The organism is Arachidicoccus ginsenosidivorans (genome assembly GCF_007971385.1).
GTDB classification, from domain to species: Bacteria; Bacteroidota; Bacteroidia; order Chitinophagales; family Chitinophagaceae; genus Arachidicoccus; species Arachidicoccus ginsenosidivorans.
This window is the reverse complement of the sequence record NZ_CP042434.1, coordinates 1,095,756-1,326,441: the sequence shown is the minus strand read 5'-3', so window position 1 is coordinate 1,326,441 and position 230,686 is coordinate 1,095,756. Positions and strand designations below refer to the sequence as shown.

Below are 230,686 nucleotides of genomic sequence, written 5' to 3'. Positions count from 1 at the left end.
AGTAAAGCTTACAAAGGGGGTCTCAGAACAGCTGGCTACCTACCGCAAAACAGTACTTAGTGATATTAGCTATCAGGTCGATTTTGATATTCCTTTAAGCAAAGCAGAAGCTATTCAGGCCAAGTCTTCCATTTACTTTAATTATCATGATAGCCTGGAAAATCCTTTGCAAATTGACTTTAAACAAACAGGTACGGCTGCGCTGCATAAAATGTTCATCAACGGTATGCAAACAGTGCCCAATTATCAAAAAGAACATATTATTATTGACGGCGGTCAACTAAAAAAAGGGGCAAATCAAATCGATTTTGTCTTTCAACCGAGCGAAGAAGCCTTAAACAGAAGAGCGGATTATTTATATACCTTATTTGTGCCGGACAGAGCGCGCAGTGCCATGCCATGTTTTGATCAGCCAGACTTAAAGGCCGTATTTAAGCTCACCTTACATATAGATACCAGTTGGCACGCAATCGCTAATGGCCGGTTGGAAGCCACTAAAGTCCTGGGCAGTCGTAAGACCCTGCAATTTGCACCATCTGATACGCTAAGTACGTATTTGTTTGCCTTTACGGCCGGCAAATTTACAGCGGCCACGGGGAAAATAGACACCATGACTGCTAAATTCCTTTATAGGGAAAGCGATCCGGCCAAGATAAAAACCAGCCTGAAAGAGGTATATAGACTCTCTGATAAAGCGATCCGGTTTTATGAAGATTGGACCGGCATCCCTTATCCTTTCCATAATCTGGGTATGGCCGCAATCCCAAATTTTCAGTTTGGAGGCATGGAGCACCCCGGAACGATCCTATATCAATCCTCCAGCCTGTTTTTAGATCCCGGCCCTACAACAAGTCAACTCAACAACCGTTCAAACCTTTTAGCCCATGAACTGGCCCATATGTGGTTTGGTGATCTGGTGACCATGCGCTGGTTTAACGATGTCTGGATGAAGGAAGTCTTTGCCAATTTTATGGCCGATAAATGCATGCGGCCAACAGGAAAGGCTACCGCTTTCAATCATAAATTTTTGATTGATCATTATCCTGCAGCCTATGATGAAGACCGAACTGCCGGCGCCACGCCTATTAGGCAAAATCTGGATAACCTACAAAATGCAGGTATGCTTTACGGCAATATTATCTACCATAAAGCACCCATAATGATGCGCCAATTGGAACTTTTGGCCGGCGCAGCCGGCTTTAAAAAGGGCGTTCGCGCTTTTCTTAGTCACTATGCTTATGGAAATGCCGGTTGGCCGGAGTTAATCAACCTTATTGATCAGCAAACCCCTGTAGATTTACAGAAGTGGAATAAAGTTTGGGTAGAAAGCGCAGGAAGACCTGTATTTGACTATAAACTGGAAACGAAAAATGGACGCATCTCTCAGCTAATACTTAGTCAACATCCGGAAAAAGTGCCTGGCAGAAATGAAGATAAGGAAAAAGAAGACCAGTCGTCTGGTAACGCAGCTGTAGGACAAAATAAAATATGGCCACAAATATTTGATCTCACTTTATTTTATCCCCATGGCATAAAAGTCATTGGTGTACGTAACAGTAGTCGCCAGATGGACGTCAAAGCGGCCATTGGGCAAAAGGCGCCCCTATTTATATTGTTTAATTCTAATGGGATGGGCTATGGCCGGTTTCCGGCAGATAGTGTCATGGCTAGGCATTTAGATCTGATTGGTACGCCCTTGCAAAGAGCCAGTGCCTATATTAATCTTTATGAACAAATGCTGGCTGGGAAAAAGGCCGCTGGTGGTTTAACCCCTCAGTTTCTGCTGCGCTGCTTTTTAAAAGCCGCCAAAACAGAAAAAGATGAGCTTAACACCAGACTGTTACTTAGCTATATCAAAACGATTTATTGGGATTTTACTGCGGTAAAAACAAGAGCATCGTTTGCTCCGCAACTCGAGGCAGCATTTTGGGCAGATCTTGTTAAAAATAAAAAGCCCAATATAAAAAAGTTATATTTTCAGGCCTACAGCGATATTTTTCTAAGTAAAACAGCCCTGGATAAATTACATAAAATCTGGACATCACAAGCGCCGCCATCGGGATTAAAACTCTATGAAGATGATTATACTAATTTAGCCCTACAATTAGCGCTGCGCATTCAGGATGATCAGGCAAATCAGTCTTTGCTCGATAGCAATCTTAACAGGATGACGAATAAAGATAAAAAAGCGACTTTTAAAATCGTTATGGATGCGGCCAGTAGTAATAAGAATAAAAGAGCGCAGTTTTTTAAAGAAATCACCGATGAGAATGGAAGAAGCAATGAAAGAGCCATACTTGAAGGGCTCAGCTATCTGCATCATCCACTTCGTCAAAGTGAAAGTGAAAAATATCTTGGAGCATCTTTAAAGTTACTGGAAGAAATTCAACGAACAGGCACTATCTTTTTCCCAAAAGGTTATGTAAGCGCCATCTTCTCCAGGTATAATAGCAGTGCTGCATTGGAAGCTGTTAATGCCTATTTAGACAGCCAAGGGGAAAAACTTCCGCAACTCACAAATAAACTACTGCAGGCAACAGATCTGCTAAGACGAAGCCACGCTTGGTTATTTTCAGATACGACCATAGCGGCAACTGAGCGCTAGAAAAACGCCATAAAATTTAAACTACTCAATGTAGGGAAGAAATCGGGTTGTTTTATATAAAATAAAATTATGTGTCAACTTTTTAGGACCACCTGTAGCGAATCACATTAACAGAACGTTCTTAGGGTATTATTTTATTATTATACAAAAATTAAACCGATGAAAAAGATTCTGTTAACCGCAGCTGCGGCTACTTTGCTGATTGTTGCCTGTTCTAAAGATGACAATCCAGTAACACCTATTGATCCCACCGTAGAAATCCAGGGTAATTGGACGGGCGCCTCCTATGTCATGACTGGATTTATTGATGGGGTCGCTATTGAAACCACCAATACAGATCAAGATGCACTGGTTAAAACCCTGAACCTGACATTTTTTGAAGGCACAGAAACTGCTGATTCCATAAAAGGAACCTATGGCGCAGAAAATACGCCACTGCTCGGCACCTATACTTTGGATACCGAAAAGGATCAACCAACCATCGATGCCAAATTGGCCTTGAGTGAAACTGAACAATTTGAGGTAAATGGTGACTATGAACTGTCTCAGGATTCCCTGATTGTTACAAAAGGGGTCAAGGGAGATGTGGAATTTGGCGATAAGACAGCCGATAGTACCTCTACAGTCGTGAAATTTGTACGCAAAAATAATAGAAATACATTGTCGGATTCCCGTTTTTAAATAAGAACGGAACATTTTGCGATTTTTGTTCGTTGAAGGTGACCACCTCTTTTAAGCTTTTTGCCGCTAGAGGTGGTTTTTTATGCAATGAAATAGAAGGTTCATAATTAAGCTGAATTTCATGAGATTACAAAGGTTGCAATTCAGTTACAAACCAAAGTTTGTACTTCGGCTAAAAATTAACGAGATGCACTTGCCTAAATCCCGGAAAATTCAAATATCTTTGCATGACCTCCCTAGGAAAATGAGCTAAAATCTCTTTTCCAAAATCAATTATTAATCAGGTCACGTGCGTCATCCGTTTTTTTGAGTTTCAATCATCGGATGATTATTTTTTTTGTATAAAAGTTGAATGTATATACAATATAATTATGGCAAAGTATGTATTTGTAACCGGTGGTGTGACCAGTAGTTTAGGAAAAGGCATTATAGCAGCTTCGCTAGCGAAGTTATTGCAAGCCAGAGGGTTGAAAGTGACCATCCAGAAGTTTGATCCCTATATCAACATCGATCCCGGCACCATGAACCCTTATGAGCATGGGGAGTGTTATGTAACGGAAGATGGTGCAGAAACCGATCTGGATCTTGGGCATTATGAACGGTTTTTAAATATCCATACTTCTCAGGCGAACAATGTAACCACGGGCAGAATTTATCAGACAGTAATTAACCGGGAAAGAGAAGGCGCTTACCTAGGCAAGACGGTTCAGGTTATCCCGCATATTACTGATGAGATAAAGCGTCGGATGCTGCTCTTAGGAGGTGATGGCAATTATGACGTTGTAATCACTGAAATAGGTGGAACAATCGGGGATATTGAGAGCCTGCCCTTTGTGGAGGCCATTCGCCAGATCCAATGGGAACTGCCAGAGGAAGATGTCTGTGTCGTGCACCTGACGCTGATTCCTTATCTGAAGGCAGCCAAGGAACTAAAAACAAAACCGACACAACACTCTGTAAAAACGATGAGTGAAAACGGTGTTCATCCCGATGTAATTGTTTGTAGAACGGAAGAACCGCTTACCAATGAGCTTAAAAGAAAAATTGCGCTGTTCTGTAATGTAAAACAGGAAGCAGTAATTGAGGCCATGGATGCCGCTTCTATTTATGAGGTACCTTTGGAGATGCTGCGGGAAAAACTCGATCTGATCTGTCTGAAGAAATTCCAAATCAAGGAGATTAATGAGCCACAGTTAGAACAGTGGAAGGCCTTTTTGGATAAGCTTAAATATCCAAAAAGTAAAATCACCATTGGTTTGATTGGTAAATATATCGAGTTGCAGGATGCCTATAAATCCATACTTGAAAGCTTTATTCATGCAGGTGCAGCCTGTGAAGTCAAAGTACAGATCATTAATGTGCATAGTGAATTTATTACCAAAGAAAATGTCGCTGAGAAACTGGAGACTTTTGATGGTATGTTGGTGGCGCCTGGCTTCGGGGAACGTGGCATAGAAGGTAAGATACTGGCTATACAATACGCAAGAGAGCGTGGTGTGCCCTTCTTTGGTATTTGTCTGGGTATGCAGATGGCTGTGATTGAATTTGCACGTAATGTAATCGGCCTGAGAGGTGCTCACTCCACTGAAATGAAAGAAGATGCAACCTACCCTGTGATTAGTATGATGGAAGAGCAAAAGAAGGTAAAATTGATGGGTGGAACCATGCGTCTGGGTGCTTATCCATGTGAAATCAAAGAAGACTCACTGGCACACAAAGTCTATGGCCAGGTGAATATTTCTGAAAGGCACAGGCATCGCTATGAGTTCAATAACGAATATTTACAACAATTTATTGATAACGGAATGCTGGCAACAGGATTTAATCCAGAAACCGGCCTCGTTGAAATCGTGGAAGTACCAGCACATCCCTTTTTTATCGGCGTTCAATATCACCCTGAACTTAAAAGTACCGTGTTGAATCCGGCGCCTTTATTTGTACATTTTGTCGCAGCGGCCAAACAGTTTAACGAAAAAAGAGTGGCCCATAAATCTACCAGCGCCGTGATCAGGTAGTGTAAAGTGTAGGAGATAACAAATGAGCAAATAAGAAAAATAAATAAAAAATAATAAGTCAAAAATAAGGTCTGGATCCTGTCATAAACGCTTACAGGATCCGGACCTTATTTTTAGTTAAGACAGTTGAAACTATTGTTACAACATCCTAAGTTTCTTTATTTCCGCTTATAATTTACCCTTTTAGAATTTCACGGGCAATGACGATTTTCTGGATTTCTGAAGTGCCTTCCCCGATGGTGCAGAGCTTGGCATCCCGATAAAACTTCTCTACCGGAAAATCCTTGGTATAGCCATAGCCGCCAAAAATCTGAACTGCTTCAGTGGCTGTTCTAACCGCTACCTCACTGGCATAATATTTTGCCATAGCGGATTCCTTGGTCAGATTAGCATGATCTTCCTTCAATTGACAGGCCCGTTGGATCAACAGATCCGCAGCTTCAATTTCCGTAGCCATATCTGCCAGTTTAAAACTAATTCCCTGAAAAGAACTAATGGGCTTGTCAAATTGTTTGCGCTGCTGACTATAGGCAAGTGCCGCCTCGAATGCCCCTTTTGCGATCCCTAAGGAGAGGGCTGCAATGGAGATCCTGCCACCGTCCAAAATAGTCATTGCCTGTTTAAATCCTTCACCGACTTCCCCCATACGATACGCATCAGCGACTACGCAATTATCGAAAATGATTTCTGCGGTCTCACTGGCACGCATGCCTAATTTATTTTCTTTTTTCCCTGCCTTAAAGCCAGCCATACCTCTTTCAATGATAAAGGCAGTGCAGTTATCCCTTGTATGCGCAGGACCTGTTCTGGCAAGTAGTACCACCCTGTCAGCTGAAATACCATGGGTGATCCAACATTTTGTACCATTAATGACCCAATCGTCTCCTTGTCTTGTTGCTACGCATTTCATATTACCGGCATCGCTCCCTGTATTCGGCTCTGTTAAGGCCCAGGCACCAATATGCTCACCAGAGGCCAGCTTAGGCAAATAATTTTGTTTTTGATCTTCATTGCCGAAAGTAAGTATATGATTGGTACATAATGAATTATGTGCTGCTACGCTGAGACCGATGCTCCCGCAAACTTTGGCAATTTCTTCAATAACTACTTTATATTCATGATAGCCTAGTCCGGCGCCACCATAATGTTCCGGTACTAAAACACCCATCATACCGAGCTGCCCCAGTTGTTTAAATACTTCTATAGGGAACTTTTGCGCCTCATCCCACTCCATCACATGCGGCTTTATATTTTTTGCGGCAAATTCTTGGGCCATCTGCCTGATTTCTTGTGTTAATTCACTTGTCTGAACTGCTTGCATCTTTTTATTTTAATTACTAACTAACATTCGTTACAAAAGTAATTGTTTTTTGAAAGCAGCCAAAATAAATACTGATTTTTAATACATTTTTGGCGCATAAAAGTGGCGCATAAAAGAAAAGCGCCTCCTGGTAAATAAGGGGCGCTTAAATAATATGAATAGAGGCTACGTTGGTTTTAAAACCGGCTATTTTTTTACCTTTTTAGTGGCAACTTCTTCTTGTTGGGTGAGGAAATTATCCAAGGCTACCGCCATATTGGGGCTTTTTTCAGAAGGGGCAACAATAGTGGCTGTCAGTCCTTCTTGTCCGCAGGCTCTGAAGGTACCGCTGCCAAAAGTGCCGACCAGGGTGTCTGATTGACCAAAATCAGGATAGGAGTCCAGTAAGCAACGGATACCGCTTGGTGTAAAAAAACAAATGATATCATAGTGCTGATTATCAATTACACTTTTGATGTCATTGGAAACCGTCCGGTACATAAAGCCTAATTCAAAAGAACAATTATTGGTTTTCAACCAGTTGACTATGTCACTATCCTGTTGATTTTCACTACAAACATATAGAAAGCGTTCATTTTCTTTATGTTTGTTAATTACGTCAAAAATGCTCTTATTTGTCCCGTCAGCGCCAAAAAAGACCTTTCTTTTTCTGTATAGGATAAATTTCTGCAGGTATAAAGCAATCGCTTCAGCTACACAAAAATACTTGGTATCCTGGCTGACAGAGATCTTCATTTCTTCACACATACGGAAGAAATGATCAATAGCATTTCTACTGGTGAAAATCACCGCACTGAACTTTGTAATATCGATTTTCTGTTTCCTGAATTCCTTTGCAGATAGCCCTTCCAGTTTTATAAACGGATGAAAAACTAATTCGGCATTGTGTTTTTTCGCCAAATCGTAATAAGGCGATTTCTCACTACTTGGTTTGGGCTGGGTAATGAGTATTCTAGTATTCACCATTGCCGGAATCAAGCTCTTACCTTCACTTTTTACCATAAATTATTATAATGTCGATAGAATAATGGAATAGGAGTCGGTTACACGAACCTTCCTATATTGGTCAATAATACTTTGTAAACAAGTAACAAGGGTATTATTTCAACCGCGCAAAGGTACAAAATAAAGTGGAATGCACTCACCTTGAGCTTGCCTTTAATTAGCAGGAAGGAAGCGATATAGCGATATATTAAAAGAATTGATATTATAACTAAAACAGCCGTTAAGACTTGGCCAAGGGTCTGATCTGTCCCATAACTGATTAAAAGCGTTGCCGGAAGGAGTAGCAAACCAATTATTTTATTGATGGAAAAAACGACCTGATTATAAATTGTGGCAGCAATGGGCGCCCCAAACACCCATCCGGAGAGTAAAATCACCAAATATTTAACAAGATAGACCCCTGTTAATAGGCCAGTGAATAGCAGCCAACTGGACCAAAAATTAGCTCCCGGGATGCCTGGACGTAAAATTTCCGTCAAAAACAGTCCTCCTGTCAGCACAAAAAAAAGATTTAAAAGCAAAGAAGGCAGGATGTTTTGACCGCGTATTTGGTCTGAAACATTGTTTTTTCGGTCATTGGGATGCAGAAAAAACCAGAAAACCTGGTTGAAATACCTGGGGAAAATTACTTTGATGAGTCCCAAAAGAAAAGCAATCCCTAAAAAAGCGTAAAAAAGTAAATCCCGGTCCTTATAATTGTGGAAACTAACCAAGGCACTGGTGTCCCCAGTACTACTACTGTTCTGATAAAAATAATCCGGGAAAAAAATGGTATAATCAGGCTGATTACCCGGATTTAAGGCAGCTTGTTTTGCCAACCTTTCCCTAATGGCATCAGTATGTGCTTTATAAATAGAGTCCTTAAGTGCCTTTAAACGGTCAGCATCCTGCTGTTTTTGGCGGGCAGCTTCCTGTTCTGGACTAAGTTTAATAGGGGAAGTGGAGTCGCCAGAATGATTGGCCTTGGTCGCTACACCTAGTGATGCTTTGCGTTTAAGGCTATCCTGACCAGTAATCCTGGTGGAATCTACCTGTAAGCGACTTGTCTTATTTGTGTTGGTATCTGAAGACAATTTACCTACAGCTGATTTAACGGGTTGCTTTTTGCTAGTATCTCTACCTTTTGTCTGTTGGCTGGATACAGCATGGCCTGCCCGTCCCGAATCCTTGGTAGCGACTTTCTGGCCGGTACTTTGTTTAGGAGCAGTGGTGTCTGAATGACGTTGCTGACCATAAACAGTCAACGAACAACCAACAGCTATTAATATAATCCACAGTTGCTTCATGCTTTGCAAAGTTGCCTAATTTTTAGCTAATCAAAGGGTAATCGACTGGTTTTTTTCGAAGAACGGGCAAAAGCAAAATGATTACAAGGGCAAAATGAACAAAACAGAATTAAAGCAACTACGACTGATCTGGTAACATTGAATTAATCAATGCGTAACCTTGCCATAACACTGCACGCCTATTTTTGCCGCGTAAATAAGCAATTACTTAGATCACTAAACACAAATTACTTGAAATTTAAATTTTCTTTATCCTTATGTTACCTGATGCTGACTTCAATGATGACCTTAGTTATGGTCACAGGTAACTGGCAGCCTGCCCAGGCAAAGCCTGTGGACGACAGCAAAATTCAATTAAACGGCCAGGTGATGGATGAAAAAGGCCTGCCTGTCCAAGGAGCCACCATTAAGATTCTAAATGGGCATTCAGGCGCCGTCAGTGAGTCAGATGGCCAGTTTCAGCTGATGGTCCCCAAGGACTCCTCCTGCACCATTAGTGTGGAGGCGATCGGTTACCAGCCAACAACAAAAATACTTAGACCTTTTCAGCAAAAGGACCAATTGATTAAAATTGAATTAATCGCAAGCTTGAACGACTTAGAAGATGTAAGCGTTTCTGCTGTTAGGCGCAGTAGTGGCAGCCTGGATTTGGTATATGCCCATCAGAAAGCCGCTTCTGCCATCTCTGATGGCATCAGTCAGGACATTATCAAAAATCACCTGATAGAAATATGGGTGATGTCTTAAAAAGAATCAGTGGGGCATCTGTTCAGGATGATAAATTTGTGATTATCCGCGGCCTTAATGAACGCTATAATACTGCCAAGATGAATGGTGCCCTGTTGCCCTCCACAGAACCCGATAAAAAAGCATTTGCCTTTAATATCATTCCAGCATCCCTTATAGATCAAGTTTTGATCTATAAGTCCATGACGCCAGATCTGCCGGCCGACTTTGCAGGGGGCGCCATAGATATTACCACCAAAGATTTTCCGAATAAAAGAGTAAGTGAACTATCGCTTTCCTTAGGTTATCAGGGCAATACCACCTTTAGGGCCTTTAAAAAATCAACCGTAACTGGTAAATATGATTTTACAGGGTATTTCGATGAGCGTCGTAGTCTGCCAGCCGCTTACAACCACTATAAAAGTGATTTTAGCCATCAAGATGATGGTATTAAGATGGCAGTAACTGAAAAATTCTCCAATAATTTTGGCTTTAAGAAGACAGCAAACAGCCTACCAGATATCAGTATTGCCTATACAGGCGGGGATACCAGATATACCAGCAGTGATAAAAAGTTTGGCTATATCTATTCCCTGGGGTATAGCGCTTCCAGAGAAGTACTCACAGGATCGATTAAAGACTATTCGATAGACAAAAGGGAAATCTATAACAGTAGCTCAACGCAGTACGCCTATAAATATGCACATTACGCCTTGTTAAATCTAAGCTATGCCTTTAATAGTCGCAACCGCCTGTTGTTTAAAAACATCTATAACAACCAATTAACCAGTGAGCTAACACAAAGAGCCGGGGCTAATCTGTCCAATGAAATGCCACAGCCATTTATCAGCAGTGCCTCTAAAGCCAACAGAGACGGCCTTGTACAATCTGTTTTGCAAGGCATCCACGATTTTAAAACAAGCCAACAACTAAACTGGAATCTCTCCTATGCAAGAACGTACCATTATAGTCCGGATGAGACCATTCTTACCTTAAATGAAAATGCCCTTGGCGGTTATGAAAGAAAACTCAGTAATGAAAACTCTCCGGCTATCCAAAATGCCGGTAGAGTTTACTCAAGCAACCTGGAGCAGCAATTTGGAGGCAGCCTGGATTACAGTTATAATTTTAAAATGGGTGATAGAAGTCAGCTTATAAAGGCCGGAATGAATACCTATTACCGAAAAAAGGATGTTATTGTGGAAGCCTTGGGTTATGCTACCCTGAACGCCTATGGCACCACTTTGCCGGCAGATCCATCCGACCCCTATAACCTGTTTACCAAAGAGAACATTGAAGCGTTTAAGGTAACGGTTGCCACCATTGGTAACAATTCAACCGATTATCTGGGTAAAGCGTGGAATACAAACGGATTTATTATGTTGGAAAACAAATGGCTGGATAACTGGACCTTAAAATGGGGCGCTAAACTAAGTCATTATAACCAGCAACTGATACCGACCTCTGGTAAGGTCATTGAAAAGAATAATACCGATATCCTACCATCAGCCATTCTGACTTACCGACCCGGAGTGAAGATGAACCTCAGATTGGCGGGTTCGCAATCGGTCAACCGTCCCGAATTCAGAGAATTGGCCGATTATAGTTTATATGATTATAGCAAGGATTTTATCTACAGGGGCAATCCAAATCTGACCCGCAGTAAAATCACCAATCTTGATTTTCGTTATGAGTTCTTTCCCGGGGCTGGAGAGATTTTATCGGCCAGCGTATTCTATAAGCACTTCAAAGATCCGATAGAGCAAATTAACCAGGGGAACGGCATCCTGAACTACCAGAATGCTGATAATGCACAATTATATGGCGCAGAAATAGAAATCAGAAAGAAATTAGACTTTTTAGGCAATCCCTTCTTTAATAAATGGACATTTTATGGCAATGCTACCTATGTTGATGGTGATATCCAATTAAGCGGTGCCAAAGGCAAAAGTCTGATGCAGGGACAATCGCCCTATCTTATTGGTGCGGGCCTAAGTTATACACAGGGAGATTTGGCCTTTAACCTGCTTTATCAAAAAGCAGGACCCAGGTTGGCCTTCAGAGGCCAGGGCGACGGTCAGTTGAATATTTATGAAAAGGGCAGAGATGTAATGGATGCCCAGATCAGCTACCGATTACTAAAATCTAAAAAGCTGGAGCTAAAACTCTCCGTCAAGGATCTACTGGCACAATCCCAGGATTGGTACTATAAGTTTGATGCTAGTACAGGGAATGCGGGCACCGGATATAATCCTAAAACCGATAAGATTACCAGACAGTTTAATCCAGCCAGAGCATTTAATTTATCCATTAAATACCAGTTTTAAATCAACAAACTAAATACTCATTTAAAAGCAGACAAAAATTACCAACAAACACAAATGGCTTAAGAAAAGCAATTTAAAGACAATTAGAACGCAATTTAAATCAAATTAAAAATCATGAAAAAATCACATTTTTCTTTCAAATCATTCAAATCAGTGTGCCTGCTGGGGCTGGCCACAGCGGTGATGGTGATGGCCGCTTCCTGCAGCAAGTCCACTGATGATAGCGGTATTATCCCACCGGTGGATCCATCAAATACCACCGATGTGCGCGGTTCTATTACCAAAGATGTAAGCTGGACCAAAGATAAGGTCTACCGGCTCAGAGGCTACGTATATGTAGAGGCTGGTGCAACATTGACTATTGAACCTGGAACCAAGATTGTTTCAAATAACGACTCTGCTGGTGTCCTGGTGATCTACAAAGGAGCCAAAATTAATGCAAAGGGGACCGCTACAGATCCTATCGTTTTCACCTCAGCGGAGACTAGTCCCAAACCCGGCGATTTGGGGGATTAGTATTAGTGGGCAAAGCCACTGGCAATGGCAATCACGCTAATCTGGAAGGTGGCGTAAATGATGCGCATAAAGATTTGGTGGCACCGATGACGCAGATAACAGTGGGGTCTTACAATATGTCCGGATTGAATATGCAGGTAAGGCCGTTAATCCCGATGATGAAGTCAACGGTTTATCCCTTTATACTGTAGGCAACGGGACCACTATTGATCATATTCAAGTCGTTCGCGGGCTCGATGACGGTTTTGAGTTTTTTGGCGGCAGCGTCAACTGTAAATACCTGATCGCTTATAACTGCGCCGATGACGACTTTGACATGGATGACGGTTTTCACGGTAAGGTCCAGTACGGACTCTCCATCAAGGATCCTGCCTTTACAGACAGCAAAGGAACGACCGGCGATCTTTCCAATAACTTCGAAATCGATAATACCAATGGAAAAATACCTTTCAGCACGACGCCCATGACAACACCAATATTGTCCAATTTTACAGCGATAGGGCCCAATGACGCTGCTGGAACTTCCACGGATTTTGGCTATGGTATGCGCTTTAGAAGAGGCTCAAAAGTAACGCTGGCTAATTCTATCGTTTTGGGTAGTCAAAAAGGTGGGTTGATCATTGAAGATGACCAGACACAGACAAACTATAAGTCCGGTGACTCCAGGTTTTATAACAGCCTGATACAGGCCGTTACCAAACCGTTTCTGGTACTCGGAAAAGATTCCACGATTTTAAATACAGCTGCCCTCACTAACCTGACATTGGGATCTAATCTTTCCCAGTTGTTAAGCAGTGCAACGGATGCAGGCCTTAATGATCCCTTTAATAATCAGGCACCGAATCTTAAGCCCAAAGATGGTTCCAAGGCACTTACGACTGCCGGTAAATTTGATGTCAATGGACTGGACAATGGTTTCTTTGATAAAACAACTTTTATCGGTGCAATGGACGCTAGTAATGACTGGACCAGCGGTTGGGCTGTTTGGGGAAAATAATCAACGGCTTAGCAGCAGCAGTAGTATTAAGTATAAAAGTTATCGCAGACTGATTTTGTATAATGCCTTAGTGATCAGGTTTGTCAGGAGATCCCTTGATACAAAATATAATATGTATCCATCGGGTCTCCTTTTTTTGAATCCAGCTTTGGCAATTGCCGGCGTCCGGGAAGAAGATAATAGGGTAATAGGCTATAGGCCTACTGTCCGGGCCGTCCAACACCCCTAACAATAAAGCCCACTGAGTAATTATCTACTCAGTGGGCTTTAAATTTAATAAGAGATATCAGCTAAATACTTTTTGCTGATTGATAGGATTATTTTCTGACAGTTACCAGGTTGTTTCAAACAACCAAAGAGAAAAAATGAAGCTTAGGACTTATTTACCTTGCTGCTTTGCCTCCTGGGCTGCATCTGCTTTCATTTGATCATTTGCGGTAATCAAAAATTCAACTCTACGATTTTGTGCACGGCCATCTTCTGTATTGTTATCGTATTTAGGCACTGTTTCTCCAAAACCTTTTACAGTTAGCCTGGAGCTATTAATGCCGTTTGCCTTCAGGTAATCAGCTACAGAGGTCGCCCTTTTAACGGATAGTGTCATATTATAACTTGCTGCCCCAGTATTATCCGTATGACCTTGTACTTCAAGGTTGGTCTCTGGGTATTTGTTCAAAATAGTAATAAGATTATTCAGCGTATTTCTGGAAGCGTCCGTTAAATTGGACTGATCAAAGCCAAAGAGTACTTTACTATTAAATTCCACAACAATCCCTTCTTCCACACGTTGCACTTTAGCGTCCGGGATCTGTTCTTTAATATCTTCTGCTTGTTTGTCCATTTTTTTGCCAATCACATAACCGGCACCACCGCCTACTGCTGCACCGATAATAGATCCCAGGGCAGTATTACCTGTGATTTTTCCGATAACGCCACCAGCAACTGCACCACCTGCTACACCTATGGCAGCGCCGCGTTCACTTTTATTGGCGTTTTGTATGCATTACAAGAGGTTAACATGACGGCACCCAAAGCGAGTGCAAAAATTGAGACTTTTAGCTTTTTCATTATTATTTGGTTTTAAAGTTCAAAATATGCTATAATTATGCCATTCTTTCGATGCCAAAAAACTGGTTACGTTTAACGACTGATAATTAAAAGCTTAAATAATTGATTAAAATTAAATGTTAAGGTAATTCATGAGTGCTTCATAATTTCTGCGAAGTTCATTTTCATATAGTTCATTGCCCCAAAAATGCACAACATTGTATTCATATCGTTGTAGTGTACTGATAATATCGGAAACTTCCATCCGGTCCAGACGTATATTGACCCAAAATAAATCCGTTTCTGGCTCACTGTAAGTGTTGAGTTGTGTAATATTGGCATCACCGGATTCAATTAATCTTGTCAGGGCTGAAAGTGAATAATCCAGTTTCTTCATCTGGATGGTAATAATAGCCCCTCCAGATTTATGCACATCCATTAGGAGTGCCAGTCCCGTTAATAAGGATTCGTAAGTAATGATGCCCAAATATTGCTGCTCAATACTTGTTACAGGCAGCAGTGCAGTGCCAGCCTGAGTCATGGTATTTAAGGCAATATAGATATGCTGACTGCCATTAATAAAAATTGATCTGACCGGAACAGCGTCCAGGGCAGTCTTTTCATCCAATGCTTCCAATACCTCCAGGGAAATAAGCCCTAAAAGCTGATCATCCTGTAATAAAGGCGCAAATGACAAGTTATGGTCGTCAAATACCTGCATGGCATCCGCAACCGTCAAGTGGGTTGACAGTGTAGGAAAATCAGGTACTATGAGCTGTTCGCATAACATGATAATTATTCTTTATTTTGCTTCGGACCTATGCTTTTTTAAGAACGCTTCTAATAATACATTAAATTCTGCCGGTACCTCCATCATTGGCGCATGGCCACATTTGTCGATAAAATGCAACTCAGAATTCGGGATTAGTTTATGAAACTCTTCTGCCACAAATGGTGGCGTCACCTGGTCATTTTTTCCCCAGATCAATAAAGTAGGCTGTTGGATACCATTTAGTTCCTGGCCAAGATTATTTCGAATAGCACTTTTAGCCAACGCAATGATTTTGATGACTTTAAGGCGATTATTGGTGATTTCAAAGACTTCATTAACAAGTTCTTCTGTCGCCATTTTTGGATCATAGAAGGTGAATTCTGTCTTTTTACGGATATAATCTCTGTCTCCTCTTTTGGGATAAGTGTCTCCCATACCGTTTTCAAAAAGGCCGGAACTTCCAGTCAAAATGAGGGTTTTGATCCGCTCTGGATGTTTGAGTACCTGAACCAGTGCAACATGGCCGCCCAGAGAGTTCCCTAAAAGGTGCATATCGCTGATATCCAACTTTTCAAAAAAACGGTTGACATATTTTTGCAGGCCACCAACCGTGGTACTTAACAGATCTAATGAAAAAAGCGGCAATAAAGGTACAATAACCCGATGGGTATCCTTAAATCGATCAATCAGATCCTCAAAATTGCTCAGTGCGCCGAACAAACCGTGAAATAAAACCAGGGGTTCTCCCTCGCCTACATCAATATATTGAAACTTATCTAATTGTTTTACTTCGTAACTCATATTATAATATCTGTACAGGTATTTCTTACTTACAAATAAACATAATTCAAATGAGAAAATATTATTTTTTTTAGCACATGATCCAGGATATAGTCAAAATGGCCCCTGATTTTGATTATATTTACGATCGTTTAACGCCAGATTAGTTGCCCACGGCAGGCAATCTGGCAGCCATTTCTGCAAAAAAATCACTCAAGTGTTTAAACATGTCTTTAAACCAGGGTATAACCGCCCCAAATGATCAATGACCCAGGGACCCAGATTATGAAAATAAGGATAGGTTACCGATGCCTTAATCGTCTCAGGGCCTGTAAGTCCCATTTTAGTCGTATAGAATAACAATACACTATATATCGTAAAATAAACCAATGCATACAAAATAATGCCACAAATGCGGTTGATCCAGCCCAGAAGGACTGCCTGGATTAATTTCTCGATCATCCTGGCCACTAGTTTAATGACCACAATTACCAATACCAGAACAATCACAAAAGATAAAAACGAAAGCCATTTACCATGCATGGACTGGCTGGTCAGATAGCCAGCCACGACCACAGAAAGTTTCATAGCCGCTGCAATACCAATAATCAGGGCTACGTAAGAAAATGCGGCCAGAATGGCCCCCTTGCTATAGCCCTTAATGATTGCCAGCACCAGTAATACCCCTGCTATCAGATCAAGGATCATTTATTAAGTAATGCTTTCACCTGTGTAGAAATCGCTTTACCGTCTGCTTTACCAGCGAGTTGCTTGGTGGCCACTCCCATAACCTTACCCATATCTGCAGGGCTGGAGGCGCCGGTTTGTTGGATAATCTGCTGAATAATCTCTTTTAATTTATCTTCAGAGAGTTGTTCAGGCAAGAACTGCTCAATGACCAGCAGCTCTGCCTTTTCCTTCGCAGCCAAATCTGCTCTGCCTTGCTGTTCAAAGATCTCTAATGAATCCTTGCGCTGTTTGGCCATCTTCTGTAAAAGTTTAAGTTCGCCGTCTTCGGTAATTACTCCGCCTGCGCCTGATTCTGTTTTTGCTTTGATGATTTCTGCCTTGATGGCTCTTAAGCTACGCAGGGCGTCTTCATTTTTTGTCTTCATGGCCTCCTTGAGGCGTGTCATAATTTCTTGTTCTAAACTCATGTTCTAAACGTATTTATTTAAATTAGGTCGTTAGCTATAAGGCTAAACTACTCTTTTGCATCAATTTTATTTTGTTCCAGCTGTAATTTGCGGAATTTTTGGTAAAAATCCTTGGCGAAACCTTTCATATCATCCACCAGCTCCTGCTGATTAACGGATCTGGCTAATGTGTCACCCATCGTCATCAGGGTCTGGTAAAAGAAATCTGCCATTTCATCCACCATCATATCCTTGGTCCATAAATCAATTCTGAGTGCACTTTTATCTGCAGCGTCCCAGAATGCCAGTAACATTGCCCTTGCTTTTTGTTGTTGCTTTTCCCGGTCAGTGGTACTCCAGTAAATATTTTCAGGAACACGGTCCTTATCTAATTCAACATCTATCTGAATAGTTGATTTAATCATGGATTGTCTTTTATGTTATTATAAATAGGCCGCACAAAGGTAATTTTATTATTACAATTTGCGGCTTAAACTGTTAGAATGTCTATGTAAGGCCGATAGAAAGCTTTTGGTCCAACTGGCTTACCTTTAAACCAAAATTGAATCTATATGTCCAGAATTGAAACAAGTGAGTATAGCTCCCACTTTGAGCCTTATGTCTCGCTAACGCGTGGAGAAACGGTCAATGAGCTCATTTCGAACCATAGTCCTTATTTAATGGATTTTATTGAAAGGATACCTGATGAAAAATCATCTTTCAGCTACGCACTTGGTAAATGGAATGTTAAAGAAGTGCTGCAGCATATTATTGATATGGAAAGGGTTTTTGCCTACCGGGCGCTAAGCATTGCCAGGGGAGTCAAGGAGGATCTACCAGGCGTCGACCAAGATCAGTTTGCCAGTTTTCAAAGGTCTAAATACCGGGCATTCAGTGATTTACAGGAAGAGTTTTTGGCCATGCAGGCTGATTACAATATTCTTTTCCGCTCTTTTGATAAGGAGGCGTTGATGAATACTGGACTGGTTGCAGGGAACAAAACAACCTGCCGAAGTTGGATATTTATCAGCTTTGGCCATACACTATACCATATAAAATTATTGAAAGATCGTTATGGAATAGTTGGCTGATCAATGTTCCAGCGGATTTTAAATGAGTGTCAGGCGGTGTTATAAATGTTAAAATAAAGCCAAAGTCGTGAATTATTTTTGTTACGCAAACGTTTGAGTCGTCATTTGTGCATAAATTGTTACTATCCTAATGGGGATTCATATTATATTTATGAAAACTTTTTTAACAGAGAATAGGGCCAATGCTTATTTGAATTTAAAACTTTCTTAAATGAGTGTCAAAAACAGTATCCGCTTTGTGGAATATTCGAGTGTGTTCGTATTGTGTGCATTTTTATTAATGGTACTATCCTTAGTAGGTACTGATGATACGCAGATACATGTTAATTTTTATCTTTTAGGTGTTTCCGCCATTTTGTTTCTGGTTTACATCTTTAAGGATAAAATCATCTATTCCCGTATTAAACATTCCAGATATAAGAACCTCTTTTGGCAAGTATTGGAAAAGATTCATCTTTCAGAAAATATTCTGATGGAACAGCCGGCGGAAAGAGCCGTTCCCAAAGCGCAAAAACAGAACCAGGTGGATAGCTTTATTCGGGAGAATGGACTCAATACCAAAATAGGGACCAGAAGGACCCATGATTATATCATCTGGGCGACCGTTGGGGTCTATTTATTGGGCGTATACGCCGCCAATTTGCTTTTATCACTCAATGCCAGTGATACTGCCCTAATTGCAATTTTGGGTCTGATGTGTATTTCTTTTGGGTACTTATTTGGTAATTATAATTTTTTCCGCAGTGGCGGTATCGCCATGGAATTTACGCCAGAGGCTTTAATTGTACAGGATAATAGTCTTGGCTGGGATAAGATTATAGATTGGCAATATAATCGCAGAGATTCCACCAATAATTCTAGTGTAACCATATTTTACTATAACACCTTTTTGGAGGTGCAGTCTTTAAGAATTGAGCTTTTTCAATTAAATATCCGCAAAATTGATCTGGTTCTTTTACTTTCCCATTTTAAAGAAACTTATGGCAAAAATATTTATTGAAGTTTTTTATGATTTTCGGGTTTCAATGCTTCCAAATGCTCCTTTAAGGGAGCATTTTTTTTGAGAAAACCTTTAAAATAAGGAAAAAATCCCATATTAGCAAAAAGTAGGCCATTTTTTAAAATAAAACAATTTATTTAGAAAATTAGCCATAAATCATTGTAATTTTGGAATAGGTTTTATGAAACTGACCTTATTATTGAAGCAAACAACATTGTTATGGCACTGAGTCAAACCATACAGCAAAAGCTCATGCAGAAGCTGTCACCACAACAAATTCAGCTAATGAAATTGTTGCAAATTCCGACAGCAAATCTGGAAGAGCGCATAAAAGAAGAGTTGGAAGAAAATCCGGCACTGGAAGAAAGTAATGAAGAAGACGCGCAAGATGATTTAGAATTGCCTGCAGAAGAATATGATGCACAGCAAGAAGATGAATTTGAGCCTGATGGAAGTGAACAGGAATATGAGAATATTGATATTTCTGAATATGTGAGTGAAGGGGATGATGAGATTGCTGATTATAAACTTCGTTCAGATGGTTATCAGGAAGCAGAGGATAAGCAGAATATTCCCTTTAAGGTAGAAAGTAGCCTCCATGAAACCTTAAAAACACAGTTAGGTATGCTGTCCTTGTCGGATAAGGAATCTGTAATAGCTGAACAAATTATAGGTAGTATTGACGATGATGGCTACCTCAGAAGGGAGCTAGCTTCCATCGTTAATGACCTGGCTTTCAGGCAGAATATAGATTCTAATGAACAGGAGGTGGAACTTATCATTGAAAAAATCCAACAATTTGATCCTGCGGGTATCTGTGCACGGGATTTACAGGAATGTCTATTACTTCAACTGGGCAGGTTAGGCCCAGATGCAGAAGCGCCTGCCCAGGTGGCCATCCGGATATTGACCAGATATTTTGATGAGTTTACTAAAAAACATTATGAGAAGATCCAAAGAGGCCTTGGTATCACCGAACAGCAGCTTAAATCTGCTATAGGGGCTATTATTCGGCTTAACCCCAAACCAGGTGGGGGGTAGGTGAGGTAAACAAAGCTATGAGTTATATTGTACCTGACTTTTTCATATTTAATAATAATGGAGAACTGGAACTATCCCTGAATGCGAAGAATGCACCTGATCTGCGTATCAGCGATGGATATAGAGACATGCTTCGAGATTATGATAAAGGGGATAAGAAGGACAAAAGACAAAAGGAAGCCATCTTGTTTATCAAACAAAAAATTGATTCTGCCAAATGGTTTATTGATATGATCAAACAGCGTCAGCATACTTTGCTGAGTACGATGGGTGCGATTATGGAATATCAGGAAGAATTTTTCATGACTGGTGACGAGACTACTTTAAAGCCAATGATTCTCAAAGATATCGCAGAGATGATTGATCTGGATATCTCCACGGTAAGCCGGGTTGCCAATAGTAAGTTTGTTCAGACTGAATTCGGGACCTATCGACTGAAGTTCTTCTTCAGCGAGTCGTTAAGCACGGAAAGCGGTGAGGAAGTATCTACACGTGAGGTGAAAAAGATTTTGAGTGATGTCATAGAAGGAGAGGATAAACAAAAACCATTCAGTGATGAGAAATTAACCGAGATTTTACAAGAAAAAGGCTATAATATTGCACGCAGGACCGTGGCTAAATACAGAGAGCAATTAAATATTCCAGTGGCCCGGTTAAGAATTCAATTATAGATATGGCGGAAAATGTAATCCAGCGGCAGTCTGCAGTTATTAGAATATTGGCAAAAGTATTGTCTTATGTGTTTCATCCATTGTTTATACCTACCTATATATTCCTTTGGATGGTAAAAAGGTTTCCCTATGAATTTATTGGCCTGGAAGGCCATGAACTTACCCTTAGGGAAATCGGTGTTTTTATGACAACCGCATTTTTTCCGGCCTTTACTGTTTTTCTTCTCTGGAAATTGGGTTTTGCTAAAAGTATGCATCTTAGAAACCAGAAAGAAAGGATTATTCCTTATATCGCCACTATGATATTTTATTGGTGGATGTGGTATCTCAGCAGAAATTTTACAGATCAAGCTTCTGCGCTTAAATTCTTCTATTTTGGGATTTTTTTGGCGACTGTACCCGGTTTGATCCTAAATAACTTTGTCAAGATTAGTATGCATGCCATGGGGGTAGGTGGCGCCTTAGCTGGGGTGATCCTTACCTATTTATTATATCAAAATAATTACGGACTGGATATTACAGTCATAACTTTAATTGCCGGGATTGTGTGTTCTGCACGAATGGCACTTAGTGAACATAGTTTATTTGAGATTAATCTTGGGCTTGTTATTGGAATTCTGTGCCAGTTTATAGGATATTGGGTAATGATGTAGAAATTTTAGATCATATCTATTTAATATTATGTATTGGCAAACAGTTGATAATCAAATACTTGAATAATTATAAATCAATTTCAAAAAATTTGTACCCCTATAATTGATATTTTAAATTCTGAAATCCACATCCGCCTGCTTTTTTAGACGGCTGGTTTGGGTTTATGATATGCAGATCGATTTTTGATAAACTCTTCTGCTGATACTTCAATAATTTTATTATCCTTCATAATAATAAGCGGACTCTTCTTTTGTTTTTTAAATTCCAAAAGTCTTTGAAAAGCTAATTCAAGTCCGCGTTGAAGTTTTTGTTGTAAATCTTCGCTTGTATTATTATCCATATTATTGTATTATTAAATTATAAATTTCTTTATTTAAAATCTTCAAAGAACCCTTGAATTCTTTTTCTGCTACCATCTCATTGTTCCCATCTGTATTGTCATATATGAATGCTTGATCGACAATTGGTAAATACAATTTGTTTAAGTTTTTAATGCCTCTTAGATATCTTCTTTTAATAACTTCTGGCTCTATAAAGTGACCTCCTTCAGTAACTCTGTTATTGACTCGTTTGATAGCTAAATCCACAGAATGTAACCAAAAGAATAATAAAATTACAGTATAACCTTTTTCTTTAGCCTCCAATATTTTACTTTTATAACTTCTTGTTGCTAAAGTGGTCTCAAAAGCGAAATTTTCATTGTCCGCAATAAGTTCGTTTATTCTGTTCAACATGATTCGTCCCGCCTCTACAGCAACCTTTTCAGGCTGAAAAGGAGAGAGGCCACGAGCTATTTCATCTGCATTGATAAATTCTTTACAGTCTAAAATATCAGGTAATATAGTAAAGGATGCGGTTGTTTTGCCCGCACCATTACAGCCTGCTATCACATAAATTTTTTTATTATCCATTTACTTGGCAAATTTAGTAAATATAGTTGGCACTTATTGTAGCAAAAATGGTATATAGTTTTAGTTGTTTTTTAGAAATATGTTTAGTGTCTTTAGCTTATTAATTTAAGGTTATTTTCGTTTTTACTAAATAATTTGTAATTATTTTTACACCTAATTTACACCAGTATCCTTGTATAATTGTGATAATCAATATAGTTGAACATACTGTATTGGCAAATAAGATAGAAAATATTATCTCGATAATAAAATTGGTTTGAATTATTTTAGTACCTTTGTACTGATTTTGGCCAGTACAAATATTAATATTTAGTAAGTTCCTCTACACCTACATTTGTTTTTATAATTTATTGTATTTTTTATTGGCTAATGTTAAGTCCTAATAAATCCAGATTGAGTTTATTCATTCTTTTTACTTGTTATTTTATAAATATGAAAGAAAAGCGTCGGGAGGTTTATTCGCCTAAGGATTATAATCATTTAAAACAACAAATAGGAAATCTATTTAATGAGGGTCGGTCAAATGCCGGGTATGCAGTGAATAGTATTTTAGTTCAAACATATTGGCATATAGGACAACATATTGTTGAATTTGAACAAAGTGGTAAGGTTAAATCAGAATATGGAAGTTTATTACTGGAAAGACTTTCTACGGACTTAAAACAAGAGTATGGAAAGGGATTTAGTCGCTCCAATTTAACATATATGCGTAAATTTTATTTGTCTTTCCCAATTTGTGAGACGGTGTCTCACAAATTAAGTTGGAGTCATTATTTCGAAATTTTAAAGTCTGAGCACAATTTAGAAATTGAGTTTTATACAAAACAATGTGAAAAAGAAAATTGGAGTGTTAGAGAGTTAAAACGTCAGATGAAATCTATGCTATTTCATAGGGTTGCTTTGAGCAAGGATAAGGAGGGCGTATTAGCAATTGCTAACAAAGGTGCTGAAATTAACCAGCCATCAGATATAATTAAACAACCTTATGTTTTTGAATTTGTTGGCATTCCTGAAAAACATCGATTTCTAGAAAGTGAATTAGAAGAAAAATTAATATCTAATCTCGAAGCATTTTTGCTTGAACTTGGGAAGGGCTTCGCATTTATAGGGAGACAATATAGAATAACGTTATCAAATCGCAATTTTTACGTCGACCTTGTTTTTTATCATTATAAATTGAAATGCTTCGTGCTTATAGATTTGAAGCGTGGCGAAATTGAGTACAATGATATTGGCCAGATGAATATGTACCTAAATTATTTCAAAAAAGAGGAAAACTCTCAAGACGATAATCCCCCAATTGGAATTGTTTTAGGTGCATTTAAAGATCATATATTGGTAGAATATGCTACTGAAATATCAATAATCATTTATTTGTAAGTAAATACCAGCTTTTTTTGCCAGATAAGGAACAATTGGCTAGAGAACTTGAAAAGCTCCTTAGTGACGAAGACTAATTAATGGCTCCAAGTTCGTAATTCAACTGAATTTAATTGGAGCGCATTGCGTTCACAATTCAATTCAGTTGAACATTGAGATTCGCTACACACTGTGTAGCAAATTATAGTGGAGCTATAACTAGCTGATTATGGTGGTTGATGGCCTAACTCCCCGTCAATTTTATCTATATGTCGCTGATGTCCAATATAGGAGTGAGGAGGCAAAAGAGAGGAAAATAGTGCAGATGTACTTGCCGATTCGGCGCAATGGCAGTTTGTCGAAAATGGTGCATTGTTGCTTATCCGCTATATATGTGGTTGCTTACAAAGCGTGCCTTATATTGTTAGTCATTTATGCTATAAAATGTAGTGTATTGTATGAAAAAGCAAAAATAGTTAAAAACATTTTTACACCTAATTTACAGCAGTGTCTTCATTTAATATTGATAATCAATTTAGCTTAACTTACTGTATTAGTAAATAGGAACGAAAGAGTATAACAAAGGAAAATAAGGGAAAACATAATATTACAGTAATATTCAATAATTGTATTGTATGTTTAGCTTTGTATTTATATAAATTTTAAGAGATGGATAATCATTTTTCTGAAGTGATTGATTTAATCAAACGAGCAATGATAAAGGCCGTAAGGTCGCTAAACACTGAGCTTATAAATTTATAATGGAGTGTTTGGGAATACAATTTTAATAAAGTTCAAAATACAGAATGGGGCTTTGTCTGTTGTAGGTGATTTGGCGCAATATATTCAAAGTAATGAACCTGGCATTAAGGGGTTTTCTGATTAGAATATGTGGAGGGTGAAGCAATTTCATGAGTCTTATAAAGATGTACCGAAACTCTCGGCGATGCTGAGAGAAATTAGTTGGACGCATAATTTAACAATATTCTCACGTTGTAAAACTATTGAAGAGAAAGAATTTACATTTGTGGTTATGCATAAAAGAAAATTATAGTTATCGTGAGTTGGAGTGACAAATTTCATCGAGTTTGTTTGAATGGGTAATTACCTTCCTTTAAAACTCTCAACACCGTTGAGAGTTTTAAAGGAAGGTTTAACTAATTCGTTTGTAGATAGTTATGTGTTTGGATTTATGATTTACCTGAACCATATGATGAGCAAGACCTTCAAAAAGGCTTAGTAGGGCAAATGAAAATGTTTATCCTTGAATTGTGGAAAGATTTTATTTTTATGGTAGAGAAATAGCGTGTACAGGTCGGCAAAAAAGACTTTTTTATCGATTTGCTATTTTTTCATAGAGATTTACAATATTTAGTCGCTTTTGAATTATTATATTGTGCAATACATAATAATTCAAAAGCGATTTCCCTTTTTACTAAAGAAATATGGCGGTTACTGGGCCTTATTTCTTTGATTTATGCTCCCGGGTCCTTTTGTAAACTTTAATGGCGATGACTAGCAGAAGAATCAATAGGACCAGTCCACCCAAACCATAAAGAAGACTTATTGCACTTTTTACGGTCGCTAAAAATACAATGGCAAATAGAAATACCGTGGCCACTTCATTATAAAAGCGCAATTGATTTCCAGAATATTTAAAGATTCCTTTTCGCTGCTGTTTAAATATTTTACCCAAGGACAAAAAATAGAGGTAAAGCAGAATGACAAAGCACAGTTTGATTAAAAGCCACCTGCCTGTGCTATCAAAAAGATGATATTCCCAATGCCCTAAATGCAATAACAAAGACCCAAATATTAATGTAATAATTGCCGAAGGGACTGTTATACCAAACCAAAGCCGCTTCATCATCAATAAATACTGTTTACTCAGCGCTTTTTTGACTGCTTCATCAGCAGTCTGCTGGGCTTCAGCATTATAGATCAGTAGCCGCGGGAAATAAAAAAGTCCTGCGAACCAGGTGACGATGAAAATAATATGTAAGGCCTTGATATAATAATACATAGGCTAAAATTACAGATAATGATCTTATTTAACTTCATTGATAATCCCTGCAAGTGCTTCCACCCACAGGGGTTGAATATTCATACAAGGTATATAACGGTAACTTTCACCTCCACTATTCAGGAAGTCTTCTTTACCACGAATTTCAATCTCTTCAAGTGTTTCAAGGCAATCACTAACAAAAGATGGACTGACTACCAGTAATTTTTTAACACCCTCTGCAGGTAATTGTGGTAACCTAACCTGCGTATTGGGTTGTAACCAAGGATCTCTGCCCAATCTGGATTGATAGCTTTGTTGCCATTTGCTTTTGGGGAGCCCCAGTTTTTTGGTAACCAATTCACTGGTCATGGTTACCTGATGCCTGTAACAGGTTTTATGACATATGGATTTGGTAAAGCAGCAATTGTCCGACTGCATACAATGATTGCCAGTGGGATCCGTTTTCAAAACATGCCTTTCAGGGATGCCATGATAACTAAACAGCAACTGGTCAAAATCTTCCTGCAGGTAGGGCCTGATACTTTCCGCTAATGCATTGATATAGGCCGGATGATTATAAAATGGTGGGGTGGTTTTAAGGGCAAAACGGTAGCCTAGCGCTTTATGGGCCTTGGTCATATAGTCTACGGCAGTTTCAAAACTGCTCATGGCATAGTGAGGATACAAGGGGACTAAGATAACTTCTTCTAAGTCAGGATTATCCGCTAAGAGTGCTTCATAGGCAGCCTTCGGATATGGATTGCCATAGCGCATAGAGATAGACATAGGATCCATTATCTTTTCTGCTAAGGCATTTTTCAATCTGTTTGTAATCACAATAAGAGGAGAACCTTCCGGCCACCAAATTTTCCTGTAAGCCTCGGCAGATTTAGGTGATCTGAAAGGCACTATCAGACCTTTAACCAAAATGGAACGCAGTAGCCAGGGTTTATCGATCACTTTTTCATCCATTAAAAACTGTGTCAGGTATTTTCTCAGGTCCGGTAAGCTTGTAGAATCCGGAGAACCCAGATTCATTAATATAATGCCACGTTTTGCCATGTCAAATTTGAATAATTGAGTGCAAAATTAGTCAATAAACGTTAATTATATGGTTGCACAGCCGCTATAAAAGCTTAGAAAAGGATAAAATGTCCTCATTATTGCTAAAAAACGGCCTTAAATGACAAACCATTGACAATATGAAAGCATAATTGTTTTCAGAATAAGAAAGTCTTTTAATTTCCCTATAAAATTTTGGGACCTATTTAATTGAAAATGGAATTCGCACCTATTTTCAGGCTTAAGCCGATTTATAGAGCTGAGAAACAGCAGTGGTTCTTGCAAGGTCAGTTAGATTTCTGTAATTTGCAGGCTTATGGAACATGATAGCAGCAATAAGGCCTTTGAGCAAGCCGTTTCTTTTGTGAATTTTACCCGGAGTCCTCTTTTTTTGACAGGAAAGGCTGGCACTGGTAAGACCACCTTTTTGCGCTATATAAAACAGCATTGTCCCAAAAAGATGGTGGTGCTAGCGCCAACTGGAGTGGCCGCTATCAATGCAGGAGGTGTTACTATCCATTCCTTTTTTCAATTACCCTTCGGCATTTTTGCCCCTACCTCAGAACACGTTTGGGGGTGAGCGAGAATCAGGCGCTTTATAATAAGCATCAGTTACTGCATAAACTCAAGCTAAATAGTGCTAAAAGAAGCATTATGGAAGAGCTGGAGCTCCTGATTATAGATGAAGTTTCCATGGTTAGAGCCGATCTTTTGGATGCCATTAGCGAAGTTTTGAAGTGGGTGAGGAGAAATTCTAAGCCCTTTGGAGGTGTTCAAATGCTTTTTATAGGGGATTTATTCCAGCTGCCACCGGTTGTCCGTAATGAGGATATGACGACATTGAATCAGTTTTATGACAGCCCATTCTTTTTTGATGCCCATTCTCTTAAAGATTCGCCTCCGGTCTTTTTAGAGCTGAAAAAGATTTACCGTCAAAGTAATCAGGAGTTTATTCATTTATTGAATCAGATTCGTAATAGCAAAGTCAGTCAGGAAGAACTCTGGCAGCTTAATAGTTATTACCATCCAGAATTTGAGCCCAGGGAGGATGAAGGCTATATTACGCTTACCTCTCATAATGCGATTGCTGACCAAATTAATCAAAAGGCCCTTAAAGCCCTGCCAGGCAAATCCTATTACTTTCGGGCTATTGTAGAAGGTGATTTTCCGGAAAAAGCCTTTCCTGCAGAAAAAGATATAGAACTTAAAGTCGGCGCTCAGATCATGTTCATTAAAAATGACAAGGGGGAAGAACGCCGGTTTTATAATGGCAAAATTGGTGTCGTCGCTCAAATAGACATCAATCAGGAAATCAAAATCCAATTCAAGGATGAAAAAGATCTACTGACCTTAGAAAGGGAATTATGGCAGAACCTTCGTTATGAATACGATGGTGAAAAAGATCAGATTGATGAACAAGAAGTCGGCAGTTTCAGTCAATTACCCATCAGGCTTGCCTGGGCAATTACTGTGCATAAAAGTCAAGGCTTAACATTTGACAAGGCGGTCATAGATGCGGGCGCATCTTTTGCGCCTGGACAAGTATATGTTGCCCTAAGTAGATTGAGGAGTCTGGAAGGGCTAGTACTCAGAAGTCGGATAATGGCATCTTCAATCCGAACTGACCCTTCCGTAATGGAATATTATGATATAGCCCAAGATGAAAATCAACTAGGTCAACAATTGCAGCATTTGCAAAGGCAATACATATATACGTTAATATTGGAGGCTTTCGATTGGAACCGCTTGGATCATCAAATTGAAGCCTATATTAAGGAAAACGAACAAAAACTTTTCAGTGCTCATCAGGATTTACTGGATAAGATGAAAGAAATTTACGGGCAGATTCGCCAGCAAAGAGCAACCTCTGAAAAGTTTAATTCTCAATTAACCCAACTATTGGATTCTGCTGATAATGAGAGCTTTGAAAAGCTGCATCAAAGAACAAGGGCAGCCTGCGGTTGGTTTACGGACGCCCTGGCTAAGGAGGTTATTGAACCGCTTAAAGAACAGTTTAAAAAACTGAAAAGCATCAAAAAAACGGCTGCTATCCAGAAAAAAATAATCGGCCTGATCTTACCATTAGAACGAAAAGTAGCACAAATTAATCAGGTTATCCAACTTACAGAGTCTATGTGTAAGTCGCAGGCTGTGACTGATTGGTTATCTTCCGTTACCGGTTTACACCGGATCAATGTAACCGAAGCCACCAAAAAATTAAAACCAGAAAGCAAACCACCCGTAGGGAGCTCAAAAAAATGTCCCTTACCCTTCTTAAAGAAGGAATGACCATTGAGCAGATTGCCGAGTCAAGAAATTTGGTGGTTAGCACTATTGAAAGCCATTTAATCTCTTTTTTGGAAACAAAAGAAGTTGACATCTCGCTTTTTGTAACAAAAAAGGAGCGAAAATATATTGAAGAACTCATCTATAGTAACCCGGAAGCAAAAGCCGGTGAAATAAGGGTGATTAGTGGAGAATCGGTCAGTTTTACTCAGATTCGGGCAGTTGCCACTGATTTGGGCATTCGTTTGCCGTTGAAACCTGCGGATGAAACAGGAGATTTGGTTTTTGGCAGTTCGGTTGATCCGGATGTCAATCCGATTGCAGGTTAGGTCAGGGGAATAAAGTAGTAATTTAGCTACAATATAGTGTCATTAAGTTGTACATATTATTAAAATTGGGTCCTCAAAGCTTTGTTTCGTTTTATAGAAATGCACGGCTAAGGTCGTTATGTAATCAGCCTATGACCTGCTTTGGCCCCAAGAATTAAGAAATGCGCGGCGCAAAAATACATATTTGATGTTCAATCTAATTTGGCATGATTGAATAAATTGTAACTCCCTATAGGTCTTTGTAGCTGAATAGCTACAAAGGCCTATAGGGAGTTACAATACTTTTGTCCAAGTCTTAAGTCATTTAAAGGTAGAGTTGTAATAATTACGGTTCCAAAATGACTTCAGGTAAAAGGGTGAGAAAGAATTACATGTTCAAAATTGTAGGGGTTTAGTTGTTATGGGTAGACAAACTGATCCTGAAGTCAATTAATTATAAACGGATAAAACTAATTAATGAGTTGTGATGGCCTATTAAGCTGACGTGCCATTAAGCGCGTGAAACCGTGAAGAAGGCAAGCAATTTAAAAAGATGGATAATTGCCGTTAAAGTAGTTATTTAGTAATCGGTTGAAAATCAACATGAATTATGAGAATGCAATCATGGCGTTTAAGTTGATCAAATTGAGCTATTCCTGGCCAAAGAGATATGCCAAATGGAACTGTTCTCATAGAATGGTGGGTTGAATTAAGGGGCAACCCACCATTTACAAATCGAAAAACCACATGAAAAACTAATTGTTTCAAGGATACGCTTAACTTAGTGCCCCATTCGGTAACGTTGGGATGATGCTCTTGAGATTATGAGAACTAGAGAATTTTTTAATTATTAAATTAATATTACAAGATCATGTCCTTTACGGTTTTAATTGCTGATGACCATTTTCCAGTTCGTTTTGGATTGGAACTTTTAACAAAAGAAACACTGGGTGCAAATACAAAAATTGACTTCGCTAGTGATTTTATAGGTATTTTAGAAAAAATAAAGACCCAGGCTTATGATTTGCTGATTAGCGATATTATGATGCCTGGAATGGATTGTATGTCAATGATGCAAGAAGCATTGTCCTTGCGGCCTAATTTAAAAATACTTTTTGTCAGCGTTAACCCTAAAGAGATTTTTGCCCTAAGATATATGAATGCGGGAGCCTATGGTTATGTGTGCAAAAGCGATTCTGATGAAGAACTTAAAAAGGCCATTCGTAATATTTACTTAGGTAAAAGATACTATCCAGAAGGCGTACTGGAAAGTAGAACTATGATGGTGAAAGGCAAAAAGGTCAATAGTCTTTTTGATTTGTTATCACAAAGAGAATTTGCTGTAATGATGCTGCTTTTAGAAGGGAAGGGTATTATTGAAATCGCTAATACATTGCAATTAAATCCTTCTACTGCCAGTACCTATCGCGGCCGAATCTTTGAAAAACTGAAGGTAAAAAGTCTGATTGAGCTTTCCAATATGGCCAGAGAGCATAAGTTTTCATTGGATTGATATTGTAAGCAAAATGTTTGCTCAGCAAATCTGGTAGTGATAATAGGATATTTGAACGTATATTTGGCTTCAATTAAGATTCATTACATGTCCCAGAATAATTGGTAGTTGTGAAGCCAAATTTGTTTTATGTAGTTTGTATTATTGTTTTTTGTCAAAACCTATGCCCCCCAATAACTAAGCAAGTGGATGGGCAAGGGTTACCCTATGTAATTGAGCATTACACTTCAGAAAATGGACTGCCGCAGAATTCCATTAAATTTCTTTTATTTGATAAAAATGGTTATCTCTGGATGGGATCGGAAGCAGGACTGATCCGCTTTGATAATAAGGAATTAAAGGTTTATGGAATTAATAATATTCCAGGACTTTTGGATGCTCGCATCCAGGATATGAAACTGGATACAGCAGGTAACGTTTACGCTGAAAATTTACATTATCAGAACATTGTAACCAAACCAATGGGGCATTTTATGAGCCCGTTACCATGGTTAATGAAGGGGGAAAGCCCCTATTATTATCCCACCTGGGGGTATTTAAACAAAAACCCCATAATTGGCTCACTTTGGGACAGTATAAGTGCAACCAGCAATTTACCGACAGTTAGAAAACATGCCAGCCTTGCCAATGGGGATATTTATCTATTCTATGAAGGGAATGTCTATTATATAAACCACGGATACCACTTATTAAAGACCTGGTCACAAAAGCCAATTGAAAATATTGCTTTAGGTGCTAAATATATGCTTCAATTTTGGAAAACAGGTAAAATTGCCGTTTGGGAAAATGGTCAATTACTTCAACAAACCAAATTGAAAGGGGAGGTGTTAAAGAGTGCCCACTTTTTGCAAGGAGACTTTATGACTTTTTGGTGTCCTACAGGATCCTTTATTCTTGTTGATAATGCCCTTTATAGGATTTTTATGGATCATGGCGTCATTACAACAAAACTGGTATTAAAAGCATTATCCATTGAATCTCCAGATTGTCTTTATTATAATCCTTCCAATAACACCTATTATTTTGGTTCAAGGACTGCAGGTTTTTATGTTATAAAAGTATCAGATTTTGAAGTGCCGCCGACACCAAAACAGACAGGCGCTAATTATCTTTATTCCATTGCAAAGTTACCGGGTGATTCACTGGTCGTTAGAAATACCATCATTCCACCAAGTGGGGAAGCTTATTACAAAGAATTTAAAGGGAATTTCTATACCAGTTATGTGGATAGCGCGGGTGTGTTGTATTATGAAAACGAATATTCATTCAATAGCTACCAACCGAGGACAGATATAGTTAAAGAATTACTGCCTTTGGAGGAACATTTGGTGAGTATATTGCCTTACTCTGGCAATAAGCTATTATTATGCACACATGCTTCTTATAGAATCGTTTCCAAAGAAGGGAAAGTGTTTGCTCAAAAAAGGTTACCAATTGATTATTCGGATGTAAAAGCGAAAGGGTTATTTCCCATTCATGGAGATCATTATTATCTATTAACCACCAATGGCCTAAAATGGTATAATTTAAAGACAAACAAAATTGAAAAAACAATTTTGGATTCAGTTAGCTTTAGATCATTTTATGCCGATAAACATGGCCGTCTTTGGCTGGGTAGTGATGGAAGCGGTGGATTTATGTATAAGGAAGGGAAAGTGTATAAATTGCCATTGGGGCCGTTAAATGCCTTTAATACGATTCATGCTTTTATTGATGACCATAAAGGCCATTTTTGGCTGACGACTAATAATGGCTTGTATAGGGTTTCTATTCAAAACATGGTCGATTACCTTACGGGAAAAGTACCTGAATTTCATTTTTATGCCTTGGATAATAAAGATGGATTGCCTACCAATGAATTCAATGGAGGCTGTATTCCTGCTTTTCAATGGCTAAAAAATGGGATGCTGGCCCTGCCATCCATGCGAGGCTTAGTTAAATTTAATCCGGATAGCTTAACGATTGATGTGCCTAAACAACGTCTTTTTATTGACGCACTAAAAGTGGATTCAGTCGAAATAAAAGTGGATAGTACGCTGACTGTTAATAATTTATCGCCCGATTTTAATCAATTGGAGATCAAAGTGAGTTGTCCGTATTTTGGGAATCCAAGGAATCTTGTATTAATGTATCAAATTCAGGGTGAGGATCATCATTCAACATGGATGGAGCTACCACACTCTGGAATGATTAATATTAACCGGCTTCCGGCTGGTAATTATCAGGTGCTGATTAAGAAAATGGGCTATGATAAGTCTTCCTCCAATGGCTCGCTCAGATTACGATTTGAAGTGCTGCCTTATTTTTATAATACTTGGTGGTTTTATACAATGATGCTATTGTTATTTGCATTGGCAGGCTATATAATTTCCCGTAGAAGGATTGCAACGCTTAAACGTAAAAACCTGGAAGTAGAGCGGCTGGTCAATGCCAGAACTGCAGAGCTCAGGTTAACAACCACCGAATTAGAGGTATCTCAGGAGGCACTTAAACAAAGCAATCGGGTAAAAGAACAAATCATAGCAATGATTCTCCATGATTTACGCTCACCAGTACGTTTTTTGGGGACGATCAGTCATCAGCTGATTCGGCAGTTTATGGATCGGTCAAAAGCGGATAATTTGGAAGATTTAAAAAAATTGCACAAATCCGTGGGCGGGCTATGGGCGTTTATAGAACAGTTTTTCGGCTGGGCTGTGAGTCAGCAAAATGCATTTAAAGTACATATTAAGAATGTGCTGATTCAAGAAGTATTCGATGATGTACATCGGTTTTATAATGAAATTCTGAGTTATAATGGAAACCTACTGGATATACAATCCTCTGCTTTGCAATGGAATACCGATAAGGATATCTTAGCCTTAATTATACGTAATTTATTGGATAATGCGAATAAGTATACGGAAAACGGACATATCTGGATTAAAGCGGTAGTTAGTAAGGATAAACTGCGCATTAGCGTTGAAGATACTGGTCAAGGACTCACCGATATTCAGGTGCAGCATTATATGGACGCTATCAATGGAGAAAACAGCGATGGGAATGGCAGCATAATGATTTTACAAATGTTAAAGATAATCGGAGGTAATTTGACGATTGAGACAAAAAAAGGGAAAGGAAGTGTCTTTACAATTATTCTGGATCGTCAACCACTATCCACATCGGAAGGTTATTTGCAAACGTAAGAAATAAAAGGAGCCGTGGGAGATGACTTTGTTTAAAATCGATCCCTCGGCTCCTTTTATTAATGTATCGAATAATAACTCTGGGTTACCTTGACAACAACCAGGATTTTACAGATTCAAAACTAGCAGCAAGTTCAATCGAGCATTTATCTGCCGGATTCAACTGAGTCGCATTTTCAGGTAATGGTATTTTGATGTTGAGAAGGGACTCAATCACATCCGGAAATTTAACCGGATGCGCCGTTTCCAAAATAAAGCCTTTGTCTGTCGGACGTTCACTTTGATAATCTTCCAGTGCACGATAGGCGACAGCGCCATGCGGATCCAGTAAGTACTTTGTTTTGTCGTAGACTGCTTTAATGGTTGCTTTTGTTTGCTCATCTGTAACAGAAACACTACTAAAGCGCGTTTTCAGCTTTTCGGCCTCACCACCAAAGATTTCCAGTATGCGGCTAAAGTTACTTGGGCTTCCTACGTCCATCGCATTAGAAATTGTGGGTATAGAGGCTTTAGGCTGATAATTGCCGGTCTGCATGAAAACAGGGACTGTATCATTGATATTGCAAGCGGCAATAAAATGCTCAACTGGAAGACCACTTATATGCGCTAGTATACCTGCACAGATATTGCCGAAGTTCCCACTAGGCACACTTATGACCGGCGGTTTCTCGCCTTGCCATGCTTGGAGACCATAAAAATAATACAGTTGTTGAGGCAGCCACCTGCCTACATTAATAGAATTGGCAGAGGTAAGGTTGTATGCCTGCTTTAAATCTTGATCCATGAAAGCCTGTTTTACGATGGCCTGACAATCATCAAAGCTACCCTCTATTTCTAAGGCAGTAATGTTTTGCCCACAGGTGGTTAATTGGAGTTCTTGAATGGGGCTTACCTTTCCACTTGGATAGAGAATGATTACTTCTACACCTTCCACACCTAAGAATCCATTAGCAACGGCACCTCCTGTGTCACCAGAAGTAGCTACCAGGATGGTGGTTTTTTTAGTTTCACTTTGATGAAAATAACCAAGGCAGCGGCTCATAAATCGGGCGCCCACATCCTTAAAGGCATAAGTGGGGCCATGAAAGAGCTCCAAAGAAGAAATATGGTCATTTATTTTTACCAACGGGAAATCAAAGCTAACAGTCTCTTCTACAATGGTTCGCAGCGCCTTTTCTGGTATATCTTCTCCCACATAGGGTTGCATAACTGTGAAACCTATTTCTTCTTTAGAAAGCGAAGGCAGATTTTTAATAAAATCCTTGGGCAGCTTTGGGAGCGCCTCAGGAAAATATAAGCCTTTATCCGGCGCCTGGCCTTTTAAAACCGCTTCTTTAAAAGAAACCTTTGGCGCCTGATGTTGTAAACTATAATATTGCATGGAAAATATTTAAATTTTTAATGGTAAGCAATTGATATTGCTTGGATGACTATTGCTAATTTTCTACCTCTTCGATCCTGACTCCTTCTTTATTGATCATAGATACATAACTATGGTAATCAATCCCAAGTTCTGTGTATGTCTGTTGCATGATTTTCTCTACGCCCTCAGCAATGCTTCTGGAGCTACTTAACATAAATATGGAAGGGCCAGAGCCTGAGATACCTCCACCGAGTGCGCCGGCCTGTTTACAATTATTTTTGATTTGTTGAAAGCCCGGAATAAGGGTGCTGCGAATGGGTTCGATGATATGGTCTTCCAGGCTTCTGCTAATGAGCGCCAGGTCGTTTTTCAGAATACCCGTTACCAGTCCAGCAATATTGCCCCATTGCTTAATAGCATTTTTTAAGGGGATTTGCTGGCGAAGAATTGCACGTGCATCTGCCGTTTTTACTTCAATTTGCGGATGGACGACACTAACGTATAAATCAGGGGCTGCCAAAGGAATAATATCCAGAGGCGCAATACTTCTGATCAGGGTAATGCCCCCAAATATGCAGGGCGCAACATTGTCCGCATGCTTTACACCGCTCGCGACCTTTTCTCCAGCCATGGCGTATTGGATAAGCTGGACTTTATCAAATGGGTTACCCAATAAATAATTAGCGGCTACGACGGCACCTGCGGCGCTTGCGGCACTGGAGCCAATACCGCTTCCCGGCTTAATTCTTTTATGTATCAATATTTCAAAGCCTACTTTTTTTTCAAGATCAGCAAGCATTTCCAAAAGTGGCGCACCTGCTGTATTGAGCGCCGGATCCTCCGGCAAAGGGTAGCCATCTGCACTTTTTATGACAATCTCGGATGTATCGGTTAAACGGACTTCCATTTTGTCCGCCGGGGAATCCAGACAAAGACCCAGAATATCAAATCCACAGACCAGATTTGCAACTGTACCGGGTGCGTATGCTATACAAGCCTTCATTTTATTTATTTTAATAGCTTTTAAATTAATAAACTGTTTTTATCAAGTCAGCAAATACACCGCTTGCAGTAACATCTGCACCGGCACCAGCTCCTTTGATCACCAGGGGTTGATCCGGATAACGTTTGGTATAAAATAAAACGATATTATCTTTCCCATATAAGTGGAAGAAATCGGACTGAGCAGATACTGCCTGTAAACCCACACTTGCCTTCCCTTGTTCAAAGCTGGCCACATATTTAAGCTTGCAACCTTCATTGGCTGCGGCTTCATATAATTTTTTAAAGTGATCTTCATGTACTTTTAATTGGCCATAAAAATCTTCAACACTTCCTTCAAAGCAAGAAGCAGGCAAGAAAGGCGTATTTTGGATATCTTCCATATTCAGGGCATGGCCAGACTCCCGCGCCAGAATCAGGATCTTACGCATCACATCTGTGCCACCCAGATCCAGTCTGGGATCAGGTTCTGTGTAACCCTCCTGCTGTGCCATTGCCACGACCTGCTCAAAGGTTTTGGTCGTGTCATAGTTATTGAAGACAAAATTTAAAGTTCCAGATAAAACAGCCTGTATTTTTACTACTTCATCCCCACTTCTGAGCAAATCATTTAAAGTGCCGATAACAGGAAGTCCTGCGCCAACATTAGTCTCAAAGAAAAAGGGTGCATTAAAAGCTTTGGATAAAGATTTTAATTGTTGATAGTCCTCATAAGAAGATGAACAGGCGATCTTATTGCAGGCCACTACAGCAACGCTTTTTTCCAAGAATTTTTTATAGGTGCCAGCAATGGCTGCATTGGCAGTTACGTCTACTACCACCGCATTGCGGACATTTTTTTCAATCACTGTATTGATAAAGGCAGAAAGTTCAAATTGCTGACCTTCCTGTAGTGCCTGCTCCCAGTGATCCAACGAAACGCCGCCATTATCAGAAAAGACCATTTTGCGGCTATTTGCCAGACCTGCGATGCGTAGTTGGATATTTAAGTTATGCTGTAAATAGCTTTTTTGTTGCTTTAGCTGTGCGAGTAAACGGGAACCCACATTGCCTACGCCAACAATAAACAGGTTTAACTGTTTATAGACCTTCTCGAAAAACGCTTCATGCAAGACGTTGATAGCCTTTTTGACATCTTCAAAAGCAATGACGGCTGAAATGTTTTTTTCTGAACTGCCTTGTGCGATGGCTCTGACATTTATACCATTTCGGCCGAGAACAGAAAACATTTTTCCACTAATACCTGGATGACTCTTCATTTTATCACCCACCAGGGCTACGATAGAAAGACCCCGTTCAATTTTAATCGGTTCTATTTTTCCGGTGGTAATTTCATTATTGAAGCTACTGTCCAGGGCTTCTTTTGCTAGCTCAATATCTGCTGCGTCAACTGCTACACATATAGAATGTTCGGATGAACTTTGTGTAATTAAAATTACATTGATTTGCGCTGCGGCCAGGGTCTCAAATAAGGTTTTTGATGTACCAGGTACACCCACCATACCACTTCCTTCGATACTTAACAAGGCGATTTCTGTCATACTGGAGATCCCGGTGACAATTTCCTGTTCTAATTCATGAGTGGTGGGCTCGTTATCAATAAGTGTTCCCGGTGCTTCAGGATCAAAGGTGTTTTTAATAAGAATAGGGATGCCTGCATTCATTGCAGGAATAATGGTTGGGGGATAGATAACCTTGGCCCCAAAATGAGAAAGCTCCATGGCTTCCTTAAAAGTGATATGCTGAATGATTCTCGCGCCACTGACCCATCTTGGATCAGCAGTCATCATTCCTGAAACGTCCGTCCAGATTTCAAGTCTAGTTGCATTCAGTGCAGCCGCAAATAGGGCTGCTGTGTAATCAGAACCCCCTCTTCCAAGAGTGGTGGTCTGTCCTTTTTTATTGCTGGCAATAAAACCTGGAACCAAAATGATTTTTTCATTAAAGTTTTGGATCGTTTTGCTTATAATTTCCATGGTTGGCTCCAGATGCACCTTAGCATTACTAAACTTTGAGTTAGTCAAGATGACATTTTTCGCATCCAGCCACCGGTGGGAGAGATTCAGTGAGGCAAAATAGGCAGCGATGATTTTGCTGGATAAAGTTTCACCGAAAGCCAGGATTCGGTCTTTGGTGGCGGGTGAAAATTCTCGTAAACGGAAGATACTTTCTGCAATATCTTCGAGTTCATTGAATAGTTGCATGACCAGACTCAAAGAGCTGCTTTGGCCGGTGATGGGTAGTAAGGATTTGACAACATTCAAATGCCTTTCTCTGAGATCATCCAGATGGCCTTTATAGTTTTCATCTCCTTCAGCAGCTTTAGTGCCCAGCGTCAAAAGTTCATTGGTCATACCGCCAAGAGCTGATACGACCACAACGACTTGTTTCGCATCAGAAGACTGGACGATTGCTGCGACTTTTCGGATATTTTCCGCGTTGGCCACAGAGGAGCCTCCAAATTTTAAGACGTACATAGATAAATTTTATTTTTGTTTAATGAGAGTTGTTGGTCAAAATGCGCTTCCACAGTAGTGCTATAAATGTAGCTTCTACGAATCAGCCTTGCGGGCCCAGTGGATGATATATACAATGATTTACCCTTTACAGGGTAATAATAATCGTCCCGGTAGTGGAGGACACTACAGAATTGTTGAGGCTAATATTTTGGATACGACTATTCACGAATTTGTTAAATGTGGAGCTAAATTAGGCCACAAAATTTAATAAAAAAAATATTTCTGCTTGAAATTAAAAAAAAAGACTAAAAGCGATCTTGCCTAGTTTTTACTGCAAACGTTCGTTAGGTAAAGGGTTGGGGGAAAGTTGGTGGTATTATGTGTTAATAAAACACGTTTTAAAATCACTTTTTACCATTTCCATGAGTTTTTGAAAATTTGTTAAATTCCACAAGAGTAACAAATTGATAAGTACCAATTGCTTATAGAAAGGAGCTGCAAGGTTAAGCGCTTTTTTTGATGATGTTACCTAGCGTGATATAATTTATTGTGTCTTTTTCCTCACAAGTATTGCGGGGCAGCTAAAAATCCATGGATTTTCTTAATATCAGGTGGTGCCCAACCCTTGCCTTTATTTATGACTTCAGCATGATTGAGGCGCTAGAAGGAAGCCAAATGAGGATTTTGGAGCGGGAAACATGTTACAAACAAAATAGCTTCTATAATTGTATTTTGAAAAATCCTCCAAATTGCAATTATGACTGTCCTTATTAAATTCTAAATGTTAAATAAAATAAATCTTCAAAAATTTTGGACAGGCTATAGGGGTATGGCTTCTGTGAAGTGTCTCACTTCAAATTAATTCAATTATGATTTTTATACAATGGGTACTACTTATGGTTGTGCCAATAATCGCTTTAGGCTTTGTTTTAATCCCAAAGGCTATGCTACCAGTTGGGCAATGTGCTAATGGCATACAGCAGCCCGTGGATAAATACGAGATAGTGCGTAGAAGAAACATTCATGAGTTTGAGGATTCATAAGTGATGGCTTTTTTGTAGAAAAATAATTGGAGGCCGGAAGTAGCACCTTTAACTTATCAGTTCGATGCAGGATTTGGAATGATTTCTTAAAAATTGTTTTATGTGTATGGCATTTTACAAACTGATCGGGGAATCTCCATAAATCTCAAATTAAAAGTGATCAAGGCGCAGGTATTCTATGTATTGGTAATGCGGTTGTGTTTGATTTTAGAATCTGTATTTATTAAATGATGCTTCTTTAAGTGTGGTTTGGCTGAACAGAAATGTTATCACTTCTTCATAGGGGAGTGAAACGACTGCCCGGCAACCTTTAAAATGAGGCCAAGGGGTGCCTGCATATGGAATAACTTTTCTTTAAAGTAATCAAATTACTGAAGAATTGATATTAATAATGTTTCAATGTGGATTTATTATTTATAAAATTGTTTTAAAAAATATCCTAATCAAAAAAATATGTTTAACAAGGTAAAATTGCTGATTGTCATACTTATGGTTTTCTTCACTTGGCATGCAAAGGCTCAGGTTGAAATTAAATCCGAATATATAGGCAACTCAAGCTATACAAACGCAGATAATGTAAAAACAAAAGCAAAGGGAAATGCCAAGATATTTTCTTTAAATGCCAGGATTCCACTTTCTGTTGAGGTTGATGAAGATCATAAACCAGTCAAATTCTGGGCATTGGGCATAGGTGCAAGTTATACTTCTTTTTCCAATAAATCGATGGAGCCCGGGTTTGGTCCTGATAAAATTGCTGATGCTAATTTAACCTTAATGCACTTATGGCCCATGTCGCAAAAATGGTCCATGCTAGCTATGGCTGGAGCAGGTGTTTATGCGGAACATACCCAGCTTTCAAAAATAGGTTTCAAAAATGTAATGGGCAATGGAGGTGTGCTCTTTATTTGGCATCTTCGCAAAAATCTGGACGTGGGTTTGGGACCCGTTGTCAATACCCTATTAGGTTATCCAATGATTTTCCCTGGAGTTTATGTCAATTGGCGGACCCAAGGAGATTATGAGATAAATGTGTCAATCGTAAACAGTCTGGAGGCGTCTGCTGGAAAAAAGTTCAATGACCATTTTAAATTGAATCTAATTGCATCATTTGATGGATCGATGGCGCTGGAAAATAAAGGAAATAAGAAACTGATGTTTACACATCAATATTTTACTACAGGTTTGCAACCGGAGTTTTCTATCGGCAAGACCTGGTCCATTGCAGCTACTGCGGGACTGGCTGCAGGTCGAAGTGCCTATTATCAGGAAAGAACCCTTAAATCGATATTTAGAAGTGATGATAATATTCATAATCCACATTTTGGTGCAGCGCCCTATTTCTCATTATCGATCAAATTTGGCCTCTAAAAATATGCTTTGTTCAGGTAGATGCAAAGGCCTTTTTAGTGGCATTCATATGGTGTTAACGCCAATAGTGTTTTGTATGAATTGTATGAATCGGCCATGCCATGATCCGGAAGTTTTCAGGGTCTTTAGGTAGGTTTCTACAAAAAATGCGAAAGACTCCCTAAGAGTTAGCAGATTATTTAGCACTAGGATTTGGGGACGGATTTGGGGCACAATTACAGTTTACTGTGTGGAGTTGCAAGGATAACCACATATATATTATTGAGGTTATTCTAACCCCCATTGGTTGGCGACATCTCTGTATTTTGGATTTTTGGAATTATTTCGCTCATAATGCCCTTTTGTATATTTTTGACGAAACGCCTCATATAAACAAATGGCACAGGCAACGGATATATTGAGCGATTGGATGATACCCATTTGTGGAATGAGAAAATTGCCATCACATAAGGCAAGCATTTCAGGGGAAACACCTTTTTTTTCATTTCCAAATACCAGGGCCAGTGGCTCCGTAAAATCAATAGAATAAAGATCAACCGCCTTTTCATTTAAGGCAGTAGCCATCAGTTTAAAGCCTTCAGCCCTTACCTGACTTACACATGCCTGTAGATTGTCATGGTAATGCAGTGTCAACCATTTCCAGGCGCTACTGGAACTTCTAAAGCCAAGTGAGTCACCAAACTTCGGATGAGGAGCAATTGTGTGATTTAAAATATGGACCTCCTGGATACCTGCTGATTCACAGGTACGAAGGACTGCCGCAATATTATGTGGATCCTGGACATTTTCAAAAATAACCGTCAGATCAAACTGCCTATTACTTAATACGCGTTGCAATTTTTCTTTTCTTTCAGGCGTCATGTGCTTTCTTCTAAATCTATTTGGTCTATTTCCTTAGGTGGGGCATTAAGAACCCTTATTTATTTTGCTGCATGTGTGCGGCTGTGGCCTCCAGGCTTTCGTAAAATTCAGGGCCGTATTTTCGGATGATAGCTTCCTTTAAAAATTTATAAACTGGGACTTTTAATTTTTTTCCTAATTTACAGGCAGCCTTGCAGAGATCTTCTCTTGGGACGTAGTTCACAAATTCCAGGTCTTTATCTAGCCTGCTTTTTTCTGTTTTAATCGGGAAAAGATGGCAGCTAACTGGCTTTTTCCAGCCCAGTTTACCATCATTATAGGCTTGCTCAATACCACACTTGACAATGCCTTGTTCGTCCCGGTAGCCATAAGCGCAGATTGCATTATTAATAGTTGGCGTCACCCAGCCGAAAAACTTATCATAAACATATTTGCCTTGTTTTTCTATTTCTGCCAGACCTTCAGCGGTAAGATAGGGCTTGATGGCCTCAAAATTTTGCTGCAATTCTTCAAGTTCACTATCCATAAGGGGCGCGCCGGCATCACCATCTTCACAACAGCCTCCTTTACATTTACTTAGATCACAAACAAATTGTTCACTAAGTACATCATCACTGACTAATATATTATCAATTACAATCATGCCATTATTTCTTCTAGGGGCAAAGGTACAGCTAAATGTATGTTTTAAGGGCACTTTGTGCGCTAATTGATGGAAATTATAGCGCCGGGGCCGATCCTTACGCTGGAAAATAGCAAAATAGACAGCAATTGAGACCAAATTCACAGAGGTTAGTTAACTTGCATAGTAATATGATGGACAAAAAAATAGCACTTGCAATTACGGGAGCCAGCGGCGCCATCTACGCCAGGCTTTTGATTGAAAGTTTACTGGAGCTTAAAAGTCAATGGACTGAATTGGCCATAGTGATGAGTAAGAATGCCAGGACTGTCTGGGAAACAGAACTTGGCAGTAAGGATTATGCCAATTATCCTGTGCATTATTATGACAAATATGATTTTAATGCGCCATTTGCATCCGGTTCTGCCAGGTTTACAGATATGCTGATAGTGCCTTGCAGCATGGGGACTTTAGGCAGGATCGCTGGAGGTATCAGTGATGATTTGGTTACTAGAGCTGCAGATGTAATGCTAAAAGAGCGCAGAAATTTAATTTTAGGCGTTCGGGAAACCCCTTATAATCTGATTCATATTCGTAATATGGAAGCCGTAACACTAGCAGGTGGGATTATTTGTCCAATGACACCATCCTATTATAGCCAGCCATTAACGATTGAACAGGTAGCTATGACAGTTGTAAACCGCTTGATCGATCTGATTGGCCTGGACCAGCAAACCTATCGGTGGGGCAGTGGCAGTTGAATAGGAGGTCAGCATCATAAATAAAAAATCTATTCCCCCGATGAAACCGCAGGTTCTATTATTTTTTATTACTATATTTTGTTTACTTTCGTTTATGCCGACTAAACAAGCCCGACAGACCGTATTATTTGAGCTACAGCTTCCAGGCGATACATTGCCGCATGCCAATGATTCATTATACCTGGCAGGTGATTTCAACGGCTGGCATACGGCAGACACCAACTTTATTTTTAAACGGAACCGCAAGGGCATTTATATACTGAAGACAAAGCTCTTGGTTGGTGATCATGCTTTTAAGGTGGTCAGAGGGAACTGGCAGACAGTAGAAACAGATAACGAAGGTGGTGCCATAGCCAACAGGACGCTGGAAGTTGAAAAGCAGCCAGGCAGAAATGTCATGCAGGTAGGGTTAAAGGTGGAAGGTTGGGCAGATAATTTTCCCAAAGCACCTATTAGAAGTACCGCTGCCGACAATGTTAAGATTGTAGATAGTGCATTTGAAATGCCTGAATTACAAAGAAAAAGAAGAATTTGGATATACCTTCCTGAAGATTATGCGCAAATGCCAGAGCGGCATTACCCGGTTTTGTATATGCAGGATGGGCAAAATGTTTTTGATGAGGCGACCGCTTTTTCTCAGGAATGGGGCGTTGATGAATATCTCAACAGTCTACCCAAAAGTCAGCAATGTATTGTTGTGGCCATTGATAACGGGGAAAATGAAAGGATGCAGGAATATAATCCCTTTAATAATAAGCAGTTTGGGAAAGCGCAGGGCAAGGCATATGCTGCATTTTTGGCAAAAACACTTAAGCCGTATATTGATAGTCACTACCGAACAAAACCAGATGCAAGACACACAGCAGTCTGTGGCAGTTCAATGGGTGGTTTAATCAGTTATTATATTGCGCTTACTTATCCTGATATCTTCGGCAGGGCTGGTATATTCTCCCCTTCATTTTGGATTGCGCCGGAAATTTATCAAAGCACTGATAAAGCCCTCACAGGTAATAGTTTAGACCACTCGGGTTTTTATTTTTATGGTGGCGCTAAAGAGGGGGACAGTTTAGAACAACGATTAGACCAGATGACCCTTCTGCTAAAGTCCCATCCATCTATAGTAACAAAAACGGTAGTGGATCCGCAAGGGGTGCATGAGGAAAAATACTGGCGTCAGGCCTTTGGTCCATTTTATCAGTGGTTACGTTCTTTGGAAGGTCAATAGTAATGAATCTGGTGGCTAAACCGGATTACTCCCAACTAAAGGCAATGCAGTGAATAACAGACAAATCCAAAACAATAATCCTTTGTTTTAACCTGCTAATCGTAAGTTCAATAGGATGGAGTTGCTAATTAACTTTGTTGGAGCCGTTGAAAATAAACCATGGAAAAGGTGCCGCTTTCTTGTTGGAACCTTGCATAAAAATCCTGCGCTTTTTTAAGATATGCCTTATCACCTGACATCTGGAACTGATAATAAAAAAGATTGCCCAGAAAATCCAGCATCAAGGGAGCGCCTTGCGCTCCGTATTTTGCAATCGTATCTTCGAGGCCTTGATCATCCAGCGCTAAAAAATCGGCTACAGAAAGCGACGTTGCCGTATAAATCTGTTGATCAATATCCGCTTGGGTAATGCCGAGTATATTGTCCGGAAAAGAGCCGATTTGCTTATTGAGCATAGCGGCCAGCTCTTTTAACCTGCGCATCAAAAAATTCTTGTCTTGTATCATATAGTATGTTCTGCTAAAAATAATGATCCAGTGAAAATAAAAAGTAACTGAATCGTTGTGGGCAAATGTAATAACATATTGCGGAACATGATGTTAATGATTATTTGTATATGTTGCCATCGTGACTAGTTACCTACCTACCTACCTACCTCATCTGAATTTTGCGTTGGAGCAATACCGAGTATTTTTTGTGCAAGTTCGATCATGGCAGGATCCCCTGTATATTTACCTTTTTCATCAGACAATTTTATGGTAGCAATTGGGAGATTTTCGCCTACCTGGATGGAGGAGAGTTTAATGACAATATTCATGGGTTCCAATCCGACATCATTGGTTAAATTGGTCCCAATTCCAAAGGAAATGCCAATTCGTCCTTTAGTAGACTGGGCAATATGGGCAACTTTTTCTGGATTTAAGCCATCAGAGAAGATAATAAATTTGTGAAGTGGATTGATACCCAGATTTTTATAATGGGCAATCGTTTTTTCCGCAAATAAAACCGGGTCACCAGAATCATGGCGGACACCGTCAAATAATTTTGAGAGTTTTTTATTGAACTGCTTAAAGAAAATATCTGTGGTATAGGTATCCGATAATGCCACCCCAGGTCACCCTGAAATACAGTGGCCCAGTTTTCCAGCCCCAGGCCTCCGGCCATCTTAAAACCATAATAGGCTCCATGAAACATAAACCATTCATGGGCATGCGTGCCAATAGGCTTTACGCCTGTTATTCTGGCCAGATGTACATTGCTGGTACCGATATAACTGTTTCCGTGAAATTTTTTCAGCGTAGCCGCTATTAATTGATGGACTGCAAAAGAGTGTCTTCTGCGCGTTCCAAAATCGGCCACGGTTACCCCAAGCTGATTAAATAAGCGGATTTTTTCCTCAGTGCGCCTTTCAATCTCTTTGTCGTCTATTCGTTTTTGACCGGTAGTAATATAAAAAAGTTCGCTGATTAAGGATAATAGTGGTACTTCCCATAAGATTGTTCTGAACCAATAGCCTTCAATAGTCACCTCAAGTGATGAGCCGTTTTGCTCAATATGTACCTCCTTAGGGTGATATTTATATCCTGCCAGAAAATCAATATAAGCCGGGCTAAGATAGGGGCAGGTCTTAAAAAGGTAGGCTTTTTCTTCAGGCTGTAACCTGAGTTCAGACATGGCGTCTACACATTTACGCAGCGCTTCCCCAAATCCCGGTGGAAAATGGTGCTCACCACGGTTGATAAATTTATATTTTGCCTTTACATCGGCAAAAAGGCTTACCACAGCGCATTGCATGGTAAATTTATAAAAATCATTGTCCAGGATGGAGCTCAGTCGTATTAAGGGGTGGATGTTTCCATAAATCAAACCTACGAAAAAATTAGAATTATCCCCAGCGCTATTTGGGTGGTTAACTTCCAAAATGTATATTTGTTAGGCAGTTAAAAGGCCACCTTCAATGAAAGAACTACTCATTATCCGTCATGCAAAAAGCAGTTGGCAGAATCCTTGGGAAGATGATTTTGACAGACCCCTCAATGACAGGGGCAAAAGAGATGCGCCATTTATGGCTGCAGAAATCTTTAAAAAAGAAATTGCGCTTGATGCTCTAGTGTCAAGCGATGCCAATAGAGCCTATGCTACCTGTGCCTATTTTGCCCAGGTCTTTAAAGCAGTACCTGTAATTAAAGATTCCAGGCTATATCAGGCCAATGTTAAAAACTTTTTTGAAGTCGTACAATCCTTACCCGATAATTATAAATCCGTTGCATTATTCTCGCACAATACCGGCCTTACTGATTTTGTCAATAAGTTGACCAAAGTAAGGGTAGATGTAGTGCCTACCTGTGGTATCTACGGGGTAAAAGCCGATATTGAACACTGGGCTGATTTTAAAAATGGCAAAAAAGCATTTTGGTTTTTTGACTATCCCAAAAACCATTTAATCAGATAATTGTACACTACAATTAACGGCTATTCATTTGTTGTGAGATTTTTTGTCTTATTTATTTTCCAATGGGTGACAAGTATTTAAAATCGGGTCACCTATAGGCTTCTATGTATCTTTTGTGATTAAAGCGATTGCTTCTATGCTGTTTTATGTGGCAGTTCAATGTATTGCTGCTGTTGTATAAGTCTTATTTTTTAGTTGTTGTAACAAAAATTTAAGTGAAATCATTTTATCAAAAAATTTGTGCAAACGTTTGATGATTTGAAAATGAACTATTTAGGTATGTAATTGTTTGCGATTGTTTAAAAAAACAAAAAAACATCCCTTCCTTTGTTTAGGATCATGTGGCTGCTAGGCTAAATGGTCATTGTTAACCAATTTTATTTTAAAACACCTAAAAAAAGCTAATTCATGAAGAAATTCTTATTTCTTGTGTTGTGTGCTTTCTATGTTTCACTCAGTTATGCTCAGCAAGGATTTCCAGTGGCAGGCGAGGTTGTTGATTCCTCCGGTGCACCTATTGCGGGCGTTACTGTAAAAGAATCCAGCAGGAATGGAACATTGACACGCGAAGATGGAACATTTACGCTCACAGTCAAAAAGCAAGGCGCAGAGCTGACCTTTAGTTTTATTGGCTACAAAACTGAAAAAATAGCGGCAGCGGCGCAATTAAAAGTTACCCTGCATGCTAGCCAACAATCTGACCTGAGCGATGTAGTTGTTATTGGCACCCAGGTTCAGTCCAAGAGAACCACTACAGCCGCATTATCCACCGTTTCTGGAGATGAAATTGAAAACCTTCCATCTCCCAGTGTAGATGCATTACTTCAGGGACGGGTTGCTGGCCTGAATGTGCAGGTATACAGCGGCGAGCCCGGTGTCGCCCCTACGGTTGTTGTCAGAGGAAACTCCAGAATCAATACAAATATTGGGGATAATAGCGTGGCGCAGGCACAGGCAATGTCGGGCCCTTTATATGTGATTGATGGAGTACCGACCAATCCAGAGGATATTTCGAATAATATCGATGCAACCGGGACCAACTATCTGGCAGGTATCAATATTAACGATATAGAATCCGTGGACGTTCAAAAGGATGCGGCTGCCACCGCTGCCTGGGGCTCAAAAGGTGCAAATGGTGTCATTTATATTAAAACAAGAAAAGGAACTTCTAAGACACCGCAGTTTAGGATCAACGCATATACAGGGATAACGCAGCGGCCCGATTTGTTAAAAACCTATACCGGTTCTGAAGAAAGGCAGGCCAAATTGGCGATCATTAATCAATATATTACTTCTCCGGATCAGTTAGACGGGTTACCACAATTACTCACAGATAGCCTGAATCCTTATTTTAATAATGCTACCGACTGGCAGGGGCTCTTCTATCAGAATGGTACGATTAATAATATTGATGCAACGGTATCAGCGGCGACAGATGCTGTAAACTACCGGGTCAGTATGAACTATTACAACGAAACCGGCGTCATAAAACAGTTTGGCTATCAGCGCTATTCCATCAGAGGCAATTTTAATTTTAAAATCAGCCCCAAGCTTAATACTTCTCTGATCATAGGCTTATCTAAAGGAGACAGGCAAAGGGGGATGAAGTATTATCTGAGTGATGAAAATACCCCCTTCTCTGGTGCTTCTCAGCCTTCCTCTTTCTATTTACTCAATGGGTTTGATTCGTCCAATTATACAGGCCTTTATAGTAAGATCAGAAATAAGAATATTAACGACGCCTACAATGTAAGTTTTAATCTGAATTATGACATCTTTCCATTTTTGAAGTATTCTTTCCAGGGTTCTGCCAATATCAGTACCTCCGACAGAGATTATTTTGAACCGTCTAATCTGGATGAAGTCGCTATTTTACAAGGAGGTTCTGCTACCGAATCCTATGCAGAATCCGATCATGGAACATTTGCTACCTATTTTTTAAATAACGGATTGAACTTTATAAAAACCCTGGATACCAAAAATGGCAATAAACATAATTTTGCGGTAACCCTTTCCCAGCAATATACCTCAGATGTTTCCAAGGGCAATCAGATTTATGGTTACAATACACCTACCAATGACATCAAAGTCGTTAGCGGTATTCCGCAATCGGATTTAGGGGGCTATTCCTATTATAAGAAAGATGCGATGTTGTCTCTTGTAGGGCAGGTGCAATATGATTATAATAGCCGGTATTTATTGTATCTATCCTACAGAGGAGACGCTTCTTCCAGATTTGGTGCCAATTCAAAATGGGGCTATTTTCCTGCCATTGGAGCCGGCTGGATTATTTCAGATGAAAGCTTTATGCAAGGCGCCAAAAGCATTGTTAGTTTCTTAAAATTAAGAGGCAGCTGGGGGATCGCTGGTTCTCAGTCTCCCGATTTCTATGCACCCTATAATTCTTATGATGTCTCAGGTACTTACGATGGACAACAGGCCATTCAGCCTAACTTTAATAATGGGCTGACCAAAAATGATTTGACCTGGACCAGGACGGAACAAAAAAATATTGGTATTGATCTGCGTTTATTCAATAGCCGGATCTCCATTACTGCTGATATTTATGACAAACTGTCCAAAGATGATTATTATGACTTTACCCTTCCTTTTTTCACAGGGTTCAATTCGATCAGCTTTAATGCGAAAGATCTCTGGGTCGATAATAGAGGTTTAGATATATCCATAAATACCCGCAATCTTTCCCCAAACAGTAAGGTGCAGTGGAATTCCCAACTCGTATTCACCTATAATAAGAATGCGATTGCCAAGCTGCCCAATAATAACCGAATCATGACCATTAAAGATGGTTATGGTATCGACCGCATCTTCGAGGTAGGGCAACCTATTTACGAATTGTATCAAATGCATTATGCTGGCGTATACAACCATCAGGATGAAATCCCTTTTAATCCATTAACCGGTAAAGTTATCACTTACTATAAAGGTTATTACCCAGTCAAACCTGGTTATCCTATTTGGGAAGATATTAATGGAGATGGGGATGTATGGGTCGGAGAGGACAATGGCGATCAATATGGAGACCGCAGGCCTGCCGGTAACCCGAATCCTAAATTTACCGGTGGATTTACCAATGATATTACTTACAAAAATTTCTCTTTACAGATTTCCAGTGTGTTTACCTGGAAAAGAACCGTTGTCAATACCTTTTTCCAGCAACAAATGGATGGTATAGGCGGCAATATCAACAATTTTGCTAAAAACCGCCTTCCAGATTTAAGTGATGTAAATTATTGGACTCCTGGAAAAGCAGAAGATCCAAATTATAAGGCAGACTTTCCGTCTATTACACCATTTGGCGGTTATTTTTATCAGTTCTGGCCCTTCTCTGATATGTGGAATGTGGATGGGAGTTACTTCAAAATCAAGTATGTAATGTTGAATTATCAGTTACCTACCAGTGTTACCAAGAGATTAAAAGTGGATAAAATAAACGCATATGTCATGATGGATAATGTTTTGATCCTAAAAAATAAAAACAATACCATGCCTGACCCCGAACTGGTAAATTCTCTGGGTGTATATACCGGAGGACTTTATCCCCAACCACATAAATATACCATCGGCCTGAATGTGCAGTTTTAGATAATATGCACTGAAACTCTATTGATCATCTAATACATGGTATTAAAAAATAATTTTCTATGAAAATCAATTTATTCAAAAAAAAGCAAATGAAGTGGTGTCTTTCTGCCACCGCCTTACTTCTTTTATTCGCCTCCTGCAATAAAGCACTACATGACGGCCCTATTGATTCAACCTATGGGGATGCCTTTTGGGTATCCCAATCCAATGTTGAAAAAGCGACGGCTGCCTTATATGGTCAATTTCGCGCGGATATCCGACAGGGCCAGAGTTATTTTATATTTGGAGATTTGACTTCTGGGACTTTTCTGCCGGCCAGCAATAATTCCAATTTTCAGGTGAAGGCCAGTACAAATCCTCCTTATAATTTCTCTTATGTACCTTATAAAGAAGGAGATTTACAGGACTGGTCCAGGTTCTATAAAGTGATCGCCCAGGCGAATCTTATTTTAGAAAATGTGCCTAAAATGAGTGCCAGTAGTTTTCCTTCAGAAAGCAGCAGGAATCGTTACTTAGGTGAAGCCTTATTTATGAGGGCCTATACTTATTTTATATTACCCGCGTCTGGGGAGATCCCGTGTATGTTTCCCGCACCTTTAATGATGTTGACTATGGACATATCCCACCCATTGCCAGATCTGATGAGGACAAAGTCCTGGATACCTGCCTGATTGATCTTAGATCAGCAGCTGGGTATCTAGATTATACGGATGGGAATCCCTCACTAACTACAAGAGCCAATAAAGCAACGGTATATGCAATTATGGCGCAGATTTTTGCCTGGCAACATCAATATGATAGCACACATATTTATTGTCAAAAGGTGATACAGCAAGGTGGGTACTCTTTGGAATCCATGGATAATTATGCCAATATTTGGAAAGGCAAGGTCTCATCAGAAAGCATTTTTGAGCTGCCCATGAAATACAATGCGGATGATCCGAATTTTAAATCGCAAAATGATTGGGCCGAAGCCAAATTTGATTTCTTTGGCACTTTCCTTAAAGGTGATTTGGTCGATAATAAAAATACCAGTTGTTGGGTAGCACCTTCGGGAGGAATTGTGGACAATACCCTGTTTGATACCACAAAAGACCTAAGGTTTCGTAGGTTTTTCCGTAAAGTAGCGGCATCTGGAGGTGATCAGGCAGGCTATCTTTTGACAAAATACACTGATTTTAATTATCAGAATCCCGATGCAAAGACCAATGCCTATATTGATAATGACCTTGTTTTAATAAGATTAGCAGATATATACTTACTGGACGCTGAGGCGCTGGCTCATCAAAATGACTTAGCAGGTGCCAAGGATAACCTGGAAAAAACAGAATCCAGAGCAGGCATTGATTCCTATAAGGATGTACAGACTAAAAACGATGTCTTAACTGAAATTCTTAAAGAGCGTGGCAGGGAACTCATCGGAGAGGGTATTTGGTACTATGATTTGATTAGAACAGAGCCTGAGTTGCACTGGCTGGAAAGAGTAGGTTATCCTGCGGACAGGGTACTCCCACAAAACAAGGGCTATTACTGGCCGCTGAATATGAATACTTTGTTCCCTTATGACAATCTGCTCACCCAGAACCCATGGTGGAGTGCAAATGCAGACAGATAACCTATTGAATATATTAAATTAAATAATATGAAAAATCGTCAAATAAGCCGATATATAAGCCGTAGAGGCTGGCAGGCACTTTTATTTTTCTCACTATTACTTGCTATCGTTTCCTGTAAAAAGGACTATATCAAAGGAGGCTCTACTTCCAATGCAGACCGTTTTGCCGGAGCTACAACTTATGAGGCACTTCAACAAATGCCTCAATTTGATACGCTGGTACAACTCATTGATGCGGCAGGGATTCAGGATGCCGTTAATAAAGCCGGGACGGTATTTGCACCCAGCAATCGATCTATAAGAGATTACCTGGAAATGCGTACCTTATTTTTGCAGAATAATGTAGATCAATCCAAATTCTTTTTATTGGATTCTTTGAACTATTATCTTAAAAACAATATCCAGGGGACAAAAGATTCATTGTTGATGTATCTGATTGCGGATCATCTGACACCGCAGGATGTTACCTTGGATGGTACCATTTATCCCACCGGTCTTAATAATGATAAGGTACTGGTGTCCTTCGAAGAAACAAAAGATGGTAATATGGGCTATACAGATTTGATCTCCAGCGTTCCCCGAATTCTTTATTATGCTCAGCTTTGGGATGGGCAAGGGGATCCTGAAGAAAATAAAATTCTGGTTAAAACCGCCTTTATTAAAACAAAGACTGGTTCAATTAATGCCTTAGATCCAGGACATATATTGTTTTTTTATGGAAGGTAATATGTATTCTTTAATTAGTAAAAAAATGATTTTATGAAAAATAATAGATTTGTCGGGGCGCAGGTGGTATTGATCACACTAACCATTTTCGTACTGCAAGCCTGCACAAAATATGGGAAGGGCTTTATCAGCCCAACCATGATGTATTCTACAAAATTAATGGTCGTACCCAAGGGACAAGTTGCTAAATCTAATTCCCTGGTGTCGGATGGCTCTTCTATTCCTTTAAATGTAAAACTATATCATATTTATGATTCTACAGGCACTGAAGTAGATGCACTTTTTAGCAAAACCAATACAGTAGATGTGTGGACGAAGGCCTATGACCCCAAAGTGGATACCACTTTTGCTTTGGTAATGGCAAAACGGAGCTCCCAGGAATTGCCGCCGATTGTTGTCAACCCAACCAGCGGAGTGATTGAGTCTAATCCTGGTACTTTAAATATCCCATCGGGCAAGTATACAGTGGATCTGCAAGTATCCAATATTGCCGGTGATGAAATTTTGAAAAATGCGATCACGTTGGATTTTCAGGAAGTTGCACCTTTTGAAACGGACGATGCTTCTACTGGTAATTTTGCAACGGGCAAGGCGGTCGCTGGAACTGCCCCGGTTACGTATTCTTTTAATGGAGCCAACAATCCTTATATTGAATACAGTATTTTGCGGTATGCTGATACGCCGAATGTCGTTTACATGAAAATTATGGATAAAAACGGGGTAGCCTTTAATCCTCAAAAAGGAGAAATTATAAAACGCCCCCAAACGGGCATTAACCCAGATCCTCCCTTTTTACAGAATTTGCAGGATTATGCCCCCGATACTTATAAGGCCTTAGATACTGCTATGTTTATTAGGTATCCGTTAACGCCTTTTCCCATTGTTTCTTTAGGGAATAGTTTTTTGATGTATTATAATATTAAAACAGATTATGTAACCACTGATAGTACGGCTAACTGGACCAGTAATCCGGAAAATCTTAAGTATCAAGGAGCTTCTGACAGTCATTATTTAGGTGTTTATAAAAACGGCGTATATGATTATTCTGTCCGTATTCCAATGCGGGTACAGGTGCCAGGTGCTTATATTTTTTCTGTGAAAATTTTAAACGCTACACACCGATAATCAGCTAGTAATTACAACCATATAGATGGTCATAATGGCCCCGGACACTTAAGAAAATATAGTGATCGGGGCTTTTAGCATTAAGTGGTTAGCGGTAGCTATGATGAAGCCAAATTCTTGCTACCATTGGGGTTTCTATAGTGGTATAGGTACTGGAAGTGAGAAAGTAATTGCAGAATCCAGCCAACAAATGTTTCTAATCTTTTATAAATCCCAAAACTATTGGGTACTTTCATTTGACTGAGTCGTTAATGAAAAAACCAGCAACCCGCAACCTGAATCCGTCAACATTTTAAAACTGTTTTTCTGCTTCATAATGTGGATACGGGAAAGCTTTTTAGCAGTTTTACATTGTTGCTTTGTTCAAAACTTCAATTGCGCAAAACCTTTATAATTGCGTCCAAAATAGTCCGCTTTTTTATTTTTTACGCTCTACTTTTGCCACGTTATCAAAAATTAAATTTTAAATGCTTCGCCAAAGAAGATTTGCCATATAAACATATATTAATTCGGTTGGTTTTAAGATAATGACTTTGTTGCGGTTTTGCTCATTTTTAGTAATGACGTGCAGCAAAGAAGGTTAGTAGTTGACTGCAAACCTGATTGTCATCTTCCTTTAGAAGGTTTTTATTTTAAGCTGGACTTAAAATAAAAAAATGTTGACAATTAAATTATTTGTGGCTTTCATTATTGCTGCTACCAGCTGGTTTTGACTTGCAAATATTAAATATTTTGAATTTTAAATAATGACATATGAAAAAAAGAAGAATAACACCTTTGATGCAATATGGAAGGGGCTTATTGAAGATTTGTTTGTTGAATTTATGCATTTTTTCTTTCCAAATGCAGATGATATTTTTGATCTGACGAGTTATGAATTTCTGGATAAGGAGCTAGATGAGATTTATCCCGAAGAGCCTGGCGAAAATCGTCGCCATGTAGATAAACTGGTAAAACTTAAGTTGAAATGTGGTGGGGAGCAGTGGTTATTGCTGCATATTGAAGTGGATGGTCGCGGTGGTATTAAATTTGGCGCAAGAATGTTTACGTATTACTATCGGATTTTTGATCGTTATGGTCAACATATCACTGCATTGGCTATTTTTACAGGAAAACAACGTAAAAGGAATACGCCAGACCGGTTTGTTCAGGAGGTATTAGGAACACGACTTGAATATAAGTACAATACCTACAGAATTGTTGATCAATCGGATGACGATTTGAAAGCCAATTTAGAAAATCCCTTTGCACAAATCATATTAGCTGCTAAAACCGGTTTGCTCTCTGGGAAATTGAGTGATGAGGAGTTAATGACAAGGCACGAATGGATTTTTAGTGCTTTGGATAAGTCTTTGAGTGTCAGGAAGAAATTATCCGTTTTTGCATTTATAAAGAAATTTGTCCATTTTTCAGATTCCGAAAATAATGCTATATTTGATAAGAAATTAGAAGGTATAATAAATAAAAAAGACAATATGGGCGTTATTGAAGTCAACATACCCTCGGCTAGAAGGCGAGGGCTTGTCACTACTGTCGGATAAATCCGACAATGCGACCATGGGCTGATTGACTGCAGCCTAATTCGGCGATGTTTAATGCTGCATTCTTGTCCGCATGGTCACCGTGACCACAGCTGCAGCACACAAATTCGCTTTGAGTTTTCCTGTTTGCTTTTTCAATATGTCCACATTTATGACATCTTTGGGAAGTATAGGCTGGTGGTACCAAAAATACAGGTACTCCGGCCAGCTTAGCCTTATAGATGATAAATTGGCGTAATTGATGAAATGCCCAACCAGAAAACCTGGAACGTTGGCTCTTGCGAACCCTTTGCCGTCTGCGAATACCTGTTAGATCTTCTAACGCTATTGCAGATCCGGTGCGTTTGGCCTCGTCCACTATTCTTTTACTTATAATGTGGTTTTCATTTCTTTTAAACCTTTTCTCTTTTCCAGAGTTTTTTTTCAATTTTCTTTTTGCTGAACGGGTCTTCTTCTTTTGAAGACCAGTTCTTTTGGCTTGGTTTTTTTTATGTACCTTTTCAGTCTGCTGGCCATCAAAAGACTCCCCAGTAGATAAGGTCGCGAGCTGATTGATCCCTAAATCAACACCGATCACATTTTCATGATCTATTAATTCCGGTTCTGGGATATCACAACTGACATTTAAAAAAAAAGTGACCGTTGCGAAAAAACAAATCTGATTCTCCCTTTTGAAATGCCAACAAATTACGGGCATTATCTCCAACCTCGAATTTCATTACTTGCCTTCCTTCGAGCGTAAGTATGCTTAGGCTATCACTGCTGAGATCAAAGCTGATCATACGACAGTCAAATGCTACCGCCCCTTTTAATCTGAAGGTTCTTTGGGTATCGATTGGACCTGTAGCCTTTTTGGCTTTAACCTTGTATGCATCTGCAACCTTACCAATAGCCCGGATGGTCATTTGTGATTTAAGTCCAAAATCCTCCCGTATAGCGTAGTAAGTTAGCTTATGCAACCTTATTCTGTTAAAACACTGGTTATCAAAAGCCACCGCTGATATTTGGTTGCAGGCAAGGTTCATTGCCGTTAATGTTTCCATTAACAGACCAAATTGCTCCCGATCAGGAACTAACTTTATTTGTGCTACAACTACCATATCTTTGACAAAGATAGATAATTAATTTAGTATACGCAAATATTTAGTAGAAAGAACTACAATTATTTTTCAACCCAAGAAAAGAGACAATGATAATGGATCAGGCTCGACAGGAGGGGGGCGCCATGATGGAAAAGAAACTTGCAAAAGAACGTGCTATGATGGCGGAGGAACGTGCAAAAGAACTTATGGATGAAAAATATAAATTTACCCAAAACTTATTAACCCAGGCTAGCATGCCCATCCCAAGCATTGCGCGTATTGTGGGTGTCAGTGAATATTTTGTCCGCAAAGTAAAACGGGAATTGAAGCGCGAACCAGCAGTAGGTTAAGTGTTATTTTGCCATTAGATTTTGTTGCCAGTTAGATTGCATTGCTTTTTATTTTACAATGGGCCTCATTAATCAGGTGCGGAGTAAAGTTTGCTGCGTGCTATGCCAATCGTTATTTACCAGGTTTTGTTTAAGCACAAATAAAAAATAGAATATGGGTGTAATTGAGATGATAAAGGAGCAGGCTCGCCAAGAGGAGCGAGCTAAGAAAGAAAAGGAACGTGCAAGGGAAAGTGCTTTGAAAGCAGAGAAATCTGCGAAAGACCTAGTAGATTTACAATATAAAATCACCAAAAACTTATTGACCCAGACTAACATGCCTGCCTACGATATTGCGAGAGTAGCGGGTGTTAGTGAGTATTATGTTCGCAAAGTAAAACGGGAATTGAAGCGCGAACAAGCGATTGGTTAGAGGTTATTTTGCCATTAGAATTATTGCCAGATAGATTGCATTGCTTTTTATTTTACATTGGATTACCAATTTATCTATCTAACCCTTGAATGGTAGGAATCTGGATAGTTTGATCTGAAAAATCCTTTGGAAGCGTATATGCAAAGTTTTCCGCTTTACGGAAAGCTGTGAGATAATCTTTTTCTTCCTGGGCAAGACTATAACCCCAGTGATTAGCCATCAACCGGCGGGCCAGATACTGCTGTTCCGTCTGACCAGGAGTTGGAATATATATGCCTTTTTTTCCCAGCATCAGCAGATCCATCACAGTAGAATACCCCGACCGGCAGACAATAAATTCAGCTTGATCTAATAAAGGAAGCAATGTATCCGGAGCTGCGTAATCTATAACCTTGAACTGTTGTTCAGCTATTAAACCATCAGGGAGTGGATTAATATCAGTATTGTTCACTGTAATCTGGGGGGCCGTTGGCAGCCCACGGACTAGAATGGATTTACCGTTCAGCTTTGGAGCTATTTCCAGTAGTCTCTTTTCAAGGATCGTGCGTTGTGGTTCCGGGCCGGATAATAATAATAAATACTTGAAAGGTGCTAATTGCTCCTTTGCCTGCTTGGTGGTGTCCGTTTCCCTATTTTTTAAATGGCTAAGTCTGCTTAACAGACCAATGTAATATGTGGGGATTTTTGGCATTTGAAGGGGATGAGAAAGCTTCCCGCCTAAATTTGGATCCCCAGCAAGATCGGGTATCCAGAGTTGACTAAAACGCTGAATATAACGGTAATTAATCTTTTGGATAATGGCTTCCAGCAGACTCAAGGGCGCTGCGATTCTCAATTGATGGGTGATAAATATAGAAGGGACATCTTGATGGTAGAAACCATACCGGTTATCCGAAATAATTAATTGTATAGGATGGGTGGCCACTATGTTTTGAACAAACCTACGTTCCCTTCGGATTGCTTTTAATATCTTAGGGATCTGCAAAAATATTTTAAAAGCGAATAATTTTCTTTTTTCGGCATAAGTAATGCCGTATCCTTGCAAAGGAATGAAAATTGCTTTTGGAAAATGCTGGCGAAGGACTTTTTCTGACGCGCTGCCCGGTTGGACAGCGATCATTAATTGATGGTTCTTTTTGTTAAAATGCGTTAAAATTGGGATCGATCTGGTCGTATGGCCTAATCCCCAATCGAGTGCGGAGAATAAAATGATGAGCTGATTTTCTTCCAAAAACTTATTTTTTAATAATTTTGCCTTGGATGGCCTTGAAACACCTCGGCAAAAACAAAATTAAAGGGTTTCTGGCAGACCTGAAAATTAAGCTAACTTTAATTAAAACAGGGATAAGCTAAATCAGGGTAATGCGGATATTAAAAGACTAAGAAAACGACACACAAGAGTAAGCTAAAGCATGAACGCGTTTAATAATAGAGATTTGATCATATTATCCAAATACATGGATACCAATACCGCTGCTTTTGAGCAGCAGGTGCGCTCTATTCATGCGATGCTCTACCTGGTGGAAGGCACTGAACAGTTTTGTCAGGCCCATGAAGTCATTGATCTTAACCATTATCGGATAATTCAGAAGAGCTATTTAGTACGTAAGATTATAAGCGATCCCATCAAACCCTTTGTTTTTTTGTTCAACAAGAACTAAAAATATTAAAATAATAAGCCTTTGCCCGCTTTTCGTTACTTTGTTATTTATAAACCCTATCAGACCTTATCCCAGTTCTCTGCTGAGTCAGGTAAGAAGACCCTTAAAGACTGGTTCTCAGTCCCAAAAGATGTATACCCTGTGGGGAGACTGGACTATGATAGTGAGGGGCTTTTACTCTTAACCAATGATACGAGGCTCAATCAGGCACTCCTTCATCCCAGAAATGCCCATGCCCGGACCTATTATGTGCAAGTGGATGGAATGGTTAGCCCTGAGGCCATCATCCAGTTAAAAACGGGTGTCGCCATTAATGTAAATGGCAAAACTCATCAGTGCAAAGCGGTAGAGGCAAGGCTGCTGCAAACAGCGCCGCTGTTACCAGAAAGAACACCACCCATCCGGTTCAGAAAAACCGTACCTGCCCCCTGGATGGCTATAACCCTAAAGGAGGGCAAAAACCGACAGGTCAGAAAAATGTGTGCAGCAGTCGGGTCCCCAGTCCTGCGTCTCGTTCGAATATCTATGGAAGATCTGGATATTACAGGCTGGAATTCCGGTCAGATTAAAGAATATCGCCCAGAAGATATCCACCAACTACTTCATGTATAGTGCTGGAAATTCCAGGTTTACGCCTTGCAAAAAGAAGAAACAACCCTACAAAGGCCGTTTTTAGGCTATTTTTAAAGGTATATTTTAAAATAAGGTCAAAATAATTATTGTAAATCAATTAATTAGAAAGTTGTCTTATTTAAAATTCCTTGAATTGCTTGTTATATCCAAAAACTAAGCGCAACTTTGCACCCTAATTTAATAAAAAGCGGCGGGATAGCGTCGCAATAAAACATTTTAACAATGAGTAAACTACATTTCACAACCAAGCACGCGAATGCGGCTACCGTTCAACGCCAATGGCACATTGTGGATGGTACTAATCAAACCGTGGGTCGTATCAGCGCTAAGATTGCAGCCATTTTGCGTGGCAAGCATAAAGCTTCTTATACTCCACACGTTGACACCGGTGATTACGTAATCATCATCAATGCAGATAAAGTTACCTTCACTGGTAACAAGTTGGATCAGAAAACCTATATTAACTTCTCTGGTTATCCAGGTGGTAAGAAAGAAGAAGTCGCTAAGGACCTTTTAAAGCGTCGCCCTGAAGTCGTTCTGGAAAGAGCTATCAAAGGTATGTTGCCTAAAAACAAATTAGGTCGTAAAATGATCAAAAAATTATTTGTTTATGCAGGTGAGGCACATCCACATACTGCACAGCAACCCAAAGAACTGAAATTCTAATTAAACTTAAACAATCTTACAAAAGAACGCTTTTGTAAATAATTAATACTCAATGGAAAAGCAAAAAATAGCCGTAGGACGTCGTAAAGAAGCCGTTACCCGCGTATTTATCAGCCGCGGTAGTGGGAAAATTACCATTAACGACAAGGACTATAAAGAATATTTCACTTTAGCTTATTTACAGAACCAGGTAGAAGTACCGCTGAAAACTGTAGAAGGAAGCGATAAGTTTGATGTAAAAATCAATGCAACCGGTGGTGGTGTCAAAGGCCAGGCAGAAGCAGCCAAATTAGGAATCGCCCGTGCACTGATTGAAATTGATCCGGAATATCGCCCAGCATTAAAAGCAGCAGGTCTGTTAACGCGTAATCCGAAAAGTGTTGAACGTAAGAAATTTGGTCATAAGAAAGCACGTCGTAGCTTCCAGTTCAGCAAACGTTAATACAGAAAATATGTTCACTGTTCGCTACCTCAGCCGGTGGCTTGGATGCGAACAGTGGTATTTTACTTTCAGAAATAATCATTTTAACCATACTATAATTTTTAATAAATGGAAACAAATACTTCTCTACAGCAGCAACTGCTTGAGGCCGGAGTACACTTTGGTCATCTCAAGAAGAAGTGGAACCCAAAAATGTTACCTTACATTTTTGCAGAGAAAAAAGGCATTCACATCATCGATCTGAACAAGACTGTTGATCACCTGCAGGAAACTGCAGCTGCGATGAAACAGATCGCCAAAAGCGGTAAAAAGATCATGTTTGTTGCTACCAAAAAGCAGGCAAAAGAAATCGTATCCGATTGTGCAAAGAAAGTAAATATGCCTTTCGCTACAGAACGTTGGTTGGGAGGTATGTTGACCAACTTCAACACTGTGCGTAAAAGCGTTAAGAAAATGCAGAGCATAGAAAAATTGCTCAGCGATGCAAATGCGGACAGCCTGACCAAAAAAGAAAAGCTTACGCTGGCGCGTGATAAAGATAAAATGGAAAAAGTATTGGGTGGTATTGCCCAAATGAGCCGTCTTCCGGCAGCTTTATTCCTGGTTGATATTGGACACGAACACATTGCACTAGCTGAAGCTAAACGTTTAGGTATTACTACTTTTGGTATGGTTGATACCAACTGTGATCCTAATAAAGTAGACTTCGCTATTCCTTCAAATGATGACGCTACTAAATCCGTAGCCATCATTACCAACTACATCACCGCTGCAATCGCAGAAGGTCTGGCTGAGCGTCAGGCTGCAAAAGATGAAGATGAAGAAGAAGTAGACAACGAAAATGAAACAAAAGCAGCCAGACTGCAGGCAGAAGCTGAAGCCGAAGGTGGCAGCACTTCCGGTGGCCGTGGTCGTCAGGGTGAAGGCGGACCTAAGCGTCGTGCACCTCAAGGTGGTGGCGCCCGCAAGCCCCAGGCTGGTGGCAAAAGATAATTGCTTCTTTGATTAAAAGAGAATTATTTTGAACTAAGTCAATAAAGAAGCCTGTAAATATCTTTTGCAGGCTTCTTATTTAAACCTAGGAGCTAGGTTTTTATTAAACATTTAAAAATATTTGGAGGAATTAAACCATGGCAGCTATTACAGCGCAGGATATTAATAAATTACGTCAGGCTACAGGAGCCGGTATGATGGATTGTCGTAAGGCATTAACTGAAACTAACGGTGATTTTGAAGCCGCTATTGATTGGTTGCGTAAACAAGGTCAGAAAGTGGCCGCCAAACGTAGCGACAGAGAAGCTAAAGAAGGTGTTGTTATCGCAAAAACCAACAGTGATAATACTAAAGGTTATATTGTTAACATTTCCTGTGAAACCGACTTCGTGTCTAAAAATGCAGACTTTGTCGCATTTGCAGAATCTATCGCTAATGCAGCGGTAGAAAACAATGTTGATTCTGTAGAAGCATTAAACAATGCAACAGTTGGAGCGGCGAAAGTAGCAGACTTAATCAATGATAAACTGGCAGCGATTGGAGAGAAAATTGGTATTGCCAGCTTTGAAGTAGTGGAAGCTCCTTATGTGGCCTCTTATATTCACGGTGCTAACCGTATTGGCGTGCTGGTTGGATTCAATAAAGATGCAGGTGAGGCTGGTAAAGATGTAGCGATGCAAATTGCGGCGCTCAACCCACTGGCTATCGATCCGGAAAGCATTTCTAAAGAAACCGTTGACAGAGAAAGAGCTGTTATCATTGACACTATGAAGGCCGATCCCAAAATGGAAGGCAAATCTGATGAAATGATCGCAAAAATCGCTGAAGGAAAGCTCAATGCATTCTTTAAAGAAAATACGCTTTTGGCGCAGCCATTTGTGAAAGACCCTAGCAAAACAGTAGCTGCTTACTTAGGTAGCGACCTGAAAGTTACTGGGTTTAAACGTGTGGCATTAGGTTAAATTAATAGGATGGGCATCTGTTGATTCGAGATGTCTGCAATGTATATTAGCGGTTCATTCAATTAGGATGAACCGCTTTTTTGGGCTATTGATGAAAAAAATGGAATTTAAATTGTCGCAAAAGGTATAAATTTTATAATTTTTGCGTATTTTTACGACAAATAAGCGCCTATGACCATTGAACAAATTGCAGCCAAAAAAGCAGAAAAGGCAAAGAATATAGAAACCGTTATCTGGGAAAAAATACAGGCGGCACCGGTTGGGCAGTTGTTTTTTATTGATGATTTTATAGTAGACGGAGCGTTTAAGTATAAGGCCGCAGCAAAGAGCCTGGAAAGATTGGTAAGTAAGGCAAAGCTCAAAAGGATCGACCGTGGTATGTATGCTATAACTGGCTATGATCCTATATCAAAAGAAGTATTGCCCCGTCCGCAGGATATTGCGAAGGCTGTTTGCCGCAAATATAATGTAAGAGCCGTTCCAGCTGGTAAATGGGCTGTTTATCTGGCAGGACTATCGACCCAGCATCCTGGCTTTACAGAGTATCTGACAAGTGGCAAAAACAGACGGTTTCATATTGGGAAAAGCAGTATGCTTTTCAGATCCAGTTCCGGTAAAAATGTTGCTTGCATTGGGCAGGTCAGTTCACTGGTGATCCAGGCTTTAAAAGCGATTGGCCCGGAAAAAATCACCCTGGACCAGGTTAGACTGGCCGTGCTACAATTAAGAAAAGAAAGCCCTTATGCCCTGGAGCATGATATTAGCCTTGCAACGGAGTGGATCCGGGTAATCGGGCGAATGGCCTTAAATGGATAACGATTCAAAGTAAATCATCCCATAGGTCATCCACAATGTTCTTCGACAATAATAACCAACAATATTGTCCAACAAGTTATCCAATAAGGTCATCTAAAGGAAATATCCATGCAGCTTTGAACACAACCCATAAACTGCATGGATATTTGTTTTTAAATGCAACCTGTGCATCAGAGGCCAAAGAATCGGGAGCGATAACTAAACGCGGATTCCCATTATGGCTGCCTAACAGAAATTGTCTATCTTTAGTCAAATGTCTGATGTATGAAGTTCAAATTATGGACAGGCCTTTGTCTGTTAATAAGTCAATTAATGACCTTATCTCTGGATGCACAACCCAAACAAAACCCAAAAGAAGCCTTCCAGCAATTAAGATCAGCGGAGCATGCGGCTGTTTTATTGGGACACCATCCTGATTTATTGCCCATCAAAAACCTTGAAAACAGAAGTATAGTAGCTGTCCATCTGGAGGAGAATCAAAGCGGCTTATTTGACAGTATCGCCAATTTATACGCACCTGTTGCTTCCCTAAGCGCAAAGCCCTACCAGGATTCAGCGGATTTGTATAACCTTGAAGATGACCTACAACCTTATAATACTGTTATCGTGACCTTAACAGCTGACGGTTTAAGTGATTATCGCAATCAGCTGTATTTACAAGATATCAGTAAGCGCAAGGCCATGATTGTAGTGATATTAGGTGCTGTTCGCCATCCCCTTTCCATCCACTTGAGTCAGTTGAAGTGCCCAGTGTTGTATATGCCAACCCATACATCAGTAACGGCAAGTGTCGCAGCCCAAATTGTATTTGGTGGTATCGCCGTAAATGGAAAACTAAAAAAGCCGCTGGGACCAGATATGCCGGCCGGCAAAGGAAATACAACCAGTGCCATTCGATTAAAATATACCTATCCGGAAGAACTCGGCATATCCAGCGAGTCACTTCACCAGATAGACCAACTGGCTGCGGAAGCCATCGCAAAAAGAGCCACCCCCGGCATGGTTGTGCTGGCCGCTAGAAAAGGTAAAGTGTTTTTTCATAAGGCCTATGGTTTTCATACTTACTATAAAAAGTGCCTGAGCAATTAAACGATATATTTGATATGGCATCCGTGACAAAGATCACCGCAACGACGCCCGTCGTAATGCATTTGGTTGAAAAAGGTAAACTCAAACTGGATTCTACCATAGGTCATTATATTGCCAGGGCACGCAAAACCGGCATGAAAGATATCCATCTAAGAGAGGTAATGTTACATCAGGCGGGTTTTGTGCCTTTTATTAATTTTCCAAAAATGATTACCGATCAGGATTACCGTAGGGATTCCAGTGCGGCCTTTCCAACCAAAGTAGCCGACCATTATTTTATCCGAAAAAACTTCTTTAAGGATTTTATGTGGCCGACAATGTTGCATTCTCCAATTGTTACCAGGGGCAAATATGTCTATAGTGATATCAGTATGTATGTAATGCAGGCCGTTATTGAATCTATCACAGATACCACACTGGATGTATATGCCAACAACCATTTCTATAGACCTTTAGGGATGCACAGCACCGGTTATCTGCCTTATTATAAATTTGATGATAACAGAATTGTGCCAACAGAAGATGATCAGACATTTCGCAAAACCTTACTGGTGGGCTATGTACATGATGAAGGAGCAGCACTGAAAGGTGGCGTTGCCGGCCATGCCGGCCTATTTGCCTGTGCAACAGATTTAGCTGCTTATTACCAGATGTTATTAAATAAAGGGTATTACGGTGGCCAGCGGTATTTTCAGCCGCAAACAGTAACTACTTTTACAAAAAATGAGTCCAAGGTCAGTAGAAGAGGCTATGGGTTTGACCGGGTGGATCCGGATAAATCCAAAGAGTATCCTTCCAAGCTTGCCTCTCAACATACATTTGGACACACGGGTTATACAGGAACCTGTGTATGGGTGGATGAAGACAGAGATCTGGTCTATATCTTTTTATCCAACCGGGTTAATCCAACCAGAAGTACAGAAATCTATAAACTAAAGACGCGTAGTAAAATCCAGGATATTTTAAATAAAGCAATTGATGATGCTGGGCACAAAGCAACAACTAAAATTAAAACGAAACCAAAATCAAAACCTCACAGCCAACATAGAAACCCTAAATAAAAAGTATTAAAAAAATATTAGCAGTAGGGAAAAAAAGGGTTAGCTCTGTTAGAGCCCATTAATGAATTAGGTTACCCCCCCCCCCTTCGTTTTGGTAGCATCAGGCTGGGCATCAGCGGTCTTTTGGCCTGTGGCTTGTTTATCTGCATAGAGTGCTGCACCACAGTTTTTACAAAATAGTGCGTCGGTTTCATGGCCCTTTTCTCCACATTTTGGACAAGGGAGTAATGCATATTGGGGTAAATGACGCCAGCTTTCACGCATCATGGAGGTGGACAGGATACCCGTTGGTACAGCAATAATCGCATACCCAAGGATCATAATCAAAGAAGATACCACTTTGCCAGCAGGCGTAATGGGGGCCACATCTCCATATCCAACCGTTGTAATGGTGACGATGGCCCAATAGATGCTTTGCGGGATACTGGAAAACTGAGGGTTTTTGCCCGATTCAAGCATATACATGATGGCGCCCAAAAAAACCGTCAATAGCAGCACGAAAAACAAAAAGATTAAAATCTTCCTGAAGGAGCGAATCATCGCAAATAAGAGCCGCTTGCTCTCATTTAAAAACTTTACCAATTTAAAGATACGGAAGACCCTTAAAAGCCTGAATGCCCGAATAATCATCAGTACATGAGTCTCCGGGAAAAAATGTTCCAAATAAGAGGGGATAATAGAAAGCAGGTCAATGAGACCATAAAAACTAAATATATACCTGGTAGGCCATTTAACACAGACGATTCTTAGTATTACTTCCAGTGTAAAAAATACCAGATAAATTCTATCCAGGATTTTAAACAGATGTGCATATCTGGAACCAATACCTGCCATCGATTCTAATAGCAAAACCCCAATATTGGTCAAAATAAAAAGAACCAGGATGATATCAAATATTTTCCCCTTGCGGCTCTCGGATCTGAAAATAATATGGTAGACTCGCCTGCGCCAGCCAGGATTATCTGGTTCATTGTCATATTCTGAGTCCAGAGATTCTAAGAATGTAAAATCATCATCAGGCTTAGCCATCTAAAAAATCATTGGTGAAAAAAAGCGCAGATAAGCTATATAGAAGATAAATAATCGGCGCTATTTTACTGGTGTCGTTTAACTTGTAAAGGTAAAATAGTGCTGATCAAATGCGCATCAATTAAATTTATTCATTGCTAATTATTTGTTTCCCTTATATCCTTAAGGTGTTTTAAGATTAGATGTACCCAAAAACAACCTCAGGGAGTACCTTTTGAACTAGGAAGGGTGCTCTTCAGTGGCACTGCTGGCACTATGCGCCTCATCTGGCATATGTCCCAACTCCTGATTGAGTTCCAACAGCGCTTCATTGGCCGCTTTTTCGCCACCGGCAATCTTGATTTTATCCAATAGATTTAATGCCAGGGTTTCTTCTTCAACCTGTTCTTTGACAAACCATTGCAGGAAATTCCAAGTGGCCCAATCCTGCTCTTCAAAGCTTTGCTGCACGATCTTGTGTATAGAATCCGTATTGCTTACCTCCTGTTCAAAAACTTTATTGAAACAATCCTGAATACTGGTAGGATCCGCTCCCGGGGCACTCAGGGCATCAATTTTAACCTTTGAACCTCTGTCCAGGATATAGCGTAGGAACTTCATCATGTGGTTTCTCTCCTCATGGGCATGTCGGAAAAGGAAGTTGCTGATACCAGCATAACCCTGATCATCGGCCCAGGCTGCCAGTGCCAGATAACTCTGTGCGGCCTCAGCTTCTGCGGTTAATTGCCTGTTCAGGGCCTGGTTCATGGTCGGGGAAAGTCTGTCGGTTTGCATCTGTAATTTTTTTAAAGGTTAAATATAATTATTTGATTTTTATAAGCTGCTAACCCTATTTGAGGAGCAGTACAATAAATAATCCATCGCCTGTTTTATAAAGGTTATTATTTTAAAGTTAGGCATTTTTTAGGAATTAGGGCTTTAAGCCTTCGTTAAACCAGAAAATTCAATTAACTTCATAAATCCAATCTTGCCCAGCAGCAAGATTTTGACTATAAATGTGCCACGGACAGTGGCACAAAGTAAGTTGGATAGGGGGGACAGCGCCATGGTGGGCGAAAATTGGAGTGGCAAACAAAATGAAGCAAAAAATATAGTGGCACAACACTAATTTAATAGGTCCTTGCCAGGCTCCTTAGTTTGTTTTGAATTATGACTATTGGCATCTTATATCATTAAACATACACTACTATTAATTATGAAACACATTCCGCTCAGCTTAAAAAGTCCAAAAGCCTTAAAGGCGGCCACCGGGGTAATGCAAGCCTATGGGAAAACAGTCGCATTATCAATCATACTGGCAGGGCAGCTTTCACTTTGTTTGCCAATGCAGACGTTTGCACAGCCACAGGTTTTGCATTTGCAAAAGGCAACAGATGCTTTGTCCGTCCGGCAGCTTTGGGTAGAAAATAAAACAGCACCCACTGGTATTGCTACTCAGCATCCCAGGCTTTCCTGGGCCAGTAGCTCAGGCGGCCAAAACGTAATGCAAACGGCCTATGAGATTCGCCTGGCTACATCACAAGCGGATGTTCAAAAAGGCAAAAAGCTTTATTGGAAAACAGGTAAGGTCAACTCCGGCAGCTCCCGTCATGTATTATATGAGGGGCCGACCTTAAAATCCGCAGAAAAATATTACTGGCAGGTTAGAATCTGGGACAACCAGGGGCACCAGTCTGCCTGGAGCCAACCTGCAAGCTTTTTGACGGGTTTTTTATCAAAGACCGATTGGAAAGCCCAGTGGATTGAGCCCGGATATACGGAAGATCCACAGCTTAGACCCAGTCCCCTGATGCGAAAAGATTTTGTGCTCCACAAAAAAATAAAAAGTGCCCGTGCATTTATCACTGCCCACGGACTCTATGAAGCTTTTATCAATGGCAAAAAAATAGGCAAAGGTTTTTTGACACCAGGTTGGACCAGTTATAATAAACGGCTGCAATATCAGAGTTATGACGTAACAAATCTGATCCAAGGAGGCAAAAACGCAATTGGCGTCAGACTGGGCAACGGCTGGTACCGAGGGTATTTGGCCTGGGGGGATACCCATAATATCTATGGCAAAACCCTGGGACTGCTTTTTCAATTAGAGATTACTTATACTGATGGCAGTAAATCTACCATCCTTTCTGACGGTTCCTGGAAATCGACGACCGGAGAGATCCGCTATGCAGAGATTTATAATGGAGAAACCATCGATCACCGGATGACCCAAAAAGGCTGGATGTTGCCCGGCTATCAGGATCAGGACTGGACACCGGTAAAAACAGTAAGAGCCGGTTACGATAACCTGGTGACTACCGAAAATGAACTGGTAGAAAAGCATGAGACATTTAGACCCCTTAAAGTGATTACCACGCCCAAAGGAGAAAAAGTACTGGATTTTGGCCAAAATCTAGTGGGTTGGGTCGTCGTCCACCTTAAGGGAAATGCAGGAGATACCATCAAAATTTTTCACGCTGAAGTGCTGGATAAAGCCGGTAACTTTTACACCACCAATTTGCGCAAAGCAAAGGCAGAGGATCAGTATATACTCAGTGGTAAAGGGCAGGAGACCTTTGAACCGCATTTTACCTGGCATGGATTCCGCTATATTAAGGTAGAAGGAATTGACGGTCCATTGAACCCGGAAGATTTTACGGCAGTGGCGCTTTATTCAAATATGGCCCAGACCGGACATTTTTCTTCCTCCGATAGCCTGATCAATCAGTTGCAACATAATATAGAATGGGGCTTAAGAGGTAATTTCTGGATGTGCCCACTGACTGTCCACAAAGAGACGAAAGACTGGGCTGGACCGGAGATGCGGAAGTGTTTTCCAGAACCGCCAGTTTTCTAAGAGGTGTCAATAGTTTCTTTGACAAGTGGATGCGAGACGTCGCAGCAGATCAGCTGCCATCTGGCAGTGTGCCACATGTCGTACCTAACGTATTGGGAGATGGCGCCAGTGGTTCTGCCGGGTGGGCAGATGTGGCGACTATTGTTCCCTGGAATATGTACCTGGCCTATGGGGATAAGAAAATTCTGGATGTTCAATATCCCAGCATGAAAGCCTGGGTGGATTATATCAGCAGCGTCAGCCAGGATCATCTCTGGAACACCGGCAATCATTTTGGAGACTGGCTTTTCTACCACCCTGATGATGATAATGACGGCAGTGCCGCGGTAACAGATAAATACCTGATCGCCCAGTGTTTTTATGCTCATTCAACGCAACTTTTGATCAAGGCTGCCCGGGTACTGGGTAAAACAAATGATGAGAAGACTTATACTGAGTTGTTGCAGAAAATCAAAAAGGCATTTCAGCGGGAATACCTAACAGCCTCCGGCAGATTAGTCTCTGGCACACAGACGGCCTATGTACTGGCTTTGAACTTTGATATGCTCCCGGAAAATTTACGTGCCCAGGCCGCCAAAAGACTGGTGGATAATATCCACCGCTATGGCGATCATATTACCACAGGATTTTTGGGCACGCCTTTTATAAGTCATGTTCTGACTCGTTTTGGCTATAGCGATGTTGCCTATCAATTGCTATTGCAAAAGACCTATCCTTCCTGGTTATATCCGGTTAAAATGGGGGCAACCACCATCTGGGAAAGATGGGATGGTATAAAACCTGATGGCAGTTTTGAAAACCCAGGCATGAACTCTTTTAATCATTACGCCTATGGGGCAATTGGGGATTGGATGTATCGAAAAATGGTCGGACTAGACACCTATGAAGATGGAGTGGGCTATAAGCATAGTAAAATTCAGCCCTATATCGGTGGAGGATTTAGCGCGGCTGACGCATCCTTGGATACGTATTTTGGCAGGCTTAGTAACAGCTGGAAATTATCTGCTGATCAACTCACCATGGAAGTAGAAATACCGGTAAACACTACTGCCACCGTTTATGTCCCGACTACAGATCCTTCTTCCGTTAAACTCGGAGGGCAGATTCTTGAAAATATAAACGGACAGGCTCCCCAAATCCTGGACGCTCCAGGAACAGGCGGCAAATTCGTGAAACTCAATCTGGGATCCGGTCATTACAGCTTTACCAGTACTTTTGCCGTGCCCACAAAAAAGACAGCGGCAAAATAAGCTAAAAGCCTATAGTGATGAGCCAGGTGTGTAAGGCATTTGGCAACAAAGATTAGAAAAATAGGCATAAAAAAAATCCTTAAATACCACACAGCAGATTGTGTAGTATTTAAGGACTTTTTTTTCTGAGCGATACAAAGATTTAATCAATATTTAATCCATATTTAATTGCTTTAATCCTGGTCATGGCTGTGCTTATCCCGGCAAGCCTGCTCACCACAGACCCTGCTTTCCAGCTCAAAAGTGACATGGTGGATATTGGCATGCAAAAGATCATGCCTGAGTGCCATTTTGATGGATTCATATTGGCTGAGATCCGTGTCAGCCAGTACCAGATGCGCTGTCAATGCATTCTCACTACTGCTTAATGGCCATATATGAATATGATGTACCCCTTGATCACAGCATATTTTAAAATCAGTTGCCTGACTTTTTCCACATCAATATTTTCTGGCAGACCATCCAGTGCCAGATGTATACTTTGAGTAAAGAGTCCCCAGGTGGCTTTTAAAATTACCAGGCCAATGATCATACTGATGATCGTATCCAGCCAGTACCAACCGGTGTAGCTGATCAGAATCCCGCCAATGACCACACCCAAAGACACCACCGCATCGCTGACCATATGCAGGTAGGCCCCTTTGATATTAATGTCCTGCTTTTGATCCTTGAAAAATAAATAGGCAGAAAACCCATTGATAAAAACCCCGATAAATGCCACCAGCGATATGACATTGCCATGAATAGATACGGGTTGGCCAATCCGGGTAAAAGCTTCATAAAAAATAAAAAAAACAGTAACCAGAAGTAATACTGCATTTAGCAAAGAGGCCAGTATCGTCCCTTTTTTATAGCCATAAGTATATTGTTTGGTGGCTTTTGCCTGCATCATCTTAAAGGCAAATAAGGAGACCAATAGGCTAAATACATCGGTTGCATTATGGCCTGCATCACTAATCAGGGCCAGTGAATTTTGTGCATATCCGACAATAAATTCAATAACCAAAAAGGCGGTATTCAGGCCAATGCCGATCATAAAAGCCGTATTGATCTTTTGCAGGGTAGGTGCATGGCTATGGCTGTGACTTTGGCTGTGGCTATGGCCATGACTATGAAGGTCACTATGGCTATCGCCATGACTAGGTGCGTGCATTTGTGCCTGTTCAGGACCCTGACCTTGCTTTTGTTGCGGTTGGGCACCTGCGCTTTGCCTTTGTTGGCTGTTCCCTTCGTTTGTTATCATAAAAATAGTTTCAATATGATTACAACAAAACTACAGAACTGGCTTGGCAACCAAGCCAACTATCTTTGTAATAAGGTTTCAAAAAAGGCGCCGGTTGCTGTTGAAATTATCGAGTAATCGGCGCCTAATAGATTGATTTAAAATAATTAGAGTGAACTCAATCCAAGGGCTCAATGCGGTAGCCCGCTGCCTTAATTTGGGCTGTTACCGCTTCGTTAATCTTTGCATCTTCAGGACCTGTTACCGTCAGGATTTTGTCCGGGTTTTCCGTATTCACTTCCCAACTTTCCAAAGTCGGGATCCTTTGTAAAAAGGGGGTTACCTTCTCGATGCATCCGCTGCAATGGATATTTGTTTTGAATTGATAAGTTGCCATAATAATTATGATTTTGAAGTTTAATAAAAATAGAAATAGAACTGTTTTGATTTACTTTAGTTTTCTGTAACGAAGCCTCAGACTGGCAGCCAGCACACAAATGCTACTGAGCGCCATCGCGGCCCCGGCGATCATTGGGTTTAACATAAAACCCGTAAAGGGATACAGGATCCCGGCGGCAATAGGGATACCAATCAGGTTATAGAAAAAGGCCCAGAAAAGGTTTTCCCGGATCGTTTTTCCCGTTAACCTGGATAGCAATATTCCGTCTGCAATTTTAGAAAGCTGATCACCGACAATGGTCATCCCTGCCACATCCATGGCCACATGGCTGCCCTTTGACATAGCAATACTAATGTCTGCCTGGGCCAAAGCGGCACTGTCATTAATCCCATCACCGATCATTGCCACTGATTTGCCCTGGGTTTGTAAGGTCTTAATATAGGCTAGTTTATCGGCCGGTAATTGTCCGGCGAGGTAACGGTTGATACCTGTTTGGCTGGCTACCAGTGCGGCAGCAGCTTCATTGTCTCCTGTCAGCATATGTAACCCGATGCCCTGATGCCCTAGCCTTTGCAGGGTCAATAGAGCATCCGGTTTTAATATATCCGCCAAAGCCATAACAGATAGGAGTGTACCGCGATTATCCTTTGCGCTTTTTTGGGCGAAATAAACAATAGTATGCGTTGTATGCGCCTGTAAAAATGAAGTAATTGCTGTCAGGTCATGCCTCATAGGTGTTAAAAAATCCACCGGTTTCTCTGGGCTTACGTCCTTTTCCGACCCTGCATTTACCACAATATTTTTTTCAGCCATCAGCCTGGCATTGCCAACATAGTAAACGTCGTTCCCCAATGTGGCTTCCACCCCTAAACCGGGTAAAAACACGCTATTGATATAAGAGGCAGCATTAGCGTTATGGTCAAAATCAATGTCATTATTCTTGCTATAATCCTTGCCATAAACCGAGATTGCATAACTGGTGATTGCCTCCGCTAAAGGGTGTTGTGAACTGCGTTCTATGGCAGCCAGCAACCTGGCAGCTGACTTTGGATATCCTGCATTAATGTCCCGATCATCGTCTAGCCATAAGCCCTCTTGAACAACAGGTTTACCTAAGGTAAGCGTACCGGTTTTATCCAGTACGATATCAGTTACGCCGGCCAGCTTTTGCAGATGCGCTGCATCCTTAATCAAAATACCCATTGTGGCTCCCCGGCCAATACCCACCATTAAGGCGGCCGGTGTGGCCAGCCCAAGCGCACAGGGACAAGCAATTACCAGTACCGTTACGACAGCAATAATGCCTCTGGATAGTTCAGCAGGACCTCCAAATGCCCACCAGATAAAAAAAGTAAGCAAGGCGATGCAAAGGACCCCGGCAACAAAGCGGGCTGCAATTTTATCCACCAATTGTTCGATGGGCGCCTTGCTGCCCTGCGCCTCTCTTACCAATCGGATAATGGAGGCCATAACCGTATTACGGCCAACTTTATCTGCCCTCATGGTAAAAGCCGTGTTTTCATTGATGGTACCAGCGTAAACGCTGTCCCCACTTTCTTTTTGGCTAGGGATGGCTTCCCCGGTAACCATACTTTCATTAATCAGCGGACGACCCGATAGGATAGCGCCATCCACAGCAATGGCCTCGCCGGGCTTTACCAGTAGTTGATCGCCTACTTGTATATCCCTGACAGCGATTATTTGCGGCTGGTCATTTACCAGTACAGTCGCGGTGGCGGGTTGCGCCCCCATCAGCTTTTTAATATCTGCAGCAGTGCGACCTTTTGCCCGCATTTCCAAAAGTTTACCTAGCAAAATAAACGCAATTACCACTGCAGCAGATTCAAAATAAAGATGTCCTGGCAATCCTTTTTTTGCCCAGAATGTGGGTAGTAGCATAACGGCCACAGAGTAGAAATAAGCAACACCAGTAGATAAGGCAACAAGGGTGTCCATACCTGCCTTTCCATGGCGTAGCTGCCGGAAAGCACTAATAAAAAAACGGCGCCCAAAAATGAAAACCACCGGCGTTGCTAACATTAGCATAAAAATATCTGCATAAGGCAACTGCATCCCCACATAGAAAGTGCCATTAAGGGCAGGCTAAAAAGAAGAGAAAAGGTCGCCCCGGATTTTAATTTTTTATATTGGTTGAGTTCAGCTTTTTCAACGACTGCTGCCGCCTCCTCATCAGTTTCAAGCACCAGGTCATAGCCGATAGAACGGATTGCTTCCTGTAAAGCGTCCTGGCGGATAATCCAAGGGTCGTAATCGATAGTTGCCATGGCATTGGCATAATTTACGGCCACCTTATTTACACCTGGTTGACTAGCCAGCATGGACTGGACACTGGCTGCGCAAGAAGCGCAGGAGAGGCCTAGTACGGGCAGCGATTGGTGAATCGTATTTTCAGTTGTCCTATTTTTATTCGCCTTTAAAACAGGATTTGTGCTTGTATATTGAATCGTTTCCATGTGTTGACAAAAACAAATTGATTTGTCAGACAAAGTTCCGCCTTATGGCCGCCCTGCAGGTTACAGTATTCAGTGTAAATGTTATAGATTTTCAACTTTTAAAGACAGATAATGCAATATTTGGTAAGTGTATTCAGGGTAAGGTTCTCAGCAGGCAAATAGCAGCTTATCACTGGATAGACTTACCCATTATATATCTGTCAAAATTTTCTTTTCAGGTCCTTTATGTTTTTAAAATGCGAGGCGGTAAGTCCGGTTACCTTTTTGAACTGAGCACTTAAATGGGCGGTACTGCTATAACCCAGGTTAAAAGCAATTTGACTTAGGGTCAACTCGTCATAGACGAGTAGTTCTTTTACAAATTCAATGCGTTGGGCAATATGGTATTTTTCTATGGTCTGCCCCTCAGAAGCAGAAAATAAAGCACTTAGATGATTGTAGTCAACATGCAATTTTTTGGACAGTATAAGAGAAAGGTTCTCTTTGGGTTTCTCCCCATCCGCTTTTCTTGCCAAAAAAATCACCTCCTTTTTGATTTGCTCTATCAGGCGGGCCTTTTGCGAATCGATTAGTTCAAAACCAAGGACATGTAGCCTATTGGATAATTCCTCCAACTTTTTTTGGTCCAGGCTTTTACCCTCCCGGACACCATCAGGTAGAGTTAAGATGCCTAACTCTACCTGTGCACCTGTCAACCCCATTTGCCTTGCCAGGTCTTCCACCGCTTTAACACAACGGGGACAAACCATATTTTTGATGTGTAGTACCACTTGGACTTTTAATTTCTAATATATTTCAATTTGGATAATTATACCTTAAAGGTAGTGCAAATGCCCAGTATTTTAGTCCTATCAAGTAGTATAGTTCCATTTACAGCGCACCACCTAGCTATCTTAGGACAATTTATGTTTTTAATTGGGGAGGGAATAACAAAAGGGTCTATTTTTACCTAAAATAAGGGATATCGGTAACAGAGCGCACAGCTAAAGGATAAAGCAGTAAGGATACAGAAACATGGATCAGCAACAGCACATACAACATATCTTAAAAGAGTACTGGGGCTTTGACAGCCTAAGAGGTATTCAACAGGAGGTAATAACAGCCGTTATGGCCGGCAAGGATGTACTGGCCATTATGCCTACTGGTGGCGGTAAATCCTTGTGTTTTCAGGTTCCTGCCTTAATGCGGGACGGTTTATGCCTGGTCGTATCCCCCTTGATTGCCCTTATGCAAGATCAAGTCAGCCATTTAAAGCAAAGAGGCATACCAGCTGCAGCCTTGCATAGCGGGCTGGGCTCCACTGAAATTGTCCGTTTGTATGATGATCTGCAGGCAGGACTTTACCGGTTTCTATACGTTTCTCCTGAAAGATTGGATTCCATTGGATTTTTAAGGTGTATTCGTCATATACAGGTACAGCTTTTGGTGGTAGATGAAGCGCACTGCATTGCGGAGTGGGGGTATGATTTCAGGCCGGCCTATTTAAATATTGGCAAGGTTAGAAAAGAACTGAATCATGTTGCCTGCCTGGCGCTAACAGCCAGCGCCACGCCTGCTGTACAAAAAGACATATTGCAACAATTGGATTTCAAAGATCCCGAAATTTGCTGTCAGGATTTTGCCAGGCCTAAGTTAAGCTATACGGTTCATGCCTGCGTGGATGAAAATGAAAAACAAGAGACCCTGTTTGGTTACCTCGGCCGTCACGAGGGACAAAGCACGCTCATTTATGCCCGCAGCCGGCGGGTGACAGAGCAGCTGGCTGCATTACTCAGCGCTGAGGGGTATCCAGCAGGCTATTACCATGCTGGGCTGGAGCATGACCAAAGAGAAAGTGTCAGCAAACAGTGGTTGGAAAATAATCCCGCTATTATGGTCGCTACCAGCGCCTTTGGCATGGGTATCGATAAACCAGATGTCAGACTGGTTGTTCATTACGGCCCCACCGATAATTTAGAATCTTATTATCAACAGGCAGGACGTGCTGGCAGAGACATGCAGGCTGCCAGCGCCGTACTACTATACACCCCGGCTGATCTGCAGCAGCAGCAAAACCTGCCTGCCTTATTATATCCGCCTTTTGCAACCATCCAACAATTTTATCAGCATCTGGCGGATTATCTTAAACTCCCTGTCGGACTGGGAGAAGACCGCTTTTTTAGTTTTATGATCGCTGATTTTGCCTTAAAATTTAAGTGGAATCCGTTGCAGGTACACAGTATTTTAAAAAATCTGGAACAATCAGGTCTGATCACCTATTTAGAACAGGTGTATCTGCCCTCCAAATTAAAGATTACCGCTTCCAGGGCCGAGGTTGCTGCTTATGTGGAAGGCGTAAAAGAACCAGCAGAAGTGCTGGATTATCTGATGCGCCATTATGAACATATTTTTATGGAAGCCGTTACGATCAGAGAAAGTCAGATTGCCTGGCAATTGTATTTAGATGAGGCCCGACTTAGAAAAATACTCTTTGGCTTAAACCAGGCAGGATTCATTCGCTATATGCCTGCCCGTAATTTGCCGCAAATCCATTTTTTGACCGGCAGGGCACCTGCCAGTTCCCTCGTATTTGATCATGAGCGTTATGAAAAACGAAAAAAATGGTTCGAGTGGCGTCTGGAGATGCTACTGCGATATATTCAGCAGACCAGCAAATGCCGCCCGCAAATGCTGGCCGCCTATTTTGGTCAGACGCTGGCAAAACCTTGCGGCATCTGTGACAATTGCAAGGCAGCAACCACCCCAAAGACCTGACAGCAAGATACACAATTGATAGGCTGTGATTATGCCATGATTTTAACCACCAGTTCCTTAAGCAGGTCACTTTCACTGGCCCCTCCATTATTAATCCCAATGCCTTTGAGGTTATACGTATGCAGTAAGAGCAGGGTCTTGTCTACACCACCAGCTCCATAAAGCCTTGCGGCTGCCAGGTAGTCTTTGGCAAAATAAGGAGCAACGCCCAGGGCGCTGGCCACAGCAGCCTCAGAATTACCCGCATAGAAGACCATAGAGGTCTTGGCAAAGAAATTATATAAAGTAGGGAGAATAACCTGCACAGGAGCTGCTTTGGGATTCTTTGCAAAATACTGAATGATACTGATAGTTTTAGCAAGATCCTTACTGGCCACGGCTCTTTGGAGTTCAAAGACATTATAATCTTTGCTGATCCCGATATAGGTTTCAATATCGTCTTCCGTTATACTCGTGCGGTCTTTCAAGTTAACCGCCAGTTTACTCAGCTCATTGTTAATACGGGAAAGATCATTGCCAATGTGCTCGGCCAGCAGCACAATGGTCTTTGGCGTTGCCTGGTAGCCCAGCTCCTTTATCCTGCCGGTGATCCATTCAGCCAGTTTCCAGTCAGGTACTTTTTTAAAAGTGGCGATTTCCCCGTTTTTTTTAATGACCTTACTGAATTTTGTTCTGCTATCCAGCTTTTTATCCTTATAACTAATGATAAGCACCGTGCCTGGCTGTGGTTTCTCACAATAAGACTCCAGTTTAGCAATGTCTTTCATGTACTGGGCTTCTTTGAGCAGTACCACCTGCCTTTCAGCAAACATGGGGAATCTTTTGCAGGTGTTGGCAACATCCGTCCAGGAGGCATCCCGACCATAGAAAATCGTCAGGTTAAAACCGGCTTCCGACTCCGTCAGTAGCTTCTTTTCTGCATAATTAACAATCTGGTCAATATAATAGGGTTCATCCCCCTCTAGCCAGTAGATAGGTTTAAAATGGCCTTTTTGCCAATCGCTGATAATTTTTTCCAGAGCCATGTCGCAAATGTACTCGAAATAACGTTTTATTGGCAGGGATTTTAACGATTTGAACCTCGAAGCAAAATATTTAGCGTTTATTTTTGCAGATTGAAGAATTCCTTTACTTTTATAGGCGTATCCAGAAGATGAAAGCAATTAGCAAAATAATGCGTCCGTTTATCCTGATAAGTTCCCTACTTGTCGGTCGGCAGCTCTTAGCGCAACAGCTATCATCTTCCTTACAATTAGGTCCCTATGATTCGATCCGGGTAGAATTAACTTTTACGGAGACCGGTATCCCGGTACCCACCAGCGAACTGGAACCCCTTTATTTATTTGCCCAGATGACCGCCAAATGGCGCAAGTATTATCAAGCCTGGGGTCGGCTAAAAAATGCGGTTTACGTGACCTATCCTTATGCGAAGGCGGCAGGCTCAGTGATCAATCAGATTAATCAGGAGCTGGTAGGGGTTACCAATAAACGCAAACGCAAAAAAATTATTAAAAGCCACGAAAAGGAACTTAAAGAAAAATTCTCCAGTAAATTACGTAACCTATCTGTCTATCAGGGTAAAGTTTTGATGAAACTCATCAACCGGGAAACGGGCAATAGTTGTTACGAGATCATTGATGAATACAAAGGGGATTTTTCAGCAGTTGTGTATCAGGGTGTTGCCAAAATCTTTGGATCTTCTCTAAAACAAAGCTATGACGGGGCAAGAGATGACCGTTCTATAGAAATCCTCGCACAGCAGGCAGCAGCCTATTATGGATATTAAGCTGAATAGATCCGAACAAAGGTGAACTTTAAGGTGCCTTTTTGACAAAATGAGGTATCTTTGATGGGTATTGAGCGTATCAGCAACAACAATTATTGATGAAAGTAGATATATTAGCCGTTGGTGTTCATCCAGATGACGTAGAATTGGGTTGTGGAGGGGCGATTATAGCCTCGGTAAGAGAAGGGAAAAAAGTAGCGGTAGTAGATCTGACAAAAGGTGAACTAGGTTCCAGAGGAACGGCAGAGACCAGACATCAGGAAGCGCAGGCCGCCGCCAAGATTTTACAACTTTCCGCCCGTGAGAATCTGGCAATGGCAGATGGATTTTTTCAGATTAGTGAAGAGAACACCCTAAAAGTGATCCGGGCAATCAGAAAATATCAGCCCGAAGTTTTGATTTGCAATGCACCTCATGACCGACATCCGGATCATGGACGCAGTTCACAGCTGGTCAAAGAAGCTGCATTTTTATCTGGACTGATCCGCATAGAAACGACAGATCAGGATCAGGGGCAGCCGCAGGCAGCCTGGAGACCCAAGCATCTATATCATTACATCCAGGATGATTATATCGAACCAGATTTTATATTTGATATTTCGGATACATTTAATCAGAGACAGGAAGCGATTCTAAGTTATACGACACAATTTAATGTTGTGGCCGGCGATGGGGTACAAACCTATATTTCCAAGCCACAGTTTATGCAAGGAGTGGAGTCAAGAGCCAGGTTATTTGGCAAAAGAATCGGTGCTGAATTCGGGGAAGGGTATATTAAAACCCGTGCCCTGGGCATCAGCAGTTTTGATCGCTTCATCCTTTAACATTCACATCAACATTAAACGGATTTAATTAAAAATGGCAGTACCTAAATTTCCAAAGAGCGGCAACTCTTTCCATGTAGAACTCAAAAATCGCATCAATGATTATTTTGCCAGCACCGGCCAGAGCGTAACCGGCGGTGCCCGTATATATAGCAAAGCCATTATATTATATAGTGCACTTATATATTGTTATATTCAAGTCGTATTTTTCACCCCGCCCAGCATCTGGCTGAATATTTTGCTATGTATGGTCATAGGTGCGTTGATTTCCGGGGTAGGATTCAACGTGATGCATGATGGCGGTCATGGCAGTTTCAGTAAATATCACTCCGTCAATAAGATTGCAGCCTATTCTGCAGAAATCGTAGGGGCAAGCCAATTTATGTGGAATATGAAACATAATATTATTCACCATGCCTTTACCAATATTGACGGGGTGGATGATGATATTGATGCCAAGCCTTTCCTTAGAATGGCCTCCACACAGAAAAAATATAAAATGCACAAGTTCCAGCATATATATTTCTGGTTATTTTATTCCATTTTGCATATTTATTGGACCTTACTGAGTGATTATCAGAAGTATTTCAGAAAGAAAATAGGAACGATGCCCCTTAAGAAAATGAAATCCGTGGATCATATTCTGTTTTGGGGATTTAAAGCAGTGTATTACTGCCTGTTTATCGTAATCCCCATTATCCAGGTAGGTTTTACTAAATGGATTATCGGCTATCTGGTCTTCTCTTTGACAGCAGGGCTTATCTTAAGTGTTGTATTCCAGCTGGCACATACAGTAGAAGATACCGTGTTTCCTGTGCCGGATATTTCAACCGGTAAGTTACAAGATGAGTGGGCGGTCCACCAATTAAAGACGACGGCTAATTTTGCAACACATAGCAAGATCATCTCCTGGTATGTAGGGGGGCTCAATTTTCAGGTAGAGCATCATCTTTTCCCTAAAATTTCCCATGTACATTATCCAGCAATCAATAAAATTGTCAAGCAAGCCTGCAAAGAATATAATGTTACCTACATCGAGTATAAGCGTATGTATCAGGCATTTATATCGCATGTAAGTTTCCTTAAACATATGGGACAGATTGCTTAAAATCGGACGGCGCAACTGTAAAAAATTCGGGTGTTAAAAAATTAAACCAAAGTTTTTCAGTTCAATAAAATAGCTATCTTTGTCGTTCACTTAATTATAAAACCACATCATCATGGGAGATATTGGATTTTCAGAAATTTTATTAATCGCAGTTGTGATTCTGGTCCTTTTTGGTAGTCGTAAAATTCCTGAATTTATGCGCGGTCTGGGTAAAGGTGTGCGTGAGTTCAATGATGCCAAAGACAGCGTTCGTAAGGAGTTGGAGGAAGGCATGAAAGATAAAGATCAGGCTAAAACAGTTACGACTAAAACTGTAGAAACCATTGAGCCGGTTGACACAGTAGCAACAGATAAATAAATTCCACCACGCTGCCACAACTAATGAATCCTACGATGGATTTTTTCAGGGAGTGTAGCGTATGGTTAGTGGCCGGTTTTTCAAACTGTTACCTTTTGCATCCTAAAGGGAGAGAAGAGGTGCAGGCAAGTTATTATTCATGGAAGCACCGCTTATGGCGGAGCTATAAATAATTACCGTTCTGTTTAGTTTTACCTCTATTAAAAATTATTTAGATGATTTACAGCACCAGCGCACCAGTTGCCAGGAGGCTGTAAATCATTTTTTATTGCGCATATCTGAGAAAAGCAACCTCAATGCTTTTTTGGAAGTATTTGAAAAAGAAGCCATTGAGAGAGCCAGGCAATTAGATGACGCCCGGAGTGCAGGTGCCCCTTTAGGCAAACTTCATGGCGTGGTCATAGGACTGAAAGATGTCATCAGTTATCAGAATCATACACTAAGCGCCAGTTCAAAAATGCTGGCAAAATATACCGCTGTTTATAATGCAACTGTGGTGGACCGCTTACTGAAAGAAGGCGCCATTATCATTGGCCGGCAAAACTGTGATGAATTTGCGATGGGCTCCAGTAGCGAGCATTCTGCGTACGGAGCCGTACTCAATGATGCCGATCACACAAGGGTGCCCGGCGGGTCCTCCGGCGGCTCAGCGGTAGCTGTTCAGGCGGGGCTTTGTATGGTGAGTCTGGGTAGTGATACCGGTGGCTCTGTGCGCCAGCCCGCGGACTTTTGCGGAGTCATAGGACTCAAACCATCTTATGGACGCATTTCCAGATATGGATTGATTGCCTATGCTTCGACCTTTGATCAGATAGGTATCTTTTCTAGTACTGTTCCCGACGCAGCCTTGGTTCTGGAAGTTATTGCAGGAGAAGATCAGATGGACAGTACTGTAAGTCAGGCACCGGTGGAAGCCTACAGCCAATTACTCGCTCCCGCTGTAAAAGCAGATAAGAAATACAAACTGGCTTATTTTCGTCAGGCGCTGGAACACCCCAGCCTGGACCCGGAAATCAAATCCGCTATTACGGGCCTCATTGAAAGATTGATTGCCCAGGGGCATACGGTGACCCCCATTGAATTTGAACTCCTTGATTATGTGGTTCCAACCTATTATGTGCTGACAACAGCAGAAGCCTCCACTAATCTTTCCAGATATGATGGGGTAAAATTTGGTCACCAGACTGCAGCTGAATGCAGCGATTTAACAGAGTTTTACAAAAGAAATCGTAGTGAAGGCTTCGGTAAGGAAGTAAAAAAAAGAATTATGCTGGGGACTTTTGTGTTAAGTGCATTTTACTTCGATGCTTATTTTGCTAAAGCACAACAAATTAGAAGATTGCTCCAAGAAAAGTCGGCAGAAATTTTTAACAATTTCGATGCATTAATCTCCCCCAATGCACCTTGTGTTGCCTTCAAATTAGGCGAAAAGCAGGCAGACGCTACTGAGATGTATCTGGCTGATATTTATACTGTTTTTGCCAATCTGGTCGGCATCCCTGGTATCTCATTACCGCTTTTCCGAAATAATGATGGCATACCTTTTGGTATACAGCTGATGTCAGATCAATTAAAAGAGTTATCTTTGCTGACTCTTTCGGATCAATTGATGCAAGCAGAAGGTAAAAATTAAGATCAATATAATACGTAATCCTCACAAAAAGACTTCTTTGCATCCGGTTTACCTTGATTAATAGGTACTACCGTTCAGGATGAATGCAGACGCATTTTTTCTCAGTTAAGCCCCAAATGCAGCTAAAAATCTGCCGTAGGGGAAGTATTGTAACGAAAAAAAAATGAATGAAGCGGAGTTTAGTTTCCCGGATTAAGGAGAATTTTTTGACTTTGACAGGTATAAAGTACCTTATTGGCCTAGTGTTGATGAGTGGCTTTGCTTTGTCAATGATGTCATTTACCAGTTATTCTGGAGATTTGCTTCCTGCCCCGGGTAAAGACACAAAATTAAAGGCCAAGGGGCCTAAAGGGTTCGTAAGCCTGCTACCAAAGACTAAGCCGGTCACACTGGACCCTACAACTGAAGGCATAAAACCAGCTACCATAGATCTTTCTGAAGTCAAGGTCGACTTAAACAGCAAGGTAGAAGATTTTGCAGACAGTTATATTCGTAGAGAATATACGGATTTAACGCGAATGAAATCTTCAGCCAAAGGTATGTTTGCGACCATGGATAGAATACTGGAAGAATATCATTTGCCCACTCAGCTTAAATATCTGGCCGTCATTGAGAGCAGTCTCAAGGCACATCTCAGGATGCGTTCAGGTGCGTTAGGCTATTGGCAGTTGATGCCAGATGAAGCCGTCCGCTATGGACTATTGAAAAACGGACATGATTACAGAACCGATCTGGCCAGAAGCACAGAAGCTGCAGCAAAACTGCTCACTTCTTTACACAATCGCTACCATGATTGGCTACTCACCATTGCAGCTTATAATGCCGGCGTGGGTGGTGTCAATAAGGCTATCAAAGCAGCCGGTGGCAGTAAAGATTTCTGGAAAGTGCAATATTATTTACCCAAGGAGACGCGTAATCACGTTAAAAAGTTCATCAGCACCCATTATTTCTTTGAAGGCAGTGGCGGGATCACCACCATGAGTGCTAAAGAAACCAAGAAATTAAAAGAGGAACTGGCCGCCAGCGAGGACGGAAATGAGGTCATAGAGCTGATAGGCAATACGAATGTGGTTAGAATAAAAGGGATTTATAAAAAGGCTGCTATTTGTAAGGTATTAGATATTAAAGAGGCCGATTTTGATAAGATCAATCCGAATTTTGATAAAGCCTTATCAGATGGTCAGTTTTATGATCTTCACCTGCCAGATGGCAAAACGGATCAATTTATGAAAAAGAAAGACCAGATCTTACAGCAATGCTTTAATGATCTGTTAGATACGGATTCTCCGGCCAGTGAACAACTGCCAGCAGGCAGAACCTCCATTGACCGTTCCTAAGTAAGTAGAAGTAGGCAAGAGGAGCCAGGCACATAAGACACACGAGATTAGTTTTTAAAAATAAGTACCTATGCGGGGCACTGAAAACAGTGCCCCGTTAGTATGTTTATGGGTCAATGATGGATAATTGATTGGGAAATAGGGGTAAAGTCAGTCACCTTTAACTTTGGACTCTGGCTATGGAAGGCATTAATGGAATCGATTCAATGCAGCTGTGTTCAATAAAGGAATTTCTGCGTTGATAGCCACCACCATAAATAGGCCAGTAGGAGGTATGCAGGTCGTCACAAAGATAGAGCCCATCGGATTTGATATAGGAGAAAATCTCTTCAAAAGATACGATCTGTTACTTCACGGTATGTCTGCCGTCATCAATAAGGATATCAATGGGTGGCAACTCAGCCATGATCTTTTTCAAAAATGCCCGGAGGTTCAACTATTTGAACACGTCATTATACAGGCTAAACGTAAATTTTTGGCCAATTTAATCAGCCGGCAACGGTAAAATTGGTGGCAGTATATGCACCACATTCTATTTTATCGATTACGATATATATTATAAATTTGGTTATTTAAATCCATTCAGCGCTAAGAATACGGGATCAATGGTCAATATGCATCTTATTTGCTGCATCAATTATTTGAACTTGCTGTTGTCTGGCGTATTGTCCAGCGTATCATATCGCGTGTCACCTGGCAGATATTCTAACAGATCTCCCGGCTGGCATTGCAGGGCCTCGCAAATAGCTTCCAATGTACTAAAACGGATCGCTTTGGCCTTGCCGGTTTTAAGGATGGATAGGTTGGACAGCGTAACCTGGACCTTTTCGGAAAGCTCCCCCAGCGACATCTTTCGTCTGGCCATCATTACATCCAGATTGACAATTATAGGCATAAAGTTATAAGAAATTAAGGGTTAGACGGTTAACTCATTTTCTGCTTGCAGGTTTTCGCCTTTTCTAAATACTTGAGCGATCAGGTATAAAACGGCTGCCATAAGAAGAAAAGTGAAAATGTCTGAGCTATCAGAGGCTGATTCAGGATGAAAATGCGGTACAAGACTACAAATAGCCATTTCCAGGACAGACAGGGTGGCACACCATAAAAAGTCTGCGCAATTTTTAGCAACAATCGGGATAAGGTTTTATGGAATGGATCCTCCACTGCTAATAATCGAAAAAGTTGCAATATCTGAAATAACAATATGGCGAATAAGATAATTAAGCCTAGATTAATCACCATAAAAAGGTGGTAAGTAGCCAATCCAACGCTCAAAAGGGGACTAAAATCCTGGTCCATAATTTTAATGTATAATTATGGGTAATGATCTGACGCAGATAGCCCACCAAAAAAACGCCTGCCCCAATACAGCAACTAATAAAGGCCACCCAAAAAAGGAACACCAAAACTGATTTGATCTTTTCACTTTTTGCTTCCATGATCGCAATATTTTAAAATTGGTAAAAATATGAATAATCAAATATCGGTAATAATTTATCGATAAACAATAAAAATTTATTAATTCTTAATAATTTCTATCATAAATCATGCGGATGTCTAAGAGGTAGTAAAAATATTCCTTCCGCAAAGCGTCGATCTAACCAATGTCTGGTGCATAAGCAGTAGACTAATTGGATAATGGATAGTAATCTGCAAAGCAAAAATCTTCGCTCCTTCTTACCAAGAAGGAGCGAACGAGGATATGGAAATGAAAATGAAAATAAATTAAATTACAGGGACTATTTTACCGCCTGGATCTTGACCAGTCTTTGATAAATGCCATCTGGGATGGCCATAAGAAGGTCATGGTTACCTCTTTCCCGGATCTCACCGCCTTGTAGCACAATGATTTCATCTGCATTACGGATGGTGCTGAGTCTATGGGCAATCACCAGAGAAGTGCGGTTGCTCATCATTTTATTTATGGCATCCTGGACCAGTCTTTCGCTTTCCGTATCCAGGGAAGAGGTAGCTTCATCCAGAATTAAAATAGGCGGATTTTTAACCACTGCTCTGGCAATGGTTAGTCTTTGTTTTTCACCGCCACTCAGTTTACCACCACGGTCCCCGACATTGGACTGAAGTCCACCTTCCTTTTTTTCAATAAACTGATAGGCATTGGCAATTTTAGCGGCCTCCTGAATCTCAGCATCAGTTGCATCCGTTTTACCAAGCGCAATATTACCCGCAATACTATCATTAAATAAAATGGGTTCCTGCGTAACGATGCTGATATGACTTCTAAGGGAGCCTAAGGAATAATCCTTGATATTTACGCCATCAATCAATAATTCTCCTGAAGTTACGTCATGGAATCTAGGTACCAGATCGGCCAGTGTACTTTTACCCGCACCACTGCTGCCAACAAGTGCAACAGTTTTACCTTTCGGGATCGTCAGGTTGATGTTTTTAAGGATCAGATTATCCGGTCCATAACCAAAGCTGACATTTTTAAATTCAATTTGATTTTTAAAGTCCAGCGCCTGTTTGCCGTGATCTTCAATAACCAGTGGTGTGTTGAGTAATTGTTCAATTCTATCCAGTGCTGCACCACCCCTTTGCATATTAAAAAAAGCAGTTGAAAGGGATTTGGCCGGATTGATAATAATGGCGAACATAGCGATATAACTCAGTAAGTCACCGCCTGACAAAGTCTTGTATTTAATGGCCAAAAGACCGCCGAAAAATAAGATGGCCGCGAGTACAATAACACCCAAAACTTCAGTCATGGGAGAAGCCAGGTCTCTTCTTCTGGCCATTTTGTTTCTGACAGTGAACATTCGGTCATTGACCTTTTCAAATTTCTGACCGAGTAGTTTTTCAGCTAAAAAGGCTTTCACTACACGCATGCCTGAAAGCGTCTCATCAATTAATGACAGCGCCACACTGAGTTGTTCAGACATTTCCTTGGATTGCCGTTTCAGCAAACGGCTAACCCGGCCAATTAAAATGGCAGTCAGCGGTAGCAAAATAAACAGGCCAATGGAAAGCAGCGGACTAATAATAATCATAGCAATCAGGTAACCAAGGATCGTCAGCGGATCTTTAATCAATCCTTCCAGGGTACTAACCACAGAGGCATCCACTTCAGCAACATCATTGGTCATTCTGGAAATAATATCCCCCTTTTTCTGCTCCGTAAAAAAGCCAATAGGCAAAATCAGTGTTTTTTGATACAAATCACTGCGCAGATGGCGGACAATGGAGCTTCTGATAGGAGCAGACATGACATTAGATCCATAAATACAAAGATTTTTGAGGAGCGTCAGGATAATGATCAGTACACAGACAGCGCCCAGGGTATAGATTTTGCCGTGGTCTGTCATCAACTCATTGAGCATATCGGACACGTTTTGGCCGACCGCCTTAGATTTAATCAGATCACCTGCTCCATTATCTGCATCAGAGACAATCAACGAGATAAAAGGAGCCAGCATTCCCAGGGAGAAGACGCCAAAAACCGTCCCCAATATGGTGAGTACTCCATAAGTGGCCAGTTTTGCTTTATAATAACCCAGATACTTAAATATTCTTTTAAATTTCTTCATTGTTTCTCAGTGGTAGAGTGCAAAAGTAACTATTTTTACAGCCAATTAAGTGTAAAGATTATGCAAGAGGGGAAACGACAAAAACAGGTGGCCAGCGTCATAAAAGAAGAGATTAATAGCATCTTCCGGCATTTGGGACTCAATATGATGGGCGGAGGTATGATTTCTATTGCAGATGTAAAAGTAACGCCAGATTTATTAGAAGCCAGAATATACCTAAGTTTTTTCCAGGTAGCTGATACTCAGGCTGCTTTACAGCGTATTGAGCAAAAGGCCTGGGAGATAAAAAAAGGGATTGCCCAAAAGTTAGGTAAGCAATTAAGAAGAATTCCGGTCATCCATTATTATTTAGATGATACCCTGGATCAAGTCTTCCATATTGAAGAGCTACTGGCAAAGATTAACCATAATTCCGATAAAAATAACGATTAAATATAATATTTGAGCCGACCGGGCGTTTTTAAGAAACTGGTAGCAAAGGCCTAAATAACTCCCTCACGCACATGAATTTTCTTTTCGCCTGGCGATATTTTAAATCTAAAAAATCAACCACTGCGATCAACATCATTAGTTGGATCAGCGTGATTGCCATCGCTGTAGGTGCCGCTGCCCTGATTCTTGTGTTGAGTGTATTCAATGGGTTTCAAAATCTGGTAAAATCGATGTATGGCGATTTTTACCCTGATCTGAGGGTCATGGCCAGAACAGGTAAGTATATGACTTTGGATTCCAGCCAGATCAGCAGACTACATACCATTCATGAAATCAAAGATCTAAGCCTGGTAATTGGAGAAAAGGCATTACTCACCAATGGGGAATACCAGTCTATTGCCGTGTTAAAAGGCGTAGACAGCAATTATGACCATGTGGTACATCTGGCCAGGCATATTGAACAAAATGGTCATTATGGATTGGGTGTAGAACGCGCACCACAACTGGTATTAGGGGTGGGATTGCCAGCAGTATAGGGGCAGACGCCAATTCTACTATCCCTTTAGCCGTTTATCTACCCAATAGAAATAGTAACAACAAGACGGATTTGCAATCCGCAATGAACGCTTATGAGATTAAGGAAGTAGGCATTTTCAGAATTCAGGAAGGCTTTGATAATAAATATGCGTTCACCAATCTGGCGTTTTTGCGCTATATGGTGGAACTTCCCAAAAATTATTATACCGAAGTAGCGATCGCCATTAAACCTGAGGCCGATCTATTCAGGGTACAAAAGAAAATACAACAACAGCTCGGAAATAAATACCTGGTGGAAACAAGGTTTCAGCAAAATCAGAGCCTGTTTACCGTCATGCAGATGGAAAAATGGATTATCTATATCATACTGTCCATTATACTGATTATTGCAGCCTTTAATATGGTGGGTGCACTCACCATGTTGGTTTTGGAAAAAGAAAAGATATAGCCATATTAAAAGCACTGGGCGCCAGTCAGAAAGTAATCCAGAAGATTTTTCTGACGGAAGGCTTTTTGCTCGCAGGCCTTGGTGGGCTGATGGGTATGTTTATTGCTTTTATTGTCTGTGTTTTACAACAAAAATTTCATTTGCTCAAATTAGAAGGAGGCACCTTTGTAGTTGATTATTATCCAGTGAAAATGCATATACTTGATTTTCTGCTGGTAGGCGTAACGGTCTTTATTGTCGCCTTACTTGCAGCGTGGGTCCCCGCCAGAAAGGCGGCTACCAAACATTTTTCCCTTAAGAGTTAAGGATAGAAATTTTTACTTTTATCGTAACCAGCCAATAATAGCCGAGAGCCATAGTAAATACCCAAAATAGTTTTCAGCTTATTTTTGGCTTATTTTGGGCTCGTTTTTGTTAAGTAAACAATGCTGATTCTAATATTTATTAAATTCAAAAGCATTATTCTTATCATGGAATTCAATCCTACCAATCCAGTAATTCAACTTTGTATGCAGGCAATGGCTTTGGAAGCCGGGCCTCAGCCATTTCAAGTAAAAGTGCAAAAGATAAATCCCAAAGAAAAAGCTGCGGCTTTATACCATAGCGCATGGGAAGCGTCCACCCATGATTTTGAGCGCTTTATTGCCGCCTTTTTTATTGGCCGCAGCAAGGAAAAAGTGGCGGATCAATTGCGGTGGCTACAAACGTCCTTAGATATGGCGCAAAAGGTAAATAGCGTTGCAACTGGCAGTGCACTTGAGATTATATACCAAAAAATAGCCTGGTGCTACGCTGCGCTTGGGAACGCCGAAGCTGAAAATAAATACAACAGCTTATCTGAGCAGGTTTGTGCTACACCCATATCGCTTAGAGAAACCGGCCCTTTTTATCATGGAACCAAAGCGGATCTTCAGATTGGAGACCTGCTTACAGCTGGTGAAAAGTCCAATTATGCAACGGATTTAGTAATGCATCATATTTATTTTACAGCTTTAATTGGAGGTGCAGGCCTTGCCGCCGCATTGGCAAAAGGGGAGGGACCAGAACGGGTGTATAGAGTAGAGCCGACTGGTCATTTTGAAAATGATCCCAATGTAACGAATCAGAAATTTCCGGGCAATCTAACCCGGTCATACCGCAGTAAATATCCATTAAAAATTGTGGGGGAAGAAACAAGCTTTGAACGTTTAACAGTTGCAGAGCGTCAAAAGTGGCAGCAAAAGCTATCAGAAAGTAAGGGAAAGATTATCAACTAAATCAGGCGCACAGTTCTAGTGGCAAACTTTACACATAGCCCCCATTACTTCGGTAGCGGCAGGTTCAGTTTTTATGTATCAGGTATTGAATGGTTAAAGTTAAAGAGCAAACAGCAAACAACAAACAACAAACAACAAACTATTCAGGGATTTTGAGTAGTAGAAAACAGCAATATACTGCAAGGTGTTTTCCCCCAGGTTCCAGCTTACGAATTATTAGAATATATCTTCCAATTGCTTCAAATGTCTGACTTCATAAGTCGCTACATGTTGACTGGCGTCCTCAATATGATTGGTAAAGATACTGTCCATCCCAAAATTGGCGGCCCCTTGGATATCTGCCACCAGGTTATCGCCGATCATTATGCTGGTTTCCGGGGTTGCACCAGTCATCTGCATGGCATATTCAAAAATGCCGGCATTGGGTTTTAGACAGCCACTTTGTTCAGAGGTAATCATCACTTCAAAATATCCCTGCAATCCTGCATTGACTAGTTTTAGCTCCTGAATCCGGTTAAAGCCGTTGGTAATCAGATGTAAGCGGTACTGCTTTTGCTTTAGATAATCCAGAATCTCAAAAGTATAGGGGAAGACCTTGGTACGAATAGGGAGCCGGTCCAAAAAGTCCTGACTCAGGCTTCTGGCCAGCGGTTCATCACCGATTTTAAAATCCAGCAAGGTCAAAAACATCCTTTTCCATTTGAGCTCTCTTTGTATAATCAACCCCTTGGTGTAACGATCCCAAAGTCGCTTATTATGAAAAGAATACTTCTCATAAAAGCTTTCAAAAGGCTCAATTCCCCTAAGTGCCAGTTCATGGTGCAGATAACTCTCCTTGAGGGCATCTTTTGCATTGGCCTCAAAATCCCAGATGGTATGGTCTAAATCGAAAAAAAGATGCTGATACGTCTTCATGCAAGCAAATTTAAAACGAAAAAGGCGCGTAGAAAAACTGCGCGCCTTTAAATTATTAAAATTTATGCTTAAAAGTTAAAACTGCGTCTGGCCATGTTCCATCTTAGGCCAAACATGAACATTTTAACGTGGTCTTTAGGGATGGTCTCAATATCATGACGACGGTAGGTGAAATTCGCATCAAAATACAGATTCTGGATAATTTCATAAGAAGCTGTCAGAGAGCCCAGTAATCCATTTAAACGTACACCATCACCAGGGAAGTAACCATCATCGCTGATTCGGTGATCCTTGTAATTCCTGAATAAATCCCCTCCATTATTAGGCTGATCAATAGAAGTAACATAGGCCGCTGCTGTATCCAGCCCTTTTCTATATAAAGAGGCCATAAATTCAATATTCAGTCGGGGTATAGGCTGATAATTGGCGATGCCGACCAGTTCCTTAAAGTTCGAGCCAAGTGGATGGGCCAGTGGTTGATTATAATGTAAGAAATTATTTTGTGCCCATTTATCCATATAAGTAAAAGGACGGACCAGATTGCCTTCTAACTGCAGATCCAGGTTTTTAATAGTAAAGGCATCTACATATTTACCACCTAGCTGGAAGCCAAATTTATTGACCCAGTTCCCGTCTCCGAATTTAAATGCCTTGTCAATATGGAATTCATTGATTAACCATTGACCATAAAGTTCAAAGTGCTTGGCAAAATTAGCCTTAAAATCAAGTCCGATACTGGATTTAGCACTATTGCCCGTATTCTGGGACATAGAACGGTTGAAAATCGCCGGATTCAGATAGCTTACCTGCAGGCCACCATTAATCTTAGAATTATACATCGTATTCTCATACAGACCAATTTTCAGCCAGTCAGTGGCTTGCCAGGTCAAATAATGAAACATCATATAATTTCTGGGCCTGGTAGAATCTGAATTAGGAATAAAAGAGGCAATGGTCTGCGCACCAACGGCCGTATACTTTACATTTCCCGCCTGCACACCAAATTTCACAAAGTAAAAGGGGGCGCTATTATCACTTAAAAACAGACTCCGGTAGCCATCACCTATAAAGAACCTATCATATCCTAACTGAAAATCAATGTTCTTGCCCGCATGGAAGGTAATACCACCACGAACATCGAAGTAGTCATAGCCATTTTTACCATAATGCTTATAATAACCTTTGCCAGGTAAAGCGTAATGTGCATCCGTGTATTGCCTTACATATAAAGGGTCACGCTCCTGATTTTCAGAGAAAAAGAGATAATATCCTAATCTTTGATCTACCTGGCCGCGAACCCGGATCCCTCTTTGATTGACATAAGTACTGGTTCCGTCACTTGAATGCCCAAACTGCAGGTTTAACAGCGGATCGACAATCAGACTATATTCTGGTTTGGAAACAGCATATAAGTGGGCCGGTGTTTTGAAAAAGGTATTGAAAATAGGTTTTCTCACACCGAAAGAATCTGTATAATACCGGGTCCAGTCTTGATTATTCATTAGCAGGCTCCTCAGGTTGTACCGGTCAACATCGGTTAAGGTTTCCCCTAATGCACCTACCTTATCCAGGGAATCTATTCGTTCCATTCTTTCAGTAATTCGTTTACGGTCAAAAGGCTTTACCGTTGTAAAACGCATCACAGAATCACCCCTGAGTTTGATGTCCAATCGTTTGATTAACAGATTTTGTTTGTCGCTAAGCTCGATGTTATCAGTTTGCGCCTTAACTTTAAGCGCGGTAAGCGCCAGACAGGTGCCTAGCAGAAGAGCATACCTTATTTTCATACAAAAATTTTATACTATATATAAATGAGTGACTATTTAATAAAAAACGCCAAAATCGTCAGCGAAGGTAAGACATTTATCAGTGATGTACTCATTCGTAATCAACGAATTGAAAAAATTGCTCCATCCTTGCAGGTTAATTTAAAGTTCAGGAAATTGATGCGACCGGTTTATACCTTCTGCCTGGCGTAATCGACGACCAGGTTCACTTCAGAGAGCCTGGGCTGACGCATAAAGCGGAAATCTACACAGAAGCCAGGGCTGCAGTAGCCGGAGGGGTAACCAGTTTCATGGAAATGCCAAATACCGTGCCACCTGCTTTCACCCTCGAATTACTGGAAAAAAAATATGAAAGGGCTAAAGCCGTCTCACTGGCCAATTATTCCTTTTATTTAGGGACTTCAAATGACAATCTGGAAGAAATAAAAAGGCTAAATGAGCGCAAAAACGAGATTTGTGGCCTTAAAATCTTTATGGGGTCTTCTACTGGCAATCTGCTGGTCAATGATCCGATCGTTTTGGATAATGTTTTTTCTACCAGTGAAGTCTTGATTGCCACCCATTGTGAGGAAGAAAGCATCATCAGAGCCAATTACGAAAAGCTTAAAGCGGAAAAAGGCATACTGGAGCCAGCGGATCACCCCGTGATCCGCAACGCAGAAAATTGCTTTGAAAGCAGCCACAAAGCCATCCAATTTGCCCAAAAACATGGCAGTCGGCTGCATATTTTGCACATCACCACCGAAAAGGAACTCCAGCTCTTCTCCAATATGTTGCCCTTGGAAGAAAAACGCATTACCTGTGAAGTCTGTGTGCATCATTTGACCTTTACAGCAGCAGATTATCAAGACAAAGGCTACCTGATAAAATGCAATCCTGCTATCAAGGCCGGCTTTAATAAAGATGCCCTCTGGAAAGCATTGCTGGATGATAGGCTAGACGTGATCGCCACCGATCATGCGCCACACCAGCTAAGTGAAAAAGGCTATACCCGAGATGCAAATGGCGAATTAACACCGCTGGATACCGCAACTTATGAAAATGCACATGCCGGGTTGCCATTGGTGCAACATAGTTTGCCACTCATGCTGCGGTACGTTAAAGAAGGTAAAATCAGTATTGAAAAAGTAGTGGAAAAAATGAGTCATGCTGTTGCCCGCTGCTTCCAGATCAAAGACAGGGGGTATATTCGGGAAGGCTATTTTGCAGATCTGGTGCTTGTTAATATGGACCACCCTGTAAGAGTTACCCCAGAAAGCCTATATAGTAAATGCGGCTGGTCTCCTTTCGAAGGAGCGCATATGCCGGTGACCATTGAGAAGACCTTTGTCAGCGGACATTTGGCTTATTCAAACCAAAAATTTGATGAGTCCATTAAAGGTGAAAGGCTTGCTTTTAATCGTTAAATGAGTAAAATCCTTGTGCCGGGACTTAATAACCTCCTGAAACCACCCTCACAAATTAGATGGCTGTGTTTTCAGGAGGTTTTATTAATAGTGATAAGCAAGGCGAGCTTCCCAGATGTATGTGTCCTGCGAAAGAGCACATTGCCTGTTTTTAAGCACTATTGTATGCTTGGTAGATTGTTCTAATCAGCCATAACAAGCGCATACCCGCCCCTTATTAAAGTTGCTGCTTTTGTCATACCGATTTTTAATTCCACCAAAATGCGACAGTCATAAAGGTCGTTTCAAATATTATGTTTTATTATTGCACCGTTATAATAATGTTCCATTAAAATAGCTACAAAAAAGACCAGAGAAATGGCTACAAAAATGACCAGAGAATTGACTAAACAAAAGGCTACAGTAATAGCCCCGAAAAAGGATCCGCAAATCATGCGCCCTTTATCTGACGGCCCTTTACCGTTGAAAAAAAACATTGTCCTGCCTTTCAGATATCTTATCTGACCTTGCTTCCCATATCTTTAGATCCGTCCAGCCAATCTGCCCATGTAAAGCAGTTTTAGGTGGATGATTTAGTCATTGATTCCCATTATTTTTTTACGCACTAATTAAACTAAGCCTCCCATTGGGTCCATGGAGCTACTACCAGTGCTATGCCTATCTGATAGGCAAGAACACTAGAAGAGGCTGTTTTGTGCAGATAGCAACCGTAGGTCGCTATAGGCGGATGCCTGTGGTTTATAAATCGTCGTGCTATATCGCAATAAATAATGGAATCGGTTCCTGCGCTAAATGCAGTGAATAGAGTCAATAATAATTATCTCAAATGGGCTCGTGTCCATAAAAACATATTTAAATACCAAAGTTCATGGCACAAAGTAAAAATAAAAAAAAATCTAAAAAGGATTCCACAAGAAACCTTACTCAAGAGGAGCTAGAAGCTTTAAATGACCCCTATCACTTTATTGTGATGCTGACCCACGATACCTGCTGGAAGTTCGTTATAGAGTATAATATGGCCATACTGGCTCCCTTTTTCTTAAAAGATTTAGCCAGGCAGCTGAATTTTAACCGGATGGAATTTCTCAATAAAGAACTCCAAAACATTATGATGGAGAGGGCAGAGGATCTTAAAGGCTATGTTGATAAACTGGTTAAAATTTATAATATCAGATGGCCACATAAATATGTCCTGGTGCATTTTGAGTTTCAGACGGAGGCGAAAAAGGAATTTTCCGGCAGGACAGGATACTATAAAATTGGACTCCAGCTAAACAATAGAGATTGTATAATTATTACCATAACCATTATCCACCGGGCGACCAAATATTATATACACGGACAGCACCAGTTCGGTAGTGAAACAAATGGCGTGGCCATTCGTTATGAGGGTATATTATAAAAGACATGCAGGAAAGTGATTTTGCCGATACGACCTGTCTGGCGAACCTGCTTTTCCACAGCGTCTGGCTGTATGAACACCGCCGCGAATTTTCTAAGGATATTTTAGTGGAGAAATTTACAGAAATTACAAAAAATCTAATTTCTCTTGGTTTAGAAGGGAAACAACATTATAGTAATTTGTTATTTATCTTTAATAACGTCCAAAAAAGTCTCTTAAATCAAAGAAAATTTCAGAACTTTGTAAGAGATATTAACTTAATTGATCAAAAAAATAATCAGATGACAGTAGTTGAACAATACATACGTTATAAACAAGAAGAGTCCAGAGCAGAAGCCTTAGAAGAAGGGATGGAAATTGGAAGAGAAGAAGGCATGGAAAAAGGCATGGAAAAAGGGATGGAAAAAAGGTCGCTTGAAATTGCAAAATACTTAATCAAAGCAGGAAATCCCCTAAATGAGGTAGCTAAAATAACGAAGTTAGATATCAAGCAGCTAAAAAAGCTACAGGCATCTGTGTAATAAAATTTGCTAAATTCAATGAGCATCCTGATCCTTGCCGGTCAAATAGCATTTAAGGGGCCGGGATCAGGATAAATGCTCAATAATCAATACTCACTATATTTATTAATAGAGGTATTTCCCATATGGAAGTCCTGCAGGTAACTGCTGTAAGTCTTTCATAAATAATAGCCATATGAAGCTTCGAGAAACAATTGCCGGATTGACCTGCATTTTCTGAAACAGTTGCCCTTTAAGAAATATCTCACTGGAAATGAATAATGAGGCTTTGGAGAAAATTAAAGACAGCATTACTTAAAAATATTAAACGATTTGCATGCAGCTGATCCGACAGCAATATATTATCTGGATATAAGAACGGTCAAAAAACGCTTTAATCACAGGAAATTGTGGGAAAAACGCAAAAGAAATCACCTTAATTGATCAAAAAAAATCCGATGACAATCATTGAAAAATACATGGAAGATCTTATGGAAGAGGCCAGAGAAGAAGGCTTTAAAGAAGGCTTTAAAGAGGGCTTTGAAGAAGGCTTTAAAGAAGGCATGGAAAAAAGGTCACTTGAAATTGCAAAATACTTAATCAAAACAGGAAAGCCCCTAAATGAGGTAGCTAGATTAACACAGTTAGACATCAAACAGCTAAAAAAACTATAGGTATGCCTTTAGGGTAAATGCAGGTTGTAATTCAAGGGGGATTCTGGTACTTTCTAATGACACGCGACGAAGTTGGAATGAAGTCCCTATAGCCTTATGACAATAGCTATATAATCTAATAAAGAAACATAGCTGATTGTAAGTGCAGGCAACTGCTGGTGTAAAAGTTTAAAAATGGGAAAATGGGTTGACTGCCTGGACACGTGAACTAATTTGTGGAGTTTTGTGCCAAAAGCCACAAAAAAATAGCGCCTAAGTTTATGGAAATCTTTACTTTATTGCATCTAGTGATAGAGAAAATGCTTTTATTGGCTGTAAGCTGGACATCCTATAGGGCCAAAAAAAGGTGCACTCTGTACTTTCAAAGCGTTGCGGAAAATAAAAATTGGGCAGAAAATGCCAATTTTGATGTAATTAAAGCTGGCTTCTGTAAAGGAGCTGGACAAGGAATTTTACCATTTAAGTCTCCAAATTCGCCAGCCAGGAGGCAGGTTAATAAGTGGCTAAGTAGCTCTTGATCGAATAATTGTATTATTTTTATTAGACTATACGGCAGCAATATTTAGCTGCCTTTGCATAAATTAAAAGCTAGAGGCATGCATGTAGATGACAAGACTTTATATGATCTGGGCATTATCAGCCGTTATGAACAACATTCTGTACTCCATTTTCTGGATTTTACCACAACATCAGGTGGTAAAGATTGGCTCCGGTATTTTATTAAAAATCCCATGAGTGACCTTAAGCAAATACTTGACCGTCAGGCCCTGCTACGTCATTTGGCCGACAAAATTCTGCCGCCTGTTATTTCAAATGGGACCATGATGGTGATGGATAAATATTATTATACACCTATCACCAATATCCCAGCCTCAGCCTCGGGATTTGATGCTGTATTATTCAGGTGGCTGAGCCGCCCGGATTATGTACAGGTTCGCTATAGTATCGGTCATTTGGCTCGATTTGTATATGGGATGAAAAAAGTGCATGAGTTATATAGTCCGGACTGTCCCTCTGTAGAGCTTTGTGAAATTCTGGGAAAAACCGAAGAAATATTAAATACAACCTTCTTTCAACAATTAGCAAAAGTGGGTGCACGGGTAGAAAATGGCGGTCGGATGACGGGCAGGGAAGTGATTAAGTTTGGCCATCAGTTGTATCAGTATACAGAGAAGAGCGGCATGAAACGACTAGAAGAAGCCTTTTTAAAAATAGACGCATGGTCGAGTATGGCCAGGGCGGTCAGAGAACATCAGTTGGCCTTTCCTGAATTCATAGACAGTCAGGAACCGGTTTTGGAAGCCCGGGACCTATATCACCCTTTATTAGAAACGCCTGTAGCCTATGATTTACAATTAGATAATAAGGAAAATTTTCTGTTCTTAACAGGTGCTAATATGGCCGGAAAAAGTACTTTTATCCGGGCAGTAGGCATTGGCCTTTACCTGGCAGCGCTTGGCATGGGGGTACCTGCCACTTCCATGAAGTGTTCCACTTTTGACGGCTTGTTGAGCAATATAGAAGTAACCGATAATACGCTGAATGGCGAAAGCTACTTCTTCAATGAGGTGCAAAGGGTTAAAACCATTGTAGAAAAAATTCAGGATGGAACTAAATGGTTGATTCTCATAGATGAACTATTTAAAGGGACCAATATTGTAGACGCCATGAAATGCTCCACTACCGTGGTCGAGGGACTACGTAAAGTAGATAGATCCATCTTTATTTTGTCCACTCACCTCTATGAGATCGGGGATCCGTTACGTAAGCACCATAATATTCAGTTTCGCTATTTTGAAACAGAAGTAACAGGTGAAAACTTGATTTTCAACTACCAGCTCAGAGAGGGAATCAGCAATGACCGACTGGGATATCTGATTTTACAAAGAGAAAAAGTGACCGATTTATTGAATAATCTCTAAAAAAAGCAATTATTACATGAGCGGTCGGAAAAAAACATTCAAAATTTTTTGCTAAAATGAAAACAATATTATATTTGTAAAGGTTAAATTAGATAACATTTAATTGTTCAACAAAAAACTTGAATTTTGGATTACGATTACAACGACCGGAAGCAGGGAAGCGTTTACAGCAGAAAACTCAGGGCAGGAAAGCGAAGAACCTATTTCTTCGATGTGCGTGAAACAAGGGGAAGTGATTTTTTTGTGACCATTACAGAAACTCGTAAAAGATTTAACGATGATGGGTTTGAACGACAGAAAATCTTTATTTATAAGGAAGATTTTAACAAATTCACGGCAGCATTAGGCGAAGCCATTATGCACGTGAAAACCGAACTCATGCCTGATTTTGATTTTGATCATTATAATCATGAGGACGAAAGGGAAGAACCCAGGTATCGGCAGCCCAAAAACAGATCTGGCTATCATAATAAAGGTGCACACCAGTATAACAATGAAGGTCACCATCTGAGTAGAGAAAATAAACAGCAAATATTTGACCTGGAAAATAATGAAGAACAACGGACTGGGGAAGAGCAGGTGGATGCCAAATCATTTCAGCATGAAAGTGCAGTGCAGGATACCGAACAAATAACAGAGCCGCCTACACAGATGCAACCAACACATGAGGTAACAGAAGCTGCGTCGGATTACGTAAATACGGCTGACATTCAGGCAGAACCGATGCACGAACCACAGCCGGAACCAGATGCAGGTGCAGACAGTGATGATAATCTGGTTAACGCCAATTCAGGTTCAGACAAACTTGCATCGGAAGAAGTAGAAAAATGGTAAATCTGGGTAAAAAAAGGAAGTATCAGGCTGAGTGCCAATAACAATAGAATTTTCAAAAAAAGCAGTGTAAACACACTGCTTTTTTATTACCTTTGCACCCCTAAACCAGATGTCTCTATTTGTTAGGAACTGGTAATCATGGAAAATAAAAACAATTTGGAATTACGGGCGGGTTGTTATACCTTTGCCGTCCGATAAAAAATACAGTTATGGCAAGAGTATGTCAGGTTACAGGAAAAAAACCCATGGTGGGAAACAACGTTTCGCACTCTAATATTAAATCCAAGCGTCGTTTCTTACCGAATTTACAGACGAAACGTTTTTTCTATGCTGAGGAAGACCGCTGGATTACATTAAAAGTGTCTGCTGATGCAATTCGTACCATCAATAAAAATGGTCTGAATGCAGTGGTTAAACAATTAAGAGCAGACGGCGTTAAAATTTAATCAAAAGTCGACAACAATTAAAGCATTATAGCAATGGCAAAGAAAGGAAACAGGGTTCAGGTAATTTTGGAATGCACAGAACACAAAGCAAGTGGTCTTCCAGGAACCAGCCGTTACATTACACAGAAAAATAAGAAAAATACTGCTGAGCGTTTAGAGCTGAAGAAGTATAATCCTATACTGAAAAAAGTAACTGTACACAAAGAAATTAAATAATCAGCCTCCGATTTTCATCAGAGGAACTTACAAATAACGAATTATGGCAAAAGCAGCTAAAACCGCGATTAAAAAAGACCAGAAAGCAGCAGCAGATGCTAAAAACTGGACCAAAGTAATTAAAACTGTACGCAGCCCAAAATCAGGTGCGTATACTTTTAAAGAATCAATCGTACATAAAGACAATATCAAAGAATTTTTGGCTAAATAAATTTATACCTAAGCTTAGGGATATTTTATCTGCCGATAAAGGATGGTAATTAGGATCTGGAATTTTAGTAAATTGCGCATCTAGTTACCAAGATAACTTTTCAGGATTGATGTATTGCATTTAAATTATTTGCTTCCCTTCATTTTGGAGCATATAATAAAGCATACCGGCCTCTAAGGATAACGTCCATATAATGTATTTTGACCGTATCGGATCTATCATTGGTAACACATGAAGATCCGATACGGTTTTTTGTGTACATAACGCGCCTGTTGATTGTTTGTATGAAAGTTTTAAATTATCGGGCTAGTCAGCGTAATATTTGGGCGCTGCACAATGCATAACCTAATATAATCAGGGAAAAACCTGGGGTAATCTGAGGCAAATTCTTACATATCCTTGAAAAATAGCACCGTTTTATTGTATATCGTCCGTATCAAATCGTTCCACACCCTGAATCCCATCTAGTTTTTTTAAATGCTCAACCAGGGTATCCAGCTCTTCCTTATCATGGACGAAGATTTTCAGCCGACCATTAAATAACCCTTCCTTGGATTCAATACTGAGTGCTGAGATATTGATTTTTAATTCGCCACTGATTACATTGGTAATCTTATTGATGACACCCACATCATCTACGCCAATAATTTCAATACCGGTAAGGAAAGAAATCTCTTTATTTTTGGCCCATTTTGTTTTGACAATTCTGTGGCCCTGATTGGCCATGAGTTGCGCCGCATTCGGGCAATTGGTCCGGTGGATGATAAGTCCCTTGCCTACACTTACAAAGCCAAATACATCATCACCAGGAATGGGATGACAACATCCGGCAAGCGTATACATGATTTTATCGCTGGACTCCCCGAAAATAATCAATTCAGAATCCTTTTTGTTTAAGGTTTTGGCGGCTTCCGGATTGTAGGCAGGCTTTTCCGTCTTGACTTCAATTTTAGGCGGTTCCAGCTTATCCCCATTGACGGAAAAGGTTTTAAGTTCCTTCAGGTCAATTTTCTTTATAGCTATACCGTAATAAAGATCCAAATGAGAACTAAGTCCGTAGAAACTAACCAACTCATCTACATTATAGGTAGAGACCGGGACTCCCAGGTTTTCCAGTTTTCTTTTTAAGGTATATTTGCCGTCTTCACCGATGGTCCTTTTTTCTTCTTTAAGGGCATCTTTGATTCTGTTTTTGGCTTTGGCAGTCACGACAAGCCCCAGCCAGTCTTCGCTGGGCTTTTGTTTGTTGCTGGTGATAATTTCTACCTGATCCCCACTGCGCAGAATATGACTGATAGGCACCAGCTTGTGATTGACCTTTGCGCCAATACATTTTTGTCCCACCGCAGAGTGGATACTAAAAGCAAAGTCAAGGGCAGTAGAACCTTTGGGCAACATTTTGACATCACCTTTTGGTGTATAGGCATAAATCTCTTCCGCCAGAAAGCTGGTTTTAAAATCCTCCAGAAAATCAATACTATCGGTACCCTGTGAGCTGATCATTTCCCGGATCTGGCCAAACCATTTATCAAACCGGTCTTCAGTGCTGGTTCCTTCCTTGTATTTCCAGTGCGCTGCCAGCCCTTTTTCGGCGATTTCATTCATGCGTTTGGTCCGTATCTGGACTTCCACCCATTTGCCCTTTGGACCCATAACCGTGGTATGCAAAGCCTCATAGCCGTTGCTCTTAGGGTTGCTCAACCAATCACGGAGTCTTTCTGGTGCAGGGGCATAGGCATCTGTTACGATAGAATATACCTTCCAGCATTCCTCCTTTTCCTTTTCCGGTTCAGAATCCAATATCACCCTGATGGCAAAAAGATCGTATACTTCTTCAAAAGTTACCCCTTTCTTTTTCATCTTATTCCAGATAGAATGGATGCTTTTGGGCCGACCATAAATTTCAAATTTAAAACCGGCTGCCAGCAGTTTGTCTTTAATAGGCTTAATAAACTCATTAATAAAACGGGTTCTTTCCCTTCTGGTTTCGGCAAGTTTGCGGGCGATCTCTTTATATTTGTCCTTTTCCAGGTATTTCATGGAAAGGTCTTCGAGTTCAGTCTTAATATTATAAAGCCCCATCCTGTGGGCCAGAGGCGCATACACCCAGACGGTTTCACTGGCAATCTTGAGCTGTTTTTCCGGTTTCATCCAGTCCAGGGTCCGCATATTATGCAGTCGATCAGCCAGCTTGATCAGGATGACCCGTGGGTCGTCGGTCAGGGTGAGTAATATTTTTTTGAAATTCTCCGTTTGCTGGGTGGTAGAGGCATCAACAACCGTAGAAATTTTTGTAAGTCCATCTACGATGCGGGCGATTTCATTGCCAAATTCGCGGGTGATATCTTCAATGCTAATATCGGTATCCTCAACAGTATCATGAAGTAAGGCACAGATGGTACTGCGTACACCCAGACCAATCTCTTCTACGCAGATCATCGCTACGGCAATAGGATGGAATATATAAGGCTCCCCGCTTTTTCGACGCATGGTTTTATGCGCTTCTGCGGCCATATAAAAAGCGTGACGGACAATTTCCTTGTCTCCCTTTTTGAATTTTGGGCGCAACGTGCGTAGCAAAGCACGATATCTGCGAAGAATCTCTCTTTTTTCCTGCTCCTCATTCAGGCTATACCTGACTAATTCCTTTTCCGTTGTTGTTTGTTTCAAATCGTCTCAAAGTCTTTTGTAAAGACGAATTTACGCAATTGTAGACAGTAGCGAAAAAATAATTTAAGCGGCAACTGTGAAAGAATCCATCGATGATTCTAAAGGGGAGATTACCGGTCAGGATGGCGCTGTCGCCGCTCCTGAATATATTGACTGCCTTTGGCCAAAATACGCAGTCCTCTTCTTTTTAAAGAGATAGATGGATTGGTTTTAATAAACTCTCCTTGGTTGATCTGATAAGCGCTCAGGATATCTTTATACGTCAAAAGTCCCACATATTTACCCCCGTCATTTTTGACAGGTATCGCCTCCTTATCCTTTTTAAGCAATAACTTCAGGGCGGTGAGCAGATTATCTGAATCCTGTATAAACACCTCATTTTTGCCGGTAATCAGACTGCCGATTTGCTGCTCATCGGGATGATTGCCAAATAAATCCATGACACTAAGATAGCCGATATATTCGCCATCATCTGAACGGACCATAAAGTAATTCAGGTGCTGATTGTCGCGCAAAATCAAATCCTTGACCGTATTGACTTTATCAGAGGCATGCATGACCATTGTATTGGATTTGGTGACCTGGGCAACCAGGATTTTTTCAAGTATATCCGGTTCATAGGACTCTGGAATCTTTACGCCTTTACGGGCAATTTTCTCCGTCATAATCGTATATTTCATAAAGAAAAACGAAATAAAATACGCAGCGGAGCAGGAGGCCAGTAACGGCAACAAGGCATTGGACTGCCCGGTACTCTCGATGGCAAATATAATGGAAGTAAGCAGGGCTCTGCTGGCCCCGGCAAAGAGTGCAGACATACCAATCAAGGCTGCCAGTGGTAAATTGATACCGCTATGAGGGAAATAATGATTGATCACCATGCCAAATAATAGACCGGCAGCACCACCAATGGTAAGCAGTGGCGCCAGCGTCCCTCCAGAGGTGCCACTGCCAAGGGCAATGGTCCAGGAAAGAAATTTCAGAATCGACAAGGATAGTAATAAGGTAATTGGCAAGCTGCCTGTTAGAATATCGGTAATATTAAAATAGCCAACGCCGAGTGTTCTGGGGGCAAAATAACCAATAATCCCTGCAATCAGGCCGCCAATGGCAGGATACCAGAACCAGCTGATGGGGATTTTTGCAAACAGATCCTCTACCCAGAAGACAGATTTTGTGGCCAGTATAGAAAAGAAGCCTAAAATTATACCCATAATACTGTACCATAAAAGTGCAGTATTGCTAGGCATTGATACCATAGCTGCCATTGGAAATACCGGACCCTGGCCAAAAAAAAGATGATGCCCGGCTGCGCCGGTAATGCAGGCAAGTGCTACCGGGATAATAGATCTGGGCGAAAATTCAAATAAAAGCAGTTCAATGGCCAAAAAGATAGAGGATACCGGGCTACCAAATATGGTGGCCATACCGGCCGCTGCACCTGCTGCCAGCAGGATTTTGCGTTCATTATTGGAGATTTTTAAAATCTGACCCAGCGTGGAGCCTAGGGCGCCACCTGTTGCGATAATTGGCCCTTCCGCTCCAAAAGGACCGCCCGTACCGATGGCAATGGCCGAAGAAATAGGTTTCAGGTAAACGATGGTGGGTTTTATTTTACTTTTATTGGTCAGTATTTGTTCCATTGCCTCAGGAATACCATGACCGCGGATGGCCTGAGAGCCATAAAGTGCCATGAGTCCGACGACCAGACCACCAATAGCCGGGATAAATATTACCCATATACCCAAATGATTGAGAGAAGGATTGGTATCTGTTGTCATGGCTACCTTACCGTAAAAGCTAAGCTGGGTAATAAAGCCGATGATAAACATCAAAAATTTGGCAATAAAACTGATCAGTATGGCCACCACAATTGCCATTAACGAGACCGTAATCAGTCTTTTTTTACTCTGCGGGATTTTGGGTTTCATGTTCTCCGCCTCCAGGGTAGGACTTAGCGAGATCGAGACCGGTAATCCACGTTTTAAAAATGTGCCCTTGCTCATATATAGAATAATATTAAGTCGTTCTAAATAGGCCAGGTGTCGACACCATACACTGCTGCTTTGCTATTCTCCTCCTATTGCCCCATCTTTAATAAGCTGGGTTATATTGCAATACACCGGCAAGTGGCCGTAACCGTCTGTTAGACTGTTTACTTTCCTAAGTTAAGCTCAATCGGTCAAATAACCATATTTTTCTTTCGTACCCTACTAGATGCCACCCATTAGAGGAGATGGATAATCGCCGGGAACATAGTTGAAATGGATAATAATTTGGCTTTTTAAAAAGATGGGCGAGCAACCCAAAATGTTATCATGATGAAAAAATTACAAGAGAGCGTCCGTAGATTTAAACTAATGATTAAATTTGCATAACCAGTTATATAATTAAATATGTAATTATGAATTTTTTTGAACAAACAGGCAAGATGGCTATAGGCAGTCGCTTAAGATTGCTCACAGGAAGGATTACAGATGATTCGGCAATGCTCTATCAGCTCTATGGATTTGATCTGACCCCTAAATGGTTCCCTGTCTTTTTTGTGCTTTCTCAAAATGAGGCCTTGTCTATAACAGAGATTGCCCAGCAAATCGGGCACTCACAGCCATCCGTTACAAAAATTATCAAGGAAATGACAAAGGCCGGTCTTGTCAAAAGCAATCTTAAATCGGCAGACAAACGCCAAAACCTTGTTGGATTAACCGCCAAGGGAAAGTTACTTGCAGCCAGTATACAAGTGCAGTATCAGGACGTGGCCGCAGCGATTGAAGATTTGGAAAATCAGGCCACTTATCACCTATGGGAAGCGGTAGCGGAATGGGAATTTTTACTGGATCAACAATCGCTACTCAGTCGGGTAAAACAACAACGAAAATTGCGCGAAAGTAAAGACGTTACCATTGTAGGGTATAGCCCAAAATACAAAAAGGCATTTAAAGAACTTAATGAGCAGTGGATCACCAAATACTTTGAATTGGAACAGGCCGATAAAGATGCCATTAACCATCCCCAGTCTTATATTATCAATAAAGGTGGACAGATACTGGTGGCACTATATAAAAATGAGCCAGTCGGTGTTTGTGCCCTGATAAAAATGGACCACCCCAAATATGATTTTGAAATGGCGAAGATGGCCGTTTCGCCTGAGGCCCAGGGTAAGCGTATAGGCTATATGCTGGGGACAGCGATCATTGAGGTCGCAAAAAAAGCAGGTGCTACTTATCTATATCTGGAAAGCAATACAAAACTGACTCCAGCCATCAATCTGTATTATAAATTGGGGTTTGAAAAAATCCCCAGTAGCCCTCTCCTTATAAGCGGGCAAATATCCATATGGAATTGAGTCTAAAAAGTAATAGCTAATAGCCACAGTAATAATGTGTTGTCGATTTGGCGATTGATTGCAAAACAGGGCTGCCAGCCGTCAAAAGCCGGTAGCCCTGTTGCCATTTGTAACGGTTTAAAACAAACACATTCGCTAAGCGGCCTTATTTTTCCCAAATTCGTAAATGGATTGGCAGATCCTGAATTATTTTTGCGGCGGCAATTGAAAATTGCCGTCAGGTGGGTACACGGTGTTGTTGCAAAGGGTATTGGAGGCGATTGATTTTAATCAACTGGTCAGACCGCAGGATGTACGTAAACTACCCGCTGTAAGGCTTTTTAACCTGATTTGATCTGGCAACAACAGTAAGGCATTCAAAAGCAGATAAGGCCCATTCAATACATAAACAAAAGAAATCTATCCATCTTTCCTTTAAAATATACAATAAATCATACTTAATCATGAAATCATTCAAGTCTATACTTAGTCTTCTGATCCTGCTTGGTAGCAGTAGTCTTGTGGCCAGCGCCCAAAAAACCATTATCAGCGGCCACATTTCTACCAATGACGGCAAAGCAGCCAGTCAGGTCAGCATCCGGATCGAAGGGAAAAATTGGGGTGATATCAGTGATATTAATGGCAATTACCAGATAGATATCCCTACAGCGGGAAAGTATGTATTGCATTTAACCGCACTAGGTATACTAGATCAGGTCAAAGATGTTATTATTAATAAAGGAGAACATATAAAAGCAAACTTCGAGATTGAATTAACCTATGATCAGCTGGCAGACGTAACAGTGCTTTCCAATCAAAATCAATTGGGCAATAAAATTACTTACGGGGTGGCTAAAATGCCTTTGAAAAACCTGGAAAATCCGCAGGTCTACAGCAGTGTCGGTGCAGATCTGATGCTCCAGCAAGGCATTACCAATTTTGATGATGCCATGCGCAATGTACCGGGGATTTCCAGAACCTGGGCTTCTACAGGCAGGGCAGGGACGGCGCCACCTATTTTGCCCTTAGGGGCTTTGAGGCGCAGCCTTCCTTATATAACTCCCTACCCGGATTTACCGCAGGAGATCTTGATCCCGCAAATATTGAAGAGATCCAGGTATTAAAAGGACCATCCGGGACACTCTATGGCGCTAATTTTGTGGGCTATGGCGGGGTGATCAATGTGATTACCAAAAAGCCATACTTTGAGAAGGGAGGCATGCTTAGTTATACCGGGGGCAGTTTTGGCCTGAGTCAGCTGACGGCGGATTATAATACACCGATTAATGATAGTATGGCCTTTAGAATGGTCGCTGACTATCATACTGAAAACAGTTTTCAGGACGCCGGATTTAAAAAATCATTTTTGCTGGCACCTTCTTTTACCTACAATGCATCTCAGCGGTTGAGCTTTGATTTTATGGCGGAAATCTATCATGAAGAGCGTGCAACAGCCCCAGTGTTTTTTAATACCAATAGGGCGGATCCGCTCTCCTTTAAAAATATTGAAGAGCTGGCACTCAATCCGGATCTTTCCTTCACTTCTAATGACCTGACGATTAAAAATCCAAGATTCAATATACAGGCCCAGATGAATTATAAAATCTCCGGAGTCTGGTCTTCTCAGACAGCGATTTCCAGAAGCGTATCATGGGCAGATGGATATTATGGATATATTTACGGCAACGATCTGGGCAGCAATCAGTTTGAACAGGATATCACCAAAGAAAATCAAAGTAACCGGGTCTTTGACGTACAACAAAATTTCAATGCAGACTTTAAAATCGGTTCCATCAGAAATCGCCTGTTGATTGGCCTGGATTATTTCTCCCAGCAAATTGTCAACAACGGTTCAGGGTACGCCGCCGTTCGTTTGGTGACACCAGAGGGAGACGTCATTCAATATGACGATAACCATCCCGTCTACATGACCACGGCCTCCATTGATAGCCTTTTGGCCAGCGCCGGTAATTCCATCAGCAATACCAGCAAACAAACCTATGCCGCATATGTGTCAGATGTAATCAACTTTACCCCCAAGCTTTCCGCTATGCTCAGTCTGCGGGCTGATTATTTTGACAATAAGGGTGAGAAATCTGATAAAAGTGACGACTTCGACCAGTTCGCACTAAGCCCAAAATTTGGCCTGGTCTATCAACCCGTATTGGATAAAGTATCCTTATTTGCCAATTATCAGAATTCCTTTATGAATGTAGCCCCTCAAACGGTCATGGATGTGGATGGTAAAAATCCACGCATCAAGACCTTTACCCCAGAACATGCCAATCAATGGGAGGTGGGTATTAAAACCAATATCATTCAAAATAAACTGGCCTTTACTGCGTCTTATTATGATATCCGGGTAGAAAACAGGGTGACGCCACTGGCAGATAATATCAATGATTATGATCAGCGCGGTAAGGTGCGCAGCCGGGGCGTGGATATCGATATTAAAGCCGATCCGACTGCCGGACTGACACTGATTGCCGGTTATTCTCACAATAAAATTGAGAACATGAGTTCCAATAACACAGACTTTTATACAGAAAAAGGGCGTGCTCCCGGTGGACAGGGGCCACAGGACCTGGCGAACTTCTGGGGACCTATACCTTTCAACGTGGCAAAATGCAGAATTTTGGCTTTGGTATTGGTGGCAATTATGCCGGCATATACAAAGTGATAGATAACTCAGAGACCGGTGTCTTCGACCTGCCTTCCTATACACTACTCAATGCAACCCTGTATTATAATGGCCAGCATGTAAGGGTGTCCTTAAATGGCAATAACCTGCTTAACAAACAATATTACATCGGGTATTGGTCTGTTAATCCGCAACCACCGGTTAATTACAGCATGACCGTCGCCTTCAAACTTTAAGATCTTCAATTATAAACATTTCTAATAAAGGCGCCTGTAAGCAATTACTTTTCTTTGCTTACAGGCGCCTTTATTACGCTATCAAACACAATAATTTGACAGGATATCTTAATCGTTTCGATCTTGTATTTAATTTTGAACTTGATCTGAGTCTATTTTAAATCTGGTCATTTTTTTATTTTTTTCCAGCCGGGCTTTTCTGATTTTTTGCAAAGTCAGATTCCCGTCTGCTTCAGGGGCGCCATTTAATTTAGAGAAACCCAGGCGCTGTGCCGAATAAATTCCCGTATGTCCACTAAAGTAATAAGCCGTAAAACAAGCAATGGCAAAATAAATTAAATTTTCACTGCCAAAGAGTTCGACACCCATCAAAGTACAGGCAATAGGGGTATTGGTAGCCCCGGCAAATACCGCAATAAAGCCCAGACCGGCCATTAAATCAATAGGCGCACCTGTCAGCATGCCCACTGCATTGCCCAGTGCTGCACCGATAAAAAAAAGCGGCGTCACTTCGCCTCCTTTAAAACCCATACTTAGCGTAATAGCGGTAAAAAGCAGTTTCCAAAACCAACTCAGATAACTGGCACCTCCGGCCCTGAAACAAGATAAAATACTAACTGCATTAGGGTTGGGATTATCTACCCCTAGCCCCAAATAACTATCCGTTCCCAATAAAAAGGTAAGTGCGATAATAATCATACCCCCGATAAAGGGTATCAGCCATTTTTTTGCAATCCAGCGCTGACTGTAATTTTTTATGGTATGGGAAAGTTCCGAAAATAAATAGCTGGCAAGGCCGAACAGTACACCACCAAAGATAACCGAGATCAATAACTGCCAATCCATATGAAACCCACCATCTGCACTTGTTAGTAAATGCTTAAAGGCAATTGCATATTGCGTGTGGTGAATCCCCCAACTCTTACAAGTTATATCCGCCAGCACACTGGCCATAAAACAAGGTAAAGTGCTTTATGATGGATCTTACCTACGGTAATGACTTCCAGTGCGAAAACGGCGCCAGTAAGCGGCGTGCCAAATACGGCTCCGAAACCTGCTGCGACCCCAGTCATCAGCAGGATTTTAATATCCGGCTTATCCAGTTTTAATTTCTTTGCGATCCAGCTGGCAATACTGCCACCAATCTGAACGGCCGTGCCTTCCCGGCCGGCTGATCCGCCAAAAAGATGGGTCACAACAGTTGTCAACAGCACCAGCGGTGCCATTCTGAACGGCACACCGCCACCTGGTTTATGAATTTCATCTACAATCAGATTATTACCTCCTTCTGCGGCTTTGCCACCGAAGTAGTAAGAAAAATAAATAGCAATACCTGCCAGGGGGAGTAAAAACAGCAGCCAGGGATGTTGCCACCGGATAACGGTTACTTTTTCCAGCATCCATAAAAATAATGCAATTACGCTGCCTGCAAGTAAAGACACGGGAATGGTAATCAGTGTCCATTTTAACAGATGCTTCATTATCGAGATGTGCTCAAATGAAGTAATGATTCTTTTCATAATTTCCTACAAATAATTAATGGGTGGGAGAATATATACCCCACAAACACTTTATGCGTTTTTATTTTATTTGTAGGCGCCATCAGCCTGAAGATACTGTGATCTTTGGCGGTTCAGTAGGAAGACACCATTTCCTTTTTAGAAAGGCGAAGGTAAATTAGTTGTTACTAATGCGTGTTGGTTTTGATAAGAAAATTTATGTACGCTACCCCAAATCGTTTAATTTTGGGTCTTTGAACCTAAAAAACAAAACAAGAACCTATATGCAGCAGGTTGAATTGATTCGTAAAGGAATTTTACCCATTGCCAAAATGCGGGTAGAAGTGGCTGGAGAAATTTACCTGATAGCCGGTGGAAAATCCATGGCCATAAGTCTGCCGGAGGGAGAGCTGCAAGTTAAATTAAGGTTGGAAGGCTGGTACGGCGTCAATAGCGTTCAGATTACCAAGACTTCCAGCAAATTGATCATAAAGCCATTTATTCCCGATCTGCTGTATGCGCTTGGGGTTATTTTTACCATTAGTTTTTTTATTTTGATCATGCGGGCAAATTGATCAGTATACTGCTTGCCACAGCGGCGATAGGTATAATTCTGACTATTTTTTATTTTACCTTTCTAAAGGCACAGAAGTATTTCAGTTGTATTGTGCAGTAAAATAGGGTTTAAAAAATCAGCCACATAAAATGCCTTCACAAAATAGGGGTACAAATTAAAGTAAACATACTAAAGGTCGGCACATTAGAGCGCCGACCTTTAGTATGTTTACCATAGATGGGATATCCTTATTTAGTGGATTTTTTAACAGCAGCTTTTTTGGGAGCCGCTTTCTTTGCTGCCTTTTTAGGCGCCGCTTTTTTAGCTGCTTTTTTCGTCGCTGCTTTTTTTGTCGCTGCTTTTTTTGTTTTTTTGTCAAAAGCACCCGGAAGTTCCTGCTCGATGATTTTTTTGACCGCTTCCAGTGGAACGTCTTTTAAATCTTCCGCTGTAAATTTTTGACCATCCGGTTTTTTGCCCAGTTTGATGGACGCCTTATTAAAGCGGATAAAAGGTCCCCAGCGGCCGTTTTCAATGGCAATTTTCTCTGCCGGCCAGTGCTGAATATAACGATTGGCTTCCTTCTCAATTTTTTTGGCTACCAATTCATCAATATCTGTCTGACTTAAGTTATTAAAATCATATGCCTTAGGCACATTGATAAAATAATCCTCCCACTTAATAAAGGGACCGAAGCGGCCAGTTCCTTTCGTAACAGGTTTTTGCTGGTAGTAGCCAATCGGAGCATCAGCCTTGATTTTGGCTTCAATTAACTCAATGGCCTGGTCCATGGTGGTTTCTAAAGGATCACTACCTTTTGGTAATGAAATAAATGAATCTCCCCATTTAACGTAAGGACCAAAACGGCCCACATTGGCCAACACCTCAGCGTCTTTATATTCACCCAGACTAATGGGGAGTTTAAACAAATCCATGGCCTCTTCCAGGGAAATCGTCTCAATGCTTTGCTCTTTTCTAAGAGAGGCAAAACGCCTGTCTTCCCCATCCTCCTGCTGGCCGATTTGTACCATTGGGCCGAATTTCCCCATCCGGGCATAGACCTTCTTGCCGGAAGCTGGATCTACCCCCAGCTCCCTTTCGCCTGTGGCACGTCCGGCGTTTTCCATCGTATCGGCAATACTTAAATGGAAAGGACCGTAAAAGGCATGAATCATTTTATTCCAGACCAGCTTTCCGTCCGCAATTTCATCAAACTCCGCTTCCACGCGGGCCGTGAAATTATAATCCATGACATTTTTAAAATGCTGAGTCAGAAAATCAGTGACCACCATACCCAGATCTGTGGGCACCAGTTTGCCCTTATCAGCGCCGGTAATTTCCGTTTTCTGGGTCGCCTTTATTTGCTGCTGATCGCTGAGTGTCCATATATGAATAACTCTCTCTGTTCCCTCTTTTTCTCTTTTCTCTACATAATTACGCTTCATAATGGTGGTAATGGTTGGCGCGTAAGTAGAAGGGCGTCCAATACCTAACTCTTCCAGTTTTTTCACCAGAGAAGCTTCAGTATAACGGGGCTGGGCGCGCGTGAATTTCTCCGTAGCACGCATTTCTTTGAAGGTTAGCTGCTGTCCGGCAGTAAGTGGTGGCAGGATGCCATCCTGTTCCTCCTCATCCTCCTCGTCCTTACCCTCTAAATATACTTTTAGAAAACCATCGAATTTCAAGACTTCACCAGAAGCGGTTAACTGCTCTTTATTGGTAGAGATATCAATTTTAGCGATCGTCTTTTCAAAGGCCGCATCACTCATTTGAGAAGCAATGGTTCTTTTCCAGATCAGATCATACAATCTGCCTTCGTCATAACCATCCACACTGTGATGGCTGATATAAGTTGGCCGGATGGCTTCGTGAGCCTCCTGCGCACTTTCGTTTTTATTCTTAAACTTACGGGGTTGGTAATACTGATCACCATAGGCATTTTTAATCTCCGTACTGATCTCTGTCATGGCGGTCTCACTTAAATTAATACTATCCGTACGCATATAAGTAATATGACCATTTTCATATAAGGTCTGGGCAATACGCATGGTTTTACTCACGCCAAAACCCAGTTTACGGCTGGCCTCCTGTTGCAGGGTAGAGGTAGTGAATGGGGCCGAAGGCGTTCTTTTGGCTGGTTTTACCTGAACATCCGCTACTTTATAATTTGCCCCTTTGCAGGAATTTAAAAACTGTTCAGCCGAAGTACTGTTGGGTAGTTTGCCAGGGCCTTCCGCTTTAAACGTAACGGGTTTACCGCTGATATCAGGCGCCTGAAGAAAACCCTCAATTTTAAAGCTACCCACCGGGGTAAACCCGATAATCTCTCTTTCCCTTTCAACAATAAGCCTGACAGCGACACTCTGGACCCTGCCGGCACTCAACCCACCGGTCATGCCAATTTTGCGCCAGAGTACCGGACTCAATTCAAAACCGACCAGTCTGTCTAATACCCGCCTGGCTTGCTGGGCATTCACCAGGTTCAGATCGATGGTCCTTGGCGATTGGATGGCCCGCTGGATGGCTGGTTTAGTGATTTCATGAAAGACAATTCTTTTGGTTGTACGCGGATCCAGGTGCAGGACCTCAGCCAGATGCCAACTGATGCTTTCTCCTTCCCGGTCCTCATCCGAAGCCAGCCAGACTTCCTCAGCTTTTTGGGCTTTGGATTTTAAAGAACTGACGACTTTTAATTTTTCATCAGGTACTATATAGGTAGGTTTAAAACCTTGATCGATGTCAATACCATTGTCACCTTTCGCAAGGTCACGTATATGGCCATAACTACTCACCACTTCAAAGTCCTTTCCGAGGAATTTTTCAATGGTTTTGGCTTTTGCCGGGGACTCTACTATTAATAAGTTTTTTGCCATGCTGCTATTTAGATTATATACTATTTTAATACGAAATCTTCTATAATATGACGGTACAATTTTGCAATAATAAACAAAAGTTGAACGTACAAAGCGAATTTTAATGATAAATTCTAAACTTACTCAAACGGATTTGCTGATCAGAACCGTTCCCGTCAATAAAATCGGCACAATTCTTTTGCTTCTAAAAGTTTGATTATCAGTAAAAATATCATGTTATTTTGCATTTAGGATTTGTTAGGAATTGAAGGGTCCTAAAAAAAGAGCCATTTTTTAGATTATTCCAGCAGATCATTATCCAGAAAACTGAAAAACCCATGATCGGAAACAATAATGTGATCCAACATGATAATTTCCATCAACTTGGCTGCTGCCCGGATACTTTCTGTAATTTTCTGGTCCTGTGGGCTGGGTTTGAGTGATCCACTGGGGTGATTATGGGCTACTACCATCGCCACCGCATTGTATTGCAGGGCAGTTTTTAAAATCACCCGGACATCCACACTAGTGGCCGTCAGCCCGCCCGTACTAATAATTTTGTGGTGCAGAATATGATTGGCACTATTAAGGTAAATAGCCATAAAAACCTCATGTTGAAGGTGGGCCATATGCGGAATCAGAAAATCTGCCATATCTCTGGAACAAGTAATCTGGCTTCTGGATTTATCCTCCAGTTCTTTTCGGGCAGATAAAGAAAGAGCAGCATGAATGGCCACAGCTTTGGCCAGCCCGATCCCCGGTATTTTATGTTCCATGATCTCTTTAACAGAAAGGCGGGCCAGCTGGTGTAACTTATTGCCACAGATATCTAAAAGTGCCTTGGCAACATCCAGGGCAGTACCCTTTGGGCTGCCGGTATTGATCAGAATGGCCAGTAGTTCGGCGTTGCTAAGGGACGTGGCGCCTTTGGTGATTAGCTTTTCCCTGGGTCGGTCATCGAGTGCCCATTCTTTTATTTTTTTCTTTTGCATCTTGTATAAGGATCTGAATATTAAATGATAGAATTATTGGACAGCTGCACAAACAGGATAGCAGATAGACTTTATGAGCAGATCTGCAGGAAGAAATAGCCGCTAAATGACTAATAATTATATTCGGTGCTAATTAATTCATGTGCCAGATGTAATCAGGCTAACCTGAGTTCCACATCATCAGGTAACAGCAGTGTTTTCAACTTGTGCAGCCGATTAGCAGGGGAAATGCGTGGTCAGTACCCACCTGAGCGTAGTGTCTGGAGGGGAAGATCTGGAGCAGATAGGTGTTGAACGGATAAATAGGCGATTAGTCCCATCTTAAAAAGTTTTATTGGCGCATTAAAAATTAACTTACGCTTCAAAGACAAATATAGGGGTAGGGGATTAAAACAGTCACTTTGGTTGTAAAATCCGGGTGACAATCAGATAAGACAGCAGTGAAGAAGGGCAGGATTTGGCCCCCTTGTTGCAGAAAGCGAGCCCACCTATTAGCAGTAAGCTGCGAAAATAAATTGCGGTTTTGGTGAAGTTTTATATTTTCGCACCTAATATTACTATTTAGTTATGAATCCATCTGTCAAGATTTTTTCAGGTACCGGCTCCCAGGCATTGGCTGAAAAAATCGCCCATCGCTTTGGTGCACCCCTTGGTAAAATCAATGTTCAAAAGTTCAGTGACGGTGAAATTCAGCCCGTTTTCCTGGAAAGTATCCGCGGAGACTATATTTTCCTGATCCAGAGCACTTTCGCTCCCACAGATAACCTGATGGAGCTGCTGCTGATGATAGACGCCGCTAAAAGAGCCAGTGCGGGAAGGGTTGTCGCAGTCATTCCTTATTACGGATTTGCGCGTCAGGACCGTAAAGACCGTCCCCGTGTCGCCATCGGCGCCAAGCTGGTCGCCACTTTACTGGAGGCCGCTGGAGCCGACAGAGTCATTACCATGGATTTGCATGCTGCTCAGATTCAAGGGTTTTTCGATATCCCGGTGGATCACTTGGACAGTTCCGCAATATTTATCCCATATATTGAGCAATTAAAATTAAAAAATCTTACCTTTGCCGCCCTGACGTGGGTAGTACCAACAGGGTCAGAGAAGTGGCCAACTATTTCAACGCAGAAATGGTGATCTGTGACAAGCACAGAAAAAGGGCCAATGAAATAGCCAGTATGGTGGTTATCGGGGAGGTAGAAGGCAAAGATATTGTTCTGGTAGATGATATCTGTGATACGGCAGGTACCCTGACCAAGGCAGCAGGGCTGCTGATGGAAAAGGGGGCAAAAAGCGTCCGTGCACTATGTACCCATCCGATACTGAGTGGTAATGCCTACCAAACCATTGAAGACAGTGTCCTGGATGAATTGGTGGTTTGTGATACCATTCCACTAAAGGGCAAGTCTGATAAGATTAAAGTTCTTTCTGTGGCAGATTTATTCGCGATTGCGATTAAAAATGCGCATGAAAACAAGAGTATCTCCAGTTTATTTTTCCATTCTCAGTTAAGAGAGCGGGAAAGAACCAGAGAGCACAGATCCTAAAATCTTATCACAAAAAAGTTTTTATTCATTAAATATAAAACATGAACACAATTACAATCAAAGGACAGCTGAGGACCGAAAGCGGAAAAAGTGCCACCCGCCAAATTCGCTCTCAGGAGAACGTGCCGGGTGTAATTTATGGCGGTGAAAAGGAAATTAATTTCCATGCTTCTGCTAAAGAATTAAAACCCCTGGTATACACTAGTGAGTTCCAAAAGGCAGAAGTGGAGATCGATGGTAAAAAATATACCACCATCATTAAAGATCTGCAATTTGACAGAGTTACCGATAAGTTGATTCATATCGACTTGTTGGAACTGGTTGAAGGCAAAAAGCTCATTGCAACCATTCCAGTTAAAATGGTCGGTAATGCAGAAGGTGTTAAAGCCGGTGGTAAACTGGTGACCAAATTGAAATCTCTGAAGGTAAAATGCTTACCAAAAGACCTGAAAGAGTTTATCAGCCTGGATATCACCAACCTGGAACTTAATGAGAATATCCGGGTAGAAGATGTAAACGAACCCGATTTGGAAATCATGAACTCCAAACGTATTCCCATTGCTTCTATTGTGATGACGCGTCAGTTACGTCAGGAAGAAGCACAGGCAGACAAAGACGCGAAGAAAAAATAATCCTGGCATCATAATATTATTATTGTAATATTATCAGGAGCTATTTATAAAGCCTTGAACAGGAAAAGTTTTCCAATGGATTACTTTTCCTGTTTTTTTTTATATCGGGCCCCTTGCAATGACATATATGTCATTGTAAGGGGCCCGATATTTGCGTTTAACCCAGAAAAGGGGTATTAGTCGAGGAGGAACAGAGGTCTAAAAAAAGGTCTGAAAAGGGGCAAGATAGAAGTTAGATAAAGTTAAGTTGAGCTAAACAGCTACAAGTGCAAAATATCCTTTAACTTTGGATACGTAACAACTATAAATACAATCCTTTATCTACGGATTTGCTTTTAACAAAAACAAATCATTAAAAATAAAACTGATGAAACACATTCTTTCAATTCCACAAAAGATTTGGCGCAGTGGACTTTTGGCGCTTATCCTGGCATTTGGGCTGGGGATGCAATCCGCACACAGTCAGAAACTTTTCTTTATTTTCGGTCATCTGGCCTATGAAAATCCCGGTAATAGCGGCATCATGCAAAATTATAAATACGGCATTGGTGGTGAAGCGGGAGCCGGTATTAAATTATTTCATAAGACCTATGCGACGGGCACCATTGGTTACAGCTCTTTTGCACAGGATAAATCCGTTAGTCCAAGACCAGGCAGAATGTCATACGTACCCGTACGATTTGGGTTAAGGCAGAATTTTTTACCCCTAAATCTATTGTTTTTACACGCAGATGTCGGGACGGCTAGTGTAAAAAATGATCTGGCCAGCGGATCCAGGTTTACCGGTTCCTTTGGTGTAGGTGGTAAACTTGGACCACTTGAAGCGCAAATTGATTATGAGTTAATTGGTAAGAAAAATGGCGATCCCAGTGGCGCAAATGGATGGGTAGGTTTTAAAGCCGGGTGGCGCTTCGGCCTCTGATCTGTGCCGCTTTGTATAGGAAGTCAAATGGCTATATACGCAAGTAGTAGTAGTAGTAGTAGGTAAATAAAACGCAATAAAGTAAAATAAAGCGATAAACGCAAGACAGGGTGCTTCTATTTAAAATAGCCGTACCCTGTCTTGCGTTTATCTTTTTTGCCAACAAAAAGAGCCTCCCATGGGACTTGAACCCACGACCTACTATTTACGAAACAGTTGCTCTACCAACTGAGCTAAGGAGGCAAAATCCAATTTTCGAGCGCAAAAATACAACAAGCAGCCTATTTATTCCAAGGAATTTTTTTCAAGGAAAAACATCCGGTCAACTTATGCACCGATCACCTAATGTACGCCTGAAACCCTTACATTTGAGCCGTATTGCAAAAACGAATAGATGTTCTTTCGTGTTTTGCACAGAAATTGATTATATTTGACGAAATTTGAACTAAATAAGTTAGGCGTATGACAGCATCAAATTACGACGAAGGCAGTATCCGGAGCCTTGACTGGCGCGAACACATCAGGCTAAGACCAGGGATGTATATCGGAAAGTTGGGGGATGGAAACGCACCCGACGATGGGATCTATGTACTCGTAAAAGAAGTCCTGGATAACTGTATCGATGAACACATGATGGGTTTCGGAAGTAAAATCGAAATTACCATTGAAGATAGGAGTGTAACGGCCAGAGATTACGGCAGAGGAGTTCCGCTGGGTAAACTGGTGGATGTAGCCAGTAAGATTAATACAGGCGCCAAATATGACAGCAAAGCTTTCCAGAAAAGCGTAGGATTAAACGGAGTCGGTATTAAAGCAGTGAATGCACTGAGTAAGTATTTTAAGATTGAAAGTTACAGGGAAGGAAAGATGCGCAGTGCGGATTTTGAAAAAGGTGTACTGCTCAATGAATCAAAAGAAACCAAAACCACCCAGGCCAATGGCACTTTTGTCCATTTTGTCCCCGATGAAACCGTTTTTAAAAACTTTCATTTTAAGCCAGATTATCTGGATGATTTGCTCTGGAACTATTGTTACCTGAATGCGGGCCTCACCATTCATTTTAATGGCAAAAAATATGTCAGTAAAAACGGTCTGGTCGACCTGTTGAAAAGAAAAGCCAACGAAGATGAACTTCGTTACCCGATTGTATCGCTCAAAGGCTATGACATCGAAGTCGCTTTCTCCCATGCCAATGATTATGGGGAAGACTTGTATTCATTTGTGAACGGTCAGTATACCACCCAGGGTGGTACGCACCAGCAAGCCTTCCGGGAAGCTTTTGTAAAGACCGTCAGGGAATTCTATAAAAAAGATTATGACGCTTCAGATATCCGCCAAAGCATCGTAGCAGCATTGGCTGTCAGGGTGCAGGAGCCTGTATTTGAGAGCCAGACCAAGACCAAGCTGGGTTCTCAGTACGTTTCAGAAGGTGGACAGAGCATGAAAAGCTTCGTCCTTGAATTCATGAGTCGGGAACTGGATAACTACCTACATAAAAATCCAGCGGTCGCAGATATCCTTAAAAAGCGCATTGAACAGAGCGAAAGAGAGCGTAAGGAGTTATCCGGAATTAAAAAACTTGCCAATGAGCGGGCCAAAAAGGCAAATCTCCATAATAAAAAACTCAGGGATTGTAAGATCCATTATAACGAAGAACCCTCTGGTAAAAACAAAGAGGATCTGGTGGAAAAACAACAACAGAGCACCATCTTTATTACCGAAGGGGATAGTGCCAGTGGTAGTATAACCAAAAGTCGCAACGTAGATACCCAGGCTGTGTTCAGCCTGAGGGGTAAACCACTCAACAGTTTTGGCCTTTCCAAAAAGTGGTTTATGAAAACGAAGAGTTCAACTTATTACAGCATGCCCTAAATATCGAGGACGGACTCGATGGCCTGCGTTATAAGAACATCGTGATTGCCACTGATGCGGATGTGGACGGTATGCATATCCGTCTATTGTTAATGACCTTCTTTTTACAGTTCTTCCCGGATCTAGTCAAGCAAAAACATGTCTATATTCTGGAAACACCCTTATTCAGGGTGCGCAATAAAAAGGAAACCATCTATTGCTACGATGAAACCGAAAAACAGGCGGCCATTAAAAAACTGGGATCAAAACCAGAAATTACCCGCTTTAAAGGGCTAGGGGAAATCTCGCCTGAAGAATTTGGCCGGTTTATCGGAGAGGATATGCGCGTACAACCCGTTTTACTGGATCAGGGGGCGCACATATTCAGCTTACTGGATTATTTTATGGGCAAGAACACGCCGCAAAGACAAGAGTTTATTATCGATAACCTGAAAATAGAACTGGATCTGGCCAGTGAGCAGGATATTAAAGTCTCCGAAGTTGCCTAAGAGCAGGGATTATTAAATAAAAGCTTTTCTGGTTAAAATCAATAAATAAGGGCGGTCACTGACCGCCCTTATTTATTGATTAAGTTGAATGAACCGATTCATCCGCTATTAGTCTTTTTTCCTAGCCAGGGTAAAGAGGTGAAAAGGTTTAAATGTTTTACTTATGGTAACTTCAAAGCCGCAGTAATTAAGAAGTTGTTCAATCAGTTCTGGAGAAAATACATGATGATGCACGCATCTTTGAACGGAATTATTGCGGGTCCTTTGTTCAAATTGTACTTTATCCTGGTCAATATCCTTAGATAGGTCATGTAATCTTATGACTTCCTCAAAATGGGTTGTATCATTTTCATCGACGTCTTGTGCTTCGTCCTGTAATAGGTGTTCGAAGGTAGTATAGGGTCGGTTATGATCAAAAGTGAAACGTTTGTCAGGAAGTATTAAACAGAGCGTTCCGCGAGGCTTCAGCACCGCATGCCAACGCTTTAGGGCCTTGATTGGATTAGCCATATGCTCCAGACTATGGCTGGAGAGTAAAAAATCGTATTTGTTGTCAGGCACCGTGCTGAGTATACCTGCTTCATCAATATACTGATGGCCCAGGCCATGGCTGGATAGATAGTTGTAGGTGTCACCTTCCGTTAACTGGCCTTCCCAAACCGTTTGATTACTGAAATTGACCCCATCCACTGATTTGGCGTAGAGGTAAACCGGAAAAAAAGATTTTCTACTAAATACACTGCTGGGACCGCCCAGTTCTAGCCCTATTTGCCCTTTAAGGCGCTTGGCCTCCCGGATGGTTTGCTGCTTGAAGGGGCTTTTATAATAAGATATTGCGGTGATGATTTGATCTTTTAGTTCCATATATGAATAAAATTATGCATCAAAATTGAATAAAATGAATATTTGACTTTTTTAAACGAAGGTTTTAATTTGCTGATAGGAACAATTCTCAAAAAATAGTGCCAGAATCTACTAGGTTTGACTCAAAAAAGGCTACAGAATGGATATCCTGTAGCCTTTTTTGAGTAGATTTACTTGAAAATTAAACCCGGTAACCTGCTTGATGTGGCCTAGGAGAAGACTTCTTTGATTTTATCAAAAAAGCTTTTCTCGTTCTTATTGGGCTGTGGCTTGAAATTTTCAGAATCTTTAATGGATTCCAGCGCGTCTTTTTCCTCACTGCTTAAATGTTGCGGAGTCCAGACATTGATATTGATTAATTGATCGCCTTTGTTGTAGCCATTAATGTCTGGGAATCCCTTGCCTTTCAGCCTGAATATTTTTCCGCTCTGCGTACCTGCAGGAATCTTGATCTTGGCCCGACCGCCGATCGTAGGTACCTCCACCTGCGCCCCAAAGACTGCTTCATGGAAGGAGATAAACAGATCATACCCGACATTGATGCCATCGCGATGTAATTCTTTATGAGCCTCCTCTTCAATGGCAATCAGTAAATCACCGGCAGGACCACCTCTAAGACCCGCATTACCTTTACCGCTCATACTGAGTTGCAATCCTTCATAGACACCGGCCGGAATATTAATGGAAACCGTTTCCTCATCATAGACCCTGCCATCACCTTTACAGTGACCACATTTAGCGGTAATCGTAGAACCTTGCCCCTGACAGGTAGGACAAACCACTACGGTCTGCATCTGGCCCAGGAAGGTGGACTGCACCTTTCTGACCTGGCCGGAACCATGACAGGTCTTACAGGTTTCTATACTGCTGGCATCCTTGGCCCCATTACCATGGCAATGAGAACAGGTGACGTATTTTTTAATTTTAATATTTTTAGTGACGCCCGCGGCCATCTCTTCAAAGTTCAGCCGGATCTTGACACGCAGGTTGCTGCCTTTGGAACCCCGTCCCTGGCTGGCCCTGCCGCCGCCGCCACCGAAAAATCAGAGAAACCTCCACCGCCAAATATGTCGCCGAACTGACTGAAAATATCGTTCATGTCCATGCCGCCGCCGCCAAAAGGATTGCCGCCGCCCATACCCGGGCCGAAGGCCTGGTGACCGTAGCGGTCATATTTAGCCCGCTTGTCGCCGTCACTTAACACTTCATATGCCTCGGCAGCTTCCTTGAATTTATCTTCTGCTTCCTTGTCCCCAGGATTACGGTCTGGATGATATTGCATGGCTACCTTACGATAAGCCTTTTTGATCTCATCGCCCGTTGCCGTCTTGGTGACGCTTAAAATCTCGTAATAATCTCTTTTCATTGTTTTGCTGTTCAGTGTGTGTTTGGTAATCAATATTACCCATTCAGATCTCCGCTGATCTATCCATAATGTAAAATCTGGTATTATTTACCAACCACTACTTTAGCGAATCGAATCAGTTTGTCATTTAATAAATACCCTTTTTGGATCACATCAATCACTTTGCCGCTTTGCTGTTCAGTGCCTGGCACTTCAGCGATTGCTTCCTGGGTTTCTACATCAAAATCTTGTCCCTGGCTGTCCATGGCTTTAACGCCTTTTGCTTCCAGAATCTTCCTGAATTTATTAAATACCAGCTGACTGCCTTCCCTGACATGATTTATGTCTGTATCGACATTCATTTGTTTTTCTGCACGGTCACAGTCATCTAATACATCCAGCAAACTGACAATAATATCCTTGCCTGCTGTCTGGATCAGTTCAATACGTTCTTTGGCAGTTCTTCTTTTATAATTTTCAAACTCGGCCATGAGTCGGATGTATTTTTCCTTTTGCTCTGCCAAAGCGTCGGCTAATCTGGCTGCTTCACTGATAACAGCATCAGGCGCTGTTTGTCCATCTTCCACATCTACCTGATTCTCTTCATTTGATTGATTATCAGTATTTACATCCTGATTTTCCTGGAATTTTTCATCATCTTCATGATGCGCTTTACCATGTATGCTCATATTTTCACTATTTTCTTGACGATTACCTTTTGTTCGTTCAAATTATTTGCCGAACTGCCAAAACGGTAATAATGACAGAAATTACACTTGAAGGCTGCCAAACTGGAATATTTTTTGTCATTATAGTGTCAATATTGAAAATGTTTGGACAAAACCTTTTATAACTTAGGCAGATGGATTAATTTTGCAGCAAATTTCAATTGAGTTCTTAATTTTTAGATATGATAACCACTGATATATGTATAGTTGGCGCCGGTCCGGTAGGGCTTTTTGCAGTTTTTGAGGCCGGACTTTTGAAGATGCGCTGCCATTTAATTGATGCTTTGCCTCAGGTTGGCGGTCAATTATCAGAAATCTATCCCCATAAACCCATATATGATATTCCTGGCTTCCCTTCTGTCAATGCCCAGGAACTGGTCGATAATTTAATGGAACAAATAGCACCCTTTCATCCGACATTTACGCTCGGTGAAAGAGTAGAGTCCATTGAAAGGCAAGCAGATCAGTCGTTTGTTGTTGGGACCAATGAAGGTACCACCATCGCCTGTAAAGTCATTGTAATTGCAGCAGGCCTGGGTAGTTTTGAGCCCAGAAAACCAGCTATTGAAAGACTGGAAGAATTTGAGCATGGTAAGGGCGTCGCCTATATGGTGAAAAATCCTGAACTATTCAGAGATAAAGAAATCGTACTGGCAGGTGGCGGGGATTCCGCTTTGGACTGGACAATATACTTAGCCAATATCTCCAAAAGGGTGACCCTGGTGCACAGGGGAGAGACCTTCCGCGGGGCACCCGATTCAGCGGAAAAAGTCTTTAATCTGGCTAAAGAAGGAAAGATTGATCTGATCCTAAAAGCCAATCTGAAAAAGATCGATGGCAACGGATCACTCAAATCCGTTTTCTATGAAGACGCCGATAAAAAGGAACAAACCATCAAAGCAGATTATTTGATTCCGCTATTTGGTCTGAGCCCTAAACTGGGTCCCATCGCAGACTGGGGGCTGGGTATAGAAAAAGCACAGGTCAGCGTGGATACCACAGATTATTCCACCAATGTCCCTGGTATTTATGCCATCGGGGATATTAATACGTATACCGGCAAATTAAAACTGATTCTTTGCGGTTTCCATGAAGGAGCGATCATGGTACAAAGTGCCTTCAAACATGTCTTCCCGGATAAACATCTGAGCTTCAAATATACGACCGTAAATGGCGTCCATGAGTTCTAAAAACAAGGTCCAGTTTTAAGTAAGTAAGTAAGCAGGTAAGTAATAGCAACTATTTGCACCAAATAGACCGAAAGTACATTTAAATGCCAAAAGCGTTATCAGTTGGACTGATAGCGCTTTTGGCATTTAAGGAGCAGCCGGCACTGTAGCGCTACCTGAGCGGTTAAAGATTAAACCACCGAAAGTCAGATGTATTTTGCATCGATTTATTATTTGAAACTTTGGTGACTGTTCAGATTGTTGCGGGAACCATATATCTTTGCAGCACTATGAGTATGGTAAAATTTACAGTAGAAGACCGTGACGGGTCAAAACAAGAGTTGGAAGCCCCGACAGATATGGGACTGAGCCTCATGGAGACCCTTAAGGCCTTTGAGTATAATATAATGGCTACTTGTGGTGGCATGGCTTTATGTGCAACCTGCCATGTTAAATTTCAAAAAGGCCAGGATCAGTTATCCGAGAAAACAGATGCAGAATGGGATATGCTCGATACCCTGCCTGATGCAGACGATACCAGTCGATTGGCCTGCCAGATCCGCTTAGACGATCACCTGGAAGGCGCCGAATTTAAAATCTGCGGAGATTTGGAATAGTTCTTGAAATACAATAGTTTAGCCCTTTAAAACAACACCTCTGAAAAAAATAGCGGACATATTAACAGAGCTCGGCCGGTATGTAGTCATGCTGAAAAACATGTTTGTCCGGCCGGATAATTTCAGGATGTTTAGAAAGCAATTTTTTGACCAGTGTAAGTTTATTGGTCTGGAAGCCCTGCCGGTTATTTGTATTATCTCTATCTTTTTGGGTATGGTGATGACCCTGCAGGTCGCCTATATGCTGACCAATCCAATTGTACCGCGTTCGGTCATCGCAACCGTTGTCAGAGATTCCATGATGCTGGAGATTGCGCCTACGGGCATCAGTTGTATACTGGCTGGCGTCGTTGGTTTTAAGATCACCTCAGAGGTGGGGTATATGCGGCTTTATGAACAGCTCGATGCCATGGAAATAATGGGTGTGCAAACCATTAATTACATGCTGTTTCCAAGGATACTGGCCGCGATGCTGACCATTCCTTGTCTGATTATCTTTTCTCTGACCCTAAGTATGTTTGGGGGCTATCTTGTTGCCCTGTTTTCTACAAATATTCCAACGGCGTATTACCTGACCGGTCTGACCACCGAGTTCAACCCCTATGAAGTAGCCGTGGCCGGCGTAAAAACCTTTGCTTATTCATTTGTTATTTCCAGTGTGGCCTTTTATTTAGGGTATTATTTTCGGGGCGGGACGGTGGAACTAAGCCGGACTTCCACCAAATCTGTGACCCTGAACTGTGTCATTATTCTTACCCTGGATTATCTGATTACCAGCCTGATGCTCTAATGCCCCTATTTACAAAGCCATTTCGCTAAGCACCAGTATTTTATATGAATTGCACTAATCAAGCGCATAATTTGTCTTTTTAGTTTGCGCATAAACTTGTAGTTTTGCGCAATTTATATTTTTAAAAAGATGCCAAAAGACAATTCAATTAAATCGGTACTCATTATAGGTTCTGGACCCATTGTAATCGGTCAGGCCTGTGAGTTCGATTATTCCGGCAGCCAGGCTGCACGCAGTATCAGTGAAGAAGGAATCCGCGTAACACTGATCAATAGTAATCCAGCGACGATCATGACTGACCCCATGATGGCAGATAAGGTTTACCTGTTGCCGCTGGAAGTAGAAAGTATTGAGAAAATCCTGCAGGAAAACGAAATTGACGCCGTTTTGCCAACAATGGGTGGGCAGACAGCCCTGAACCTGTGTAAGGAAGTGGCTGATCTGGGAATCTGGGAAAAATATAATGTCAGATTAATCGGTGTGGACATCAAGGCCATTGATAAGGCGGAAGATAGAGAGTTATTCCGTCAGTGGATGATTGAAATGGGCATCCAGGTAGCACCGGCAAAAACAGCAAACAGCTTCCTGGAAGGTAAAGAATTTGCCCAGGAAATAGGTTTTCCACTGGTAATCCGGCCTTCATTTACATTAGGTGGTACCGGAGGCGGATTTGTACATACCAAAGACGATCTGGACGAAGCGCTGAACAGGGGACTCGAAGCCTCGCCCATACACGAAGTGCTGGTAGAAAAAGCCGTACTGGGTTGGAAAGAATTTGAACTGGAGCTGCTGCGCGACAGTGCAGATAATGTAGCCATTATCTGTACCGTAGAAAACTTTGACCCAATGGGTATCCATACCGGTGACAGCGTCACCGTGGCACCTGCCATGACCCTTAGCGATACGGCCTTCCAATTAATGCGTAATACCGCTATCAGAATCATGCGTGACTTAGGTAATTTTGCCGGCGGCTGTAATATCCAATTCTCCTTGAATCCGGAAACAGAAGAACTGATCGCTATTGAGATCAATCCTCGTGTAAGCCGTTCCTCCGCGCTGGCATCAAAAGCTACAGGATATCCAATTGCCAAAATTGCTGCCAAGCTGGCACTTGGTTATAGTCTGGATGAGCTGAAAAATCAGATCACCAAGACCACATCCGCTTATTTTGAACCCGCATTAGATTACGTGATCGTTAAAATCCCAAGATGGAACTTCGACAAGTTCAAAGGGGCAGATGATACTTTAGGCTTACAGATGAAAAGTGTTGGAGAAGTAATGGCCATTGGCCGTAGCTTCACTGAAGCCATCCAGAAAGCTTGTCAGAGTCTGGAAAACGACGCACTTGGACTGGGTTATTACGGTAAAAATCAGATGAAAGCAGCAGAACTGGTGGAATACATCAAAGTGCCTAAATGGGACCGTATCTTCCGGATCAAAGACGCCCTTATGTTAGGTGTAACCGTAAAGACCATCGTCCAGGCTACTCAGATTGACCGTTGGTTTATTTATCAGATTCAGCTGTTATGTAATATCGAAAAAGAAATTTTAAAATACTCCATCGATAACTTGCCACTGGACTTACTGAAAGATGCCAAAAAGCATGGATTTGGTGATGCCCAGATTGCAAAAATTGTTCATGGTGACTGCACAGAAGATCAGGTCTACGAAAAGCGTAAGGCAGCAGGCATTACCCGTGTCTACAAAATGGTAGATACCTGTAGTGCAGAGTTTGAGGCAAAGACACCTTACTATTACAGCTCATTTGAGAACTAAGCCGTAAAACGTGAAAGAAAAGTAAGAGAAAGAAAATATCAAAAAAAAATTCCACAAGAAAGGCCGACAAATAGTTTTACACTATGTCGGCCTTTTTGTTTAGTAAATTTCAGCCACGATGATTATATTTGAATAAACCTATAAACCAGATTCAGTCAAATAGTTAATATGCTCAATCATCTATTGCGTCAAGTCCTACTTCTTTTTGTCTGCGGCGGCATTTACTTTTCGGTGCATGGTCAAAAGTACCTTCACAAAAAGGTGTTGCACACGGTGCTTTGGAAAATAAGTGGTCAAGGATTGACAAATCCTTCTTTTTTATTTGGGGTCGATCACGTGCAGGCTTATGAACCATTTGTTAAAAAATATCCGCAGCTAGATTCTGTTATGGCATTTTGTGAGACGTTGATCGTGGAGAATATCCCAACATCAGGCGGGGAGGAGTGGATTATAACTTGTTATATTTTCACTCAGACAGTAGTATAGCGTATATGCTTAAACCTGATCAGTATCAGCAGTTGGTAAAATATATTAACTTTAAATCTGGCAATAATAAAGATGTATTGAACAACCTGGTTAAAATGCGACCACAATTGCTTGTTATGGCTATCCCCATGCTTTCGGGGGCGCAATTAGCCAGTGAAACAAGTGAAGTTCAAATGATGGATCAGGGGTTATTACAGGCTGCAGCTGCTAAGGGAATGCAAAAAATGGGATTGGAAGATGCACACGAACGTTCTTTGGCTGTATTAAATGGATTGACAGATAAGGAAGCGGTTCGTCAAGTTCTTCAGGAAATTAAAGGCCAATCTTCTAAGCAGACAAAAAGCAATAAAAGAAGAAAAACCAAAAACAACGCCCAAAATGGCAAAAAGGAGACAGGAAGGGATCAGTACGATGCGCTACAAATTCACTATTACTTTAACCGTTCCATAAAAGGGAATGATTACGGTGGCGTTCAGTTCAGAAATCAACTTTGGTTAGGTAAAATCCCACACTTGCTGGAGCAGCACTGCAGCCTTATCTGCGTAGGTTTAGCGCATCTTAAAACAAAGGAAGGGCTGATCCAGCAGTTGCGCCAACTGGGATATAGTGTTGAAACAATTCCCATGACAGCAACAACTGACTAACCGCTGGAGTTGTACAGTTTAAAAACACCAGCAGTTAGTAACATTATTTTAGAAGCGCGCCTCCTTAATCTTTTCAAATAGGCATTTTACTTACCTGCAGCAAAGGCTGCTTTCATGTCCTCTAAATGTTTGACGAACTTGTCAATATTGGAATCATAGCCATAATGCTCCATGGATAAAGGTTTACCATTTTCATCCAGGAACATATAAAGTGGTTGAACCAGTACACCAAAAGTGGAGATCTCATAATCCTTATTCTTCTCACCCACTGTAGAAATGTATTTACCGTTTGCGTTGGTGTATTGCTGATCCACCGGCAGACTGGAAGGCTCATCCACAAACAGACTCACCAGTACAAAATCATTTTTGATGCTGCTGAGTACCTTTGGATCGCTCCAGACCTCATTTTCCATTTTACGGCAGTTGGTACAGGAATGTCCGGTAAAATCCAGCATAATTGGTTTGTGTAGCACTTTAGCCGCTTTTAATCCTTCCTGCAGATCAAAATAAGCGGTAAGCCCAAAAGGAACATGTAGTTTGTCGACATATAATTTGGGCGGATCAGCTTTTGCACTTGCATAACTGGCCGTATCACCGCTATTGGAAGCAGGTGCACTGGCAATCCCATCAATTTTATATTGCAATGCATTCAGATCAAAGTCCTGGGTAGTGACCGGTGGTAACAATCCGCTCATGGCTTTGAGCGGTGCGCCCCACATACCTGGAATCAGATACATGCCAAAGGTCAAAAAGATAATAGCAAAAAATAACCGGGGAATACTGATAAATTTCAGCTCACTATCATGGGAGAACTTCAATTTACCAAGAAGATATAATCCGGTTAGCAGGGCCAATACAATCCAGATGGCCAGGAAGATTTCCCTGTCCAAAAGATGCCAGCCATAGATTTGATCTACCATAGAAAGGAACTTCATGGCCAGCGCCAATTCAATAAAGCCAAATACGACTTTTACACTGTTTAGCCAGCCACCACTTTTAGGCAGCACATGCAGCAGGCTCGGGAAAAATGCAAACAGGGAAAAAGGAATGGCCAGACCTGCACTCAGCCCTAACATACCAAAAACAGCAGCAGATCCCGCATGAGCTGAACTGGCTGTACTCACCTGTGCCAGCAAACTGCCAACAAAAGGCCCTGTACAGGAGAATGATACAATAACCAAGGTTAAGGCCATAAAGAAGATACCAATCATACCGCCGCCACTGGCTTTCTGATCAGCCTTGGTCGCCCAACTGCTGGGCAGCGTCAATTCAAAACCACCAAAAAAGGAGATCGCAAATATGACAAAGATGGCAAAAAACAGCAGATTTGCGATGGCACTGGTGGCAATGGTATACATAATATCATCACCGAATATTTTGGTCAGGATAAAGGTAGGAACCGTGTAGATCAAAATAATGGAAATAGAGTAGATAACCGCATTACGGATGCCTTCGCTCTTACTTTTGCTGCGTTTTAAAAAGAAGCTTACCGTAACAGGAATCAGTGGAAATACGCAAGGGGTAAATACGGCAATGAGTCCAGCGAGCAGCCCCACCCAAAAGATCTTGAGAAGAGAACTCTCCTGGCTCACCCCTTCTGCCACCGGTCCCGCTGGGGTGATTTGGGCTGTTACAGAACCTTTCTTTAAAGGGACTACAAAATCATATTCTCCGCTGGGAAAGGCATCCCCGTTTTTAGCCAGCCAGGTAAAAGCGCCTTTCAGGGTCGCTTCCTCTGTAGATTTTATATGTAGTGGCATTTCAAAACGCGCACTGTCTGTATAGTAATGCAGGGTACCGCCAAGATCCGGTGCATCTAAAGATTGCAGATGCCCCTTTTCGGTAATGGTATCAGCAGCTGCCTGATAGGCTTTAAGGGAACTATCCAGTTCCATCGTAGAGATAAAGGCATCTTCATCAGAAAACTTACGCGTACTCATCAGCATATTTCCCGGGGCAAGTATGGCATTTATGCTTAGCACGGCCAAAGAGTCATTAAGCCGGTTAACCGTGGCTGTAAATTTAACGGGAGTGGTTGCGCTGTCTGTGGAAGCAGGCTGCGCCTTACATCCCAAAATGGCTACAATAAAGAAAGTGAAAAGTAAAATTGATTTACGCATGTGTTAAATAGTAATCTATGATAATCTATAATAATAAAAGATCCATGTTATTACAAGTGTGAATAAATGACGTGGTTTTTAATTCTGTCGCATGAGCTACTAAAAGCCAACGCACCCTGGGTTCAAGCGCAAAATTAAAAAGGTTTGTTCGTAATGATCACGAACAAACCTTAAAATTAAATAATATCAGTATATTAATTTAGTATACTACAGGATACACGATTTATTTAAGGGCGACAGAAAACTTAGAACTACTGGGTGGCAGACATTCATGGTCATTACATACCATAAAATTGACTTCACCAGCCAGATTTGTTTTAACGTTTCCTTTAACCTTGACCAGTTGCGTAAAACTCACTTTATCGGAGTAGTATTTAACGTCCATATCAAAGTTTTTGTCATGAACTGTCTTCATTTTACCGACTTCTTTGGTCTTACCTACTAGTGTCACCAGCGGATTTTTGGTAAAAGTAAAACTGGTGGGTACCGGACCTCCATCACCGACAAATTGAGAGTAAATGTGCCATGGCTCTGGCACTGTGGCAGTAATCGTCACTTTGTATTGACCGCCATCTACTTTCTCAGCAGTTGAAGACCATTTAACGGGAGTCTGCTGTGCAAAACAAAGCACTGCCATAAAAGCCAATACCAGTGTTGCTGTTAATTTTTTCATCATAGTTTCTTTTTAAAATTACATTGACCTGCGCTGCTATTGTTCCAGGTGAATAGTTTAAATAACCAATTGTTACCCGGTAGCAGACAAATTATAGACCAAAGATATTTAAACTTGTTTAATAGGCCTAAATATGCTGCGTTATGGTAGTCCCATAATTCCCAGGTAAAACTTTATCGGATAAACATAAGAAGTGAAAAAAACAGGCATAAATCTGTAGTCAAGTAATTGATCTTAAGCGCATAGGTCATGAAGTAATCATAAAGACTGCCCGCAAGGCGGGCAGTCTTTATGAAGATGGCTGCTTTGTTAATGGCCAATTATAATGTATGCAGTTTTATAATAATTATTAGGACAAAATCCGGTCAGTAAAAAAGAAAAGTAAAGAACAGCTTGCTTTATTGACCTTCGCAGAATACGCCAAAGTGCTGTGCAAATAATCCAGTTAAATTCTTTTAATTGTCTTGCTACAGTCTGGGTGCGAATGCACTTTATCCGCTTAATAAAGGTATTTTTTAGTATTTATTTAACGAGGCTGTCATCAAATAAGGCAACCTTATCCAGATCTTATTATCCCTTACAATAAGCCCAGCATTTCAAATACCTTTTTGCCATCTTCATTTCCCAGTGTAGCAGAAACGGCTCTTTCCGGATGCGGCATCATACCAAACACATTGCCTTGCTTATTGCGGATACCGGCAATATTTCTGATGGCGCCATTAGGATTATGCGCAGCGTCAATATTACCTTGCTGGTCGCAGTAATAAAAAAGCACCTGACCTTCTGTTTCCAGCTCATCCAGGGTCTTTTCATCTGCCTGAAAGCGACCATCACCATGTGCGACCGGGATCAGTAGGGGAGATCCTCCAGGCGCTTTCAGGTAATTGTTTTTGCAGACAAACTGGCGGTGTGCATTCATGGTCAGTACACCAGGCAACAGATGACTCTCACATAAAATCTGAAAACCGTTGCAGACACCCAGGACTTTACCACCTTTATTTGCAAAGTCAATAACGCTTTGCATCATCGGGCTAAAACGGGCGATAGCCCCGCAGCGCAGATAATCACCAAAGGAAAAGCCACCTGGCAGTACAATGCAGTCCTCTGTAGTAAACCCGTCCAGGGATTCATCTTTATGCCAAAGCATTCTGACTTCTTTATTCAGGTCGTTTTGCAAGGCATCCTGCATATCATGATCACAGTTAGATCCTGGGAATACTACCACACCAAATTTCATCGTAAAATTTTTAGGTTTTATACATTATTTTGAACCAACAGCCTAAAATTGATCGTTTTTTGGGCTTTTTTGTTGGTCCGGTGCAAAGTTAAACGATTTAAGGCGATTTACCGAGTGGGCAAGGCCTTGCATAACAGAAAAATTATCCTTTCGGCAGTAAAGCCCAGCCATTAAAACTATAAAACCACGCAGAGAAGATGAGTAGCCAGAACAAAACAGAAAGGAAGACCTTTTGCTGGTTATAATAGAACAGATTGCCCGCGATGGCAGCTGCTGGTGGCATAAGCAAGAGGACTACGGTCCAGCTGGCATCCTGAACCGTAAAAATGGTCGGAATAAAACAAATCAGCATTAAACATAAAATAATCCAACATTTGCGGGCAAGTATCAGCAGTTTATGCATACCAGCCTGTAAATAAGAAAAGCCACCCAACAGGCAAACGACAATCAGGGCAAAGCTGCCAATAAGCGTACCTTTATTAGCGATGAGCGGTTGGCGAAAGTCTAGTTTGGGTAGATATAAATATAATTGATGGAAACTACCATACAGGTAAAGGTAAGAACCCAGAAAATATAAGGGCAATACAGCACCGATCAAATAAGTCACGACCTGGGTAAACTTAAAAGACCGGATAATCATTATACCCACCAGCATAATCAAAACCAGGATAAAAGCCGGTGGATAAAGTAATACTGATATCCCCGTGATCATACCGATATTAAAGACAACGGCACCGGGCTTCTGGGTATGATATAGCTGGCATAGTAAATGTATCAGCCAGATAATCAATAAATTAATTACCAGTGCGCCCGTGATATTGCACCACTCGGGCAACAGACCCGTAAATAATATATAGCACATGGCGACCGTAAAATTGGTATGCGCGAAGAGCTTATGATTGCCCAGTATATAATTTAAGCGTAAAGCCTGGATGACAACAAGACCGTGATATATGGTGGCCAGTACCAGGGTTGGCCAATTTTTGATAAGGCCAAGCAAGGGGGCCAACAGCAAATTGTCAGGCTGTGGGAGCACTGCCGGAGAATGAATAAAAAATTTTGCATGTACCACTACACTCAGGAGAATCAACCGGAACACTCCGATGGTAGTCTTTTCTTTAAATAGGCTGACCACAGTTATTAAATATATATTTAGGCACAAATATAGCTTATGTAGTGCAACTGCCTCCCTGAAAGGCAGGAAATTATCGAGGCTCAAACGAACGGTTGTGAGCAGGATAATCCTAGATAATTAAAAACGGTTTTGTATTTTTGCCGTTTAACAGGTGCGAAGCCTGGCAGCAACTTAATTATTCAGTAAGGTACAACCACATGAGTAAAAACAATATCAACAAGGTTTCATTAGCTGGCCTTGTGATAGCCCTGGGAATCATCTATGGAGATATCGGAACATCCCCATTGTATGTATTAAAGGCCATTCTCAACCATGATCTGATACCTTCAGGAAGATTTCCTGAACTCATAGTAGGTGGTATATCGTGTATAATCTGGACGCTGACACTCCAGACAACTATTAAATATGTCGTGCTGACTTTACGCGCTGATAACAGGGGTGAAGGCGGCATTTTTAGTTTATATGCCCTTGTCAGAAGGCAGAAAAAATGGCTGGTGGTGCCAGCCATGATCGGTGGTGCAGCCCTGCTGGCCGATGGCATCATTACGCCTCCTGTAACAGTGACTTCTGCTATTGAAGGATTGGAGCTAATACCGGCTTTTGCCGGTATTACCAGAGAAGTCATTGTGTTGATTGTCATGTCCATTATTTGTGTCCTTTTTTTTATGCAGCAGTTCGGTACTTATAATATTGGTAAATTATTCGGACCGATTATGCTGGGCTGGTTTATTATGATGGCCATATTAGGTGGAAGCCATTTGATGGATAATCTGGGCGTGCTCAGAGCATTCAATCCCTATTATGCAATCCGATTGCTCATTGATTATCCGGGTGGTTTCTGGCTGTTAGGAGCAGTTTTCCTCTGTACCACAGGGGCAGAAGCGCTCTATTCGGATCTGGGGCACTGTGGCCGAAAAAATATCTATGTTACCTGGTGTTTTGTAAAACTCTGTTTAATTCTGAACTATTTAGGACAAGGCGCCTGGCTACTCGCCCAATATAAAAACGGGACACTGGATCTGGGTCGTAATCCTTTTTTTGCCGTCATGCCGGACAGTTTTAGGTTGGTCGGCATTTTAATCGCTACAGCGGCGGCCGTGATCGCCTCCCAGGCCCTGATTTCCGGGTCATTTACTTTAATCTCAGAGGCGCTTCGGCTGAACCTTTGGCCCAAAATGAAGATCAAATATCCTTCAGAGGAAAAAGGCCAGGTATATATACCCGGGGTGAATACCTTATTATGGATTGGCTGTCTGGCCATTGTGCTGCATTTTCAGGAATCCTCAAAAATGGAGGCCGCTTATGGGCTGGCGATCACCCTTTGTATGATCAGCACTTCCATTTTATTTGCCAATTACCTGATTGGCAAAAGAGTGAAAAAGATCTGGGTGGCGCTTTACTTACTGGTGTATCTGGTCATTGAACTATCTTTTCTGGGTGCCAACCTCAATAAATTTCCCCATGGAGGATATGTGGCTATAATTGTGGGCGGCATCCTGTTCGGGGTGATGTATGTCTGGTTCCGCAGCCGCAAAATCAAAAACCGTTATGTGGAATTTGTCCGCCTGGAGCATTATGTACCCATGATTCAGGAGCTAAGCAATGACAAAACCATTCCTATGTATTCTACGCACCTGGTCTACATGACCAGTGCGAACAACCCGAAAGAAATAGAACACAAGATCATTTATTCCATCCTCAACCGAAAACCCAAAAGAGCCGATATCTACTGGTTTGTACATGTAGATATTGTAGATGACCCTTATACGACAGAATTTGTTGTTGAACATATTATCCCCAATGATATCATCCGTGTGGAATTCCGCCTTGGCTTCCGGGTTGAACAAAAAATACAGCTTATGATGAAAAGAGTCGTAGAAGAGCTGTATGCCAATAAGGAAGTAAATATTACCAGCCGTTACGAAAGCCTGGAAAGAAATAATATCAGCGGTGATTTTCAGTTTGTTGTATTGGAAAAATTCCTGTCAAATGACAACGAACTGCCCTTTTTTGAAAAGCTGATTATGCGCTATTATTTCTGGCTCAAGAAGATCTCGCTTGGGGAAGAAAAAGGCTTTGGTCTGGACTCCAGCTATGTCCAGGTGGAGAAGTTCCCACTCATTGTATCTGCAACCAGAAGCCTGCATCTTCGCCGGGTATACCCTGAAGGAGAGTCTTAGACCGCAAGCGCTATACATATCCAAACATATCTGTAGAATTTTAATACTAATTGTATCTGGAAAGGAAAAATCTTTGTAACTTACAATCGTTATTTTGGTTGTAGTGATAAGGAGTCAGGGATGGTTAGCCGCAAATTGACCAAAGAAGCCTGCCTCCCTAAGAAACAAAATATTCACTTTAAAAAGACCAGGTATGTCCAAACAAGTATTATTAAGGATTGCCCAGATCCTGATTGCCGTTCCCTTTGCCTATTTTGGTATCAGCCATTTGATGGCTGGCAGTGCAATGGCTCCCATGGTTCCCTTTCCTCCTGCGACCTTTTGGGTCTATTTTACAGGGGTGGCTCAGTTACTCGCAGCGATCGCCTTTGTATTGAATATCCAGGTCAGACTCGCCGCCTGGTTACTGGCGCTTTATCTATTGATCATTTTACTGAGTATTCAGATTCCGGGGGCGATTCATAAAACCGGAGATCCCATGATGCTCGTGAAAGATATCGGTCTACTTGGCGGTGCTATTTTGCTGGCTGCTGCTCATACACCGGGAAAAACAGTAGAGAAAAGGGATATACTCTAAGCGAATTAGTCTAAACGACCCAATAAGCATTACTGACCATAAGGCATGCAACTACCTCATAATCAGTAGAAGCTTTAAGTTAACCTAATGGCTAAAAGTTACTGCCGTTGTATTATACTAGATACTAGGGGAGATTTTGTAACAAAAAATGTTCTTTTTTGTTACAAAACAGCGCAGCCTGCTTCAAAATGGTTTCGCCCCCATTTATTACATTTACGGAGACATTTTGCCTATATTATGCGGGAATTTTGAGCGAAACAGCTAACATTGAAGTGCCTTTCCTCAATTCCTGGCGATTAAAATGCAGGGAAAGCCCAATTCCAGTGGCTTACAAAACTAATTTGTGTATTCAGATATAAATTTTTACCTTTGTGCGCCTAAATTTGAGAGAATGAATTACCGACGTGCATACGAAATCGCCTTTGTAGGCCTGAAGCCGGGAATTCATGATTTTGAATACAAGGTGGATGATCGTTTTTTTGAGCATTACGGACCGCAGGATTTTGAAAATTGTCAGGCGGAGATCAAAGTAAAGCTGGAAAAGACCACATCGCTGATCTTACTTAAGTTTGATATTTCCGGAACAGTAGATGTCCAGTGTGACAGATGCGCCAATACCATCAGCAAAGAGCTCTGGGATGAGTTTGATGTGGTGGTGAAAATGGTCGATGAGCCCGACCAGATGAACGAACAGGAGGAAGATCCCGATATATTTTATATCGGTTATCAGGAAAGCCACCTGCATCTGGCCGATTGGATTTATGAATTTGTCAATCTGAGTATTCCCACGCAACGTTTTTGCGCCGAGGATCCGGAAGACACATCCAAATGCAATCAGGAGGTCATCGAAAAACTGGATCAGATGAAACAAAGAGCCATACATCATGACTCTTCCAATGTTTGGAAGGATCTTGATAAACTCAAAGGACTAGAAGAGGAGGATCTGAATTAACAACTATAATTGTGATTTTTAATTCAGCCATTCCTTTTAAGTATAAAAACGTATAACAATTTAAAAAAACAAAATAGTCATGCCAAATCCTAAACGCAGACACTCACAGCAGCGCAGCGCAAAAAGAAGAACACATTACGTCGCTGAAGAAGTGACTTTAAGCAAAGACGCCACTACTGGTGAAACGCATGTACGTCACCGTGCACACGTCAGCGAAGGCAAACTGTATTACAAAGGCAAACTGGTTGCTGAAAAAGCGCCACTAAAAGCCTAATAATACGGCTTACAAAGCGCATTAACTTGACCGGGTTCTTAAGCCACAGTCGTGTTGAGCAGTGTCGCCTGGAGCAGTATCCAAATTGAAGCAAAGAGGATTAACAACCTCGAAGTATCAAAAGCATTAAAGCATGCATAAGGCGCAGCCTTTTGCAGGATAAAATCCTTGAAACCGTTCAACCTGGACATGTCTGGGCGATGAGCATGCAGTTTTGGCTACCACAAGCAATTGTTGTATCCAGTTTACCCCTGCAGTTTGAATGCAGTAACAGACGAAGTTTTACGGCTAGGAACACAAAATAAATATAGCCCCTTACAATCTCCTGCCAGATAGCGGGTAGGTTGTAAGGGGAAATAATTTGGTGAGTTTAAGCAATTTTGTAATTTCGCAAGACGGGACAACGCCGCTTTTTAAACAGTAAAACCTTCGTGAAACTAGGGCAAATACTGAAGATAGAGCCGGTTGTTGATCTTGTTCAATAACAATGGAGGTCGACTATTTATTGCAGTATAATTATAGATAGCAACCCCAAGTTATGTCCAATTAAACAAAAACCTGAAACGTGTCTGACATCAACATTGGAATAGATATGATGGGTGGCGATTATGCCCCCTCTGAAGCTGTAAAAGGCATTGCGCTGTATCTTAACGATGACTCAAAAACATGTCTGATTTATTGCATCGGAAATGAAGCTGAAATCCAGCCACTGCTGGATAGCTGCGGCATTGCCGGTGATCCACGTATTAAGGTGGTGCATGCACCTCAGGCAATCGGATATAACGAACATCCTACCAAGGCCCTGAAAGAAAAACCCGATTCTTCTATCGGCATCGGTTTTCATTTACTTTCTACCGGGAAAATACAGGCTTTTATCAGTGCCGGCAATACAGGCGCCATGCTGGTGGGGGCGATGTATACCATCAAAACTGTTGAAGGCGTCCTTAGACCCACCATCCCGACACTGGTGCCCAAACTCAATGGAACCAACGGCTTGTTACTGGACGTAGGCCTAAATGCAGATTGCAAACCCGAACAACTCAATCAATTTGCCATTTTAGGCAGTGCTTATGCCAGCAATGTGCTGCAAATTGACAATCCAAAGATTGCCTTACTCAATGTAGGTGCTGAGGCTGAAAAGGGTAATTTGTTATGCCAGGCTACCTATCCGCTACTAAAAGACAACGAAGCCATAAACTTTGTCGGCAATATTGAAAGTCGCGATCTTTTTAAGGATCAGGCAGATGTCATCGTTTGTGACGGTTTTACAGGGAATATTGTTTTGAAAATGGCTGAATCCATTTATGAGATTGCAGCGGAAAGACAGTTGGAAAATGATGCCTTCCTTAGCCGTTTCCATTATGAAAACTACGGTGGTACTCCCATCTTGGGCATAGACAAACCCGTCATCATTGGTCATGGTATCAGTAATGACCGGGCATTCAGCAATATGATTATACAGGCAGAGCAAATGATTGCCTCCGACTTTTGTGCCAAGATCAAAAGCATTTTTAAGGCTTAAAAGGCATTACTTGGTTGAATGGCGTAAAAGGATGAAAGAATCGGGGCATCAAAACATTTGCCATCTACCTTTATTACGCCCAAAGCTTATCAATTTTAACTTCCTATCCCTTCCTATCCCTTCCTATTTCTTCCTATTTCTTCCTATTTCTTTGTACGTTTTTGTTTATTGTACACCTCTAAGTGAAATGAGTAGATAGTTGCCAGCTATAGCGACCAGCTTTATTAGTCAACTGAAGTGATTAACGGCCTTTTTGCAGTTATATCGTGCTGCTCTGGTCAAAAACCTTTATTTTCGAGGTCACCAAAGAAAGTTTTGATGCAACAACAAGTGAGCCTTTTTTCTGCAGCAGGTCTAAAATCCTTCCGGTTTATGCTTCTATTCATGTTTTTGGGTCTGCTGCCCGGCTTTATAACGCTACTGCAGGCACAAAAAGTAAAAATCAAACCTCCTACTATGGGGTGGTGCAGCTGGTATCAGTATGACGTACGTATCAGCGCAGACAAGATCGAGGCCCAGGCAAAGGCTTTAAAAACTTCGGGGCTTTTTGCAGCGGGGTACGACTATGTCAATATTGATGATGGATACTTTGAGGGAAGGGCCGCGGATGGCAGATTACTGGTGGATAAAACCAAGTTTCCTAAAGGGATGAAAGCGACCGTGGATTATATTCATCAGCTTGGCATGAAGGCCGGTATTTATTCCGATGGAGGACAAAATACCTGTGGTTCTATCTGGAATAATGATAAGAAGGGTATTGGGGTGGGGCTTTATGGACATGTTGCCCAAGATGGGCTGCAATTTTTTAAGGATTGGGGCTTTGATTATATAAAAGTAGACTGGTGCGGTGGTAAAGTATTGCAGCTAAATGACAGTGCCACTTATCTACATATAATTGACACCCTGCGCCAGATCAAACCAGATCTGGTCTTCAATCTCTGCCGTTGGCAATTTCCAGGTACCTGGGCCATTAAAGCGGCAGACAGTTGGCGGTTTTCTGCTGATATCCATAACAACTTTAAAGAGATTCAAAATATTATAGATTTAAATGCCAACCTATGGCAGTATGCCAGCCCGGGCCATTACAATGATATGGATATGTTACAAGTGGGACGTGGGATGAGCTATGACGAAGATAAAACACATTTTTCGATGTGGTGTATGTTGACTTCGCCTTTAATGATCAGTTGTGATCTGCAGCATATTAGCCAGCCCTCCAAAGAAATCCTGACCAATAAAGAGCTCATCGCCATCGATCAGGATAATGGCTTTAAACAAGCCAGAAGACTCATCCAACAGGCGGGAGGCAATATAGATGTCTGGGTAAAGCCATTGGGTAAAAAAGGTAAACAAAAGGCCATTGCAGTTATGAACCGTGCAGATACAGTTGCGTCCTACAAGCTAAGTGCGGCCCTCATTGGCCTGAAGCCCGATCAAAAAGTAAGAGACCTCTGGGAGCATAAAGATAGGGGCGCTATCCAGGAGCTCGGCAATTTACAGTTACCCCCACATGGAATCGTTGTGTTAAAAACATATTAAAGTGTAAATATGCCCTATAGGGCAGTCAACGCATCACTCAAATAAAAACTATTTTTTTAAGGGAATGACTCCGGATCTATTCAATCACCCGGGTGTCTTTTTTATGATTTCAGGTAATGTTTATTTTGTTGTAAACCAATAGAATATGACTGTATATTGCCTTCATTAGACCCATTAAAATTAATTTTCGTAACTTTGCGGAGCAATTGAGACTATGCGTCCATCATAACGAAAGACTTATTGCAGGATTTAATTTAAGATAAGCCTTAAGGCTGGGCTTCGGTTTATCATTTTTTCAGCATCACGCTCCTTACAATTTTTCTCCCAGCATCTACGCATTATGTGCATTTAATGGGTTGTTTGTAACAACCGGCATCTTGCAATTTTATTTTTAGGCAGCGTGCTTTTAACAAGCGGTAGCAATAGGCTGCCTATATTATCATGAAAGATACACGTGTAATTACTCCAGAGGAAAAATTATCCGCTCAGGAACTAACCAAGTTAAGCGCATTTCTATTTGAACATTTAGAACAGTATGGTGATGAGCGAACTGCTATTGAAAAAGCAATTCTTTATGCCAATTCAAAGGATACGCCCGGTGGTTATCTGATTGAAGTACTGGAAGACGGTGTGTTAGTGTCAGCTGCAGTGATCAACAAGACCGGAATGGGTGAATATATACCGGAAAATATTCTGGTTTACTTAGCCACGCATAAGGATAAGCGCGGCCAAGGCCTGGGCAGTCAGTTAATGCGTCAGATGGTAGACCTGGTGACGGGCGATATTGCCCTACATGTAGAACCTGAGAATCCGGCAAAGCGACTTTACGAGAAATTCGGGTTTAGCAACAAGTATTTAGAAATGCGTTTAATTAAAAAATAATCCATGGCTTTTATAACACTAAACCAGAAGAAACTTAAAGAGAATTACGGGAAGCTGGATGCATTATTTAAAAGCAAGCAAATAGATTGGGCCGTTGTCAGTAAACTGCTTTGTGGTAACAAAAAGTACCTGGAAGCAGTCATTGAACTGGGGGTTACCCAGATCTGTGATTCCAGGGTGACCAACTTAAAAGCCATCAAGGCTATTAATCCAAATATCGAAACGGTTTTTATAAAACCGCCAGCCAAAAGATCCATAAATGGTGTCGTTGAATTCGCGGATATTAGTTTTAATACAGAACTTCAGACCATAAGGCTGCTTTCAGCGGCCGCTGTCAGAATGGGTAAGATCCATAAAGTCGTCATTATGATAGAGCTGGGCGAGTTGCGTGAAGGCGTTATGCGTGAGCATTTAGTGGATTTTTACAGCGATATTTTTAAATTGCCCGGCATCGAAGTGATAGGTATTGGCACCAATCTTACCTGCATGTATGGCGTACTACCCAATCACGACAAACTGATACAGCTCTGTATCTATAAACAACTCATTGAAACAAAATTTGATCGAAAGATACCTTATGTATCAGGCGGTGCCTCCGTTACCATACCGCTGATTGAAAACGGCCTCTTGCCGGCAGGGGTGAATCATTTCAGGGTGGGGGAGACTTTATATCTGGGTACGGATGTATATAATAATACCACCTTTGCTGAGATGCACAATGACGTCTTTAAACTATATGCAGAAGTCATTGAGGTCAACGAAAAGCCCATGGTACCTATGGGTGAACTAGGCCATAATCTTTCCGGAGAAGTACTGCAGTTTGATCAAAATAACGCCCAGGAAAGTACCCATCGGGCAATTGTGGATGTAGGCTTGTTGGATATCGAAGCAGACCATTTTAAGCCCGTAGATCCGGATATGCAAATCGTAGGCTCCAGTTCAGATATGACTGTTATAGATTTAGGGATGAATAATAAAGGGGTAAAAACAGGCGATCTGATAGAATTTAAAATGGACTATATGGGCATTCTTAGGATCATGCATTCAAAATACATTGACAAGAAGTTTGAATTTGAAGTAAAACCCTATGAAGCCTGATAATGGCTTACTTTGGCAAAAAGAGAAGAATTTTTAACAACAATGAAGCATAATATTTTAATTTATAATGAGTTGAATATGAATGTTTTTTGAAGGCAGCCAAGGGCTGCCTTCTTTCATAGTGCTCTTGGTATGCTTTTTGAATTTTATGGATTACTTGGTTGATTTTTCTTAAAAAAAGCAGGGGTTAACCTTTGTAAGAGAAATGAATCAAAGTGGATATTTTCATCAAAAGAAATAAATTATGAGTGCAATAAAGCATAAACAGCAGCTTAGTTTCCCAGCAAGTAAACAAACAGAGGCGTCTAAAGCCAAGATGGTCACCATGGATAGATCGTTATGGGCACAGCAAACACGGTTTAAGTGGATTTTTGGTTGTCCGTTCTTATCAGTGCCGCATTTCTACTTGCTTCTTGTAAGAATAATGGCCAAAATAAGGCAGCACTTAACCCTTCTGACACAGCAGGTCTGGCCGCTTTTAATGCACAAAAGACCGCTGATTCTCTAGCAGCGCTAAGCAGTGAACAGCCGTCACAGGCTGCAAACAGTGAACAACGCAGTTCCAGCCAGGCTTTTACAAGTGCGAATGATCAGGGAAATGATGAGTCGTCAGGAGCTGTAAAATCTGTGAATGATGATAACGGAAAGTATGTAGATGACAATAGTGCCGGCGCAGTGGCAGGAGATGACGGGGGACAGAAGCAACTACGGCCAAAAAGAAAAAATTCAGCAATGCCGCTAAAGGCGCGCTTATTGGTGCCGGATCTGGCGCGGTAATAGGCGCAATCGTTGATAAAAAGAATCGTGGACTGGGCGCAGTTATTGGTGCAGCTGTAGGCGGCGGAGCCGGTTACGGTATTGGTAAACATAAAGACAATAAAAAAGCGAAAGAAGGACAATAAATTGATACAATTTAGTTTGGTAAGGGCCTGATCTGTAACGGATCAGGCCTTCGTTTTTGGGGAAAATCAAAATATTTTAATTCTTATAAAAATTTTAGTAGAAATTGTTTGATTTTCCATTAATTTTGGTGATATATGACCAAGTTGAAAAAGAAACCCGCCGAAGCTTTGACGGCGGTCACTAAAAATAAAAAAAAGGCCGCACAAACCATTGTTTTACAGGACGGCCCTACAACATTAGACGTCTTTGGCGCCAGGCAGCATAATCTAAAAGATATTGATATCCAAATTCCTAAAAACAGGATGGTGGTTTTTACTGGCGTCTCTGGCAGCGGTAAATCTTCACTGGCATTTGATACGATTTATAATGAAGGCCAAAGGCGGTATATGGAAAGCTTTAGTGCTTATGCCCGCCAGTTTATGGGTGATATGGAAAGGCCGGACGTGGATAAGATTACCGGACTGAGTCCGGTAATCTCTATAGAACAGAAGACAACCAATAAAAATCCCAGAAGTACGGTAGGTACCGTAACAGAAGTGTACGACTTTCTAAGGCTGTTTTTTGCTCGCGTGGCGGAAGCCTATAGCTATAATACGGGCAAAAAATGGTGAAGTTCAGTGAAGAAGAAATTGTGGCCGATATCTATTTGCGCCAAAAAGGCCAAAAGGCTGTTATCCTGGCACCTGTAGTAAGAGGCAGAAAAGGCCACTATAGAGAACTCTTTGAGGAAATTAGAAAAAAGGGCTTTGTAAAAGTTCGGGTAGATGGTGTTATTTTGGACTTGAAACCAGAAATGCAGGTCGACCGGTATAAAATCCACGATATTGAGATTGTCATTGACCGGATGAAAATAACCGATGAGATGCAGCCAAGGCTGTCTTCCAGTATTCAGCAGGCGTTAAAGCTGGGCAAAGACCTGGTCTTTGTGTTGCTGGGAGATAAGGAAGTCTTGGCGCAGTATTCCAGGCAGCTTGTCTGTGCAGATACCGGTATCAGTTATGAGGAGCCATCTCCTAATTCATTTTCCTTTAATTCTCCCTATGGTGCCTGTCCCCAGTGCAAGGGACTGGGTGAAATATATGCAGTGAGTGAACAACTGGTATTACCGGATAAAAAACTCAGTATCAAAAAAGGCGGATTGGCGCCGCTTGGAGAAGAGCGTAGTGCCAGCGTCTATCAACAAGTCGTTCAGTTTAGCAAGAAGCACAAGATCGCGCTGGATAAACCCCTGGAAACACTCAGTGAGAAAGCATTGGATTTGTTACTATTTGGCGATGGAGACGCCGTGCATAGTTATGATATAGACGGGCAGGATGATTCCATCCCACAGGTCTATACGGGGACCTATGAAGGCATGGTTCCCATGCTGAAAAGATGGTTTTCTTCCTCTGGCAGTTCTGATCATTTAAGAGACTGGGTGGCTGGATTTATGGAACTTCGACCCTGCTCTATGTGTGAGGGACAAAGGCTCAAAAAAGAGAGTCTCTGGTTTTTAATTGACAGACATAATATCGCCCAGCTAGGGGATATGGATCTGGAAGAACTCGCCGGCTGGTTTACCGGCCTGGAAAAACGACTCTCCAAAAAACAAAATATCATTGCCAAGGACATCTTAAAAGAGATCCGGGAAAGATTGCAGTTTTTGTTGGATGTCGGGCTTACTTATCTGACCCTGAACAGGCCGAGCCGAAGCCTCAGCGGTGGCGAAAGCCAGCGCATCAGACTGGCTACTCAGATTGGTTCTCAGTTGCAAGGCATTACCTACGTACTGGATGAGCCTTCCATTGGACTGCATCAAAGAGATAATCACAGGTTGATCACTGCCCTCCAGCATTTACGCGATATTGGCAACAGTGTACTGGTGGTTGAACACGACAAGGATATCATGCTGGCCTCTGATTATTTAGTAGATATTGGCCCCAGAGCTGGATCACATGGCGGAGAAATCGTCTTTTCAGGAACGCCGAGCGAGGCATTACGCGCGCATACAGAAACGGCGCGTTTTCTAAACGGGGAAACGGCCATTGAACTTCCGCCGGTCAGAAGACCGGGCAATGGAAAGTTCATTGAACTTAAAGGAGCCACGGGCAATAATCTAAAAAATGTTCAGCTCACCCTGCCACTGGGAAAACTAATCGTTGTAACAGGAGTGAGTGGGAGCGGTAAATCGACCCTGATTAATGAAACCCTGTATCCGATATTATCCAGGCATTGTTATCATTCAAAAATGACACCCTTGCCTTATAAATCGGTTAAAGGGCTGGAAAATATTGATAAAGTTATCGAGATAGACCAATCGCCTATTGGCAGAACACCTAGAAGCAATCCAGCCACCTATTGCGGTTTTTTCACCGATATCAGGCAGCTATATGCAGCTGTGCCCGAGGCCAAAATCCGCGGTTATGCACCCGGTAGATTCTCCTTCAATGTCAAAGGAGGACGCTGTGATGTTTGCGAAGGCGGCGGAATGCGGGTAATTGAAATGAACTTTTTGCCAGATGTCTATGTACCCTGTGAAAAGTGTGGTGGCAAACGCTACAACAGAGAGACACTGGAGATCCGCTATAGAGGTAAATCTATCAGTGATGTACTCAATATGACCGTAGATGAGGCAGTAGAGTTTTTCCATGCCGTGCCTTCCTTATTTAGAAAAGTAAAGACCCTGCAAGATGTTGGTCTTGGTTACATCAGCCTGGGGCAATCAGCTGTAACGCTCAGCGGTGGTGAGGCGCAGCGTGTAAAGCTGGCAACAGAGCTGGCCAAAAAGGATACCGGCAAGACTTTTTATATACTCGATGAACCCACAACGGGACTTCATTTTAGCGATATCCGCCAATTAATGCATGTCATGGATAAACTGGCAGACAAAGGCAATACAGTCCTGATTATTGAGCATAATCTGGATGTGATTAAAGTAGCCGATCATATTATCGATCTCGGGCCAGAAGGCGGTAAAGGAGGTGGCCGGATTTTATTTGAAGGAACACCAGAACAGATGGTTCATTGCAAAGAAAGTTTTACAGCCAAGTTTTTAGAAGCAGAACTGCGTAGTACACCGGTTCGCCAGCCAAAAGAAGGAGAAAAGGCAAACCGGGACACCAAGAAAAGTAGTGCAGCTGACAAGAACACAAAAGTGGATAAAAACAAGGCCATTGCTAAACAAACAAAACAGAACTCGAAGAAAACAGCAAAAGCAGATAAAAAACAACCCGTTACGACTACTGGCAAAGAATTAGGCGCAAAATCAATATCAAAGCCCAAATCAAATGGCAATTCAAAGCCTGAACAATTGAATACAGCGGGGAAAAAGATAAAAAGTGGGCGGGCGACAGGAAAGAAACCTGGAATAAAATAAGGCAATTTTTTGCATTGAGTAGAAAATAGGTCAAACAGCTACAACAGCCAGTCAACTACTTGAAAAGTTTGCGGGTGTGGTTAGAAAATTATTCGATATGACTGAAATGATTACAAAGAGTAAACAATCAGATTTTAAGGATATTTATGAAATTATTAATGACGCTGCGGTAGCCTATAAGGGGATCATCCCGGCGGACAGGTGGCATGAACCTTATATGAGCGAAGATGAATTGCAAAAGCAAATAGCTGATGGTGTTCAATTTTGGTGCTATCACAAACAAGGTACAATCATCGGCGTCATGGGGATTCAGGATAAATCGGACGTTACCCTTATTCGTCATGCCTATGTAAGGACAGTAGCCCGCAATAAAGGGATCGGGCGCAAACTATTAGAACATTTATCCACACTTACGGAAAAGCCCACATTAATAGGCACTTGGGCAGATGCGACTTGGGCGATTAACTTTTATCAGAAAAACGGTTTTAGGCAGGTGGCCTTTGCGCAAAAGGAGCAGTTGTTACGCAAATACTGGAACGTTCCGCTTCGCCAAATTGAAACCTCAGTTGTTCTTGCAAGTAATAATTTTGACAAAACCTGATAAAAACTAGTAATACAAAATACACCAAAGCACAAAATAAGTGTCGAGCATAAGAAAATCATCCAGGTGAAACCCTGGATAATTCTTATGCCTTTTGGGAATTTTTGCATAGGACAGCCACTGCCCCGAAAAACAAGGTTGTTTTATTTTCAGGACAGATTGATGCTGAGCAGATCTTATCAATTGGATATTTGTATTTAATTCATTAATTTGCAGCCACTTGCCGTTAAAAGTGATTTCCTGCTTCCTGGCATGGCAAGCGTCATTGTAGCAGTAAGACATGGGATTGATTTGCGTATAAATCCGTTTTATGGATATGATGACTTAGCGTAAAGCTGTACAAAGCAGTACAAAGGATAGGGCGCAATGTCTATTTTTTAATTTAAAACATACAACAACTAAAGATGAAGACCCTTTTTATTGGATTGGTTGCACTAGCGATGATGACCGGCTGCAGCAAAGAAGACAAAACACCTGAGAAAAGCCAAGATTATGCAACGCTCATCCAGGGCAACTGGGAGATTACTGGCGAAACCGTGACAGTATATGATGCAGATAATCAGGTAATCAAAACTGAACCAGTTGAGGAAGGCATAGGCATTAAATGGACCCTTCAAGATGGGAAAATTACCTCCAGAGAAGGTGATGGCGAAGGTGATGAAAGTGGTGAGGTACATTCAGGCACCTATGTTCTGAATACAAAAGTCAATCCACCTACTATTCAGATCAGCGAAAACGATGGCGACGAACCAGATATGACACTGCTGAATATTACCACACTAAATAATACAAATATGGTGTTGGAACAATTAGAAGATATAAGTGGATTGCCGGATACAGACGAACTCCAGGGAGCCGATCATGCAGTCATTAAAATTACTTTGATCCGTGATTGATTATTGGATTTGATATAAATAGCATCTGACCGGGCCAAAACTGAAACAGCCTGTTTCTGTTTTGACTTGCAATTATAGCATTAGCTTGATCCATAAAAGTCATAAAGCACTACTGCCTTATTTTTTGGTAATCCATATGCACACTGCATTTTTTGCTGAGCATCAATAAATAAGGTAGCTGGAGATAGCAGCAGGCAGTCAGCGTATGGCAGGTCTATAAATTAAAAAGAGTGCCAAGAATTAATTTTAGTGAAGACTAAAGTTAATTCTTGGCACTCTTTTATTATTTCAATTTAAACTCCTTGCAAATAACCTATTTTTCGATAGGGTTCTTCTTGCCGGCCAGTAGCTTTTCTAAAGTCGAGGCCAGGCGTTTTTGTTTGGTATCACTGCGTTTTGCCCCTTCAATCCAGGTCACATATTCCTTCTGATTGGCAGAAGGCAAGGAGCTGAAAAATTCTTTGGCCTTATTATGCTTTACAAAAAGCGCATCCAGTTCCGCTGGGATGATAGATAACTTCTTATCAAATCCTTTCGCTCTGGGTGTTTTAGTTGCAATAGAGGCTGCTTCTGCTGGTTCTTCTACCTGTACCTTTGTGAACTTTACGGCACCCCAGACATTGTCCAGAACAATTTCCTCTTCGCCTTTTTCGTAGCTGTTTTTACTGAGTATTTCCCAGCAGTCCACCCGGTTCAGATCACTGACAATCTTACTGGAAGATTTAGGATAGGCGATCCAGACTTTACTTGAACTATGCAAGGCAGGGAACACATCTTTAAGAATAGAGCAAAGTTGTTGATGATTGATCGCAAATACCAGCGCAAAATCAATCTTCTTATTCTTTAATAAAGGGGTTACATTTTTACTGAAAGAAATCTTCGCGAATTGTTTTTCTATAGAAGAAGGTAAGCCTTGTATAAGTATATTCTTTTCGTTAGTTAATTGAAATTGCTCGTACAAATCTTGATGGGACATTCCTTAACTTTGGTTTAAGGTTAAAAAAACAAATACAGGCAAAATTACACTATTTAAGGTAAAAAATCGGTATAATCCAGCCCCAGGGCCAAAGTTGAACAACATTTTAACTTTTGAACGGTCGTTATTTTTGCAAAATTCCTATCTTAACGGGCTTTGTAATAGCGTTCAGCCTCAGGCATTAACCGCTTAATATCGGCGATTCTGGTGGCATTTGTGGGGTGACTGCGCAGCAGTGTTGGTGTATTGTCTGCACCACCCATTTTTTCCATTCTTTCCCAAAAAGCGATCGCTTCCTGGGGATTATATCCCGCCATAGCAGCAAAAATAAGCCCATAATGGTCTGCTTCTGACTCCTGTTTTCTGGAATTAGGTAAAATCACACCCATCTGCGCGGTAGGCGCATAAACCGCATTAAATACATTGGACGCCATCTTGTTTTTACCATTTGCGAGCACAGAGCTGACCAGAGACCCGCCAATGGAGGCGGCCTGCTGCTGGCTGACTCTTTCCTGACCATGATGTAATACTGCGTGCGCGATTTCATGGCCCATCACTATCGCAAGGCCAGTCTCATTTTGAGCGACCGGCAATAAGCCCGTGTAAACCACCACTTTACCTCCTGGCATACACCAAGCATTGACATCACTGGACTGCACCAGATTAAACTCCCATTTATAACCGCTTAATTCGCTGGATAAGCCCTTTTGGGCATAATACTTAGTGATGGCGGCAGCGATTCTTTTGCCCACCTTTTGGACAACATCATAATCCTTTTTATCCGCAGCAGCGGTCACAACCTTATTTTTAGAGAGAAAATCTTTGTATTCTGTCAGGGCCTGAGATTGAAGGTCCGTTTCTGAGGTCAGCATCAGTTGACTGCGACCAGAAATTGCATTACGCGTACAGCCAAAAAGCATGATAATGCCTAAAGTGCTAAGAGACAGTTTTTTAAGTAACATAAGACTAAATTTAAGACAGTAAAAACAGATGTAATTAGTTGAACCCGATTTTTGTTGGCAAAGCATACCATCAGAAAACAGGTTAAATGTTAAAACCAATATCCATACCAAAATGGAGGTTGTTGTACAAGTAAGCGATTGTGAATTGCCGTTTAGATAAGTTTTAAAAGCAATTATAAGGGCAATTGGGGAAACAACTGTAATTGTAACAAGCTAATAGACAGAATCCAAGGTCATTTACAATCCCTCACCCGCAGCACTAAGCATTTTCGCTGTCAGGTTCATTTTTTTGGCTACCGCGCCGGCGATTTCTGCGACGATCCCGGAATTTAAGGATGGGAACTTTACTTTCTGTACCTTTTAGAATACGATTGATATTTTTTTGATGCGTCAGTACCAGCATCAGAGCTACCGCAATTGAAAATATCCTGTAGAAAGTTGAATCATCATTAAATATAAAAAGAATCAGCACTGCAAAGGCAACGCCAGATAGAATAGAACTAAGTGATACAAAACGGGTTAGATATAGTACTAAAACAAAAACGCCCACACAAAGACCCGCTACTGCTGGCTGAATGGCCAGGATCATTCCAAATAAGGTAGCCACACCCTTGCCACCTTTAAAACCTGCCCATAATGGGAAGATATGACCCACAACAGCAGCAAGTCCGAGACCAATCATCAGGTTGGTGCGTTGCATACTGTCATGCAATGCATATTTTTGCAAGGTAAATACCAATAAAGCAGCCGCCGCCCCCTTTGATACGTCCACCAGCATGACAATAGATCCCCATTTTGGTCCCAGCACCCTAAAGGTGTTTGTGGCACCAGCATTTCCACTGCCGTATTCACGTATATCAATACCAAAAAAGTGTCTGCTCACCCACACAGAGGTAGGAATAGAGCCAAGCATATAGGCTACCAGTAAAAGTAATATCTCTTGCATTAATAGCTTTTCGTCAGAAATAGTGAATCACAAATATAACAGGTAATTGTCAATTATAGACAAGATCGATGAAAATTTGGGATTTATGAAGTATGGATGATATCGTTTTAAGACAATTTAACAAAAAAATATAGTTGTGTTTAAAGCATTTTAGATGTTTATAAACGCACTATAAAATGGTCAACAGCATGATCGCTTTGGTATCCCGCTTGGTCAAGCCCTTTATAGCGAACGATACCTACTTAAAAATGTGGGTGCAATCACATTTTTCTAAAATGCATTGCAATCCACTGTGCTTTATTCACAGTGGTCAGGTAAGTAAGTCCAAGCTCTGTAAATAAGGCTTTAATATCCGGTTCATCTTCCTGCAAGAGCCCGCTAACCAGCAAATCTCCTTTTGGGAGCAAAGAATCAGTAAGTATTTCCCCGTTGGCAATGATGACATTTTTATTGATATTAGCCAGTATAATCTCAAACTTGCTACCGGTAGCAGCTGTATGTGCTTTACTGACTGTGATATGGTGACAGTTGTTGCGCAAAATATTTTCAGTGGCGTTTTCAATGGACCAATCATCATTATCTAAGGCAATAATATCTTTGGCGCCCAGCTTATTGGCTAAAATGGCTAAGATGCCCGTGCCCGTCCCAAAATCCAACACCTTTTTACTCGCCCATTGCAAATTACGCATCTGGGCTACCATCATATAGGTTGTGCCGTGATGACCGGTGCCGAAGCTCATTTTGGGCATAATCACGATTTCAAACTCCGTATTGAACTTATCCTGATGAAAGTCAGCCCGGATCGCTACAAAGTCATCCACTACAACAGGCTCAAAATTAGATTCCCAAAGTGCATTCCAGTTTTGTTGATTGACGACTTGGTCCTTATAAGGGATTTCATACGGGGCCAACAGACTTTTCAATAAAGGCTCATCAAAGCTGTCTTCATCAATAAAGGCCTTTAGTGTTTGACCGTCCTCCAATTCCTCAAAGCCGCTATAACCCGCTTCAGACAAAAGACCTACAAAAAGATCCAATTGTCCTGGTTTTAATCCATTTATCTCTATTTCCCTGAAAGAATTCATCTTGTTTATTTTATGATTGCGGCCTTGGATATTTGCTTTACTTATTGAATTTTAATAGGCTATAGCCTTTTATCAGTGGGCCGTAAATTCAAAAATAAGATTAGTTCTGTGAATTCTGACAGAATTAGGGAACAAAAATAAATTATGGCATTAGCGTATAACCAGCGCATGGATCCGGGCGGCCCCAAAGAACCTTTTCCTATTTAATTTAAGAAGGTTTTAAGAATTAAATTACAAGGGTCATTCGGCAAATCCAATGGCTATTAGCCTGTTACCAAAGCGAAGCGTTGACGAATTATGTATAGTCTGCTTCAGCGCACAAATAAGAAAATTTACCGAGCAGGCTTAGCAGCGGCAGCCAAGACCAGAATTCGGCGTATTTTGCAGCCATAAAATCATACAGATCCTAAACTGAAATCTCAATGGAAGCCTTATTACAGATGTTTTTAACCGTTTGACCAAAGTGTTTAAACACAGAAGCAAGCTGGCTAGAAGGCAAAAAATCTATTGTTACCGCATCTACGACCGCGATTTGACAGAGTTTCCGATTAGTATAGACTTGTACGGTGAAAAGGCATATGTCAGTATTTATGCCAAAAAATCAGCCGATCCCGACTTGGAGGACCAGTGGCCGGAAGATAAAATTAATGCCTGCTTTGCTGTTATCAGCCAGGTAACTGGTGTGGCACAATCAGAAATTTACCTTAAACAGCGCAGTAAAATGAGCCACCGCATCGCAGGTGCGCAATATGAAAAGGTCGACAGTGCAGGACATTATTTTACAGTGGAAGAAGGCGGATTAAAATTCAGGGTCAATCTGAGTGATTATCTGGATACTGGCCTGTTTTTAGATCATAGAATCACCCGCCAAATGGTGAGTGCAGTGGCAAGTGAAAAAAATGTGCTGAACCTGTTTTGCTATACAGGGGCGTTTTCGGTATATGCAGCGGCGGCAGGGGCCGCCAGTGTAACCAGCGTAGATCTTTCCAATACCTATTTAAACTGGACGGCCGAGAATTTCAGCTATAACCACCTACTTACACCATCCACCAAAAATAAATACCCTTTTATCCCAGCCGATGTCAAGGCATATTTAAAGACCATAAAACCGGCCTCCTTTGATTTGGTGGTAATGGATCCGCCAACTTTCAGCAATTCCAAAAAGATGAAAGATGTTTTAGATATCCAAAGAGATCATGTGGAGTTGATTACAGACGTTTTAAATGCACTTACGCCAGGCGGTCAGCTTTATTTTAGTACAAATTTTACCCGCTTTGTCTTAGATCAGGATCATATCACCGCCAGTAAAATTACAGATATCACAAAAAAAACAACGCCCTTTGATTTTGAGGGCAAATTAAAACGTTGGTGTTATTTGATTGAAAAATAATCAGCAACTTTTGCAGTAGGTTAAAGTAGTCCTTGATACATAGTCCCGGGACTCGGCACCTCTTATTTTATAATTTCAATTGCATGTCAGGAAAATTAAGCAGGTTTAGAAAAAAATATTAGCGAAGGCGAGCAGAGAAGTAATGGGCATGACGATAAACTGGACGATGACCAGAACAAAGACCAGGACAAAGACCAGGAGAAGGAATGGTAAACATCTGCGCGTTATAAAATAATGATTGACAATCAGGTAGAAGTGTTCAAAAAACGAACAGCAGGTGTATCATTTTTGAACAAGTGTTAATTTTTGTACATGCTTAAAACGCAGAAAATCAGTAGATATTATTTTGGCATACCGGTGGCTAAGCGTCAGGTGGATGCAGGTAGGGCTACTTTATAAGCCTCATATTATCTTAGACGTATCACAGAAAAGCGTTAATGCCAAATTTTGAAGTATGTTGAAATTTTATCTCAAATCCGCCTGGAGAAATATAAAAAAGGGCAAATTATATAGCGTCATTAATATCCTTGGACTTTCTATTGGTCTGGCCACTGGGATTATGTTATTGCTATGGGTGCAAAACGAAACGGGATACGATCAATTTTTGAAACAGGCAGATCAGATTTATCAGGTCAATACCCAGTTTAAAGGCCAGAAAAACGCCGGCAAAGCAGTGGTGTATCCAATGACGCCTCCCAAAGTATACAGTGCTGCACAATCGATACCTGCAATAAAAACTGCTTGCAGGGTGCTGGATAATGGAACGACCACTTTTCTAAAAGCAGGCGCAAGGCAGCCCTACAAGCTTTCCTCTATGTTTGTAGATAACAGTTTTCTATCTGTATTTAGCTATACACTTAAATCAGGCAATAAAGCGACTTTGTGGCAAAGTCCGCATTCAATTGTAATGACCCGGCGTGCTGCCCAAAAAGTATTTGGCGACAGAGACCCGCTGGGTCAGCTGCTGGATTACGAAGGAACCCAGATGACCGTTACTGGTGTCCTTGCTGATTTTCCAAGTAAGTCAACGATACAAACAGATGTACTTTTGCCCATGGCTTATTACAGCGCTGCCTATGCAATCAGTCATCCGGGCCGCGACATGGATGAAGACCGTCAGAATTTTGGCCTGGCCACCTATCTTTTGCTTCAAAAAACAGCCTCCGCTAAAAACGTAGCAGCTGCCATTAACAAAACCTGGACGGACCTTGGCGACAAACGATTTGATTTTCAATTGCAGCATTTGACTAAAACCCATTTGACGGCGCCAAATGGAGACAACAGCGCCCTGAGACTGGTGCAAATATTTATGGCGATCGTCGTTATGTTATTTTTGATAGCCAGCATCAATTATGTCAATATTGCCACGGCCAGATCACTGGTTCGTGCAAAAGAGGTCAGCATCAAAAAAATTATTGGTGCCAAAAAGGCCAGTTGTTTATTCAATTTGTCTTAGAAACCATACTTATTTTTGGGATATCTCTGGTATTAGCTATTGGGTTGATCTATTTATTGATGCCGCTTTATAATTATATTTCCGGGAAAACATTGCACCTTGATTTAAGTGATCTTCGGATATGGAAAACCTTATTGCTGGTTATTTTTGGTACCTTATTAGTTTCCAGTATTTATCCGGCACTACTGCTCAGTTCGTTCAAACCACTCAATTCTCTGAAAGGCAAAGTAGGTAAAAATGTCAGTGCCAATGCTTTTAGAAAAGCACTGGTCGTCTTCCAGTTTTTTATGGCGGCTATCTTGTTATTCATGACCATGGTTATGGGCAGACAAATGGATTATATCCGTCATAAAAATATTGGTTATGATAAGGACTATGTTTTTACCGTTAGCTTTCCTGAACAGGCTATCCCACATCTGGAGACCATTAAAACGGACTTAGCACGCAACAGTAATATAGAAAGCATTGGACTAAGTAATGCAGAGGATCTTACAGATCTGTATGTATCCTCAACCGGCATGAAATGGGAGGGCAAAGATCCCAGCAGTACGTTTATGATTTATTCGGTGTCCGTTGATGATGCCTTTATCCCAACCATGAAAATGCAGATGACGGCAGGCAAGAATTTCTCCGGAGTACCTACAGATAGTATGGGGCTGATCCTGAACCAAACTGCTATAAGTCAAATGGGCCTGCAACCGCCCTATGTAGGACAGCAGGTCTCTTTTGGCTCCAAAAAATTTACTATTTTAGGCATTGTGCGGGATTTTAATTTTCAGAGCTTAAAATCGGCTATATCGCCACTGGTTATGTATGTAAATCCAGCTTCCCGCAATACGCTCTATATCCGGACTTCGCAGCGCCGGATGGCTGCAGCCATCAAGGCAGCTGAAGCGGCCTACCAGCCTTATAAAACCAATGAGCAGCCCTTTAAATATGCGTTTATAGATAAGCAATTTGAAGCGTTGTACAAAGCTGATTTACGGGTAGGAACGCTTTTTACCAGCTTTGCCTCCATTGCTATTTTTATATCCTGCTTAGGCCTTTTTGGACTGGCTACTTACAATGCAGAGGCAAGGATAAAGGAAATTGGTATTCGCAAAGTACTAGGGGCTGATGTGCGTAGTATAATAGGACTTATCTGTAAGGATTTTTTGTTATTGGTTATCCTAGCCATTTTAATCTCAGCGCCTTTATCTTATCTGCTGGCAGATAAATGGCTCCATAATTTTGCCTTTAAGACCCATATTGGCGTGGGTATATTTGTCCAAGTCCTGTGTGTACTGGTTTTAATTACTTTTATCACCATGGCACTAAATGTCTATAAAACGGCCAAATCCAATTTATTGCCCCACCTGAAAAGTGAATAAAGCGCATGTATGTTTACCCAAAAACGCCGGCAAGAGTGATTATTAAATCGCTGTTGCCGGCGCTGTTAAATCCGGGGCATTGTACATCATGCAATGCCCCGTTCTGGTTTTCTTAGTTAACTATAAATCTCGTTTTATTTTATTTTGATGGGGCGGCTTTACGCTGGGCCTCCTGTTTTAAAGCTGCCTGCACCTGGCGCTCAAAAGGCGTCAGATCGCTGATCGGAATTTTCGTGCTGACAGGGATTTCATCTTTGGTAAGTTTTGTAGGTGTATAACCACCGGAGGCCATATAAAATCTATCCGGGTATTTTGCTGAGACGCCCTGCTCATAATCCACCCGCTGGCCCGGCTTGCCATCTGTATGAGAAAAGCGGACTTTATTAAAACTAACCCAGTCGCCGCCTCCGCTTTGTTTGCCCCAGCTGTTATAATAATAAGCCATGCGCCGCATCCAGCCATTGGTATAGCCGTAGTTCTCAATAAAGGCATAGAAACCGTCAAAATAGCGGTGTTCCTTGGGCGCGCGCCAGCTGGCCACATACACCCAGGGCGCTGTACCCAGTTGATACCAGGCGGAGATAACAACTGAACCATTATTGTCTGGTAAAACATTCATAAGAAAATGCACCGGTTGACCCGTTTTCCAGTTAGCCTTGGGATTATAGGATTGTCCGCCCGTACCTTCACCGCCAAAATTATTGGTGACAGTCTCAGGCCCTTTGGCCACCAGCGTTACCAGATCTGATTTTTGGATGCTCTTATCCTTTTCAGCGTCTTTACTGTCCCAGACAGAAAAGAGTACTCTCCGCTCATGCTCACTATTGGTTTGGATGCCCATGTATCCCCGGTAAAAACCCAGCGCTTCATAATAAGTCGCCAGTGGATCACCGCCCTTAGGTACCAGAATTTCACTATAAATCCAGTCATAGGATTGTGTGGTAGGTGCAGTGGTGCTAAAACTTAAATGTACAGAAGGAGAGGACTGATAATCGGTCTGGTGTACTTCGCCTTTACCACCAGCAGCTGTAAAAAGAAGCGAATGAAGCGTAATTGCGTTTTGTGGATCTGCCTTGGGCTTTAACTCGTACCGGTAATACCCCGTTTTCATGATCTCCACCCGTCCAGCATGGAAAGTATCCCTGATCCCCGTGCCTTTAAGCTCAACGGTGCGCTGGATCTTATGAAAAGTACTGGCAGCATCTGCATCTGAGATCAATAGCTCAAAAGGCAAGTTAACGCCACTTTTTACCTGTCCATCCAGGCTAAATTGGTACTTACCCGGCTCCTGATAGAGATACCAGACCACAGATTTTGATTTGTCCGTCCATCTGGAAACAGGGCGCACGGTTTCAGGGTAGCCTACCGGCACCGAAACACCTTGTTTACGACCTGTAGAAAAAGGCACTACATAACCTTTGTTTGCCGGAACGGTAAATGTTTTGGTGGCTTGCTGTTGTTGTGACTGCTGCTGCGACGGCTGCTGTGATTTAGACGCAGATTGCGCCTGTAAATGGGCGCTAAAACCCAGGGAAAGACTGAGGGCTATGAGCAAGCTATGCTTACCAGGAAAGTCAATCCTAGTTTTGAAATACTTACTGCTTACATGTCGCTTTGTGTCCATAAAGATGCATTTAATGTTGAAAAAAACTTCGTCAGCTGCAGGGATGAAAATGGGAAAATATTTCGATTTCAAAGATGCATTAAAACAATCAAATGGTCCTAGCGGGAGCTAAATTCACGCAAACGTTGTACTAGGCTTTTTTTGCAAAAATCTGTCAGCGGGAAGCGAGAAGCAGTGACTCAACCTTTGATCACTCGAAAATTGAGTAACACATACACATAGGCGCATAAAAAAGCCCGGTGCATCTAACATCATGAACACCGGGCTAAATAAGAAATAAAGAGGTTCGGGGCGATCATACGCCCTAAATCACCACATTGATCATCTTATTTGGCACAAAAATGAACTTTTTAATGGGATTATTGTCGACCCATTTTTTGACAACTTCATTTTCCAATACAGCTGCCTGGATACTGTCTTTATCCGCATCCAGTGGAAACTCCATACTGGTACGCATTTTCCCGTTAATGCTGACAGGGTAGTTTTTGGAGGATTCCTGGATCAGCTGTGGATTGAATTCTGGGAACGCGGCGTCCAGTATCTCGCCTTCACCACCTAAGACTTGCCAGAGCTCCGCTGCAATATGGGGTGCATAAGGTGTCAGCATAATTAAGACGGGCATGAGGATCTGTTTTTTATGGCATTTAAGATCCGTGAGTTCATTCACACAAACCATAAAGGCAGAGACCACCGTATTAAAAGAGTAACGTTCCGTATCCGTCTGTACTTTTTGGATCGTTTTATGAAGCACCTTTAATTCTGCTTTAGTCGGTACTTCATCCGTCCAGATGGCACCTTTTTCATCTTCAAAGAATAAGCGCCATAGTTTTTTTAAGAATCGGTGCACCCCTTCAATCCCCTTCGTGTCCCAGGGCTTGGATTGTTCTACAGGTCCTAAAAACATCTCATACATTCTAAAGGTATCTGCTCCGAATTTTTCGACCAGTACATCCGGGTTTACTGTGTTGAATTTTGATTTGGACATTTTTTCCACCTCAACACCACAGATATATTTACCATCTTCCAAAATAAAGCTCGCGTCCTTAAATTCCCCGTTTTTCCATTGCTTAAAGGCTGCTGTGTCCAGCTCCACGCCGTCCACAATATTGACATCCACGTGGATTTTATCCACTTGCTGCCCCATAATCAGGCCATGAGAAATAAACTCATGGGTACCGTGACGCCGGTAAACAAAGCGGGAGCTGCCCTGGATCATGCCTTGGTTCAGGAGCTTTTTAAAGGGCTCCTGAAAATTTATAAAGCCCAGGTCAAATAAAATCTTCGTCCATAGCCGGCTATAAAGTAAATGTCCAACTGCATGTTCTGTACCGCCGATATACAAATCTACCTGGTTCCAGTAAGTACTGGCGGCCGGATCACAGAAAGCCTCCGTATTATGCGGATCCATATACCGTAGAAAGTACCAGGAGCTGCCCGCATAGCCCGGCATCGTGTTGGTTTCCAGGTGGCGGTCAGTCCAACTGTCAATAGCCGCCAGCGGTCCGGCACCACCCGGTCCGGGGCCGTATTTATCCACCTTAGGTAATAAAAGCGGTAGCTCTTTTTCATCCAGCGGTACCGCCACACTGTCCTGCCAGGTAATCGGGAAGGGTTCCCCCCAGTAGCGCTGGCGGCTGAAAGCCGCATCGCGCATACGGTAATTGGTTTTTCTTTTGCCAATACCTTTTGCCTGGAGTTTGTCTATAACGACTTCCATGGCTTCCCGCATGGGCAGACCATCTAACATTCCGCTGTTCACCAGTATAGCATCCTTGGTTGGATTGGCATTTTCGCCGTCAAAAAGGTCGCCCAGGATATTGGTGATCGGGATTTCAAAATATTTTGCAAACTTATAATCTCTTTCATCGCCTGAGGGAACCGCCATGATCGCACCCGTTCCATATCCGGCCAGAACATACTCAGAGAGATAAATCGGTATTTTTTTATTTTCATCAAAAGGATTGATGGCGTATGCACCCGTAAAACAGCCAGTAATGCGCTTTTCAGCCATCCTCTCTCTTTCGCTTCTGCTTTTTACATAAGCGATGTATTTTTCTACCTCCGGCCGCTGTTCGGTGGAGCTAATGTCTAAAACCCAACTAAGCTCCGGAGCCAATACACAAAAATCTACCCCCATAATGGTATCAGGACGGGTAGTATATGCAGTAAAGGCAGGCACCGTTCCCTGTTCACTGTCTATCTTAAAGGTAATTTCTGCGCCTGTGCTCTTGCCGATCCAGTTGGTTTGCATCTCCTTCATCGCCTCACTGAATTCAACTGTTTCCAGCCCTTCCAGTAAACGGTCGGCATATTCAGTGATGCGTAGGTACCATTGCCTTAAGGTTTTCTTTTCGACCGGATGGCCGCCGCGTTCACTGACGCCATTGACCACTTCATCGTTGGCCAGCACCGTGCCAAGTGCTTCACACCAGTTCACTTCCCCATAACCGCAATAAGCCAATCGGTAGTTCATTAATATCTCCTGGCGGCGCTTATGGTCATAGCTTTGCCAGTCCTTGGCGCTAAAAACAAGCGCCGCATCCCCAGGACAAGGATGGACTTGATTGCCTTCTTTTTCAAATATGGCTTGTAATGCATCGATGCTGCGCGCCTTTTGTTGACTGCGGTCGTAAAAACTGCCAAAAAGCTGCAAAAATATCCACTGTGTCCATTTATAATAGCCAGGTTCACTGGTATTGACTCTTCTTGACCAGTCAAAACAAAAGCCAATATTATTGAGCTGTTTTTCAAAAGTAGCAATGTTCTGCCGGGTAGAATCTGCCGGATGAATCCCATGCTCGATGGCATATTGTTCAGCGGGCAATCCAAAAGCATCATAACCCATGGGATGGAGCACATTGTAGCCTTTTAGTCTTTTGTACCTGGCAAAGATATCACTGGCAATATAGCCCAGTGGATGTCCTACATGCAACCCAGCTCCGCTGGGATAGGGAAACATGTCCAATACATAATATTTGGGTTTGGTACGATCATTGGAGACTTTATAAGCATCAGTCTTTGCCCAGTGTTGTTGCCATTTTTGCTCAATATTTCTAAAATTATAATCCATATGATGAGTTAACTTTATATGTCAGGCTGACCATAAAAGGAACCTTTATGGTCAAACCTATAAACAAATTAAAATAATTGCCTGCAAATGTACGTGATTACTATGTAAACATTAAATTTGCCCTAATTGGTTCTCTCACACTAAGAATTACTTTTAAGGACAATATGTCAGAAATTCAAACCACCGCCAGGCACAAGAAAAAATCCAATTCCGTCTTTAGTATTGTCGGGATATCCCTGGTGCTGCTGATCATGGGCATCATGGGCTGGTTCTTCCTTAACCTGAAGGCCATGGGTAATAATCTGAAAGAACAGGTGGAGGTCTCCGCCTATCTAAATGTAGCTGGTAAAGACACCATCGCCCAGATAAAGGATTATATAGCCGCCCAGCCTTATGCCAAGAATGTACAGTATATTGATAAAGAAAAGGCCAAGGAAATCTGGAATAAAGACAATAATGAGGACTGGGATAAAATCCTGGATTATAACCCATTGCCGGAAAGTATTAATTTTTATGCCAAGGCAGAATACGTCAATGAGGATAGCTTAAAAAAGATTGCCAATGAACTGACCCAAAAATTTGGTACGCAGTTGTCCGGACTGAATTATCCGGAGACCCTGGTGACTTCCATGAATGATAAAGTCAATAAAATGGGGCTGATATTTCTAGCGATCAGCATTATTTTGGGCATCATTGTCGTGGTTAGTATTGACAATACGATTAAACTGACCATGTATTCTAACAGGTTTCTGATCAAAACCATGCAGATGGTAGGGGCAACACGCAGTTTTATTGCCCGCCCCATGAATGTAAGAGCGGTTATTAACGGGCTGATCAGTGCGGTGATCGCCATTGTGATTATGTTACTTTTGACCGGTTGGGCAAAAGAAAGGTTTCCGGAGATCAGATCATTGGAAAGCGGCAGCAACAATCTCTTACTTTATGGTTGCATGGTTGTATTTGCGGTGTTGATTTCCTGGTTTAGTACCAATCGAAGCGTCAATAAATACCTGAAAACCAGGTTAGATGACCTTTATTAACAGGTTCAGAAGGAATTTGTAGGCTGTAATTTTGGATGATTGACGTATCCTGATTTTTTTCAGATATCGTAAATTGGGGAATCATCCCCTAGAAATAACACCAATTTTTCAGCGGAATTAAAAATAAAATGGCATATTTGTAACTGTATATAATAATTGAAAACGCATGTCGGACAATAAGAACCTTCAGGAACCACAAAAAAGTGGTGGCTTAAATTTTACCAGGGATAATTATATGTGGATGATTATCGGAGCTGTAGTCATTGCGGCAGGCATGATGCTGATGTCCGGTGGCGCCAGTACCAATGCAAGTATCTTTGATAAAACAGAGGTGTATAGCTTTAGAAGGATCACCCTTGCACCCATTGTTATATTACTGGGATTTGGCATAGAAGTATTTGCTATCTTAAAAAAGCCAAAAAGCGGTCATAAATAATAAACACCAGGCTGGCTAACAGAATGGCTTTAAGCAAAATGTTAACTATCTGCCTCCTCAGCATTTATAGGCTAAGGTAAATATCACAGAAAATAGTTTAATACAAAATTGCCGGTGTGTATATTCAAGAGATTGTACACACCGGCAATTTTACTTTAAATACGCTCGATGAAGTTAATCTCCCGTAGCGTTATAGGATTCTTCCACTGTTTGCAAACGCGTTTGCAGTTCATCTGAAGAATAGAATTTATACAAAACGGGCGGTTTGCCGTCGGCTGGCGCATCAATATCGCTGTTCATCTGGTGGAAAGGCCCAAATATACGAGCATGAACGAGGTCGTCAGTGACTTTAGTTAGCTGACCTGGCACTACCAGGTAATTCTTGTTGGCTTCTGAAATGTTTTTACCTTGTAAAACAAGCTTTAAACTGTCGATCATCTCCTTTTGTTTGTCCAGTCCTAAGGCTTCTGCTGTATTATAATCCCTGCCATCCACTAGCTGACTGCCAAAAACGGTGTCTTTCATTAGATTTAGCAGATAAAATCCGTCTTCTTTAGGCAACTGAACCGTGCTGGAGGTACCGCCATTATTGACGGTAAATGATGTCTGATCTGCATTTTTAAGATCTACCAGCTTTTCCACAGCACCGTCAGAAATATTGGTTATTTTTACATCCTGACCGGTGACAGCAATGTCTCCGTTGGCAACTACCAGAATTTTACGTTCGCTACTTTTACCACAGGAGGCCAGAACGGCCAGCGGTATTAAAGCCCATAAGAGTCTTTTCATAAAAATTGATTTTTAAAATGAAAATGAAAAAAAAGGTGCAAAACACTACTGCTTTGCACCTTGTATTGTGCTATTATTGCTTACAACGCATGCTTATTTAGCGGCGTTGTAAAGTTCAGCGACTTTGTCCCAGTTTACCAGGTTCCAGAAAGCAGCCAGGTAATCTGGACGGCGATTCTGATAATTCAGGTAGTAAGCATGTTCCCATACGTCAACACCCAAAATAGGCGTGCCTTTGGTTTCTGCTACATCCATTAAAGGATTGTCCTGATTAGGAGTGGAAGTGACTTCCAGCTTGCCGTCTTTAACGATCAGCCAAGCCCAGCCGCTACCAAAACGGGCACCACCTGCGGCATTGAATTTTTCTTTTAAAGCATCCAGGGAACCAAATGCGCTGTCAATGGCCGCTGTCAGGTCTCCGGAAGGTTGGCCGCCGCCATTAGGAGAGAGGATTGTCCAGAAAAAGGAGTGGTTCCAATGACCACCGCCATTGTTACGAACGGCAACAGAGATATTACCGGCGTTCTTAACCAGTTCTTCCAGGCTCTTATCAGCGTTTTCAGTGCCTTCAATTGCTTTATTTAAATTGTTCACATACCCTTGATGATGCTTGGTGTAGTGAATTTCCATTGTTTTTGCGTCAATATGCGGTTCCAGTGCGTCGTATGCGTATGGAAGCTGCGGTAATGTAAAAGCCATACTATTTAATTTTTTAAATTGTTGAATAATGAAATGTTCTCGACCTCAGACAAATTTATCAATAGGTTTGCCCAAGGTGGCTAACAAAGATACTGAAAAATGTGGTTAAATGTTCAGCTTCAATCAGACAGATATGTTTAATAAAATTTAAATGAGCCCCTTAATTAAATTTAACCCTCCTTATGATTGCTACCTTCTGTTTTTAAAAAAGCCCTGCATAAGCGCCAGGCATTCCTGTGCCAGCAGGCCGCCTTCCAGTTTTGTTTTAGGGTGGAAGGGGCTGGTTTTGACTTTTTGGGCGTAACCGTTACCTGGGTCATTGGCTCCAAAAACGATCCGGCCGATCTTGCTCCAAAAAAGGGCCCCACTACACATCAGACAAGGCTCCAGGGTAACATATAAAGTAGCGTCTGGCAGATACTTAGCCCCCATTTGGTCGCAGGCGGCCGTTATAGCCAGGACTTCTGCATGCGCAGTCGGATCCTTTAGAAGCTCCACCTGATTATGTGCCCGGGCAATGATCCTGTCCTGCATTACTAGCACCGCCCCAATGGGTACTTCCCCTGCGTCAAAGGCTTTTTGGGCTTCTCTGAGTGCCTGCTGCATATAATACGTATCTGTTTGGACCATAGGCTTCTTATTGTTGATCTTTCAATAATAAAACATATTTAACCATCTGCTTGGCATCCGCTACACTGACTGTAGGGTGCGGTGTCATTGGTACTGTGCCCCAGTGACCGCTACCGCCTTTAATAATGTGTTCAGCCAACATGCTGATCGTCGTTTCATCAGCGCCGGCATATTTAGCGGCCACCTTATCATAGGCTGGCCCGGTGGATTCCCCACTTATTTTATGACAGGTCAGACAGTCATTTTGAGCGACCAATTTGAGACCTTTTGTATAATCAGGATTTTTGCTAATATCAGAGGCTGCAGATTCATGACTCTCAGCCGCAGGTGTGGTAGTTTCTGGTTTGTTGGTTGCACTATCACTATTTCCATTAGAACCGCAGGCAACAGCCATGAGGCACAGCGCTGAAAACGCTACCCAATACTTTTTCATCAACGTAACATTTTATAATTTGAATAATGGCTCTAAGTTACATTAAAAAGAATTATCAACCGATTGATGCTCCGTTAACGAAGTGGCAAATAATGCCAAAATGGAAAAGTTGCCACTTCGATGATGAATCGTAGGTGTACGTCTGTGAGGTTATCCCAGTTGACAACCAGCTAAATTCCGGTCGGGAACTTGAAATATTATTAAAATTCAATAAGTTTGCAGGTTGAAAATAAATAAGAAAACAAAAAATAATAAAACAACACAAAAATCAGCTATACATGTCCTTAACCATTATTGGGTCAATGGCCTTTGATGCGATTGAAACCCCCTTTGCCAAAACAGAAAAAACCGTTGGTGGATCAGGTACTTATTGTGCCTATGCGGCTACCAATTTTATGCATGCTGTGAATCAAGTGTCCATTGTCGGGGGAGACTTCCCAAAAGAAGTACTGCAGGATCTGAATCGCCTGGGCGTAAATACCGATGGCGTTGAGATTGTCGAAGATAAAAAATCCTTTTTCTGGAGTGGAAAGTACCACCTGGACATGAATACCAGAGAAACCTTAATAACGGATTTAAATGTACTGGCAGATTTTAATCCCATTTTGCCCAAAAACTATCTTGAGACAGATTATTTGTTACTGGGCAACCTGGTGCCCGCCATCCAGCGCTCTGTGATCCAGCAATTGACCCGGCGGCCAAAGCTGATCGTACTGGATACCATGAACTTCTGGATGGAAACCGCCATGGCAGATCTAAAGGATGTACTGACATTAGTAGATGTGCTGGTGGTCAATGACTCAGAGGCCAGGCAGTTGGCGGATGAATTTTCTATAGTCAAAGCAGCACACAAAATTCTGGCGATGGGGCCAAAGTTTTTGATTGTTAAAAAGGGCGAACACGGTGCATTGCTATTTAATGGGGAAGAGATTTTTTGCGCTCCGGCATTGCCCTTAGAAGATGTATTTGATCCAACAGGTGCCGGCGATGCTTTTGCAGGTGGCTTTATCGGTTATTTGGCCAGCACCGGTGATTTGTCCTTTGAGAACATGAAAACGGCCGTTATTATGGGCAGTGTCACAGCCAGTTATTGCTGTGAGAAACTAGGTACTGAGCGTTTGCAAAACCTAAGCCAGCAGGATATTGACAGCCGCGCTGCAAAATTTGTCGCACTCACCAACTTTAACCTGCAGTGTAAATAAGTATTGCACTTTTTTTTATAAAAAAATATTAGGAGAAAGCAAAAATAAGCAAAACGGTTAAGACCGTTCATATACAGTGGTTTATAAAACGTGAGGCAAAATTTGGAAGTAGGTGTCCGACAAGTTTTGGGCTTAAAATGACAAGGTTAGGTTACTAAATCGTTACTGATTACAACTAACCGAATGACCAGATAACAATCTATATTTCAGTCATTTGCACCGATTTTCATATTCCCTTGTAACTCAATGAAAGTTAATTTTAAACGTTAAACAATTGAGTTATGGAACAAGAGAAAAGATCCACGTTCAAGCTGCTTTTCTACCTGAAGAAGAATGAACCTAAGAAGAACGGGAATGTCCCTGTTATGGGACGTATCACTATTGACGGAACACCAAAATCCTTTAGTACCAAACTGGGCATCAACCCCAATAATTGGGATTTAAAACACGGAAGGGTTTTGGGCAAAAGTGCCCAGGCGCTGAGTACCAATCTTAAATTGGACAATATACGGGTGCGTATCAATAAGATTTACGATGATATGCTCAAAGATGAAGGCTTTGCAACTGCACAAAAAGTAAAGCTATCATTTTTGGGAGTTGGTGTAATGGATGATGCTATCCTTAAAGTGTTTAAAGACCAGAATGAGGATTTTGAAAGAATGGTCAGCAAGGGCAAACGTTCTCAAAACACCTACAATAAATACAAGACCGTTTACAATGATCTGTCCGAATTTATCAGGGAACGCTATCACAGGGAGGATATGGCGTTTCGGGAACTTACCTCAGACTTTATCCGGGAGTTCGATTTCTTTCTGCGCATAGATAAGGAATGTACGCATAACACTGTTTGGGTTTATACCATGCCGGTTATTGCATTGGCGGAACTGGCGATAAAAAAAGGCTTGATTCGACAAAACCCTTTTGAGGATTATGAAATCAGCATGGAAGAAACTGATCGCAGCTATCTTTTAAAAGAGATGTAGAAAAGTTAATGCTTCTAAAACCGTCCAAGTCCAAATACGAACTTGTAAAAGACCTCTTTATTTTCAGTTGCTTTACAGGGCTTTCTTATATTGATATTCAAAAGTTGAAATGGAGCAACATACAGTTCTTTTTTGATGGCCACGGCCCGCCGATGCGTGTAGGCACAAAGAGCGAGAACGTGGTGCCGAATTTGAAACCTCAGAATAGAAAGTAACAGGTTTTAAAAAACAGTTTAACCGGATATAATGACTTCATCAGCCTTTCTTTCCTCCGTCCCATTAAGCGTAATCTCCCGATGTTGCAAGCCCCATTCCACCATTTTTTGGATGACCTCATAAAGCTGCTCACCTGAAGGTGTCAATTCATACTCGATCAAAACCGGTGTGGAGTTAATCACATTTCTCCTGACCACGCCGTTGACTTCCAGCTCTTTCAGTTCCTTGGAAACCATTCGGGGCGTAATATCCGTAATTGCCCTTTGTATATCCGTAAAACGTTTTTTACCACTGAGCAAGGTGCATACCACCGCCAGCTTCCATTTGCCGCTCACCACATTCAGCGTGTCTGTCAGTGCCATGATTAAACCCCTGTCACACTTCATAATATCTGAATACCTGCTATCCATCATTTCAATTATTTTGTTCGTAAAATTCCTGTCAACAACTACTTTTATTTATATGAACTATACATCTGTATAGCACTATAAAATCGTATATTCATATAGAATGTATAGCAAATATAGGTAACTTTGTCACATTAGAAAATAGTAAACAAATAGAAAAAATGATTTTAGTAACGGGAGCCACAGGGCATTTGGGAACAGCGGTAATAGACCAGTTGTTAAAACATACCTCAACAGAGAACTTTGTTGCATTGGCGAGAAGCGAGGAAAAAGCAAAGGCATTGAAAGATAAGGGTGTACAGGTACGCATTGGCGATTTTGACGATCCCGCATCGCTGGAAAAAGCCTTTGCAGGAATAGACAAACTTTTACTGATTTCAACGGTAGCTCAAAACAGGGGCGAACAGCAAAAAGCCGTAGTAGAAGTTGCCAAAAAAGCGGGTGTACAACATATTGTTTACACTGGTGTTTCGCTAAAAGATCTGAGCACATCCGCTATCAAATGGTTGATGGCAAGCCATTTCGAAACAGAAGATGCCATCAAGGAAAGCGGCCTTGTTTATACGTTTCTCCACAATGCGTTGTACACCGATGTGATACCGATGTATGTGGGAGAGCACGTTTTTGAAGCCGGAATTTACCTGCCTGCCGGTGATGGTAAAGCACCGTTTGCCCTCCGCAGGGAAATGGGAGAAGCTGTTGCCAATGTTTTGTTGCAGGACGGACACGAAAATAAAACCTATGAAATTACAGGCAGCGAACTGTATTCGTACACCGATGTAGCTCAGGCTCTTTCGGAATTATCAGGCAAATCGGTTTCTTACACCAATGCCGACCCAACAGAGTTTACCGAAAAACTAAAGCAGTTTGGCGTTCCCGAATTTGCCATTTTACTAACCGCCGGTTTTGCCGAAGATCAGAAAAACCACCAGTTTGAAGAGGTAACAAACGATCTGGAAAACCTTTTGGGAAGAAAACCTTTGGCATTGAAAGAAGCATTAAAAGAAATCTATAAGTTGTAACAGCCCATACGACCTCATTAATGGTAAAATCTTACACCACCACACTCAGCATTTGCCGGGTGTGGTGGTGTATTTTAGACTGTTTTTTTATTTTGTTAGTTTTGCATATATAATTCATCTGACAGGTTGATTAAGAATGTCCAATATTTCTTCCCAGGTCAGATGCACATAAAAACGATGCAAGATTTTGAGTACATAAAAATTGTTCCTGACGAACGGCTCTCCGGTTTTGTGGAGAGTTTCCTGCTATGTGCCAATCATACCAATGAAGATAAAGAAGTCATTATTTTTCCCGATGGAAGAGTGGACATTATGTTTAGCTGTACAGATCAGGAACCATTGGTAGCCGAATTATTTAATCTGGATAAAAAAGCAAGGCGGTATATTTTCAAAAAGCAAACAAGGCTTTTTATGGTATGTCTTACCTTGCTCGGTGCCAAATACCTGCTCGGATAGAACGGCACAGATTTTGGAAAAGATGAGATTAGATTCGGCTTCCCGCAGGTTTTTGGGATATTTCTAAAGAAGACCTTACAAGTTTAGATAGCTTTGCAGAAAAGGTTTCGGAAAAACTTTTTGAAATATTCCCGAAAAAGATGGATGAAAGAAAGCAACAGCTTTTTGAGCTTATCTATTCGTCAGGTGGTAAGGCGTTATCAAGTACCTCCTTACAGCAAGAAAAAACTCAAATGGCTAAAATCGCTTTTGGAACGAATTTCTTAATGACACAACCAAAGAACACTCCGTAAAAAATCAATTTAATTTTGACGATGGACATTACAAACCTTCCCGAAGATCTATGGAAACATAACGAAACTCATACTTCGGATTTGCAAATTTTCAATTACGAAGTGTATAAGAACGGTTCCAGAAACAAGATTGGCCTGAATAAAAATGTATTCAGTTTCTTATTGGATGGTCAAAAAAACATTCACTTTTCTAATGATATCATTTCAATCAATGAAACACAATCGTTACTTATCACATCTAATAATGTTTTGGTTACCGAACTGGTAGGTGTAAGTTCATACCGTTGTTTACTCTTCTTCTTTTCTCACAAAAACATCACCGATTTTTTATTGAAACATTCCCATTCTTTCAGTCAGAATGCCTCAGATAAAAAGATAAAGGATATACCTTATTTCCTCTTAGAGAAAGACAATTTTATCATCCATTATATTCATTCGCTCCAACAGATTTTTGGTTTGCAACAATCTATCTCTCAAAAGATTTTGGAACTGAAATTTGAAGAAATAATGCTTTATCTGGCGGATAAATATGGGACGGTATTTTTAGATTACTTACATTATTTACTAATCAATGAAAGAGAATTATCATTTAAAATGGTAATTGAAAAGAACCTTTATACGAACTTGAATATTGACGAAATAGCCTTTCTGTGCAATATGAGTGCCTCTACTTTTAAGAGAAAATTTATAAGTATATACCAGAAATCTCCAGGGAAATGGTTTCGGCAAAAACGGCTTAACAAGGCCAAAGAATTGTTACATAATAACCAAGTCACACCTTCCGAAATTTTTATGGACTTTGGCTATGGCAGCTTGTCAAATTTTAGTGCAGCCTTTAAAAATGAATTTGGGTATAGCCCCAACCACATCCACTCAAATTGACCTCTTTTCATAACTTATTGAACCAAACTAATAAACGAAGCAGCGCTGGTTTTTTCTAATTTTGTCTGATTGAAGAATTGTTTAACGAAAAAATAAAAACAATGAAAAAATTAGGATTGTTAGTTCGGTTGGAAGCAAAGGCCGGCCAAGAAAAAAACGTTGAAGATTTTATTACAGGAGCATTACCGCTTGCTCTTGAAGAAGCCGGTACCGTTACGTGGTATGCATTCCGTATTGATGCTTCTACCTTCGGTATTTACGATACTTTTTCAAACGAAGAAGGCAGAGAGGCACACCTTAGCGGTAAGATCGCAAAAGCATTAATGGAAAATGCACCAGACCTATTGGCAACACCTCCGTCTATTGAAAAATTGGACATTTTAGCTGCCAAATAGCCTAAGATAATACCATTATTTTTAAGGGAGGATTTTGCAAAAACTCAGCAAAATCCTCCCTTAATTGTTAAAAAAAATATCTTCTCTTCCTCATTTTTTTAGATATCTAAAAAATCAACCCAAAAAAGCTTACGTCCTTTGCATTATCAAATTTTAAAGAGATGCAAAAGGTAAAAGAAACCACGGATAAACACCTTGTCTTCGTTGCCGACAGCGATGGGATCAATACCGTTTTCCCGATGCTGGTGGAGCGGCTCAAAGATGACCGTTTGTATGGGGAGCATTTAACGCTGCTCTATGTTTCCGACAATTATGGGTTTGTCTTCAAAGAAGAACTGGATATCCTGACCAAACGTTTTTCAACTCGTTTTTTGACCTGCGTTTAAAGATGTTCTTCGATAATAACCTTGATTTTTATAAGTACTATCGGACCAACAGTTCGTACATGGACGATAAATACTTTATCAGAGGTAATTATGATATTAAATACACCCTTGACTCATACTATTTTGAATCAGATTCTAGGTTTTCTACTTCACACGATTTTAAAGTGTCAAAAATTCTTGCAAATGATTTAATTCAAGTTTATATAGAGAATCAGTTATTGAATTTAAACAAACATATAGGAATTGCGAACAGCGAAATTGGAAAGATGAGATACAATGGACGGGAAGTAAAACAGCCTTAATAGAATTGATCTATGCGTTACAATCTTATGCTGTTTTTAATATGGGAAAGGCTGACATTAAAGCTATCGCTACATATTTTGAAAATGTTTTTGAAATTGATTTGGGTGATTTTTACCATACGTACCTTGAGATAAGAAACAGAAAAATAAACAGAACCAAGTTTCTTGATTCGCTTAAAGATGCTATCATACGAAAAATGGATGAGCAGGACGAAAAATAGGATTGGATTAAACTCCAATCCTATTTTTTTTGTAATTTAGCATCTGATTTACAAGGAAATTAGAAGAAAAGAAATGTTGTAAGCACCATTACTAAATCGTTACCTACTCCGATAAAGTCCTTTACAAACCACTATTGATGAGCTACTTTAGCTTTTTCTAACGTTTTTTAATTAAGAAATCCCCTTTTTAGGTTGCTGGTATTGCTGGCGATGCTGAAGCGGGGATTTGTGTTTTAATAGTTTAAAATGCCTGTTGAAATTGGAGAAATTATTAAAACCACTCTCGTAACAAATATCAGAGACTGGATGATCGGTCTCTGCCAGTAATTTGCAGGCATGATGGATACGAACCTCTGTTAAAAAGGTGGAAAAACTTTTTTTAGTCTTGGATTTGAAAAAACGGCAAAAGGAATGCGGACTGATATGGGCCACGCCGGCAATATCCTCGAGTGAAATCTTCTGCTGAAAATTATTAAAAATAAACTGATAAATCCGGTTCATTCTTTCAGACTCCGCCTTATCATGAAAGTCTTCCTTATGGGTGGTAGGAGAGAGGATGGTTTTTGTCTCCTCCTGATTGGTCGCCGCTTCCAGAATCTGCAACAATAAAATAGTTCTGCCATGTTCACTGGCAGATTCAAGCTGCTTCATATAGCGAACAATGGCTTTTTTGGCCGCCCCCTCAATCACAACACCTAATCTTGCCCTTTCCAGCAGTTCATGAAATGCCTTGTTTTCTGGCATCTGCCAGAATGGCTCACCAAGCGCCTGGGGTGCAAAATGCAGTACGGCAGATTCTGCCAGACGTCCTTCCTTGCCTTCATAGTATTGTTGATCGCAACGCCATAAATGCGGCAGATTGGCGCCCACCATAATCATATCGCCTGGTTGAAACCGGTCAATATCATTGCCGATGAACTGCGTTCCTGTGCCCTTCATAATATAAACGAGCTCCACTTCCGGGTGATAGTGCCATTTATCATAAAAGTAAGGAACCCGGTCGTGGCGGACCTGGAAAGAAAAGGCAGGATTACTGGATATTTTGAGTAACTGGGGTTTCATCCGAAAAAGCGGCTATTGTACTTTACTAAAATTGTTGTTATTATAAAAAAACTTGTCTCCCATTGTTTTATTCGTAATAGATCACTCGGAGTGAAATTTACAACTTGGTTGTCAAATTTAAGGATAATATCTTCGTTTTTGAAGTTTGGTTAGATAATCGCTGCTTATAATCTATGTGGCAATGATAAAACGCCCTCATACTGAGGGCGGGTATCCTAAAAACACCCTAAAATTTTATGAAAATGACTATAAACTTTATCCCTAATTGTGGTGTCCAAAAGGATATATTTCTGATTTCTTCCATAAGTCCTTATTTTTGTTTGTAAGGTTCTTAGAAAAGAGCATAAATAATTAAAATTCAAATGAATGAAAACAATAAAAAATGTGGGCCTGATGCTGCTTATGGCAGCACCACTATATTCTTTGGCACAAGACAATTTTACCATACAAGGTACACTCAGAGGCGTTTCGCCCAAAGTTGAGAAAGTCTATATCTCTTACGCATCCAGTGGTCATAATATAATTGACAGCGCAAATGTGGCGGGCAATCGATTCTTAATTCAGGGAATGATTCATCAACCGACCCGTATAGAGCTTCGGGCAGGTTATGATGCAAAACAAAAGGTAAAACCTTCTATGAGCCGTGATATTATTACCTTTTTTGCAGATCCTGCCGTGATGGAAATCAAAAGTGTGGACTCATTTGCCAATGCCAGTATTACAGGCTCCAAATCCAATATTGAATTTGATAAATTAAGAGCAGCGGCAAAGCCGCTGGAATCTCAGGCAGCCAGCCTGATGCAAAGAGCCGCTGCTGAGCAAAAAGCGGGCAACAATACAGCGCTTGAAAACACCCAACAGCAAATTGATAACTTACAGACCCGCCTTAAAGAGACCGTTTACGCAGATTATATCCGGAAAAACCCGAATTCACCCATCGCATTTTTTGCCTTGCAGCAATTTTCAGGGGCGCTGATCGAAAAGCCAGATGAGACACTAAAATTATTTAACCTGCTACCTGAGGGACTCAGACAGTCACCTGATGGCAGACGGATGGAGACCTTGATTCGGTTTGCCAAACTGACACCAGTAGGCAGCCAGGCACCTGATTTTACAGAAAGTAATCCTGATGGACAAACCATCGCTTTGTCTGATTATGCGGGTAAATATGTATTGATTAACTTCTGGGCCAGCTGGTGCGGGCCATGCAGGGCGCAAAATGCCACCTTGGTTAAACTGTACAATCAATATAAAAGCCAGGGAATGGAAATTTTAGGCGTGTCCTTGGACAAACCCGGTGAAAAGCAAGATTGGCTGGATGCCATCAAAGAAGATAACCTAAGCTGGCCACAGGTATCTGATCTCAGATTCTGGAATTCTAAAGTCGGCCGCATGTATGGCGTGGTGCTATTGCCACAAAATGTATTGGTAGACCGCTCCGGCAAGATCATTGCCAAGAATCTCACCATGGACGCTTTAAGTAGAAAATTAAAAACTTTGTTTTAGGCAATGCTTTTGATTTAAATCCCATGATTGACCTGATTTGTGGTACCCGCAATTAGCGTCAGATACAGAATCAGCGTCAGTATAAGTATAAGTATTGTGAATATATAAACCTATCAGGGGTGCAGGAAAGTTTCTGCACCCCTGATAGGCTTATAAACGGGTAAGCTAAATAATTGATTTAATGCGAATTTAAGGTGGGGGAGGTCTTCCCAGCTTCCTGTTTCGATTGCGCTATCTCTATCTCAGAATCCGCATTTTCACCATACCGATGCGGGTGTCTGTAACGCTAATAATATCAAACTCAAAGTTATCAACAATAATGCGTTCTTTTTGCTTAGGGATGTCCTTGTTTTCCTTAATAATATAACCGGATAAAGTTTCGGAATTGTTTTCCGGGAATTCAAAATCATATTTCTCATTAAGGTATTCGAGTTCCAGCCTTCCGGAGAAGATATATTCATTTTCAGCCACTTTTTGTTCTACAAAGGCTTCTTTGTCGGATTCATGTTGCATTTCTCCGAAAAGTTCGGAGAGAATATTTTCCACGGTAATAATACCGGCTGTACCGCCAAATTCATCTACCACCCATGCCAGGCTTTTACGCTCTTTGGAAAATCTGGTTAGCAGATCAATAATACTCATGCTTTCCGGAACGGTAAAGGTCGGCATCAGGATTTGTTCAATGCTGGTTGGACGTGTGAATAAGCCCTGTTGAGTGACATAGCCAATGATATTGTCAATGGAGCCTTCATAGACCACCAGTTTGCTCATGATATGTTTGATAAAGGACTGGCGTAAAGCCTCTATACTGGTATGGAGTTCTACCCCGATAATCTCTGTTCTGGGCACCAGACACTGCCTTATTTTGATATTAGGTAGTGTTAATGCATTTTCGAAAAGATAGGTATTCAGATCCTGACTACCCATTTCATCTGAGTCCTTAGCCTGTTGGAAAAGATGCTCTACCTGCATCCGGCCAAAGGGTTGTTTTTCCGGTTTTAACCGCACGTTAAACAGATATTTAAGGATACCGCCGGAAAAACTGATAAAGATGCGGATAATATTATTGAACAGCGAATAGAAAATACTGAAAATAGAAAGCAGTGAATGAAAGAGTTTGTCATTGCGATTAAAAAACAGTCTGGCTAAAAACCGACCGAAGAAAGCCACAAAGATGGTAGAGATAATCGTGTTGAGGACCATTTGCAGATTCTCATTGTGAAAACTGGTCTTGGCCCAGAAAAGCTGGTTAAAAAACTCATTAAAGAAGAGTCCATAGACCACCAGGCAAAGCAGTGCGCCGAAGATACTGGTACCAATAAAAGTAGTTGGATTATCTGCAAAACGCGAAGACAACAAGCCTTCACTGGACCCCTGCTTTTTTTTCAGCTCAATATTCAACCGGTTCGCTGTCAGGAAAGCGGCTTCCATCCCTGCAAAAAACAAGATTAATAAAAGCGTAATCAATATGCCTATTAGCGCACTTAACTGACTCATAGGGTTGAAATTAAGGTAATTTTTTTGAATAAGCTAAATTATGCAAATCAATTGAAGCAGAAAAGTAACCGGATTGTTTTTTATAGGAAAATCTAATCTTTTGCTATTCAGTGTGTTATTCTTTGTATTAGCTGACTTTTGCCAGATTTGACGCACCTTTACTACTTTTTAGTAGATGGTTTGGGATGGGTATTGGTTTTAGAACCAGAAATGGTTGCAGAGTCTTTTGCTTTATTAACAGGTGCGGTCCCTGCTCCGGATGGCGACCCGGTTGGTGGACCGGCCGGTGACGTTGTTTGAGTGGCCTGGGCACCAGAACTGTCAGCGGGTGTTGGCTGTGTCTGAGCAGCACTTGTAGCGCCGCCCACATTCTGGTCAACTTCCATAATGCCATTATTGGTATTAAGCATCACAAATTCGCTAAAATCCTGTTTGGCATGGAAGCCGTTTTTTCCTGGTAAATACCCATAGGTCTGTGTTTGCTTAAGAACAGTAGGGCTGTCACTGTAAATCAACTCTGTATTTTGATCCCACCATAATTCACTGGTGGTCAGTGTATCTCCGGCAATGGTATAGGCCATAACTGAATCCCTGAGTTTGACCTTATTTAGCCGTTTATAATAAACCCCGTATTTAGCAGTAACAAAGCTGGTAGGCAAGCTGGTAGAATCATCATAGAAGACGACAAACAAAGACTTTGGAAAGATCATTCGAGTCGTATCCATTTCAGTAGAGATCATAAGCGGAGCGGTTAATTTAGCCTTAACCTTACCACCTATACTTAAGTAACTGGTGACACCAGTTGCTTCTTCTGTATTATAACCATGATTACTGAGTGCTTTGACCTCATTGATGTCATTTTCACAACCAGCAAGAAGCAAACTGCCTGCTAAGAGCAGGCAGCAACTTTTACGTAAATGTTTTAACGTGAAAGACAACATATCTGTTTGATCTTATTAATATCTTCTCTTGGTGAACCAGAAGTCACTCAGAGAGAACCCAATAGAGAATTTAATAAAACTCTCAGAAACATTGTTCTCATCGGAGCCTCTGCGTCCAAACTCAAGTGCTGTGTTAATCTGACTATACTGCCTGGAAGTCCGTACATAGTTACGGAGCATAAAGTCCATGCCCAAAGTTACAGCTTGAATTTTATATTGTTTGCCATCAAAGACCAATTTATCTTTTCCTGTGTAAAATCCCGCACTATATCTGGCTCTGGAGAACATACTTTTACCTCTTAAAGGGTTCGGCCGGAAATATACCCCGCCTCTGATCATATAGCTGTCCGCATAAGCCTGTTCTGCTACGCCGTCTTCCTTATAACCTGTCCAGCTGGTGCTGTTATATTCTGCACCTACGCCCCAGCGGTCAATATTCTCCATATAGTTGTTATACATAAGTCCCACTTTGTAACTGCTGGGTAAAGTTACTTTGCCTTTGATCTCTCCAGTGGACTGGACCGTATCCTGACCAATGGGATTATCCGGATCGCTGGCATAATATTTAAAAAAGGTTGTATTTGTTTTACTGGTCAGCTTTTGACTCGTAGAAAGTGTGGCGCCAATAGTCAGACTGGAAGTCGTCTTTATTTTAGTCTCTGGATCCGTTTTGGTGGATAAAGGGATTTCATATTGAACCCCACCTTCCCAGACAAAGCCGCCCAGCGCTTTACGGACATTATAGATGGAACCTTGCGTGGCCGCCTCTGTAGGATCCAATGCAGCGGAGGAATCAAAGGCTGTCTGGGTGGAAGTACTTCTTTTTCCAAAGTCATAACCCAGATTCACACCCACCGATAAATGGCCGATTCTTTTGCCGAGTCCTAAAAAGACTTGGTTTAAGCCCCCGGATCCGTTATATAGTGTATTGTAATTGCGAACAGAATCCGGATAACCATTAATGGGCAGTGCATCCTGTTCTTTAATATTGTAATTAATATCTGTGAGCGATTTTAAACCAAATACCAGCCCCAATCCGCTTTTAGCGATGGGTAAACCCATTGAAAAATAAGAAGGTCTGAAATTATTGGACTTATAGGTACCTACCGGATCCAGGCTTTTCAGGTTATGAGAGCTGATGTCAAAGCCAAGATCAAAAGTGGCCAGACCACCAGCGGGCCCTATGGTGTGCAAATCACCATAACTGGCAGGATTGCTTGTGTTTAGCGCTTGTTGATCACTAAAGGCTGCACTCATGCCACCGATACCCAGATAGCGGGGATTCTGGCTTGCATGATCAACTCCGATACCGTAACGAGAAAAAGGAGAATTGATCTGGCTATGCGCCTTATGGATAAAGCATACCAATACCAAAAGTAATAGATACTTGTTTGTTCTAAGCATTTTATATACGAATAAGATATAATACCCCTGTGTGATGTAAACAGGGGTCTGCAAATATCTATTTTTTAAGGTGCGGGACAAAAATAGCTTTACCCCGACCGGTTAAAAGTACGTTAAACTTACTGGGTTACAATTGATGACCAACTATAATATGGTGGTCTTCATGGCTCCCTGTCAACACCAACCGCTATACGATCAGTTCCAATACAGCCTTATCAAAGTATGCGCTGACGGAAAAATAAGATGCAAGTAAAAGTATTCAGAGGGCACTTGCATTTAAGCCCCTTGCTGACTGATATAGTACAACCCTTTATAAATCAAATAGGGATCACTGATTAAAGTGTTTTTTAGATGCGGGACGAAAAACTGTATATCGCCGCCGGTAATCATAATATTGAGTTTGCTATATTTTGCTTTATATAGGTCAATAATCCCATCTATTTCTGCGGCCATACCAAGGATAACTCCACTGAGTATATTGGTTTTTGTATCATAACCGACCAAAGGAAAATTCCAATCCGGTTTTACCAAGGGCAAACCAGCCGTATAATCTTTGAGAGATTTAAGTCGCATCATCAGCCCGGGACTGATAGATCCACCCAGGAACCTATCAAATTTATCCAGAAAGTTAAAGGTGATGCAAGATCCGAGGCCGATGACCAGATTGTGCTGGCCGGGAAACCTTTCTTTGGCAGCCATAAGCATTGCCCAACGGTCTGCGCCCACTGTTTTGGCTTGTCCAGAGGGTACCGTGATGGGAAAGGTGCTGTCCGGACCAATTTTTATAAAATGACCGTAGTCTTCCAGTATTTTTTCCAGGTCTGGATCATGATGGATGACCGATGCCAAAATGGTGCGGTCAGGTTTAAATTCCTGAAGTAATGCCTCCATTTCTGCGGCAGTTCCCTCCATAAAACGTTCTTCCTTTACTTCTGCGCCATGCAGCAGTGCACATTTTAAGCGGCTGTTGCCAAAATCAAAACAAAGGGTCTTTTTCGCCATTCCAAACATTTTTGTTGAGTCACAATTATCTGGCAAACTTCGTGTTTTCTGTTTAAAAAATAGCATATTCAGATAAGTTCTGTTCAAAGGCACTCAGTTTATGGCAATTCACTATGGAAAATTAGTTTACTAGTGGGCTGTAATTTTGCCATATATCCTCTATTGACCGCCACTTAGTTTTATTTGATATGACGACACTTACTTTTACGTTACTATTATTTATTGGATCAGTCCTGGCTGGTCTACTGGGTTCATTAACAGGACTGGGCGGTGGTGTAATCATCATTCCCCTTTTAACTTACCTGGGTGTAGATTTTCATTATGCGATTGGGACAGCCCTGGTGGCGGTCATCGCAACTTCCTCAGGATCTGCCGCAGCCTATGTAAAAGAAGGAGTTACTAATTTAAGAATGGGTATGTTTTTGGAAATTGCCACGACCATAGGTGCTGTATTTGGGGCACTGCTGGTCGCTTCCCGGTTGATCCCTACCCCGATAGTAGCGGTTCTTTTTGGTGTAATACTTATATTATCTGCAGTGAATTCCCTGCGCAAGCGGCCCGCACTCGCAGCAAATGTTTGTAGTAAGATGGGGCAGAAATTTAAATTGAGCGGCACGTATCCTGGGGAGGATGGCAGACTTGTTAAATACGGCGTGAAAAATGTAGTGGGGGGATTTTTATGATGATGCTGGCAGGTGTTATTTCTGGCCTGCTAGGCATCGGAGCGGGCGCCATGAAAGTAATCGCCATGGATAATATCATGCGGGTGCCTTTTAAAGTGTCTACCACCACCAGCAATTTTATGATTGGGGTCACTGCCACTGCAGGCGCTTTTATCTATTTGCAAAACGGCTATATTCAACCCGCTTTATGTATGCCGGTCATGATTGGCGTATTGCTTGGTGCGATTGGAGGCTCTAAAATCCTTTTACAATCCAACACCGCCAAATTGCGCTTTGGCTTTTCCATATTCATATTAATGGTGGCGCTGGATATGATTTATAAAGGCGTAACAGGACAGATATAGAAAAAGAATTGATGCATAATCTTCCATAAATGAGTAGTAAAACGATAAAAGATAAAGATATCTCACTGATCATAGGACAGATCCTCCGCTGGGGAGTCTATCTTGCCTTAACGGTAGCGGTGATCGGAGGTATTATATACCTGACAGCAAAGGGACAGCACATCAGCGTCCAGCACAACACTTTTATTGAAAAAGATGAAAATCTGCTGGCTCTTATTAAAGAGACCCTAACAGGCGTATTGCATGGAGATGGTCTGTCTATTATAGAACTTGGGATATTACTGCTTATCGCAACCCCATTAACTCGGGTGGTTTTTTCACTTTGGGCTTTCAACAAGGAGCATGACCGGATGTATGTGGTGATCACTTTACTGGTGTTGATCATTATTTCTGTTAGTATTTTAACCGGTTTTGGCGGATAAATTTAGATGTTGAAACATTATTGAAGCGTTAACAGTTGATGTATTATAATATTTAGTTATATAGAAGAAAATCCGCCAAATTTTTTGCCTTCAAACGCCCGTTATATGGTTGCAACGTGTTATCTTTGCCGAAAATTTAGCATAGGTATGGCATCTAAATCGGTGAAACTATTGTGGGCACTCTCTTTCAGCGTTATTTTGACCCTGTTTTCCTTTCAGGTGAGGGCAGCTGAACCAGCAGCAGAACAAGCAGCAGAACCTGTGGCGGAAGCAACTGCTCAACCAACTCATGAAGCAGGTAAAATGGATATCTCTCATGAGATCTTTTCTCATATCCAGGATGCACACGACTGGCATTTGTTTTCTATTGGCGAAAATCCGGTTACGATACCCCTTCCGGTGATCATTTATAGCCCAACAAATGGCCTTTCAACCTTTATGTCGTCCAGGTTTGAGCATGGGCATGCTGCATACAATGGTTATCAGCTAAATAAAGATGGCAAGGTAGAAGCACTGGACGGATCTAAAATTTATGATATCTCATTGACTAAAAACGTTGTCGCAATGTTTTTGGCGGTGATCCTGATTTTGATCCTCTTTTTAAGGGTTTCTAAGAAATATAAAGAAAATGGACCTGATAAGGCACCCTCCGGAATGCAGAATGCAGTGGAGGCTTGTGTTGTTTTTATCAGAGATGAAGTGGCAATACCTAATCTAGGAAAAGATTATAAGCGCTTTATGCCTTTGATCCTGACAATTTTCTTTTTTATATGGATCGCTAATATGTTAGGCCTGATCCCAGGCGGTGCCAATCTGACCGGGAATATTGCCGTAACTTGCTGCCTGGCGGTGATTGCATTTGTTGTTATGTTATTTACCAGTAAGAAGCATTTTTGGGGACACCTGTTTAACCCACCCGGTATGCCGACAGCGGTTAAATTTATCCTGGTGCCCATTGAACTGATATCATTGATCATCAAGCCCATTGCCTTAATGATCCGTCTTTTTGCCAACATGTTGGCCGGACATATCGTTATAGCCTGTTTTGTGTTGTTAATCTTTATTTTTGCAAACCTTAATGTATGGATTGGCGGTAGCTTCTCTGTTATTTCTGTCGCTTTATCTGTATTCTCGATGCTGATCGAGCTTTTGGTGACAGCAATTCAGGCATATATCTTTGCCAACCTGACGGCGATTTTCATTGGTCAGATGATTGAAGATCATAGCCATCATGCGGGGGAGGAAGGATTTGACCATACAGATACAGAAAGAGAGTTATCTCTGTAATCTGGTAGGGGCGTTTAAGGGAGTAAAAAGGAATTATAGATATATTCATATATTCAACTTTGTTTTTTCATTTTAAAATCCAAATACAATGTCAGTATTAAACACTGTAATGGCAGAAGCCGCCGGAATGGCAAAAGGCCTCGGAGCTATTGGTGCAGGCGTTGCCGCCCTTGGAGCAGGGGTTGGTATCGGACAAATCGGTAAAGGTGCTGTAGAAGCTATCGCTCGTCAGCCAGAAGCATCTGGCGATATTCGTGCGAACATGATCTTAGCAGCTGCCCTGGTTGAAGGTGTTGCCTTCCTGGGTGTAATTGCCGGTATCCTTGCAATCGTACTTTAATTAGAAAAGTACCTTAAGCCGCGTTGGACGCACAGGGCTAAAACGCGGTTTTCTTTTAAGAACATTAATCATTGATAATAAATTCACTACAAGATGGGACTTCTTACCCCGGATTTCGGATTATTTTTTTGGACGCTGCTGGCGTTTTTACTGGTTTTATTTGTGTTGGGTAAATTTGCCTGGAAGCCAATTTTAAATTCGCTCTCAGAAAGGGAGAATTCAATTGCCAAAAGCCTGGCCACAGCCGAACAGGCAAGAAAAGAAATGGCTAGCCTCAAAAGTGAAAACGAATCTTTACTACAGAAAGCACGTGAAGAACGCAGTCTGATGCTCAAAGAAGCAAAAGACAATGCAGAAAAACTGATTTCTGACGCCACTGCAAAAGCAAAATCTGAGTATGAAAGAATTGTAGCAGATGCGCAATCGGCAATTACGCAACAAAAACAGGCTGCCTTAACTGAAGTTAAAAATCAGGTCGGTAATCTGGTCATTGAAGTAGCAGAGAAAGTATTACGTAAACAATTAGCCAATAAAGGAGAACAAGAATCCTTGATCAAGGATCTGGTTGATAATGTGAAATTAAATTAAGCCAGTTTAGTACACCGTACAGTTTAATTTATTTCTCTGATATTTATAATATAACAATAAGATGCAAAATCCACGTTTAGCCGCTGTTTACGCAAAGAGTCTGGCAGATCTGGCAGAAGAAAGAAAGCAGTTTGATCAGGTTTACCAGGATATGGAATATATAAAAGCCATTTGCGCAGTTAGCCGTGAGCTAGTTGTTTTACTGAAAAGCCCGGTCGTTTACGCTGATAAAAAACAAAGTATTCTAACGGCCATCACTAAAGATAATATCAGTGATCTGACTGCTGCGTTTAATACATTATTAATTAAAAAGGGTAGAGAAGGGTATTTGCCAGAAATTGCAAATGCATTTATCAACCTTTATAATGAGCGCAATTCTATCCATCAGGTAAAGGTGACCACCGCTGAACCTTTGAGTGATGCTCTTAGAGATAGCTTGGAGCAGAAATTGAAAAAAGATGCCGGTTTCGAGCATGTGAAGATGGAAGCAGTTGTGGATGCGGATATTATCGGTGGATTTATACTAGAATACAATAATAATCTGATTGATGCAAGTATACTTCGTGACCTGCAGGATGTAAAAAGACAATTTCAGCGTAACGACTATGTGCAGAACATCAGATAAGCAATCTTTTTTAAACTAAAAATCACAAATCCTTTTTCGTTTTCAAGCGAAAGACAAATTCTAAATAATATGGCAGAGATTAAACCAGATGAAATATCGGCGATATTAAGACAGCAATTAAGCAACTTCAATAGTGCTGCTGAATTGGAAGAAGTGGGTACGGTCCTTGAAGTAGGGGACGGTATTGCACGTGTTTATGGTCTTAATAATGTCCGTTCAGGTGAACTAGTCGAATTCGAGACTGGCACCAAAGCCATCGCATTGAACCTGGAAGAAGACAATGTTGGTGTGGTACTTATGGGTAAGAGCACTGGTATCAAAGAAGGTGCAAAAGTACGTCGCACAGGTAGCATTGCCTCCATTAAAGTAGGGGAAGGTCTTGTCGGACGTGTTATCAACATGCTCGGTGAGCCTATCGATGGTAAAGGTCCCATCACAGGTGATCTTTATGAAATGCCACTGGAAAGAAAGGCTCCTGGTGTAATTTTCCGTGAGCCGGTAAAAGAACCGTTACAGACTGGTATCAAGGCAATTGATGCCATGATTCCTATTGGTCGTGGGCAAAGAGAATTGGTCATTGGTGACCGTCAGACAGGTAAAACTGCTATCTGTATCGATACCATCATCAATCAGAAGGAATTTTACGCAGCAGGAAAGCCTGTATATTGTATATATGTAGCGATTGGTCAGAAAGCCTCCACTATTGCAGGTGTGATGAAAACACTGGAAGATAATGGCGCAATGGCTTATACAACAATTGTTGCCGCATCTGCAGCGGATCCAGCTCCTCAACAATTCTATGCGCCGTTTGCCGGTGCTGCGATTGGAGAATTCTTCCGTGATACGGGTCGTCCAGCCTTAATTGTATATGATGATCTGTCTAAACAGGCCGTAGCTTACCGTGAGGTGTCCTTGTTGCTGCGTCGTCCTCCAGGACGTGAAGCTTATCCAGGTGACGTATTCTATCTGCATAGTCGTTTACTGGAAAGAGCTGCTAAAGTTATCGGTAATCAGGATGTAGTTAGAAACATGAACGATTTACCGGATTCTATTAAGCACTTGGTAAAAGGTGGTGGTTCTTTAACAGCGCTGCCCATCATTGAAACTCAAGCTGGTGACGTTTCTGCTTATATTCCGACCAACGTAATCTCCATCACAGATGGTCAGATCTTCCTGGAAGGAAACTTGTTTAATGCTGGTATTCGTCCGGCTATTAACGTGGGTATCTCCGTTAGCCGTGTAGGTGGTAGTGCACAGATCAAATCCATGAAAAAAGTATCTGGTACCTTGAAACTGGATCAGGCACTTTACCGTGAAATGGAAGCCTTCTCTAAATTTGGTGGTGATCTGGATGCTGCAACTAAGCTGGTACTGGATAAAGGTGCCCGTAACGTAGAAATCCTTAAACAACCTCAGTTCTCTCCATTATCCGTAGATAAGCAAGTAGCGATTATCTATCTGGGTTCTCAAGGTTTACTACGTGATGTTGCCGTTAAGAATGTGAAAGCATTTGAAGCGCAGTTCTTCCTTGAAATGGAAAACAAATTACCAAATGTTCTGGCTGAATTTAGGAAGGGTAACTTACCTGAAGATGGTATCCAGAAAATGGTAGAACTGGTAAAAGGTCTGGCACCTCAGTTCAAATAAGCTTAAATAAGCCACTAAAATACAAGTTGGCTTGAAAGTTATAATTATTGCTTTAAACGGGCAATCCGGTCTTTAATGGACGCAGGATTGCCCGTTTTGCTATATGAAGAGTTCTGAGGCCAAGTAGCCATGAATTTATTGTATGTGCTATTGGGTTTTCCTAGCTAGTATTTCTATATACATTATTCATGAAATGAATAGGGTTAGTCAAGGTTGTGGATAAGCTTAATGTTGTGTAATAGCAATAAATAAGCTTCATACGACCTTTTCGTGCCTCAAGGTCGAACGAAGCTTATTTATTGCCCTTGAATGGACAGATTCCAAGGCAGCATTAATTGAACTCGCTTATGCGATCCAGTCCGAAGGTTCCCCTTAATCATGGCAACATAAATATTAAATCTGTAATGCATTCATTTGAAAAGCTATTTTAAATTCAACTAGGTAATTATTACGGAGTGTTGCAGCAAAATATTAGATTACATAAAGAGAATAGGACAACTTATCCTGGATCAATTGAAGGAGTGCTTCGTAAGAAGGATGGATGATAGTGATGAAAATCCAAGGTTCTTGTGAATTGTATATTTAGTTTAAATCCCTAGTTTGTTGTTTGATTGTAAAGTTTTCTATTTTAATTTTAGGGGGTACAGACGAAGGATGGCATAGGTGTGCTCAATGATTTTTTCTTATCTCTTTTAACTTATATAAAAAGTTTCTGGGTATCCAACCATATTTTACTACTTCTTTTTGCGCATTGTATTTGACAACAAAGATATAATCTAAATAGACCCTTACAAGATAGACCTCTTCGCCTTTTTTAACCCGCTTCATCTTTTTATTTGCATGTATTTTTTCCGGAATAGTAATTAATTGTAAATGCGTATCTTGTTTTACTTGTGCAATATAATTAACAGTGCGAGCGTTGGCTATTGTGGAATTGTAGTAGTATTTTTTATCAATTGTAAAATCTAAAGGGATATTATCTACCTTTTGAAGACAGACGTCTACAAGACCCTGCTCAGCTCCCGAAAGCGCTCTTGCAGGTGAGGCAACCATTTTATTTTCTAAAAATTTAAACGATATAACTGTCACTGAGCCATTCCCTTGCGGTGGAGGAGGTGTATTTACGATATTAAACAGGAAGTTCGGGCGAGATTTTAGTCCCAAAATTATGCCGTTCAATATTTCATGATCCGTCATTTGATTTCTGGTTCCCCACCATTCTTTTTTACCGTTATGGACTATAAGCCTTCCAATACCTTCAAAAACGGAGTAATTAAAAGAACCTTTTTTATCTTTTAAAGTAGTTAGAAAATCGTAGTCGGTAAAGTTGGTAAATGCAAAGATGCTATCGTTTAAAAAATAAATCCGATAATACTGTGTATTTGATCCGTATCTGTCCTTAACTATACCCTTGTATGTACCATTTTTACTGCTAAGGTCAGGAGTGCCTTTGACAGCAAAAGGCTGGGCGCTTGCATTGGTTAAAAAAATGAAATGCATATAGAATATAGAAATTTTACATATTTCATATTGTCATTTTATGGTGTGCAGGTTGATGATACACCCGCTGGAGGGTTTCGGAAAAGGGAAGCGAAGGAATTATTACCCTGGGCCCCAAAACTGAAATTCGCCATACCGTTATTATTTATTGCATCTTGTATTTCTTATTGGGTAGGTGGTACTACTCCATCATTGTTTAGATCAAGTGTATAAGTAGGGTTAATTTCACCATCGTTGGTAGTATTAACACTACCATGTGCTATCATAATATTCACTTTGTTCAAAACATCAACACCAGTTTTGGTAATACCTGAGTTAGCCCCAAATACTTCTAATGCAAAATGATGGGACATTTCTCCTAAATGAGGAATTGTTCCACTGCTATCTCCAACAACACCGTATAACGTCTGACCGTAATTTGCACTATTAGGATCATTGTTGGTCACTGCTACATAATCTCCCATCTGTACTTCCATAGATATTTTCTGCGTCGAACTTAATGTAAGATAATTTGTTCTACTTGCATCTAAATTATTGTCTTGTCCTGACAAGCCTGTCTTAAGTGATTTGGGGTAATATCCTGTTGCTGGATCTTGAGCTACGTATGGATCGATCGTTGCTTCAGTCGGATCGCCATTATTATCTATTGCTACACTTAAATTATAGGCAGCGAAATTATTTGGTCCGACAATTTGATATAATGCCGCGTTAGCGCCAGAATACACTGCATAACAACTTTTTAAGGTATAATTATAATTGGTGACGGAGGAACATGTAGTAAATAATAATAATCATCATCTAATTGGCTCATAAAATCTAAATAGTCGGAAAGTATCATTTGACTGTAGGCACAATATAGTCGCCGGAACTTGGGTTAAGTTGTGCTGTAACTGTTGAAGCTCCGGCAGCAAATGATGAGATTTTACAAGAATATCATATTGTCATGAATGTAATAACTTTGTTTTTGACAATATGCCATTTTAGCGAGATCTTAACCATATATAAAAAGATTATTCGATAATGATATATACCTAAATTATCTGGTGTGACTATAATTTTACATTAAACACTTAAAAGTAGAGCACCCTCGCTATCGAAAAGTTGTGTATTATAATTTGCTGATCACATCGATGAGGTGTGATTATTATTAATGAACAAAATATTTCGAAAGAATTGCATTGATAGTCTAATCTTAGGTTCGTATGAAGCGTTTTTGGAAATAGCAGCATAATAAAATTGCTTTCGGGAGGTTGGGTGATTTCGCGTGTTTTAAATATTTTTAGAATTTACCATTTATGTTGCGTTTTACTGATCAAAATTATGCTACATATAAAGTATACGTTATTAAATAGTTGCATAATATGAAAATATTTCAACCTGAATTTTATACCTTCTTAGCGAAAGAATATGTCATTCATATTAAATTAGTTTGTGTGTTAACATTTGGAAGTGTTGTTTTAATAAAATGCAAAAACTAACAAAAAATTACTGTTCATTTTTAAAACAAAATGAAGGAATAAAAACTTGCGCAAACGTTTGATATAATTGATATACAGTTACTTGTTGTTTTTTAGTTGTATGCCCCCCTTTTTTTTACTGATAAAACCGCTTTCTTTGTTTAACATTTAATAGGCGAAACAATAGATATACCTTAACGTTTGTTTTCGGCTCAAAAATGGAATAAAAATGAGTTTTTACTAGACATTGATCAGACTAAACTGGGGAGGCCAGAAGAATCTTAAAAGGCGAAAACTGAAACTTGTTTAAAATATTCTGAGAATTTTCATTATTCAAAGTTCTTGAACAGATGATAAAAAAAACGTATACATTTATAATGAACATGAGAAACCGTAAGCTGCTAATAGTGCTTTTTGCACTTGCATGTCAGGCGCAACTCTTTGGCCAGGATTCCACACACAGATCAAAGGCACTTGACATGTTCAATAATATTAAGGATTCTGCTTCAGGTAATGTGGATTCGTTGATGAATCTGACTAACCAGTCCAATATTGTCAATGAACTTGCAGGCTCAAATCCCAACAGAGCAAAAGTTGATACCAACATTATCAATCGTCTGGATTACGTCTCCTTACAGCAGATGGTAAAAGGTAATGCGGTAGGGGTTTTTGTAGCAGAACCTAACGGCGAACCCGGATCAGAACAATATATGTTTGTTCATGGGTTGAAGGGCCCGATGTTGTCAAAGAAAGATCTATATGAGCAACAACCGGTCGTTTTCTTAAACGGTGTTCCGTTAATTCAGAATAGCACAATGCCTCTTGATATTCAGAGCACGGATTTTAATATGGTGGGGCCTGCGACCAATCTGCTAGCGACATTGAATCCTAACGATATCGAAAGTATAGAAGTTTTGAAAGACCCTGCTACCTTAGCTAAGTTGGGACCGATAGCCGCAAATGGTGCCATTTGGATCAAAACAAAGAGTGCAAAATCTGGGGCCAAACAGATTTCCATTGATGGTTATTTTGGAATGACACAATCGCCTAAGGTAACCCCGGTGAATGCTGCATATGAAAATGCTTTCAGGCAACCTTTTTATGATAAATATGCAAGTGCTGCAGATTTAATCAATTATCCCGTCTATCTTAAGGATTCTACAGACCAGGAGTATTACGGAACAGCTGATTGGACGGATTTATACTTTAAAAATAAACCTTTCTATGCCGTAAATATGAGTCTTACTGGTGGGTCAGAAAGAGCGAATTTTCGGTTTCAAGTAAATAATACACGATCTGTTTCGGGCCAGGATGGCGCTGCGCTAGATCGTTACGGCTTAGCGTTTTTCATAAATATGTCTCCGCTTACCTGGTTGACTGTTTCTAGTATGATTAATGCAAATAGATTGGACCGCGACAGAAACCGCAATATCAGAGATCGACTTGCGGAAATCCGGTATACCCCGGATTTGAGTAATCCATTACCTCCTAGTTATAATGTATATAGTCAATATATTCATGAATTTGACGAAGCGATCGACGATAATAAAGTCAATAGTCTTCAGGGATATTTTTCAGTGGGGGCCAAAATTTCGGGATTTAGTTTCCTGTCCAAGCTTTCTGTGGATTACAATGAGTCTTTAAGGGATGCATTTTGGCCTTCTGAGCTCTTAAGTGGTAATAATTTTGTTTCTTATTACTTTGGTTATAATCAAAGATTAATGGTATCCAATACGGCATCTTATGAATTTAAATTGGATGATGTAAATAAAATTGATTTTGAGGCAGGGCAGTCATATCAGGCAGATATCAATAAATATGATTATGCCTTTGGGTATAATACACCTAATGATTTTATTAAGTTCAGAACAACAAAAACCAATGATGCCGGAGACTATGTGAGTATTTTTAATATGCAGTATTTTCCTTTCTTCGGAAAATTGAATCAAAGGTTAGCTTCTTTTTATGGTCAGGTGAATTACAGTTATAAAGATTATCTGAAACTGACCGGTGTACTTAGAAGAGATGGTTCGTCCAATGTACAACAAGACCAAAGATGGATTTCATCTCCCATCGTGAATTTATCATGGGATGTATTAAAAAGTGTTATGCAGAAATCGAAAGTTCTGAACAATTTTGAATTACGCGCATCCTATGGAACTTTTGGCTCTTTATTTAATACAGATATTTATAGTAAGGGCCCGAGATATGTGACAGATGCTTCATGGCCTGCAGATCCTGCCATAGGCTCATATGTTGGAATTGCTGCGTCTTCCAGACCATACACCAGTGGTTGGGCGGGATATGGAATAGGTTGGCAGAAATCTGAGAAAATGAATCTGGGCGCAGATCTTGGATTTATGCAAAACAGGTTACAGTTCTCTTTGGATCTATATAATGAAAATAATAAAAACCGATTGTTACCAGTTCCGGTTCCTCAGGAGTTAGGATATACAGTAGCTTACAAAAGCGGGATGACTGTTAATAATAAAGGGGTAGATCTTAGTGTAAGAGGTCGGATTTTTACCTCTGAAAAACAGGATCGTTTTGCATGGACAACGAATTTTAATCTAAGTCTGAATAAAAATAAAATAACGGCGCTTCCCGACGGCTTACAATCGGTAGTAATCGGAGATCAGAAATTTGAAGTAGGTCAGTCTGCGGATGCGTTCTGGGTATACAAAAATGAGGGTATCTATACAGATCTGGCCCAAATACCGGTAAGCAATCAGACTGGATTACGGCAATCATTTAATGGCTTGTTGTTAAATTCTGGAGATCCTGAATGGGCTGATCTTAATGGGGATAATGATATTAGTATTGCAGATAAAGTACTTACTGGCCATTATTTACCGACGGTTACAGGTGGTTTTGGCAACGATTTTAATTATGAAGGGTTTAGCCTGAGCTTCCAGTTCTATTTTGCATTAGGCCAGAAATTACTCAATCAGCAAATATCTAACAGACTAAATTTTATTAATACAGAAGGCAGTCGTGACCTGAACACTGTGAAAGAGATCACTTATTGGCAAAAAATATTTGACGCTAGCGAGTATCCGATGTATAACCCATGGAGCAATGTGGTCCCATATCAAGTGGATCAGGATTTATTTCTGGAAAATGCTTCATTCATAAAATTAAGATCCCTTACCATTGGCTATGATCTAACTTATGGTAATAATGAAAGAAGGAAAAAGGCATTTCGCAGTGCTCAATTGTATTTATCTGCTACCAACCTATTTACTATCAGTCCTTTTAAACATGGAGACCCAGAATTGGTAGATTATCAGGGTTATTATAGAGGATATAACCAAATGTTGCCAAAGACTTATACCATTGGTTTACGTATTGACCTGTAACTAATTTGAAATCGAGTTAACTTTTATACAATGAGATCTATAAAAATATTATTATCCACCTGTCTGTTATTGTTAATTGCAGCTTCCTGTAATAAAAAGCTGGATGTAGATACGAATGCAATGGCTAATGAAGACACAGAGTGGAAGTCACTTGATGATACCAGAAGTAATCTGATAGGGGTATATGCTCTATTTAGGGCTGCGCTAGCTACCAATAATGATTACTGGATGTGGGGTGAATTACGTAATGGAGATTTTGTATCTACAACTAGAGCTGACTTGAAAGCAGTAATTGATGGAGATCTGAATGCATCTTATGCCACTCTTGATGAGATGAAAAGCTGGAGAAGGTTTTTTGCGGTAATTAACGCAGCCAATCTTTTTATCGAAAGGTCCTCAGAGGCGCTAGTTGACCCTCGTTATACGACGCTTAATCATGATGTGGATGTGGCACAGGTTAGAGCGCTCAGAGCTTGGGCATATTTTATGATTGTCCGTATTTGGGGGACGTGCCCTTTATAACGAATTCCTATGATGGCCAATTTCCAGCTATTGGAAAAAGTGATAAGTCCGTCATTCTGGCTTATTGCGAAAAGGAATTAATTGCTGCGGCCGATATTTTGCCTTTTCAATATGGAGTGCTTGATGACCCTATTTTGCCGGGTTTATATTATACTTATGGTTTAAGCCGTTTTGAAAACACGTTGATTTCCAGAAATGCTGCTTACGCATTATTAGCGCATGTAGCTGCCTGGCAGGGACATTATGCAGATGTTGATGTGTACGCTCAATATGTACTAGATAATTATTCCAATTCTAACATGTATTATCTGTCAACGGATGATCTTACGGATCCAGCAGGTGTTTTTTATGCACGTGGTGATTATAATCAGCTTTTAGGATTCAATTTTGTTTACGGACACGGCGAAACCGGTACAAGCGGGGAAGGTCATTTAGAATCCTGGACACTTGCTGCGCCATTGATTACAAAACCTAAACCTGATATATATGTTCCGGTAAATATTATCAATGCCACTTTTACAGACAGGATGGATCAGCGCTTTGGTATTGATACTTTAAATGGGTTACCTAGAACTGCCTATTTTACTAATTATAATGCGGAAATCCCTATTTTCTCAAAAATAAAAGTATTGGGAGATGGTGGTACAGATGGTCAATTTGCTGTCTATAGCTCAGCAATTATCTTTTCTCGCCTAGAAGAAATTACTCTACTTAAAGCGGAAGCTGATGCTGTATTAAATAAAATTAATGGCGTAAATGGGGCACTTGCTATGTTGAACCTGATTCGTAATAAGAGGGGGGAATCTAGCTATAATGCCACAGTAGATGGTACTCTTATTGACGCAATTTTTGCCGAAAGAAGGAGAGAATTAATGGGTGAAGGATGGAGATGGTATGATCAGGTGAGATATAATAAAATTACCAAAAAGGATCCTGTAATTACCAAATTAATTGAACAGGGTGGGATCTATTGGCCAATTGCCGCTTCCGTTTTGGCTGCCAATACAAATATTCAGCAAAATGCATATTGGAATAATAAATAATAAAAATAACTATAGCTCAAATAAATAATGGTAAAGATGAAAAAAATGGAGCGAAACATACTAAAAAGGAGGTATTGGCTGTTTTTTGTTGCCGTACTCATAACAATGGCGGTGAGCTGTTCCAAAAGTCATGAAGGTCCCTATTACAACTATCAGAATAAAAATGCTGTTTACGAAGGTAATACCTACGAGTTTTTACAGTCGCAAAATGGACTTTTCGATTCTTTGCTTTTGGTAATTGACAGGGTGCCTGATTTAATGGATACCATAAAAAATTATGATATTACATTATTTGCGCCTAATAACCAGTGCTTCACAAATGCCCTTAATAATTTAAATGAACTGCGGGCAACCCAGCATAAAATGCCATTATCGCTAAAGAATATTGATCTGGTGGAACTGGATACTTTGCTTTGCCGCTATGTCATACCTGGAAATTATGTGACGGATTCTTTAGTAGAATTTTCGGACGGTATATCTGTTAGCAGTCTGAGGTATGACTACAAAATGCATTTGAGGTATAACCGACAGGATGCAAATGGATATCAAAATGGCGGACCTCAGGAAATTGAATTCAGTGATCCTAAGAATTCCATATTTGAAAGATATTGGGTGACTACTTACACAACATCTGTCAATGTGCATACAAATAATGGGTTAGTACATTTATTATCCGGAGGTCATGAATTTGGCTTTGGTGAGTTTTCCGGAAGAATGAATAAATAATAGTTTATGACCAATTTTAATAGATTGAAAGATCCATTTCATAAATCTACTCTGATGAGAAAAAGATTCAAATTACCATTAACGGTGATTGCCTTTGCGGCGTTGTTGATGTCCTCTTGCGATAAATTGTTACCTGATGAACGGGAGTCAGTAGCGAAAAATTCAAGTTTTACCCAGGATGTTTATACACCTACACTTGGGAGAGCGACATTGTATAATACGTTTAATGTCGGCAATTCAACGCAACCTTTGACATTCAAAATAATTAACCCCAGGACTTATTCAGGGGAAGCTGCACCTGAACTCACTGATGTTTTTCCTGTTAAGGTTTGGAAGGAAGCATACACAGGCGATGAAACATCTTTTGAGGAAATTGAAAAGAAAAGAGGTACTGAAATGCATCACCTCTTTGAGATCAGAGAACATTCCGGACAATTTGTTATGTGGCCGGAAGCAAAATCGAGTTTTGTGCATGCTCAACCTGATTCCGGGTACATATTTGATGTGGAAATGTCGAATTCCGGTGGAAGGAGGTATTTTAGAAATATGCGGCTGAAGCCCTATAGAGAGATTCCTGTAGAACCGACAACACAAAGCCCCGTAACTGGACAGACAACATATGTAGGAACCGGTCCTACCAGCTGGAGCAATATATTTGGAGAGCGTTCAGGCCAGTTAATTTATAATATCGGAGTAGTCTTTCATAAAATAAGTGATGAAGGGCATTCATTGAGTTTTCAGTTTTATGATACCCTGCAAAATCCGATTAATCCCAAAAAATTCAATCTGACTGATTGGGCGCATCTGGTTCATGGATTTGATATGCAGATGACGGATACGGCAGTTACTTATCAGGTAGCTTACCCGATTCCATTGACCAATTTGGAGACTAAATATACGACGACGGATGGCTTAAAAGCACATGTCGCCTTTAGTTATGACAGAATGGGTTTCGGAGATAGAAGGGTAGTGGCAGACCTGCAACTGAATTTTGCGATATATGAACCCGGCCAATGGCAAATTAAATTCTTGTTTTTGGATGATAACCCGAATTTCGACGACGAGTAGGTATAGTCGCTATCGTTGGATGATTTAGAAAATTATATTACTTTATTAATATACAAAAGTTTAGCTATGAGGCATGTGTTTGCTGTTTTATTAACTTTTATAATGTGCTTTGGCATACGGACGTCATTTGGTCAGGCCAATGTAAGCTGTTCGGGTATTGTCATCGACAAAGTTACCAATGCGCCAATGGTTGGGGTTTCTATCCTGATCCAGAAAACGAAAAAAGTGATTGGTAGAACTGACGATCATGGTAAGTTTAGTGTTGAAGTACCTGAAGGGACAAAATTGACTTTTTCTTATGTGAATTATACGAATTCGATAGCTGAGGCGTCCAAAGATTTTATGGAGATCAGTATGACGCTTAAGGATGACAGTGATTTAAAAGATGTAGCTGTTGTCGGATTTAGAAAAGTGTCCAGAGAAGCGAATACAGGTTCTTCCGTTATCATTTCAGGAAAAGATTTGCAGGATGTTCCGGCTGCGAGTGTAGCGGACCTATTGCAGGGTAAAGTTGCGGGTCTGAATATTCAGAACAATAATGGATCTCCTGGGACAAGAGGCTCTATCTTTTTACGCGGTGTTTCAAATATTTCTGTAACCGGCTCTGGTTCTAGCGGGTATTTAACGCCGACTTCGCCCTTATTCGTTATCGATGGAGTACCAGTGGATATGAATTCCGAATATCAGTACGGCTTTAACCAAGGTGGACCAGGTATCAGTCCTTTGTCCCTTATACCTGTGGAAGATATCGAAAAGGTTGAAGTCTTAAAAGATGCGGCTGCCACTGCACTTTGGGGCTCAAGAGGTGCATATGGTGTGATTTTAGTTACTACAAAAAGAGGCCAGTCAGAAGTACCCATTGTAGCTTATTCGGGCCAGTTTTATTACAGTGATATCCCTAAATTGCGTGATGTGATCGGAGGTAAAGAGGAACGCTTAATCAGAATACAACAATTATTGGCTTATGATACCTCTTATGCACATGCTTTATCAGAGATTAATTCGCATCCATATTTGTCCGACAGTTTGAACGCTTATTACAATAACTCTACGAACTGGCAAGCCGTATTTTTTAAGCCCACTTACAACTATTCTCATAATATAAATATCAGCGGAGGTAGCCAAAAATTCAATTATAAGGTCAATATGGGTATTTATGATCAAAAAGGAATCGTTGAAAATACGGGGCTTACCAGGTATAGTTTAAATATGAATACGAGATATCAGCCCTCCGAAAAGTTTATTTTGACAGCTGCCATTAATTCTGGTTTGGCACAAAAGCGTAATGGTAGCGGTAACAGCCTGATTCAGGATGGAGTCGCTTCAGGAACAAATGCTTCTTCATTATTACCTGCTCCTTCTCAGTATTCTGCGAACAATGAAGCTTTGGCGAGTATTTCAGTAAGAGATGATAATAAAACGATCCAACTTCAGCCGAGTATTAATATTCAATGGACACCTGTGAATGGATTGCAATTCCAAACAGAAGCTAACTATAATTTTAATACTGGAATTAGTGACAATTTTAAACCCTCCATCATTAATGATGGGAATGGTTTAACTACATCATTCCATAGTCGTACTAATTCCCTGTATAATAGAAACTCCGTAAATTTTATTAAGAGTATCGAAAAGGATGGAGAGGGTGTGCATAATTTTACGGTTTTCGCATTTAATGAAATTCAACAGAATACTTACCGAGCAGATCAGTCTCAACTTACTGGCTCAGCCAATGATTATCTGACTGGCCCCAACGGATATAACTGGTATGCCAGTGTGGCGGGGACTTTTGATAATGCTACAGAGACGAGGAATATAGCATATGGAGGCGCGTTTAGTTATAATTATAAATTGCGCTATGTGGTTGATTTTCAATATAGAGTGGATGCAACTTCAACCAATGGGCCTAATATTGGATCTAAAAAGAGCCCAAATATTAGTGCCAGATGGAATATGCAGAATGAAAAATGGACAAAAAACTGGAAATGGATGAATGAGAGTTCATTAAGATTCAGCTATGGTACTACGCTTGTACCAACTGGTACTATTTTTGATGTGTATGGAAAATTTGATCCTGGAAGCAATTATAATGGTCAGCAGACCATTGTTTCAGACTTCTCCAATGCGCCAAATGTCAATTTTAAATCATATACCAATACCTCCTTCGATTTAGGGTATGAAGGGACTTTCTTTAATAACAGGTTGAGTTTAATGTATGATTTCTATTATATCTCCAAAGATAATCAGACCTATGCAAATACATTGGCTAATACAACAGGTTATGCTCAGATTACGACCAATGATGTTTCTCTGGTGAGTTATGGGAATGAATTTACATTGTCCTTCAGATCTGCCCCGAGTAGTGATGAGAATAAATTGAGCTGGAATATTTCTGCTAACGCGGCACTTAATAAGAACGTGCTGACTAAGTTGCCGGATAATGCCAGGCAATTAATTAAAAACGATGCATCTACAGGTTATTTCCCTGTTTTGTACCGAGTAGGTAATAACCCTTTACAGACAATGGTATATAATACGGTAGGCGTTTATCCGACTAATTCGGCTGTGATAGTTGATCCTTTAACTGGAAGGCCAATTCAGGTGGGAGTGGGCACGAATGTATTTCTGGGTGCTGGTGATCCAAGATGGACTGATTTAAATGGGGATTATATCATTGATGAAAATGATCTATTAGTGTTGGGGAATCCAATGCCGAAGGTAACAGGCGGTTTGACTTTTTATATGAAATATAAACAATGGTCATTAAATACGAATGTTTCGGCTACATTATTCAGAGACGTGATCAATACATCTCTTGCAGGCAAATTTGCGCATTTTAAAGATCCTTTATTTACTGGTTCAAATAGTACGCTTGCCAATAATGGCGTGTTGGTGCCAATTGATCAGTATAATTACTGGAAGGCGGATGGAGACAATGCAAATTATCCAAATCCATTTGACTATATAAATTCTACTATTAATCCGTATAGATTTAATCAGACATTATTTTTTGAAGATGGTTCTTATTGGAAATTAAACAATATTACAATCTCCTATACTGTGGACAGGAAATGGAGTCAGAAATATGGAATCAGTTCTGCCAGGATTTATCTGACTGGTGCCAATCTGTTAATCTTATCTCCATATTCAGGTAGTAGCCCGGAAAATGTAACAGATCTTGGCTTTGATAATGCAAATGGGTATCCGAACGCTAAGAATTATGTGATCGGGGTAAATATTCAATTTTAGGTGTAGATAATATAAAAATATTCGAGCAGTAAAAAGTAATTTATATGAAAAGTTTAAATAAGCTCATTTGGATTGCGGTTATCTCTACAGGTCTGATGTTCTGTGGAGGGTGCAAGAAGTTCCTGAATGTTGATCCAATCAGTGCCTTATCTGGTAATAACTTCTGGAAAACCCAATCTGACTTTGATAATTATATGGCTGGCATTTATAACCAGTTTCGTACAATGACTATGATGGATTATGGCGGAACCTATACGCAATTTTTTCCAGCTATAGGCGATTTTAGGTGTGCGCCTTTTGTTGGTGTAAATACTTCCAATCGTAATTATATTAATCAGTTCGCTAATAATGATTTATTGGGTGCAATTAATTCTACAACCAACTGGGTTGGTACTTATGCAAAAATTACGGATTGGACCAGATTTTTTCAAATCATCTCCTCTTGTAATATTTTGGTAGACGAAATTGAAAAACAGGATGGTGTTTTGACGGCGAGACTCGCTGGACAGTATAAAGGGGAGGCGGTTTTTATGAGAAATCTATGCTATTTTTATATGGCAAGGCTATATGGCGATATCCCTTATTATACTGAACCATATAAAACAGATGCTTCTAGCAGAGAAAATATGGTTACTGTGCTAAACAAGTGCCTTGTTGACATGAGTACTGCAGTAGATGGCTTGCCCTGGACTTACGATGATCCTTCGAAAAGGGGTGTGCGTGCTATGAAGGGGTCCGCTTTAGATCTGATGATGAATATTAATATGTGGTGTGCCGGTTTTGATGAAGATAATAAAGTTAAATATTGGCAGCAGACAGATTCACTGGGTAACGTATTGCTTAGTGATAATGGAGGAGCCTATGAACTGCTTCCTATGGATAGATTTCATGAGGTGTTTGAAGGAAATTCAAAAGAAGGTTTATTTGAAATTTCGCAGAGCCTGAATAAAGGAGAGGTGTTTGGCCTTTTTGCGACATTTACAGATAACATGTTACACTACCCACATAAACAAAATGGTAGTTCACAAAGTTATTTGATGATTACGGATAAATACCTGACTAAATTATTTCCTGAAGACAAACCGGATCTGCGCAGAAAGCTTTTGTTTACAGGAACGAATACGAATTTTAATTTAGAGTACCTGAAATTTAGTAATATCTATGCGGAGGAAGGGGAAGATGTGAATCCTGATGATAACCAGATTATTTTTCGCCTCCCAGATGCTATTTTACTCAGAGCTGAGGCGTGCGCCAATCTGGGGAAAAATGATGAAGCGATTCGCTTATTAGATATAGTTAGAGACAGGGCCGGCGCAACTGACTATGTTGAAGGAGAAACGCCAAATGAAGATTTGTCCGATGCCATATTTTATGAAAGATGGAAGGAACTATTTGGAGAAGGATATTATTTCTTCGATATGGTAAGAACCAAAAGAATCTTAGATGCCAAGGTTTGCCCGCATCCGATGTCTGCAGAAGCTTTTGCAAATGGAGCCTGGACCTGGCCCATCAGCACAAAAGCATTGGATAAAAATCCAAATATGCGACTCAATGATTATTGGAGATAAAAATGTGTGTTTGATCATTTTAAATAGCATTCAAATTATTATAAAAGAAAGTAAAATGGGAATTAAGAAATTTATAGGCTGGGCGGGGATGTTGTTCTTGGGGGTACTAACATTTGGCGCCTGCCATAAGGATAGCTATTATATCGATACTGGCCTTCATAAAGCCGAATATAAAGGAACAGTAATGGATTATCTGGAGCAGAACCAATACCACTTGTTTGATTCTTTATGCAAGGTAATCCGGTTGGCGGGAATGGAGGATATATTCCAGAATGATTCTATAACATTTTTTGCCCCTGCAGATACCTGTATTCTGTCAAGTGTTTTCTACCTGAATCAGCAATTGTTGTTAAAAGGAAAGGATACAATTACCAGTTTAGAACAACTGCCTGGCAGTTTCTGGAAAAAGGAATTATCATTGTATATTTTTAAAGGTGTGCACCGCTTAAAGGACTATCCCCAGATTGATCCACTTGCAATGCAGGTCTATGGAGGGCAATACTACTCTTCTTATGGTGGTAAAGTAATGAATATCGGTGTGTATTTTAATGATGTGAATGGGGTAAAATATGCAGGTTACAGACAATTAATGCTTGGCTATTTCTCAGGTGAGACTCCTCCGGCATTTCTCCCATATTTGATTCCGGTCGCTTCTTCGGATATTAATCCTTATAACGGTATTGTACATGTGCTTCAATATACTCAGACTGTAATGTATCTGGATCCTGATTCTGACGAAACCAATCAAATTATTTTACCGGTCTATTTTGGATTCCAGCCTTATGAATTTGTACAGGACGCTTTGGCTGCGGGTATCGATTACAGTAAATAAAAATTAATTGAGTAACCAAACTACTTAAAAAGAATTAAATAATGAATAAAGTTGCTTTCAAATATTATTATCTGCTGGTTTTCTTTTTTGCCGGGCTATTGCTTTTTAGTTGCAACAAAGAATCGAATCTAGGTTCTGGGCCATATTTTGATGCACCTCAAACTGCGGTCAAATTCTTTGGGAAAAAGCCGAATCCAGTTGATGGAAAAGCGGGAGACAAAGTGACCTTTGAGGTAATCGGACTGGATAAATTAAAAGATTATAAATTCTTTATTAACCAGATTCAGGCTGAGATTGTTAATGTGACCGACAGTCTGGCTACAGTAATTATTCCAGAAGGGACCTCTTCCGGTCCTGCAGCAGTACTAACTACAGACGGGCAGTATTTTTATGGTCCGATTTTGAAAATTGATGGTAAAGTTTCAGCGGACGCAACTTTTAAAGTTGGAAGTGGAACCAATGGACCAATTTATACGGCTTATTATAACAGTGCAGGTAATGGAATGTTCCTGTTGGGTGGTAGCTTTACTGATTTTAACAGCAAGAGTGCTACTCAGAAAATTAATGGAATAGTGAAATTGTCTTCCGATGGATCCTTTCTTGATTATGATGCGGGCAAAGGTGCCTATGGAGGACTTATTAGCACAATTCTTCCCTTAGCTGGACAATATTACATTGGAGGGATTATGTCGACTTATGGTGATTATACTGTGGATGGCATCACTAGGATCAATGACGATTGCTCATTGGATGTAGGTATTGATACATTAATAAACCCTAATTCAGAGTTAAAGCCCGAAGATGATACAGTTATGGCGCCTAAACTGAATGCTTATTTGAGTGGTAATGTGGTCAAATTATTTGAGGATGCCAATCATAATATTATTTCTGTTGGGAATATTACCCAGTATTACAGCTATTATTATCAAGGATCGCAGAAGAATAATTATTACATTGACCGCACGGTAATGTACAATTTTGTGAAGATTGACGATACAGGAGCCATGGATTCCACCTATAACTTCGATCCGGTTTTAGGCTATGGCCCAAGACAACTGAATGGTAATATTTCTGATGCAATTCAGTTGCCTGATGGCAAAATTATATTTGTGGGCTCCTTTACTAAATTTGGCACTGCCAGTGCACCAAAAATTGGCGCCCTTACGGATGATGGTGCACTGGATCCTACCTTTGCAGCAGCTATTGGTTCCGGTGCTGATGGGGATGTGTATAGAATAACTTACAATAAAACGACTGGTCATATATTGTTGACAGGTGATTTTACACATTTTGATGGGCATCAGGCCAATGGAATTGTTATGTTGAATGCCGATGGTACTTATAACGGGGACTTTAAATTAAAATCCTATTCCGGTGGTTCACCTAATTATGCTGGTCAATTAGACAATGGAATGATCCTGGTCTCTGGTACTTTTAGCAATTATGACAATACTGTTCGTCAAGGGTTTATGATTTTGAATGCAGATGGGACCTTGGCTGAAGGGTATAATAATACCGGGGCATTCACAGGGGCGATCACAGGCCATGTGGAGACCAGTGCACACAGCGTAGTTATTTATGGGTTAATTTCTCTTTTCGACAATGTTAAGGTCGGGAATATTGTAAAAATTGCTTTTGATTAATTTAAAATTAGGTTGATAGTCATGACGATACATAAAAATATACAAAATTTGATGGGGATGACTGGTAAGTTGTTTTTAACGGCTTGCGTGATGGCCACCTTCGCCTGTAATAAGACGGTCGTAAATGATCTTCCGTCATCCTATCCTCCAGATGGAAATGGAATACAGGGGCAGGGGCGTAAAGTACTGTATTTGATACTTGATGGTGCAGAAGGAAAACAAATCGATACTTTGTCTCCTCCAAATATCACTTCTTTGCTGAAGACGTCTGTTTATACGTGGATAGGCATGAGCGGAGCAAATAATAAAGATACTGTATTGCCGGGTGCCTGGGCTTCCATGATGACTGGATATAACTCGGACTTAACTAAGGTAGAACAGAATTTTGATACGGCAAATCTGAAAGAGTATCCTTCAATCACCACCAGGTTAAAGAATATTGCACCCGATATTAGGACTGCGGGCTATGCATCTTCAAAAATGTTTAATCAATATTTATTGAAGGATGCTTCCGAAAATAAACTTACTGAAAATGATGACGCTGCTGTTTCCGCCAATGTTATTGACAACCTGAAAAATGATTCGGCAAGGTTGATTATTGGACAGTTTCATTCTATTGCGAAGGCCGGTGACCAGTTCGGCTACAGGTTTAATATTCCTGAATATGCTAGTGCTGTTAAAACGGTGGATGGTTATATAGGTAAAATATTGGAAGCGCTGAAAGCAAGACCCAATTATGCCAATGAAAACTGGTTGATAGTGGTTGCCTCTAATGAAAATGGGCTGATCGATAAAAATAATAACGGAGACAGTACTTCAGCATATAATGATACCAGAAGGAACAGTTTTATTATTTATAATAATCCCCGTTTTGTGGCTGAAAACATTGGCAGAGACGGTACACCTTCCACTAAAGGTCTTTCGGCCTATAATGATTCAACGTTGTTATTGACAGGTACAGGATCCACCGGGGTAAATATTAATGTGCCCGATGATAAACATGTTTATGATTTGCGTAGTGGCGATAGTGCGACCATTGCTTTTAAATTTAAATATGTAAAAACAGGTGTTACTGGATCTGAATATTTTATGAATATAGTAGGAATGGCTACCGGTTTTTATTCCAATGGGAATGCCTGGTCCTTCTGGCGTAATGGAAATGGGTTTATATTTTATATTTCGGACAGTAAAGGCAGATATTATAACATCGGTATGAATGCTCAGGTTAATGACAATAACTGGCACACCCTTTCTGCCACCGTTGCCTGGCCAAAAGGGAGTAATAAGGTGCATGTTAATTTATATTTTGATGGATTAATCGATATTAGTGACAGAACCGTGCAGCTGGACGCAGATATGACGTCGGGGAAACCGCTTGTTATTGGGCATATGCCCCAAGGCCATAGTGTAGGTAATTATACGGATTTTTATGTAACGGATTTCAGGTACTGGAAAACCTTATTGCCTTACTCTATTATCACACAATATAATTGTAAAAATGAAATTCCGACCTCCAGTCCATATTACCAATATCTGGCAGCAGATTACAGAATAAATGAAGGGAATGGCGCTACGAAAATTAAAGATTATTCTGTAAATCAACAAGATGGAGATGTGCAAGATCCGAGTGCCCTTGCCAAGTGGTACACCTTTAATGAGGTCAGTAACAGTGTCTGTCCCTCTCCCGATCAGAACTTCTATAAAGCAACGCCTAACGGATTGGATATCCCTATACAGATTTATCAATGGTTAGGGTTGATTATTCAGCCTGATTGGAGCCTGGAAGGACAGTACTGGTCCAACGGTTATAATGATGTTCAGTTACCGGATAATTATTAATAGAATTAAGAAAGTCGATTTGAAAAAGGCCGGATCACTGATCCTGAAAACCAGGCCATCAAACAATAAAATATTTTGGGATGAAAAAAATACATTATTTATTTAGCCTTCTTTTAGTGCTTACCGGGCTTATGGTATTCTCTTTGAGTAGTTGCAAGAAGTATGGATTTGATGTGGCAGATGGTTATGGTACGGATACCTTACAGGAGAATATAACCATCGATACTTCTGATAGCCGTCCTGATTATAGTATGCTGGCAAAAGCGAGGATTTTTCCAGGACTGGTGGACGCTGCAGAGCCCCGGTTGGAAAATTATGCGGTGACGCTAAATTTAAATTATCTGAATGAAGCTTATAATAGACTTCGAATCAGTGTAATTCCTCAACCCATATTTAGTACCGGCATGTATGCAGGTCCCGGAGAGCCCGTGACAATCTTGGTGCCGGAAGGTGTAAAAGGATTAATCTGTCAAATCGGCATGTGGACGGATGATTTAACCGCGCAGTCCCCCAGGAGGAGAGAACCTATAATTTATAACCGCAAAATGTTGTTTCCGGGTATTAACCATGTAAGAAATCTATTTGGAGGGAATATCTACATAATGACCTCTTTCCCGATTAAGGATCCTGTAAAACTGACCTTCACGGGTGCCTGTAAAAGTCCAGATTTTGTGTTAGGTAAAACAGATGCAGCTACCTGGAAAAAGGAGATCCTTGAAAGTAAGGTGCCTTGGTTCGACTTTGTTTCTGAACATATTGATTTTACCTTACCGACGGCTAAGATGGTAAGCTGGTTACAAAACCATTCGGATGTTGATCCGATTAAAGAACTCCAGGCATGGAACGAAATAATTGAAAAGGATTATAATAATTGGGAAGGCCTCTCTGATACTGCATCTGATGACATTGATAAACCCATTAATTTACCCTGGCGCGTTGTTTTAGATATACAGCCTTCAGTTGGATACGGGCATAGCGGTTATCCTGTTGTGGCTCAGGATGATGGAGAGTGGTTTAGTGCAGCAATGATCGCTACTGATACAGTTTCTATCTGGGGAACGCTGCATGAAATCGGGCATAATAACCAGCAGGGTAATTATTGGAGCTGGAGTACACTTGGAGAAACCACCAATAATCTCTTTTCCATTAAAAGAGCACACCGGATCGGGATTAAAAATGTGGCTGCTTTACACCCGGCCCTACCTGGAGCTGCGGCCGATGGCCTCGCATACACCAGTCAGGACAATGCCGGAAAGGATTTTGATAAGGATGAATTGGTGGATAATCCGTTTACACGTATGATCCCTTTATGCAGTTGTTTGATAGGATTCACCGGTGGGATGGTAAAGATGATGGCTATGGTTTAATGCCTTACTTGTATTGGAGAGCAAGGCATGCCCAGCGTTATTCGCTGAATGATCTAGCCAAACATGACTTCTTATATGAAGCAGTCTGCGAATATACGCATCAGGATTATTTTAAATTTTTTCAGGCCTGGGGTATCAGTGTTTCTGCGCAAGCCAGAGAAGCGATGGGGTACAGTACCCCAGTAAATTAAAAACAGATATCTGGAACTATAATCCGCTGACAAAAACAGGAGGCAACAATGTTGTCGACTATAGTGTCCCAAGAACTGACTGGCTGGTTTATTTTGATTCTGAAGAAACGCAGGGTGAAGATGGTAAGGCGACTAATATTCTGGATGGCAATATCAATACTTTCTGGCATTCTCAGTGGTATGCCGCTTCACCACCTTATCCGCACTACCTGTTAATAGACATGACACAGGAGACCAGTGATCTGCATGGTATTTATTTTACCCTCAGACAAAATAATACCGGAACACAGCCTAAACATGTGGAAGTCTGGCTGGGGCCGGATAAGGATCATCTTACAAAATATACGGAAGCAGATTTGATAGGTCAGAATGCGCAACAGGCAGTGGCCTTTGCAACACCTCAAACTTTCCGTGTATTCAAACTTGTCTTTACCAGTGGACAGAATGCGAATGCAACCTATGCATCCATGGCGGAAATAAGCGTTTATTAGTTATCTTAAAAGAATGCTGGCAATGCCTGAAGTTTAAAGTATGCCGGCTTTAAAAATAAAAGAAAATAGGATAAATTTTAATATTATGGCAATGATTAAAAGATTGGGACTTTGCATGATGGTTATGACCCTATTGGGAAGTGCCTGTAAAAAATATGCAGATCCGCCTCCTTATTTTGAAGAGTATGGAGAGGATAGTGTCACCACACAACGCAAGGTGTTGATTATTTCTATAGATGGGTTAAGTGGTGCGCAGCTTGAAAAGGCAAACCTGCCTAATCTTCAAAAATTGACAGAAACAGCTAAGTATTCTTATGCACAGCTCAAAAACGTGAATAGTACAGATGCGGCTAGTTGGACGACTTTACTTACAGGTGTTGGTTTTGGTAAACATCAAATATATGATAGTACTTTTCAATATGTTCCCAGTGGCGATATCAGTGAGGGAGAAGACGAATCAACGCCTTATGTGCCCAATGTGATCAATTATATCCAGCAAACCAAACCGGGATATAAAACTGCACTTATTACACCTTGGCAGAATCTGGCTAAATATGTAGCTGTGGCAGACTATCCATATGCAGTAAATAATGATGCATCTGTAAAAGATTCTGCGGTTGCATTAATGCGTCTAAATACACTGGGAGTGATGTTTTTAGATTTTAATAGTGCTGAGCTTGCGGGTAACGCAGGTAAATATGATATTTCTGATGCCGGTTACAAAGGAGCGTTGGATAAAATTGATGGGTACATAGGTGAGGTGGTTACGGCGCTTAAGGCACGAGCGAATTATAATGCAGAAGACTGGCTGATAATGATTACTTCTCCAAGAGGGGAAGTGTTAATGAACCAGAACCAGGTTTTGTTATAGCCTCAAATGATAAATTAAAAAAGAAGAGCTACAGAAGCACGGTTTTAATACGGTTCATTTTTCAGGAACAGGAACTGCTGGTGTGTTGGCTTATGTTCCTGATGATAATGGCTTATATAATTTTGGGGCAGACCAGGACTTTTCATTCCAATTGCAGGTAAGTGTGGCTAGCAATGCCTCTTACCCGGGATTTTTTGGCAAAACTGATGGCCTTAGCGGATCTAGTCTTACAGGGTGGTTCCTGATGCAGGAAGGGGATCATTATAATGTGGAATTTGGAGGGACTAATAATGGAGGTAGCGGAAAAAATCAGATTTCAGTTCCGACACCCATCGTTGGTGGTAAATGGCATACAATTACTGTTAGCGTGAAGATGGAAGGAGGTAAGCGGACGGCTTATTGTTATACGGATGGCGTTTTTATCGTATCAAAGGATATAACTGGAAACAAAAATATTAATGCCAAGGCGCCTCTGTCCATGGGCTATGACGGGTCTTCGGGATCTGCTACGAATTTCCATGCAGCAGATATTGAAATATTTAATGTGGCGCTCGATGCAACGACTATTGCCGATAATATTAATTTGAAAGATATTACCAAACATCCTTATTATAACAATTTGATTGGTTACTGGCCGATTAACGAAGGTGGCGGAGGTCTTATAAACAATCAGGCTCCTGTTGGATACGATATGATGTTAGGCGGAAGTTTCGTATGGGACGGATTGGGAGCTGATGTTCCTGTTTCAATGACGGCCGATCCCTCGGAAGGTATTTCAGTGGTGCCAGTTACCGAGGATGTGGTGGCCAATATGTTTTACTGGCTTAAGGTTGAACCTGAGAGCTCTTGGGGACTTCAGGGACAGAATTGGCTGGTAAAATTTGAAAGGGAAATTTATGGATTATAATAATGATTAAACAATAATGCCAAAAAAGGCTCCTACTATCTTTAAATAGTTGGAGCCTTTTTTGCAATAAGACCTTATTTTGTGCACATTTAGCCCTTGTTTTAAACCTTTTAACGCGAAAGCCTTCCAAAAGGACTAAAACTTATCAACATTAACAAAATTCTTGTAAGGGTCTTGTTATTTTAGCGAAAATATTAATAATAATAAATATGAGTGTTTTATTGCAAATTGTAGCAGATACAACCGTTCAGGCCGTCCAGACTGGTCAGGAGGCAATGGCAAAGATCTCCGTTTGGGGCCTGCTGGGCAAAGGTGGCGTACTGATGTATCCGCTGTATTTTCTTTTAATATTGGCGATATTTATGTTTTTTGAACGATTTCTGGCCATCCGTAAGGCATCAAGAATTGATGGCAATTTCATGCACGTTATAAGGGAGAATATCCTGTCTGGCAATGTGCAAGCGGCCAGGAATCTGGCCCGCACTACAGACAGCCCTGTGGCCAGGATTATCGAAAAAGGCCTTAGAAGAGTGGGTAAACCCATCGACGTCATTGAAAAGAGCATGGAAAGCGTGGGTAGGTTAGAACTCTATAATATGGAAAAGAACCTGAACATTTTGTCATTGATTGCCGGTATTGCCCCCATGTTCGGATTTTTAGGGACCATCGTCGGTATGATTCAGCTCTTTTTTGAAATCAACAGTACGGGGAATTTTGAGTTAAGCGTTATTGCCGGAGGGATCTATGTTAAGATGATCACTTCAGGTACGGGTCTGGTGATCGGGTTAATTGCCTATATCATGCACAATTACCTGGCCACACAAGTCGATAAGACCGCTAATAAAATGGAGATCGCCAGCACCGAATTCATTGATATTTTACAGGAACCAACCAGATAAGCTGGTATTTCTGTTCGCTTAAAGCACAACAAATGAATATAAGAAGAAGACTTAAAGACAGGCCGGAGGTCTATACCGGTTCATTGAATGATATACTTTTCATCCTGTTACTGTTCTTTTTGATCGTATCCACCCTGGCAAACCCCAATGTGATCAAGGTGAATAATCCAAAAGGTCAGAAGGACACTAAGGTGAAACAAAATATTGTCGTTTCAATAGATAAAGATCAACATATTTACGTGGGTCAGACTCAGGTATCTGATTACAATCAGTTAGATACTGTTTTAATGGCTGCAGTGAATAAGCTCCATGCAACGGTAGACACACCCTCTGTAGTGATCAATGCAGATACCGTATCCTATTATGGCGATGTGTTTAAAATTATGCAGGCGGCTAAAAAGGCTGGCGCAAGAGTGGTGGCAAATGTAAAATAGGTCCAAAATATTTATTAAAACGCCCCTAGGCACTGCCAAAGGGGCGTTTTGCTACACATTTGTGACTCATCTTATTAGAAAACAACCTTTTAGAATAATACGCTGTATTGAAAAATGTCTTATTATTGCAGTAGATTTTACGTACTTACCGGCAAAGCGCCCCGACAAAAAAAGCAATTTTGTCCGGAATTTTCATTAATTTCATACGTAAGATCCATTAGAACCTGAAGGTTTGTCACTGTTTACCCTTATTTGACAGTGGTATATTTTAGGTTCTGGTCCCTTAGCAAGTGAACTGGTTTCGATTTTATTAATCTTAAACAACCCTTGACTGTGATTAACTCCACATTGATCAATACGCTCATACAAACAGTGCACATGGATGCGGCGGACTCACAGATGATTACCATCTTTGGCGCATTGCTCGTGGTACTGTTTATTTTTGCCTTTGCAGTATCCGGTTCTCAGGTAGCCTTCTTTTCCTTTGGGATTAAAGATATCAACCTGATCAAAACAAAGCCTCAGGCTTCCTATAAACGCATCCTGGATTTACTGGAACATCCGCAGGAACTTTTATATGCCCTGCAGATTGCCAGTTGGTTTATTTATTTGGCCATTATCTTTACTTCCAGCTATCTGATTGATCATTTGATCGTCACCAGTATTGGTTTTGCCGGCATCTTTTTGATCAAGACAGCCATTATCTTTATTCTGATATTTTTATTGGGTGAATGTTTACCAAAATCCTATGCTGCCCAGGAAAGCATCAGATTTGCAAAAGATTTTGGGGTATTAACAGAGATCGTCTATTATTTTTCAGAAGAATTGGCACCTGGATGTTATACTCCTCCAATAAACTGGAATCTGTTATTTTTAAAAGAGATGCCAGCTCTTATTATAATGTAGAACTGGATAATGCTATCAGTCTGACACATAGAGACGCTTCTGAAGAGGAAAAACGCATATTACAAGGTGTGCTAAAATTCAATAAAGTAACCGTAAAACAGGTTATGAAAGCCAGACTAGACATTTGTGGTCTGGATTACGAACTGAATTTCGGACAGGTCATTAAAAGGATCCAGGAAGTAAGGTTTTCCAGACTTCCAATTTATAAAGGCAGCCTGGACCAAATGGTCGGTATGTTACATATTAAAGATGTATTACCCCACTTACATGAAAATGATAATTTTGATTGGCACACCTTGATAGGCAATCTATATTTTGTATTTGAACAAAAACTGGCAGGGGAGTTATTGGAAGAATTCCAACAAAAACACCTGCGTTTCGCCGTTGTGGTGGATGAGTTTGGTGGAACCAGTGGGATTGTTACCGTTCAGGATATCCAGGAAGAGATTATTGGAGAAATTAAGGATGAACATGATAATATGGAAACGACCTTTAAAAAGATTGATGATTATAATTATGTTTTTGAAGGTAGGACCATGATCAATGATGTTTGCAGGGCCATGGGGATCCCATCCAATACTTTTGACGTCGTAAAAGGAGACAGTGATTCGCTAGCTGGTCTTGTACTGGAACTGGCCGGAGAAATACCTGATTTGGGTTCGGTGATTAATTGCGGTGATTTTAATTTCTCCGTGGAAGAAATTACAAAGAACAGATTACAAAAGATCAGGGTAATGATTGATCTGGATGAATAGATGCTAAAGTGCATCAATTAGACTGCTCTTTAGACTTCTTAAAAATTAATTTTGCACTTACCTGATAAGGAAAACTTTTCTAAGTCAGTAGGATACAGATCGCTGACTGCTTTTTAGGGCGCTATCGCTTGAGAAGCGGGCTTTACCCCGCTATTTAAAGCGGCCTTTGTATCCTTATCGCCAGGTTGCTTATCATGGCGGAAGATTAAGGTGGCAGCAATACAGATTGCGCCCATAATGGCCATCGCCCATGGTCCTCCCAGCACGCCAGCAATAGCCCCTGCAACAAGACTTCCAAAAGGCGTGGTGCCTTGCAGACAAACCGTATAAAAACTCATCACACGTCCTCTTTTGTCATCAGCTACATGCAGCTGTAGTAGGGTATTGGTACAGGCTGTATGCATCATTTGTGCCAGACCAGTCACTGCCAGAAAAAGTAGTGAGATCATAAGCGATTTAGAGATGGCAAATAAAATCATGCCCGTGCCAAGCAGAATGCCCGTAACGGAAACAATTCTTGTCAAAAGAGGTGTTGTCTTGGAATTGGTCAAAAATATCGCGCCACATATAGCTCCGACTCCTGATGCGCTCATTAAAAATCCCAGGGTATTAGCATCTCCATGCAGTACATCCTGGGCAAAAATAGGGGCGAGCGTTTTGAGCGAGGCATTACTGAAACTGACGATTGCCAGCAAAATCAGCAGTGTCCGCATAATATGTTTATTTTTATATATTGTATGCCTTCTGCCAGACGTTTGAGTACCTTTTCAGTGGATTGTTTTACCGCTGGAAACTTTTTAATATGCATACAGAGCAGTGAAGTCAGTACGATGGCGTAACTGAAGGCATTGGCCATAAAGCACCAACCTTCCCCAACGGAGCTGATCAGAATACCTGCTATTGAAGGTCCGATTAGTCTGGACAGGTTGAAAACCATAGAATTCGTGGCGATGGCATTAGGCAACACATCCTTTTCTCTATCCACCATATCTACTACAAATGACTGACGCATAGGGACTTCAAAAGCATTGATACAACCCAGACAAAGGCTAAGAATAATAATATGATAGATATTGACCGCTCCGGTGAGTGTAATCACCCCCAGCACCAGAGCCTGGATCATCGCCAGTGCCTCAATACGACATAAGGCTTTGTGCTTATCCCATTTATCGGCATATACGCCTGCAAAAGGTGCCAGTACAAAAATGGGGATCTGTTCACAAAACCCTACCAGCCCCAGTAAGAATGCAGATCCTGTCAGTTGATAAGACAGCCAGATCATGGCCAGCCGCTGAATCCAGGTGCCGATTAAAGAAAAACTCTGACCTACTAAAAACAGCCGATAATTCTTATGAGTTAATGCCTTTTGGTCTTTCAGGTATTTACGGATACTATTGGCTATTTTTTTACGCATATGCTCCCTGGAAGGGTAGAAAAATTTTTATTGTAATTAAGGAAGTGCTTATTACAAAGGTACGAAGGTGCAGACTCTAAAAAAAGTTTGAGAATCAACGACTCCCAATATTAACTACCTGTATAAAAACTAACTTTGGTTTGCTAAAACCATGCAAAATACCCTTAGCCCAAAAAAGGAAGTATATCAGATGGACTTTTAATTTTGTCTGGATTTCAGGTGCATACACCTTCCCATACCACCAAACTACACGAGCATATTGTCAATTAAACGAACCTCACCTAAAAATGCAGCAATCAACATCACGGCTTCCATACCAGGCGTGTATATATTTATGGGGCTGAGGTCTTTAGGGTGGCAGATGGCCACATAATCCACCTTATCAAATCCTGCCTGCAAGAGCTGACCAGTCACTTGACTTTCCATTTCCTTTATGGGTAATTCAGCGATATGTGCTTTTGCGTATAATAAAGACTTATAGATAGCGGTCGCCTGCTCCTTTTGCAGCTCAGTCAACCGGGCGTTGCGGCTGCTCTTTGCCAGCCCGGAGTTTTCACGCAGGGTAGGGCTGGTAATCAGCCTTGTTTTGCTACCGATTAATTCCAGCAGACGCTCCACCACCATCACTTGCTGAAAATCCTTTTGGCCCATAATCATAAAGTCCGGCTGAACCAGACTAACCAGTCGATCAATCACCTGGGCGACTCCCTGAAAGTGTCCGGGACGGTGCGCACCTTCCAAAACCGCCTCGATCTTACCTAAATCATAATTCTTTTTAGGCAAATCTGCAGGGTACATTTCTGTTACAGTAGGCATAAACAAGTAATCTACTTGTTCGGTTAATAACAGGGAAATATCCTGGCTGGTGGTTACCGGGTACTTGTTGAAGTCATTTGAATCATTAAACTGTGTAGGGTTGACAAAAATGCTGCAAATAGTGATATCTGCCTGCTGCTTTGCCTGACGGATTAAAGACAGGTGTCCCTCATGCAAGGCCCCCATTGTTGGAACAAAAGCGCTTGACTTACCAGCAACTTTATTATCCAATAGAATTTTAGTTAATGCTGCTACTTTTTTTAATATAATCATTGTCTTAAATGTATGGAAGGCCGCAAAATACACATTTGAGTTATTTTTGTTACCTTTGCAAACCTATTGAGGACAAAATTGGTATAAGAATGTCTAATAAAAAAAGAATTTTATTTATTTCTACAGAAATGTCGCCCTATTTAGAGCTGACAGAATATGCAGAGATTATTAACAAATTGGCAATTAAAAGTAATGATTCAGGACTGGAAGTCCGTTGTATTATGCCCAGATTTGGCGTAATCAATGAAAGACGGCACCGCTTGCATGAAGTTGTCAGGCTCTCCGGAATCAATGTTTCCATAGATAACGACGATTTTCCTCTTCAAATAAAAGTAGCATCACTGCCCAACGCCCGCTTACAGGTGTATTTTTTGGATAATGATGAATTCTTTAAAAGAAAGTTCGTTTTCCATGATGAAAACGAAAATTGGTTCGACGACAATGGTTTAAGATCTGTATTTTTTTGTAAAGGCGCCCTGGAGACTGTAAAGAAATTTGGCTGGCCTCCGGATATCATCCATTGCAGCGGCTGGATGAGTGCCCTTATCCCCTTATATATTAAGACTGCTTATAAGAAGGATCCGGTATTTACCAATAGTAAAGTCCTCTATTCAGTAGGTGGGCAGACTTTTGAGGAAAATTTTAGCAAAGATTTTATCAGGCAGGCCGCTATTAATACCAATGTCAAAAGTAAAGACCTGGAAGTCTTTAAAACAGCTGACAATATGGGCATGAACCGCGGTGGGGCTACCTTTGCAGATGGGATTATTTTTGCTTCTGATAATGTCGACAAGCAACTGACAACAGAGTTTGCAAAGGCAAAAGGTAAAAAAATTCTTCCATTTAAAGGATGGGAGACTGATTTAACAGAGTATTTAGAATTGTATAACGAGATTGCGCCTTAATCGTTTATCGAGCTTTAACCTGCCAGGGCAACATCTCCCTGGCCTGATAATAGAATGAAACCTGTGGCAACATCTCCCAGGTGGCTTGAAATAGGCGGCAGTACATTACTGCCTAGACAGATAATCAAAGGTTGTATCCAAAGTTACCTTTACATCTTACTTTGGAGATCAGACTTTTATATCGTTTAAAACCTATGGACAACCACTCATTCCAATAAAGCCTTTAAATATTATCTAATAAACCGCAGATAATCAGTGAAGCACAAAAAAATCTGGATTATTGCAGCTCTTGCCCTTGGCATCGTCGCTGCATGTACCAAAGACATTACAACAACGCTTGGAAAAGACTTTATTCCGCCCATTGATGGCGTCCATGTCAAAGACACCATATTAGATGTTTTTGGCAAGACCTGGGGCGATGATAGTGCTTCAATACCAATTACTTCTTTAAATGTCCTGGGTAATACGGTTAGTTCCGTATTTGGTCACACACAGGCGACGATCAACGTCCAGATGCAACCGGCCATTGATTCCTTCAGTTTCCCGGTAGCCAGTGATAGTCTGAGTCTGGATTCAGTCGTTCTGGTGCTTACTACCGGCGGTGGCGTTTATGGTGATTCTACCCAGCCGCTTGGATTCAGGGTTTATGAGATCGATCAAAGTGCACAAATTGGCGTAGAAAATAATTATCCTTATCGGACCACAACGGCCTTTGCGCACGCAGGGGAATTGACCTATAACAATGCACCGGTCAGTATCCTTCCCAGCACGACCAACGATTCTGTCAAAGTCTTTAAAGATACCACCAGCAATCAATTGCGTATCCGTTTAAATAACGATTTTGGCAATAAGCTCCTGAAGGACTATACATTTAACCATGAATACCAGACGGACAGCACCTTTTTGGAAGCCTTTAAAGGTTTTCAGATTGTACCTGAAAATACCGGCAATGCTTTATTGCCGATTATATTAAGTGGTACCAATACAAAGCTCGCCATCTATTATACCTACATCAACCGGGATGGTACGGGCAAGGATACGACTGTCGCTTATTTCAGGCCATCAGCCAACTCCGCCAGCTCAAACTATATTCAAAAAGACAGGACAGGCTCCCAACTAGAGGGTAATTTCCCCCAGGGAGATACCACCGTGAGCGATCCTTATTTATATTTTGAAGCAGAGCCGGGTATTTATTCCCGAATTAAACTGCCTGATTTAAGTAATTTTCCTGCCTCTTTAATCTATAAAGCTGAGCTGATTGTCCATAGCGATGACGATCCGGCAGACCTTACAGGGAATCTGATAGATCCGCCAAACCTATTTGTCGCTGCCTATGATTATGCCAATAAACGCAGGGAGCTATTGACAGGTGACGTATCTGCTACCACATTAAGTACAGGACTTAGTTATTATTATGCAACGGACGCCTCTTCTATCACCAGTCTGGGAAGCTATCCTTATAAAATCCCGGATCCAGATAAAGTCGTCGATTCTGTTTACAGATACCAACTCAATATCACACATTACGTCCAAAACATATTACTGGGCAAAACCGTCAATAAGCCACTGGATATCTATTGTCCAGGAACAGGGGACAGCATTTATGCACCTAACTTAGGCCAGTTTATCAGTATAGGCACTTCTACATCTGGAGGCTCTTTGCTACCGCTTAACTATCCTTCCATTGGTCATGTTCGGGTGAAAGGTCCCACAAATTCTACGCGAAAATTACAATTGCATATTGTATATTCGCAGGTTAAAGAGTAGTAATTAAAATTTATTGACCAAAAAACAATATTGAAGATGCCTTATTTATTCACTTCTGAGAGTGTATCAGAAGGACATCCGGATAAAGTGGCGGATCAGATTTCTGATGCCCTAATTGATAATTTCCTGGCTTTTGACCCCAACAGTAAGGTCGCCTGCGAAACTTTAGTCACCACCGGACAGGTTGTACTGGCTGGAGAAGTTAAATCCAAAGCTTATTTGGATGTACAGGAAATAGCCCGCGGCATAATCCGCAAGATTGGCTATACCAAGAGTGATTATATGTTTGAGGCAAATAGTTGTGGGTACTCTCTGCCATCCATGAGCAATCAGCAGATATCAATCAGGGAGTAGACAGAAAGAAAAAAGAAGAACAAGGAGCCGGAGACCAGGGAATGATGTTTGGTTATGCCACAAATGAAACGGAAAACTACATGCCACTGGCACTGGATCTGGCCCATACCTTACTGATAGAACTGGCTGCGTTGCGCCGGGAAAATAAAGTCATTAAATATTTAAGACCTGATGCCAAAAGCCAGGTAACACTTGAATATGACGATAATAACAAACCCGTCAGAATTGACGCGATTGTTATCTCCACGCAACACGATGATTTTGATAGCGAAGCCAAAATGCTGGCAAAGATCGAAAAAGATATCAAAACCATTTTGATTCCAAGGGTTATTAAGAAATACCCCGCTTATAAACACTTTTTCAGCGGCAACATCAAATTCCATGTAAACCCAACCGGTAAATTTGTTATCGGAGGACCGCATGGGGATACTGGTCTGACCGGCCGTAAGATTATCGTGGATACATATGGAGGTAAGGGCGCACATGGCGGCGGAGCCTTTAGCGGGAAAGATCCCAGCAAAGTGGACCGCTCTGCGGCCTATGCAACTCGTCATATTGCCAAAAACCTGGTTGCTGCAGGTGTGGCAGATGAGGTGTTGGTTCAGGTATCCTATGCAATAGGTGTAGCTGCTCCCATGGGAATTTATGTAAATACCAATGGAACCGCTAATGTGGAACTAACCGATGGGGAAATCTCCAAAATCGTGGCCGGCATTTTTGATATGCGTCCCTATTTTATTGAGACCCGCCTGAAACTCAGAAATCCCATTTATAGTGAGACAGCTGCCTATGGACATATGGGTAGAAAAAATGAAGTCGTCACCAAAGAATTTACCGCTCCCGATGGAAAGATCATAAAAAAGAAGGTAGAGCTGTTTACTTGGGAAAAACTGGACTATGTCAGCAAAATAAAAAAGCATTTAAAATTAAATAAGTTGCCGGGGGCAAAATCAGCCACCAGGTTAAAAATTCACCGGTCGTTTTCAGAACTTTTCTGAAAGCACCGGTTTTTTTGTATTTTCGCAGGGCAGGATGCAACCCTTATCCGACAGGTATAAAGGGCACTTATCAAAACCAATATGATGCACGTCTATCGTGATATACAAAACCTACCACTCATAAAAAATGCCGTCATCACGATTGGCACCTTCGATGGTGTGCACCTGGGACACCAGAAAATAATTGATCAATTAAAAAAAGAAGCGGCTAGCATAAACGGGGAGACTGTGATTGTGACATTCTATCCCCATCCCAGAAAGATCGTCCATAAGGAACAAAATCCACTGATGCTGTTGACCACCCTTTCAGAGAAACTCCATTTACTGGAATCCTGTGGGATCGATCATGTCGTTGTTGTACCCTTCAATGAACAGTTCGCCAGCCAATCTGCCGCCGCCTATGTGGAGGACTTTTTGGTGGCAAGGCTCCATCCCAGCGTAGTCATTATCGGTTACGATCATAAATTTGGCAAAGATAGAACAGGTAATTATACGACCTTGGAACATTATGGCAAGTTGCACGGCTTTTCCGTAATTGAGATCCCCGAAAAAGTCTTAAACGAAGTAACCATCAGCTCCACTGCTATCCGCGCAGCGGTTAAAGCAGGCGATGTTACTAGGGCGCTTGCCTTACTGGGACATCCTTATACTGTGTCAGGCCATGTAGAAAAAGGCAATCAGCTTGGACGCACCATCGGTTATCCAACTGCCAATATTCATGTTCCGGAACCAGACAAGCTTTTACCTGCCTTTGGTATTTATGCCGTTCAAGTGCGGACTGAAGCCGGGGCGTTATTGGATGGCATGATGAGTATTGGTGTCAGACCGACTATTGGCGCCAGCCCCATGACCATTGAAGTTAATATATTTGATTTTAATCAGGATCTGTATGGACAGCATTTGACGCTTTTGTTTATTGAAAGGCTACGCGATGAATTGAAATTTGACGGATTGGAACCGCTCAAAGCAGCCTTGGCAAAGGATGCTATTGACACGAAAGCGGCCCTTGCGCGCTATAAGCACAACTAAAGACAGTGTGGCCGTGTAGCCGTGTGGCAGTATGGATATAAAGCGCATTAAGCCTTTATTAAAGACCCTCTGAATTTTCTTCCTTATGTTTATTCATTACAAAAATAAGTTTCCTGAACTGTCAAAGCTCTGGGATACATATGAAGGTTTCCAGGAGAAAATACATCTGCCCGCTAAACATGTACTGCTTAGGGAAGGAGAAACTGCCAAATACTATTATTATATTCAAAAAGGGGTCGTGCGTGCTTATCTGCGTACCAATACTGGAGAAGAGAAAACGGTGCAGTTTTTCTTTGAAACCGACGGCTTAAGCTCCTTTGAAAGTTTTATGCGTGCGGTACCAAGTGCCTTTTATGTAGAAACCTTGGAACCTACAGAGGTTACAAGATTACCCAAAGAAAAAGTTCTTGAACTCTTTGAAAGACTAAAAGCCTCCCCCTCTTTTATGGATATGGTGATTTATATTTTCAGTGATCGCCAAATCCATTATATGAATGAATTCGTTTCATTTTTAAAAGACAGCCCCACAGAGCGTTTTGAAAACCTTATTCGGGAAAGACCCCATATACTGCAGCGCGTCCCCCAGCATTATATAGCCTCCTATCTGGGCGTTAGTAGTGTACATTTGAGCCGGATCAAGGCCAAACTTGCCGGAAAACACTAAGTAGTTCGCAAAAAAACGTACCGACCCGCCTCAAAGCCAAACGATAATATGGATAGCCCTTATAAGGGAATTACCAATGCACCTTACAGACAGACAAGCTGCTACATGCAGATTTGATAACAAATGTTATCAGCTGGCAATAGCCAGGGGGATACCTTTGTCTTTTAATATAAAAAGGTAAAAAACAAAAAAGATAACCCTAAAGGATAAAAATATGAAAGCAGTTGTAATGTATCCAGATGCGCTAGCACCTGTCATTAGTGAAAGAAAGGCACCGACCATGGGCGATGTCCATGAAGGGCAGCTTTTAATAAAAGTAAAGGCAGCAGCCATCAAAAACCTGGACATCAGTAAAGCAATGGGCAAGCATTATTCCAGCCGTAGCCTGCTCCAGCCAGAAGGGCAGATTATCGGCACGGATGGAGTAGGTGTAACGTCTGAAGGAAACAAAGTATATGGATTTAGTAAAGGTGGCGTATTGGCAGAATATGCCCTGATAGACAAATCCCTGAGTGTGCCCGTACCTGCGGCGTTGGATGAGGCCACAGCGGCTGCTATCCCCAATGCCGTCATGGGATCAGCCATGGCCTTATTATTCAGGGCTGGATTAAAGGCAGGAGAGACCGTCTTAATTAATGGGGCTACCGGAGTAACCGGCAGGATGGCTATTCAGGTGGCTAAACATTATGGGGCAGGAAGTATCATAGTGACTGGAAGAAACCAGGATGTCTGGCCTCAGCTACAGGCCCTGGGGGCAGATAAATGGATAACACTTACTGAAGAGGGTGCATCCCTTACACAAGCCATCCGCCGACAACACAGCGAAACCCCCATTGATGTTGTACTGGACTATTTATGGGGACCTTCCGCAAGTGCCATTTTAGACGGATTAAAAGGGGATGGTGATTTTGGTCATCCGGTGCGTTATGTATCCATTGGTGGGATGGCCGGTGATCGCATTGCACTATCTTCCAGCATTCTACGTAGCACACCTTTAACATTAATGGGCTCTGGCCTGGGTAGCTGGTCAAAGCAGGAAGTAGGAAAATTGATACAGGAAATTCTACCGACATTTTTCCAGTTGGCTGTTGAGCAGAAACTTACGCTAATTACTAACGAATACAAATTAGAGGATATATCAGCAATGTGGAACGCTAAACTGCCTAGTGGTATTAGAGCCGTTGTTCGTCTCAGCTAGTTATAAAAATAATTTTCAGCACAAAACAGCAAAAAAATAATAGCTGCAAATAGCCAAATTACCTGTCTAGCTAGTTTATAATCAACAGATTATAAACTAGCTAGACAGGTAATTTGTGTTAAAAGCCTAATGGACGCAATAAAAATTCTAAAAAATAAATTTGCGTAGTTAAATGGCTACGCTTATATTTGTAGTCAAATGGCTACGGGTTTATAATTTTAAAACAAAGTAATCGTGAAGTTAAGAAGAGATGTATTCCAGGCACTGGCTGACCCAACCAGAAGAGCCATTTTATTAATGGTTGCATCACAGTCAATGACAGCAGGGGCTATTGCAGCTAGTTTTCAGGTGGCAAGACCTACTATATCCAAACACCTGGCCATTTTGCAGGAGTGTTCGCTTTTATCCAGCAATAAGGATGGCCGAGAAATTTTTTATTATGTCAACGCAGCAAAAATGAAAGAAGTAGATGATTTTCTAACCCCGTTTCGCAAAATGTGGGAAGCCCGCTTTGATCAGCTGGAAGCAGTCATGAAAAACTACCAGAAAAATCAGCTTGAAAATCAGGCAAATGACCAGACACAAATACAACAAGGAAATCGGCCTAGTGAATAACCAGGGCAATAAGCCCCGATTAATCACCACATCCAATGCACAATAATTTATTTAACCCAATAAAAATCAAAAAGATGGAACTTAAAACAAAAGTCAATTCAAATGAAGCGGAGCAGCAACTGCTTATTACCAGAACATTTAATCTGCCGGTGGATTTGCTCTATAAGGCTTTTTCGACGCCTGAACTGCTAGGGCAGTGGATGGGCACCCAGGTGCTTGAATTAGAAAACCAACCCTTGGGTAAATATCAATTTGAAACCAGGGACGGGGAAGGTAAAGTCGTATTTCAGGCCATAGGCACTATCCATGGCGTGACACCCAATAAACAGATCATCCGAACCTTTGAGATGCTAAATACACCTTTTGCACCGCAATTAGAATTCCTGGATTTTGCTTCCATAAATGAAAACGAAAGCGAACTTAAGATGCAGATCATTTACCGCACCAAAGAACTCAGAGATCAGATGCTGAAAATGCCATTTGCCAGTGGTATCAGTAAAGCCCACGACAGACTAGAAACGCTGATGATAAAACAACTGGATCAATAATAAGTCTCCTTTTTTGCGCACCACAATTAATACAAAAATTACAAAAAATACAATATGAAAAAGATAAACAAATTATTTATTGGGTGGCCACCATCTGGTTGGCACTGGGACTATTTTCTACCGGCCTTGTGCAACTGCTGCATACAGCGGACGGCGTAGGTGGCAGTGAAATGATGACAGCGCTTGGTTATCCTTTGTATCTGATGAGCTTACTAGGCGTATTGAAAATCATTGCCACCGTTGTAATATTAGTGCCAGGCCTGCGCCTGGCTAAACAGTGGGCGTATGCCGGCATTTGCTTTTTAATTGTGGGGGCGATCTATTCACATTTAGCCACAGAGGCTAGCCTGATTAAAATAATACCCGCCCTACTACTCGGATTACTGATGACGGTGTCCTGGCGCTTTCTGCCAGAAAACAGAAAACTTAAATTATCTTTAAGCTAAAAATTACGCATGATGAATCCTAGCATTGCATTTTATTTTGAAAAGCAGTCGCCCTGGCAAAAGCATGTAAATCTTTTACGCAAAATCGTGCTATCCACCGGGTTAGAGGAAACGCTTAAATGGGGGCACCCCTGTTACACGGAAAAAGGCCGCAATATTGTACTGATCCATGATTTTAAAAATTATTGCGCTTTACTTTTTTTTAAAGGAGCCCTGCTTGAAGACAAGGAAGGATTGCTGATCAGGCAGTCTGATCAGGTACAGGCTGCAAGGCAAATGCGATTTACGGAGCTTAAAACAATTAAAAACAATCAGGCTGCTATCAAAGCCTTTATCTATGAGGCCATCGCAGTGGAACAATCGGGGCTTACCGTCCCTAAGAAAAAAACTGAAGAGTATCCGGTGCCGGAAGTGCTAAAGGCTGTTTTTAAAAAAGAACCCAAACTGCATCAGGCCTTTAAAGCATTGACACCCGGAAGGCAAAGAGGATATCTGCTTTATTTTGCTGCACCCAAGCAGGAAAAAACAATTATTAGCCGGATTGAAAAGTACAAGCCTCACATCCTTGCTGGCAAAGGGTTAAACGACCTATGATAGATTAGGGAAATGCAATTGAGCGTCGAAGCTGCTATTATATCCAGGTCATTTATTGACACAGAAATTCAAAAGTTGACAAAATAACCAGCCAAAAATCGAAGATAAAGGTAGATTTGGCTGGTTATAGGTGCTATTATCAGCCAAAAAATTAAAAATATAAAGATTTGGCTAGTTATGACCACCATAACCAGCCAAAAAAAGTGAAAAAAGAAACATCTGGCTGCTGTAGGGAAATGAGACCTGAGCGAACGGCCTGGCCAGTAAAAGATTTAGCTGAGCAAGCCAAAAAGAGATGAAATACATATTTTTGGCTGGCATAGGCTGTCGAAATTGCCTGAAGATTAGTCTTGTAGAATTTCTGGGCTCGATTTTAATAACCGGCCAGATTTTCATATATGAATACTATTTCAAACCTGATGAAGAGCCGATTTTAATTAATTTGTGGATTGTCCTTAAGTGATTTAAAATCAATTGGATATATTCTATTGCGGTATATTTTTGTTCATTTTTGGCTGGTAAGGCCTTGCACAATCAGCCAAATGTCTTAATTTTATTTTAATTTGGCTAGTTTTGTTTAGAATTATCAGCCAGATATTGGAATTGGTCTGATAGGTTATAAGCAACAATTTTTGCATATTATATTTTTTATTAATGAATGAAATCATAGGACGAAAGGAAGAGCAGGAATTATTAGACAAATTAAGGCAGGAAGAAAGTCCTGTGTTTCTTGCTATTTATGGCCGGCGCAGGGTGGGAAAAACATATTTGGTGAAATCTTTTTTTCAGGAGGAGTTTGCTTTTTATTGTACTGGATTATTTGGAGGTTCAACTAGTCGCCAGTTAGCAAATTTTAATGGAGCGCTTGCGAGTTATTCTACTTTAAAGGAGGATTTGCCATTAATTAATGATTGGTTTGAAGCCTTTCGTGCCTTAATAGCTGTTTTGGCTGGCAGAGGAGAAGGACGTAAAGTGATTTTTCTAGATGAGTTATCTTGGATGGATACACCAAAATCTGAATTTATTGCAGCATTAGATTTTTTTGGAACAGCTGGGCTAGTACACGCAGTGATATTTTTTTAATTGTATGTGGATCTGCCGCTAGTTGGATGTTGAATAAACTGATCATGAACAAAGGTGGGTTATATAACAGGGTAACCCATAGGATGCAATTGACGCCATTCACTTTGAGAGAAACTGAAGCATTTTTATCTGCAAAAAAAGCTGTATTTACTAAATATCAACTATTGAAGTTTTATATGATCATGGGAGGGATCCCTTTTTATTTGAATGATATTGATGTAGAAAAAAGCGCTATTCAGAATATTAACGATATGGCGTTTGGAAAGAATGGAAAATTGCGGACTGATTTTTATGGCGTTTATAGCTCCCTTTTTAAAAATGAAGAGCAACATATTTCAATTGTCAAGGCCTTGGCAAAAAAAAGCATGGGGCTCACAAGGGAAGAAATTGCAACAGCCACAAAATTTTCTAGTGGCGGTACACTGACCAAGGTGTTGGTTGAATTGGAGCAGAGTAGCTTTATTCGTAAATATGTAGCTTTTGGTAAAAAAAAATATGGTGTTTTATATCAACTAATCGACTTCTATTCCCTTTTTTATTTAAAATTTATTGAAGGGACCAGTATTGATGACACAAATACCTGGATTAATGGTATAGACGATCCCAGTCATAGGGCTTGGAGCGGATATGCATTTGAATTAATAGGCCTTACGCATATTGCTGATATTAAACGTGCGCTAAAGATAGATGCCATAAAAACAAATACATCCTGCTGGGTGGGAGAGGATAACGGGAGAAAAGCACAAATAGATTTGGTAATTGATAGAAGGGATCAGGTAATAAACTTATGTGAATTTAAATTTTCCATGAATCTCTATGTTATGGATAAAGAAGTGGCGAGTAATCTAAGCAATAAGCTGAGCGTTTTCCAAGGCAATACAAAGACCAGAAAAGCTTTACTTTTGACAATGATTACACCAAACGGCCTTAAAGAAAACGAACATTCCAGATCGGTCGTTCATAATCAACTCACAATGGATATCTTTTTTGGCAAAGAAGTCTAGCCAAATTAGATGTTTAAAAAGATTTTAGTGATATAAGTTAAAAAACATTCTAATACATTAATAGCATTATAGCATCCTAAGATGAGCGTCGCATTTATTGATACTGAAATTGCCCTTCATGGTAAAATGGTTCTGGATATAGGGGCCATAAGGGATGAGGGACGTCAATATCACGACCCTTCTATCGAGGGATTTATGCGTTTTATAAAAGGAAGTAAATATATATGCGGCCATAATATCCTGGGCCACGATCTCAAATACATAGATACAATCATCACAGAAGCAGGGATCGATGAAATGCATATAATTGATACCCTTTTGCTATCTCCCTTACTTTTTCCAAAAAATCCTTACCATGCACTGGTAAAAGATGATAAATTGCAGACCGGTGAACTGAATAATCCGCTCAGTGATGCTAAAAAGGCGCGGGATCTATTCTATGATGAGGTGGATGCTTTTAAAAGGCTGGATGCAAACCTGCAGCAGATTTATTATGGTCTGCTAGCAGGGACTAAGGAATTTGTCGGCTTTTTCAAATACCTCGGTTTTTCGTCCGGCCAGGCTGCAGATCCAGTTGTTATATCCAGCCACATCAAAAAAATGTTCACTGGCAAGATCTGTAGTGGAGCAGATCTTGCGCAAATGATAGCGTCATTTCCGGTTGCCCTTGCCTACTGCCTGGCACTTATCCATGTTCAGGACCGCTATTCTATTACACCACCCTGGGTACTTAAAAATTATCCAGAAGTAAACAGGGTCATGCATTTACTGCGCAGCAAGCCTTGTATAACCAGTTGTGCTTATTGTGATCATACCTGGGATATCCATAAAGGATTAAAGCGTTTATTTGGTTATGAATCTTTCAGGAGTTATGATGGTAAGCCGCTACAACAAACGGCCGTAAAGGCGGCAGTAGACAATAAATCACTTTTGGCCGTTTTCCCAACTGGCGGTGGCAAATCGATCACCTTTCAATTGCCGGCCTTGATGGGTGGAGAGGCAGTAAAAGGATTGACGGTGGTGATTTCGCCTTTACAATCACTCATGAAAGACCAGTTGGATAACCTGGAGCAGCATAACATAACCGATGGTGTTATGATCAATGGCTTGCTCGATCCTATAGCCAGGGCCAAATCTTTAAAAAGGATAGAGGACGGTTCAGCTTCTATTTTGTATATATCCCTGAATCTTTAAGATCCAGAACCATGGAGCGCCTGCTACTTAATCGAAAGATCATTCGGTTTGTAATAGATGAGGCACACTGTTTTTCTGCCTGGGGCCAGGATTTTAGGATTGACTATACCTATATAGGCCCCTTTATCAAACATTTGCAACAGAAAAAGGGATTGGAAGACCAGATTCCTGTTTCCTGCTTTTCGGCCACAGCCAAAAGAAATGTAATTGAAGATATCAAGGACTATTTTAAAATCCAGTTAGGCATAGACATGGAGGTCTATACGGCAAGTGCATCCAGGCCAAATCTCCATTATGAGGTTATTCCAGTACAAACGGATGTGCAGCGTTACCAGAAACTGCGGGCGTTGGTGATGGATGCAAATTGTCCCACCATTGTCTACGTATCCAGAACCAGGAAGGCAAATGACCTGGCAGCAATGCTCTTAGAAGATGGCATTCATGCTAAAGCCTATCATGGCAAAATGCAGGTCCAGGAAAAAACAGAGAATCAAAATGCATTTTTGGAAGGAGCGGTGGATGTAATGGTGGCCACTTCGGCCTTTGGGATGGGCGTCGATAAAAAGGACGTTGGATTGGTGATTCATTATGAGATCTCGGATTCCCTGGAGAACTATGTGCAGGAAGCCGGAAGGGCCGGACGCGATGAAGGCTTAAATGCCAATTGCTATGTGTTATATAATGAGGAAGACTTAAGTCAGCACTTACTATTGCTGAATCAGACAAAACTCACCATAAAGGAAATTCAGCAGGTCTGGAAAGCCATTAAGGATCTGACCCGTTTTAGATCCACTGTATCCAATTCTGCACTTGAAATAGCTAGAAAAGCCGGTTGGGAAGAAAATGTCAGAGATATTGAGAGCCGGGTAAGCACTGCCATTGCCAGTCTGGAAAATGCAGGGTTTTTAACAAGAGGACAAAATATGCCCAGAATCTTTGCCAGTAGCATTCAAACCAGAACCGCACAGCAGGCCATTGACACCATCGAAAAGTCCACTAGATTTGATCCGAAGCAAAAAGAAGATGCCACAAGAATTATTAAAAAGCTGTTTTCCAGCAGGAGCCGGCAACAGACAGGGGAGGAGGTCGCGGAATCAAGAATAGATTATATCAGCGATGATTTAGGTATCGCCAAAGAAGTGGTCATTCATATTGTGCATTTACTCAGAGAGGAAAAGATTCTGGCCGACAACAGGGATTTGACAGCCTTTATTAAAAGGGCAGATCGTCAAAACCGGTCCTTGGCAATACTGGAGACTTATGGTAAAATAGAACAATTTCTACTCTCTTTATTATCTTCAACCGACGTGGTTGAGCATTTTCATATCAAGGAGTTGAATGGCGCAGCTGAGCAGTTTGGCTGCTCAGAGGTCAGTCCAGCTAAAATCAGGACCCTGCTTAATTTTTGGGTGATACAGCATTGGGTCAAAAGAAAGTCTGCGGCCTCCAGCCCGCATAACCTGTCCATCTTATTACTTCAGCCCAAAGAAGTATTAAGGGAGAAAATGGAAAAACGCCATGAGCTGGCTAAATTCATTACTGGGTTTTTATATAAGCGATTGGAAGCCGAGTCGCCTGTGGCAGGCGCAGGAAATATGGAGGTGTTGATTGAGTTTTCCATCCACGAATTAAAATCAGCATACCAGACAGCGGGTCATCTATTTGAGCGGGATATTTCCGTTACAGATATTGAAGATGCACTGTTTTATCTTTCCAAAATTGAAGCGATTAAGATTGAAGGAGGTTTTATGGTCACCTATAATGGGCTTACCATCGAAAGGCTGGAAAAGGATAATAAAAAGAGATTTACCAGTCAGGATTACCAAAGCCTGCATAATTTCTATGAGAACCGGGTACAGCAAATTCATATTGTCGGTGCATATGCCGCCAAAATGGTGGAGGATTATAAAGGGGCACTTCAGTTTACGGAAGACTATTTTCAGCTGAATTATGACTCGTTTTTGCGTAAATATTTCCCTGGTAGTAAAGCTGGGGAATTGAACCGAAAAATCACCCAGGCAAAATTTAAACAGCTATTTGGTGAGTTGTCCCCGGCCCAACTTAATATTATAAAGGATCATAAAACCAAATATATCGTCGTGGCGGCTGGACCAGGAAGTGGTAAAACCAGGATTCTGGTGCATAAAATGGCCGCCTTGCTGCTTATGGAAGATGTGAAACATGAGCAGTTATTAATGCTTACTTTTTCAAGAGCTGCCGCAACTGAGCTTAAAAAAAGACTGGTTGCGCTGGTAGGAAACGCTGCTGTATATATTGACATCAAAACTTTCCATGCGTATGGTTTTGATCTTCTGGGTAAGGTGGGGAATTTGAGTGAGGCTAAAAAGGTCATTGCGTTAGCCACTCAGAAAATAAAAAGCGGCGAAGTGGAAGCAAGCCAGATAACCAAAACGGTTATGGTTATTGATGAGGCCCAGGATATGGATGAAAACGAATACCAGCTGATTAGTGCCTTGATTGAACAAAATGAAGGTATGCGCGTCATCCTGGTGGGTGATGATGATCAAAGTATTTATGGTTTTAGAGGCGCCAGCGCCGCCTACATGGAGGAATTCGCAGGGAGACAGGGGGCAAAAAAATATGAACTGATCGAGAACTACAGAAGTGTCCCGAGTTTAGTAGCATTTACCAATCAGTTTGCTGAGAGCATTCAGCATCGCCTGAAGCAGACACCAATTTTATCCGCCAGGCCTGGAAATGGGCAAGGGAAAATAAAATTGGTTCATTACATGAGTCCTTACCTGGTT

At 41.0% G+C, this 230,686-nt stretch carries 220 protein-coding genes, 1 tRNA gene, 5 pseudogenes and 1 riboswitch (2 of these 227 only partly in view); of the genes and pseudogenes, 152 read left to right on the top strand and 74 right to left on the bottom strand.

All coding sequences use genetic code 11. The features are described from left to right. The 3 genes from FSB73_RS05410 to FSB73_RS05400 all read left to right on the top strand — a co-directional run. Positions 1 to 2,605, top strand: partial view of a M1 family metallopeptidase gene (locus FSB73_RS05410; RefSeq protein WP_146780474.1) — the 3' portion only. It extends 116 nt beyond the left edge of the window; only the last 2,605 of its 2,721 coding nucleotides appear in the window; the start codon falls outside the window, past its left edge; its stop codon occupies positions 2,603 to 2,605. 159 nt (positions 2,606 to 2,764) lie between these two features. After that, positions 2,765 to 3,286, top strand: coding sequence for a hypothetical protein (locus FSB73_RS05405; protein ID WP_146780473.1), 522 nt, complete (start codon positions 2,765 to 2,767; stop codon positions 3,284 to 3,286). A gap of 371 nt (positions 3,287 to 3,657) precedes the next feature. Further along, positions 3,658 to 5,301, top strand: coding sequence for a CTP synthase (locus tag FSB73_RS05400; RefSeq protein ID WP_146780472.1), 1,644 nt, complete (start codon positions 3,658 to 3,660; stop codon positions 5,299 to 5,301). Between the two features lie 175 nt (positions 5,302 to 5,476). Here the strand turns inward: FSB73_RS05400 and FSB73_RS05395 are convergent, their stop codons facing one another. From FSB73_RS05395 to FSB73_RS05385, 3 genes are all read right to left on the bottom strand, one after another. Next, positions 5,477 to 6,622: an acyl-CoA dehydrogenase family protein gene (locus FSB73_RS05395; RefSeq protein WP_146780471.1), complete on the bottom strand. Its 1,146-nt coding sequence runs from the start codon at positions 6,620 to 6,622 to the stop codon at positions 5,477 to 5,479. A 186-nt stretch (positions 6,623 to 6,808) separates the two neighbouring features. After that, entirely contained in the window at positions 6,809 to 7,624 is an 816-nt protein-coding gene (locus FSB73_RS05390; RefSeq protein WP_225974507.1) for a uroporphyrinogen-III synthase, read from the bottom strand. Between the two features lie 41 nt (positions 7,625 to 7,665). Next, on the bottom strand, positions 7,666 to 8,913 hold the full coding sequence (locus FSB73_RS05385) for a DUF4271 domain-containing protein (protein ID WP_146780470.1): 1,248 nt from the start codon (positions 8,911 to 8,913) through the stop codon (positions 7,666 to 7,668). A 231-nt stretch (positions 8,914 to 9,144) separates the two neighbouring features. Here FSB73_RS05385 and FSB73_RS05380 point away from each other — a divergent pair, with 231 nt between their 5' ends. The 4 genes from FSB73_RS05380 (at position 9,145) to FSB73_RS05365 (ending at position 12,673) form a co-directional block, all read left to right on the top strand. Beyond that, on the top strand, positions 9,145 to 9,660 hold the full coding sequence (locus FSB73_RS05380) for a carboxypeptidase-like regulatory domain-containing protein (RefSeq protein ID WP_158639426.1): 516 nt from the start codon (positions 9,145 to 9,147) through the stop codon (positions 9,658 to 9,660). Continuing rightward, a complete protein-coding gene (locus FSB73_RS05375; protein ID WP_146780468.1) occupies positions 9,645 to 11,966 on the top strand; it encodes a TonB-dependent receptor in 2,322 nt (773 codons plus the stop codon). Before FSB73_RS05380 ends, FSB73_RS05375 begins: the two co-directional genes overlap by 16 nt. Positions 11,967 to 12,080: 114 nt before the next feature. After that, positions 12,081 to 12,482 (top strand): hypothetical protein, encoded by a 402-nt coding sequence (locus FSB73_RS05370; RefSeq protein ID WP_146780467.1) that lies wholly within the window; start codon positions 12,081 to 12,083, stop codon positions 12,480 to 12,482. A gap of 5 nt (positions 12,483 to 12,487) precedes the next feature. Further along, positions 12,488 to 12,673, top strand: coding sequence for a hypothetical protein (locus tag FSB73_RS05365; protein WP_146780466.1), 186 nt, complete (start codon positions 12,488 to 12,490; stop codon positions 12,671 to 12,673). On the opposite strand, the gene FSB73_RS23210 is transcribed toward FSB73_RS05365, so the two are convergent. After that, complete coding sequence (locus FSB73_RS23210; RefSeq protein WP_158639425.1) at positions 12,655 to 12,816, bottom strand: hypothetical protein; 162 nt, start codon at positions 12,814 to 12,816, stop codon at positions 12,655 to 12,657. The genes FSB73_RS05365 and FSB73_RS23210 overlap by 19 nt on opposite strands. On the opposite strand from FSB73_RS23210, the gene FSB73_RS05360 reads away from it, so the two are divergent. Next, the gene (locus tag FSB73_RS05360) at positions 12,799 to 13,479 is read left to right on the top strand and encodes a hypothetical protein (protein WP_146780465.1); all 681 of its coding nucleotides are present in this window, start codon (positions 12,799 to 12,801) and stop codon (positions 13,477 to 13,479) included. The two genes, FSB73_RS23210 and FSB73_RS05360, sit on opposite strands and share 18 nt — an antisense overlap. 379 nt (positions 13,480 to 13,858) lie before the next feature. Here FSB73_RS05360 and FSB73_RS05355 read toward each other — a convergent pair whose 3' ends face one another. From FSB73_RS05355 to gldC, 6 genes are all read right to left on the bottom strand, one after another. Then, positions 13,859 to 14,320, bottom strand: a complete 462-nt coding sequence (locus FSB73_RS05355) for an OmpA family protein (RefSeq protein WP_262712507.1) — start codon at positions 14,318 to 14,320, stop codon at positions 13,859 to 13,861. Between the two features lie 339 nt (positions 14,321 to 14,659). Next, on the bottom strand, positions 14,660 to 15,316 hold the full coding sequence (locus FSB73_RS05350) for a CBS domain-containing protein (protein WP_146780464.1): 657 nt from the start codon (positions 15,314 to 15,316) through the stop codon (positions 14,660 to 14,662). Between the two features lie 12 nt (positions 15,317 to 15,328). Continuing rightward, the gene (locus tag FSB73_RS05345) at positions 15,329 to 16,099 is read right to left on the bottom strand and encodes an alpha/beta fold hydrolase (protein ID WP_146780463.1); all 771 of its coding nucleotides are present in this window, start codon (positions 16,097 to 16,099) and stop codon (positions 15,329 to 15,331) included. A gap of 192 nt (positions 16,100 to 16,291) precedes the next feature. Then, entirely contained in the window at positions 16,292 to 16,786 is a 495-nt protein-coding gene (locus FSB73_RS05340; RefSeq protein ID WP_146780462.1) for a CvpA family protein, read from the bottom strand. Continuing rightward, positions 16,783 to 17,235, bottom strand: a complete 453-nt coding sequence (locus FSB73_RS05335; RefSeq protein WP_146780461.1) for a GatB/YqeY domain-containing protein — start codon at positions 17,233 to 17,235, stop codon at positions 16,783 to 16,785. Before FSB73_RS05335 ends, FSB73_RS05340 begins: the two co-directional genes overlap by 4 nt. Before the next feature lie 47 nt (positions 17,236 to 17,282). Next, positions 17,283 to 17,639 (bottom strand): gliding motility protein GldC, encoded by a 357-nt coding sequence (gene gldC / locus FSB73_RS05330; RefSeq protein ID WP_192904093.1) that lies wholly within the window; start codon positions 17,637 to 17,639, stop codon positions 17,283 to 17,285. 147 nt (positions 17,640 to 17,786) lie between these two features. On the opposite strand from gldC, the gene FSB73_RS05325 reads away from it, so the two are divergent. The 5 genes from FSB73_RS05325 (at position 17,787) to FSB73_RS05310 (ending at position 21,670) form a co-directional block, all read left to right on the top strand. Beyond that, complete coding sequence (locus FSB73_RS05325; protein WP_146780460.1) at positions 17,787 to 18,305, top strand: DinB family protein; 519 nt, start codon at positions 17,787 to 17,789, stop codon at positions 18,303 to 18,305. Between the two features lie 211 nt (positions 18,306 to 18,516). Further along, positions 18,517 to 19,305: a hypothetical protein gene (locus tag FSB73_RS05320; protein WP_146780459.1), complete on the top strand. Its 789-nt coding sequence runs from the start codon at positions 18,517 to 18,519 to the stop codon at positions 19,303 to 19,305. A 219-nt stretch (positions 19,306 to 19,524) separates the two neighbouring features. Then, entirely contained in the window at positions 19,525 to 20,346 is an 822-nt protein-coding gene (locus FSB73_RS24190) for an RNA polymerase factor sigma-54 (RefSeq protein ID WP_262712506.1), read from the top strand. Between the two features lie 17 nt (positions 20,347 to 20,363). Next, positions 20,364 to 21,017, top strand: a complete 654-nt coding sequence (locus FSB73_RS24185) for an RNA polymerase factor sigma-54 (RefSeq protein WP_262712505.1) — start codon at positions 20,364 to 20,366, stop codon at positions 21,015 to 21,017. A 2-nt stretch (positions 21,018 to 21,019) separates the two neighbouring features. Continuing rightward, positions 21,020 to 21,670: a hypothetical protein gene (locus tag FSB73_RS05310; RefSeq protein WP_146780458.1), complete on the top strand. Its 651-nt coding sequence runs from the start codon at positions 21,020 to 21,022 to the stop codon at positions 21,668 to 21,670. 143 nt (positions 21,671 to 21,813) lie between these two features. Here the strand turns inward: FSB73_RS05310 and FSB73_RS05305 are convergent, their stop codons facing one another. Together FSB73_RS05305 and FSB73_RS05300 are read right to left on the bottom strand one after the other, a co-directional pair. Next, positions 21,814 to 22,011 carry a hypothetical protein gene (locus tag FSB73_RS05305; RefSeq protein WP_146780457.1) on the bottom strand — a complete coding sequence of 66 codons (198 nt, stop codon included), beginning with the start codon at positions 22,009 to 22,011 and terminating at the stop codon, positions 21,814 to 21,816. A gap of 1 nt (position 22,012) precedes the next feature. Then, positions 22,013 to 22,582, bottom strand: a complete 570-nt coding sequence (locus FSB73_RS05300; RefSeq protein ID WP_146780456.1) for a zeta toxin family protein — start codon at positions 22,580 to 22,582, stop codon at positions 22,013 to 22,015. Between the two features lie 432 nt (positions 22,583 to 23,014). On the opposite strand from FSB73_RS05300, the gene FSB73_RS05295 reads away from it, so the two are divergent. Together FSB73_RS05295 and FSB73_RS27435 are read left to right on the top strand one after the other, a co-directional pair. Further along, the gene (locus FSB73_RS05295; RefSeq protein WP_225974506.1) at positions 23,015 to 23,962 is read left to right on the top strand and encodes a PDDEXK nuclease domain-containing protein; all 948 of its coding nucleotides are present in this window, start codon (positions 23,015 to 23,017) and stop codon (positions 23,960 to 23,962) included. An 868-nt stretch (positions 23,963 to 24,830) separates the two neighbouring features. Continuing rightward, positions 24,831 to 24,995: a DUF1016 N-terminal domain-containing protein gene (locus FSB73_RS27435; protein WP_225974505.1), complete on the top strand. Its 165-nt coding sequence runs from the start codon at positions 24,831 to 24,833 to the stop codon at positions 24,993 to 24,995. 408 nt (positions 24,996 to 25,403) lie between these two features. On the opposite strand, the gene FSB73_RS05285 is transcribed toward FSB73_RS27435, so the two are convergent. Further along, positions 25,404 to 25,964: a CopD family protein gene (locus FSB73_RS05285; protein WP_146780455.1), complete on the bottom strand. Its 561-nt coding sequence runs from the start codon at positions 25,962 to 25,964 to the stop codon at positions 25,404 to 25,406. Between the two features lie 24 nt (positions 25,965 to 25,988). Beyond that, complete coding sequence (gene hemH, locus FSB73_RS05280; protein ID WP_146780454.1) at positions 25,989 to 27,008, bottom strand: ferrochelatase; 1,020 nt, start codon at positions 27,006 to 27,008, stop codon at positions 25,989 to 25,991. A gap of 316 nt (positions 27,009 to 27,324) precedes the next feature. Between hemH and FSB73_RS26345 the strand changes: the two genes are divergently transcribed. The 5 genes from FSB73_RS26345 (at position 27,325) to FSB73_RS05255 (ending at position 34,300) form a co-directional block, all read left to right on the top strand. After that, positions 27,325 to 27,588, top strand: coding sequence for an AAA family ATPase (locus FSB73_RS26345; RefSeq protein ID WP_146780453.1), 264 nt, complete (start codon positions 27,325 to 27,327; stop codon positions 27,586 to 27,588). Beyond that, on the top strand, positions 27,585 to 29,297 hold the full coding sequence (locus FSB73_RS05270; RefSeq protein WP_158639424.1) for an ATP-dependent DNA helicase: 1,713 nt from the start codon (positions 27,585 to 27,587) through the stop codon (positions 29,295 to 29,297). The genes FSB73_RS26345 and FSB73_RS05270 overlap by 4 nt, the downstream gene beginning before the upstream one ends. Then, positions 29,267 to 29,623 carry a helix-turn-helix domain-containing protein gene (locus tag FSB73_RS05265; RefSeq protein WP_146780451.1) on the top strand — a complete coding sequence of 119 codons (357 nt, stop codon included), beginning with the start codon at positions 29,267 to 29,269 and terminating at the stop codon, positions 29,621 to 29,623. The genes FSB73_RS05270 and FSB73_RS05265 overlap by 31 nt, the downstream gene beginning before the upstream one ends. An 850-nt stretch (positions 29,624 to 30,473) precedes the next feature. Next, positions 30,474 to 31,115 (top strand): response regulator, encoded by a 642-nt coding sequence (locus FSB73_RS05260; protein WP_146780450.1) that lies wholly within the window; start codon positions 30,474 to 30,476, stop codon positions 31,113 to 31,115. 185 nt (positions 31,116 to 31,300) lie between these two features. Further along, positions 31,301 to 34,300 (top strand): sensor histidine kinase, encoded by a 3,000-nt coding sequence (locus FSB73_RS05255; protein ID WP_146780449.1) that lies wholly within the window; start codon positions 31,301 to 31,303, stop codon positions 34,298 to 34,300. An 85-nt stretch (positions 34,301 to 34,385) separates the two neighbouring features. Here the strand turns inward: FSB73_RS05255 and thrC are convergent, their stop codons facing one another. Genes thrC through thrA form a run of 3 tightly spaced genes read right to left on the bottom strand, consistent with a single transcriptional unit; the run spans position 34,386 to position 39,142 of the window. Next, the gene (thrC, locus tag FSB73_RS05250) at positions 34,386 to 35,681 is read right to left on the bottom strand and encodes a threonine synthase (RefSeq protein WP_146780448.1); all 1,296 of its coding nucleotides are present in this window, start codon (positions 35,679 to 35,681) and stop codon (positions 34,386 to 34,388) included. 55 nt (positions 35,682 to 35,736) lie between these two features. Next, complete coding sequence (locus tag FSB73_RS05245) at positions 35,737 to 36,666, bottom strand: homoserine kinase (RefSeq protein WP_146780447.1); 930 nt, start codon at positions 36,664 to 36,666, stop codon at positions 35,737 to 35,739. A gap of 25 nt (positions 36,667 to 36,691) precedes the next feature. Further along, on the bottom strand, positions 36,692 to 39,142 hold the full coding sequence (gene thrA, locus FSB73_RS05240; protein ID WP_146780446.1) for a bifunctional aspartate kinase/homoserine dehydrogenase I: 2,451 nt from the start codon (positions 39,140 to 39,142) through the stop codon (positions 36,692 to 36,694). A gap of 1,478 nt (positions 39,143 to 40,620) precedes the next feature. Between thrA and FSB73_RS05235 the strand changes: the two genes are divergently transcribed. Beyond that, positions 40,621 to 41,535, top strand: a complete 915-nt coding sequence (locus FSB73_RS05235; protein WP_146780445.1) for a DUF6268 family outer membrane beta-barrel protein — start codon at positions 40,621 to 40,623, stop codon at positions 41,533 to 41,535. A 267-nt stretch (positions 41,536 to 41,802) separates the two neighbouring features. Here the strand turns inward: FSB73_RS05235 and FSB73_RS05230 are convergent, their stop codons facing one another. Both FSB73_RS05230 and FSB73_RS05225 read right to left on the bottom strand, forming a co-directional pair. Next, the gene (locus tag FSB73_RS05230; RefSeq protein WP_146780444.1) at positions 41,803 to 42,396 is read right to left on the bottom strand and encodes a TrmH family RNA methyltransferase; all 594 of its coding nucleotides are present in this window, start codon (positions 42,394 to 42,396) and stop codon (positions 41,803 to 41,805) included. A gap of 55 nt (positions 42,397 to 42,451) precedes the next feature. Next, positions 42,452 to 43,183, bottom strand: coding sequence for a DUF3109 family protein (locus tag FSB73_RS05225; protein ID WP_225974504.1), 732 nt, complete (start codon positions 43,181 to 43,183; stop codon positions 42,452 to 42,454). Between the two features lie 26 nt (positions 43,184 to 43,209). Between FSB73_RS05225 and FSB73_RS05220 the strand changes: the two genes are divergently transcribed. Together FSB73_RS05220 and FSB73_RS05215 are read left to right on the top strand one after the other, a co-directional pair. Then, the gene (locus FSB73_RS05220; protein WP_146780443.1) at positions 43,210 to 43,779 is read left to right on the top strand and encodes a UbiX family flavin prenyltransferase; all 570 of its coding nucleotides are present in this window, start codon (positions 43,210 to 43,212) and stop codon (positions 43,777 to 43,779) included. 94 nt (positions 43,780 to 43,873) lie between these two features. Next, complete coding sequence (locus tag FSB73_RS05215) at positions 43,874 to 45,004, top strand: alpha/beta hydrolase (protein WP_158639423.1); 1,131 nt, start codon at positions 43,874 to 43,876, stop codon at positions 45,002 to 45,004. Positions 45,005 to 45,132: 128 nt separating this feature from the next. Here the strand turns inward: FSB73_RS05215 and FSB73_RS05210 are convergent, their stop codons facing one another. Continuing rightward, complete coding sequence (locus tag FSB73_RS05210; protein WP_146780441.1) at positions 45,133 to 45,510, bottom strand: hypothetical protein; 378 nt, start codon at positions 45,508 to 45,510, stop codon at positions 45,133 to 45,135. A gap of 137 nt (positions 45,511 to 45,647) precedes the next feature. Then, positions 45,648 to 46,798 (bottom strand): annotated as a pseudogene (gene pncB, locus FSB73_RS27430) (nicotinate phosphoribosyltransferase). A 163-nt stretch (positions 46,799 to 46,961) separates the two neighbouring features. Between pncB and FSB73_RS05200 the strand changes: the two are divergent. The 7 genes from FSB73_RS05200 (at position 46,962) to FSB73_RS05170 (ending at position 56,069) form a co-directional block, all read left to right on the top strand. Next, positions 46,962 to 47,456 carry a SixA phosphatase family protein gene (locus tag FSB73_RS05200; protein WP_146780440.1) on the top strand — a complete coding sequence of 165 codons (495 nt, stop codon included), beginning with the start codon at positions 46,962 to 46,964 and terminating at the stop codon, positions 47,454 to 47,456. Between the two features lie 408 nt (positions 47,457 to 47,864). After that, positions 47,865 to 51,062 carry a SusC/RagA family TonB-linked outer membrane protein gene (locus FSB73_RS05195; protein WP_146780439.1) on the top strand — a complete coding sequence of 1,066 codons (3,198 nt, stop codon included), beginning with the start codon at positions 47,865 to 47,867 and terminating at the stop codon, positions 51,060 to 51,062. A 59-nt stretch (positions 51,063 to 51,121) separates the two neighbouring features. After that, positions 51,122 to 51,733 carry a RagB/SusD family nutrient uptake outer membrane protein gene (locus FSB73_RS05190; protein ID WP_146780438.1) on the top strand — a complete coding sequence of 204 codons (612 nt, stop codon included), beginning with the start codon at positions 51,122 to 51,124 and terminating at the stop codon, positions 51,731 to 51,733. Further along, on the top strand, positions 51,640 to 52,677 hold the full coding sequence (locus FSB73_RS05185) for a RagB/SusD family nutrient uptake outer membrane protein (RefSeq protein ID WP_158639422.1): 1,038 nt from the start codon (positions 51,640 to 51,642) through the stop codon (positions 52,675 to 52,677). The genes FSB73_RS05190 and FSB73_RS05185 overlap by 94 nt, the downstream gene beginning before the upstream one ends. 27 nt (positions 52,678 to 52,704) lie before the next feature. Next, positions 52,705 to 53,403 (top strand): fasciclin domain-containing protein, encoded by a 699-nt coding sequence (locus tag FSB73_RS05180; RefSeq protein ID WP_146780436.1) that lies wholly within the window; start codon positions 52,705 to 52,707, stop codon positions 53,401 to 53,403. A gap of 33 nt (positions 53,404 to 53,436) precedes the next feature. Further along, entirely contained in the window at positions 53,437 to 54,528 is a 1,092-nt protein-coding gene (locus FSB73_RS05175) for a hypothetical protein (RefSeq protein WP_146780435.1), read from the top strand. Between the two features lie 746 nt (positions 54,529 to 55,274). Beyond that, entirely contained in the window at positions 55,275 to 56,069 is a 795-nt protein-coding gene (locus tag FSB73_RS05170) for an RpnC/YadD family protein (protein ID WP_146780434.1), read from the top strand. Here FSB73_RS05170 and FSB73_RS05165 read toward each other — a convergent pair. After that, positions 56,056 to 56,766 carry an RNA-guided endonuclease InsQ/TnpB family protein gene (locus FSB73_RS05165; protein ID WP_146780433.1) on the bottom strand — a complete coding sequence of 237 codons (711 nt, stop codon included), beginning with the start codon at positions 56,764 to 56,766 and terminating at the stop codon, positions 56,056 to 56,058. The two genes, FSB73_RS05170 and FSB73_RS05165, sit on opposite strands and share 14 nt — an antisense overlap. Beyond that, positions 56,681 to 57,112 (bottom strand): hypothetical protein, encoded by a 432-nt coding sequence (locus tag FSB73_RS05160; RefSeq protein WP_146780432.1) that lies wholly within the window; start codon positions 57,110 to 57,112, stop codon positions 56,681 to 56,683. The genes FSB73_RS05165 and FSB73_RS05160 overlap by 86 nt, the downstream gene beginning before the upstream one ends. A gap of 152 nt (positions 57,113 to 57,264) precedes the next feature. Here FSB73_RS05160 and FSB73_RS05155 point away from each other — a divergent pair, with 152 nt between their 5' ends. Together FSB73_RS05155 and FSB73_RS05150 are read left to right on the top strand one after the other, a co-directional pair. Further along, positions 57,265 to 57,501, top strand: a complete 237-nt coding sequence (locus FSB73_RS05155; protein ID WP_146780431.1) for a hypothetical protein — start codon at positions 57,265 to 57,267, stop codon at positions 57,499 to 57,501. Positions 57,502 to 57,655: 154 nt separating this feature from the next. Then, positions 57,656 to 57,913 (top strand): hypothetical protein, encoded by a 258-nt coding sequence (locus tag FSB73_RS05150; RefSeq protein WP_146780430.1) that lies wholly within the window; start codon positions 57,656 to 57,658, stop codon positions 57,911 to 57,913. Positions 57,914 to 57,983: 70 nt separating this feature from the next. On the opposite strand, the gene FSB73_RS05145 is transcribed toward FSB73_RS05150, so the two are convergent. Continuing rightward, on the bottom strand, positions 57,984 to 59,144 hold the full coding sequence (locus FSB73_RS05145; RefSeq protein WP_146780429.1) for a glycosyltransferase: 1,161 nt from the start codon (positions 59,142 to 59,144) through the stop codon (positions 57,984 to 57,986). A 181-nt stretch (positions 59,145 to 59,325) separates the two neighbouring features. Between FSB73_RS05145 and FSB73_RS05140 the strand changes: the two genes are divergently transcribed. The 9 genes from FSB73_RS05140 (at position 59,326) to FSB73_RS05100 (ending at position 66,236) form a co-directional block, all read left to right on the top strand. After that, entirely contained in the window at positions 59,326 to 59,574 is a 249-nt protein-coding gene (locus tag FSB73_RS05140) for a hypothetical protein (RefSeq protein WP_146780428.1), read from the top strand. A gap of 21 nt (positions 59,575 to 59,595) precedes the next feature. Then, positions 59,596 to 60,186 (top strand): pseudouridine synthase, encoded by a 591-nt coding sequence (locus FSB73_RS05135; protein WP_146780427.1) that lies wholly within the window; start codon positions 59,596 to 59,598, stop codon positions 60,184 to 60,186. A gap of 243 nt (positions 60,187 to 60,429) precedes the next feature. Continuing rightward, on the top strand, positions 60,430 to 60,873 hold the full coding sequence (gene rplM, locus FSB73_RS05130) for a 50S ribosomal protein L13 (RefSeq protein WP_146780426.1): 444 nt from the start codon (positions 60,430 to 60,432) through the stop codon (positions 60,871 to 60,873). Between the two features lie 52 nt (positions 60,874 to 60,925). Then, positions 60,926 to 61,315 (top strand): 30S ribosomal protein S9, encoded by a 390-nt coding sequence (gene rpsI / locus FSB73_RS05125; protein ID WP_146780425.1) that lies wholly within the window; start codon positions 60,926 to 60,928, stop codon positions 61,313 to 61,315. Between the two features lie 108 nt (positions 61,316 to 61,423). Continuing rightward, a complete protein-coding gene (gene rpsB, locus FSB73_RS05120) occupies positions 61,424 to 62,308 on the top strand; it encodes a 30S ribosomal protein S2 (RefSeq protein ID WP_146780423.1) in 885 nt (294 codons plus the stop codon). 137 nt (positions 62,309 to 62,445) lie between these two features. Further along, a complete protein-coding gene (gene tsf / locus FSB73_RS05115; RefSeq protein ID WP_146780422.1) occupies positions 62,446 to 63,270 on the top strand; it encodes a translation elongation factor Ts in 825 nt (274 codons plus the stop codon). A 171-nt stretch (positions 63,271 to 63,441) separates the two neighbouring features. Continuing rightward, the gene (locus FSB73_RS05110; protein ID WP_146780420.1) at positions 63,442 to 64,086 is read left to right on the top strand and encodes a DUF6088 family protein; all 645 of its coding nucleotides are present in this window, start codon (positions 63,442 to 63,444) and stop codon (positions 64,084 to 64,086) included. 264 nt (positions 64,087 to 64,350) lie between these two features. Next, positions 64,351 to 65,175, top strand: coding sequence for a hypothetical protein (locus FSB73_RS05105; RefSeq protein WP_146780419.1), 825 nt, complete (start codon positions 64,351 to 64,353; stop codon positions 65,173 to 65,175). Next, complete coding sequence (locus FSB73_RS05100; protein ID WP_158639420.1) at positions 65,160 to 66,236, top strand: serine hydrolase domain-containing protein; 1,077 nt, start codon at positions 65,160 to 65,162, stop codon at positions 66,234 to 66,236. The genes FSB73_RS05105 and FSB73_RS05100 overlap by 16 nt, the downstream gene beginning before the upstream one ends. 66 nt (positions 66,237 to 66,302) lie before the next feature. Here FSB73_RS05100 and FSB73_RS05095 read toward each other — a convergent pair whose 3' ends face one another. Both FSB73_RS05095 and FSB73_RS05090 read right to left on the bottom strand, forming a co-directional pair. Next, a complete protein-coding gene (locus tag FSB73_RS05095; RefSeq protein ID WP_146780414.1) occupies positions 66,303 to 67,265 on the bottom strand; it encodes an ion transporter in 963 nt (320 codons plus the stop codon). 219 nt (positions 67,266 to 67,484) lie between these two features. After that, complete coding sequence (locus FSB73_RS05090) at positions 67,485 to 68,039, bottom strand: ferritin (protein ID WP_146780412.1); 555 nt, start codon at positions 68,037 to 68,039, stop codon at positions 67,485 to 67,487. Between the two features lie 421 nt (positions 68,040 to 68,460). Here FSB73_RS05090 and FSB73_RS24175 point away from each other — a divergent pair, with 421 nt between their 5' ends. Together FSB73_RS24175 and FSB73_RS24170 are read left to right on the top strand one after the other, a co-directional pair. Then, a complete protein-coding gene (locus FSB73_RS24175; protein WP_225974503.1) occupies positions 68,461 to 70,101 on the top strand; it encodes a family 78 glycoside hydrolase catalytic domain in 1,641 nt (546 codons plus the stop codon). After that, entirely contained in the window at positions 70,017 to 71,351 is a 1,335-nt protein-coding gene (locus tag FSB73_RS24170; protein WP_225974502.1) for an alpha-L-rhamnosidase-related protein, read from the top strand. Before FSB73_RS24175 ends, FSB73_RS24170 begins: the two co-directional genes overlap by 85 nt. Positions 71,352 to 71,524: 173 nt before the next feature. On the opposite strand, the gene FSB73_RS24165 is transcribed toward FSB73_RS24170, so the two are convergent. The 6 genes from FSB73_RS24165 to FSB73_RS05065 form a co-directional block, all read right to left on the bottom strand. Next, entirely contained in the window at positions 71,525 to 71,698 is a 174-nt protein-coding gene (locus FSB73_RS24165) for a hypothetical protein (RefSeq protein ID WP_225974501.1), read from the bottom strand. A gap of 17 nt (positions 71,699 to 71,715) precedes the next feature. Further along, the gene (locus FSB73_RS05080; protein WP_225974500.1) at positions 71,716 to 72,594 is read right to left on the bottom strand and encodes a cation diffusion facilitator family transporter; all 879 of its coding nucleotides are present in this window, start codon (positions 72,592 to 72,594) and stop codon (positions 71,716 to 71,718) included. A gap of 157 nt (positions 72,595 to 72,751) precedes the next feature. Next, the gene (locus tag FSB73_RS05075; RefSeq protein ID WP_146780410.1) at positions 72,752 to 72,970 is read right to left on the bottom strand and encodes a heavy-metal-associated domain-containing protein; all 219 of its coding nucleotides are present in this window, start codon (positions 72,968 to 72,970) and stop codon (positions 72,752 to 72,754) included. Between the two features lie 51 nt (positions 72,971 to 73,021). Then, complete coding sequence (locus tag FSB73_RS05070) at positions 73,022 to 75,013, bottom strand: copper-translocating P-type ATPase (protein ID WP_225974499.1); 1,992 nt, start codon at positions 75,011 to 75,013, stop codon at positions 73,022 to 73,024. Beyond that, the gene (locus tag FSB73_RS24160) at positions 75,013 to 75,447 is read right to left on the bottom strand and encodes a cation transporter (protein WP_225974498.1); all 435 of its coding nucleotides are present in this window, start codon (positions 75,445 to 75,447) and stop codon (positions 75,013 to 75,015) included. The genes FSB73_RS05070 and FSB73_RS24160 overlap by 1 nt, the downstream gene beginning before the upstream one ends. Positions 75,448 to 75,647: 200 nt before the next feature. After that, on the bottom strand, positions 75,648 to 76,217 hold the full coding sequence (locus FSB73_RS05065) for a helix-turn-helix domain-containing protein (RefSeq protein ID WP_225974497.1): 570 nt from the start codon (positions 76,215 to 76,217) through the stop codon (positions 75,648 to 75,650). Positions 76,218 to 76,461: 244 nt separating this feature from the next. Here FSB73_RS05065 and FSB73_RS05060 point away from each other — a divergent pair, with 244 nt between their 5' ends. Next, positions 76,462 to 78,201: a RecQ family ATP-dependent DNA helicase gene (locus FSB73_RS05060; protein ID WP_146780408.1), complete on the top strand. Its 1,740-nt coding sequence runs from the start codon at positions 76,462 to 76,464 to the stop codon at positions 78,199 to 78,201. Between the two features lie 29 nt (positions 78,202 to 78,230). On the opposite strand, the gene holA is transcribed toward FSB73_RS05060, so the two are convergent. Then, on the bottom strand, positions 78,231 to 79,226 hold the full coding sequence (holA, locus tag FSB73_RS05055; RefSeq protein ID WP_146780406.1) for a DNA polymerase III subunit delta: 996 nt from the start codon (positions 79,224 to 79,226) through the stop codon (positions 78,231 to 78,233). Positions 79,227 to 79,375: 149 nt separating this feature from the next. On the opposite strand from holA, the gene FSB73_RS05050 reads away from it, so the two are divergent. The 7 genes from FSB73_RS05050 (at position 79,376) to FSB73_RS05020 (ending at position 85,752) form a co-directional block, all read left to right on the top strand. Next, entirely contained in the window at positions 79,376 to 79,987 is a 612-nt protein-coding gene (locus tag FSB73_RS05050; protein WP_225974496.1) for a DUF4294 domain-containing protein, read from the top strand. A gap of 98 nt (positions 79,988 to 80,085) precedes the next feature. Beyond that, a complete protein-coding gene (gene bshB1, locus FSB73_RS05045) occupies positions 80,086 to 80,811 on the top strand; it encodes a bacillithiol biosynthesis deacetylase BshB1 (protein ID WP_146780403.1) in 726 nt (241 codons plus the stop codon). 34 nt (positions 80,812 to 80,845) lie between these two features. After that, on the top strand, positions 80,846 to 81,919 hold the full coding sequence (locus FSB73_RS05040) for a fatty acid desaturase family protein (RefSeq protein ID WP_146780401.1): 1,074 nt from the start codon (positions 80,846 to 80,848) through the stop codon (positions 81,917 to 81,919). Between the two features lie 112 nt (positions 81,920 to 82,031). Beyond that, entirely contained in the window at positions 82,032 to 82,277 is a 246-nt protein-coding gene (locus FSB73_RS05035) for a Sec-independent protein translocase subunit TatA/TatB (RefSeq protein ID WP_146780400.1), read from the top strand. A gap of 169 nt (positions 82,278 to 82,446) precedes the next feature. Then, on the top strand, positions 82,447 to 83,910 hold the full coding sequence (gene gatA / locus FSB73_RS05030; protein ID WP_317132864.1) for an Asp-tRNA(Asn)/Glu-tRNA(Gln) amidotransferase subunit GatA: 1,464 nt from the start codon (positions 82,447 to 82,449) through the stop codon (positions 83,908 to 83,910). A 167-nt stretch (positions 83,911 to 84,077) separates the two neighbouring features. Next, a complete protein-coding gene (locus tag FSB73_RS05025) occupies positions 84,078 to 85,247 on the top strand; it encodes a lytic transglycosylase domain-containing protein (RefSeq protein WP_146780397.1) in 1,170 nt (389 codons plus the stop codon). Between the two features lie 214 nt (positions 85,248 to 85,461). Next, positions 85,462 to 85,752, top strand: coding sequence for a hypothetical protein (locus FSB73_RS05020; protein WP_146780396.1), 291 nt, complete (start codon positions 85,462 to 85,464; stop codon positions 85,750 to 85,752). Positions 85,753 to 85,884: 132 nt separating this feature from the next. Here the strand turns inward: FSB73_RS05020 and FSB73_RS05015 are convergent, their stop codons facing one another. The 3 genes from FSB73_RS05015 to FSB73_RS05010 all read right to left on the bottom strand — a co-directional run bounded on the left by FSB73_RS05015 (position 85,885) and on the right by FSB73_RS05010 (position 88,795). Further along, entirely contained in the window at positions 85,885 to 86,142 is a 258-nt protein-coding gene (locus tag FSB73_RS05015) for a helix-turn-helix domain-containing protein (protein WP_146780394.1), read from the bottom strand. 376 nt (positions 86,143 to 86,518) lie between these two features. Continuing rightward, on the bottom strand, positions 86,519 to 86,686 hold the full coding sequence (locus FSB73_RS23205; protein ID WP_158639419.1) for a hypothetical protein: 168 nt from the start codon (positions 86,684 to 86,686) through the stop codon (positions 86,519 to 86,521). 300 nt (positions 86,687 to 86,986) lie between these two features. Next, entirely contained in the window at positions 86,987 to 88,795 is a 1,809-nt protein-coding gene (locus tag FSB73_RS05010; RefSeq protein ID WP_146780392.1) for an ABC transporter ATP-binding protein, read from the bottom strand. Positions 88,796 to 88,855: 60 nt separating this feature from the next. On the opposite strand from FSB73_RS05010, the gene rbfA reads away from it, so the two are divergent. The 5 genes from rbfA (at position 88,856) to FSB73_RS04995 (ending at position 91,468) form a co-directional block, all read left to right on the top strand. Continuing rightward, positions 88,856 to 89,227, top strand: coding sequence for a 30S ribosome-binding factor RbfA (rbfA, locus tag FSB73_RS05005; protein WP_146780390.1), 372 nt, complete (start codon positions 88,856 to 88,858; stop codon positions 89,225 to 89,227). A gap of 71 nt (positions 89,228 to 89,298) precedes the next feature. Further along, the gene (locus FSB73_RS24155; RefSeq protein WP_225974495.1) at positions 89,299 to 89,763 is read left to right on the top strand and encodes an ABC transporter permease; all 465 of its coding nucleotides are present in this window, start codon (positions 89,299 to 89,301) and stop codon (positions 89,761 to 89,763) included. A gap of 71 nt (positions 89,764 to 89,834) precedes the next feature. Then, entirely contained in the window at positions 89,835 to 90,212 is a 378-nt protein-coding gene (locus FSB73_RS24150; protein WP_225974494.1) for an ABC transporter permease family protein, read from the top strand. After that, positions 90,209 to 90,517: an FtsX-like permease family protein gene (locus tag FSB73_RS24145; RefSeq protein ID WP_225974775.1), complete on the top strand. Its 309-nt coding sequence runs from the start codon at positions 90,209 to 90,211 to the stop codon at positions 90,515 to 90,517. The genes FSB73_RS24150 and FSB73_RS24145 overlap by 4 nt, the downstream gene beginning before the upstream one ends. A gap of 165 nt (positions 90,518 to 90,682) precedes the next feature. Then, complete coding sequence (locus FSB73_RS04995; RefSeq protein ID WP_146780388.1) at positions 90,683 to 91,468, top strand: NAD(+)--rifampin ADP-ribosyltransferase; 786 nt, start codon at positions 90,683 to 90,685, stop codon at positions 91,466 to 91,468. Positions 91,469 to 91,684: 216 nt separating this feature from the next. Here FSB73_RS04995 and FSB73_RS04990 read toward each other — a convergent pair whose 3' ends face one another. After that, on the bottom strand, positions 91,685 to 92,383 hold the full coding sequence (locus FSB73_RS04990) for a YjjG family noncanonical pyrimidine nucleotidase (RefSeq protein WP_146780387.1): 699 nt from the start codon (positions 92,381 to 92,383) through the stop codon (positions 91,685 to 91,687). 68 nt (positions 92,384 to 92,451) lie between these two features. Further along, positions 92,452 to 94,170, bottom strand: coding sequence for a capsule assembly Wzi family protein (locus FSB73_RS04985; protein ID WP_146780385.1), 1,719 nt, complete (start codon positions 94,168 to 94,170; stop codon positions 92,452 to 92,454). A 24-nt stretch (positions 94,171 to 94,194) separates the two neighbouring features. On the opposite strand from FSB73_RS04985, the gene FSB73_RS24140 reads away from it, so the two are divergent. The 10 genes from FSB73_RS24140 (at position 94,195) to FSB73_RS04940 (ending at position 101,781) form a co-directional block, all read left to right on the top strand. After that, complete coding sequence (locus FSB73_RS24140) at positions 94,195 to 94,362, top strand: hypothetical protein (protein WP_225974493.1); 168 nt, start codon at positions 94,195 to 94,197, stop codon at positions 94,360 to 94,362. Beyond that, a complete protein-coding gene (locus tag FSB73_RS04980; protein ID WP_225974774.1) occupies positions 94,326 to 95,576 on the top strand; it encodes a dihydroorotase in 1,251 nt (416 codons plus the stop codon). The genes FSB73_RS24140 and FSB73_RS04980 overlap by 37 nt, the downstream gene beginning before the upstream one ends. An 868-nt stretch (positions 95,577 to 96,444) precedes the next feature. Next, positions 96,445 to 96,978 carry a hypothetical protein gene (locus tag FSB73_RS04975; protein ID WP_146780384.1) on the top strand — a complete coding sequence of 178 codons (534 nt, stop codon included), beginning with the start codon at positions 96,445 to 96,447 and terminating at the stop codon, positions 96,976 to 96,978. Between the two features lie 5 nt (positions 96,979 to 96,983). Further along, positions 96,984 to 97,499, top strand: a complete 516-nt coding sequence (locus tag FSB73_RS04970) for a hypothetical protein (RefSeq protein WP_146780382.1) — start codon at positions 96,984 to 96,986, stop codon at positions 97,497 to 97,499. Between the two features lie 437 nt (positions 97,500 to 97,936). Next, positions 97,937 to 98,152, top strand: a complete 216-nt coding sequence (locus FSB73_RS04965) for an RpnC/YadD family protein (RefSeq protein WP_146780381.1) — start codon at positions 97,937 to 97,939, stop codon at positions 98,150 to 98,152. A 596-nt stretch (positions 98,153 to 98,748) separates the two neighbouring features. Continuing rightward, complete coding sequence (locus FSB73_RS04960; protein WP_146780380.1) at positions 98,749 to 100,074, top strand: MutS-related protein; 1,326 nt, start codon at positions 98,749 to 98,751, stop codon at positions 100,072 to 100,074. Positions 100,075 to 100,200: 126 nt separating this feature from the next. Further along, on the top strand, positions 100,201 to 100,908 hold the full coding sequence (locus FSB73_RS04955; protein ID WP_146780379.1) for a DUF3276 family protein: 708 nt from the start codon (positions 100,201 to 100,203) through the stop codon (positions 100,906 to 100,908). A gap of 209 nt (positions 100,909 to 101,117) precedes the next feature. Then, positions 101,118 to 101,354, top strand: a complete 237-nt coding sequence (gene rpmB / locus FSB73_RS04950) for a 50S ribosomal protein L28 (protein ID WP_146780378.1) — start codon at positions 101,118 to 101,120, stop codon at positions 101,352 to 101,354. A 33-nt stretch (positions 101,355 to 101,387) separates the two neighbouring features. Continuing rightward, complete coding sequence (rpmG, locus tag FSB73_RS04945) at positions 101,388 to 101,570, top strand: 50S ribosomal protein L33 (RefSeq protein WP_091395254.1); 183 nt, start codon at positions 101,388 to 101,390, stop codon at positions 101,568 to 101,570. 43 nt (positions 101,571 to 101,613) lie between these two features. After that, a complete protein-coding gene (locus FSB73_RS04940) occupies positions 101,614 to 101,781 on the top strand; it encodes a DUF4295 domain-containing protein (RefSeq protein WP_146780377.1) in 168 nt (55 codons plus the stop codon). Between the two features lie 417 nt (positions 101,782 to 102,198). Here the strand turns inward: FSB73_RS04940 and FSB73_RS04935 are convergent, their stop codons facing one another. Beyond that, positions 102,199 to 104,451, bottom strand: a complete 2,253-nt coding sequence (locus FSB73_RS04935; RefSeq protein ID WP_146780376.1) for a RelA/SpoT family protein — start codon at positions 104,449 to 104,451, stop codon at positions 102,199 to 102,201. Between the two features lie 110 nt (positions 104,452 to 104,561). Continuing rightward, complete coding sequence (locus FSB73_RS04930; RefSeq protein WP_225974492.1) at positions 104,562 to 106,457, bottom strand: chloride channel protein; 1,896 nt, start codon at positions 106,455 to 106,457, stop codon at positions 104,562 to 104,564. A gap of 398 nt (positions 106,458 to 106,855) precedes the next feature. On the opposite strand from FSB73_RS04930, the gene FSB73_RS04925 reads away from it, so the two are divergent. The 3 genes and pseudogenes from FSB73_RS04925 to FSB73_RS04920 form a co-directional block, all read left to right on the top strand. Beyond that, positions 106,856 to 107,797, top strand: coding sequence for a bifunctional helix-turn-helix transcriptional regulator/GNAT family N-acetyltransferase (locus tag FSB73_RS04925; protein ID WP_225974491.1), 942 nt, complete (start codon positions 106,856 to 106,858; stop codon positions 107,795 to 107,797). Between the two features lie 443 nt (positions 107,798 to 108,240). Next, positions 108,241 to 108,900 (top strand): carboxypeptidase-like regulatory domain-containing protein, encoded by a 660-nt coding sequence (locus FSB73_RS24135; protein ID WP_225974490.1) that lies wholly within the window; start codon positions 108,241 to 108,243, stop codon positions 108,898 to 108,900. Continuing rightward, positions 108,828 to 110,653: pseudogene (locus FSB73_RS04920) on the top strand (TonB-dependent siderophore receptor); the annotation flags it as partial. The gene FSB73_RS24135 and the pseudogene FSB73_RS04920, both read left to right, overlap by 73 nt. 129 nt (positions 110,654 to 110,782) lie before the next feature. Here FSB73_RS04920 and FSB73_RS04915 read toward each other — a convergent pair. Then, positions 110,783 to 112,053: pseudogene (locus FSB73_RS04915) on the bottom strand (voltage-gated chloride channel family protein). 186 nt (positions 112,054 to 112,239) lie between these two features. Continuing rightward, positions 112,240 to 112,317, bottom strand: a riboswitch (Fluoride riboswitch). A 26-nt stretch (positions 112,318 to 112,343) separates the two neighbouring features. On the opposite strand from FSB73_RS04915, the gene FSB73_RS04910 reads away from it, so the two are divergent. Beyond that, complete coding sequence (locus FSB73_RS04910; RefSeq protein WP_146780375.1) at positions 112,344 to 112,727, top strand: hypothetical protein; 384 nt, start codon at positions 112,344 to 112,346, stop codon at positions 112,725 to 112,727. A gap of 229 nt (positions 112,728 to 112,956) precedes the next feature. On the opposite strand, the gene topA is transcribed toward FSB73_RS04910, so the two are convergent. Beyond that, a complete protein-coding gene (gene topA, locus FSB73_RS04905; RefSeq protein ID WP_146780374.1) occupies positions 112,957 to 115,581 on the bottom strand; it encodes a type I DNA topoisomerase in 2,625 nt (874 codons plus the stop codon). A 278-nt stretch (positions 115,582 to 115,859) separates the two neighbouring features. Next, positions 115,860 to 116,552: a RadC family protein gene (gene radC / locus FSB73_RS04900; RefSeq protein WP_146780373.1), complete on the bottom strand. Its 693-nt coding sequence runs from the start codon at positions 116,550 to 116,552 to the stop codon at positions 115,860 to 115,862. A 567-nt stretch (positions 116,553 to 117,119) separates the two neighbouring features. Here radC and FSB73_RS04895 point away from each other — a divergent pair. The 3 genes and pseudogenes from FSB73_RS04895 (at position 117,120) to FSB73_RS04885 (ending at position 119,647) form a co-directional block, all read left to right on the top strand. Next, positions 117,120 to 118,093 (top strand): annotated as a pseudogene (locus FSB73_RS04895) (ribose-phosphate pyrophosphokinase). A gap of 41 nt (positions 118,094 to 118,134) precedes the next feature. Next, entirely contained in the window at positions 118,135 to 118,725 is a 591-nt protein-coding gene (locus tag FSB73_RS04890; protein WP_146780372.1) for a 50S ribosomal protein L25, read from the top strand. A 367-nt stretch (positions 118,726 to 119,092) separates the two neighbouring features. Continuing rightward, entirely contained in the window at positions 119,093 to 119,647 is a 555-nt protein-coding gene (locus tag FSB73_RS04885; protein ID WP_146780371.1) for a hypothetical protein, read from the top strand. A 170-nt stretch (positions 119,648 to 119,817) separates the two neighbouring features. Here FSB73_RS04885 and FSB73_RS04880 read toward each other — a convergent pair. Next, a tRNA-Thr gene (locus FSB73_RS04880) sits at positions 119,818 to 119,890 on the bottom strand. A 219-nt stretch (positions 119,891 to 120,109) separates the two neighbouring features. Between FSB73_RS04880 and FSB73_RS04875 the strand changes: the two genes are divergently transcribed. Both FSB73_RS04875 and FSB73_RS26325 read left to right on the top strand, forming a co-directional pair. Beyond that, complete coding sequence (locus tag FSB73_RS04875; protein WP_262712501.1) at positions 120,110 to 121,519, top strand: ATP-binding protein; 1,410 nt, start codon at positions 120,110 to 120,112, stop codon at positions 121,517 to 121,519. Continuing rightward, positions 121,474 to 122,007, top strand: coding sequence for a toprim domain-containing protein (locus FSB73_RS26325; protein ID WP_262712500.1), 534 nt, complete (start codon positions 121,474 to 121,476; stop codon positions 122,005 to 122,007). The genes FSB73_RS04875 and FSB73_RS26325 overlap by 46 nt, the downstream gene beginning before the upstream one ends. A 108-nt stretch (positions 122,008 to 122,115) precedes the next feature. Here FSB73_RS26325 and FSB73_RS04870 read toward each other — a convergent pair whose 3' ends face one another. The 4 genes from FSB73_RS04870 to FSB73_RS04860 all read right to left on the bottom strand — a co-directional run bounded on the left by FSB73_RS04870 (position 122,116) and on the right by FSB73_RS04860 (position 124,905). Further along, positions 122,116 to 122,871 carry a class I SAM-dependent methyltransferase gene (locus tag FSB73_RS04870; protein ID WP_146780370.1) on the bottom strand — a complete coding sequence of 252 codons (756 nt, stop codon included), beginning with the start codon at positions 122,869 to 122,871 and terminating at the stop codon, positions 122,116 to 122,118. Positions 122,872 to 123,080: 209 nt separating this feature from the next. Then, a complete protein-coding gene (locus tag FSB73_RS04865) occupies positions 123,081 to 123,824 on the bottom strand; it encodes a DnaJ C-terminal domain-containing protein (protein ID WP_262712499.1) in 744 nt (247 codons plus the stop codon). A gap of 11 nt (positions 123,825 to 123,835) precedes the next feature. Beyond that, complete coding sequence (locus tag FSB73_RS24130) at positions 123,836 to 124,237, bottom strand: DnaJ domain-containing protein (protein WP_225974489.1); 402 nt, start codon at positions 124,235 to 124,237, stop codon at positions 123,836 to 123,838. Positions 124,238 to 124,320: 83 nt separating this feature from the next. Further along, a complete protein-coding gene (locus FSB73_RS04860) occupies positions 124,321 to 124,905 on the bottom strand; it encodes a nucleotide exchange factor GrpE (RefSeq protein WP_146780369.1) in 585 nt (194 codons plus the stop codon). A gap of 221 nt (positions 124,906 to 125,126) precedes the next feature. Here FSB73_RS04860 and FSB73_RS04855 point away from each other — a divergent pair, with 221 nt between their 5' ends. The 6 genes from FSB73_RS04855 to FSB73_RS04830 all read left to right on the top strand — a co-directional run bounded on the left by FSB73_RS04855 (position 125,127) and on the right by FSB73_RS04830 (position 130,426). After that, positions 125,127 to 126,134: an NAD(P)/FAD-dependent oxidoreductase gene (locus FSB73_RS04855; RefSeq protein ID WP_146780368.1), complete on the top strand. Its 1,008-nt coding sequence runs from the start codon at positions 125,127 to 125,129 to the stop codon at positions 126,132 to 126,134. Positions 126,135 to 126,403: 269 nt separating this feature from the next. Beyond that, positions 126,404 to 126,730 carry a 2Fe-2S iron-sulfur cluster-binding protein gene (locus FSB73_RS04850; RefSeq protein ID WP_225974488.1) on the top strand — a complete coding sequence of 109 codons (327 nt, stop codon included), beginning with the start codon at positions 126,404 to 126,406 and terminating at the stop codon, positions 126,728 to 126,730. Between the two features lie 88 nt (positions 126,731 to 126,818). After that, positions 126,819 to 127,520, top strand: a complete 702-nt coding sequence (locus tag FSB73_RS04845; RefSeq protein ID WP_146780367.1) for an MlaE family ABC transporter permease — start codon at positions 126,819 to 126,821, stop codon at positions 127,518 to 127,520. Between the two features lie 129 nt (positions 127,521 to 127,649). Continuing rightward, on the top strand, positions 127,650 to 129,296 hold the full coding sequence (carB, locus tag FSB73_RS04840; RefSeq protein ID WP_146780366.1) for a carbamoyl-phosphate synthase large subunit: 1,647 nt from the start codon (positions 127,650 to 127,652) through the stop codon (positions 129,294 to 129,296). Positions 129,297 to 129,464: 168 nt separating this feature from the next. Then, a complete protein-coding gene (locus tag FSB73_RS04835) occupies positions 129,465 to 129,782 on the top strand; it encodes a TraB/GumN family protein (RefSeq protein ID WP_146780365.1) in 318 nt (105 codons plus the stop codon). Between the two features lie 5 nt (positions 129,783 to 129,787). Next, entirely contained in the window at positions 129,788 to 130,426 is a 639-nt protein-coding gene (locus tag FSB73_RS04830) for a TraB/GumN family protein (protein ID WP_146780364.1), read from the top strand. 86 nt (positions 130,427 to 130,512) lie between these two features. Here FSB73_RS04830 and FSB73_RS04825 read toward each other — a convergent pair whose 3' ends face one another. The 4 genes from FSB73_RS04825 to FSB73_RS04810 all read right to left on the bottom strand — a co-directional run bounded on the left by FSB73_RS04825 (position 130,513) and on the right by FSB73_RS04810 (position 135,591). Then, positions 130,513 to 132,546, bottom strand: coding sequence for a protein-disulfide reductase DsbD family protein (locus tag FSB73_RS04825; protein WP_146780363.1), 2,034 nt, complete (start codon positions 132,544 to 132,546; stop codon positions 130,513 to 130,515). A 223-nt stretch (positions 132,547 to 132,769) separates the two neighbouring features. Further along, positions 132,770 to 133,222 (bottom strand): protein-disulfide reductase DsbD domain-containing protein, encoded by a 453-nt coding sequence (locus FSB73_RS04820; protein WP_146780362.1) that lies wholly within the window; start codon positions 133,220 to 133,222, stop codon positions 132,770 to 132,772. Between the two features lie 574 nt (positions 133,223 to 133,796). Next, a complete protein-coding gene (gene purQ / locus FSB73_RS04815) occupies positions 133,797 to 134,456 on the bottom strand; it encodes a phosphoribosylformylglycinamidine synthase subunit PurQ (RefSeq protein ID WP_146780361.1) in 660 nt (219 codons plus the stop codon). A 142-nt stretch (positions 134,457 to 134,598) separates the two neighbouring features. Next, the gene (locus FSB73_RS04810) at positions 134,599 to 135,591 is read right to left on the bottom strand and encodes a DUF6427 family protein (protein ID WP_146780360.1); all 993 of its coding nucleotides are present in this window, start codon (positions 135,589 to 135,591) and stop codon (positions 134,599 to 134,601) included. A gap of 197 nt (positions 135,592 to 135,788) precedes the next feature. On the opposite strand from FSB73_RS04810, the gene FSB73_RS04805 reads away from it, so the two are divergent. The 13 genes from FSB73_RS04805 (at position 135,789) to FSB73_RS04750 (ending at position 149,474) form a co-directional block, all read left to right on the top strand. After that, positions 135,789 to 137,771, top strand: coding sequence for a KUP/HAK/KT family potassium transporter (locus FSB73_RS04805; RefSeq protein WP_146780359.1), 1,983 nt, complete (start codon positions 135,789 to 135,791; stop codon positions 137,769 to 137,771). 193 nt (positions 137,772 to 137,964) lie between these two features. Continuing rightward, entirely contained in the window at positions 137,965 to 138,348 is a 384-nt protein-coding gene (locus FSB73_RS04800; protein WP_146780358.1) for a DoxX family membrane protein, read from the top strand. Between the two features lie 391 nt (positions 138,349 to 138,739). Next, entirely contained in the window at positions 138,740 to 139,300 is a 561-nt protein-coding gene (locus FSB73_RS04795; protein WP_146780357.1) for a YceD family protein, read from the top strand. 79 nt (positions 139,301 to 139,379) lie between these two features. Next, positions 139,380 to 139,574, top strand: coding sequence for a 50S ribosomal protein L32 (gene rpmF, locus FSB73_RS04790; protein WP_091395148.1), 195 nt, complete (start codon positions 139,380 to 139,382; stop codon positions 139,572 to 139,574). 565 nt (positions 139,575 to 140,139) lie between these two features. Beyond that, the gene (gene plsX, locus FSB73_RS04785; RefSeq protein WP_225974486.1) at positions 140,140 to 141,096 is read left to right on the top strand and encodes a phosphate acyltransferase PlsX; all 957 of its coding nucleotides are present in this window, start codon (positions 140,140 to 140,142) and stop codon (positions 141,094 to 141,096) included. A 372-nt stretch (positions 141,097 to 141,468) separates the two neighbouring features. Continuing rightward, the gene (locus tag FSB73_RS04780; RefSeq protein ID WP_146780356.1) at positions 141,469 to 142,635 is read left to right on the top strand and encodes a glycoside hydrolase family 27 protein; all 1,167 of its coding nucleotides are present in this window, start codon (positions 141,469 to 141,471) and stop codon (positions 142,633 to 142,635) included. A 441-nt stretch (positions 142,636 to 143,076) separates the two neighbouring features. Beyond that, positions 143,077 to 143,517: a GNAT family N-acetyltransferase gene (locus FSB73_RS04775; RefSeq protein ID WP_146780355.1), complete on the top strand. Its 441-nt coding sequence runs from the start codon at positions 143,077 to 143,079 to the stop codon at positions 143,515 to 143,517. A 3-nt stretch (positions 143,518 to 143,520) separates the two neighbouring features. After that, positions 143,521 to 144,615: an alanine racemase gene (locus FSB73_RS04770; protein ID WP_146780354.1), complete on the top strand. Its 1,095-nt coding sequence runs from the start codon at positions 143,521 to 143,523 to the stop codon at positions 144,613 to 144,615. A 363-nt stretch (positions 144,616 to 144,978) separates the two neighbouring features. Continuing rightward, the gene (locus FSB73_RS04765; RefSeq protein ID WP_146780353.1) at positions 144,979 to 145,392 is read left to right on the top strand and encodes a hypothetical protein; all 414 of its coding nucleotides are present in this window, start codon (positions 144,979 to 144,981) and stop codon (positions 145,390 to 145,392) included. After that, positions 145,368 to 145,517 (top strand): glycine zipper domain-containing protein, encoded by a 150-nt coding sequence (locus FSB73_RS04760; RefSeq protein ID WP_146788066.1) that lies wholly within the window; start codon positions 145,368 to 145,370, stop codon positions 145,515 to 145,517. Before FSB73_RS04765 ends, FSB73_RS04760 begins: the two co-directional genes overlap by 25 nt. Before the next feature lie 135 nt (positions 145,518 to 145,652). Next, complete coding sequence (locus FSB73_RS27925; protein ID WP_225974485.1) at positions 145,653 to 146,129, top strand: hypothetical protein; 477 nt, start codon at positions 145,653 to 145,655, stop codon at positions 146,127 to 146,129. Continuing rightward, positions 146,123 to 148,873 (top strand): excinuclease ABC subunit UvrA, encoded by a 2,751-nt coding sequence (uvrA, locus tag FSB73_RS04755; RefSeq protein WP_225974484.1) that lies wholly within the window; start codon positions 146,123 to 146,125, stop codon positions 148,871 to 148,873. Before FSB73_RS27925 ends, uvrA begins: the two co-directional genes overlap by 7 nt. Before the next feature lie 97 nt (positions 148,874 to 148,970). After that, on the top strand, positions 148,971 to 149,474 hold the full coding sequence (locus FSB73_RS04750) for a GNAT family N-acetyltransferase (protein ID WP_225974483.1): 504 nt from the start codon (positions 148,971 to 148,973) through the stop codon (positions 149,472 to 149,474). A gap of 6 nt (positions 149,475 to 149,480) precedes the next feature. Here the strand turns inward: FSB73_RS04750 and FSB73_RS04745 are convergent, their stop codons facing one another. Then, entirely contained in the window at positions 149,481 to 149,756 is a 276-nt protein-coding gene (locus FSB73_RS04745) for a hypothetical protein (protein ID WP_146780352.1), read from the bottom strand. 122 nt (positions 149,757 to 149,878) lie between these two features. Between FSB73_RS04745 and FSB73_RS04740 the strand changes: the two genes are divergently transcribed. Beyond that, a complete protein-coding gene (locus tag FSB73_RS04740) occupies positions 149,879 to 150,370 on the top strand; it encodes a lipocalin family protein (protein ID WP_146780351.1) in 492 nt (163 codons plus the stop codon). Between the two features lie 313 nt (positions 150,371 to 150,683). Here the strand turns inward: FSB73_RS04740 and FSB73_RS04735 are convergent, their stop codons facing one another. The 4 genes from FSB73_RS04735 to prmA form a co-directional block, all read right to left on the bottom strand. After that, entirely contained in the window at positions 150,684 to 151,346 is a 663-nt protein-coding gene (locus FSB73_RS04735) for a YdeI/OmpD-associated family protein (RefSeq protein WP_146780350.1), read from the bottom strand. 146 nt (positions 151,347 to 151,492) lie between these two features. After that, positions 151,493 to 152,308 carry a M48 family metallopeptidase gene (locus FSB73_RS04730; protein ID WP_146780349.1) on the bottom strand — a complete coding sequence of 272 codons (816 nt, stop codon included), beginning with the start codon at positions 152,306 to 152,308 and terminating at the stop codon, positions 151,493 to 151,495. Positions 152,309 to 152,567: 259 nt separating this feature from the next. Continuing rightward, positions 152,568 to 153,254, bottom strand: a complete 687-nt coding sequence (gene plsY / locus FSB73_RS04725) for a glycerol-3-phosphate 1-O-acyltransferase PlsY (protein WP_146780348.1) — start codon at positions 153,252 to 153,254, stop codon at positions 152,568 to 152,570. A gap of 260 nt (positions 153,255 to 153,514) precedes the next feature. Beyond that, entirely contained in the window at positions 153,515 to 154,339 is an 825-nt protein-coding gene (gene prmA / locus FSB73_RS04720; RefSeq protein WP_146780347.1) for a 50S ribosomal protein L11 methyltransferase, read from the bottom strand. A gap of 463 nt (positions 154,340 to 154,802) precedes the next feature. Between prmA and FSB73_RS04715 the strand changes: the two genes are divergently transcribed. The 3 genes from FSB73_RS04715 to FSB73_RS04705 all read left to right on the top strand — a co-directional run bounded on the left by FSB73_RS04715 (position 154,803) and on the right by FSB73_RS04705 (position 158,555). Beyond that, positions 154,803 to 155,729, top strand: coding sequence for a class I SAM-dependent methyltransferase (locus FSB73_RS04715; RefSeq protein WP_225974482.1), 927 nt, complete (start codon positions 154,803 to 154,805; stop codon positions 155,727 to 155,729). Between the two features lie 454 nt (positions 155,730 to 156,183). After that, on the top strand, positions 156,184 to 157,185 hold the full coding sequence (locus tag FSB73_RS04710) for an ABC transporter permease (RefSeq protein WP_146780345.1): 1,002 nt from the start codon (positions 156,184 to 156,186) through the stop codon (positions 157,183 to 157,185). Next, complete coding sequence (locus tag FSB73_RS04705; protein ID WP_146780344.1) at positions 157,164 to 158,555, top strand: ABC transporter permease; 1,392 nt, start codon at positions 157,164 to 157,166, stop codon at positions 158,553 to 158,555. Before FSB73_RS04710 ends, FSB73_RS04705 begins: the two co-directional genes overlap by 22 nt. A 139-nt stretch (positions 158,556 to 158,694) precedes the next feature. Here FSB73_RS04705 and FSB73_RS04700 read toward each other — a convergent pair whose 3' ends face one another. Both FSB73_RS04700 and leuS read right to left on the bottom strand, forming a co-directional pair. After that, the gene (locus FSB73_RS04700) at positions 158,695 to 160,179 is read right to left on the bottom strand and encodes a DUF3472 domain-containing protein (RefSeq protein ID WP_146780343.1); all 1,485 of its coding nucleotides are present in this window, start codon (positions 160,177 to 160,179) and stop codon (positions 158,695 to 158,697) included. Positions 160,180 to 160,483: 304 nt separating this feature from the next. Further along, positions 160,484 to 163,249 (bottom strand): leucine--tRNA ligase, encoded by a 2,766-nt coding sequence (leuS, locus tag FSB73_RS04695; protein ID WP_146780342.1) that lies wholly within the window; start codon positions 163,247 to 163,249, stop codon positions 160,484 to 160,486. A gap of 164 nt (positions 163,250 to 163,413) precedes the next feature. Here leuS and FSB73_RS04690 point away from each other — a divergent pair, with 164 nt between their 5' ends. Continuing rightward, on the top strand, positions 163,414 to 164,289 hold the full coding sequence (locus FSB73_RS04690) for a cell division protein FtsX (RefSeq protein WP_146780341.1): 876 nt from the start codon (positions 163,414 to 163,416) through the stop codon (positions 164,287 to 164,289). A gap of 166 nt (positions 164,290 to 164,455) precedes the next feature. Beyond that, complete coding sequence (locus FSB73_RS04685) at positions 164,456 to 164,725, top strand: DUF3098 domain-containing protein (protein WP_146780340.1); 270 nt, start codon at positions 164,456 to 164,458, stop codon at positions 164,723 to 164,725. A gap of 174 nt (positions 164,726 to 164,899) precedes the next feature. On the opposite strand, the gene FSB73_RS04680 is transcribed toward FSB73_RS04685, so the two are convergent. From FSB73_RS04680 to FSB73_RS04665, 4 genes are all read right to left on the bottom strand, one after another. Continuing rightward, positions 164,900 to 165,514: a hypothetical protein gene (locus FSB73_RS04680; RefSeq protein WP_146780339.1), complete on the bottom strand. Its 615-nt coding sequence runs from the start codon at positions 165,512 to 165,514 to the stop codon at positions 164,900 to 164,902. 93 nt (positions 165,515 to 165,607) lie between these two features. Continuing rightward, a complete protein-coding gene (locus FSB73_RS04675; RefSeq protein WP_146780338.1) occupies positions 165,608 to 166,213 on the bottom strand; it encodes a superoxide dismutase in 606 nt (201 codons plus the stop codon). 189 nt (positions 166,214 to 166,402) lie between these two features. Then, positions 166,403 to 166,843 carry a nucleoside deaminase gene (locus FSB73_RS04670; protein ID WP_146780337.1) on the bottom strand — a complete coding sequence of 147 codons (441 nt, stop codon included), beginning with the start codon at positions 166,841 to 166,843 and terminating at the stop codon, positions 166,403 to 166,405. Between the two features lie 7 nt (positions 166,844 to 166,850). Further along, on the bottom strand, positions 166,851 to 167,276 hold the full coding sequence (locus tag FSB73_RS04665; protein WP_146780336.1) for a c-type cytochrome: 426 nt from the start codon (positions 167,274 to 167,276) through the stop codon (positions 166,851 to 166,853). Positions 167,277 to 167,554: 278 nt separating this feature from the next. Here FSB73_RS04665 and FSB73_RS04660 point away from each other — a divergent pair, with 278 nt between their 5' ends. Together FSB73_RS04660 and FSB73_RS04655 are read left to right on the top strand one after the other, a co-directional pair. After that, the gene (locus FSB73_RS04660; RefSeq protein ID WP_146780335.1) at positions 167,555 to 168,478 is read left to right on the top strand and encodes a PfkB family carbohydrate kinase; all 924 of its coding nucleotides are present in this window, start codon (positions 167,555 to 167,557) and stop codon (positions 168,476 to 168,478) included. A 281-nt stretch (positions 168,479 to 168,759) separates the two neighbouring features. Next, entirely contained in the window at positions 168,760 to 169,461 is a 702-nt protein-coding gene (locus FSB73_RS04655) for a phage integrase SAM-like domain and Arm DNA-binding domain-containing protein (protein ID WP_225974481.1), read from the top strand. Between the two features lie 233 nt (positions 169,462 to 169,694). On the opposite strand, the gene FSB73_RS04650 is transcribed toward FSB73_RS04655, so the two are convergent. Beyond that, complete coding sequence (locus tag FSB73_RS04650; RefSeq protein WP_146780334.1) at positions 169,695 to 170,090, bottom strand: winged helix-turn-helix transcriptional regulator; 396 nt, start codon at positions 170,088 to 170,090, stop codon at positions 169,695 to 169,697. Between the two features lie 155 nt (positions 170,091 to 170,245). Here FSB73_RS04650 and FSB73_RS04645 point away from each other — a divergent pair, with 155 nt between their 5' ends. The 7 genes and pseudogenes from FSB73_RS04645 to FSB73_RS27425 all read left to right on the top strand — a co-directional run bounded on the left by FSB73_RS04645 (position 170,246) and on the right by FSB73_RS27425 (position 174,041). Further along, positions 170,246 to 171,106, top strand: a complete 861-nt coding sequence (locus tag FSB73_RS04645; protein ID WP_146780333.1) for an SDR family oxidoreductase — start codon at positions 170,246 to 170,248, stop codon at positions 171,104 to 171,106. A gap of 177 nt (positions 171,107 to 171,283) precedes the next feature. Continuing rightward, a complete protein-coding gene (locus tag FSB73_RS04640; RefSeq protein WP_146780332.1) occupies positions 171,284 to 171,562 on the top strand; it encodes a hypothetical protein in 279 nt (92 codons plus the stop codon). 140 nt (positions 171,563 to 171,702) lie between these two features. Continuing rightward, positions 171,703 to 171,855 carry a hypothetical protein gene (locus FSB73_RS23200; protein ID WP_158639418.1) on the top strand — a complete coding sequence of 51 codons (153 nt, stop codon included), beginning with the start codon at positions 171,703 to 171,705 and terminating at the stop codon, positions 171,853 to 171,855. Positions 171,856 to 171,876: 21 nt separating this feature from the next. Continuing rightward, positions 171,877 to 172,737: a helix-turn-helix domain-containing protein gene (locus FSB73_RS04635; protein WP_146780331.1), complete on the top strand. Its 861-nt coding sequence runs from the start codon at positions 171,877 to 171,879 to the stop codon at positions 172,735 to 172,737. Positions 172,738 to 172,838: 101 nt separating this feature from the next. Continuing rightward, complete coding sequence (locus FSB73_RS04630; protein WP_146780330.1) at positions 172,839 to 173,132, top strand: putative quinol monooxygenase; 294 nt, start codon at positions 172,839 to 172,841, stop codon at positions 173,130 to 173,132. 161 nt (positions 173,133 to 173,293) lie between these two features. Further along, positions 173,294 to 173,518 carry a hypothetical protein gene (locus tag FSB73_RS04625; RefSeq protein ID WP_146780329.1) on the top strand — a complete coding sequence of 75 codons (225 nt, stop codon included), beginning with the start codon at positions 173,294 to 173,296 and terminating at the stop codon, positions 173,516 to 173,518. A 2-nt stretch (positions 173,519 to 173,520) separates the two neighbouring features. Further along, positions 173,521 to 174,041: pseudogene (locus FSB73_RS27425) on the top strand (RteC domain-containing protein). A gap of 171 nt (positions 174,042 to 174,212) precedes the next feature. On the opposite strand, the gene FSB73_RS04615 reads toward FSB73_RS27425, so the two are convergent. After that, positions 174,213 to 175,103, bottom strand: coding sequence for an AraC family transcriptional regulator (locus tag FSB73_RS04615; RefSeq protein WP_146780328.1), 891 nt, complete (start codon positions 175,101 to 175,103; stop codon positions 174,213 to 174,215). A gap of 366 nt (positions 175,104 to 175,469) precedes the next feature. Here FSB73_RS04615 and FSB73_RS04610 point away from each other — a divergent pair, with 366 nt between their 5' ends. Continuing rightward, positions 175,470 to 176,609 carry a TlpA disulfide reductase family protein gene (locus tag FSB73_RS04610; protein ID WP_146780327.1) on the top strand — a complete coding sequence of 380 codons (1,140 nt, stop codon included), beginning with the start codon at positions 175,470 to 175,472 and terminating at the stop codon, positions 176,607 to 176,609. A 237-nt stretch (positions 176,610 to 176,846) separates the two neighbouring features. Here the strand turns inward: FSB73_RS04610 and FSB73_RS04605 are convergent, their stop codons facing one another. The 4 genes from FSB73_RS04605 to FSB73_RS04590 form a co-directional block, all read right to left on the bottom strand. Next, on the bottom strand, positions 176,847 to 178,106 hold the full coding sequence (locus FSB73_RS04605; protein ID WP_146780326.1) for a hemolysin family protein: 1,260 nt from the start codon (positions 178,104 to 178,106) through the stop codon (positions 176,847 to 176,849). A gap of 161 nt (positions 178,107 to 178,267) precedes the next feature. Then, entirely contained in the window at positions 178,268 to 179,047 is a 780-nt protein-coding gene (lptC, locus tag FSB73_RS04600; protein WP_146780325.1) for an LPS export ABC transporter periplasmic protein LptC, read from the bottom strand. Between the two features lie 15 nt (positions 179,048 to 179,062). Continuing rightward, entirely contained in the window at positions 179,063 to 180,451 is a 1,389-nt protein-coding gene (locus tag FSB73_RS04595; RefSeq protein WP_146780324.1) for a hypothetical protein, read from the bottom strand. 276 nt (positions 180,452 to 180,727) lie between these two features. Beyond that, positions 180,728 to 181,453, bottom strand: coding sequence for a type III pantothenate kinase (locus FSB73_RS04590; RefSeq protein ID WP_146780323.1), 726 nt, complete (start codon positions 181,451 to 181,453; stop codon positions 180,728 to 180,730). Between the two features lie 188 nt (positions 181,454 to 181,641). On the opposite strand from FSB73_RS04590, the gene FSB73_RS26310 reads away from it, so the two are divergent. The 8 genes from FSB73_RS26310 (at position 181,642) to atpA (ending at position 187,389) form a co-directional block, all read left to right on the top strand. After that, positions 181,642 to 182,136 carry a sulfite exporter TauE/SafE family protein gene (locus tag FSB73_RS26310; RefSeq protein ID WP_262712496.1) on the top strand — a complete coding sequence of 165 codons (495 nt, stop codon included), beginning with the start codon at positions 181,642 to 181,644 and terminating at the stop codon, positions 182,134 to 182,136. Beyond that, positions 182,133 to 182,480, top strand: coding sequence for a sulfite exporter TauE/SafE family protein (locus FSB73_RS26305; protein ID WP_262712495.1), 348 nt, complete (start codon positions 182,133 to 182,135; stop codon positions 182,478 to 182,480). Before FSB73_RS26310 ends, FSB73_RS26305 begins: the two co-directional genes overlap by 4 nt. 29 nt (positions 182,481 to 182,509) lie before the next feature. Then, positions 182,510 to 182,902 carry a DUF1634 domain-containing protein gene (locus tag FSB73_RS04580; protein ID WP_146780322.1) on the top strand — a complete coding sequence of 131 codons (393 nt, stop codon included), beginning with the start codon at positions 182,510 to 182,512 and terminating at the stop codon, positions 182,900 to 182,902. A 147-nt stretch (positions 182,903 to 183,049) separates the two neighbouring features. Continuing rightward, positions 183,050 to 184,189, top strand: a complete 1,140-nt coding sequence (gene atpB / locus FSB73_RS04575; RefSeq protein WP_146780321.1) for a F0F1 ATP synthase subunit A — start codon at positions 183,050 to 183,052, stop codon at positions 184,187 to 184,189. An 88-nt stretch (positions 184,190 to 184,277) separates the two neighbouring features. Next, complete coding sequence (atpE, locus tag FSB73_RS04570) at positions 184,278 to 184,529, top strand: ATP synthase F0 subunit C (protein ID WP_091395062.1); 252 nt, start codon at positions 184,278 to 184,280, stop codon at positions 184,527 to 184,529. Between the two features lie 93 nt (positions 184,530 to 184,622). Beyond that, a complete protein-coding gene (locus FSB73_RS04565) occupies positions 184,623 to 185,117 on the top strand; it encodes a F0F1 ATP synthase subunit B (protein WP_146780320.1) in 495 nt (164 codons plus the stop codon). A gap of 61 nt (positions 185,118 to 185,178) precedes the next feature. Beyond that, the gene (atpH, locus tag FSB73_RS04560) at positions 185,179 to 185,742 is read left to right on the top strand and encodes an ATP synthase F1 subunit delta (protein ID WP_146780319.1); all 564 of its coding nucleotides are present in this window, start codon (positions 185,179 to 185,181) and stop codon (positions 185,740 to 185,742) included. A 69-nt stretch (positions 185,743 to 185,811) separates the two neighbouring features. Continuing rightward, positions 185,812 to 187,389, top strand: a complete 1,578-nt coding sequence (atpA, locus tag FSB73_RS04555) for a F0F1 ATP synthase subunit alpha (RefSeq protein WP_146780318.1) — start codon at positions 185,812 to 185,814, stop codon at positions 187,387 to 187,389. A gap of 669 nt (positions 187,390 to 188,058) precedes the next feature. Here atpA and FSB73_RS04550 read toward each other — a convergent pair. Together FSB73_RS04550 and FSB73_RS04545 are read right to left on the bottom strand one after the other, a co-directional pair. Further along, complete coding sequence (locus FSB73_RS04550) at positions 188,059 to 188,889, bottom strand: hypothetical protein (protein ID WP_146780317.1); 831 nt, start codon at positions 188,887 to 188,889, stop codon at positions 188,059 to 188,061. Between the two features lie 164 nt (positions 188,890 to 189,053). Beyond that, on the bottom strand, positions 189,054 to 189,614 hold the full coding sequence (locus FSB73_RS04545) for a hypothetical protein (protein ID WP_146780316.1): 561 nt from the start codon (positions 189,612 to 189,614) through the stop codon (positions 189,054 to 189,056). Positions 189,615 to 190,723: 1,109 nt separating this feature from the next. Between FSB73_RS04545 and FSB73_RS04540 the strand changes: the two genes are divergently transcribed. The 19 genes from FSB73_RS04540 (at position 190,724) to FSB73_RS04450 (ending at position 213,016) form a co-directional block, all read left to right on the top strand. Beyond that, positions 190,724 to 193,705, top strand: coding sequence for a SusC/RagA family TonB-linked outer membrane protein (locus FSB73_RS04540; RefSeq protein ID WP_158639417.1), 2,982 nt, complete (start codon positions 190,724 to 190,726; stop codon positions 193,703 to 193,705). Between the two features lie 30 nt (positions 193,706 to 193,735). Beyond that, complete coding sequence (locus FSB73_RS04535) at positions 193,736 to 194,227, top strand: RagB/SusD family nutrient uptake outer membrane protein (RefSeq protein ID WP_146780314.1); 492 nt, start codon at positions 193,736 to 193,738, stop codon at positions 194,225 to 194,227. Further along, positions 194,215 to 195,270 (top strand): RagB/SusD family nutrient uptake outer membrane protein, encoded by a 1,056-nt coding sequence (locus FSB73_RS04530; protein WP_146780313.1) that lies wholly within the window; start codon positions 194,215 to 194,217, stop codon positions 195,268 to 195,270. The genes FSB73_RS04535 and FSB73_RS04530 overlap by 13 nt, the downstream gene beginning before the upstream one ends. Before the next feature lie 45 nt (positions 195,271 to 195,315). Next, positions 195,316 to 195,996, top strand: a complete 681-nt coding sequence (locus FSB73_RS04525; RefSeq protein ID WP_158639416.1) for a fasciclin domain-containing protein — start codon at positions 195,316 to 195,318, stop codon at positions 195,994 to 195,996. 54 nt (positions 195,997 to 196,050) lie between these two features. Then, positions 196,051 to 197,064 (top strand): DUF5007 domain-containing protein, encoded by a 1,014-nt coding sequence (locus tag FSB73_RS04520; RefSeq protein WP_146780311.1) that lies wholly within the window; start codon positions 196,051 to 196,053, stop codon positions 197,062 to 197,064. A gap of 102 nt (positions 197,065 to 197,166) precedes the next feature. Then, positions 197,167 to 200,313, top strand: a complete 3,147-nt coding sequence (locus FSB73_RS04515; protein WP_158639415.1) for a SusC/RagA family TonB-linked outer membrane protein — start codon at positions 197,167 to 197,169, stop codon at positions 200,311 to 200,313. A gap of 44 nt (positions 200,314 to 200,357) precedes the next feature. Further along, complete coding sequence (locus FSB73_RS04510; protein ID WP_146780309.1) at positions 200,358 to 201,881, top strand: RagB/SusD family nutrient uptake outer membrane protein; 1,524 nt, start codon at positions 200,358 to 200,360, stop codon at positions 201,879 to 201,881. Between the two features lie 55 nt (positions 201,882 to 201,936). Then, complete coding sequence (locus FSB73_RS04505) at positions 201,937 to 202,713, top strand: hypothetical protein (RefSeq protein ID WP_146780308.1); 777 nt, start codon at positions 201,937 to 201,939, stop codon at positions 202,711 to 202,713. Positions 202,714 to 202,754: 41 nt separating this feature from the next. Beyond that, the gene (locus tag FSB73_RS04500; RefSeq protein WP_146780307.1) at positions 202,755 to 204,356 is read left to right on the top strand and encodes a DUF5008 domain-containing protein; all 1,602 of its coding nucleotides are present in this window, start codon (positions 202,755 to 202,757) and stop codon (positions 204,354 to 204,356) included. 21 nt (positions 204,357 to 204,377) lie between these two features. Further along, positions 204,378 to 206,195 (top strand): LamG-like jellyroll fold domain-containing protein, encoded by a 1,818-nt coding sequence (locus FSB73_RS04495; protein ID WP_146780306.1) that lies wholly within the window; start codon positions 204,378 to 204,380, stop codon positions 206,193 to 206,195. An 80-nt stretch (positions 206,196 to 206,275) separates the two neighbouring features. After that, positions 206,276 to 207,562, top strand: a complete 1,287-nt coding sequence (locus FSB73_RS04490) for a M60 family metallopeptidase (RefSeq protein WP_146780305.1) — start codon at positions 206,276 to 206,278, stop codon at positions 207,560 to 207,562. Continuing rightward, entirely contained in the window at positions 207,505 to 207,753 is a 249-nt protein-coding gene (locus FSB73_RS04485) for a hypothetical protein (RefSeq protein ID WP_146780304.1), read from the top strand. The genes FSB73_RS04490 and FSB73_RS04485 overlap by 58 nt, the downstream gene beginning before the upstream one ends. After that, positions 207,678 to 208,244: a discoidin domain-containing protein gene (locus FSB73_RS04480; RefSeq protein ID WP_146780303.1), complete on the top strand. Its 567-nt coding sequence runs from the start codon at positions 207,678 to 207,680 to the stop codon at positions 208,242 to 208,244. Before FSB73_RS04485 ends, FSB73_RS04480 begins: the two co-directional genes overlap by 76 nt. A gap of 85 nt (positions 208,245 to 208,329) precedes the next feature. Then, positions 208,330 to 209,115: an alkaline phosphatase family protein gene (locus FSB73_RS04475; RefSeq protein ID WP_158639413.1), complete on the top strand. Its 786-nt coding sequence runs from the start codon at positions 208,330 to 208,332 to the stop codon at positions 209,113 to 209,115. A gap of 85 nt (positions 209,116 to 209,200) precedes the next feature. Next, on the top strand, positions 209,201 to 210,022 hold the full coding sequence (locus FSB73_RS04470) for a LamG-like jellyroll fold domain-containing protein (RefSeq protein WP_158639412.1): 822 nt from the start codon (positions 209,201 to 209,203) through the stop codon (positions 210,020 to 210,022). A 209-nt stretch (positions 210,023 to 210,231) separates the two neighbouring features. After that, a complete protein-coding gene (locus tag FSB73_RS04465; protein WP_146780300.1) occupies positions 210,232 to 210,921 on the top strand; it encodes a MotA/TolQ/ExbB proton channel family protein in 690 nt (229 codons plus the stop codon). 32 nt (positions 210,922 to 210,953) lie between these two features. Then, a complete protein-coding gene (locus FSB73_RS04460; protein ID WP_146780299.1) occupies positions 210,954 to 211,355 on the top strand; it encodes an ExbD/TolR family protein in 402 nt (133 codons plus the stop codon). Positions 211,356 to 211,688: 333 nt separating this feature from the next. Continuing rightward, positions 211,689 to 212,261 (top strand): CNNM domain-containing protein, encoded by a 573-nt coding sequence (locus FSB73_RS04455; RefSeq protein ID WP_146780298.1) that lies wholly within the window; start codon positions 211,689 to 211,691, stop codon positions 212,259 to 212,261. Further along, entirely contained in the window at positions 212,192 to 213,016 is an 825-nt protein-coding gene (locus FSB73_RS04450; RefSeq protein WP_158639411.1) for a transporter associated domain-containing protein, read from the top strand. Before FSB73_RS04455 ends, FSB73_RS04450 begins: the two co-directional genes overlap by 70 nt. A gap of 113 nt (positions 213,017 to 213,129) precedes the next feature. Here the strand turns inward: FSB73_RS04450 and FSB73_RS26300 are convergent, their stop codons facing one another. The 3 genes from FSB73_RS26300 to panC all read right to left on the bottom strand — a co-directional run bounded on the left by FSB73_RS26300 (position 213,130) and on the right by panC (position 215,519). Continuing rightward, positions 213,130 to 213,729 carry an MFS transporter gene (locus FSB73_RS26300; RefSeq protein ID WP_146780296.1) on the bottom strand — a complete coding sequence of 200 codons (600 nt, stop codon included), beginning with the start codon at positions 213,727 to 213,729 and terminating at the stop codon, positions 213,130 to 213,132. Further along, positions 213,714 to 214,430, bottom strand: coding sequence for an MFS transporter (locus tag FSB73_RS26295; protein ID WP_146780295.1), 717 nt, complete (start codon positions 214,428 to 214,430; stop codon positions 213,714 to 213,716). The genes FSB73_RS26300 and FSB73_RS26295 overlap by 16 nt, the downstream gene beginning before the upstream one ends. A 246-nt stretch (positions 214,431 to 214,676) precedes the next feature. Continuing rightward, positions 214,677 to 215,519, bottom strand: coding sequence for a pantoate--beta-alanine ligase (gene panC / locus FSB73_RS04435; RefSeq protein ID WP_146780294.1), 843 nt, complete (start codon positions 215,517 to 215,519; stop codon positions 214,677 to 214,679). 89 nt (positions 215,520 to 215,608) lie between these two features. Between panC and FSB73_RS04430 the strand changes: the two genes are divergently transcribed. From FSB73_RS04430 to FSB73_RS04370, 15 genes are all read left to right on the top strand, one after another. Next, positions 215,609 to 216,424 (top strand): glycogen/starch synthase, encoded by an 816-nt coding sequence (locus FSB73_RS04430; RefSeq protein ID WP_146780293.1) that lies wholly within the window; start codon positions 215,609 to 215,611, stop codon positions 216,422 to 216,424. 255 nt (positions 216,425 to 216,679) lie between these two features. Further along, positions 216,680 to 218,191, top strand: a complete 1,512-nt coding sequence (locus tag FSB73_RS04425) for a DUF4270 family protein (protein WP_146780292.1) — start codon at positions 216,680 to 216,682, stop codon at positions 218,189 to 218,191. Positions 218,192 to 218,227: 36 nt separating this feature from the next. Beyond that, positions 218,228 to 218,545 (top strand): S-adenosylmethionine synthetase N-terminal domain-containing protein, encoded by a 318-nt coding sequence (locus FSB73_RS27920; protein ID WP_225974480.1) that lies wholly within the window; start codon positions 218,228 to 218,230, stop codon positions 218,543 to 218,545. Next, the gene (gene metK, locus FSB73_RS04420; protein ID WP_225974479.1) at positions 218,491 to 219,543 is read left to right on the top strand and encodes a methionine adenosyltransferase; all 1,053 of its coding nucleotides are present in this window, start codon (positions 218,491 to 218,493) and stop codon (positions 219,541 to 219,543) included. The genes FSB73_RS27920 and metK overlap by 55 nt, the downstream gene beginning before the upstream one ends. A gap of 81 nt (positions 219,544 to 219,624) precedes the next feature. Next, entirely contained in the window at positions 219,625 to 220,572 is a 948-nt protein-coding gene (locus FSB73_RS04415) for a bifunctional riboflavin kinase/FAD synthetase (protein ID WP_146780291.1), read from the top strand. 85 nt (positions 220,573 to 220,657) lie between these two features. Next, a complete protein-coding gene (locus tag FSB73_RS04410; RefSeq protein WP_146780290.1) occupies positions 220,658 to 221,236 on the top strand; it encodes a Crp/Fnr family transcriptional regulator in 579 nt (192 codons plus the stop codon). Between the two features lie 214 nt (positions 221,237 to 221,450). Beyond that, on the top strand, positions 221,451 to 222,434 hold the full coding sequence (locus tag FSB73_RS04405) for a quinone oxidoreductase family protein (RefSeq protein WP_146780289.1): 984 nt from the start codon (positions 221,451 to 221,453) through the stop codon (positions 222,432 to 222,434). A 234-nt stretch (positions 222,435 to 222,668) separates the two neighbouring features. Further along, on the top strand, positions 222,669 to 223,049 hold the full coding sequence (locus FSB73_RS04400) for an ArsR/SmtB family transcription factor (RefSeq protein WP_146780288.1): 381 nt from the start codon (positions 222,669 to 222,671) through the stop codon (positions 223,047 to 223,049). 74 nt (positions 223,050 to 223,123) lie between these two features. Next, positions 223,124 to 223,597: an SRPBCC domain-containing protein gene (locus FSB73_RS04395; RefSeq protein WP_146780287.1), complete on the top strand. Its 474-nt coding sequence runs from the start codon at positions 223,124 to 223,126 to the stop codon at positions 223,595 to 223,597. A gap of 83 nt (positions 223,598 to 223,680) precedes the next feature. Further along, the gene (locus FSB73_RS04390) at positions 223,681 to 224,043 is read left to right on the top strand and encodes a DoxX family protein (RefSeq protein WP_225974478.1); all 363 of its coding nucleotides are present in this window, start codon (positions 223,681 to 223,683) and stop codon (positions 224,041 to 224,043) included. Between the two features lie 9 nt (positions 224,044 to 224,052). Continuing rightward, positions 224,053 to 224,637 (top strand): YdeI/OmpD-associated family protein, encoded by a 585-nt coding sequence (locus tag FSB73_RS04385; RefSeq protein ID WP_225974477.1) that lies wholly within the window; start codon positions 224,053 to 224,055, stop codon positions 224,635 to 224,637. 654 nt (positions 224,638 to 225,291) lie between these two features. Further along, positions 225,292 to 225,720, top strand: coding sequence for an AAA family ATPase (locus tag FSB73_RS04380; RefSeq protein ID WP_146780285.1), 429 nt, complete (start codon positions 225,292 to 225,294; stop codon positions 225,718 to 225,720). A gap of 44 nt (positions 225,721 to 225,764) precedes the next feature. Next, the gene (locus FSB73_RS04375) at positions 225,765 to 226,724 is read left to right on the top strand and encodes an AAA family ATPase (protein ID WP_146780284.1); all 960 of its coding nucleotides are present in this window, start codon (positions 225,765 to 225,767) and stop codon (positions 226,722 to 226,724) included. 81 nt (positions 226,725 to 226,805) lie between these two features. Next, positions 226,806 to 227,918: a DEAD/DEAH box helicase gene (locus FSB73_RS24110; protein WP_225974476.1), complete on the top strand. Its 1,113-nt coding sequence runs from the start codon at positions 226,806 to 226,808 to the stop codon at positions 227,916 to 227,918. Positions 227,919 to 227,929: 11 nt separating this feature from the next. Further along, positions 227,930 to 230,686: the 5' portion of a UvrD-helicase domain-containing protein gene (locus tag FSB73_RS04370; RefSeq protein WP_225974475.1), read on the top strand. The gene runs 993 nt beyond the window's last position; the window shows 2,757 of its 3,750 coding nt (coding positions 1–2,757); its start codon is at positions 227,930 to 227,932; its stop codon lies off the right edge, out of view.

What these genes read in the sequence shown, in the direction of transcription:
- FSB73_RS05310 (WP_146780458.1), top strand. Translation starts at nt 21,020, where the DNA reads ATGGCGGAAAATGTAATCCAGCGGCAGTCTGCAGTTATTAGAATATTG.
- FSB73_RS05340 (WP_146780462.1), bottom strand. Translation starts at nt 16,786, where the DNA reads ATGATCCTTGATCTGATAGCAGGGGTATTACTGGTGCTGGCAATCATT.
- FSB73_RS04515 (WP_158639415.1), top strand. Translation starts at nt 197,167, where the DNA reads ATGTGCTTTGGCATACGGACGTCATTTGGTCAGGCCAATGTAAGCTGT.
- FSB73_RS05075 (WP_146780410.1), bottom strand. Translation starts at nt 72,970, where the DNA reads ATGGCAACTTATCAATTCAAAACAAATATCCATTGCAGCGGATGCATC.
- FSB73_RS05140 (WP_146780428.1), top strand. Translation starts at nt 59,326, where the DNA reads ATGAACGCGTTTAATAATAGAGATTTGATCATATTATCCAAATACATG.
- FSB73_RS04520 (WP_146780311.1), top strand. Translation starts at nt 196,051, where the DNA reads ATGAGAAAAAGATTCAAATTACCATTAACGGTGATTGCCTTTGCGGCG.
- FSB73_RS05260 (WP_146780450.1), top strand. Translation starts at nt 30,474, where the DNA reads ATGTCCTTTACGGTTTTAATTGCTGATGACCATTTTCCAGTTCGTTTT.
- FSB73_RS04780 (WP_146780356.1), top strand. Translation starts at nt 141,469, where the DNA reads ATGCTTCTATTCATGTTTTTGGGTCTGCTGCCCGGCTTTATAACGCTA.
- tsf (WP_146780422.1), top strand. Translation starts at nt 62,446, where the DNA reads ATGGCAGCTATTACAGCGCAGGATATTAATAAATTACGTCAGGCTACA.
- FSB73_RS23200 (WP_158639418.1), top strand. Translation starts at nt 171,703, where the DNA reads ATGGATGAAAGAAAGCAACAGCTTTTTGAGCTTATCTATTCGTCAGGT.
- FSB73_RS04925 (WP_225974491.1), top strand. Translation starts at nt 106,856, where the DNA reads ATGAATTTTTTTGAACAAACAGGCAAGATGGCTATAGGCAGTCGCTTA.
- prmA (WP_146780347.1), bottom strand. Translation starts at nt 154,339, where the DNA reads ATGAATTCTTTCAGGGAAATAGAGATAAATGGATTAAAACCAGGACAA.
- FSB73_RS04450 (WP_158639411.1), top strand. Translation starts at nt 212,192, where the DNA reads ATGTTATACTCCTCCAATAAACTGGAATCTGTTATTTTTAAAAGAGAT.
- FSB73_RS04680 (WP_146780339.1), bottom strand. Translation starts at nt 165,514, where the DNA reads ATGAAAAGACTCTTATGGGCTTTAATACCGCTGGCCGTTCTGGCCTCC.
- FSB73_RS04535 (WP_146780314.1), top strand. Translation starts at nt 193,736, where the DNA reads ATGAGATCTATAAAAATATTATTATCCACCTGTCTGTTATTGTTAATT.
- lptC (WP_146780325.1), bottom strand. Translation starts at nt 179,047, where the DNA reads ATGTTGTCTTTCACGTTAAAACATTTACGTAAAAGTTGCTGCCTGCTC.
- FSB73_RS04540 (WP_158639417.1), top strand. Translation starts at nt 190,724, where the DNA reads ATGAACATGAGAAACCGTAAGCTGCTAATAGTGCTTTTTGCACTTGCA.
- FSB73_RS05405 (WP_146780473.1), top strand. Translation starts at nt 2,765, where the DNA reads ATGAAAAAGATTCTGTTAACCGCAGCTGCGGCTACTTTGCTGATTGTT.
- FSB73_RS04675 (WP_146780338.1), bottom strand. Translation starts at nt 166,213, where the DNA reads ATGGCTTTTACATTACCGCAGCTTCCATACGCATACGACGCACTGGAA.
- FSB73_RS04525 (WP_158639416.1), top strand. Translation starts at nt 195,316, where the DNA reads ATGGAGCGAAACATACTAAAAAGGAGGTATTGGCTGTTTTTTGTTGCC.
- FSB73_RS04410 (WP_146780290.1), top strand. Translation starts at nt 220,658, where the DNA reads ATGTTTATTCATTACAAAAATAAGTTTCCTGAACTGTCAAAGCTCTGG.
- FSB73_RS05155 (WP_146780431.1), top strand. Translation starts at nt 57,265, where the DNA reads ATGGATCAGGCTCGACAGGAGGGGGGCGCCATGATGGAAAAGAAACTT.
- FSB73_RS04750 (WP_225974483.1), top strand. Translation starts at nt 148,971, where the DNA reads ATGACTGAAATGATTACAAAGAGTAAACAATCAGATTTTAAGGATATT.
- FSB73_RS24190 (WP_262712506.1), top strand. Translation starts at nt 19,525, where the DNA reads ATGGCACTGAGTCAAACCATACAGCAAAAGCTCATGCAGAAGCTGTCA.
- FSB73_RS26345 (WP_146780453.1), top strand. Translation starts at nt 27,325, where the DNA reads ATGGAACATGATAGCAGCAATAAGGCCTTTGAGCAAGCCGTTTCTTTT.
- FSB73_RS04740 (WP_146780351.1), top strand. Translation starts at nt 149,879, where the DNA reads ATGAAGACCCTTTTTATTGGATTGGTTGCACTAGCGATGATGACCGGC.
- FSB73_RS05375 (WP_146780468.1), top strand. Translation starts at nt 9,645, where the DNA reads ATGGGTGATGTCTTAAAAAGAATCAGTGGGGCATCTGTTCAGGATGAT.
- carB (WP_146780366.1), top strand. Translation starts at nt 127,650, where the DNA reads ATGCCAAAAGACAATTCAATTAAATCGGTACTCATTATAGGTTCTGGA.
- FSB73_RS04910 (WP_146780375.1), top strand. Translation starts at nt 112,344, where the DNA reads ATGCGTGTTGGTTTTGATAAGAAAATTTATGTACGCTACCCCAAATCG.
- FSB73_RS05015 (WP_146780394.1), bottom strand. Translation starts at nt 86,142, where the DNA reads ATGCCTATAATTGTCAATCTGGATGTAATGATGGCCAGACGAAAGATG.
- FSB73_RS05010 (WP_146780392.1), bottom strand. Translation starts at nt 88,795, where the DNA reads ATGAAGAAATTTAAAAGAATATTTAAGTATCTGGGTTATTATAAAGCA.
- FSB73_RS04965 (WP_146780381.1), top strand. Translation starts at nt 97,937, where the DNA reads ATGACAATCATTGAAAAATACATGGAAGATCTTATGGAAGAGGCCAGA.
- FSB73_RS24175 (WP_225974503.1), top strand. Translation starts at nt 68,461, where the DNA reads ATGAAACACATTCCGCTCAGCTTAAAAAGTCCAAAAGCCTTAAAGGCG.
- FSB73_RS04475 (WP_158639413.1), top strand. Translation starts at nt 208,330, where the DNA reads ATGGCAATGATTAAAAGATTGGGACTTTGCATGATGGTTATGACCCTA.
- FSB73_RS23205 (WP_158639419.1), bottom strand. Translation starts at nt 86,686, where the DNA reads ATGGAAGCAAAAAGTGAAAAGATCAAATCAGTTTTGGTGTTCCTTTTT.
- plsY (WP_146780348.1), bottom strand. Translation starts at nt 153,254, where the DNA reads ATGCAAGAGATATTACTTTTACTGGTAGCCTATATGCTTGGCTCTATT.
- FSB73_RS04565 (WP_146780320.1), top strand. Translation starts at nt 184,623, where the DNA reads ATGGGACTTCTTACCCCGGATTTCGGATTATTTTTTTGGACGCTGCTG.
- rpmF (WP_091395148.1), top strand. Translation starts at nt 139,380, where the DNA reads ATGCCAAATCCTAAACGCAGACACTCACAGCAGCGCAGCGCAAAAAGA.
- FSB73_RS05190 (WP_146780438.1), top strand. Translation starts at nt 51,122, where the DNA reads ATGAAAATCAATTTATTCAAAAAAAAGCAAATGAAGTGGTGTCTTTCT.
- FSB73_RS04860 (WP_146780369.1), bottom strand. Translation starts at nt 124,905, where the DNA reads ATGAGCATACATGGTAAAGCGCATCATGAAGATGATGAAAAATTCCAG.
- radC (WP_146780373.1), bottom strand. Translation starts at nt 116,552, where the DNA reads ATGCAAAAGAAAAAAATAAAAGAATGGGCACTCGATGACCGACCCAGG.
- FSB73_RS04855 (WP_146780368.1), top strand. Translation starts at nt 125,127, where the DNA reads ATGATAACCACTGATATATGTATAGTTGGCGCCGGTCCGGTAGGGCTT.
- FSB73_RS26295 (WP_146780295.1), bottom strand. Translation starts at nt 214,430, where the DNA reads ATGCGTAAAAAAATAGCCAATAGTATCCGTAAATACCTGAAAGACCAA.
- FSB73_RS04490 (WP_146780305.1), top strand. Translation starts at nt 206,276, where the DNA reads ATGAAAAAAATACATTATTTATTTAGCCTTCTTTTAGTGCTTACCGGG.
- FSB73_RS24135 (WP_225974490.1), top strand. Translation starts at nt 108,241, where the DNA reads ATGAAATCATTCAAGTCTATACTTAGTCTTCTGATCCTGCTTGGTAGC.
- FSB73_RS04375 (WP_146780284.1), top strand. Translation starts at nt 225,765, where the DNA reads ATGAACAAAGGTGGGTTATATAACAGGGTAACCCATAGGATGCAATTG.
- FSB73_RS05175 (WP_146780435.1), top strand. Translation starts at nt 53,437, where the DNA reads ATGAAAAATAATAGATTTGTCGGGGCGCAGGTGGTATTGATCACACTA.
- FSB73_RS05110 (WP_146780420.1), top strand. Translation starts at nt 63,442, where the DNA reads ATGACCATTGAACAAATTGCAGCCAAAAAAGCAGAAAAGGCAAAGAAT.
- atpA (WP_146780318.1), top strand. Translation starts at nt 185,812, where the DNA reads ATGGCAGAGATTAAACCAGATGAAATATCGGCGATATTAAGACAGCAA.
- FSB73_RS04580 (WP_146780322.1), top strand. Translation starts at nt 182,510, where the DNA reads ATGAGTAGTAAAACGATAAAAGATAAAGATATCTCACTGATCATAGGA.
- FSB73_RS04975 (WP_146780384.1), top strand. Translation starts at nt 96,445, where the DNA reads ATGGCACAAAGTAAAAATAAAAAAAAATCTAAAAAGGATTCCACAAGA.
- FSB73_RS04970 (WP_146780382.1), top strand. Translation starts at nt 96,984, where the DNA reads ATGCAGGAAAGTGATTTTGCCGATACGACCTGTCTGGCGAACCTGCTT.
- FSB73_RS04960 (WP_146780380.1), top strand. Translation starts at nt 98,749, where the DNA reads ATGCATGTAGATGACAAGACTTTATATGATCTGGGCATTATCAGCCGT.
- FSB73_RS05095 (WP_146780414.1), bottom strand. Translation starts at nt 67,265, where the DNA reads ATGGCTAAGCCTGATGATGATTTTACATTCTTAGAATCTCTGGACTCA.
- FSB73_RS24160 (WP_225974498.1), bottom strand. Translation starts at nt 75,447, where the DNA reads ATGGAAACGATTCAATATACAAGCACAAATCCTGTTTTAAAGGCGAAT.
- FSB73_RS04795 (WP_146780357.1), top strand. Translation starts at nt 138,740, where the DNA reads ATGAATTACCGACGTGCATACGAAATCGCCTTTGTAGGCCTGAAGCCG.
- FSB73_RS04465 (WP_146780300.1), top strand. Translation starts at nt 210,232, where the DNA reads ATGAGTGTTTTATTGCAAATTGTAGCAGATACAACCGTTCAGGCCGTC.
- FSB73_RS04510 (WP_146780309.1), top strand. Translation starts at nt 200,358, where the DNA reads ATGAAAAGTTTAAATAAGCTCATTTGGATTGCGGTTATCTCTACAGGT.
- FSB73_RS05360 (WP_146780465.1), top strand. Translation starts at nt 12,799, where the DNA reads ATGGATGACGGTTTTCACGGTAAGGTCCAGTACGGACTCTCCATCAAG.
- FSB73_RS04405 (WP_146780289.1), top strand. Translation starts at nt 221,451, where the DNA reads ATGAAAGCAGTTGTAATGTATCCAGATGCGCTAGCACCTGTCATTAGT.
- FSB73_RS04805 (WP_146780359.1), top strand. Translation starts at nt 135,789, where the DNA reads ATGAGTAAAAACAATATCAACAAGGTTTCATTAGCTGGCCTTGTGATA.
- FSB73_RS05305 (WP_146780457.1), bottom strand. Translation starts at nt 22,011, where the DNA reads ATGGATAATAATACAAGCGAAGATTTACAACAAAAACTTCAACGCGGA.
- FSB73_RS05325 (WP_146780460.1), top strand. Translation starts at nt 17,787, where the DNA reads ATGTCCAGAATTGAAACAAGTGAGTATAGCTCCCACTTTGAGCCTTAT.
- uvrA (WP_225974484.1), top strand. Translation starts at nt 146,123, where the DNA reads ATGGTGAAGTTCAGTGAAGAAGAAATTGTGGCCGATATCTATTTGCGC.
- FSB73_RS24185 (WP_262712505.1), top strand. Translation starts at nt 20,364, where the DNA reads ATGAGTTATATTGTACCTGACTTTTTCATATTTAATAATAATGGAGAA.
- FSB73_RS04640 (WP_146780332.1), top strand. Translation starts at nt 171,284, where the DNA reads ATGCAAGATTTTGAGTACATAAAAATTGTTCCTGACGAACGGCTCTCC.
- FSB73_RS04850 (WP_225974488.1), top strand. Translation starts at nt 126,404, where the DNA reads ATGAGTATGGTAAAATTTACAGTAGAAGACCGTGACGGGTCAAAACAA.
- FSB73_RS04800 (WP_146780358.1), top strand. Translation starts at nt 137,965, where the DNA reads ATGTCCAAACAAGTATTATTAAGGATTGCCCAGATCCTGATTGCCGTT.
- FSB73_RS05180 (WP_146780436.1), top strand. Translation starts at nt 52,705, where the DNA reads ATGAAAAATCGTCAAATAAGCCGATATATAAGCCGTAGAGGCTGGCAG.
- FSB73_RS04625 (WP_146780329.1), top strand. Translation starts at nt 173,294, where the DNA reads ATGCAAAAGGTAAAAGAAACCACGGATAAACACCTTGTCTTCGTTGCC.
- topA (WP_146780374.1), bottom strand. Translation starts at nt 115,581, where the DNA reads ATGGCAAAAAACTTATTAATAGTAGAGTCCCCGGCAAAAGCCAAAACC.
- leuS (WP_146780342.1), bottom strand. Translation starts at nt 163,249, where the DNA reads ATGGATTATAATTTTAGAAATATTGAGCAAAAATGGCAACAACACTGG.
- FSB73_RS05170 (WP_146780434.1), top strand. Translation starts at nt 55,275, where the DNA reads ATGACATATGAAAAAAAGAAGAATAACACCTTTGATGCAATATGGAAG.
- FSB73_RS05335 (WP_146780461.1), bottom strand. Translation starts at nt 17,235, where the DNA reads ATGAGTTTAGAACAAGAAATTATGACACGCCTCAAGGAGGCCATGAAG.
- bshB1 (WP_146780403.1), top strand. Translation starts at nt 80,086, where the DNA reads ATGAAAGTAGATATATTAGCCGTTGGTGTTCATCCAGATGACGTAGAA.
- rpmG (WP_091395254.1), top strand. Translation starts at nt 101,388, where the DNA reads ATGGCAAAGAAAGGAAACAGGGTTCAGGTAATTTTGGAATGCACAGAA.
- FSB73_RS04830 (WP_146780364.1), top strand. Translation starts at nt 129,788, where the DNA reads ATGCTTAAACCTGATCAGTATCAGCAGTTGGTAAAATATATTAACTTT.
- FSB73_RS04745 (WP_146780352.1), bottom strand. Translation starts at nt 149,756, where the DNA reads ATGTCTTACTGCTACAATGACGCTTGCCATGCCAGGAAGCAGGAAATC.
- FSB73_RS05265 (WP_146780451.1), top strand. Translation starts at nt 29,267, where the DNA reads ATGTCCCTTACCCTTCTTAAAGAAGGAATGACCATTGAGCAGATTGCC.
- FSB73_RS05345 (WP_146780463.1), bottom strand. Translation starts at nt 16,099, where the DNA reads ATGAGTTACGAAGTAAAACAATTAGATAAGTTTCAATATATTGATGTA.
- FSB73_RS05165 (WP_146780433.1), bottom strand. Translation starts at nt 56,766, where the DNA reads ATGCCCGTAATTTGTTGGCATTTCAAAAGGGAGAATCAGATTTGTTTT.
- FSB73_RS05295 (WP_225974506.1), top strand. Translation starts at nt 23,015, where the DNA reads ATGAAAGAAAAGCGTCGGGAGGTTTATTCGCCTAAGGATTATAATCAT.
- FSB73_RS04500 (WP_146780307.1), top strand. Translation starts at nt 202,755, where the DNA reads ATGAATAAAGTTGCTTTCAAATATTATTATCTGCTGGTTTTCTTTTTT.
- FSB73_RS04700 (WP_146780343.1), bottom strand. Translation starts at nt 160,179, where the DNA reads ATGGACACAAAGCGACATGTAAGCAGTAAGTATTTCAAAACTAGGATT.
- FSB73_RS05350 (WP_146780464.1), bottom strand. Translation starts at nt 15,316, where the DNA reads ATGTTATGCGAACAGCTCATAGTACCTGATTTTCCTACACTGTCAACC.
- FSB73_RS04885 (WP_146780371.1), top strand. Translation starts at nt 119,093, where the DNA reads ATGAAACACATTCTTTCAATTCCACAAAAGATTTGGCGCAGTGGACTT.
- hemH (WP_146780454.1), bottom strand. Translation starts at nt 27,008, where the DNA reads ATGGCAAAACGTGGCATTATATTAATGAATCTGGGTTCTCCGGATTCT.
- atpB (WP_146780321.1), top strand. Translation starts at nt 183,050, where the DNA reads ATGGCATCTAAATCGGTGAAACTATTGTGGGCACTCTCTTTCAGCGTT.
- FSB73_RS04610 (WP_146780327.1), top strand. Translation starts at nt 175,470, where the DNA reads ATGAAAACAATAAAAAATGTGGGCCTGATGCTGCTTATGGCAGCACCA.
- panC (WP_146780294.1), bottom strand. Translation starts at nt 215,519, where the DNA reads ATGATTATATTAAAAAAAGTAGCAGCATTAACTAAAATTCTATTGGAT.
- FSB73_RS26305 (WP_262712495.1), top strand. Translation starts at nt 182,133, where the DNA reads ATGATGATGCTGGCAGGTGTTATTTCTGGCCTGCTAGGCATCGGAGCG.
- FSB73_RS04875 (WP_262712501.1), top strand. Translation starts at nt 120,110, where the DNA reads ATGACAGCATCAAATTACGACGAAGGCAGTATCCGGAGCCTTGACTGG.
- FSB73_RS05320 (WP_146780459.1), top strand. Translation starts at nt 18,517, where the DNA reads ATGAGTGTCAAAAACAGTATCCGCTTTGTGGAATATTCGAGTGTGTTC.
- FSB73_RS04615 (WP_146780328.1), bottom strand. Translation starts at nt 175,103, where the DNA reads ATGAAACCCCAGTTACTCAAAATATCCAGTAATCCTGCCTTTTCTTTC.
- FSB73_RS05355 (WP_262712507.1), bottom strand. Translation starts at nt 14,320, where the DNA reads ATGGACAAACAAGCAGAAGATATTAAAGAACAGATCCCGGACGCTAAA.
- FSB73_RS05195 (WP_146780439.1), top strand. Translation starts at nt 47,865, where the DNA reads ATGAAGAAATTCTTATTTCTTGTGTTGTGTGCTTTCTATGTTTCACTC.
- FSB73_RS05385 (WP_146780470.1), bottom strand. Translation starts at nt 8,913, where the DNA reads ATGAAGCAACTGTGGATTATATTAATAGCTGTTGGTTGTTCGTTGACT.
- FSB73_RS05245 (WP_146780447.1), bottom strand. Translation starts at nt 36,666, where the DNA reads ATGAAGGCTTGTATAGCATACGCACCCGGTACAGTTGCAAATCTGGTC.
- FSB73_RS04430 (WP_146780293.1), top strand. Translation starts at nt 215,609, where the DNA reads ATGTCTAATAAAAAAAGAATTTTATTTATTTCTACAGAAATGTCGCCC.
- FSB73_RS05400 (WP_146780472.1), top strand. Translation starts at nt 3,658, where the DNA reads ATGGCAAAGTATGTATTTGTAACCGGTGGTGTGACCAGTAGTTTAGGA.
- atpE (WP_091395062.1), top strand. Translation starts at nt 184,278, where the DNA reads ATGTCAGTATTAAACACTGTAATGGCAGAAGCCGCCGGAATGGCAAAA.
- purQ (WP_146780361.1), bottom strand. Translation starts at nt 134,456, where the DNA reads ATGAAATTTGGTGTGGTAGTATTCCCAGGATCTAACTGTGATCATGAT.
- FSB73_RS04890 (WP_146780372.1), top strand. Translation starts at nt 118,135, where the DNA reads ATGAACACAATTACAATCAAAGGACAGCTGAGGACCGAAAGCGGAAAA.
- FSB73_RS05070 (WP_225974499.1), bottom strand. Translation starts at nt 75,013, where the DNA reads ATGTTAGCAACGCCGGTGGTTTTCATTTTTGGGCGCCGTTTTTTTATT.
- rpmB (WP_146780378.1), top strand. Translation starts at nt 101,118, where the DNA reads ATGGCAAGAGTATGTCAGGTTACAGGAAAAAAACCCATGGTGGGAAAC.
- rpsI (WP_146780425.1), top strand. Translation starts at nt 60,926, where the DNA reads ATGGAAAAGCAAAAAATAGCCGTAGGACGTCGTAAAGAAGCCGTTACC.
- FSB73_RS27925 (WP_225974485.1), top strand. Translation starts at nt 145,653, where the DNA reads ATGACCAAGTTGAAAAAGAAACCCGCCGAAGCTTTGACGGCGGTCACT.
- rpsB (WP_146780423.1), top strand. Translation starts at nt 61,424, where the DNA reads ATGGAAACAAATACTTCTCTACAGCAGCAACTGCTTGAGGCCGGAGTA.
- FSB73_RS04460 (WP_146780299.1), top strand. Translation starts at nt 210,954, where the DNA reads ATGAATATAAGAAGAAGACTTAAAGACAGGCCGGAGGTCTATACCGGT.
- FSB73_RS04645 (WP_146780333.1), top strand. Translation starts at nt 170,246, where the DNA reads ATGATTTTAGTAACGGGAGCCACAGGGCATTTGGGAACAGCGGTAATA.
- FSB73_RS04485 (WP_146780304.1), top strand. Translation starts at nt 207,505, where the DNA reads ATGCAGTTGTTTGATAGGATTCACCGGTGGGATGGTAAAGATGATGGC.
- FSB73_RS27435 (WP_225974505.1), top strand. Translation starts at nt 24,831, where the DNA reads ATGTGGAGGGTGAAGCAATTTCATGAGTCTTATAAAGATGTACCGAAA.
- FSB73_RS04690 (WP_146780341.1), top strand. Translation starts at nt 163,414, where the DNA reads ATGTCAGAAATTCAAACCACCGCCAGGCACAAGAAAAAATCCAATTCC.
- FSB73_RS26310 (WP_262712496.1), top strand. Translation starts at nt 181,642, where the DNA reads ATGACGACACTTACTTTTACGTTACTATTATTTATTGGATCAGTCCTG.
- holA (WP_146780406.1), bottom strand. Translation starts at nt 79,226, where the DNA reads ATGGCTCTGGAAAAAATTATCAGCGATTGGCAAAAAGGCCATTTTAAA.
- FSB73_RS04770 (WP_146780354.1), top strand. Translation starts at nt 143,521, where the DNA reads ATGGCTTTTATAACACTAAACCAGAAGAAACTTAAAGAGAATTACGGG.
- FSB73_RS04660 (WP_146780335.1), top strand. Translation starts at nt 167,555, where the DNA reads ATGTCCTTAACCATTATTGGGTCAATGGCCTTTGATGCGATTGAAACC.
- FSB73_RS04380 (WP_146780285.1), top strand. Translation starts at nt 225,292, where the DNA reads ATGAATGAAATCATAGGACGAAAGGAAGAGCAGGAATTATTAGACAAA.
- FSB73_RS04825 (WP_146780363.1), bottom strand. Translation starts at nt 132,546, where the DNA reads ATGCGTAAATCAATTTTACTTTTCACTTTCTTTATTGTAGCCATTTTG.
- FSB73_RS04735 (WP_146780350.1), bottom strand. Translation starts at nt 151,346, where the DNA reads ATGTCCCATCAAGATTTGTACGAGCAATTTCAATTAACTAACGAAAAG.
- thrC (WP_146780448.1), bottom strand. Translation starts at nt 35,681, where the DNA reads ATGCAATATTATAGTTTACAACATCAGGCGCCAAAGGTTTCTTTTAAA.
- gldC (WP_192904093.1), bottom strand. Translation starts at nt 17,639, where the DNA reads ATGATTAAATCAACTATTCAGATAGATGTTGAATTAGATAAGGACCGT.
- FSB73_RS05105 (WP_146780419.1), top strand. Translation starts at nt 64,351, where the DNA reads ATGAAGTTCAAATTATGGACAGGCCTTTGTCTGTTAATAAGTCAATTA.
- FSB73_RS05210 (WP_146780441.1), bottom strand. Translation starts at nt 45,510, where the DNA reads ATGATACAAGACAAGAATTTTTTGATGCGCAGGTTAAAAGAGCTGGCC.
- FSB73_RS04650 (WP_146780334.1), bottom strand. Translation starts at nt 170,090, where the DNA reads ATGATGGATAGCAGGTATTCAGATATTATGAAGTGTGACAGGGGTTTA.
- FSB73_RS05220 (WP_146780443.1), top strand. Translation starts at nt 43,210, where the DNA reads ATGATGGACAAAAAAATAGCACTTGCAATTACGGGAGCCAGCGGCGCC.
- FSB73_RS05090 (WP_146780412.1), bottom strand. Translation starts at nt 68,039, where the DNA reads ATGCAAACCGACAGACTTTCCCCGACCATGAACCAGGCCCTGAACAGG.
- FSB73_RS04655 (WP_225974481.1), top strand. Translation starts at nt 168,760, where the DNA reads ATGGAACAAGAGAAAAGATCCACGTTCAAGCTGCTTTTCTACCTGAAG.
- FSB73_RS04985 (WP_146780385.1), bottom strand. Translation starts at nt 94,170, where the DNA reads ATGAAAATAAGGTATGCTCTTCTGCTAGGCACCTGTCTGGCGCTTACC.
- FSB73_RS04385 (WP_225974477.1), top strand. Translation starts at nt 224,053, where the DNA reads ATGATGAATCCTAGCATTGCATTTTATTTTGAAAAGCAGTCGCCCTGG.
- FSB73_RS05025 (WP_146780397.1), top strand. Translation starts at nt 84,078, where the DNA reads ATGAAGCGGAGTTTAGTTTCCCGGATTAAGGAGAATTTTTTGACTTTG.
- FSB73_RS05395 (WP_146780471.1), bottom strand. Translation starts at nt 6,622, where the DNA reads ATGCAAGCAGTTCAGACAAGTGAATTAACACAAGAAATCAGGCAGATG.
- FSB73_RS05390 (WP_225974507.1), bottom strand. Translation starts at nt 7,624, where the DNA reads ATGGTAAAAAGTGAAGGTAAGAGCTTGATTCCGGCAATGGTGAATACT.
- FSB73_RS04665 (WP_146780336.1), bottom strand. Translation starts at nt 167,276, where the DNA reads ATGAAAAAGTATTGGGTAGCGTTTTCAGCGCTGTGCCTCATGGCTGTT.
- FSB73_RS05235 (WP_146780445.1), top strand. Translation starts at nt 40,621, where the DNA reads ATGTTTAACAAGGTAAAATTGCTGATTGTCATACTTATGGTTTTCTTC.
- FSB73_RS04845 (WP_146780367.1), top strand. Translation starts at nt 126,819, where the DNA reads ATGCTGAAAAACATGTTTGTCCGGCCGGATAATTTCAGGATGTTTAGA.
- FSB73_RS04415 (WP_146780291.1), top strand. Translation starts at nt 219,625, where the DNA reads ATGATGCACGTCTATCGTGATATACAAAACCTACCACTCATAAAAAAT.
- FSB73_RS05215 (WP_158639423.1), top strand. Translation starts at nt 43,874, where the DNA reads ATGCCGACTAAACAAGCCCGACAGACCGTATTATTTGAGCTACAGCTT.
- FSB73_RS04595 (WP_146780324.1), bottom strand. Translation starts at nt 180,451, where the DNA reads ATGCTTAGAACAAACAAGTATCTATTACTTTTGGTATTGGTATGCTTT.
- FSB73_RS05080 (WP_225974500.1), bottom strand. Translation starts at nt 72,594, where the DNA reads ATGATAACAAACGAAGGGAACAGCCAACAAAGGCAAAGCGCAGGTGCC.
- FSB73_RS04605 (WP_146780326.1), bottom strand. Translation starts at nt 178,106, where the DNA reads ATGAGTCAGTTAAGTGCGCTAATAGGCATATTGATTACGCTTTTATTA.
- FSB73_RS04395 (WP_146780287.1), top strand. Translation starts at nt 223,124, where the DNA reads ATGGAACTTAAAACAAAAGTCAATTCAAATGAAGCGGAGCAGCAACTG.
- FSB73_RS05035 (WP_146780400.1), top strand. Translation starts at nt 82,032, where the DNA reads ATGGGAGATATTGGATTTTCAGAAATTTTATTAATCGCAGTTGTGATT.
- thrA (WP_146780446.1), bottom strand. Translation starts at nt 39,142, where the DNA reads ATGTACGTCTTAAAATTTGGAGGCTCCTCTGTGGCCAACGCGGAAAAT.
- FSB73_RS04870 (WP_146780370.1), bottom strand. Translation starts at nt 122,871, where the DNA reads ATGGAACTAAAAGATCAAATCATCACCGCAATATCTTATTATAAAAGC.
- FSB73_RS05200 (WP_146780440.1), top strand. Translation starts at nt 46,962, where the DNA reads ATGAAAGAACTACTCATTATCCGTCATGCAAAAAGCAGTTGGCAGAAT.
- FSB73_RS04775 (WP_146780355.1), top strand. Translation starts at nt 143,077, where the DNA reads ATGAAAGATACACGTGTAATTACTCCAGAGGAAAAATTATCCGCTCAG.
- FSB73_RS24140 (WP_225974493.1), top strand. Translation starts at nt 94,195, where the DNA reads ATGAGTGACTATTTAATAAAAAACGCCAAAATCGTCAGCGAAGGTAAG.
- FSB73_RS04550 (WP_146780317.1), bottom strand. Translation starts at nt 188,889, where the DNA reads ATGCATTTCATTTTTTTAACCAATGCAAGCGCCCAGCCTTTTGCTGTC.
- FSB73_RS04495 (WP_146780306.1), top strand. Translation starts at nt 204,378, where the DNA reads ATGACGATACATAAAAATATACAAAATTTGATGGGGATGACTGGTAAG.
- FSB73_RS05370 (WP_146780467.1), top strand. Translation starts at nt 12,081, where the DNA reads ATGAAAAAATCACATTTTTCTTTCAAATCATTCAAATCAGTGTGCCTG.
- FSB73_RS04590 (WP_146780323.1), bottom strand. Translation starts at nt 181,453, where the DNA reads ATGGCGAAAAAGACCCTTTGTTTTGATTTTGGCAACAGCCGCTTAAAA.
- FSB73_RS05160 (WP_146780432.1), bottom strand. Translation starts at nt 57,112, where the DNA reads ATGGAAACATTAACGGCAATGAACCTTGCCTGCAACCAAATATCAGCG.
- FSB73_RS04505 (WP_146780308.1), top strand. Translation starts at nt 201,937, where the DNA reads ATGGGAATTAAGAAATTTATAGGCTGGGCGGGGATGTTGTTCTTGGGG.
- FSB73_RS27920 (WP_225974480.1), top strand. Translation starts at nt 218,228, where the DNA reads ATGCCTTATTTATTCACTTCTGAGAGTGTATCAGAAGGACATCCGGAT.
- FSB73_RS05050 (WP_225974496.1), top strand. Translation starts at nt 79,376, where the DNA reads ATGCGTCCGTTTATCCTGATAAGTTCCCTACTTGTCGGTCGGCAGCTC.
- FSB73_RS05230 (WP_146780444.1), bottom strand. Translation starts at nt 42,396, where the DNA reads ATGACGCCTGAAAGAAAAGAAAAATTGCAACGCGTATTAAGTAATAGG.
- atpH (WP_146780319.1), top strand. Translation starts at nt 185,179, where the DNA reads ATGCAAAATCCACGTTTAGCCGCTGTTTACGCAAAGAGTCTGGCAGAT.
- FSB73_RS05300 (WP_146780456.1), bottom strand. Translation starts at nt 22,582, where the DNA reads ATGGATAATAAAAAAATTTATGTGATAGCAGGCTGTAATGGTGCGGGC.
- FSB73_RS04670 (WP_146780337.1), bottom strand. Translation starts at nt 166,843, where the DNA reads ATGGTCCAAACAGATACGTATTATATGCAGCAGGCACTCAGAGAAGCC.
- FSB73_RS04710 (WP_146780345.1), top strand. Translation starts at nt 156,184, where the DNA reads ATGTTGAAATTTTATCTCAAATCCGCCTGGAGAAATATAAAAAAGGGC.
- FSB73_RS26300 (WP_146780296.1), bottom strand. Translation starts at nt 213,729, where the DNA reads ATGCGGACACTGCTGATTTTGCTGGCAATCGTCAGTTTCAGTAATGCC.
- FSB73_RS24155 (WP_225974495.1), top strand. Translation starts at nt 89,299, where the DNA reads ATGAATTTTCTTTTCGCCTGGCGATATTTTAAATCTAAAAAATCAACC.
- FSB73_RS05060 (WP_146780408.1), top strand. Translation starts at nt 76,462, where the DNA reads ATGGATCAGCAACAGCACATACAACATATCTTAAAAGAGTACTGGGGC.
- FSB73_RS24130 (WP_225974489.1), bottom strand. Translation starts at nt 124,237, where the DNA reads ATGAAAAGAGATTATTACGAGATTTTAAGCGTCACCAAGACGGCAACG.
- FSB73_RS05285 (WP_146780455.1), bottom strand. Translation starts at nt 25,964, where the DNA reads ATGTATTATTATATCAAGGCCTTACATATTATTTTCATCGTCACCTGG.
- FSB73_RS04730 (WP_146780349.1), bottom strand. Translation starts at nt 152,308, where the DNA reads ATGTTACTTAAAAAACTGTCTCTTAGCACTTTAGGCATTATCATGCTT.
- FSB73_RS04835 (WP_146780365.1), top strand. Translation starts at nt 129,465, where the DNA reads ATGCTCAATCATCTATTGCGTCAAGTCCTACTTCTTTTTGTCTGCGGC.
- FSB73_RS05150 (WP_146780430.1), top strand. Translation starts at nt 57,656, where the DNA reads ATGGGTGTAATTGAGATGATAAAGGAGCAGGCTCGCCAAGAGGAGCGA.
- rbfA (WP_146780390.1), top strand. Translation starts at nt 88,856, where the DNA reads ATGCAAGAGGGGAAACGACAAAAACAGGTGGCCAGCGTCATAAAAGAA.
- FSB73_RS04930 (WP_225974492.1), bottom strand. Translation starts at nt 106,457, where the DNA reads ATGAGCAAGGGCACATTTTTAAAACGTGGATTACCGGTCTCGATCTCG.
- FSB73_RS04995 (WP_146780388.1), top strand. Translation starts at nt 90,683, where the DNA reads ATGGAATTCAATCCTACCAATCCAGTAATTCAACTTTGTATGCAGGCA.
- FSB73_RS24110 (WP_225974476.1), top strand. Translation starts at nt 226,806, where the DNA reads ATGAGCGTCGCATTTATTGATACTGAAATTGCCCTTCATGGTAAAATG.
- FSB73_RS04940 (WP_146780377.1), top strand. Translation starts at nt 101,614, where the DNA reads ATGGCAAAAGCAGCTAAAACCGCGATTAAAAAAGACCAGAAAGCAGCA.
- FSB73_RS04630 (WP_146780330.1), top strand. Translation starts at nt 172,839, where the DNA reads ATGAAAAAATTAGGATTGTTAGTTCGGTTGGAAGCAAAGGCCGGCCAA.
- FSB73_RS04820 (WP_146780362.1), bottom strand. Translation starts at nt 133,222, where the DNA reads ATGATGAAAAAATTAACAGCAACACTGGTATTGGCTTTTATGGCAGTG.
- FSB73_RS04990 (WP_146780387.1), bottom strand. Translation starts at nt 92,383, where the DNA reads ATGAAGACGTATCAGCATCTTTTTTTCGATTTAGACCATACCATCTGG.
- FSB73_RS04635 (WP_146780331.1), top strand. Translation starts at nt 171,877, where the DNA reads ATGGACATTACAAACCTTCCCGAAGATCTATGGAAACATAACGAAACT.
- rplM (WP_146780426.1), top strand. Translation starts at nt 60,430, where the DNA reads ATGAGTAAACTACATTTCACAACCAAGCACGCGAATGCGGCTACCGTT.
- FSB73_RS05040 (WP_146780401.1), top strand. Translation starts at nt 80,846, where the DNA reads ATGGCAGTACCTAAATTTCCAAAGAGCGGCAACTCTTTCCATGTAGAA.
- FSB73_RS04685 (WP_146780340.1), top strand. Translation starts at nt 164,456, where the DNA reads ATGTCGGACAATAAGAACCTTCAGGAACCACAAAAAAGTGGTGGCTTA.
- FSB73_RS04865 (WP_262712499.1), bottom strand. Translation starts at nt 123,824, where the DNA reads ATGGCCGCGGGCGTCACTAAAAATATTAAAATTAAAAAATACGTCACC.